Below are 230,686 nucleotides of genomic sequence, written 5' to 3'. Positions count from 1 at the left end.
CTGGAACCGAGGTGATGGCATTCGCGAGCAGGCTCGCTCCCACCTTGGAATGCGTTGCCCTGTGGGAGACCGCTGCGACCAGCGTTGAACTGGCGCGACTGGGCACGCATTTGCAGATGCTGGTAGGCCGGTTCAAAGTCTGAGTCGATGCACAACCTCGGTTCGCCTGGAACCGAGGTGATGGCATTCGCGAGCAGGCTCGCTCCCACCTTGGAATGCGTTTCCCTCTGGGAGACCGCTGCGTCCAGCGTTGAACTGGCGCGATTGGGCACGCATCTGCAGATGCTGGTGGGCCGGTTCAAAGTCTGAGTCGATGCACAACCTCGGTTCGCCTGGAACCGAAGTGATGGCATTCGCGAGCAGGCTCGCTCCCACCTTGGAATGCGTTTCCCTGTGGGAGACCGCTGCGACCAGCGTTGAACTGGCGCGATTGGGCACGCATCTGCAGATGCTGGTGGGCCGGTTCAAAGTCTGAGTCGATGCACAACCTCGGTTCGCCTGGAACCGAGGTGATGCCATTCGCGAGCAGGCTCGCTCCCACCTTGGAATGCGTTTCCCTCTGGGAGACCGCTGCGTCCAGCGTTGAACTGGCCCGATTGGGCACGCATCTGCAGATGCTGGTAGGCCGTTTCAAAGTCTGAGTTGATGCACAACCTCGGTTCGCCTGTAACCGAGGTGATGCCATTCGCGAGCAGGCTCGCTCCCACCTTGGAATGCGTTTCCCTGTGGGAGCGAGCCTGCTCGCGAAGGCAGCGGCGCGGTTTGCGCGTCGTAGTTAACGGGCGCGCCAATTCGGCGACGGATGCTATGCGCTGGTTTTTTTGTACAAGGTTTGATCGGGATTTTTTCGCAGATCGACAGCGGACATAAAAAAACCCCGCTGAATCAGCGGGGTTTTCTCATCAGGCCGGCTGAGCCTGCAGGCTCACCGGTCGCAGCGGCAGCAACGGCGCATGCGGATCGGCTTTCACCGACGCGCGCCAGGCGTCCAGCCACTCGGCGTGACCTTCGGCCCAGACCTGCTCATGCAGGCGTGCCAGTGCGACAGGATCGCTCAGCAGTTGCAGACGATCATGGTTGTTGAGCCCGGCCGGGCCGACCTTGATCGCGTGTCGCACACGTTCCTGACGCAGCCACTCGATCGGCTCGGCCTGGCCGTGACGCGAGGTCGCCAGCGAGCACGCCAGGGCGTTCTGCTGTGGATCGACCACGGCGCGGACGAAGCCGTCGTTGAGGGCGTGATAACGGTTCTCATGGGTGTACTGATCGGTTGCCAGCAAAGCCTGTGGCGGATTGTATTCCTCGGGGATGAGGAACAGGCTCTCGTCACGGGTCTTCAGACCGAGGCCGACACGGCTGGAGATCACCGATACCGGGATCGACAGCATCAGCGAACCGACGATCGGCACCAGCCACCAGAGGAAGCTCGGGTTCAGCCAGATCACCAGCAGCGCCCACAAGAAGCCCAGCAACGTCTGCGGGCCGTGGCGCTTGAGAGCTTCGCTCCACGGCGTCGAGTCGTCGTCACGCTGCGGCGAATTCCAGGTCGCGGCCCAGCCGAGGAACGCGGCGAGGACGAAGCGCGTGTGGAAAATCATCCGCACCGGCGCCAGCAGCATGGAGAACAGCATCTCCAGCAGCATCGACAGGGTCACCTTGAACTTGCCGCCGAACTCTTTCGCGCCCTTGGCCCAGATCAGGATGATGCTCAACAGCTTCGGCAGGAACAGCAGCACGATGGTCGTCGAGAACAGCGCGATGGCCTTGTCCGGGTGCCATTGTGGCCACAGCGGATAGAGCTGGCGCGGTTCGAGGAAGTACTGCGGCTCCATCAGCGTGTTCACCGCCAGCAGCGCGGTCGACAACACCAGGAAGAAGAACCACAACGGCGCTGACAGGTAAGACATCACGCCGGTCAGGAACACCGCGCGGTGCACCGGGTGCATGCCCTTGACCAGGAACAGACGGAAGTTCATCAGGTTGCCGTGGCACCAGCGACGGTCACGCTTGAGCTCGTCGAGCAGGTTCGGCGGCAGCTCTTCGTAACTGCCCGGCAAGTCGTAGGCAATCCACACGCCCCAGCCGGCACGGCGCATCAGCGCAGCTTCAACGAAGTCGTGGGAAAGAATCGCACCGGAGAACGCGCCCTTGCCCGGCAACGGCGCCAGGGCGCAGTGGTCGATGAACGGCTTCATGCGGATGATCGCGTTGTGACCCCAGTAGTGGGATTCACCCAACTGCCAGAAGTGCAGACCAGCGGTAAACAGCGGGCCGTACACGCGGGTGGCGAACTGCTGCATACGCGCATACAGGGTGTCCATGCCCGACGCACGCGGCGCGGTCTGGATGATCCCGGCGTCCGGCGTCGCTTCCATCAGGCGCACCAGACTGGTCAGGCACTCGCCACTCATCACGGAGTCGGCGTCGAGCACGACCATGTACTTGTAGTCACCGCCCCAACGACGGCAGAAGTCGTCAAGGTTGCCGCTCTTGCGCTTCACGCGACGGCGGCGACGGCGATAGAAGATCTTGCCAAAGCCCTTGGCTTCGCGGCAGACATCCAGCCAGGCCTGTTGCTCGGCGACGCAGATATCGGTGTCGTTACTGTCGCTGAGCACGAAAAAGTCGAAGCGATCCAGATCACCGGTGGCGGCGACCGATTCGAACGTCGCCCGCAGACCGGCGAATACACGCGGCACGTCTTCGTTGCAGATCGGCATTACCAGCGCCGTACGCGCATCTTTCGGAATCGGCTCGTTACCGGCGCTTTTCCCGGAGATACGGTATTTATCGTGGCCAGTAAGCAGCTCGAGGAAGCCCATCAGCGCGGTCCAGAAACCGGCCGAGACCCAGCAGAACAGAATCCCGAACAGAATCAGGATGCTGGTTTGCAACGCGTACGGCAGCACTTGCGTGGCGGTTTGCAGCAGCGGCTGATGCAGGACTTCTTCCAGATCGACGAACGACCAGCCCTGGTACGGCATGATGCCTTTCATATACCAGCCGGCAACGATGGTCTGGCCGAGCATCAGCAACAACAGGATATAGCGGCGGATCGAACCGACGGTGCGCCAGCGCGCGGCCGGCAGGACATTGGCGTCCTTTGGCGGCTGCGGCGGGTTGGTGCGACCGGTCAGACGGCGCCAGCCACGCACCAGAATATTGGTGCGCCATGGCTCCGGCACGACCTTGGTACGGCGGATCGGCGGGGTCGCCTTGAGGCTGACCCGGCCACTGGCGTCGAGCACCAGCATTTCCGCTTCGGCCAGTTCTTCGGCAGTGCTCAGGGTCAGACGCTTGCCCACCGAAGCCTGGGCGGCTTCGGCAGGGGCATCGAAGGTCGAGGACGACAGGCGTTCATGCAGCTCGCTGAACGACTGGCAACCCGCGAGTTCCGCGCGTTGCTCGTCGGTCATCGGCAGATGCGCCAGATACTCGGACAGAGTCTCTGGCTGTACTGGTGAATTACTCATCGGCAGGCAACTGATAGCTCCAGGTCTCGGTCAGGACTTCTTCAGTCGGCGCCGATTCCGGTGTGGCTGGGGCCGCGTCGGCAGCGACTGGCTGCTTGGCGTCTTTGTTGGCCTTGTCCTTGGCGTCGGCTGCAGGCTTGGCTTCAGCCTGTTTGGCTTCGGCGGCCTTGGCTTCCTTGTCGAGTTTTTCCTGTTGCTTGGCGGCCACCTTGTCGGCCTTGGCGACCGACGAATTGGACGCCGGCACCGATTTGCCCAGATCCGCGGTGACCACTGGCTGAACCAGGGCGGCACGCATTTCGGTTGCCTTGCTCGGGTCCTTGATCTTCATCCGCAGGGTCAAACGCCAGCCCTTGGTTTCCGGGTTGTAGCGCACGCTGTTCTCGACCAGCTCGGCGTTGTCGCCGACGCTGACCTGACTGCGCACGTCGGCATCCGGCGTCAGGGCCGCCAGCGACGGGCCTTCGAAGTCGACCAGATAGGCCACGCTGCCATCCGGCTGACGGATCAGGTTCGATTGTTTGACGTCGCCGGTCGAACGCAGGGTCTGCGCCACCCAGGCGCTGTCCGGCGCATGGATGGCTGCTTCGTCCATGGTCCAGTGCATGCGGTAGGCGAAGTCCAGCGGCTGGCCTGGCTCCGGCATTTTTTCCGGGCTCCAGAACGCAACGATGTTGTCGTTGGTTTCGTCAGCGGTCGGGATCTCTACCAGATCGACAGTGCCCTTGCCCCACTCGCCCTTCGGCTCGATCCAGGCACTTGGGCGCTTGTCGTAGCGGTCGTCGAGGTCTTCGTAGTGGCTGAAGTCACGGCCACGCTGCAGCAGACCGAAACCACGCGGGTTCTCGACGCTGAAGTTGCTCACGGCCAGATGTTTCGGGTTGTTCAATGGACGCCAGATCCACTCGCCATTGCCGGCATGGATCGACAGACCGCTGGAGTCGTGCAGTTCACGACGGTAGTTGAGGACCTTCGACGGCTGGTTGGCGCCGAACAGGAACATGCTGGTCAGCGGCGCGATGCCGAGTTTGCCGACCTTGTCACGCAGGAACATCTGCGCCTTGACGTCGACGATGGTGTCGCTGCCCGGACGCAGGATCAGACGGTAGGCACCGGTGGCACGCGGCGAATCGAGCAGAGCGAAGATCACCAGGTGCTTGTCGCCCGGCTTTGGCTGCTGAATCCAGAACTCGCGAAAACGCGGGAACTCTTCACCCGACGGCAGCGCGGTATCGATCGCCAGACCACGGGCCGACAGACCATAGGTATGGCCCTTGCCGACGACGCGGAAGTAACTCGCGCCGAGCATGGTCATGATTTCGTCTTGCTTGTCGGCCTTGTTGATCGGATACAGCACACGGAAACCGGCGTAGCCCAGTTGTTCGGTGGCTTTCGGATCGAATTTCAGGTCGCCGAAATCGAAGCGGCTCGGATCGTATTTGATCTCCGAGACGGTATTCGCGGTGATCTCGTTGATTTTCACCGGCGTATCGAAGTGCATACCCTGGTGATAGAAGGAGAGCTTGAACGGCGTCTTCTGATCGGCCCACTCAGCCTTTTCTGTGAGGAAGCGGATCTTCTGGTAGTCCGCGAACTTCATTTCGCGGAATTCGTTCGGCAGGTTGCTGCGCGGGGCTTCGAACTTCTGCCCGGCCAGCTCTTTGGCCTTGGCCGATACGTCGTCAAGATTGAACGCCCAAAGCTGACCGGCGCTGAGCAGGCACAGGAGCGCCGAACCCGCTACCAGAGCACTTCGCATGCGTTTGGCAGACATTTTTGCTGCATTACAGGGACTAACAATCACGAGCAACCCTCGCCGAAAACAGATCAATAAACCAACGGCCAGATGAAGTGCCTGTAGGGTTTTCGGCAGTAAAAAACCGACCTTTCAGGGCACCCTTGCCAAGTTGGCGAGCATTGTTCCGACTCCGCCGGGGCAAAATGATTCCCCAATCGGATCCAGACAAGTCTCTACCTAAGTCAAAACGGATCAACGAATGTCGATCCCCGCAGCGCGCGATTATCTAGTAGCCCGGATGACAACGCATCAGGGGTAACAAAGTATTTATCGCGAAAACAGCCTAAAAACAGTCGAAATTTCCGAAAAAGGTGTTTCAGGCACTGTCATGTCTGTAACAAAAAGGTAACCGGGCCATCGTTGACCAGGTGCACCTGCATGTCGGCGCCGAATCTACCTGATGCCACAGTGCCATGCACCTGTTTCGCCTGGCTCAATAAATAGTCGAACAATTCCTTACCCAGTGCCGGCGGTGCGGCCGTGGAAAAGCTCGGGCGCAGGCCGCTTTTGGTGTCGGCGGCAAGTGTGAACTGAGAGACCAGCAGCAACCCGCCACCCACATCCGCCAGGGACAGATTCATCTTGCCCTCGGCGTCACTGAATACCCGATAGTTAAGCAGCTTATGCAGAAGTTTGTCGGCGCTGGTACGCGTGTCGTCGGGTTCTACCGCAACCAGCACGAGCAAACCCTGATCGACCGCGCCGACTACCTCGCCAGCGACTTCAACCCGCGCACCACGTACGCGCTGTAACAGCGCCTTCATGCTTCTTCGAGTGGCAGGTCGAGCAGGCGCTGGGCCATTTTGCTCGCGGCGCGCACCAGCGCATCGGTGATGCCCGGCTCGGAGGCGGCGTGGCCGGCGTCGCGGATCACCTGCAATTCGCTGTTCGGCCAGGCCTGATGCAATTCCCAGGCGTTGTCGAGCGGGCAAATCACGTCATAGCGACCGTGAATGATCACCCCTGGCAGATGAGCGATCTTGCCCATGTCGCGGATCAGCTGGTTCGGCTCAAGGAAGGCGTTGTTGGTGAAGTAGTGGCATTCGATCCGCGCAATCGACAATGCGCGCTGCGGCTCGGAGAAACGATCGACCACCAGCGGATTAGGGCGCAGGGTCGCGGTGCGCCCTTCCCAGGTCGACCACGCCTTGGCCGCATGCATCTGGGCGATCTGGTCGTTGCCGGTCAGGCGTTTGTGGAAAGCGTTGAGCAGGTCGTCGCGCTCGTCCAGCGGGATCGGCGCGATGTAGTCCTGCCAGTAATCGGGGAACAGACGGCTGGCGCCGGCCTGATAGAACCACTCGATTTCCTGCGGACGGCAGAGAAAGATCCCGCGCAGAATCAGACCATGGACCCGCTCCGGGTGGGTTTGCGCGTAGGCCAGCGCCAGGGTCGAGCCCCAGGAGCCGCCGAACAACACCCATTTTTCGATGCCCAGGTGTTTGCGGATGCGCTCAAGATCCTCGACCAGATCCCAGGTGGTGTTGTTTTCCAGGCTCGCGTGCGGCGTGGAGCGACCGCAGCCGCGCTGGTCGAAGGTGACGATGCGATACAGATTCGGATCGAAATAGCGTCGGCTCTGGGCGTCGCAGCCGGCGCCGGGGCCACCGTGGATGAACACCACCGGCAATCCCTCCGGCGAGCCGCTTTCATCGACGTACAGCGTATGGGTGTCATCGACAGCCAGATCGTGCCGGGCGTGGGGTTTGATCTGCGGAAACAAAGTCTGCATTGCGCGCTCCGTAAGGGGTCGAGGTCATCCCTGGGGGGACTCGTATTATTCTGCCGTTGGGCATCATAAACCCGATTTGCGTCAATGAGCATGTTCCAGGTCACTCGCAATTTTTTCGCCACGCATCACCCTGTGGGAGCGGGCTTGCTCGCGAAGGGGCCTTGTCAGTCGATAAAAACAGTGACTGATACACCGCCTTCGCGAGCAAGCCCGCTCCCACAGGGGCAGTTATGCGCTGTAGTGAGATCTTGCCCAGGCCAGATAGCCCTGCAGCAATTCCCCGAGCACCACCCGCGTCGGTTCGGCCAGGTCGGCGCGGTAGCGGAACGGTTCGAACTCTTCCATGTAGGTGGACTGGCACAGTTCCAGCTGCACGGCGTGGATGTCCTGCGCCGGGGCGCCGTACTGGCGGGTGATGTGTCCGCCCTTGAAGCGGCCATTGAGCACATGGGTGAACTGTTCGTGCCCCGCGCAAATCGTTTCCAGCTGACTGGCCAATTGCGGATCACAACTGGCGCCATTGAAGGTGCCGAGGTTGAAGTCCGGCAACTTGCCGTCGAACAGGTGCGGGATGATCGAGCGGATCGAGTGCGCATCGAATAGCAGCGCGTAGCCGAATTCGGCTTTCAGCCGCGCCAGTTCTTGCTGCAAGGTGCGATGGTACGGCGTCCAGATCTGCTCCAGGTAAGTCACGCGCTCCTCTTTCGAAGGTTCCAGACCTTCCTGAAACAACGGGATGCCGTCGAACAGCGTCGCCGGATACAACCCGGTGGTCGCCCCGGCATACAACGGCTTGTCGTCGGACGGCCGGTTGAGGTCGATGACGAAACGCGAATACTCGGCAGCCAGGGTGCTGGCGCCCAGTTCCTCGGCAAAGTCGTAGAGCTGCGGGATATGCCAATCGGTGTCCGGCAGGCTTTGCGCAGCGGGGATCAGCCCGGCCTCGACCGCCGGGGTCAGACGCACACCGGCGTGGGGCATGCTGATCAGCAGCGGCACGCGGCCTTGTTTGAAATTCAGAACCTTGTCCACAACCGCCCTCCTAGAAATTCGATTCAACGCCGTGACGCACGACGCGCTTGTCCAGATCGCCACCGAGCCAATAGGCCAGATCCGCCGGACGCTCGATGTCCCACGCGACAAAGTCGGCGACCTTGCCAACCTCCAGCGAGCCATGGGTCTGCGCCATGCCCAGTGCCTGCGCGGCATGAATCGTCGCCCCGGCCAAGGCCTCTTCCGGGGTCATGCGGAAGCAGGTGCAAGCCATGTTCAGCATCAGACGCAACGACAGTGCCGGCGAAGTGCCGGGGTTGAGGTCGCTGGCGATAGCGATCTTGACCTTGTGCTTGCGCAGCGCGTCCATCGGCGGCAGCTGGGTTTCGCGCAGAAAGTAGAACGCGCCGGGCAGCAGGACGGCGACGGTGTCGGCGGCGGCCATGGCGATCACGTCGGCCTCATCCATGAATTCCAGGTGATCGGCGGACAAGGCTTTGTAACGTGCGGCGAGGCTGGAGCCGTGCAGCGAGGACAATTGCTCGGCGTGCAGCTTTACCGGCAGTCCGAGCTGTTGCGCGGCGACGAAGACTCGCTCGACCTGCTCCGGCGAAAACGCCAGGTATTCGCAGAACGCATCCACGGCGTCGACCAGACCTTCGGCGGCAAGTGCCGGGAGCATCTGCTCGCAGACCAGGTCGATGTAATCGTCGGCGCGATCCTTGTACTCCGGCGGCAAGGCGTGCGCCGCCAGGCAAGTGCTGCGGACGCTGATCGGCAGCTCTTCGGCCAGGCGCCGGATGACCCGCAGCAGCTTGCGCTCGTTGACCAGATCGAGACCGTAGCCGGACTTCATTTCCACCGTGGTCACGCCGTCGCGCATCAGACTTTTCAAGCGCTTGGCGGCGCTGGCGAACAACTCGTCTTCAGTGGCTCCACGGGTGGCGCGCACGGTGCTGGCGATGCCGCCGCCCTGCGCGGCGATCTCGGCATAGCTGACGCCTTGCAGACGCTGCTCGAACTCGCCGCTGCGGTTGCCACCGAACACGGTGTGGGTGTGGCAGTCGATCAGACCGGGAGTGACCCAAGCACCCTGCAAATCATTGACCGCCGGGTATTCGCCGGACGGCAATTGAGTGCGTGGGCCGATCCACTCGATCAGCGTGCCGGATGTCACGATCGCGGCATCCTCGATGATCGAATAGACGCCGTTGGCCATGGTTGCGACGTGGCAGTGTTGCCAGAGGGTTTTCATCCCGGTTCCTCGTCTTGTTCAAAATCGATTCGCGAGCAGGCTCGCTCCCACAGTTGAATAGCGTTCCCCTGTGGAAGCGCGCCTGCTCGCGAAGAGGCCATCACAGGCTCGGCAAAAGCTGCGCCGGCACCAGTTCGGTCAAACACCGCGACGCCAGCAATTGCGTCGCCGCATTGATGTCCGGTGCAAAGAAGCGGTCCTTCTCATAGAACGGCACTTGCTTGCGCAAAATCGCCCGCGCCTCTTCCAGCTTCGGCGAGGTCTTCAGACCGTTGCGCAGATCCAGGCCCTGCACCGCCGCCAGCCATTCCACAGCGAGAATGCCGCGAGTATTCTCGGCCATTTCCCACAAACGCTTGCCGGCGGCCGGGGCCATCGATACGTGGTCTTCCTGGTTGGCCGAGGTCGGCAGGCTGTCCACCGAATGCGGGTGGGACAACGCCTTGTTTTCGCTGGCCAACGCCGCTGCGGTCACCTGGGCGATCATGAAACCGGAGTTCACCCCGCCATTGGCGACGAGGAACGGCGGCAGTTGCGACATGTGTTTGTCCATCATCAGCGAGATGCGCCGCTCGCTCAGCGAGCCGATTTCAGCGATGGCCAATGCCATGTTGTCAGCGGCCATCGCCACCGGTTCGGCGTGGAAGTTACCGCCGGAAATCACGTCGCCTTCAGCGGCGAAGACCAAGGGGTTGTCGGAAACCGCGTTGGCTTCCACCGCCAGCACTTCAGCGGCCTGGCGGAACTGGGTCAGGCAAGCACCCATGACCTGCGGCTGGCAGCGCAGCGAGTACGGGTCCTGGACCTTGTCGCAGTTCTGGTGCGAGGCGGAAACTTCGCTGCGCTCGCCGAGCAGATCGCGATAAGCCGCAGCGGCGTCGATCTGCCCTTTCTGCCCACGCGCGGCATGAATGCGCGCGTCGAACGGCGAGCGCGAACCGAGCACAGCTTCTACGGTGAGACTGCCGAGCGCCAGGGCACCGGCAAACAGATCTTCGCCTTCGAATAAACCGCGCAGCGCGAACGCTGTGGAAACCTGAGTACCGTTGAGCAGAGCCAGACCTTCTTTGGCCGCTAACGTCAGCGGCGTCAGGCCGGCGACTTTCAGTGCTTCGGTGGCTTCAAGCCATTCGCCCTTGTAACGCGCCTTGCCCTCGCCCAGCAGCACCAGCGACATGTGCGCCAATGGCGCCAGATCGCCCGATGCACCGACCGAACCTTTCAACGGAATGTGCGGATAGACCTCGGCATTGATCAGCGCAATCAGCGCATCGATCACCTGTCGACGAATCCCGGAAAAACCCCGGCTGAGGCTGTTGACCTTGAGCACCATGATCAGCCGCACCAACTCATCGCTGATCGGCTGGCCGACGCCGGCAGCGTGCGAGAGCACCAGCGAACGCTGCAGGTTTTCCAGGTCTTCGCTGGCGATGCGCGTCGAGGCCAGCAGGCCGAAACCGGTGTTGATGCCGTAGGCGGTGCGGTTCTCGGCGAGGATCTGCTCGACACAGGCGACGCTGGCTTCGATCTGCGCGCTGGCGCTGTTGTCGAGGGTCAGTGTGATCGGGTTCTGGTAGACGTCACGCAGTTGGGCCAGGCTCAGTTGGCCGGGGATCAGGTTCAGCGCAGTCATTAAAATGCTCCTTTTGAGAGTTTGTTATTAACTACCAGTCGCTCCGGAGCATTCCGTTATCCGTCGCCTCCCGTCTTTTGGACGATCCGCGCCTTGGCACGCTGGTATGGGCAGTTGTCAGTGCAAATTCGGTAAAACGTCGTGCGGCAGATTCGGGTCTTTCAAGACGCTTGCAGCGGCAGCAATATCCGGCGCCAGCCAGCGGTCCTGATCGTAGGCCGGGACCGTTTCGCGCAGCAGGCGCCAGGCGACGTCAGTGCCGGCGCCGAAGCGTTGTTCCTTGAGAAATTCCAGTGCCTGCGCCGCCAGCAGGTACTCGATGGCGAGGATCTGTGTGCAGTTTTCCAGCGCGCGGTGCAGCTTCAGCGCGGCGTTGGTACCCATGCTCAGATGGTCTTCCTGCAGGCCCGAGGTGATGTAGTTGTCGAGTACCGCCGGTTGCGCCAATTGGCGGTTTTCCGCACACAGCGAGGCGGCGACGTATTGCACGATCATCATCCCCGAGTTCACCCCGGGATTGGCCACCAGAAACGCCGGCAAGCCGCTGACGTGCGGATTGACCAAACGGTCGAGACGGCGCTCGGCGATCGAGCCGATTTCGGCCATGGCAATCGCCAGCAGATCGGCAGCCATCGCCACGGATTGACCGTGCGGGTTGGCCTGCGACATCACCCGGAAATTGTCCGGTGTGCCCAGCAGTAACGGGTTGTCGGTGCAGCCGTTGAGTTCGGCTTCGACCTGTTTGATTGCGTGCTCCAGTTGATCACGCGCGGCGCCGTGCACTTGCGGGATCGAACGAATGCTCAGCGCATCCTGAGTACGAATGCCTTTGCTCGCGGCGATCACTTCGCTGCCATCGAGCAAGGCGCGCAGGTTGTTGCCGACCTGCTGCATGCCCGGATGCGGTTTGAGCGCAATGATCTCGGCATCGAAAGCATCGATCTGGCCGCGCTGGGCTTCGAAACTCATCGCACCAATCACATCGGCCCATTGCAGCAGCCGCGTAGCATCGGCAATCGCCAGGCAACTGAGGCCGGTCATGCACGGCGTGCCGTTGACCAGACACAAACCGTCCTTCGCACCTAACTGCACATGCTTCAAGCCTTCCTCTGCCAACGCCTGCTGCGCCGCAATGATCTGCCCGCGATAGCTGACATTGCCAATGCCGAGCAGCGCGATGCCGATGTGCGCCATGTGCGTCAGGTAACCCACCGAACCCTGCGACGGCACTTGCGGGGTGATGCCGCGATTGAGCAGCGCCAGCAACCCTTCGACCACACGCCGATGCAAGCCGGATTTGCCGTGGCTGTAGTTGTGGATCGCGGCGCAGATGATGGCGCGGGTCTGTTCATCGCTGAGCACCGGGCCGACACCGCAGGCATGGCTGAGCAAGGTATTGCGCGAGAGCTGGCTGAGCTGTTCGTCCTGCAGCGAGACGTTCGACAGACCACCCAGACCGGTGTTGACGCCATAGGCGCGCTCGCCGCTGGCAACGATGCGCTGGACGATGGCCTGAGCGTTGTCGATGCGCGCCCAGGTGTCGCTGGACAGTTCCAGCGGCGCACCGTGACGGGCAACGGCGACCACGTCCTGCCAACGCAGAGGCGCACCGGTGATGATGATTTTTTCAGCCTGGGACATCTTTAACCTCAACCTTGATATTGATGCAGCTTCACCGGCCCTATCGCTGGCAAGCCAGCTACCACAGGGTTTGTGTGAGCACTGATCACTTTGTGGGAGCTGGCTTGCCAGCGATGGGGCCAGTCAGTGCACTGCATAATTCAGATCACACCACCGCCGCCCGCCGCTGCACAAACCGGTCGACATACTCATCGGCGGGTGAATGCAGGATCTCTCTCGGCGTGCCCACTTGAATCAACCGGCCATCCTTGAGAATCGCGATGCGATTGCCGATGCGCACGGCTTCGTCGAGGTCGTGGGTGATGAAGACGATGGTCTTGTGCAGGGTCTTCTGCAGTTCCAGCAACTGGTCCTGCATCTCGGCGCGGATCAACGGATCCAGCGCACTGAATGCTTCATCCATGAGGATGATGTCGGTGTCCGCCGCCAATGCACGAGCGAGGCCGACGCGCTGACGCATGCCGCCGGAGAGCTGGTGCGGGTATTTGTTTTCGTAGCCTTTGAGGCCGACGGTGTTGATCCAGTGCAGCGCGCGTTCGGCGCAGACCTGCTTGCTTTCGCCACGGACTTTCAACCCATAGGCGACGTTATCGAGCACGCTCTTGTGCGGCAGCAGGCCGAAGCTCTGGAACACCATGCTGATCTTGTGCCGGCGAAATTCGCGCAGGGCGTCCATGTCGTACTGCAGGATGTCCTCGCCATCGACCAGAATCGCCCCGCTGGTGGGGTCGATCAGGCGATTGAAGTGGCGCACCAGGGTAGATTTGCCGGAACCGGACAGGCCCATGATCACGAAGATTTCACCGGTGCCGATGCTAAGCGACAAGTCGTTCACGCCGACCACGCAACCGGTTTCGTTGAGCACCTGATCCTTGCTCTTGCCCTGGCCGACCATCGCCAGCGCATCCTTGGCGCGGTTGCCGAAAATCTTGAAGACGTTGCGTACTTCGATCTTGCTCACGCTTGCGTTGCTCATTTGCTCACCTCATGGCGTGGCCGACCGTACGCTTGAGTGATGCGGTCGATGACCACCGCGAGAATCACGATCGCCAGCCCCGCCTCGAGACCACGGCCGACGTTGAGGGTCTGAATGCCCACCAGCACGTCCTCACCGAGGCCCCGGGCGCCGATCATCGAGGCGATCACCACCATCGACAGGGCCATCATCGTGGTCTGGTTGATCCCGGCCATGATGCTCGGCAGCGCCAGCGGCAGTTGCACGCCAAACAGTTGCTGCCAGCGGTTGGCGCCGAAGGCGTTGATCGCCTCCATCACTTCACCGTCAACCTGACGAATACCGAGGTCGGTCAGGCGAATCAGCGGTGGTGCGGCGTAGATCACCGTGGCGAAAATCGCCGGGACCTTGCCCAGACCGAACAGCATCAGCACCGGAATCAGATAAACGAAACTCGGCATGGTCTGCATGATGTCGAGCAGCGGCATCAGCACCGAACGCAGGCGGTTGCTGCGCGCCGAGAGGATCCCCAGCGGAATGCCGATCAGCACCGAAATAATCGTCGCGACCATCATCAGCGCCAGGGTCTGCATCAGCTTGTCCCAGAGGCCGACCGCACCCACCAGAAACAACAAACCGACAATCACGGCGGTGGTCACCACTTTGCGCGTGGCGTGCCAGGCGATCACGCCGACAATCGCCAGCATCAGCCACCACGGCGCCGCACGCAGCAAACCTTCGAGACTGACGATGGCCCAGAGCAGCGTGTCGGAGATATGCCGGAATACGTCGCCGTAATTGGTCACCAGCGAATCGACCCAACCGTTGACCCAGTCGGCGATGGAAAAGGTAAAGCTTTCGGGAAACATAAGGGACTCTCAATCAAGGGGTTGCGATCAAGCGTCCGGCTGCCATGGCTGGCAGCCGGGGAAACCTGACCTACAAGGCCGCGTCGATTTTCTTGGCTGCGTCGTCGCTCACCCATGCGTGCCAGACTTCAGGATGTTCCTTGAGGAAGATTTTCGCCAGTTTTGCCGACTCGATACGTTCCTTGGCCATGCGCCCGAGGTTCTGGTTGAGTAGGTCGATCGGCAGGTTGACCTTTTCCAGCACGGCGACCAGTTCCGGGGCTTGGTCGTGGAAGGTTTTCGACAGGCCGACCTTGATGCTCACGGTCTTGTCGACGCCGGGTTTCTCTTCCAGTTTGACCGCATCGATCTGGCCCATCAGTGGCGTTGGCGACCAGTAGTAGAAGAGGATCGGCTCGCCCCGCTTGTAACTCGACAGCACCGCTGCATCCAGCGCAGGGCCGGTGCCCGGGCGGAAGTTGGTGTAGCTGTTTTCGAGGCCGTAGCTCTTGAGCATTTCGCTGTTGTCGAGTTCGCAGGTCCAGCCGGCCGGGCAATTGTAGAAGCGGCCCTTGGACGGCTCTTCGGCGTCCTTGAACACAGCGGAGTATTTGCCCAGGTCAGCGATGTTTTTCAGGTCCGGGGCTTTCGCCTCGAGCTTGCGCTTGGCGTCGCCTTCGATCACGTAACGCGGCACGTACCAGCCTTCGACCGCGCCCACCACCGGTGCGCCGACGCCGATGACCTTGCCGGCCTTCTCGGCCTTGTTCCAGACCTCGCTGCGGCCAACCCACTCTTCGGCGAACACTTGAATGTCGTTGCTGCTCAGGGCGTTTTCCATGGTGATGGAGTTGCCCGGCAGGCTGTCGGTCTTGCAGCCGTAACCTTTCTCCAGCACCACCTGCAGTACGTCGGTCAGGAGCATGCCGCTTTCCCAGTTCAGGCCGGCGAATTTCACCGGTTTGCCCGATTCGCACCAGCCGGCGGCTTGCGTCGCACCGGCACTGGCCAACAGGCCCATGGACAGCAATGTGGTCAGCAGGGTCTTGTTCGATTTCATTGTCGTGACGCTCCTAATCATGAATGGGCTTACGGCAGTTCAAGAGGCATCCAGCCTGGTCCACGTCCAGATCAGGCCTGCGCCGCAGCGCGACCGGCCCCGCTCGTTTTTGCTTGTTGGGTGCTGTTCTGCTCGACCGGCAGAATCAGGTGATCAGGCACGGTGCTGTGCCATTTCTTTGCGCAGAGGTAATACACGGCGGCCGGCAACACCAGGCCGATGATCCAGGAAATGTCCACATCGCCCAGAGCTGCCACCAGCGGCCCGGTGTAGAACTTGGTCGAGATGAACGGCAATTGCACCAGTACGCCGAACACATAGACGCTGATGCCGAGCAGGTTCCAGCGGCCGTAGCGACCGTTCGGATCGGCCAGCGCCGGGACGTCGTAGCGCTCGCGGGTGATGCAGTAGTAGTCGACCAGATTGATCGCGCTCCACGGGGTGAAGAAGGCGAGCAGAAACAGGATGAACGACTTGAACGCACCGAGGAACGAGTGCTGCCCGAGCAGCGCAATCAGTGTCGCCGCGCCGACGATGAACAGCACGAACACCAGCCGCTGCATGCGGGTAACCGTCAGGTGTCCTTTGAACCCGCTGATGATGGTGGCGATGCACATGAAGCTGCCGTAGGAGTTCAGCGTCGAAATGGTCACTTTGCCGAACGCGATGCTGAAGTACAGCAGCGCTGCGGTGGCGCCGGTACCGCCTAAACCGACGATGTAGGCGACTTCATGGCCAGCGAATTGACCGTTGGCCGAAGCGGCGGCAAACACACCGAGGATCATCGCCACCTGGGCGCCGATCACCGACCCTGCGCCAGCGGCGAAAAAGGTTTTTACCGACGAAGTGGCGCTCGGCAGGTAGCGCGAGTAGTCCGCCACATACGGGCCAAAAGCGATCTGCCAGGACGCCGCCAGCGACACTGCCAGGAGGAAACTGCTCCAGCTGAAATGACGAATCTGCAGGAGTGCGCCGACGTCGGTCTGGCTCATCAGCCGCCAGAACAGAAACACGAAAGCGATTACGCCAATCACGCTGGCGACGCGGCCGATCCAGTGGATCACGCGATAGCCGAGCACCGTGACCAGCACGATGACACTGGCGAAAATCAGGATGCCTACGCTGTCGCTGACACCGAACAACTGACCCAGCGCCTGTCCCGACAGCACCGTCCCGGTGGCAGTGAAACCCAGGTACATCAGGCACACCAGCACGATCGGAATTGCCGCCCCATAAACGCCGAATTGCACACGACTGGAGATCATCTGCGGCAAGCCCAGTTTCGGCCCTTGCGCGGCATGCAGCGCCATCACGCCACCGCCGAGCAACTGGCCGATCAACAGACCGATCAGCGACCAGAACACATCACCGCCAAGCACCACCGCCAGGGCCCCGGTGACGATCGCAGTGATCTGCAGGTTGGCGCCCATCCACAGGGTGAACTGGCTGAACAGACGACCGTGTCTTTCCGCTTCCGGGATGTAGTCGATCGAACGCCTTTCGATCAACGGTGTACTGCCTGCACGTTCGTTGTTAACCGCCATGATTCAACCTCTGTGGATTGCTATTCGGGTTCACTGAAATTCATCTGTGGGAGCGAGCCTGCTCGCGAATCGGGTGTATCAGTCACAGCAGTAGCGACTGACACGACGCCTTCGCGAGCAGGCTCGCTCCCACATAAAACCAGAGCGTGTTACCCGCCAGTGATCATCGGCAGATTCAGCCCCTGCTCTTTCGCGCAGTCGATCGCAATCTGGTAACCGGCATCGGCATGGCGCATGACGCCAGTCGCCGGGTCGTTATGCAGCACACGAGCAATGCGCTCGGCGGCTTCGTCAGTACCGTCGCAGACGATCACCATCCCCGAATGCTGCGAGAAGCCCATGCCGACCCCGCCGCCGTGGTGCAAGGAGACCCAGGTCGCACCGCTCGCGGTGTTCAGCAGTGCGTTGAGCAGCGGCCAGTCGGACACGGCGTCGGAGCCGTCCTGCATCGATTCGGTTTCGCGGTTGGGACTGGCGACCGAGCCGGAGTCGAGATGGTCGCGACCGATCACCACCGGGGCCGACAGCTCGCCGCTACGGACCATTTCGTTGAAGGCCAGACCGAGCTTGGCGCGCTGGCCCAGACCGACCCAGCAGATACGCGCCGGCAGACCTTGGAAGCTGATGCGCTCGCGGGCCATGTCCAGCCAGTTGTGCAAATGCGAGTCGTCGGGGATCAGCTCTTTGACCTTGGCGTCGGTTTTGTAGATGTCCTGCGGATCACCCGACAGCGCCGCCCAACGGAACGGGCCGATGCCACGGCAGAACAGCGGACGGATGTAGGCCGGTACGAAGCCTGGGAAATCAAAGGCGTTCTCGACACCTTCTTCCTGAGCCATCTGGCGGATGTTGTTGCCGTAGTCGAAGGTCGGAATGCCTTGCTTCTGGAACTCCAGCATGGCTTTGACGTGCACCGCCATCGACTGCTTGGCGGCTTTGATCACAGCTGCCGGTTCGGTCTTGGCGCGGGCGCGGTATTCGTCCCAGCTCCAGCCGGCCGGCAGGTAGCCGTTGAGCGGATCGTGGGCGCTGGTCTGATCGGTGACCATGTCCGGGCGCACGCCGCGCTTGACCAGTTCAGGGAGTATTTCGGCAGCGTTGCCGAGCAGCGCGATGGAAATCGCTTTGCCTTCTTTGGTGTATTTGTCGATGCGCGCCAGGGCGTCGTCGAGGTCTTTGGCTTGCTCGTCGACGTAACGGCTTTTCAGGCGGAAATCGATGCTTACCTGCTGGCATTCGATATTCAGCGAGCAGGCGCCGGCCAGGGTGGCGGCCAGCGGTTGCGCGCCGCCCATGCCACCGAGGCCGGCGGTGAGCACCCAGCGACCCTTGAGGTCAGCGTTGTAATGCTGGCGCCCGGCTTCGACGAAGGTTTCGTAGGTGCCCTGAACGATGCCCTGGCTGCCGATGTAGATCCAGCTGCCGGCAGTCATCTGGCCGTACATGGCCAGGCCTTTGGCGTCGAGTTCGTTGAAGTGTTCCCAGCTCGCCCAGTGCGGCACCAGATTGGAGTTGGCGATCAGCACGCGCGGTGCGTTGGCGTGGGTCTTGAACACGCCGACCGGTTTACCCGACTGCACCAACAGGGTTTCGTCGTCGTTCAGGTTGGTCAGGCTCTCGACGATCTTGTCGTAGCACTCCCAGTTGCGCGCGGCGCGACCGATGCCACCGTAGACCACCAGTTCCTTCGGGTTCTCGGCAACTTCCGGGTCGAGGTTGTTCATCAGCATGCGCAGCGGCGCTTCAGTCAGCCAGCTCTTGGCGGTCAGCGTGTTACCGCGTGCGGCGCGGATCTGCACGTCACGAAACTTGTTGCTGTTCTGGGTATTGTCAGTCACGAAAAAGACTCCTCAGCGATCAATTCAAACCAACCCTGGCAGTGGGCAGCAGCCTGCGCGCCTCGATGCGCGACAAGCGAATCAGTGGACGCTGCGGGGAGTCTCGACCGACTCATACGCATACGTCTTTACTTGTACATACAAGCATATGCAATCAAGCGGCCAACTTGTTGGAGTAGCGTTCAGGAAAAATCACGGGCAAGGCTGGAGAGCGCCTGAATCGAGGGTTCTGGCGTGGATGAAATTTTTCCGGAAGGAGATTCTGGGGAGATGCAGCTGGGCCAGGTGAGCGCGGTTTTGCGCCACGCTGGGGCGTTCGGTAACAAGTTGGTGCGGGGTTTGGAAACACCCAAAAGCAAAAAATCGCAGCCTTCGGCAGCGCCTACACTGGGTTTGATGTACATCCTGTAGGAGCTGCCGAAGGCTGCGATCTTTTAAGATTTCTGAATCAGCGTCCAGTCAGTTCAATGACGCAGCAACCCGCATTGGTGGAGACTTCGGCCAGACCGCTGTTACCGTCCAGTTGCAGGCAATCATGTCGCCCCAACTGCGAAACACTGTCACCGATCCGGACTTCCAGCAACTCACTGACACTGAACAGCAGCAACGTCGATGCCGAGCTGAAAAACCGCTGCTCACCGTCCAGCCACTGCAACCGCGCGCTGTAACGCTGCGGCGCGTAGATCAGATTGAAATCGCGAATTGCACCGCCGAGCAAGGTGCAGGACACCTGACTTTCGCCGCTGAACGCATACGGGTCGAGCGGTAACAGTGGGCGGGAATCGTCACCGTCGACGCACAGGGTCATGCCGTCGCCCTGCAACACGGTGATGACTCGCTGGAAACCGGCGAATGTCGAGAAAACGCCCGAATCAGCGATGTCGGCAATCGACAGGCGCCAGCCAAAACCGTCCAGGCCTGCGCCCGCATCACGGGTAATTTCCTCGGTGCTGCCGCCGCCATTTTTCCACGGCATGCGCGGGTAGCCTTCGGCGCGTAGAACCTTCGCTTGATAATTCATTTATGAAAGCGCCCTTCCAGACGATGACGCGAGCCCGGATGGATCAAACGCGCAGCGGTCACCGGCTGACGTCCCGACCACGTGCGGCGACGGATCAACAGACATGGCTCGCCCTTTTCGATCTGCAGTAACTTGCATTCCGACGGCTCGGCAAGAATCGCTTCGACCACGTGCTCGCCTTCGGTCAGCGGCGCGACCTGGTTGAGATAGGCATAGGGTGTTTGCAGAGTGAAATCCTGCTTGAGGTATTCCGGGGCTACCAGTGCGTTGACGAAACGGTCTTCGATTTGCACCGGGATGTCGTTTTCGTAATGCACGATCAGCGAGTGGAAGACTTTCTGGCCTTCGCGCATGTCCAGCGCCAGCGCGCGCTCGGAGCCGGCAGCCTCTTCTTCGAGGGTGATGACCTGGCAAGTGTGGCGATGGCCGCGCGAGGCGATTTCATCGGCGATGTTGTGTACTTCGAACAGCGCTGACTGGCTCTTCGGCTCGGCGACAAATGTGCCGACGCCTTGCATGCGCACCAACAAGCCGTCGGCGGTCATCTCGCGCAGGGCGCGGTTGATGGTCATGCGGCTGAAGCCGAGCTGGCTGACCAGTTCGCTTTCGGACGGCACGCGGTAGTGCGGCGGCCAGTTACCGCTGTCGATCTGCTGGGTGATCATCTGTTTGACGCGGGCGTACAAAGGCGCCGGACTGTCGCCCATGTTCGCGGCCAACGGAGAAACTGGAGGCGGAGTCGGCACGGTTGATCCCTGTTCATTGGATGAAAGTGACTAGCTTGCCGGAGTTTACCGGGCAGGCAAACGTCTGTATATGTATATACAAATAACACACGATGGGGTGCCGAACGATGTCCGCCTTCTTTGCCGAATGCGCACTGCTGCCTAACGGATGGGCCAATAATGTACGTCTCGAGGTCAGCGCCGATGGCCTGTTGACCCGGATCCAGGCCGATTCCAGCGCAGACGGCGCCGAACGGCTGCGCGGGCCGTTGCTGCCGGGAATGCCCAATCTGCACTCTCACGCCTTCCAGCGCGCCATGGCTGGATTGGCCGAAGTGGCCGGCAACCCCAACGACAGTTTCTGGACCTGGCGCGATCTGATGTATCGCCTCGTCGGAAAAATCAGCCCCGATCAGCTCGGCGTTATCGCTCGCCAGCTGTACATCGAAATGCTCAAGGCCGGTTATACCTCGGTCGCCGAATTTCACTACGTGCACCACGACAGCAACGGCCAGCCGTACGCCGATCCGGCCGAACTGGCCTTGTGCATCAGCCAGGCTGCCAGCGAAAGCGGAATCGGTCTGACCCTGCTGCCGGTGCTTTACAGTCATTCCGGTTTCGGTGGCCAGACGCCCAACGATGGCCAGCGTCGGTTTATCAACAGCACCGAGAATTACCTGAATCTGCAAGCGCGGTTGCAGCCACTACTGGCGCGGCAGAAGGCGCAGTCGCTGGGTCTGTGTTTCCACTCGTTGCGTGCGGTGACGCCGCAGCAAATCAGCGAAGTGTTGGCGGCCAGCGACAAACAATGCCCGGTGCACATCCATATCGCCGAGCAGCAGAAAGAAGTCGACGATTGCCTGAGCTGGAGCGGTCGTCGTCCGTTGCAATGGCTGTACGAGAACGCTGAAGTCGATCAGCGCTGGTGCCTGGTCCACGCCACCCACGCCAACCCGGAAGAAGTCACGCGGATGGCCAACAGTCGCGCAATCGCCGGGCTGTGTCTGACCACTGAAGCGAATCTGGGTGACGGGATTTTCCCGGCAGTAGATTTTCTCGCCCAAGGCGGGCGCATGGGCATCGGCTCCGACAGCCATGTCTCGCTGAGCGTAGTGGAAGAGTTGCGCTGGCTGGAATATGGCCAGCGCCTGCGTGATCAGCGGCGCAATCGCTTGTACGGTGCGGACCAACCGATGGTCGGCCGCACGCTGTATGACGCGGCACTGGATGGCGGCGCCCAGGCATTGGGGCAACCGATTGGTGCGCTGGAAGTGGGCAAGCGCGCGGACTGGATTGTCCTGGACGGTAGCGATCCGTATCTGGCGACGGCTTCGGGGGACGGGATTCTCAATCGCTGGTTGTTTGCTGGCGGTGATCGACAGGTGCGCGATGTGCTGGTCAATGGTCAGTGGGTGGTGCGCGATGGACGGCATGCCGGCGAAGAGCACAGCGCTCGCGCATTCACCCAGGTCCTGCGCGATCTCCTGGGCTGACCCAAAACCAAACTGTGGGAGCGAGCCTGCTCGCGAACGCGGTGTATCAGTCAACATTCATATCAACTGACACACCCTCTTCGCGAGCAGGCTCGCTCCCACAGTTGATTTGTATCGAGGCTTAATTGGAGGTCTTGGCCATCTGCCGATCCGACGCGCGCCAGATCAGGCGTGTGGTGTCGTAACCCTGCTGACGCGCCTTGCTCAGCAATTCTTCACGCACTACACCGTTAACGGTTGGCGTGCGTGACAACAGCCACATGTACTTGCGACTCGGATCGCCGACGATGGCGGTCTTGTAATCGTCGCTGACGTACAACACCCAGTACTCGCCCTTCGCCACACCCGGCACCAGGCGCGAGAACCAGTTATCGAATTCGACCCAGAGCTTGTCGGTCTTGCCTGGCACTTGTGGATAAGCCGTGCCTTTGGCTTCTTCCCATTGCCACTCCGGGGTCAGGCAACGGTTGAGCACGCCGACGTTACCGTCAGGCTTGAGGGTGTAGTGGGCTTCGGATTGCGCGCAGTGGCGCTGAAAGAACATCGGCAAACGTGCCAGTTCATACCAGGTTCCCTGATAACGCTTGAGATTGACGCTGTTGACGGTCTTCGGCGCCAACGGGTCGACGCCGGAAGTGGCGCAGCCAGCCAGTACCAGGCCAGCAAAAAGGATCAGCAATAACCGCTTCATTTTTTTCTCCGTGGGCGCGAAGCCCCGGTTTACTTCAGGCCTTGGCCGGAAAACATCAGCACTTTGTCACCGGCGTATTGCACGCTGATAAAGCTGTTCTTGTCGCCCCAGGTGCAGCTGGACATACCGAGCGCGCCCGAGCAATCGGTGGGCTTGCCGAGGAGGGTTTCCACTTCGGACTTGGCCATGCCGGCCGAGAGCTTGGAGTAGTTTTCCTGATTGACCTTGCTGCATGCGGCCAACAGCACACAAAACGACAGCAGGGCGATAGATCGCAGCGACATGGTGAAACTCCTGGAACGAGGGGGGATGGCATGGTGCCAACCAGAAGCTTAGAAGAGAAAAGTGTCATCTGGTTCCGTGCTCAATTGCCTATTTATCAGCCCGCCTGTCTGACTTTTGCCGATAAATCAGAAACTTTGTGAAGCTGTCGAGCATTTCGTCGACTTTCCGCACAAGCGCCTAATCTTTGGCGCGGCGCGGTCGAAATAAGAGCAGCGCAACGCTGCCGAATATGGCAAATTGCCGCCCTTTCTTGACCAGCCCCTTCGCGGTAGTTCATTCGATGACCAGAAACATGAAATTCAGCCACAAAATCCTGTTGGCTGCTGCCCTTGTGGTGGCCGTTGCGTTCGCCTGTTTCATCTTCTTCAACGACTATCGCCAGCGTCAGGCTTTGAGCAGCAGCACCGAAGCGACCATGCAGGAGCTGGGCAGCCTGACCACCAGCAACATCCAGACCTGGCTGGAAAGCCGCATTCAATTGCTGCAATCGCTGTCGCAGCAGGTCACAGTCGATGGCAACGCGCCCGCCAGCCTGAAGCGCATCATCGACCTGCCCGCCTACACCGGCAATTTCCAGCTCAGCTATTTCGGTGGCGCTGACGGCGTGATGTTCTCGGTGCCGGCCGGCAACCGTGCGCCGGACTACGATCCACGCGCGCGCGGCTGGTACAAAGCGGCCAACAGCGCACAACAGACCATCGTCACCGAACCGTACATCGCCGCCTCGTCGGGCAAACTGGTGATCACCGTCGCCACCCCGGTACAACGTCAGGGCCAGATGCTCGGCGTCGCCGGTGCCGACATTGATCTAACCAGCGTCAGCGCGATCATCAACTCGCTGAACTTCGGCGGCCACGGTCATGCGTTCATTGTCAGCGCCGAAGGCAAGATCCTCATCCACCCGGACAGCAAACTGGTGCTCAAAACGCTGGCCGAGGCCTATCCGAACGGCGCGCCTCAAGTCAGTCAGGGCCTGAAAGAAGTCGAGTTCGACGGCAAGACCCAGTTGATTTCCTTTACTCGCGTCAACGGCGTGCCTTCGGCTGACTGGTACGTGGCGCTGGTGCTCGACAAAGACACCGCGTTCTCGATGCTCAGCGAATTCCGCACCTCGGCACTGATCGCCATGGTCATCGCCGTACTAATCATCATCGGCCTGCTCGGCATGCTGATTCGCGTGCTGATGCAACCGCTGCTGACCATGGGCCGCGCGATGCATGACATCGCTGAAGGCGAAGGCGACCTGACCAAGCGCCTGGTGATTCACGGCAACGATGAATTCGGCGCGCTGGGCACTTCGTTCAACCGCTTCGTCGAGCGCATTCATACGTCGATCCGCGAGGTGTCCTCGGCCACCGGCCAGGTCAACGAAGTCGCCCTGCGTGTGGTCGCTGCCTCGAACTCGTCGATGTACAACTCCGACCAGCAAGCCAGCCGCACCAACAGCGTCGCCGCTGCGATCAATCAGCTTGGTGCCGCCGCACAGGAAATCGCCCAGAACGCCGCCCTCGCCTCGCAACATTCCAGCGACGCGCGCAACCTGGCGGTCGATGGCCAGCAGGTCGTGGATAAAACCATTCAGGCCATGCAGCAACTGTCGGCAAAAATCAGCGACTCCTGCGGCAACATCGAAACGCTGAACAGCAACACGGTGAACATCGGCCAGATTCTCGAGGTGATCACCAGCATTTCCCAGCAGACCAACTTGCTCGCGCTCAACGCCGCCATCGAGGCTGCGCGCGCCGGTGAAGCCGGACGCGGTTTCGCCGTGGTCGCCGACGAGGTGCGCAACCTCGCGCACCGCACCCAGGATTCGGCGCAGCAAGTGCAGAAGATGATCGAAGAGTTGCAGGTCGGCGCACGCCAGGCGGTGACCATCATGACCGAGAGCCAGCGCGAGAGCGAAAGCAGCGTCGGCATCGCCAACCAGGCCGGCGAGCGTCTGGGCAGCGTGACCCAGCGCATCGGCGAAATCGACGGCATGAACCAGTCGGTAGCCACCGCGACCGAAGAGCAAACCGCCGTGGTCGAGTCGATCAACGTTGATATCAACGAGATCAACACGCTGAATCAGGAGGGTGTGGAAAACTTGCAGGCGACGTTGCGCGCGTGTTCGGACCTTGAGCAGCAGGCGGCACGGTTGAAGCATCTCGTCGGCAGCTTCAGGATTTAAGCCGCGGCCTCAGGCCTCTTCGCGAGCAGGCTCGCTCCCACAGTGGAATGCATTTCAATTGTGGGAGCGAGCCTGCTCGCGAAAGCGGCATAAGCCGCACTGAGGATTCAGAACCTTGAGCCGGGCCTGGACAGGAACTCCAATTCCTCAGACGTAGACTCCCGCCCCAACACCGCATTGCGATGCGGAAACCTTCCAAACCGCGCAATCACGTTCTGATGCCGCTCGGCATAATCCAGATTGTCGGCAAACACCGCCCGCTCCGACTCTGGCTGTTCAGCCACCAATCCAATAAATCTGGAAACGGCTTCGTTCTGCACTGCGAGGTTTTCGCAGTGTTCGAATACCAGATAAATGAATACCCGCTGAATCGGTTTCAACTGCCGATCGAAATCCGCTGCAATGCCTTGCGCGACAAGCTTCTGTGCGCGCAGATCACCGGAAAAGGCTTTGGGAGTGTCGCGATAGATCATGCGCGGCAGTTGATCGAGCAACAACACCACCGCCAGCCAACCTTCGGGACATTGCGTCCACTCGGTCAATTCACCGGCCAGCGCCTGATCGACAAAGACCCCGAAACGCGTCTGCGCTTCGAGGTCTTGGCTGTTTCGCTTACCGAACCACAACTTGCCCTTTTCGGCCGCTACTGCGTTGGCTGATTCGGCGTGTCCGAACCACCAGTCGAGCAACGGCTGCCAGGGCGCGTGCATGGTTTATTCCTTGTGGTAGGCCGTGGCGCGAGCGACTTCTTCTTTCGAACCAAGGAACACGGCAACGCGCTGGTGCAGGCCTTCGGGCTGAATGTCGAGAATGCGCTGGTGACCATCGGTGGACGCGCCGCCGGCCTGTTCGACGAGGAACGACATCGGGTTGGCTTCGTACATCAGGCGCAGCTTGCCCGGTTTCGACGGCTCACGGCTGTCGCGCGGATACATGAACAGACCGCCACGGGTCAGAATGCGGTGTACGTCGGCAACCATCGCCGCGACCCAACGCATGTTGTAGTTTTTCTTCAACGGGCCTTCTTCACCGGCCAGCAACTCGCCGACATAGCGCTGTACCGGGGCTTCCCAGTGGCGCTGGTTGGACATGTTGATGGCGAATTCCTGAGTGGTCTCCGGAATGGTGATGTCTTCGTGAGTCAGGACGAAGCTGCCCATTTCGCGGTCCAGGGTAAAACCTTTGACGCCATCGCCCAAGGTCAGTACCAGCATGGTTTGCGGGCCGTAGATCGCGTAACCGGCGGCAACCTGTTGGGTGCCTGGCTGCAGGAACGCTTTTTCGTTCAGCGGCTCGTTCTGGCTCAGGTATTCGTTCGGGCAACGCAGTACCGAGAAGATTGTGCCGACCGGTGCGTTGATGTCGATGTTCGACGAGCCGTCCAGTGGGTCGAATACCAGCAGGTATGCGCCTTTCGGGTATTTACCGGGGATCTGGTAGGCGTTGTCCATTTCTTCGGACGCCATGCCGGCCAGGTGACCGCCCCATTCGTTGGCTTCGAGGAGGATTTCGTTCGACAGCACGTCGAGCTTCTTCTGCACTTCGCCTTGCACGTTCTCGGTGCCCATGCTGCCCAGAACACCACCCAGGGCGCCTTTGGATACGGCGTGGCTGATCTCCTTGCAGGCACGCGCCACCACTTCGATCAAAAAGCGCAGATCGGCAGGAGTGTTGTTGCTGCGGGTCTGCTCAATCAAATAGCGACTCAAGGTAACGCGGGACATGGACGGCTCCGGTGGAATGGGGGGCGGAAAACCCGCGCAGTTTACAGGGAGTCTGAAAACCTAGCGAGCGAAGACGCCGGCTAACGTGCGCCTGGGTGTATTTGCCTGTATGAGACGTGATTGTCGGTGGAGAGTTCAGGTGTCGGATTGAGCGTAGTTCGGTTCAGCATGACCGGTTGAGGATTTTCAGTGTCTGCCCGGGCGCTTTCGCGAGCAGGCTCGCTCCCACAATGGAATGCATTTCAACTGTGGGAGCGAGCCTGCTCGCGAATGGCGCGCAGCGCCGGCCATGCTCAGGTATTGGCAGGCGGCTTGCGCAACAGGCTGAACGCCATCGCTGCGAGAAACACCACACTGAGCAGCAACACCGCCCACAAGCCGAACTTCTTCCAGTTCGTCCCGGCCACCGCCGCCGTCGTCGCCGTCGAGGTCTGCGTGGCCAGCGCTTCGCCCTGCACCGTCGCCTTGCCGAGGCTCGCCAGCTTCTCTGGCTTGAAATCCGGAATCAACGTTGCCAGCGGCAGGTTCGCCGTTTTCACCGTGGCATTGCCCAAGGCCAGGCTGTACGGCCCGTCGCCCCGGGCGAGGAAGATCACCTGCGTGGCGCGCACCGCATATTTCAGGTCCGGCGCCTGCTCACCCAACCCGCCGCCGCGCTCATCCACGGTCAGCTTGAGTTGCTGCACGGTCTGCCCGGACAGCGGGATTTCGTTCTGCACCACATCCTGATTGTTCTGGGTCAGGCGATAGAGCAAACCGCTGCTCAGTGGCTGCCACGGCAAGTTGCTTTCACGTCGCCCAGCCAACGTGACCGGCGCCAGACTGTTCGGCTGTTTCAGCTCAACCTGCACCCGCTCGACATTCAGACCCATGGGCAACTGCCAGGTGTATTCCCCGGACTTGGTGCTGCTGCCGGCCACGCTTGGCGACCAGACCAAAGGCAGCGGCAGGTTGCGCGGGTCGCTGCTTTTCAATTGCGCCGACGTCAGGACGGGCGCCGACCCCGGCGACTCCCACAACAGGCGCACATAACGCGCGGTCTGCCCCGGCAGGCTCACTTCGTGCTGTTCGATGCGCTCATCGGAAAAGGTCAGGCGTGCCACCTGGCCCTCGCCCCATGACTGCCAGTGCTGCAGATCGTCGCTGGCCTCGATGCTGAAACGCTGGAATCCGTCGCGCTCGCTGGTCCAGTCGAGGATCAACTGTTGCAACGGCGCCTTGATCGCACTGGCATCGAGCAGCCAGCCGCGCAGCACTTCTTCGCCCGCTTCCAGTTGCGAGGACGGCTGCACTTCGACCAGGGTGCCATTGGAGGTCGACTGCACGCGTACATTCGGCGCGCGCTCGCTGGCGTCGGCGGCGTTGTACAGCGGGAACCACTTCACTTCGTGCAGCTTGCCGTCGTCGCGGGTCTGTGCCGATTCGCGAGCCAAGGCGTAGGCCTGCGCTTCGCCGGCGGCGTTGAACACACGCAAATCGCTGAGATCGGTCTGGCGCGCCAGCAATTGCGCGCTCAGCGGCAGGTCGAGGCGATACCACGGGCCGTTGCCGCTCACCGTCAACGGCACCTGCGTGGCGAAGTCCGCCGGTTTTTCCTGAGCGCCAGCGACCATCACCACGCCCAGCGCCAACCATCCCAGATTCAGCATGCGACTCAAGATGCAACTCCTTCGGTTTCCGGCGCGGGTTTGTCCGCCGCCGGTTCAGCCTCAACGCGTTTCGGTGGCAGCGGCGCAAAGTAGCCGACCACCAGCAGCAACACACCGACGCCGATAAACGAGACGATCCGGGCGAGACCGCCACGGTTGCTCAGTTCGACAAAAATCAGTTTGGCCACCACCAGCGCAATCAGCGCCGCGCCGATCAGCCACACTTCGCGGCGATGGCGCAGATGGCCGCCGATCATCAGCCCCAGCGCCATCAACGTCCAGACGATGGACAGGCCGGCCTGCACCAGCATCGACGCGAGCAGTTGATCGAGCTCGAACGGAATGCCGGCCCAGTGATGCGCCGCGCGGGTGACCAGTGCGGTGCAGAAGGCAAACAGCGACACACCGGCAATCAGTTGCGTGGCGTGGTCGGCGTAGTCCTGGCGGATCGACAACTGAGCAACCGCGCTGCGCGACCAGACATAAACGCCGAACAGCGCAAACAGCAGACCCAACTCCAAAGGATTAAGCAGCGGCACGTAAGGCAACGGTTCGGCATTGCCATCGCTTACGCCATTGGCCAGCCAGAACCACGCCAGCATCAGCACCGCCAGCGGTGCCGCCGCATACAAGCGGTACTCGCGGGCAAACGCGGCCACCGGCCACGGCCACGTACGTGGAGCAGCCATCAGCAACAGATAGAGGCTCGGCAGAATCGCCCAGCCCAGCCAGCGCCAGGCATTGTACTGCTCGGACAACAGCAGCAGGCCGTAACGCAACTCCAGCGCCAGCACGCCAATCAGCAGCCAGCAACCGAGCACATGGGCCACGCTCAATGCGCGCGCCGGCAACATCGACGCCAAGCGGCGCAGGCTGAAGAAGTGCACCGCGAACAGCGCCGGCCACGCCAGCCAGCCGAAGTCGGCAGCCGGGTGATAGCGTGCATGCCACGCTCCGAGCAAGACCAGCGCCGCCGCCGGAATCAGCAAAGTGCAGAGCAAACCCAGCGCCGGCCATCTCAGGCGCAACGACAACACCGTCCACAGCGCCACACTGATCGCAGCGACCAGCAGCAACAACGTGCCTTGCAGGTTCGGCGAGGCGAAACGCAGGATTTCGCTGACCCACGCCAGCGTCCACCAACCAGCGCCCCAGACCAGCAGCACTTGCGACAAGCGCTGCAAACTCAAGGCATCAAAAGCACTGGCATGGTTGCCCAGTTGCAAGCGCCACGCACCGATCAGCGCGGCCAGCCCCAGCACCAGCGGCGTCCAGAAGCCATCGTGGGCAAACGGTTTCAGCCCTTCGCTGGACAGCGGCCCGAGCCATTCGGGGCCGGCGAGCAGAAACGCTGCGCCGCCGATCACCTGCAACAGCAGACCGAAAACGAAACTCAGACGCTGTTGCAGGTACAGGCTCAGCCAAATGATCAGCAAACCGCTGGCCGCCCACACTGCACTCGCGGTTTGCCACGGCAGGACGAACAGTACCGCCAGATTGATCAGCACCAGCCCGGCCAGCAAGATCACCGATAAGCCACGCAGCAAACGCACATCAGCGCGCACCATCTCATCGCGAGCCGCGAGCAGCATGCCGCCGATCAAGGCCAGCCCGATCAGCGACGCACTGAGCAAACCGCTCCAACCGGCGCTGAACACCGCCGCCGAGTCTTCGCCGGCACTTTGCAGGCGCAACAGGAACAACGCGCCGCCCAGCAACTGCACGGCGAACGCGGTAAACAGGAATGTGCGCGATTGAATTTGCAAGCCAACCAACAAGGTCGCCAACCCGGCCAAGGCCCAACTGATCGCCGTGCCCTGGATGAACAGGAACAACGGTGCCAGCAGATACAGGAAAGTCAGGCCCAGACATGCCAGCACTGGAAGCCCCTGGCGTTCCCACGGCGATGTCTGCTCAGGCGTAGCCTTGCGCAGTTGAAGGAAACTGAACAGCAGCGCGGCGCCGAGCATCAGCGCGCCCAGCGGTGCGCCGTCGAGCAGGCTGCTCTCGCCGGGCTGCAATTGGCTGAGAAACGCCAGCGCCGAACCCAGTTGCAACAACAAGGCTAAAGCCCGGGCGAACGGCCGATGCTGACGTAAACCAAGCCAGAAAATCCCTGCGCCTTCAACGGCCCACGCCGCAGAAGTCCAGCGCGCATCGAGCCCCAGCGGAATCGCCAGGCTGGCAAAAATCACCCCCAGCGCCAGGCAGGTTTCCCCCAGCAGCATCGCGCGCCCGCCCATCAAAACTCTAGCCAGCGCCATATAGATCATGCCCAGCGCCAAGGCACTGAACGCCGCCGCAAATTCGAGATGCTGGACCAAAGCAAACTGCAAACCGAAGCCAATGATCGGCGGGCCGAACAGCATGGTGCCGTCGACGTAATCGCCCTTGCGGGCCGACCATTGCAGCAGCGCCTCACGGTCAGCGTCCGCCGGAGCATCCTGCAGGTCGCGCAATTTGCGTCGGGCGAAGAGCAGGCCGATGGCGAGGTACATGAGGAAAAACACAATCAGGAACGGCTCGGTGCTCCACAGCAGTTCCGGCGTGTACGAACGCAGGCCCCAGGCGAACCCGATACCGAAGGTGCCGACGAAGCCGATGAGGTTGAGCAGGCGCCAGGCCTTGAACCAGGCGATAGCAAGAATGCCCGCGTTGAGCAGAGCGAAATAGCTGAACAGCGCTACATGATTTCCCTCGCCGGTAGAGGTGAGAATCGGCGCGGCGAAACCGCCGAGTGCCGCCGCTGCCGCCAACCCCAGCGCGTCCTGGGTGATCGCCAGAATTGCCGAGAACACCGTGACGGCCACCAGCAGGCCGAGTGCGGCGGATGGATCAAGCAACGGATGCAGACGCATCGCCGCGAACACCGTCAGGTACAGCACTGCGATCCCGGTGCCTTGCAGCATCAATGCATAGTTGCTGTTGCGTCGGCGCAGCCACCAGCCCAGCGCCAGCAAGCCCAACGCTGCTGCCGCAACGCCGGCGTAACGCAACTCGATCGGCACCACCATGCCTTCGGTGGCGTAACGCAGCAAAAATGCCAGGCCGAAAAACAGCAGTACTACACCGACGCGCAGAACAGTGTTGCCGCCAAACAGCCAATTGCGCGCAGCGCTGATGCCGCGTTCGATCAGGTTCGGGCCTCGGGGTTCGGCAGGTTTTTGTGCGGGTGCAACAGGAGCCGGTTCGGCGCGCCAGACATTGGCCGGCAGGGGCTGACTGGTCTCGCGGGCGACGGCGGAGATGGGTTCGAGGTCGGGCGGCAGTTCCCAGATCAGCTCAGGGGTCGGGGCAGCCTGCTCAGCCACGTCGACGGGTGCGGCGACCGGCTCGACTTCAGGTGGCGGTGGTGGCGCATGCGAGGGCGACCCCTCCAGCACGAACAAGCGCTGAGCCACTCCTTGCAAGGCTTCACGCACCTGCTCCAGTTGGCGCTGTTGCTCCGCCGCCTGCGAGCCAAGACGCGCGATGCGCAGCATCTGGCCGATGACCAGCCCCAGCAGCGCACCCAACAGCGCGCCACTGAACGACTCGTCGAGCAGTCCACCGAGCACCAGCCCGATCAACATGAACATCCATTGCATGGTCGATATCCCTGAGCGCAAAGGCCAATCCGGGAAGATTAGCGCAGCCTGTCGCAAAAAGATCGCAGCCTGCGGCAGCTCCTACAAAGGTTTATGCGAACACCTGTGTAGGAGCTGCCGAAGGCTGCGATCTTTTCCGGCGCGCGATTATATCGAGCCGAGTGGAAAGTTACTCCAGCGCTTTCCAGATATCCGTGGCGTACTCGCGAATCGTCCGGTCCGAGGAGAACCAGCCCATTCGCGAGGTGTTGAGCACCGCCGAACGCCACCAGTTCTGCGAGTCATGCCAATGCGCATCGACACGCTTCTGCGCCTCCCAGTAGGAGTCGAAGTCGGCGCAGACCAGGAAGCGGTCATAGTCGATCAGCGAGTCGATCAGGCCGGTGTAACGCGAGGTGTCGTCCGGCGAGAACACACCGCTGCGAATTGCTTGCAGCACATCGTTCAAACGATGGGAGGCGGCGATGTCGGGTACGGCGCTGAATTCATGGTTCTGTTTGCGCGCTTCAACCTGTTGCGCGCTGAGGCCGAAAATGAACATGTGCTCGGCACCGATGCGCTCGCACATTTCTACGTTGGCACCGTCAAGGGTACCGATGGTCAGCGCGCCGTTGAGGCCGAACTTCATGTTACTGGTGCCTGACGCCTCGAAACCGGCGGTGGAAATCTGCTCGGACAAGTCCGCCGCCGGGATGATGCTTTCAGCCAGGCTGACGTTGTAATTGGGCAGGAACACCACTTTCAGCAGGCCGCGCACGGTTGGGTCGTTGTTCACCACCCGAGCGATGTCGTTGGTCAGCTTGATGATCAGCTTGGCCTGGTGATAACTCGCCGCCGCTTTACCTGCGAAGATCTTCACCCGTGGCACCCAGTCGACTTCCGGCTCGGCACGAATCGCTTGGTACAACGCCACGGTGTGCATCAGGTTGAGCAACTGACGCTTGTATTCGTGGATACGTTTGACCTGCACGTCGAACATCGCCGCCGGGTTGACCGCGATCCCGAGGCGCTCGTGAATCAGATAGGCCAGCGCCTTCTTGCTGTGCAGACGCTGCTCGGCGAAGGCTTTGCGGAACGCGGTTTTCTCGGCGAACGGTTCGAGTTCGAGCAGACGCTCTTCGGGATGATCGAGCACGTCCGGGCCGAGAGCGTCGATCAGCATCGAGGTCAGTTCAGGGTTGGCCTGATACAGCCAGCGGCGGAAAGTGATGCCGTTGGTTTTGTTGTTGATCCGCTCCGGGTAGAGCTTGTGCAGTTCGGCAAATACGGTTTTGCGCATCAACTGTGTATGCAGACCCGACACACCGTTGACGCTGTGCGAACCGAGAAACGCAAGGTTGCCCATGCGCACCCGGCGACCATTGTCTTCTTCGATCAGCGACACCGCGCGCAATACGTCGAAGTCGTGAATGCCCTTGGCTCGCAGCGAATCGATGTGCTGCGCGTTGATCAGATAGATGATCTGCATGTGCCGTGGCAGCATGCGTTCCATCAGCCCGACCGGCCAGGTTTCCAGCGCTTCCGGCAGCAGCGTGTGGTTGGTGTACGACAGCGTGTCGACGGTGACTTGCCACGCCGCGTCCCATGCGACGTCGTAGACATCGACGAGTTGGCGCATCAGTTCGGCCACCGCGATTGAGGGGTGAGTGTCATTGAGCTGGATCGCCGCGTGGTCACCCAGGGTCAGCACCGAGGTGTGCATGTTGCGGTGACGGCGCAGCAGATCCTGCAGCGAGGCGGCGACGAAGAAGTATTCCTGGCGCAGACGCAGCTCTTGCCCGGCTTCGGTGCTGTCTGCCGGGTAGAGGACGCGGGAGATACTTTCGGCGCGGGCCACTTCCGCCACGGCGCCCAGGTGGTCACCGGCGTTGAAGCGCTCCAGGTGCAGGTCTTCCATGGCGCGGGCACGCCACAGACGCAAGGTATTGACGCTCGCCCCGCGCCAGCCGACTACCGGCGTGTCGTAGGCAATCGCGCGCACGGTTTCGGCCGGCGACCAGACCTGACGAGTCTTGCCCGAGGCATCGGTGACGGTTTCGACGCTGCCGCCGAAGCCGATCGGGTACACGACTTCCGGCCGTTCGAATTCCCACGGGTTGCCGAAATCCAGCCAGTGTTCGGTCTGTTCCTGTTGCCAGCCATCGACGATCGCCTGACGGAACAAGCCGTGCTCATAACGAATGCCATAGCCATGGCCGGCGATGCCGAGGGTCGACATGCTTTCCATGAAGCACGCCGCGAGACGACCCAGGCCGCCGTTGCCCAAGGCCGCGTCGGGCTCCAGCAGGCGGATACGCTCCAGATCGACGCCCAGTTCGGTCAGCGCTTCACGGGCGACGTCGAGCAGGCCCAGGTTGCTCAGGCTGTCGTAGAGCAAACGGCCGATGAGAAACTCCAGCGAGAGGTAATAAACCCGCTTCTGGCCTTTGCGATAGATCTGTCGGGTGTGGTCCATCCAGTGTTCGACCATGTGATCACGCGCAGCCAGGGCAATGGCTTCAAACCAGTCATGGTCGAAGGCGTGATCGGGGTCTTTGCCCACGGCGTAGGTGAGTTTGGTCAGGACGGCGTCGCGGAACGCGGCCACCTCTGCTTCGCGAACTAGTGGTTCTTGAGTCATCAACAGGACCTCGAGCGAGCGGGAATTTTCTGAGCCTAGACGGTCTGACCGGCGGTAACGGCTCTGGTTCGGCAGTATTTGCGCGGACTGTGCGCCAGTCCGACATAACCTTGGCGGATGAGCCAATGAATGCAGGGGCCGTGCCGTCCTGTCGGGCAAAATGCGGCGGCTGTGAAAATATCCGGCGAAAGGTTGTTCAAAAATCCACCGCTCCCGGTATGATCGCGCGCCCTGATGCATACACGCCTGGTAACTCCCGATGATGAAGCCCAACCTGATCGCCGCCGCCGAGATTGATCGTCTCGATACGTGGGCCAAATACTCGGCGCCGATGTGCGGCTCTTGCATGTCCAGCTGCTGCACGCTGCCGGTCGAAGTGAAGATCAAGGATCTGGTGCGCATCGGTGTGGTCGACGAGTTCGAACTGGGCGATCCGCCGAAGAACATCGCCAAGCGCCTGCAAAAGGAAGGTCTGGTCGAACGCTTCAATCAGAAGTCTGGGATCTTTACCCTGCAGCGCATGAGCAACAACGACTGCTATTACCTGGATCGTAAAACGCGCCTGTGCACCATTTATGACAAGCGCCCGGACACCTGCCGCAACCACCCCAAGATCGGGCCACGCCCGGGGTATTGCGCGTACAAGCCGAAAGAAGTCGAGCGGGTGCAGCATTTCCGGGCCATCGACAAATTTTGATCGCTGGTGAAGTTTTCGGCGGCTGATCGGCCGCTTTCGCGAGCAGGCTCGCTCCCACAATAGAGATCAGTGAACACGGATTTTGTGTGCACCCGAAATCCCCTGTGGGCCGAGCCTGCTCGCGAAAGGGCCAACGCATACACTGCATAAACGCCAGACAAACAAAAACGCCCCCGGTCTCGCGACCGGGGGCGTTTTCTATTCCAGGGCTGAATTACGCCTTGGCTTTCTTGGCAGCGCGGGTACGCTCGCTTTCGTCGAGGATCTTCTTGCGAAGACGGATCGACTTAGGCGTAACTTCGCACAGCTCGTCTTCCTGGATGTATTCCAGAGCCTGTTCCAGGGTGAAGCGAACAGGTGGGACCAGAGCGATGGTTTCGTCTTTACCCGAAGCACGCATGTTGTCGAGCTTCTTGCCTTTGGTTGGGTTGACACCCAGGTCGTTGTCGCGGCTGTTCTGACCAACGATCTGACCGTTGTAGATCTCCTGGCCGTGTTCTACGAACAGCTTGCCACGAGCCTGCAGGGTTTCCAGCGAGTAGGTCAGAGCCTTGCCGGTTTCAACCGAAACCAGAACGCCGTTCTGACGGCCGGACATGTGGCCCGACTTCACTGGAGCGTAACGGTCGAAGATCGAGGTCAGGATGCCAGCACCGTTGGTCAGGGTCAGGAACTGGTTACGGAAACCGATCAGACCGCGAGCAGGGATGTTGTATTCCAGACGAACACGGCCCTTGCCATCCGGCACCATGTTGCTCAGGTCGCCCTTACGCAGCCCCATCTCTTCCATGACCTTGCCCTGCGATTCTTCAGGGATGTCGATGGTTACGTTTTCGAACGGTTCCTGCTTCACGCCGTCAACTTCACGGATGATCACTTCAGGACGGCCCAGGGCCAGCTCGAAGCCTTCGCGACGCATGGTTTCGATCAGTACCGAGAGGTGCAGCTCACCACGGCCGGACACCTTGAACTTGTCAGCCGAGTCGCCTTCTTCAACGCGCAGTGCAACGTTGTACAGCAGCTCTTTGTCCAGACGATCCTTGATGTTACGGGAGGTCACGAACTTGCCTTCTTTACCGCAGAATGGCGAGTCGTTTACCTGGAAGGTCATGGAAACGGTTGGCTCGTCAACGGTCAGCGGCTTCATCGCCTCGACGGTGTTGATATCGCACAGCGTGTCGGAGATGAACAGCTCGTCGAAGCCGCTGATGCAGACGATGTCGCCGGCTGCTGCTTCGTCAACGTCAATGCGGTGCAGACCGTGGTGACCCATCAGCTTCAGGATACGACCGTTGCGGCGCTTGCCGTCGGCGCTGATGGCGACAACCGGGGTGTTCGGCTTGACGCGACCACGAGCGATACGGCCAACACCGATAACACCCAGGAAGCTGTTGTAGTCCAGAGCGGAGATCTGCATCTGGAACGGACCGTCACGGTCAACGGCCGGAGGCGGAACGTGGTCGACTACTGCCTGGTACAGCGGAGTCATGTCTTCCGCCATGGCGGTGTGGTCCAGACCGGCAATACCGTTCAGGGCCGAAGCGTAAACAACCTGGAAGTCCAGTTGTTCTTCGGTAGCACCGAGGTTGTCGAACAGGTCGAAGATCTGGTCCAGAACCCAGTCCGGACGCGCGCCTGGACGGTCAACCTTGTTGATGACCACGATTGGACGCAGGCCGGCTTCGAAAGCCTTCTTGGTCACGAAACGGGTTTGCGGCATAGGGCCGTCTTGAGCGTCAACCAGCAGCAGAACGGAGTCGACCATCGACATTACGCGTTCAACTTCGCCGCCGAAGTCGGCGTGGCCCGGGGTGTCCACGATGTTGATGTGGTAGCCGTTCCAGTTGATGGCGGTGTTCTTCGCCAGAATGGTAATACCGCGCTCTTTTTCCTGGTCGTTGGAGTCCATCACGCGCTCGTCGTTGAGCTCGTTGCGCTCCAGGGTGCCGGATTGACGCAGGAGTTTGTCTACCAGGGTGGTTTTACCGTGGTCAACGTGGGCAATGATGGCGATGTTGCGTAGATTTTCGATCACTTGTGTATCTCGATCAGAGGATTCGGTTTGCTGACAAGTCATGGCAGCGATTAGCAGTAGTGTCCGGCATGGCCGTTACAGCTTGACGGCGGTGTCGGGGGGCCGGTGACGCAGGCCACAGGCAAACAGCCCCGGGCACTTAGCTCGGTCGATAAACGCGCACATTGGCATGCCCCTCACTGAGCAAATGGTGGGCATGCAGGCGACTCATCACGCCTTTGTCGCAATACAGCAGGTACTGGCGAGTAGGGTCCAGTTCCTTGAAACGTGCGTTCACTGCATAGAACGGCATCGTCTGTACCTCTATGCCAGCGAGCTCCAGCGGGTCATCCTCGGCGGCATCCGGGTGGCGGATGTCGATGACGATCTGACCGGCCAGCGCTTCGCTGACTTCTTCAATCTGCAAATCCTGGCCCAATTCGTCGATTACCCGATCGATCGGTACCAGTTTGGCGTTGGCGAGCGCACGCTCGAGCACTGCCATGTCGAATTCTTTCTCTTCGTGCTCAACCCGGCCACGCTTGGCGGCGGTCTTGGGGTTGACCGAAATCACGCCGCAATATTCCGGCATGTGCCGGGCGAAATCGGCGGTGCCGATCTCGTTGGCAGTGTCGATGATGTCCTGCTTGTGCGCGACGATCAGCGGACGCAGCACCAGCTTGTCGGTCACGCAGTCGATCACTGACAGGTTCGGCAGCGTCTGGCTCGATACCTGGGAGATCGCTTCACCGGTCACCAGTGCATCGATGTGCAGGCGTTCGGCGATCTCGGACGAGGCGCGCAACATCATACGCTTCAAAACCACGCCCATATGACTGTTATCGACTTTGCCGAGAATTTCGCCCAGCACTTCCTCAAACGGCACACTGACAAATAGCACGCGTTGCGAGCTGCCGTATTTCTTCCAGATGAAGTGCGCGACTTCCATCACGCCCAATTCGTGGGCACGCCCGCCGAGATTGAAGAAGCAGAAGTGCGCCATCAGGCCGCGACGCATGATCTGGTAAGCCGCCACGGTCGAATCGAAGCCGCCTGACATCAATACCAGCGTCTGCTCCAGCGCACCCAGCGGGTAGCCGCCGATGCCGTTGTGCTGGCTGTGAATCACGAACAACCGTTTGTCGCGAACTTCGATACGGACTTCGATTTCCGGCGCTTTAAGGTCGATTCCGGCTGCACCACACTCGCGACGCAGCTTGCTGCCGACGTATTTTTCCACGTCCATCGAGCTGAACGCATGCTTGCCCGCGCGCTTGCAGCGCACCGAGAAAATCTTCCCGGCCAGCGCGTCGCCGTAGTGCTGTTTGCACTTTTCGGTGATGTCGTCGAAGTCGCCCAGCGGGTACTCGTCGATCTGCAGAAAATGCGCGATGCCCGGCATGCAGGTCAGGCGCTCACCCATCTCTTTCAAGGCTTTGGGGTCGGTAACGCGGGTTTCCAGCTCGAGATTGTCCCACACGCCGTTCACCACCACGGCCGGGTCCAGGTCACGGAGCACGGTGCGGATGTTCTTGGCCAACTGGCGGATGAATTTCGTCCGGACAGGTCGGCTTTTGATGGTGATCTCGGGGAAGACTTTTACGATTAGTTTCATGAAAACAGCGCGCGAACGGCCAGCCGAAAAAGGGGGGCGCGGATTATAGCGGAAATTGCTCAAGGTTTAACCAGTTAATGTGCAGAAGGTTTTGCTTGCACCAAAACAGGTCATTTCTGAATTTAAACGCAACATTAAGGGGCGGGATTTGTCGATTCATAAGCTCGCGCACCTTAATAAGCGTGAATTTGGGGCAAAAAACCCATGCTGGGGCACTGGCATGCAATTTGCTCCCTTGTGAGGCAGGTTGCCTTGGCAGAGTATTCGCGCCGGCATCACCATTATTAAGGGCATCCACTACCCGCCCTAATTCACCCGGAGGACACTATGTCGAAGTCGGTTCAACTCATCAAAGATCATGACGTCAAGTGGATTGATCTGCGCTTCACGGACACCAAAGGCACTCAGCACCACGTGACCATGCCGGCTCGCGATGCGCTGGATGACGACTTCTTCGAAGTCGGCAAGATGTTCGACGGTTCCTCCATCTCCGGCTGGAAAGGCATCGAAGCCTCCGACATGATCCTGATGCCGGTCGACGAAACTGCCGTACTCGATCCGTTCACCGAAGACCCAACTCTGATTCTGGTCTGCGACATCATCGAGCCTTCGAGCATGCAAGGCTACGATCGCGACCCACGTGCGATCGCCAAGCGCGCCGAAGAGCACCTGAAAGCCACCGGTATCGGTGACACCGTATTCGCAGGCCCAGAGCCTGAGTTCTTCATCTTTGACTCGGTGAAATTCAAGTCGGACATCTCCGGCTCGATGTTCAAGATCTACTCCGAGCAAGGTTCGTGGATGTCCGACCAGGACATCGAAGGCGGCAACAAGGGTCACCGTCCAGGCGTGAAAGGCGGCTACTTCCCGGTTCCACCGTTCGACCACGACCACGAAATCCGTACCGCCATGTGCAACGCACTGGAAGAAATGGGTCAGTCGGTTGAAGTCCACCACCACGAAGTGGCAACTGCCGGCCAGAACGAAATCGGCGTCAAGTTCAACACCCTGGTGAAGAAAGCTGACGAAGTTCAGACCCTGAAGTACGTTGTGCACAACGTTGCCGACGCTTACGGCCGCACCGCGACCTTCATGCCGAAGCCACTGTACGGCGACAACGGTTCGGGCATGCACGTGCACATGTCGATCTGGAAAGACGGCAAGAACACCTTCGCAGGTGAAGGCTATGCCGGCCTGTCCGATACCGCTCTGTATTTCATCGGCGGCATCATCAAACACGGTAAGGCCCTGAACGGCTTCACCAACCCGGCGACCAACTCCTACAAGCGTCTGGTGCCAGGCTTTGAAGCGCCGGTAATGCTGGCCTACTCGGCGCGCAACCGTTCCGCTTCGATCCGTATTCCATACGTGTCGAGCCCGAAAGCCCGCCGTATCGAAGCACGCTTCCCGGATCCGGCTGCCAACCCGTACCTGGCTTTCGCAGCGCTGCTGATGGCCGGTCTGGACGGTATCCAGAACAAGATCCACCCAGGCGACGCCGCCGACAAGAACCTGTACGACCTGCCGCCTGAAGAGGCGAAAGAGATCCCACAGGTTTGCGGCAGCCTGAAAGAAGCCCTGGAAGAGCTGGACAAGGGCCGCGCGTTCCTGACCAAGGGCGGCGTGTTCTCCGACGACTTCATCGACGCTTACATCGCGCTGAAATCGGAAGAAGAAATCAAGGTTCGCACCTTCGTACACCCACTGGAATATGAGCTGTACTACAGCTGCTGATCCGGTAGCGCTGCGCAATTGGCGTGACTGAGAGAGGCCTTCTTCGGAAGGCCTTTTTTATTGCCCGACGCAACGCATTTCTCATGTGGGAGCGAGCCTGTTCGCGAAGGCGGTAGGTCATTGAAGGTGATGTTGGCTGATACGACGCCTTCGCGAGCAGGCTCGCTCCCACCGGGGATTTGTGGTGTTTGAATAATCTCTGGATGCTTCGCCAGTTGGGCCAACCGCCCCACCTGTCCTATGCTGCTACCCATCGCTTCCAACCCCGGTCGATTTCATGGGTCGCACGTTTCTCTACATTCTGCTGCTGATCGCCCTGCCCGCCGCCGCGCAGATCTACAAGTACACCGACGCCAACGGCAACACCGCGTACAGCAATCAGCCGCCGGACGGCGTGCAGGCGCAACCGGTCGAGTTGCCACCACTCAACCGGGTCGAGCCGCAAGCACCGAGTGCGCCACAAGCACCCACTGCAGAACAACCCCAACCACCGCGCAACGTTTACGACATCCTCGAGCTCGCCGGTCTGCCCACTGACGAAGCCCTGCGCGCCAACAACGGCACGTTCACGGTCAATGTTCTGATCAAACCGCGCCTGCAACCACCGCATCAATTAAGGCTACTGCTCGACGATCAGCCCTATGGCCAACCGAGTAACGTGCCGGTTCTGCAATTGATCAACGTCGATCGCGGCGAGCATCGCCTGGCCGTGCAAGTGATCGACGGCCAGACCGTCATCCAGCAGAGCCAGCCCGCCGTTTTCACTGTGCAACGCGTGCACACGCCATGATCCGCGCGGGGCTGGCACTCATTCTGGCGCTGATGGCGCTGCCCGCCGCGGCTGAGGTCTTCACTTATATCGACGCGCAGGGCAACCGCGTCTACACCGACCAACCACGCGCCAATGCCAAGCGAGTGCCGATCGCGACAAGCAATCGTATGGCTGTCCCTGCCAACACCGCAGCGCCGATCACCACAGCGAAAAAATCCGTCGAACCACCACCCTTTCATTACGACATGCTGCGCATTCTGATCCCGGAGCCCGATGCCACTTTGCGCAGCAGCGCCGGCGAGCTGATCGTCAGCGTTACCAGCGAGCCCGGCCTGCAAAGCGGCCATCGTTATCGCCTGTTGCTGGATGGCAAGGCCACGGGCGAGCCCGGCGTCAGTCCGGTATTTGCCCTGAGTAATATCGATCGCGGCAGCCACAGCCTTTCCATCGAAATCCTCGACGCCGCCGGGCGCACCGTGGAACGTACTGCCAACCAGCCGTTCCACATGCTGCGCATTTCCCTGGCGCAGAAGCGTCAGGTCAAACCCTGTGTCGCCGAAGATTACGGCGTGCGTGCGGAATGCCCGCGCAAGGACAAACCTGCAGAGCCGAAAAATCCCTTTCTGCGCTTCTTTTAACGCCCGCCAACCGCTCGCACTCTATTGGTGCACTAAACTGCAACCCGCCCGCAACCCAACCCATTTTGGTTCGAAACTTCCCGTTTGAGCTGGCTTCGTGCCATACAAACGCGCGTCAAACGCCTGTTTCAGGGTTTAAACGCTTCTTTTCGGAGCCTTGGTTTGGTTTTTGCATTTTCTCGACATCAGCGCTTTGTTCTCGCGCACGCCTTGCTCCAAAAGGGGTCCAGATGACCATAAGCGACGCTATTCACCGTTTGCTGCTCGACAACCTGACCACGGCGACCATCCTGCTCGACGCCGAACTGCGCCTGGAGTACATGAACCCGGCGGCGGAGATGCTGTTGGCTGTCAGCGGTCAGCGCAGTCACGGCCAGTTCATCAGTGAGCTGTTTACCGAGTCTCCCGAGGCGCTCAATTCTTTGCGCCAGGCGGTTGAGCAGGCGCACCCGTTCACCAAACGCGAAGCAATGCTCACCGCCCTCACCGGCCAGACCCTGACTGTGGATTACGCGGTCACACCGATTCTGAGCAACGGCGCGACCTTGCTACTGCTCGAAGTCCACCCGCGTGACCGCCTGCTGCGGATCACCAAGGAAGAGGCGCAGCTGTCCAAACAGGAAACCAGCAAGATGCTGGTGCGCGGCCTCGCCCACGAAATCAAGAATCCCCTCGGCGGCATCCGTGGTGCCGCGCAGTTGCTGGCCCGCGAGCTGCCGGAAGAAAGCCTGCGCGATTACACCAATGTGATCATCGAAGAAGCTGACCGCCTGCGCAATCTGGTCGATCGTATGCTCGGCTCGAACAAACTGCCGTCGCTGGCCATGTGCAACGTCCACGAAGTGCTTGAACGCGTCTGCCATCTGGTCGAAGCCGAAAGCCAGGGCTGCATCACTCTGGTGCGCGATTACGATCCGAGCATTCCCGACGTATTGATCGACCGCGAACAAATGATTCAGGCGGTGCTGAACATCGTGCGTAACGCGATGCAGGCGATCAGCAGCCAGAACGAGCTGCGTCTGGGCCGTATCAGCCTGCGCACCCGCGCCATGCGCCAGTTCACCATCGGCCACATCCGCCATCGTCTGGTGACCAAAATCGAGATCATCGACAACGGCCCGGGCATCCCGGCGGAACTGCAGGAAACCATTTTCTTTCCGATGGTCAGCGGCCGCCCCGACGGTACCGGGCTGGGCCTGGCCATTACCCAGAACATCATCAGTCAGCACCAGGGCCTGATCGAGTGTGAGAGCCATCCAGGCCACACCACCTTCTCGATCTTCCTGCCACTGGAACAAGGAGCCACATCGACATGAGCCGTAGTGAAACCGTGTGGATCGTCGATGACGACCGTTCTATCCGTTGGGTCCTGGAAAAGGCCTTGCAGCAGGAAGGCATGACCACCCAGAGCTTCGACAGCGCCGATGGCGTGATGAGTCGTCTGGCCCGGCAGCAGCCGGACGTGATCATTTCCGATATCCGCATGCCGGGCGCCAGTGGCCTGGATCTGCTGGCGCGGATTCGCGAACAGCATCCCCGGCTGCCGGTCATCATCATGACCGCCCACTCCGATCTGGACAGCGCTGTCGCCTCGTATCAGGGCGGTGCTTTCGAGTACCTGCCCAAACCGTTCGATGTCGACGAAGCCGTTTCGCTGGTCAAACGCGCCAATCAACATGCGCAGGAACAGCAAGGCCTGGAAGTTGTGCCAGCCTTGACCCGCACCCCGGAAATCATCGGCGAAGCGCCGGCGATGCAGGAAGTGTTTCGTGCCATCGGGCGCCTGAGCCACTCCAACATCACCGTGCTGATCAACGGCGAATCCGGTACCGGTAAAGAACTGGTCGCCCACGCCCTGCACCGCCACAGCCCACGCGCGGCTTCGCCGTTCATTGCGCTGAACATGGCGGCGATTCCCAAGGACCTGATGGAATCGGAACTGTTCGGCCACGAGAAAGGCGCATTCACCGGCGCCGCAAACCTGCGACGCGGGCGCTTCGAACAGGCCGACGGCGGAACCTTGTTTCTCGATGAAATCGGCGACATGCCGGCGGACACCCAGACGCGTCTGTTGCGCGTGCTGGCCGATGGCGAGTTCTATCGCGTCGGCGGTCATGTACCGGTCAAAGTGGATGTGCGCATCATCGCCGCCACCCACCAGAATCTCGAAACACTGGTCCACGCCGGTAAATTCCGCGAGGACTTGTTCCACCGTCTCAACGTGATCCGCATCCACATTCCACGCCTGTCGGATCGTCGCGAAGACATCCCGACCCTGGCCCGGCACTTCCTCAGCCGCGCCGCACAGGAACTGGCGGTCGAGCCCAAACTGCTGAAAAGCGAAACCGAGGAATACCTGAAAAACCTGCCGTGGCCGGGCAACGTGCGTCAGCTGGAAAACACCTGCCGCTGGATCACCGTGATGGCCTCCGGCCGTGAAGTGCACATCAGCGATTTGCCGCCAGAGCTGCTCAACCTGCCGCAGGATTCGGCGCCGGTAACCAACTGGGAACAGGCCCTGCGCCAGTGGGCCGATCAGGCCTTGGCCCGTGGCCAGTCGAGCCTGCTCGACAGCGCGGTGCCTGCGTTCGAGCGAATCATGATCGAGACGGCGTTGAAGCACACCGCCGGGCGCCGTCGTGATGCCGCCGTTTTGCTCGGCTGGGGGCGTAATACCCTGACGCGCAAGATCAAGGAGTTGGGGATGAAGGTTGATGGTGGGGATGATGATGAGGGGGAAGAGTGTTAGGTCTGCCGTTCTGCGCTGAACCCATTCGTCGAAGCTTTTTGGGCCAGCATGCACCGCATCAATGCACGATGACCCGGGATCGCGCAGACCCCGAATCCCATCGCCCTGTTTCAACGTGCTGAAAAATCCCGCTTCGAATAACTGAAAGCCCCGAATTCCGGGGCTTTCGCGTTTTCGAAGCGTTTTTTGTTTCAGCACATTAAAAACTGGCACGCCCCCTGCAATACCTATCTCAGGTGATTCGTTTCACCACCCGTTTCGGGGACCTTGGTACAGGCAGGCCGGGGATTCCCCTCTTTACATCGGGCTCAGACCGCAACGGATGAGCCCACCCTTTTGGGATCCTTGGTACAGGCAGGCCGGGGGTTCCCTCTTTACACCGGACTGACGCCGAACGCGAAGTCCAGGCTTTTGGGAACCCTGATACAGGCAGGTCAGGGATTCCCGCTTTTACACCGCCACTGCGCCCCAACGAATTACTCAAGCCGGGGGCGCTTGGGCCGGTGATGTAACGGCGAGTTCTGCCGCCCCCCGTCATATTTTCGAATGTCCGCTACCAGCCAATCCAGCATGTTCCCAGGACTTGGTTCAAATTCGACGATTGTGCTCAGCCACGCTCGCTCCACCGCATCCGCCTGACTGAAATTTTCCAGAACCCGCCAGACTCGACGCTGTAAAAGCGGCCGCTCAACATGAAATCCAGGCGTGCGACTCAGCGTCCGGACACCGTTCAGCATCGTACTCCAGGGCCCTTCGAAACTATCATCCTGCCCTTTGAACGTGAAAGCGGACGATAGCGCGCTGGCGGTGGCTGGGGGCCGGAAAGGTCAACGGCAGCGGTGGGAAATGCCGTTAAAAAACGTCAGAGGTAACGATGAGTTTCAGCTCATTGCTCTCGTAACCGAACTTCCAGCCGCCAGCGGTCATCGACCTCGCTGCCGATCCAGTCACCGCCCAACGGCCGCGCCGCCAGCACCGTCAGCAACAACCCGCCGTCACTCTTGCGCGTGCGCCAGTTCACATCCCTGCCGTCGAGCTTGAGCTGGCCCTTTTGCGGCCGACCTTGCGCCTGAAACAGCAATGCGATGGTGCCGTCGATGATCTCGCCGTGCAGTTTCGGCTCATTGTTGAACCACACCACCAAACCGCCGTCGGTAACCTCGACCCGCTCCAGCACGCTCGGCTCCGGCGTGGTCAGGCGACCGATCATCAAGCCGATCATCAAGCCGACGATGGCCAGCGAACCGATGACTCGAGGGAATAGTTTCGAACGGTTGTCCACAGGCGGCGTAGAATGCCGCTCATCTTTACCTTCGGAGCCGTGCATGTTTCACGTCATCCTTTTTCAACCAGAAATTCCGCCGAACACCGGCAACGTTATCAGGCTGTGCGCCAACAGTGGCTGCCACCTGCATTTGATCGAACCGCTGGGTTTCGAGATGGACGACAAGCGCTTGCGCCGCGCCGGTCTCGATTACCACGAATATGCCACGCTGCAGCGTCATGCTGATCTGGCCAGTTGTCTTGAGAGTCTGGGCAACCCGCGCGTATTCGCCTTCACTACCAAAGGCTCACGACCGTTTCATGATGCCGCATTCTTGCCAGGCGACGCGTTTCTGTTCGGCCCGGAAAGCCGTGGCCTGCCAGCGGACGTGCTCGACGCCCTGCCTGGCGAACAGCGCCTGCGCCTGCCGATGCGCGAAGGCTGCCGCAGCCTGAATCTGTCCAACACCGTGGCGGTCGCCGTGTACGAAGCGTGGCGGCAGAACGACTTCAAGTAACGCCGCAAGCAAATGTGGGAGCGAGCCTGCTCGCGATTACGGAGTGTCAGTCAACATTGATGTGTCTGACAGACCGCTTTCGCGAGCAGGCTCGCTCCCACATGGGGTCTTGCTGAACCGTCTTACTGAACGGTCGGGGTCTCGCCGCTTTCCTGCATGCGCTGCAGCTCTTGCGCGTACAGGGCGTCGAAGTTCACCGGGGCCAGCATCAGCGCCGGGAACGAGCCACGGGTGACCAGGCTGTCCAGGGTTTCGCGAGCGTACGGGAACAGGATGTTCGGGCAGAACGCACCCAAGGTGTGGCTCATCGAAGCCGCGTCCAGATTCTTGATCAGGAAGATACCGGCCTGTTGCACTTCAGCGATGAAGGCCACTTCTTCACCGTTTTTCACGGTAACGGAAAGAGTCAGCACCACTTCGTAGAAATCGCCTTCCAGCGCTTTCTGACGGGTGTTCAGATCCAGACCGACCGCCGGATCCCACTGCTGGCGGAAGATCGCCGGGCTTTTCGGGGCTTCGAAGGACAGGTCGCGTACATAGATGCGCTGCAAGGAGAATTGCGGTGCGGTTTCTTCTTCGCTGGCTGCAGTGTTCTGTTGGTCAGTCATCTCAGATCCTTATCGATCTTGGGTCTTTTAGGGAGTGCTGTACGTGGGTGCAGCCGTTCAGCCCTTGAGCAGCGCGTCGAGTTTGCCGGCGCGCTCCAGGGCATATAAATCATCACAACCGCCGATGTGTTTGCTGCCGATCCAGATCTGCGGCACGGACGTACGCCCGGCCTTCTTGGTCATTTCGGCGCGCAACTGCGGCTTGCCATCGACCTTGATCTCTTCGAAGGCCACGCCTTTGCTGGCGAGCAGATGCTTGGCGCGCGAGCAGTAGGGGCAGTAATCGCTGGAGTAGACGATGACTTCGCTCATGTCATTTCACCAACGGCAGGTTGTCGCCCTTCCAGCTGGAAATCCCGCCGGACAGCTTGGCGGCGGTGAAGCCGGACTTCATCAGTTCGCGGGCGTGGGTGCCGGCGGTCTGACCGAGGGCATCGACCAGAATGATGGTCTTGGCCTTGTGCTTTTCCAGCTCGCCGACGCGGGCAGCCAGTTTGTCTTGCGGGATGTTCACCGCGCCGACGATGTGGCCTGCGGCATAATCCTTGGCCGGACGGATGTCCACCACCACGCCTGCATCTTTATTGACCAGTGCGGTCAGCTCGCCGGTGCTCAGGCTCTTGCCGCCGCCCTGCATCGTGTGCGCCAGCAACAGAGCCAGCAGTACGACGAAGATACCGACAAGAATGTAGTGGTTAGTGGCAAATTCAATCAGGTGAGCAACCATCGAAGGAGGTTCCAGGGCGTTAAAATGTCGGCCAGTATACACAGCCACTATGGTCGGCCAAACCCCGTCCGGCGGTGACGCGGTCGGAACTTCGCTTTAAACTCCAACTCCGTTTTCCATCGCCCTCTTCTTTATCAGCCACGAGTGGATTCCATGACGACTACGCCCAAACCTTTGGTCCTGATGATTCTCGACGGCTTCGGTCACAGCGACAGCCCCGAATCCAATGCCGTGTTCGCGGCGAAGAAACCTGTGCTGGATCGTCTGTGGGCTACCGTGCCGAACGGCTTGATTTCGGGCAGCGGCATGGACGTCGGCCTGCCGGACGGCCAGATGGGCAACTCCGAAGTCGGCCATATGAACCTCGGCGCCGGGCGCGTGGTGTATCAGGACTTCACCCGTGTGACCAAAGCGATCCGCGACGGCGAATTCTTCGAAAACCCGACCATCTGCGCCGCTGTGGATAAAGCCGTGGCCGCCGGCAAAGCCGTGCACTTTATGGGCCTGCTGTCCGATGGCGGCGTGCACAGCCACCAGGATCACCTGATCGCCATGGCTGAACTGGCCTTCAAGCGCGGCGCCGAAAAAATCTATCTGCACGCCTTCCTCGATGGCCGCGACACGCCGCCGAAAAGCGCTGCTTCGTCGATCGAACTGCTCGACGCGACTTTCCAGGCCTTGGGCAAAGGCCGGATCGCCAGCATCATCGGCCGTTATTTCGCCATGGACCGTGACAACCGCTGGGATCGCGTCGCCCAGGCCTACAACCTGATCGTCGACGGCAACGGCGAATTCAACGCCGCCACCGCTCAGGAAGGCCTCGAAGCCGCCTATGCCCGTGGCGAAAGCGACGAGTTCGTCAAAGCCACCTCCATCGGTGAGCCGGTGAAGGTCGAAGACGGCGACGCCGTGGTGTTCATGAACTTCCGTGCCGACCGCGCCCGCGAGCTGACCCGGGTGTTCGTCGAAGACGATTTCAAGGAATTCGAGCGTGCCCGCCAGCCGCAACTGGCCGGTTTCGTCATGCTGACCCAGTACGCCGCAAGCATTCCGGCACCGTCGGCCTTCGCCGCCGGCAGCCTGGAAAACGTTCTCGGTGATTACCTGGCGAAAAACGGCAAGACTCAACTGCGCATCGCTGAAACCGAAAAATACGCCCACGTGACCTTCTTCTTTTCCGGCGGCCGCGAAGAACCGTTCCCGGGCGAAGAGCGCATCCTGATCCCGTCGCCGAAAGTCGCTACTTATGACTTGCAGCCGGAAATGAGCGCCCCGGAAGTCACCGACCGCATCGTCGACGCTATTGAAAACCAGCGCTACGACGTGATCGTGGTCAACTACGCCAACGGCGACATGGTCGGCCACAGCGGTGTGTTCGATGCGGCGGTCAAAGCGGTCGAGTGCCTGGACACCTGCGTCGGTCGCATCGTCGAGGCGCTGGAAAAAGTCGGCGGCGAAGCACTGATCACGGCTGACCACGGCAACGTCGAGCAAATGGCTGACGAATCCACCGGCCAGGCGCACACCGCGCACACCACCGAGCCGGTGCCGTTCATCTACGTCGGCAAGCGCGACCTGAAAGTGCGCGAAGGCGGTGTACTGGCTGACGTGGCACCGACCATGCTGATGTTGCTGGGTCTGGAAAAACCGGCGGAGATGACCGGTACCTCCATCCTGGTGTAAACCACACCTAACCTTGTGGGAGCGAGCCTGCTCGCGAATACGGTGGATCAGTCGACAGCGATGTCGCCTGACACACTGCTTTCGCGAGCAGGCTCGCTCCCACATTGGTTTTGGGGTGTTTTTCAGGCCAGTTATCACACAGCCCCAATTGGGCGTTTTTTTTGCAGCCTCGGGCGGGCATACTAGGCCGTCCCTTACCCTGGTGCCGCCCGCCCCTATGCTTCGCGTCCTGATCGCCCTTGCTCTGACCTGTCTGCTCCAGCCGGCCTTCGCCGACGAGCGCGCGCAAACCCAACAGCAGTTGGAGGCCACGCGTCAGGATATCGCCGAGCTGAAAAAGCTTCTGGGCAAGCTGCAGGAAGAAAAGTCCGGCGTGCAGAAAGAGCTCAAGGGCACTGAAACCGAGATGGGCAAGCTGCAGAAGCAGGTCGACGCCCTGCAGAAAGAACTGCAGAAGAGCGAATCCGAGCTACAGCGGCTCGATGCAGAGAAAAAAAACTCCAGAGCGCGCGCACTGAACAGCAGCGACTGATCGCCATTCAGGCCCGAGCGGCCTACCAGAACGGCCGCCAGGAATACCTCAAGCTGCTGCTCAACCAGCAGAATCCCGAGAAATTCGCCCGTACCCTCACCTATTACGACTACCTGAGCCAGGCACGCCTGGAGCAGTTGAAGAACTTCAACGAAACCCTGCGCCAACTGGCCAATGTCGAAAAAGACATCGGTCTGCAGCAGGCGCAGTTGCTGGTACAGAAAAGCGACCTCGACACTCAGCGCGAAGCACTCGAGAAGGTCCGCAAGGAACGCCAGCAGGTTCTCGCCAGACTCAATGACGACGTGAAAGCCCGCGACCAGAAACTCGCCGCCCGCGAGCAGGATCAGGCAGACCTGTCTAAAGTCCTTAAAACCATCGAAGAAACCCTGGCCCGACAGGCTCGTGAGGCAGAAGAAGCGCGGCAGAAAGCGCTGATCGCCCAGCAGGAAGCGGAAAAAAAGCGTTTGCGTGAGGCGCAGGCTGACAGCAGCGACGCCCCACGAAAACCCGCCAGATCAAGCCCCGGCGCGCTGGTATCGAGCAGCGGCGAAACGTTTGGCGGGCCATTTGCTGCAACCCGGGGAAAACTTCCGTGGCCGGTTGATGGTCGATTACTCGCACGCTTCGGTGAAAGCCGTGGCGACGACGCCCGCACCAAGTGGGATGGCGTGATGATCAGCGCCTCCGCCGGCAGCCAGGTGCACGCCGTACACGGTGGGCGCGTGGTGTTCGCCGACTGGCTGCGCGGTGCCGGTTTGCTGGTGATTCTTGATCACGGCAACGGTTTTCTGAGTCTTTACGGCCACAACCAGACGCTGCTCAAGTCGGCGGGTGATGTGGTCAAGGCGGGCGAGTCGATTTCCACTGTCGGTAACAGTGGCGGTCAGGACACGCCAGCGCTGTATTTCGCAATTCGTCAGCAGGGTCACCCGAGTGATCCGGCGCAATGGTGTCGTGCGCAAGGATAAGCGCACCATCTAATTCAGGAGTTCGTTCGACATGCTGCATTTGTCCCGCCTTACCTCGCTGGCCCTGACGATCGCTGTGGTGATCGGCGCGCCTCTGGCGTTCGCCGCACAACCGGCCCCGACCGTCGCTCCGGCAGGCACTGCCGCGACCGCCAAGGCGCCGTTGCCGCTGGAAGAGCTGCGCACCTTCGCTGAGGTCATGGACCGGATCAAAGCCGCGTACGTTGAACCTGTGGACGACAAGACCCTGCTGGAAAACGCGATCAAGGGCATGCTCAGCAACCTCGATCCGCATTCGGCCTACCTCGGCCCGGAAGATTTCACCGAGCTGCAGGAAAGCACCAGCGGCGAGTTCGGTGGCCTGGGTATCGAAGTCGGCGCCGAAGACGGCTTCATCAAAGTCGTCTCGCCGATCGATGACACGCCAGCGTCGAAGGCCGGCATTCAGGCCGGTGACTTCATCGTCAAGATCAACGGTCAGCCAACCCGCGGCCAGACCATGACCGAAGCCGTCGACAAGATGCGCGGCAAGATCGGCCAGAAAATCACCCTGACCCTGGTTCGCGATGGCGGCACGCCGTTCGACGTGACCCTGGCCCGTGCAGTGATTCAGGTCAAAAGCGTCAAGGCGCAACTGCTGGAATCGGGCTACGGCTATATCCGCATCACCCAGTTCCAGGTCAAGACCGGCGAGGAAGTCTCCAAGGCTCTGGCCAAGTTGCGCAAGGACAACGGCAAGAAGCTCAACGGCATCATTCTCGACCTGCGCAACAACCCGGGCGGCGTGCTGCAATCGGCGGTAGAAGTGGTCGACCATTTCATCACCAAAGGTCTGATCGTCTACACCAAGGGCCGTATTGCCAATTCCGAGTTGCGCTTCTCCGCTACCGGCAAGGACGAAAGCGAAGCGGTGCCGATGGTCGTGCTGATCAACGGTGGCAGTGCCTCGGCTTCGGAGATCGTCGCCGGCGCTCTGCAGGACCAGAAACGCGCCGTGGTCATGGGCACCACCAGTTTCGGCAAGGGCTCGGTGCAGACCGTGCTGCCGCTGAACAACGACCGCGCGCTGAAGATCACCACCGCCCTGTACTTCACGCCGAACGGCCGCTCGATCCAGGCTCAGGGCATCGTGCCGGACATCGAAGTGCGCCGCGCCAAGATCACCAACGAAGCCGACAGCGAATACTTCAAGGAAGCCGATCTGCAAGGTCACTTGGGCAACGGCAACGGCGGCGCCGACAAACCGAGTGGTTCCGGCGGCAAGGCCAAAGCGATGCCACAGGATGACGATTACCAGTTGGCCCAGGCCCTGAGCCTGCTCAAAGGCCTGAGCATCACTTCCGGCCGCTGAGGATGTTGCTGCGTTCACTTTGCGTTCTGTTGTGCTGTCTGGCGGGTTTTGCCCAAGCAGAGCCCGCCAGCTCCACGCCGCACAAAGCCTACCTGACATTGATCATCGACGACCTGGGGCAGAACCTGCCCCGGGATCGTCGCGTGCTCGCCCTGCCTGGCCCGGTCACGGCAGCGATCATGCCCGACACCCCGCACGCCAGCGAATTTGCCCGCGAAGCCCATCGCGCCGGCAAGATCGTCATCCTGCACATGCCCATGGACCCGGCCACCGGACCTTACGCCTGGCACCCCGAACTGCCAATCGAAGAGCTGCAGAAACGCCTGAATGCCGCGTTCGAGAAAGTCCCGTTCACCGCCGGCATCAACAATCACATGGGTAGCCGCATGACCGCGCAGCCGGCGGCGATGGCGTGGTTGATGGCTGAGTTGCAGCGTCGGCACAAGTTCTTCGTCGACAGCCGCACCAGTGCTCAAACGGTCGCTGCGCAGCAGGCGCAGAAAATCGACCTGGCCAGCGTTTCCCGAGATGTGTTTCTCGATGACGAACGCACCGAAGCAGCCATTGCCACTCAGTTGCAGACCGCGATCGCCCTGGCGCACAAACAGGGTTCAGCGGTGATGATCGGCCATCCGTACCCGCAGACCCTGGCGGTGCTCGAGCGCGAGCTGCCCAGGCTGAAGGCGCAAGGCATCGACTGGATCGATATCAGGCAGATGATCAGCGTACGCAGTAATCGCGCGATGGCTGGGCATGGCAAGGACGGCATTTACCGGTAACAACTGGTCACGGTGCAATACATAGTTACCACCACGCACCCTACCCCGTTCCGGATAGTGAGACCTGCTACAGGTCGCGGCTCCTTCGAGCCGCTTTCAACTATCAGGAGTGCCCATGACGAACAATGCCCCGATCATCCCGCCCATAGGGCGAACTGAACCGATCCGAATCGATAACCTGTTGATCAATTTCACAACAGAGTTTCTGCGCATCTGGGATACCGACGGTCTTTCGGCCAAACCGGCGTCGTTCTGGCGCCCGACCCCCGCTCCCGACGCGCTGCCCGGTTATTTCCCCTTGGGCGATGTCGTCACCAGGGGCTTGGGCAATATCAATGGCGAACGCGTGGTGGCGGTGGCTTGCGAAGCGGACATTGCCAGCACTGATCCCACGAAAGGCAGAGCACTGCGGCGTCCCGATGATTACGAGCTGGTCTGGAAAGATTCCGGCTCAGGCTCGAAAAGAGATCTGTCGATCTGGCGACCCCTGCCTCCCGCAGGCTATGTGGCGCTGGGATCGGTGTGCTCGAATGATCATGAAAAGCCGTCGCTTAACGCGGTGCGCTGCGTTCGCGCAGATCTGGTGATCGCGTCCAATTCCAGCGAGCTGATCTGGGACGACAAAGGCAGCAAAGCCCGGCAGCGCGTGAGTAGCTGGAGTGCCGTTCCTCCCGCAGCTTTATCTGGTGAGGTCTACTTGGCATCAGGCAGTTTTTTCAGCTTGAGTGACTACTCCAGACCGGCCAGCTTCCCTGTCTACTGTTTGCGTCTGCGGATTGGCCTGGAGCTGTACACACGCCCATCGCCACCTGTGCTGTGCGGGGAAACGCCGACATCTGTCGATCCTACGGACGATGCTACTCACACGGCCATACTCCCTTGGTTCACGGTCAGGGATCCGCGTTACACCGTCACCGAGCAGTGGCGCCACTCGCCCTTCTACCTGTTGGAGCGCAAGGATCGGTATGTGCTCGTCGGTCACGCACACAACAGTGGCAACGACAGCCAGATATTCAGGTGGACTGCGCCTCGCGCTCAGCGCAATGCCGGTTTGCGGACTTTCACCCAGACGACTTCCGTCGAATTCGGCGCCCAATGGCAAGCCGGGCAGCACAGCGCGCTGATGTTTTCCGCACGGCTGGGCCATGATTTCACCCAATGCGAACTGCATTCGAATGACTGGCTCAATGCGGCGGCAATTGAAGTGGTTGCGGTGGTGGACAAAAATCGTTCCGTGGCGGCCTATCTGGTGCAGAGCGACTACCGCCTGGTGCGCGCAGACAGCACCACAGTGACGGAGGGCTTCAGCTACACCGATGGCAATAGCCTGCACATCAGCCAGTACACGCCAAGCGAGCCTGAAATCATCGTCGCATCGGAGCCGGAGGCGGTCGAAGATCAGACTGTGCTTGCGTCTCTGACCAATGACGACATCAGCGCCCCGCTGCCAGAGCCAGACGAGTCAACCGCTACAGATAGCGCGCCATGATTTCATCGACCACGCCTTCTTTGCGCAACTGATCCAGCGCGGTCTGAAGCTTGTTGACCACGTCATCGGAAACGTCCTTGTTCAGCGCCAGGTACAACTCGGCGCTGTTGAAGCGCAGCACGGTCTTCAGGCCGGTCACGCCATCCTGCCGCGCCAGATAACGGCCGGCAGGATCACCGGTGGCCCACAGATCGATCTGGCCATTGAGCAGTTTTTTTGCGTTGTCCTGATCGCGCAGCACCACCACCGGCTTGAGCCCCTGTTTGGTCAGTGTCTCGGCAATCGCATCTCCCTTGTAGGCACCGATCTTGTACTTGCGCGCGTCATTGAGGGTTTCGAGGGTGATCTTGCTGTCCGCCTTGGCCAGCAGGATCCAGTCGTCCGGGCCGATCGGGCCGACCCATTTGAACAGTCTTTCGCGATCGGGCAGGCGCGCCATGACGAAGGCGCCGTAACCGGGATTTTCCAGGGCGAGTTTGTAGACTCGCTCCCAAGGGAAACGCAGGGTCAGGCTGTACGTGAGGCCGGCGCGCTGGAACATCTCGCGGACGATGTCGGTGGCAATACCGTTGATGTTGTCGCCCTGGGCGAAATTCTTGCCGTTCTTCGCCATGTTGTACGGCGGGAAGTTTTCGGTGAGCAGCACCAGATCGGTGTCGGGACCGTTTTCGGCGCGAGCATTGCTGATCAACAACAATGAGGCGCTGGCGAGAACAACAAGCAGGCGTTTGATCATGTCTGGCTACCGGAATCCATGGCGTGCCCAAGAGTGCCTTGGGCGCGCCATGCTGTCCACTGGCCTGTACGCTTTAGCGCATGACGATGCCGCGATGCGACATGTAGGCCTTGGCTTCCTGCACGGTGTATTCGCCGAAGTGAAAAATACTCGCCGCCAGCACAGCGCTGGCATGGCCTTCGAGAATGCCATCGGCCAGATGCTGAAGATTGCCCACGCCACCGGAAGCGATCACCGGAATGCCCAGCGCATCACTGATGGCGCGGGTCACGCCGAGGTCGAAGCCGCTTTTCATACCGTCCTGATCCATGCTGGTCAGGAGGATTTCGCCGGCACCGAGGCCTTCCATTTTCTTCGCCCACTCGACTGCATCGAGGCCGGTCGGCTTGCGCCCGCCGTGGGTGAAGATTTCCCAGCGCGGCGTTTCGCCGGGGCCGGAAACCTTCTTGGCGTCGATGGCGACGACGATGCACTGCGAACCGAAATGCTGCGCGGCTTCACCGACAAACTCCGGATTGAACACGGCAGCGGTATTGATCGACACCTTGTCCGCGCCGGCATTGAGCAGGTTGCGGATGTCCTGCACGGTGCGCACGCCACCGCCGACGGTCAGCGGGATGAACACCTGACTGGCCATGCGCTCGACGGTATGCAGCGTGGTATCGCGGCCATCGACGCTAGCGGTGATGTCGAGAAAGGTAATTTCGTCGGCACCCTGCTCGTCGTAGCGACGGGCGATTTCCACCGGGTCACCGGCGTCGCGGATGTTCTCGAACTTCACGCCCTTGACCACCCGGCCGTTGTCCACGTCCAGGCAAGGGATGATGCGCTTGGCTAACGCCATAAGGCTTAATCTCCGATTAAGAGTTGCAAGCTTCAAGCTACTAGCTGCAGGAAAGAGCCGATCGCGGTCGAGTTTCTAACTTGCAGCTTGCAGCTTACAACTTGGAGCTGGCCGCGTAGCCATCACAAAAAGCTTGAGCATCTGCAACATCCAAAGTGCCCTCATAGATCGCGCGGCCCGTGATCGCGCCGATGATGCCCGGTGCCTTGGCGTCGAGCAGCGACTTGATGTCACCCAGATTGTGGATGCCGCCGGAAGCGATCACCGGAATCTTCGTCGCAGCGGCCAGAGCAGCGGTGAACGGCACGTTGCAGCCCTGCATCATGCCGTCTTTGGCGATGTCGGTATAAACGATCGACGACACGCCGTCGGCTTCGAACTGCTTGGCCAGATCGATCACCTGTACGGTGCTGATTTCAGCCCAGCCATCGGTGGCGACGAAACCGTCTTTGGCATCCAGACCGACGATGATCTTGCCCGGGAATGCGCGGCAGGCCTCAGCGACGAACGCCGGATCCTTGACCGCTTTGGTGCCGATGATCACGTAGCTGACGCCCGCCTTGACGTAATGCTCGATGGTTTCCAGCGAACGGATGCCGCCACCGATCTGAATCGGCAGGCTCGGGTAGCGCTTGGCGATCGCGGTGACCACTTCGCCGTTGACCGGCTGGCCTTCGAACGCGCCGTTGAGGTCGACCAGATGCAGACGACGGCAACCGCCCTCCACCCACTTGGCAGCCATGCTCACCGGGTCATCGGAGAACACCGTGGAATCTTCCATGCGGCCCTGGCGCAGACGTACGCAGGCACCGTCCTTGAGATCGATAGCGGGGATAATCAGCATGCTTTTTCCTTCGTCAAAAGAGCGGCAAGCTGCAAGCCATAAGCTGCAAGCGCGCACGCGCGTCTATCTCTTGCAGCTTGCAGCTTGACGCTTGCCGCTGCTCTTAATTTTTTTCGAGCGCCCACAGGTCGCTTTCGATGCTTTCAAACCGTTCCTTGAGGTGGGTCTGCACATCGAAAATCGCCCTGTTGTAATAGTGCGGAGCAATCTCGCGGGTAAACAGCTCAAGAATTTCCGCCGCTTCGAATGAACCCAGATCCAGTTCGAAACGGTCTTCCATGAACCGCTGAATCTTGCGATTTGCCTCGCTCTCCTGCTCGGGAGTGAGGGTCAGAATAGGCGGCTTGGACTTCTTGACAGCCATTTACCAGCGACCGTCCCACGCAGCGAAGTTCTGCAGCAGTTGCAGGCCATGGGTATGGCTTTTCTCCGGGTGGAATTGCACGGCGAAACGCGAGCCATCGGCCAGCGCTGCGGCGAAATCGACACCGTAATGACCGCTGCCCACCACCTGACGCGCATTGGCGGCGGCGATGTAGTAGCTGTGCACGAAGTAGAAACGCGCCAGATCCGGGATGTCATGCCACAACGGGTGACTGATGTTCTGCTTCACCTCGTTCCAGCCCATGTGCGGGACCTTCAGGTGCTCGCCGTCTTCGTGCAGATCCTTGCCGAAGAACTTCACCGCGCCCGGAAACAGGCCGATGCAGTCGACGCCGGCGTTCTCTTCGCTGGTATCGAGCAAGGCTTGCATGCCGACGCAGATGCCGAGGAACGGCCGATCCTGGCTGACCTCACGGACCAGCGAGTCGAAACCGAGGCGACGGATCTCCGCCATGCAATCGCGAATCGCGCCAACGCCGGGGAATACCACGCGGTCGGCCTCCCGAATCACGTTCGCGTCGCTGGTAATCAGCACCTTGCCGGCGCCGACGTGCTCGAGAGCCTTGGCCACCGAGTGCAGATTGCCCATGCCGTAGTCGATAACTGCAACCGTCTGCATTACAGAACGCCTTTGGTCGATGGCATTTGCCCGGCCATGCGCTCGTCCAGCTCGACGGCCATGCGCAGCGCGCGGCCGAAAGCCTTGAACACGGTTTCGATCTGGTGGTGAGTGTTGGTGCCGCGCAGGTTATCGATGTGCACGCTGACCAGCGCGTGGTTGACGAAGCCCTGGAAGAATTCCTGGAACAGGTCAACGTCGAAACCGCCGACGGTGGCGCGGGTGTACGGCACGTGCATCTGCAAGCCTGGACGACCGGAGAAATCGATCACCACGCGCGACAGCGCCTCATCGAGCGGCACGTAGGCATGGCCGTAGCGACGGATGCCTTTTTTGTCGCCGATGGCTTTGGCGAAGGCCTGGCCGAGGGTGATACCGACGTCTTCCACCGTATGGTGGTCGTCGATATGCAGATCGCCCTTGCATTCGATATCCAGGTCGATCAACCCGTGACGGGCGATCTGATCCAGCATGTGCTCAAGAAAAGGTACACCGATATCAAATCGGGCCTTTCCGGTGCCATCAAGGTTGATCGAGGCTTTGATCTGGGTTTCCAGAGTGTCGCGCTCGACAGACGCCTTACGTTCGGCCATCACCAGCTCCGCAAAATCATTGGGCGAAAAAGGCAGCCATTATAGGCACGCAGAAGGCAAACAGAAACACGAGAGGTGAGATGCCTGACGGATAGAACGCCCGGCTGTCGCGGGTAGACATGTCCATACAAGCAAAAAGATCGCAGCCCCCGGCAGCGACTACAGTCTCAGCATGCGAACACTGACTGTAGGAGCTGCCGAAGGCTGCGATCTTTTCGGCTTGAATCCAATGCACCTGACACTACCTCTCAGGTGCACCAATGCTTAGTGAAACAGTACCGCGGTCTTCTGCAGGGTCACCCACACACCCCACGCCAATGGAATACCCACCACCAGCCAGGCAGCGATCGCCAAAGGCTTGGTGCCCGGCGCCGCTTTCCAATCCAGAACGGTGCTGGCATCAGCACCCTTGTCGTGGCCCAGCGCCTGTTCGGCAGCCAGTTCGGCGTCGGTCATGAAGTACTTGTCGGCCACCGGGCGCACCATCAGGTTGCACAGGAAACCCAGCACCAGCAGGCCGGCGAGGATGTACAGGGTGATGTCGTAAGCGGCAGCGCGTTCCACGCCGATGCTCAACTGATACTCACGCAGGTAGTTGACCAGCACCGGACCGAGCACACCGGCGGCAGCCCAGGCAGTCAGCAGACGACCGTGGATCGCACCAACCATCTGCGTACCGAACAGGTCAGCCAGATAGGCCGGAACCGTGGCAAAACCACCGCCGTACATCGACAGGATGATGCAGAACGCCGCCACGAACAGGGCAACGTTGCCCAGATGGCCCATGTTCGGAATCAGCGCGTACAGGGCAAAGCCCAGCGCGAAGAACACGAAGTAAGTGTTCTTGCGGCCCAGGTAGTCCGAGAACGATGCCCAGAAGAAACGGCCACCGATGTTGAACAGGCTCAGCAGACCGGTGAAGCCCGCCGCGATCGCCGCGATCGAGGCCAGTTGGCCCGCGTCGAGCTGACCGAACGGCACATCAACGCCCAGCAGCTTGCCGCCGAACACTTCCTGCAACAGTGGCGAAGCCATACCGAGGATGCCGATACCCGCCGACACGTTCAGGCACAGCACCAGCCAGACCAGACGGAACTGCGGAGTTTTCCACGCCACGTTCACGTGGACGTGACGGTTGGTGATCATCGCATTCGAAGCTTTCTTCGCCGGCGCGGTCCAGCCTTCAGGTTTCCAGCCGGTTGGCGGCACGCGGTAGGACAGTGCGCCACCGATCATGAACACGAAGTAAATGGCCGCCATGGCCACGAAGCTCTGCCATACGCCCACGCCTTCTGGCGAAGCGAAGTGGCTCATCAGCGCAGTCGCCAATGGTGCGCCGACCATCGCGCCGCCACCGAAGCCCATGATCGCCATGCCGGTCGCCATGCCGCGCTTGTCCGGGAACCACTTGATCAGGGTCGACACCGGTGAGATATAGCCCAGGCCCAGACCGATACCGCCGATCACGCCCGAGCCGATCCACATCAGCCAGATCTGGTGGGTATAGATACCCAGCGCGGAAATCAGCAGACCACCGCACCAGCACAAGGCCGAGACCACGCCGGCTTTACGAGGCCCGGCGTGTTCCAGCCAGCCACCCCAGATCGCTGCCGAGCAGCCGAGGAAGATGAAGAACAGCGTGTAGATCCAGCCGAGCATGGAGATCGGCCAGTCGCAGTTCGACGAAAATACCTGTGCGATGAAGCTCATGTCCGGCGCGCAAGCCACTGGTGCACTAACGCCCAGTGCCTTGGACAGCGGCAACCAGAACACCGAGAAGCCGTAGGCCATGCCGATGCACAGGTGAATGGCCAAAGCGGCCGGTGGAACCAGCCAGCGGTTGAAACCGGGCTTGGCGATGATGCGTTCCTTGGACAGGAACGCAGGCTGGTCGGCTTTGAGGCCGTCCGCCGTGATGCTCGTGCTCATTGTGTATCCCCCAATTGTTAGTATGGTTCGCCAGCCACTGCTCACCCTCGGCCTTATGCACGCAGGCATGACCGTTTTTTCAGGTGAAGCTCCTTGAAGGCGCGACGTTAAGTCGCAGACGGGCGGACGAACTGGCGAAGGTTACCATTCTCAGGTGACAGAAAAACCAAACTGATATCACCTTTTTTCTGTCAACTGTGTTCGCCCCCTGTAGGAGCTGCGGAACGCTGCGATCTTTTGATCTTTTTGAAAATGCCAAAATCAAACGATCGCAGCGTTCCGCAGCCCCTATAGACGGCATTTCAACGGGGCTACCATGCCGGATGTTTTCAAGTGCCTGACGACAGATATGTGCATTCGCTACTTGTCCCATTTATGCGTGCGAAAAGTTACCCGTCGCCTGGGCATGACTGAACGACTGGCGAACCAAGCGCAAAAAATGGCGTCGCAAGCGGGGCCGGATTGCGCCCTCTGGCGCCCGCCGGGCATCCTCAAACACAGACGCCGGTGACGAAGTGGCAGCTGCCGTTGCCGACCCTTGGCACATGACGCCACACCGAACCGGGCGCCGGCAGCGCTATACTCCCCGGCCATATGACCAATTCGACTAACTACAAGGACTCGCCCATGAAAGCGTTCGGCAAAATCCTGGGTCTGGTACTTCTCGGGCTGTTGCTGATCATTGTGGCGGCAGGCTTTGCCCTGACCCACCTCTTCGATCCCAACGACTACAAAGACGAGATCCGCCAGATAGCCCGCGACAAGGCCCACATCGAGCTGACGCTCAATGGCGATATCGGCTGGAGCCTGTTCCCGTGGCTCGGTCTGGAATTGCACGAAGCCAGCGTCGCCACCCTGGCCAAACCTGCCGAACCGTTTGCCGACTTGCAGATGCTCGGCCTGTCCGTGCGCGTGCTGCCGCTGTTGCGCCGCGAAGTGCAGATGAGTGACGTGCGCGTCGAAGGCCTCAACCTGCGCCTGAACCGTGACAAGAACGGCCACGGCAATTGGGAAGACATCGGCAAGGTGCCTGTGGCGCCCGGCTCGACTCCACCCGCCACACCGGGGGCGACCGCCAGCGAGCCGACCGTCGCTGTGGAAAAACCGGCGCAACCGATCCGCCTCGACATCGACAGCCTGACCGTCAACAACGCCCGCGTTGAATACACCGATGAGCTGACCGGCAAGCAGTTCAGTGCCGAAAGCATTCAACTGAGCACCGGCCCGGTGCACGACTCGACCAATATCCCGGTGAAAGCCACCGCGTTCCTCGGCACCAATCAACCGGTGCTGCGCGTGCGCACTGAGCTCAACGGCGAGCTGCGCTTCGAGCGCGCCCTCCAACGCTACAAGTTCGAAGACCTGAAGCTGACCGGCGAGCTCGCTGGCGATCCGCTGCAAGGCAAGACCATGACTTTCTCCGCTCAAGGTCAGTTGTTGCTGGACAAGGCAGCGAACGTCGCCGAATGGACCGGTATCAAGATTTCCGCCAACCAGTTGCGCGCTCTGGGCGAGTTGAAAGCCAACGACCTCGACAAGACGCCACAGATCAGCGGCGGCATTTCCATTGCCCAGTTCGATCTGGCGAAATTCGTCGACAGCATCGGCCAGACACTGCCGGCGATGGGCGAAGGCAGCCTGAGCAAGGTCGAACTGGTCAGCCGCGTTGCGGCCACTCCGACCAGCCTGTCGTTCGACAACATCAACCTGAAACTCGATGACAGCAGCTTCAGCGGCCGCATCGCCATCGAGGACTTCGCCAAACAGTCGCTGCGTGCGATTCTCAAGGCCGACACCTTCAACGCCGATCGTTACCTGCCACCAAAATCGGCCCAGGCCAACAGCGCCACGCAAACCCGTCAGGCCGAAGTCGCCAGTACCGAGGCCGGCGCCGTCGCAGGTACCACGCCGCTGCCGGACAAACCGAGTAAAACCGCCTGGAGCACCGAGCGCCTGCTGCCGGTGGAGCGCCTGGCCAAACTCGACGTGGATGCCGACCTGACTTTCGGCCAACTGACCCTCGACAAACTGCCGATCCAGAACGCCGCGCTCAAAGCCACCGGCCAGGGCGGCCTGCTGACGCTGACTAACCTGAGCGGTGATCTGTACAACGGCGGCTTCGTCGCCAACGGCACACTCGACGTGCGCCCAAGCGCGCCGGTGTTGAACCTGCAGACCCGGCTCAATCGCGTGCCGGCGGAAAAAATCATCGAAAGCCAGGGCAAGAACCCACCGGTCAAAGGCCTGGTAACGCTGACCAGCAGCTTCACCGGCAGCGGCAACAGCCAGCAGGCGCTGATCGATACGCTGAACGGCAACGCCAGTTTCGTCATCAACAATGGCGTGCTCCTCAACGCCAACCTTGAACAGCAATTGTGCAAAGGCATCGCCACGCTCAACCGCAAGACCCTGAGCGGCGAGCCACGGGGCAAGGACACGCTGTTCGAGGAGCTCAAGGGCAACCTGACCGTGCGCAACGGCGTCGCCAGCAACCCCGACCTGAAAGTGCGCATCCCCGGCATGACCGTCAATGGTGACGGCGATATCGACCTGCGCGTTTTGGGTATGGATTACCGCGTCGGCATCATCGTCGAGGGCGATACCAGCGCCATGCCCGACCCGGCCTGTCAGGTCGGTGAGAAGTTCGTCGGCATCGAGTGGCCCCTGCGCTGCCGTGGACCGCTGGAACTGGGCGCGAAGGCCTGCCGCATCGATAATGACCGTCTCGGTCAGGTCGCCAGCAAAATGGCCGGCAACAAGCTCAGCGAAAAAATCGACGAGAAACTGGGCGACAAAGTCAGCCCGGAACTGAAAGACGCATTGAAGGGGCTGTTCAAGCGATGACAGCGGAGCAGTTTTCCACGGCGGTGCTGGAGTGGTTCGACCGCCATGGCCGTCACGACTTGCCGTGGCAGCAGGACATCAATCCGTACCGGGTCTGGGTGTCCGAAATCATGTTGCAGCAGACTCAGGTCAGCACCGTGCTCAACTATTTCGAGCGTTTCATGACGGCGCTGCCGACGGTCGAAGCACTGGCTGAAGCGCCGGAAGACGAGGTGCTGCACCTGTGGACCGGGCTGGGTTACTACACTCGCGCACGCAATCTGCAGAAGACCGCGAAGATCGTCGTCAGCCAGTACGCTGGCGAGTTCCCGCGTAACGTGGAAAAACTCACCGAGCTGCCAGGCATCGGCCTGTCCACCGCCGGCGCGATCGCCAGCATCAGCATGGGCCTGCGCGCGCCGATCCTCGACGGCAACGTCAAACGCGTGCTGGCGCGCTTCACGGCGCAGGAGGGGTATCCCGGCGAACCGAAGGTCGCCAAGCAGCTATGGGCCAACGCCGAGCGCTTCACCCCGCACGATCGGGTCAACGCCTACACCCAGGCGATGATGGATCTTGGCGCCACACTCTGCACGCGCAGCAAGCCGAGCTGCCTGCTGTGTCCGCTAAAGCGCGGTTGCGAGGCGCACATGCTTGGCCTGGAAACCCGTTATCCGATTCCCAAGCCGCGCAAAGCCATCCCACAGAAACGCACGCTGATGCCGATGCTGGCCAACGGCGAAGGCGCGATTCTGCTTTACCGCCGCCCGTCATCAGGCCTGTGGGGCGGGTTGTGGAGTTTGCCGGAACTGGATGGCCTCGATGATTTGCAACATCTGGCCGATCAGCACTCGCTGACCATGGGCCGGCAGCAGGCGCTGCCGAGCCTGGTTCACACCTTCAGCCATTTCCAGTTGTCCATCGAACCCTGGCTGGTTCAGGTGCAGGAAGCCAGCCATCACGTGGCCGAGGCCGACTGGCTCTGGTATAACCTCGCCACCCCGCCGCGCCTGGGCCTTGCTGCCCCGGTCAAGACCTTGCTCGAACGCGCGGCCGCCGTCTTGAATGCAGGAGAATCGCCATGACCCGCACCGTAATGTGCCGCAAGTACAAAGAAGAACTGCCCGCGCTGGAACGTGCCCCTTTCCCGGGGGCCAAGGGCCAGGATATTTTCGACCACGTCTCGGCCAAGGCCTGGGCCGACTGGCAGAAACACCAGACCCTGCTGATCAACGAAAAGCGCCTGAACATGATGAACGCCGAAGATCGCAAATACCTGCAGGGCGAAATGGACAAGTACTTCTCCGGCGAGGAATACGCCAAGGCCGAAGGCTACGTGCCGCCAGCCGAATAACCCGCAGATTTCGTAAGCGACGGAATTAATTTAAGAAATTTTCAAAAAGTCGTTGACGTAAATCCGAAAAACCCTTTTAATGCGCCCCGTTGCCCAGATAGCTCAGTCGGTAGAGCAGGGGATTGAAAATCCCCGTGTCGGCGGTTCGATTCCGTCTCTGGGCACCAAATACCGAAAACCCTGAATCGCAAGATTCAGGGTTTTTTTATGCCTGCGATTTGATCCCCCCTCCCTCTTCCCCCTTCGATACACCCCTGCATTCCAGCTGTACTGGAAAAAACCAGAAATCTGTATCTCTCCGCGCAGATGGCGTTTCGCCAATACTTCAAACAAGCCTTGGCGAGCCAGTGACTGGCTCTACTTTGCGCCCCGCAACACTCTGGGTTTGCGTAACCCTCAGAGCGCAAAACCTGATTTTTTGAATCGATCGGCGTCGCCCGCAAGGTCACTTCCTGTCCAGCAAAAAAATCTGAAACCCAACCCACAGGCGAACTGCAGTTAGTGCTTTTCAAACATTCCAGGATGAATGCTGGCGCCCCCGTGCGCCCGGCAAAAGAGCGAAATGGACGACGTATGATCAAGCAACTTATCAATGAAGACAGTTATGTGCAGATCGGCGATCTTTGCAGCGCAACGATCCAGCTGAAAATCGAAGGACTGAATCCCGCCGGCTCCATCAAGCTGAAGACCGCGCACGCGCTGATCACTGATCTTGAAGTCCGCGGACTGATCAACCACAAGACCCGCCTTATCGAATCCTCATCGGGGAATCTGGGCGTTGCGCTGGCCATGGTCTGCGCCGCCAAGGGTTACCAGTTCGTTTGCGTAATCGACCCGAATATTTCCGCGCCGAACCGCAAGCTGATTCAAGCCCTTGGCGCGCAAATGCTCATGGTCGATCAGCGCGACGAGAACGGCGGTTATCTGAATTCGCGGATTCGTCTGATCGAGCAACTGGTCGCTGACAACGCCGACTACATCTGGCTCAACCAGTACAAGAATCCGACCAACCCCCTCGCTCACTATCAAGCGACTGCCACGTCCATCGCGCGCAAATTTGCGCACGTGGATTACCTGTTCGTCGGCGCTGGCACCACTGGCACGCTGATGGGCTGCAAAAACTACTTCGCCGAACATCATCCGCAGACCAAAGTCATTGCCGTCGATACCGTCGGCTCGGTGACGTTCGGCCTGCCGGGCGGCACGCGCCATATCCCGGGGCTCGGCACCAGCCGTCTGCCGGAGATATTCGAGTCGTCGGGCATTCACGACTTCCTGTCGATTCCCGAGGAACAGACGATCAAGGTCTGCCGTTGGCTGGCGCAACGCTACGGCCTGCTCTTCGGCGGCTCCACCGGGACTGTGCTCGCCGGCATCCGCCAGTGGGCGCCGCATATCCGGCCCGACGATGTGGTGGTGGCGATCTCCCCGGACATGGGTGAGCGCTATCTCGAAACCATCTATTCCGACGACTGGGTCACCCAGCGGATCGGCGCAACCGCACTGCAGCCCCTTTTCCCTGAAATCGCTCTGGCACTCTCGGCGTAATCCTCATGACCACACAGAATCTGATCCAGCCGTTCCACGTCATCCCCGGCGCTGTCGTCAAAGACATCCTCAACGGGCTGCGGCATGCAACCATCGACATGGTCGCGCAGACCTACCTGACCCACGAGCGGGGCGAAACTGTTAACCCCGACAGTTATTTCCTGCGTTTCCCTGCGCAACCGGCGAACCGGATCATTGCGCTGCCGGCGGCCATCGTTGACAGCGAGGGCGATCAATCCGTCTCCGGAATCAAGTGGATTGCCAGTTATCCCGACAACATCAAGTCAGGTATTCCGCGCGCATCTGCGGTGCTGATTCTCAATGACCCCGAGACCGGCTACCCCTACGCGCTGCTCGAAGGTGCGCTGATCAGTGCCGTGCGCACAGCCGCGTCGGCAGTCTTGGGGGCTTGGTGGCTGAATGGCCAGAACCGGCACGCGGCGACACTTTCGATCATTGGTGGCGGGGTAATTTCAAGGAATATCCTCGAGACTTTCGTCGCGGACGATTGGTCCTTCGACAGCGTGGGTGTTCACGATCTCAATGCTGAGTCGGCGCAAGCCCTTGCGGAATTTGGTGAACAACTGGGCCTGCCGGATGTACGCCTGCTGTCGCTCGAAGAAGCGCTGACTGCCGACATCGTGGTGTTCGCCACCAGCGCGGGCGAGCCGTACGTAAAAGGCCAGGGCACGTTCCGCCCGGGGCAGATTGTTCTGAACATCTCGCTGCGGGATATCGGCGCCGAAATCATCGAGGAAAGTTACAACTACTTCGACGACATCACCCATTGCCTGAAGGCCAATACCTCACCGCATCTGGCCGAGCAGCAGTACGGCCATCGCGACTTTGTCACCGGCACGGTGGCGCAGCTGATTCGCGGCGACCTGCACGTCGCCCAGGACAAACCGCTGATCTATTCACCGTTCGGCATGGGCATTCTCGATCTCGCGATTGGCCGGATGATCCACGACATTGCAGTCGCGGCCGGTACGGCAATTGCCATCCCGTCATTTTTTGGCGAGGAGCGCAGATGGTGAAGGCGCCTGTGCACATTGGCCTGGTCGGCTGCGGTTCGCGCGGAATGTCGGTATTCGAGCGCCTGTTGAGCCGCGCCGAGGAACGCCCGCAACAACCGGTCGTCATCGACATTTTCGAGCCCAACGTGCTCGGCGGCGGCGCGCACTGGCCCGATCAACCGGACTACCTGTTGCTCAACACCGTCGCCGGTCAGCTCGGGGTATTTCCCGACGCAGCAGCGTTCGGTGATCTGACCGACGCTCGGGAACGGCCAGGGCCGGACTTTCTCGCGTGGTGCCGAGCACAGCACGTCAAGGTTGACCCCGACAGCGGCCTGCTCGCCGCCGACGGTCGCGACGTCGAGCCGGAGGATTTTCTGCCACGGCACCTGCTCGGGGCTTATCTGGCCGACGCCTTCACGCGGATCCTCGCGACCGCACCCGCTTGGGTCACGGTCAATCTGCATCGGCATCAGGTCACGGCGGTCGAGCGCAACGAGAATCAGCAATACCTTCTGCTAACCGCCGACGGCGCTGCGGTGACGGTGGATCGTCTGGTGCTGACCGTTGGCCACACCGGACGCCTGCGCCTGGCGGGGCAGAACCGGGTCGACAACGTTTACCCGCTGCCGGGCAGCCTCTCCACCGTCGAGCCCGGCGAAACGGTGCTGATCGAAGGGCTGGGCCTGGGCGCCATGGACACCCTGGCGGCGCTGACGGCTGGCAGGGGCGGGATCTACAAACCCATGGCCGATGGCAGTCACACTTACCAGCCTTCGGGTCAGGAGCCGGTGATCTTCATCCAGTCGCGGGACGGGCTGCCGTTTCGCACGCGTCCCAATGGCTTGATCGGCTGCCCCCGCCATAGCGCCGTGCTGCTCACGAGCGAGCGCATCGAGTCGTTGCGGGTCAACGCGCACAACCGCCGACTGGATTTCGAACGGGACATTCTGCCGCTGATGCTGCTGGAGATGCGTGCCGCTGCGGTCGCCGTCCTGCATAAACCCTCAGCGCCGCAACAGTTGCTTGAGCAGCTCAGAACCGTCAGCGTTGTCGGCCCGGCAGGGGTTGTCGCCTGCGAAGCCTTGCTGCGCGAGTTCGAAACGATTGCCGGGGCAATCAATCCGCTGGAGCTGATCTGCCACGCACTGCCCGACAGCGTGACGCCTTACAACTATCACGCATGGATTTACGACACCCTCGAAGCCGACTTGCAAGAAGCGCGTCGGGGACGCGGCGCGTCGCCGATCAAAGCAGCCATTGAAGTCTGGCGCGACTTGCGTGACCGACTGCGTGAGGCAGTCGACTTCGACGGGCTCACCGAAGACTCGCATCGGCAGTTCTATGGCCGCTGGCACAAGGCGATCAACCGTCTGGTCGCCGGCCCGCAGAAGGAGCGCCACGCCGATCTGCTCGCGCTGTGTGACGCCGGTTTGCTGACCTTTCTCAAGCCCGGCTCCCGCCCCGCGATCGAGCACTTCAAGCGAATCGCCGGTTACGTCCAGAGCAGCGGCGTCACCCACAGCGACTGCGCGCCGGTGCGCGACCTCGCGCGCCTGGGCCTTGTGCGTCCGCGCACCGATGTGCAGGGCATCGACGGCATCGATGTCGACGCAGCGTGCAACCCCAAGTCGAATAACGGCGAAGCGGTGCATGACATCTGGGTGCTGGGCCCGCTCGCTGAAGGCTCCTGTTATTACAACCACTACGTCACCTCGGCGGGCGCACCTTCGCGGCTGTTCATGGACGCCCATCGAGTCGCCACCGCCATCCTTGAGACAGGAACTCGCGCATGAAACTCTACTATCAGACGCATTCGCCTTACGCCCGCAAGGTGTTGGTGCTGGCTCACGAACTTGGCATCGCATCGAGCCTTGAGGTGATACATCACGAGACCAGCCCGACTTCACCGAACGCGACCATTTACCAGGCCAACCCGTTGGGCAAAGTGCCGGTGCTGATGCTGCCTGACGACACCGCACTGTTCGATTCCATCGTGATTTGCGAATACCTCGACGACCTGAGCGACGGCCGCAAATTCATCCCGGCCAGCGGCCCCGAGCGCTACAAGGCGCTGCGCCTGCAGGCATTGGCGCAGGGCATGTGCGATGTCGGCATCAAGCTGCGCTGGGAAGTCGAGCGGCGCCCCGAGGCCCTGCGCTATCCGGCGTATGCCGATGGCCAGGCCTACAAGCTGAAGGAGGCGTATCGCTTCATCGAAGAGCACGTCGACCTCAATGGCCCGATCACCGTAGGCCACATCGCCTTGGCAACCGCCCTGGACTGGATCGCTTTCCGTCAACTCTCGGACTTCTCGGCGCAGGCACGCCTGAGCGAGTGGTATCAGACGTTCTGCCAGCGCGCGTCCATGCGGGCGACCGAGTACAGCGGACAGACGCACGATTAAGCCAAGGAAACCGCTATGAGCTCTCTCTTGTTGCAAATGTCACCGATCGCGCTGGTGATCGCGCTGATCCTGATCCCCCGGCGTCCGCCGGTACAAGCGGCGCTGGCCGGTGTGGTGCTCGTGCTGGTGCTGTGGGCACTGGGCGCTGCCGGGCCGGTGTCGGCGGCGATCTCCTCGGCGATTTTTCAGGACACCACGATCCTGTTTCTCAGCACCGCGTGCGTCATCGTCCCGGGGCTGGCCTTCGTCATTCTGGTCGAGCGCGGCGGCGCGCCACAGGCCATCGGCGCGTGGGTCAAGGAACTCGGCTGGACACCCCCGGCGCAGGTGATTTTCATCGTGCTGGGCCTGGCGCCGCTGCTGGAAGCGATGACCGGCTTCGGCGTTTCGCTGATCGCCACGGTGCCGCTGCTGATGGGGCTTTTCACTCGCCAATCGGGGATGAAAATCGCTCTCGCCGGCATGGTGATCATGCCGTGGGGCACGCTGGGTCTGGCAACGGTGATCGGTGCCTTGCTGGCGCATTTGCCGGCGCATACCCTCGGCAGCCATTCGGCGCTGATCAGCGCGCCGGTGTTCCTCTGCCTGGCGTCGCTGGCGTTGTGGCAGGCCGGCATCCGCAGGATCACACCGTGGCTGGGGCTGCTTGTCGTGACCGCCCTGTTCGTTGCCGTGCTGTATTGCGTCAACCTGTGGCTCGGCCCGGAGGTTTCCGGTGTGCTGGCCGGGCTGGCCGTGGCTTGCGTCGGTCTGGGTATCTCCTGGGCGCAACGGAAAAAACTGGTGCGCTGGCCGAGCGCGGCATGGCCTTATCTGGCCTTGCTGGGAGTGATTGTGGCGTCGCGCGGACTGTTCGTGCTGTCGGGCTGGGATGGCCTGTGGGTCATCAGGGGCGAACACGTTTCATGGAAGCCGCTGGCGTCTCCAGGGCTGGCGCTGCTGATCGTGACCGTGCTGATGGCGTTCAGGCAGACCGCGGGCGCGGGCTTCCCGTGGCAAGCCCTGTTCAACCGGGCGAAGTTTCCGGTCACGACAATCTTCCTGTTCCTGCTGCTGTCCCAGGTGATGGTCAACGCCGGATTCCTCGTCGAGGCGCAAAGCGCGTTGCAATCCATGTCGGGTATTTCGCTGGCGCCGATGATCGCCCTGCTGGCAGGGATTGCTGGTTATGTCACCGGCTCCAATGTCGGCGGCAACACGCTGGTGATGCCATCCATTGCCGCGCTGAGCAGCGAACACGGGGCGTGGCTGGCGGCAATGGTCAACAGCGCCGCCGGTCATGGCGCACTTGGCTCGCTGTCGATCCTGTCGTTGATCACTGGACTTGCCGGTGCCAACCGTCAGGAAGAAAACAGCCTGATCCGCTTCGCCTTCGGTCTGGTGGCGCTGAACATCGTCATAGTTGCTGCAACGGGGATCGTTTTGCTCTACTTTCTGTGAATTGTTTCGAATCATCACAGAGAACTTATGGACAGGTTTGATTTGCCGGACAAGCGCTGGCGGATAGTCAAGGACTGGATTATTCGCCAGATCGACAGCGGTGACCTGGCGGCCGAAGCGAAACTGCCGTCAATCCGCGTTCTGGCGCGGATGTTCGAGACCAGCATCACCACGGTGCAGCGAGCGCTGGCCGACCTCGAGGCCGACGCCTACGTCACGACCGTGCCGCGCGTCGGCTACTTCGTCTCGGCGTCAGGACGGGCAAAACCGTCCGGCGCTTTCGACTTTTCCAGTGTCACCGTCAACGTCAATCATGCGGTGGTCGCGATGCTCTCCGAAGCGGCCTCGCGCACTACCGCATCGCTGAATTCGGCGGTTCTGCACAGCGATCTCACGCCCAACGTTTTGCTCAATAAATGTCTCTCGGTGTTGGCGGCCAAGACTGACAACGCGCTGAGCGGTCTGGTCGCGCCACCCGGCCTGCCGGCGCTGCGACGGCGCATCGCCGGGCTGATGCTGACCCGTGGTGTAGTCTGCGGGCCGGACGATATTCTGGTGACATCGGGCGACACCATCGCTCTCGAACTGGCCCTCGAAGCCGTCGCGTCCAAAGGCGCTACCGTCGCCATCGAAACCCCGACCTATTACGGCATTCTGCAGACCATCGAACGCTTGGGCATGCGCGCCTTGCCGATCCGCACCCACGGCCGCACGGGCCTGGATGTCGATCATCTGGAAGAAGCGCTGAAGCAAAAAAAGGTCGCGGTGATTTTTCTCAACCCGACGCTGCAGAATCCGCGTGGTTTCATCATGCCCGACGAAGCGCGCGCGCGACTTTCAAGGATCGCCCGGGAAGCGGATGTGCCGATCATCGAAGACGACATCTTCTTCGACCTAGTGCCCGAAGCTGATCGACCGCGCGCCCTCAAGAGCTACGACAGCAGCGGCCAGACGATCTACTGCTCGTCCTTTTCCAAAACCATCGCGCCGGGTTATCGCGTCGGCTGGTGTCTGGCCGGCAAATACCGCAATGCCATCCTCGCGCAGATGTTTTCGCGCAACCTGGCCGTTTCCAGCCTGGCGCAAAATGTCCTCAATGAATTCATCGGCCGTGGCTACATGGACGAGCACTGCGCCAGATTGAGGTCGCAACTCTCTTCGCTGGCGAGTTTTGTCGAAGCGCTGGTGCGCAACGATTTCCCGGCCGGCACCCTCTACGTCCCACCGCGCGGCGGCTTCATCCACTGGATCGAAATGCCGACACACACCGACATGCCGGCGCTGCAGCAATTGGCCACAGAGCGTGGTTGCCACGTGGCTGGCAGCGGGATCTTTTTCGCCGATGGCCAGGCTTCCACAGGCGTGCGCATCTGCCTCGGCACTGCGCTGACGCCGGCAGTGATCGGCATTCTCAAGGTGATCGCGGAATGCGCCCGCCTTGCCGCACGCCCGGCGAGCCTGCGGCAGATGCCGACTGAACAACTGCAAGAGCCGGCAGTTTCCTGACCGGCTTGCGCGAGCCCTGCTTATGAATCAGAAAAGAACCCGTATTCGCTTGCCGCATCCCCCACCGTATCGCCCGAGCCGCTGGACATTCTGGCTGACGGTGCTCGCCGCAGTGCTGATCGCCTTTGCCGTATGCCTTTCGATCTACATGCTCATCGAAAGCTGGATCAGCGGTTCCATCACCACCAACAATCGCGGGCCGCGCAGCACCTACACCTTGGCACTGCAACCTCGGCGATACTGGTTCGAGTTCATGTGGCAGAGCTTCTGGACTTCGTTCATGTTGGCCATCGGTGTGCTCGGGCTGTGGGTTTATCGCAAAGGGCGGATGCGTGAGCAGAGGCCGAAGGGCAAGCGCTCGCGATGATGCAACTGGGGCGCTTTTTTGAAGCAGCCTCTTACCTGCCTGTTCTTTCATTCCAGCGCAACACCAGATCGCTCACCACAGCGCTGCCAACTCTGCGGCGATTGACTGGGCAAAAGTACGAAATGGACTACGGACATTTACCCTGTTACGCGCCTTCCGGTGGCAATGTCCTGCAACGCCTGTCCCACCCTTCCTTCCGAACTCGCAGGTTCGCCCGACATACCTGCGCCGCCTTCCTCGGCATGCTTGCGTCTCTGTTTCCAGAATGCGGAAGACCCGATGAGCCAGCTCAAACCTGCTGATACGCAAGACCATAAAATCGATTCACTGCTAGGCGAACTGGGCAAGCTGATTCGCCAGGCGCGGCAAAAAGTGCTACGCGCGGTCGATACGATTCAGGTGCAGACTTGTTGGCAAATCGGCCGGCATATCGTGGAGTTTGAACAACAGGGAGCCCAACGTGCGGGATATGGGAAAAATTGATTGGCCTACTGGCTAAGGATCTGACCGGGCAATTCGGGAAAGGGTTTGATGAAACCAATTTGTGGAAGATGCGCCTGTTTTATCAAAAATTTCCAATTCGAGACGCACTGCGTCCCGAATTGAGCTGGACCCACTACCGCCGGCTACTGCGGGTCGAAAGCGAGAAAGCGCGCCTGTGGTACATGAACGAATGCGCCGACCTCAACTGGTCAAGCCGCGCCCTTGATCGTCAGATCCTGACGCTCTACTACGAGCGCCTGCTGATGAGTCAGGACAAAGCCGAGGTGGTCGAGAAAGCCACGACCAACATCGACGCGATGAAATGCAATCCGCGGGAATTCATTCGCGATCCGGTCATGCTCGAATTCCTCGGCCTGCCCTCGGCAGGCAAAGTCAGGGAAAGCGGACTCGAACAAGCCCTCATCAATCACTTGCAAAGCTTTCTGCTTGAACTTGGCAAAGGCTTTTCCTTTGTCGCCCGCCAACAACGCATCAGCACTGACGGCGTCGACCTCTATATCGATCTGGTGTTCTACAACTATCTGCTCAAGTGCTTCGTGATCATCGACCTGAAACGCGGCAAGCTCAGCGCCCGCGATGTCGGGCAGATGGACATGTATGTGCGCATGTACGACGAGCTCAAGCGCAGCGAAGGTGACAAGCCAACCGTCGGTATCATTCTGAGCGCGGAAAGCAATGACTCGGTGGCGCGCTATTCCATGCTCAAAGGCAATGAGCAACTGTTCGCCAGCAGCTACAAGACGATACTGCCGAGCGAAGAAGAGTTACGTGCTGAACTCAACCGCGAACAGGCGTTGATCGAAGAACGCATGCTCATTCAATCCAGTGAATGAACCGGCCGGATTGTTCTTGAGCAGCGCGGCGACTATGGTTGGCACCTAACCGCCGAGGTCAAGCACCATGAGCTGTCAGCAGACATCCGATGTGGGCGACCCAGAGTTGAGCCAAGCAGCTTTGACTGTAACTGAAGCTACGCCCTTCAAGGAAACCGCAGCCGACGGCTACGCACTCGGCGGCTTCACCTGGCGCCATAGTTCGCCCGATCCACAGCGCCCGGTGGTCATCATCAACGCCGCCACCTCCGTGCGTTGTCGCCATTACTCAAGGTTCGCGGCCTATCTGTTCAGCCACGGCTTCGACGTGATGACCTACGACTACCGGGGCATCGGCGAATCACGCAGCGAATCGATCAAAGGGCTGCGCGCCTCGTGGACCGACTGGGGCGCGCTGGATTTCGAAGCGATGCTCAAACGGGCGCAGCGGGAGTTTCCCGGTCAGCCAATCGATGTAGTCGCCCATAGTTTCGGCGGCTGTGCGGCAGGCCTGGCCGCGTCGGGCACGGTCATCCGACGGCTGGTTACCGTCGGTGCGCAGTTCGCTTACTGGCGCGATTACGCCCCCGAACATCGCTGGCGGATGTTCGGCAAGTGGCATGTGGTCATGCCTTTGATGGCGCTGCTCTGCGGCTATTTTCCAGGCAAGCGGATCGGCTGGCTGGAGGACACGCCAACCGGCGTAGTTTGCGACTGGAGCACGCCCACCGCACGTTACGAGCAGCGCCCAAGCGGTCGCGCGCTGATGAAAAAGGCGGGCGCCCTGCCCTTCGCCAACGTCCGCGCGCAGACCCTGGCCATCAGCCTCAGCGACGACCCTTACGGCACGATCCCGGCAATCGAACGCTTGCTCGACTACTTCTGCAACGCAACTAAAACCCACTGGCGTATCGCACCGCAGGACATCGGCGAACAACAAGTCGGACATTTCGGCTTTTTTCGTAGCGCATACCAAGCCACACTATGGCCCATCGCTCTGACCTGGCTGCAAACGGGCGCACTGGCCCCCGACACACCCGGGCGGCAAGTCCCGCACAGTTGAGCCCTTCTCCACGCACGACGGAACACACCATGGCCTCCGCCAACAAGCAGCAAAAACGCGCCACCCGGGCCAAAGCCAAGGCCAAGCAGAACCGCACCAAGCGCGCCGAAGCGCCGGTCGAGCTGGACCCGAACGATGACCGCATCGATTTCGAATCGGTAGACCTTACCGAACTGTTCAAGAAAATGATCGACGCCGAGAAGATCAGCCAGCAAGCCATGTGCACCGCGTTCCTCGAAGATCCGCTGCTGGAACTGGTGTACGAGCAGGAAGGCGAAGAAGGCGCGATGGATTTCATCCTCGCCGCGCTGATCGAGTATCGCCAGTGGTCGCAGGAAACCGACGAGGCTGGCGCGCTGGCGTGGATCGAATCACCGGCATTCCAGGCTGACTATGTAGCGGCATCCGACGCGATCGCCGCACAAACCCAACAGAAGAACTGAGCTCCCATGGCATCCCTGAACAAGCAACACAAACGCGCCAAACGCGCCAAGGCCAAAGCCAAGCAAATCCGCATGGTCGGGCGCAAACCGCTGGATCAGGACGAAGACCTCGGCCACCTCGCCGAGCCGATCCCGGAATACACCCTGGCGATGTTCAGCAAAATGCGCGACGCCGAAGCGGTCAGTCGCGACGAAATGCTGCTGACCCTGCTGCGCGAACTGGCCTTCATCATTGTCGACCACCCTGAACTGCTCGACATGGAAAACGCCGACAACGAAGGCATGGCCGCCACCCACCTGGCCGCCGACATGCTCATCGACTACCGCATGTGGGCCGACGGCATGACCATCGAACAAGCCCAGGCCTGGCTGAGCGAGCCGCAGTTCATCACTGATTTCGGGGTGGCGCTGGATGCTTATGGGAAGTCGGTAGACACCCAGGAAGACAAGAGCGAATAAGCCCTTCTCAGAAACAAAAAACGGCCGCTAGTCATCCCTGACAGCGGCCGTTTTTGTTTGGATGGCCTAGCTACTCTTTGTCCGGTGACGATGTATATCCCATTGACATATCCCCAGCACGATCTATCCTGAGCTAATCACAGGAACAGACCCGGGAGCTCGAATATGGAGCAGACCACAATTTTCATGAGCAACAGAAGTCAGGCAGTCCGACTGCCAAAGGCAGTTGCGATGCCCGGCGACGTTAAACGAGTGGAAGTCATCGCGATTGGCAGAACACGCGTCATTACGCCTGCTGGAGAAAGCTGGGATAGCTGGTTTGATGGCGACAGCGTCAGCCCTGATTTCATGGCTAACCGTGAGCAACCCACTGAACAGGAGCGCGAGTCGTTCTGATGATCAAGTACATGCTGGATACAAATATCTGCATCTTCACCATCAAGAACAAACCACAAATTGTCCGGGAAGCCTTCAATCGACATTCCGGGCAGTTGTGCATCAGCGCTATCACGCTTATGGAGCTTATTTACGGTGCTGAAAAGTCGGCGGCCCCGGAGAAAAATCTGGCAATTGTTGAAGGATTTGTCGCGCGACTGGATGTCTTGCCTTTCGATAACGACGCAGCCGCACAGGCCGGGATGGTTCGATCTGAACTCGCGAAGGCTGGAACGCCGATCGGGCCATACGACCAAATGATCGCTGGCCACGCACGCTCACTTGGACTCATTGTAGTGACGAACAACGTACGGGAGTTTCAACGCGTTTCCGGTTTGCGAATCGAGGACTGGGTTTAACCTGACTGGAAAGCTCAGAAACAAAAACGGCCGCTAGTCATCCCTGACAGCGGCCGTTTTTACATCACGCGTTACGACTCAGTTCAACACCACCGCACCACGCTTCTCCAGCTTGCGACGGCGCGACACCAGCAGACCAGCCGCTACCACCATCAGGCTCAGCAGGCCGGTGGCGAGGATTTCCACGCGGTGGGCTTCCTGGAACAGCATGATGGTCAGCGCGGCGACGATGAAGATGATCACCGCCCAGGTCAGCCCCGGGAACAGCCACATGCTGAAGACGATTTTCTCGCCGCGCGCCATGCGCTGCTTGCGCATACGCAGTTGCGAGAAGGCGATCACCAGATACACCAGCAATGCAATGGCACCGGAGCTGGCCAGGAGGAATTCGAACACCGCAGCCGGCGCCACATAGTTGGCGAAGGTGCAGAGGAATGCTGCGCCGGTAGACAGCATCACCGCCCAGTAAGGCGTGCCGCTCTTGTTGGTGCGGGTCGACATGGCCGGGGCGTCGCCACGCTTGCCGAGGGAGAACAGCATGCGCGAGGAGGTGTACAGCGCCGAGTTCAGGCAACTGGTTACTGCCACCAGTACGACGATGTCGACGATCATCTTGGCGTTGGGAATGCCCATTCGCTCAAGCACTGTCTGATAGGAACCGAGGTTGGCCAGGGTAGGATCGTTCCACGGCACCAGCGCCACCACGATGAAAATCGAAACCAGATAGAACAGGCCGATCCGCCAGATCACCGAGTTGGTCGCCTTGGAAATCTGCTTGCCTGGGTCCTTCGATTCCGCCGCCGCGATGGTTACGATCTCGGTGCCCATGAACGAGAACATGGTGGTCAGGATCGCGCCCAGTACAGCGCCCATGCCGTTGGGCAGGAAGCCACCGCTGTCAAACAGGTGCGAAACGCCACTGACCTGGCTGGTCGGCAGCAAACCGAAAATCGCTGCAAGGCCGAGGCCGATAAAACCGATGATCGCCAGCACTTTGATCAGGGCGAACCAGAATTCGAACTCACCGTAATTCTTCACGCTGAACAGGTTGGTCACGGTCAGCAGCAGGGTGATGACCAGCGCGAAAGCCCAGATGTCCACGCCCGGGAACCACGCATGCAGGATGGTCGCGGCGGCGTTGGCTTCCAGCGGAATCACCAGCACCCAGAACCACCAGTACAGCCAGCCGATGGTGAAACCGGCCCAGTGACCGATCGCGCGGTCAGCGTAAGTCGAGAACGAACCGGTGTCCGGCGAAGCCACGGCCATTTCGCCGAGCATGCGCATCACCAACACCACCAACGTACCGGCGGCGGCGTAAGCCAGCAGCACGGCCGGGCCGGCGGCAGCAATGGCGTGGCCGGAGCCGACGAACAGACCGGCGCCGATCACACCGGCGATCGACAACATGGTCACATGACGCGGTTTGAGCCCCTGTTCGAGGCCAGTGGAGCTTGGGGTACTGCTCATAGAGACTACCTTTGCAAGGAAAGCGAGTGCGTCCGGCGCGTCTGAAAATTCTTTCTCGTAAAAAGAATCCAACGGCCTGTTCCTTATTCTGCACGCAATATTTGCGCCAAAATGTTTCAAGTCCTTGAGGGCCGGGGGCTTCGGCATCCGATGCAAGTCCTTGAGTTTAATGGCTATTCGCCAGAGCGTTACCCGGCGACTCACTTTCAAGACGAATCAGCGCACCAGAAACACACAGATAAAGTGTGCGACGCACAGAAAAAGGGCGAATAAGGAACGTTCGGCCGGATAGCGCTTCCAACACCCCGCCAAAGCTGGCAACATCGCGCCTTTTTTTACGCGGCACCCTCGGGTTTGCACGATCAAACACCCGTTCGGTTGTTGACGGGGCGACAGTCTGCTGCGCCGATGCGACAACCCGCCACATGCCACCCGTTTACCGCTCGTAGCGCTGTTGGCTGCCATTGAAACGCTATGCTAGCTTGGCCGCCTCGCCAGGAAGGCCCGCCAACAGCAGGAGCGCAACATATATGAGGAACGCACATGGCTGAGGCCACGCCCGCGCTGGAAATCCGCAACTTGCACAAACGCTACGGACAGCTGGAGGTGCTCAAAGGCATCTCGCTGACCGCCCGCGACGGCGACGTGATCTCGATCCTCGGCTCTTCCGGTTCCGGCAAGTCCACGTTCCTGCGTTGCATCAACCTGTTGGAAAACCCGCACCAGGGCCAGATTCTGGTGGCCGGTGAAGAACTCAAGCTCAAGGCCGCGAAGAACGGCGAACTGGTCGCCGCCGACGGCAAGCAGATCAATCGCCTGCGTTCGGAGATTGGTTTTGTATTTCAAAACTTTAATCTGTGGCCGCACATGAGCGTGCTCGACAACGTCATCGAAGCCCCGCGCCGCGTGCTCGGCCAGAGCAAAGCCGAGGCCATCGAAGTCGCCGAAGCGTTGCTGGCCAAGGTCGGCATCGCCGACAAGCGCCACGCCTACCCGGCGCAATTGTCCGGCGGCCAGCAACAACGCGCAGCGATCGCCCGCACGCTGGCAATGCAGCCGAAAGTTATTCTGTTCGACGAGCCTACCTCCGCGCTTGACCCGGAAATGGTTCAGGAAGTACTTAGTGTCATCCGCGCATTGGCCGAAGAAGGCCGCACCATGCTGCTCGTGACCCACGAAATGGGCTTCGCCCGTCAGGTTTCCAGCGAAGTGGTGTTCCTTCATCAGGGCCTTATAGAAGAGCAAGGATCGCCACAGCAGGTGTTCGACAACCCGCTTTCGGCGCGCTGCAAACAATTCATGTCCAGCAACCGCTAACGGAGCAACATGCATGCAGAATTTCAAAAAGGTCTTCCTGGCCGCCGCCGTCACCCTCGCGTTCAGCGCCGGTGCCATGGCTGAAACCCTGAAAATGGGCATCGAAGCGGCCTACCCGCCGTTCAACAATAAAGACGCGAGCGGCCAAGTGGTCGGTTTCGACAAGGAAATCGGCGACGCCCTGTGCGCGAAGATGAAAGCCGAATGCTCCGTCGTCACCTCTGACTGGGACGGCATCATTCCGGCGCTGAACGCGAAGAAATTCGACTTCCTGATCTCCTCGCTGTCGATCACCGAAGAGCGCAAAGCGGCGGTGGACTTCACCGACCCGTACTACTCAAACAAGCTGCAATTCATCGCGCCGAAAAACGTCGATTTCAAAACCGACAAGGACTCGCTCAAGGGCAAGACCATCGGCACCCAGCGCGCAACGCTGGCCGGCACCTGGCTGGAAGACACCTACGGTGACGACATCAAGGTCAGCCTCTACGACACCCAGGAAAACGCCTACCTCGACCTGACCTCCGGCCGTGTCGACGCGATCCTCGCCGACAAGTACGCCAACTACGACTGGCTGAAAACCGACGCTGGCAAGAACTACGAGTTCAAGGGCGACCCGGTGGTGGAAAGCGACAAGATCGGCATTGCCGTGCGCAAGGGCGACAACGAACTGCGCAACAAGCTGAACGCCGCACTGAAGGAAATCGTCGCTGACGGTACCTACAAGAAAATCAACGACAAGTACTTCCCGTTCAGCATCTATTGATCTGACCTGTGGGACCGGCGCCGTGATCAAGCGGCGCCGGCTCCCGACTTTGCCTGCCGCAATTTGAACAGAAACCCATGATTATCGACCTCTACGGATTCGGCCCGGCGCTCGCCGCTGGTGCGCTGATGACCGTCCAACTGGCCCTCACCGCCCTCTGCCTGGGCCTGGTGCTCGGCCTGCTCGGCGCCTTGGCCAAGACTTCCCCGTACAAGCCGCTGCAATGGCTTGGCGGCACTTATTCGACGCTGGTGCGCGGCGTCCCGGAATTGCTTTGGGTGCTGTTGATCTACTTCGGTACGGTCAACCTGATGCGCGCCCTCGGTGAGTACTTCGGCAACCCCGACCTGCAACTCAACGCCTTTGCCGCCGGTGTGATCGCACTGGGCCTGTGCTTTGGCGCCTACGCCACGGAAGTGTTTCGCGGCGCCCTGCTGGCCATTCCCAAAGGTCACCGTGAGGCCGGCCAGGCCCTGGGCCTGTCGAAATGGCACATTTTTACCCGGCTGATCATGCCGCAGATGTGGCGCATCGCCCTGCCGGGCCTGGGCAACCTGTTCATGATCCTGATGAAAGACACCGCGCTGGTTTCAGTGATCGGTCTCGAGGAAATCATGCGTCACGCGCAGATCGGTGTGACCGTGTCGAAACAACCGTTCACCTTCTATATGGTCGCCGCCATCATGTACCTCGGCCTGACGGTGCTGGCGATGACCGGCATGCACTTGCTGGAAAAACGCGCCGCTCGCGGCTTTGCGAGGAGCGCGCAATGAACTGGGAAGTCATCATCAAATGGCTGCCGAAACTGGCACAAGGCGCGACCCTGACGCTGGAACTGGTCGCCATCGCGGTCATCGCCGGCCTGCTCCTCGCCATTCCGCTGGGCATCGCGCGCTCTTCGAAGCGCTGGTACGTGCGCTCGCTGCCTTACGCCTACATCTTCTTTTTCCGCGGCACGCCGCTGCTGGTGCAGTTGTTCCTGGTCTATTACGGTCTGGCGCAGTTCGATGCAGTGCGTGAAAGCGCGTTGTGGCCGTACCTGCGCGATCCGTTCTGGTGTGCCACCGTGACCATGACGCTGCATACGGCGGCGTACATCGCCGAAATCCTGCGCGGCGCGATACAGGCAATTCCACCGGGCGAGATCGAAGCCGCGCGAGCCTTGGGCATGTCCAGGCCCAAAGCGATGTTCTACATCATCCTGCCCCGTGCCGCGCGCATCGGCCTGCCGGCGTACAGCAACGAAGTGATCCTGATGCTCAAGGCCAGTGCCCTGGCCAGCACCGTGACCCTGCTGGAACTGACCGGCATGGCGCGCACGATCATCGCCCGCACTTATCTGCCGGTTGAGATCTTCTTCGCCGCCGGCGTGTTCTATCTGGTCATGGCTTACGTGCTGGTACGCGGCTTCAAGCTGCTGGAGCGCTGGCTGCGCGTCGATGCCTGCCAAGGCCGCTGACACTTCCTGCGTGCTGACGGGCGAGGACTTACTCGCCCGCTTCACCGCGCTGGATGCTTTTCTGATTGAGCATCAGGCGCTGTGGAAACCTCGACCGTTCACTCATCTTTCGCTTGCCTGGGAAGCGTCCTACCCGGAGTTGGCCTTGTGGCTACGCGGGCGGTCGCTGGAAGATGCCGAACGCGCGCATAACCATCCTGCTGAACTCGTGGATGCGCCTGAGCCGTTCGCTTCATTGGCGAAGTTGTCGGCGCAGCTGAGTGCGGTCGGTGAGTTGCCGGGGCGTGCGCTTGAAGCTGCCGGGCATCGTTTGAATGTCGATGTGCCCGGGCGCAAGTGGCAGCAAATTGAAGCGTTTGCCAGTCGTTTATCTTTCGCTTCGCAGCCGACGCATTGGTTGGACTGGTGTTCGGGCAAGGGACATTTGGGCCGGCGCTTACTGGGGTCGGGACAACAACTGACTTGCGTTGAATACGATCCGCTATTGGTCGCCAGCGGTCAGGCACTGAGTCAGCGTCATCACTTGCACGCCCTGCATCTCGAACAGGATGTACTCGCGGCAGACGCCCCAGCGGTATTGAACGCCGCCCACACCCCCGTCGCCCTCCACGCCTGCGGTGATCTGCATGTGCGCCTGATGCAACTGGCCAGTGCCGCAGATTGCCAGCAAATGGCGATCGCGCCCTGCTGCTACAACCGCATCAGTCGTAACGAATATCAGGCCCTGTCCTGCGCGGGATCGGCATCGCTCCTACAGCTCTCGCTGGAAGATCTGGCGTTGCCGATGAGCGAAACCGTCACCGCCGGTGCTCGCGTCCGACGTCAGCGCGACACCTCGATGGCTCGTCGCCTGGCTTTCGACTTGCTGCAACGGCAACTGCGCGGCGTCGACCAATACCTACCAACGCCCTCCCTGCCCAGCGCCTGGCTGGATAAACCGTTTGCGGACTATTGTTTCGATCTAGCAGCGCTGAAGGAGTTATCCACAGTCGGCTCGCCAGATTGGTCGACACTCGAAGCCGCCGGTTGGCAGCGGTTGGCCGAAGTTCGCAACCTGGAATTGCTCCGCAGCCTGTTCCGACGACCGCTGGAGCTTTGGCTGAATCTGGATCGGGCACTTTTCCTCGCAGAACAGGGATACGTCGTACACCTCGGCACCTTTTGCGACATCTCACTCACACCGCGTAACTTGCTGCTGCTCGCCGTACGCGCTGAAAACATCACAGCCTGTGGATAACTCTGTTGATGGATTTTCCGTGGATCCAATATCTGCGCCTGTTTCGTTGACTTAACAACACTGGTCATTTTTTGTTCACATAAATAAAAACCTGTAAAACAGGGATTTGCGAACAAGATGAGAATGGCTTCACAAAACCTCGCCTTAGCAGTCCTCGCGCCCCTCAGTTGTGCATAAGCTGCCAATCAAAACGACATAACCGCCGAATAATGGGCGAGCCGAGTGAATAATTGCGGGGTCACGAAAGCCGAAGCTGACCTGTACGCCCTGCGTAAATGCCTTACTGCGCGTGAGGTACAAAAGCTGCGCATAAATTTGCGCAGGGCCTGATTTTTCCGGAATGCAAAAATAGTCTGAATTCAGGGGTTTACAGGATCTACCCAATCGCTATAATCGTCGCCCACACGCCGGTATAGCTCAGTTGGTAGAGCAACTGACTTGTAATCAGTAGGTCCCGGGTTCGACTCCTGGTGCCGGCACCATACAAAACAAAGCCCCTGCAGAAATGCAGGGGCTTTGTTTTTTCTGGTGTGTTTATATTTCTAGCGTTTCACCCTCAGTGAAATAGCTTCTCCCCTCGCACTTCGCGCGATTAGCCACACTTCCTCTTACACACTTCGAAAGCGCGAACTCTGAACCAACGGTTCACATTTCCATCTTTATGCTAAATTATGAAATAGCAATAATTATGGTGTGCACATAAAAAGATGTAATCGTATGAGCAGCATTTTCAGCGCCCAGAACTGGCCGAGTCAATGGCTAACCAGCTTCTCAATCCAGGTGTGCTCGACGAAGGTCTGCGCTCAGGTCTATTTCTATCTGGCCTGCGCCGCACAGGTAAAACGACGTTTCTGAGGAATGATCTCATCCCGGCCCTGGAAGAAGCAGGTGCTTTAGTCATCTACGTCGACTTATGGAGCGACACTCTGGCCAACCCGGCAACGCTTGTGCACAACGCCATCCAAAAAACCCTGAAAGACCTGCAAACGCCGGGCTCCTCTGCCTTGGAAACATTCAAGCGGGTCAGCAATGTTGAAATCGGCGCCGCTGGATTCAAGTTCGGCTTCAAACTCGACAGCATTGGCAGCGCCGACGGCCCGACACTGGCACAAGCACTCACAGAGGTTGTAAATCAAGCCAAGACTGATCTGGTGCTGATCATTGACGAAGTGCAGCACGCCATTTCCTCCGACGACGGCAATCAACTGCTGCTGGCACTCAAAGCCGCCCGCGATGCAATCAACCCCCCGCCCCAATACTCCCGGCTACTTTCTGTTCATCGGAACCGGCTCCCACAGAGCGCAAGTCAGCGAACTGACCGCCAAACGCAACCACGCCTTTTCCGGCGCCACTTCAGCAGCCCATCCATTGCTGAAAGGCGATTACGTTGAATTCCCGCTCAACCGACTCGCAATGACAGTGAAGAAGGACAAGTTGCCGTCCCTCGAAGCCGCTGTCGAAGCGTTCAACACTTTGGGAAATCGACCTGAAGAAATGCTGAAGGCCCTACGCCAACTCTTACAGCAAGAGGGCGAGCCAGATGTTTTCCTACCAGTAATCGCAAGCACACTACGCTCGGCGGCGGCGAGCATCGAGCTGGAAAAAGTCGAGCAACTGGGTAGCCTGGCTCAAGCCGTTTTCAACAAGATCGCCTCTACAGAAGGCGATGCCCGCGGAATTTTTTCCACAGGTGCGGCGGGTGAATATTCAAAGTCAGTCGGGCGAGAGGTTCGAGTCGAAGAGATTCAACCGGTAGTGATTGCGCTGGTTGCCGAGAACATCATCATGCGACGCGGGCATGGGATTTACGCGATTACAGATCAGTTTGTCCAAGAGATATGGCTGCAAGAGCAGGCTTTGATTGAGGGGAGTTAGGCATGCGAGGCATGCATTACAAAAAAGCCCGCGCGGAAATATGGGCTTGATAACCCGCGTAACATGCAGGCACACCAGCACCCCAACTCACGTTTCCGGCGCATTTTTTTGTGTCAGCATTACCGTGCAATGGCGGCTGTGCGTGGGAGACCTTCGGGTCTGCCGGGTTCCTCTATCTCAGGTTTCTCAGCGTGCGTATAGCTGCCACCCTTTCGCCTGAGAACGAGTTGGCAGCTCGCATTTGATACAGACAGTTCACAAATGAATGCCATTGATCCACTCGTAATCCGCCTCGCTGCAGCAGCGGTCGCCTCGCTCCACGTCCTTAAGTTCGGCAGGTGAAGCGAAATGACCAACTACCTCGATTTGAAAACCCCAGGCCTCACGCACTTTTGCTTTCAAGCCAATCAAGCGCTGTTCCGCACCAATCGTGGTGTTCCAGTGATAGCCGCCCTCTCGCACGCCTCGCACCTGCTTCACATCTCCAAGCTACTGACCACTGAATCCACAGTCGCGCGCGCCCCTGACCTTCACGCTTATGCCTCGCAGTATCTGCAGGATCAAGCAAGGCGCTGATCGATGACGTAGTGAAAGTGATGGATGCTCCGCCGGACAAGCTGTTGATGTAAGCACCGTTGTAAGGCCCTCGCGGATGCGAGGGCTTTTTGCGTTTCAGACCTGACTAATCTCAAATACGAACGAAATCCTCTGCTCGTTCGCACTCCAGACATAGCGCAAATGCTTGCCCTGCTTCGGAATAGAAACCGCCGGCGGCCGAAACACGGCGACACATTCATGGCCCGGCAGGCGAACGCTGTTATAGAGCAGGCCCCAAGACGCGGCATCACGCAGTTGCCGCGCGAACACTCGCGATGGACCGTAGGCTTCGGGATCGGGTTGATGCAAATCATCGAAGCCGCCGCGAACATCATGCAGCGGCTTGATCACCTGATTGATGTAAGTACGCATGGTTAACTCAAGATCGGCTTCCTGGGTCGCCGCGAGAAAGCGTTCCTGATGAAAACAGGTTTCGGCGATGGCCGTAGCCTGGCTGCTGGCGGCGTAATAGACGCCGAAGGTGCCGTCACTGAAACGGCTGCGTTTGCCGACGTGAGTGAACGCAGCCATCACCGGGCTGGAACCGGGGCCGGACAGGCGATCTTCGGGACGTACGCGGGCGAGTACGCCGGCCTGTTCGATCAGGCGATCATTGGTCAGCGCTTCGATGGCGTAGGCAACTTCGAGGTCCTCGGGGTCGAGGACGTCTTCGAACAGCGCAATCGGCGGGAAGCTGCTGTTGACGATCCGGTAGGCTCGCGGCCATTGCACATCCACCAAATCGGGCACTTTCAACCGCGCACACCGTCGAGGTAGCGGCGCACATCGGCAATGTCGACCACCCGGCCCGCCAGCATGTAATCCAGCGCGGTTTTGCCATTGAACGGTGCCGCCGTGTTAGGGCTGCAGACCCAAGCGTAGGCGCGCTCGCGGCTGTTGCTGAAGATGATGCTCAACGCCTTGTGAATGCCCATCAGATAAGAGATGCGCTCAAGGGTGTCATGGGGCAGGCGTATGTTTGGCAGGTGTTTGTATTTATAGAATGTGGTGTTGCCGACTCCACCGAGCAGGGTGCGTTGTTGCTCGGCGCTACAGCCCCAATGCTCCATGAGGCTGAAGAAGAACTTCAGCGCAACCCGGCCGGCTTCGGGGGCGTCGAGTTGTTCGCGTGGGTTTAACGCAGTAGATGAAGTTGGCATTTGGCCGCCTCCAGAGAAATCATCATGCCTTGAGGTTAGTACATATCTGTACATTTACTCAAAATTAATACACTGATGAACAGCCGTGCAGACTGAAAAATCCATACGCTTGCGCACATTTTTTGATCTCCGTCACCTCCATCCCAGCAAAAACCCCGATCCTCTGTCAGCCTCCAGCCATCGGCGGAGAAATCAATTCGCTACTAAATCCGCGACAACTATGCTCAGGTGCAGGAATATAGCCGGCATATGGCGCCGTTTCGGTCGTTTCGTAAACAACAATACCCAGCCCACTTCAGAGGGCATTACCCATGGATAGCAGAACCTTACGCAACCTCATGCGCATCGTGCAGACCGGCTCGTTGTCGGCTGCAGCCGAGCATTCGTGCCTGACCGTGCAGGCGTTGGCCGCACAGTTGAACAAGGTCGAAGAGCAGTTCGGTTTCCGCTTGTTTCGCCGTTCCAACAAGGGTCTGACGCTGACGCCGCAAGGCACGGAGCTCACGCCTTACATCGACAAAGTGTTGATTGCCACGCGACAGATGGAAGAAAAGGTCGAGGCGCTGAAGGTACCCGGGCAGCGGACTTTGAAGGTGGCGTTGAACAACACCCTGTCGCCTGATTTCAACCGGCGCATGATCGGACGCCTGATCGAGGTATTTCCCGATTACCAGATGGAATTCAGCTATGCCGAGTCGATGGAGAATCTCAGCAAGCTGAAGAATGAGGATTTCGATCTGGCGGTGCTGATCGGCCCGCAGCGGCCGGGGCTACCGAGCATCGTGCTGCCGGATGTGCAGGTGCAGGTGGTCGGTGCGCATTGCGGTCAGGAAAACGATCCGCTGACCTTGCTGGGCAACAAGTTTCAGGTGCGTCCCGCGGAAGATTGTCCGTATTCCCACAGCTTCTTGCGCTTTCTCGACGCCGGATTGGGCAATCACGAGAACGGCCAGCGCATGGTTTATTCGTGCAGCGAAACCCTGACGCTGTCGTTGATCACGCAGATGGACGCAGTCGGCATGGTCTCGCGGGAAGCGGCGCAGAAGAACGGCCTGACGATTTTTCCCGGTTTCGAGGATTTCCTCGAAGTGCGCCTGGCGGTGAACAATCCGGAGTTGTCCCACCAGGCGCTGAACGACGTCGTTGATCTGCCGCTACATGAACGAACCGAGCGCAATGTACGCAGCCGTCCCCACCGCCACACTGAGAAAGAGGTTTTTGCTGAAATACGCACATAGCAACGTCGGAATCGCGGCATAGAATTCCGGGCGATCGAGCTGGATCTGCCGGTCCTTGATCAACAAGGGCGTGAGGCTGATCGCAGCGACGATCGCCACCGGCAGATATTCCAGCGCCCGCGCCACGAACGGCGGCCAGTGTTCGGTGTTGATCTGCAGCGGCAAGGCGCGTGGCAGAAAGGTCACGGCCATCATCAGCACCACCACGAGAATCAGGAACGTTTGGTCAGGCATACACCCACTCCGCAGCCCACAAACGTGGCGATAAATACGTTGAAGGGCGAACTGCCGATCAGGCTCAGCGCACCCATGCAGACCACGGCGGCAGCGGCAGCGATCAGTTTGTTGCGCGTGTTGCACAGCGAGACCAGCACGTAGAGCATCATCGCCGTCAGCGCGTAGTCGAGCTGATACTTGATCAAGTGCGCCGCGTACTGCGCGCAGACCGCGCCAAGCAAACCGCCGAGCACCCACGAGGTGTGGCAAAACAGGTTGAAGCCGATCAGGTAACGCACGTTGACCGGTGCGCCCGTGCCGAGCTTGACGCTATGAAAGGCGAAGGATTCATCCGTCAGGCCACCGGCGTAAGCCCAACGCTCCATGCGACTCAAACCCAGCGCGCGCAGGGCCTTGGCCATGTACACCGACATCAGCATGTGCCGCGCATTGATCAGAAACGTGGTCAGCACAATGGTCGTCAGCGATGCGCCACTGGAGATCAGCGCCAGCGCGGCGAACTGCGAAGCGCCGGCATAGACAAACAAGCACATCGCCACCGGCAGCCACATCGGCAGGCCGGCGTTGACCGCCATCAACCCGAAGACAAACGACACGGTGAAATACCCGGCGACCACCGGGCTGGCTTCGGCAAACGTGCGCGACGGCTGATGAGTCGCCATCAGCGGCGCGCTGCCGGACCTTTCATTCATAGATCCCTCTCAAATGTCCGTTCGCCGTGAGGCTCGCAAAAACCCTGGGCGGTCCAGAATCGCTTGCCCGCGAGGTTAGCATCGTCGACGAACAGAAACATCCGCAGCACCCCGACCCGTTTCATGTCGGACGACGCCGCTTCGACCAGACGCTGACCAACGCCCTGGCTGCGGTAGCGCGGGCTGACGGCCAGATGATTGATCGTGCCACGACTGCCAAGCATGCCACCAAGCACCGCGCCGACGATCTCGCCGTCCACATCGAAAGCCAGATACGCCGTGGTGGTTTTCTGGATCAACACGCCGCGCAGGCATTTGGCGTCCTGCCATTCGCAGAACGACACTTCGTCGAACTGGCGGAAGAAGCGCTCCATGCGTTGCGCATCCTTGGCGGTGGCGCGGCGCAGGACCACTGGCATCGAGCACTCGACGCCGTCGATTGGGGTGATCTGATTAGCGAACAATGTCGAAAGCGGTCCCGGGCCGCGAGAAGGAAATCGCCAGAATCTGCCGGTACGCCATGGCATGGGTGTGGGTATTGCGCGCCGGGGTCACGTAATGGCGCATGTCGCGATCGAGGAAGTACGTGGTGTCGAGAATTTCCTCGTAGGTGGTCGCCGCCAGTTGATGCTCGTGGATGTCGTACAGTCGACTCTCGGCACCCTCTACGTTACTGCGGCCCCAGAAGTGCACACCACTGAACGGATAGCCGTCGCAATGAATACCTTCAGGAGTGATTTCCAGCTGTTTGCCGGGTTTGATCTCGATGCGGATCTGATGGATCTGGCACTGCCAGATTTCATCGTGCAACTCTTCCGGCAGCACACTTTTGTACACTTCGAAATCGGTGTCGATCAGGCTGCGCATCACCGGTGAAGAAATCACTTCCTCGGAAAAGTCCTGAAAGTGCCGCACCACGCCGCCGACGTAAGCGTTGTTCTCTTTCGATTGCACGTAAGCGCGATGCTCAAGTTGTTTGAGCTCACGGGTTTTCGGGTTGTATTCAAAGTCGCTGTAACGACGGTAACGCATGCCGGCCTCGGCCTGACCGTAGTAGCTGTCAGGCTCCATGTTTTCCCAACTTTTGGTCAGTCTGACGAAGTCGGCAAAATGACCGTAGAGATTGAAGTCACCACCCTGGACGTTGACAAACTTGTCGCGCCGTAGCGATTCGCCCACTTCTCTGTTCAAAACGATCATTACCCAATTCTCCGCTGCGTTGAACGCCCTAATCTATTGGGTGGAGAATTTGCGTCCATGAGAAAGAATTTCAGGCATTTGAAGTACTGCTTGAAACGGAATCTGCAGCGCTTGAAAAACGACTTTTACATGACAAGAACACCGGTTATTTCCGGTTTTCGCTAAAAAACCGTCGAAAAAAAACCCCGAACGAATCGGGGTTTTCTCATTTTTCTTACAGCGGATCGATCATCAGAAGATGTTGATCGGATAGTCCACGAATACACGCAGCTCGTTACCGCTGACGTTGTACTCGCTGGATTTCTGCGATACGCGCAGGATCGAGCTGCGCAACTTCACGCTCAGGTCTTTGGCCGGGCCACTTTGCACGACGTACTTGAACTGGTTGAAGATCTCGCGCTCGGTGCCACCTTCGCTGGTGGACGTGGTGATGTTGTCGCCGCGCACGTAAGCGAAGTTGTAGCTCAGACCCGGAACGCCGAACGAACCAAAGTCCAGGCCGTAACCCAGCTGCCAGCTGCGTTCGTCTTCGGCGTTGAAGTCAGACCAGTAGGAGTTGGCCAGATAGATGGAGTTACCACCGTCGCCGACACGACCCTGATCTTTCTGGTAGCCGCCATAGGCGTAGCCCAGGTTGCTGTCGCCAGTGGAACGCTGATGCGCCACGGTGAACGAGTGCGGGCCGGTGGCGAAGGTGGCTGCCAGGCTCCAGATCTTATTGTCGTCGCCAGTTACACCGTTTTCGCGGACATAGGAGTTGTCCAGCTTGGTGCGATAGCCGTTGAAGTCCAGGGTCAGCGACTGATCCTTGTTGAACGGAATCACGTAGTTGGCGTTCACGTACTGTTTCTTCAAGACGTCTTCAACGTCGGAGGCGTACAGCGCGCCTTTGAAGTGTTCGGTGAACTGATAGCTGCCGCCCAACACGTTGATCGACTTCAGACCGCCGCTGTCACGGCCTTCATCGCTCTTGCGCGACTCGGCGGTGAAGCGGCCGGCGTTCAATTCCAGGCCTTGGATTTCACGGGAAGTGATCAACGTACCGGTATAGCTTTCCGGCAGCAGACGCACGTTGTCGTAGCTCAGCACCGGCAGGGCCGGCATCTGATCACCGTAGGTCAGTACGGTGTTGGACACGCGGAACTTGACCGCAGCACCGCCCTTGGCGATGTCGTGGTTCGCGCGACCGTCATTTTCCTGTTTGAAGAAGTCGATGCCTTGCGCGCCGGTGCGACCTTTGCCGCCGTCCAGACGCAGCGCGTACAAACCAAAGGCGTCAACACCGACACCTACGGTGCCTTGGGTGAAGCCGGACGAGAACGTGCCGATTGCCGCCTGGCCCCACTCGGCTTTGTCCGGGCGGCCGTCTTTGTAATCACGATTGATGTAGGCGTTGCGCAACAGCACTTTGAGGCTGCTGTCTTCAACGAAACCCTTGGATTCGGCCTGGTCGTTAGCCATGGCCTGTGTAGCACTCAACATCCCCAGTGCGATCAGACTGATTCGCTTGTTCAACATTTTGTTTTCCTTATTACGGGTTGAAACGCGCTGTGTCGAACGGCTGAAACGGCGCTTTCTGCACTCTTGTATTCACCCCGAAACAAAAAAGCCCGCCGACGTTAACGTCATGGCGGGCCTGCTCTTTATTTTGAGTCATGGCGGTTAGCCACAGGCGTTGGGCCGAATCGTAGCCGCGCCCTGAACTGTGTGTCAATTTCAAGAATCGTCTTTAAATAGGCGAAAAACGTCTAAGAAAGGTAATTTTTTTGCTGGGCTGTTGCAGAAAAAACGAATTAAACAGGGAGTTTGAATTGTGGGAGCGAACCTGCTCGCGAAATCGGTGGGTCACTCAGTGAAGTCATTGGCAGGGCTGACGTCTTCGCGAGCAGGCTCGCTCCCACCTGTGAATACCTGTAGATAAAATTCAGGCAAAAAAAGCGCCGCCATCCCGGCAGCGCTTTTGACCAATCCCTGTTGTTCCTATCCTTCCATCACATCCCACAAGGCTTCCAGCTCGGCCTCGCTAAACAAGCCAGCGGGATAACGCTCGATCATCATCCGGCGCGGATCAGGTTGTCTGATCTGACGCGTTCCATTGGACTTCAACCAGTGCGCGACCAGCTGGAGCGATTCGCCGTTGACGGCCATGGGATGCACAGTCCGCTCGCTGACTACGTTCATTTCGGCGTTCATTTCAGCGCTCTCTCCCCGTTCATGAGCGGCTAAGTTATCCAAGGTTTGTGACAGAACTGTTGAAGTTCCCCGCCCTCCCTAGTGCACCAGGAGCAATACAAGAGGTATGCCAAGGCGCACGGATTCCCGACAAGCGCACATAAAAAAGCCCGCAGTCCTGATGGGCTGCGGGCTTGCTTTCATGCCTGGCGAGCTAAACGTTGCGTCGCTGTTTTACTAACCAACTCAAGCTGTTACGACTCAACTCACTCTTTGTGCGGCGCTGGCTGCTGTTGGGTAAGGCAGTGAATATTGCCGCCGCCCAGTAACAGTTCGCGGCCCGGTACCATCACCACTTCGTGCTGTGGGAACAGCTTCTGCAGGATTTCCCTGGCCGGCGCGTCCATCGGGTCGTCGAAGCTCGGCGCGATGATGCCGCCGTTGACGATCAGGAAGTTCACGTAGGAACCGGCCAGACGCACGGAAGGATTGCGTTCCTGCGAACCGTCCACCGCATCAACCCCGGCGCATTCTTCTTCGGTCGCATACAGCGGCCCCGGAATCGGCATTTTGTGCACCGTGAACGGGCGGCCCTTGGCGTCGGTGCTGCTTTGCAGCACTTGCATTGCGGCCTGGCAGCGCGGGTAGTTCGGGTCCTGCGGATCATCGGTCCATGCCAGCAGCACTTCGCCCGGACGCACGTAGCAGCAGAAGTTATCCACATGGCCGTCGGTTTCATCATTGAACAGGCCGTCCGGCAGCCAGATGATCTTGTCTACGCACAGGTTGTCGCTGAGTACGGCCTCGATTTCTTCGCGGCTCAGGTGCGGATTGCGATTGCGGTTCAGGAGGCATTCTTCAGTAGTGATCAGCGTGCCTTCGCCGTCGACATGAATCGAGCCGCCTTCGAGTACGAAACCTTCAGTGCGATAACGCGGGCTGCGCTCGATCTCGAGGATCTTGCCGCCGACCTGCGAATCGCGATTCCATGGCGCATACAGGCCGCCATCGAAACCACCCCAGGCATTGAAATCCCAATTAACGCCGCGCACTTCGCCCTGGTTGTTGATGACGAAGGTCGGGCCGCTGTCGCGAACCCAGGCGTCGTCGCTGGACATTTCCACCACGCGGATATTCGGCACATCGAGGCGCGCGCGGGCGTTTTCGTACTGGCCGGCGGAGACGGCAACGGTCACCGGCTCGAAGCGGGCGATGGCTTTGGCCACGGCGGCGTGCGCGGCCTGCGCCGGCTTGCCGCCCAGACGCCAGTTGTCCGGGCGCTCGGGCCAGATCATCCAGGTCTGGGTTTGTGGCGCCCACTCGGCCGGCATGTAGAAGCCGTCGGCGCGCGGGGTACTTTTCAATGTGGTCATCAGGACTCCAGGGAACCGTCGAGGGTTTTCAACGCGCCGTACAGATTCGGCCGGCGGTCGCGGAATGAACCCCACGCGCTGCGAATATGTTCCAGCTCGTCGAGGTTGAACGTGTGCACAAGAATACCTTCTTCGGTTTTATTCAGCTCCTGCACTTTTTCGCCAAACTGGTTGGCGATGAACGACGAGCCGTAAAAGGTGATGTCGTAGCCGTCCTGCTCTTCATTGCCGATGCGGTTACTGGCGATCAGCGGCATCAGGTTGGCGCCGGCATGGCCCTGCTGCACCCGCTGCCAGTGATCGCGCGACGAGATGGTCTTGTCATGCGGCTCGCTGCCGATTGCGGTTGGATAAAAGAGAATTTCCGCGCCTTGCAGGGCCATGCTGCGCGCCGCTTCCGGAAACCACTGGTCCCAGCAGATACCGACGCCGATTTTCGCGTAACGGGTATTCCACACCTTGAAGCCGGTGTCGCCCGGGTTGAAGTAATACTTCTCGTGATAGCCCGGGCCGTCGGGAATGTGGCTTTTACGATAAATCCCGAGGTTGCTGCCGTCGGCGTCGATGATCGCGATGCTGTTGAAACGCGCGCGGCCTGCCAGTTCGTAGAAGCTGATCGGCAGCACCACCTGCAACTCCTTGGCGATTTTCTGAAAATGCTTGATGGCGACGTTGTCTTCCACCGTCGTTGCCAGTTGCAGGTAATCCGGATTCGGCTTCTGGCAGAAGTACGGCGCTTCGAACAGTTCCTGGATAAGGATGATCTGCGCGCCTTTGGCGGCGGCTTCGCGGACCAGTCTTTCAGCGGTTTCGAGGTTGGCTTCCAGGTCCCAAGAACAGGCCATCTGCGTGGCGGCGACGGTAACGATACGGCTCATGAATCATCTCCGGGCTAGTGCTTTGACGGTTGAAGAATTCAACCGAAAAGAAAACGCGCGCACCGGACAAGAGATCGCCATGCCGGAGCAATGGCGACTTTATAACCGATAAATATCCGCATTAAAAGCTACAAATCGGGAAACATCCTATTTAAATGCTTAATAAGATCGATACAAATCGAATTTAAAGCCGAAAACAAATGTGGGAGCGAGCCTGCTCGCGAATGCGCTGTGTCAGGCCACCGCATGTGGCGGCGGATACACAACTTTCGCGAGCAGGCTCGCTCCCACAGGGGATGTGCCTTGCTTACAGGCCCTCGGTAAGCACCCGATCCAGCATATCGACGAAGAAATCCACACTCTGGCGCGACGTCACCATCGGTGGCTTGATCTTGAGGATATTCAAGTCATCGCCGGTCGGCTGCATGAAAATCCCCAGCTCACGCAGGCGATCACACAGCAATGCAGTCTCGGCAGTTGCCGGTTCCAGCGTCTGGCGATTGCGGATCAGCTCCAGCCCCAGATAAAACCCGGAGCCGTGCACCGCGCCGACCAGCGGATGTTTATCGATCAACGCTTCCAGGCGCGCCTTGAAGTGGCCGCCGACCACCTGGGCGTTCTCCCAGAGTTTTTCTTCTTCCATCACATCGAGCACCGCCATGCCGATCTGGCAACTGACTGGACTGCCGCCCGCCGATGAAAAGAAATACCCCTCGGCCTCCAGCGCCTCGGCGATTTCCCGGCGAGTGATCACCGCGCCAAGTGGCTGACCGTTACCCATGCCTTTGGCCATGGTGATGATGTCCGGCACCACGCCCTGCTCTTCGAAACCCCAGAAAAAATGGCCCATGCGCCCGTAACCGACCTGTACTTCATCGGCGATGCACACCCCGCCCTGCGCGCGGACCTTTTCATACACCTGCGGCAAATAGCCCGGCGGTAAAGAAATGCCCCCGGCATTACCGTAAACCGGCTCGCAGATGAAACCGGCCAGTTGGCGCTTTTGCTCGGCAAGTTTCTGCAGGTGATGGTCGACGCTGCGCACGTAATCCGGCGCCGAATCGGGGCCACGGTATTCGCCGCGATAAGTATTCGGCGCCGGCACTGGATGCACCCAGTCCGGACGACTGTCGAGCGCTTTCGGGTTGTCGGCAATCGATGTCGAAACCGCGTCGGCGCCGACCGTCCAGCCGTGATAGGCCTCAAGCACGCTGATCATGTCGCGCCCGCCGCTGAAGGCCCAGGCCAGACGGATCGCCAGATCATTGGCCTCGCTGCCGCTGTTGACCAGAAACACCCGATCCATACCCTTCGGCGCCAGCTTCAGCAGGCGCTCGGAAAACTCGGCCACCGCCGCATAGTTGAAGCGCGAGTTGGTATTGAGCAGTGACCACTGCCGCGCCGCGACCGCCGCCATGCGCGGATGACCATGACCGAGCACCGCGACGTTGTTGAGCATGTCCAGATAGGATCGGCCGTGCATGTCGATCAAATGATTGCGCCAGCCGCGCTCAATACGAGGTGGATCGACGTAATAGTGTTTTTGCGTGCGAGCGAAACTGGCGTCGCGGCGTTCGAGCAGGGTTTTCGCGTCCAGCTCCGGCTCGGCGTCGCAGGCCAGCCCGAGCAAGGTCGCCGGCGACGGGCACAACGTCTGCCACGTGGATGCACGGGACGGCGTGCAGAACAGTGGCGCGTCGAGCTCTGCTTCTCGGCACAACTGCACAATCAGCGGCCCAGTGACTTCACCGAGTTTCTGGCCTTTATCCAGTCCCGCGCCATGGTCAAGAACCGGCGTCACGCCCCACAGGCGAACACTGAACTGTGGGCCATCGAGTTGCAGCGCACCGTTTGCCGCTTGCTTCAGAACGCCGGCGAACGGCGTTTGCACTTCGCTTCCAGACGGCACACGCAATTCGACATGCAATGGGAACGTGTCCGGCTCAGTCGCGCTGTCCGGCCGAGTACGTGACAAGCGGTACTGGCCATAACGCGTCGCCGCCAGCCCATGCACCGCTGCGGCTTCTGTCAGCAAGCGCTGATCGCTGCCCGGCTGCTCCCAGTTGCCAGCCTCGAAGTGCGGGCTCAGCACGCCCAGATCGATCAGCGCAAATTCGCGCCCGACCAGTGCGGGCAACAGCGGCGCGAATTCTGCGTGTTCGTTCCTCGGTAAGGTCTGGCCCACGGCAGTGAGAATGGCCGCCTCCATCAATGCCAGTGGCACCGAGGTCGCGACACGGAATATCTCCCATTCATGACTCAGATTGTCGCGGCTGTAGGTATTGGTGGGATCGATGCTCACCTGTTGCTCGCCACTGAGCACCAGCACCGCCGATCGCGCCACGATCAATGGCCACAGCGCTTGCAACTCTGCGTACTGCAACGGATTGACCGCGTGATACGCCTTGACTGCTGGCAGGATGACAAACGGATCGCCATCGGCGTGATGCAGCAATGCCGCACAGGTCACCGACAGATCGGTGATGCGCCAAGTGCGTACCAGATCACCGAAGTCGATAACCCCCTGCAGTTGCCAATGCCGCTGGGTATCGCGCGCCCAGACGACGTTGTCATCGGTGATATCCATGTGAATCGCCTGCACCGGCAGTTTGTCCAGCAACGGCTGCAAACGGCGCTCGGCCTGCTCGGCGGCAGCGCTGATCGCCGCACGCTGTTGCGCGTCTGTGATGACCGGCATCAGATGACCGATCAAAGCGTTGGCGTGACGCGCGTCCCACTGCAAGGTGCGCTCAAGGCCCGGGTGATCGAAGCCTGCCAGCGCCAGATCCATCTCGCCACAGAGTCGGCCAAACCCGGCGACGACGTCCTGGCCAAGATGAGCGAAATTGGTTAACGGCTGCCCTTCGATGTACTCCAGCAAGCGAACATGTACCGCTTCGCCATTGGCTTGCAGCGACAACAGATCTGCACCGTTATTGGCAGCGATCACGCGCGGTACTTTGATCGCCGAGTGCTCGGCCAAGTATTTGAGTCCTGCGTGCTGGGCTTGCAGCTCCACAAGGGCGTAATCGCCACGACAGACTTTCAACACGAAGCGCCCACGCGCACTGTCGACGCGATAATTCAGATCCTGCTGACTGCCCAGCGCCTGCAGCGTGCCGCTGAGCCCGTAATGTTCGGCCAGCCATTGCAGCGCCTGCGCCTCTGAAACCTGCGGACCGGGCAAACTGGCGCGATGAATCAACGTGGCGAGCGGCATGAAACGACCCCTGAAGTTTTATTAGGCGCTTATATCGCCATTGCCTCAGCGGTTACGCAACCCCTCATGACGTTGGCCGGTCAAACGAAAAACGGCAATGCCGTCGCCGAAAGCCGTCCAGGCAAACTTTCCTACAAGACATTCAGATTGTGTTTCAGTGCAGCTCTGTGCAATCTGCGCCGCAAATTCACAGCACGGATGCAAGCCCACGTCATGTCCCATCGTCGCCTCGCCCTTACGGACAAAAAAGTCCGCAATATCCCTCGCCGCTTGCGAGCTCTGGCCGCTTGGGCCGCCGATTTCGAGGGGTATTTTCCAGCTGACCTTACTCTTGAGGACAAATACTGGAACTGGAAAATTCCGATCCACATGGCGATGGTTGAAGGAAAACAGGCAACAACCGATCTGAAAAGGCAATGTGCCCAGCACTTGATCGACGCGGCACAGCACATTCGCCTGGCTCGCCCGGAGCATGCGCTTGATTGCAAAGTGGTCGCAGCCCTTTGTGTTCCCGGCATGTTTTCCAGCGAAATCTGTATCTATACGGATCTGGAATACCACCGCGGTCATATCCCGGCCTCCGACAGCGAATATGTCGAAACCGGCAAAAGCCTGGCTCAGGAATGGGGGCTTGTGTTGCCACAGGGCATGGGCGAACGAGGTTTGCGCTACGAGGTTGAAGGCTGGGATGGGCAGACTTATGAAGAGGAACGCTGGTATTTTGGCGAGGTCGATTGACGCTACGGCGCAGTCCGCGCTCGCGCCCGGCAGCACTTTGCGCAAGAATGTCAGCCATTCACACCTATCACTGGAAATCCTCATGAATGTCATCACCACCGACCTGCCCGGTGTTCTGATCATCGAACCCAAGGTGTTCGGCGACGAGCGCGGTTTTTTCTACGAGAGTTTCAACGCCAAGGCGTTCCAGGAAGCCACCGGTCTGGATACGCAATTTGTCCAGGACAACCATTCGCGCTCGCAAAAAGGCGTGCTGCGTGGCCTGCATTACCAGTTGCAGAACACTCAGGGCAAACTGGTTCGCGTGACCGTGGGTGAAGTGCTCGACGTGGCAGTGGACATTCGTCGCAGCTCGCCGCATTTCGGTAAATCGGTGGCGGTGCGCCTGTCGGCGGAAAACCATCGTCAGCTGTGGGTACCGGAAGGTTTCGCTCACGGTTTCGTGGTGCTGAGCGAGTTCGCCGAATTCCTCTACAAGACCACCAACTACTACGACCCGACTTCCGAGCGCAGCATTCGCTGGGACGACCCGGCGCTGGGCATCGACTGGCAATTGGACGAAGCGCCGAAGCTGTCGGCCAAGGATCAGGCGGCCGCGCTGCTCAAGGACGCTGACGTCTTCGCCTGAGGCCGGGCATAATGCGCCTGTCCCTACAGGCGCATCCGGCTCATGAAACCAACCCTCCCCCGCAGACCTCGCTGGCGCAGCCTCGCGCTGTTGGCCCTGTGCCTGGCGCCGCTGCTATGGCCGTTGGAACACCTCGCCGAACGCTATTACCGCAGCGAACTCGCCGGGCAGAATCGCCAGACCCTCGATCTCTATGTCGCCAACCTGCTCGGTACCCTGCATCGCTATGAAGTGTTGCCGCAGATTCTCGGCGATCTGCCGGCCCTGCGTGCCGTGCTTGGTGCGCCGGACGACGGCGTCACCCAAGGCAACGCCAATCGCCTGCTGAAAAACATTGCTGCGCAGACCGGCGCTGAAGTCATGTACCTGATGGACACGTCCGGCCAGACCCTGGCGGCATCGAACTGGGACAAGCGTGACAGCTTCGTCGGGCGCAATTTCGCCTTTCGCCCGTATTTCAGTGAAGCCATGGCCGGGCGCCTCGGACGCTTCTTCGGTCTCGGCACCACCTCGGCCAAACGCGGCTACTTTTTCGCCGCTGCGGTGCGCAACGGCGAGAAAATCATCGGCGTGCTGGTGATCAAGGTCGACCTCGACCACACCGAAAGCCTGTGGGGCAAAACTCCGGAACAATTGTTGGTCACCGACCATAACGGCGTGGTCATCCTGACGTCGCGTCCGGAATGGCGCTTCCGCTCCACTCGCGGGTTGAGCGATGCCGAGCGCGCTGCAATCACCGCGATCCAGCCCTACCCGACCCGCGAACCACGGCCGCTGAATCTAAGCCCCGACGCCTGGCTGACGCAGACTCACGACATCGCCGAAACCGGCTGGAGCGTAAGCATTCTCGCCCCGCGCACACTGATCGATCGCCCGGTACGCACGGTGGTCGCGATCGGCGGCGCCACGCTGTTGGTGGTCATGCTGCTGGTGGGTCTGATGATGCAGCGTCGCCGGCATTACCTGGAGCGCATCGCTTTTGAGGCCAAGGCGCGCCGCGAGCTGGAGGGTCGGGTTGCCGAACGTACCAGTGATCTGGAAGGCCTCAACCGCCGTTTGAAGCAGGAGGTGCTTGAGCGCGAGCACGCCCAGCAGGAGCTGGTGCGCGCTCAGGACGATCTGGTTCAGGCCGGCAAACTGTCGGCGCTGGGCACCATGTCGGCGAGCATCAGTCACGAACTCAATCAGCCGCTGGCGGCGATTCGCAGTTATGCGGAAAACGCCGAAGTGCTGCTCGATCATCAGCGCACCGACGACGCGCGTGGCAACCTCAAGCTGATCAGCGAACTGACCGGGCGCATGGCCTCGATCATCGCCCACCTGCGCGCCTTCGCCCGCCGCGATCGCCACGCACCGGAAAGCGTCGCCCTGCAACCGGCGCTGGACGACGCGTTGGCCTTACTCGCCAAACGTCGGCGCAGCATGGAAGTTGAGCTGATCCGCGACTTGCCCGCAGCCACGCTGTGGGTCGAGGCCGGCGAAACCCGCTTGCGCCAGGTGCTGGGCAATCTGCTGGCCAATGCTCTCGATGCCCTGACCGAAAAAGGCCCGCCGCGCAAATTGTGGCTGAGTGCCGAAGCCACCGCCGACGGCGTCAATCTGTACATTCGCGACAACGGCCCCGGGTTCTGCATGGAAGCTCTTGGCCGCGCCAGCGAGCCCTTTTACACCACCAAGACCCGCACCCAGGGTCTGGGTCTGGGGCTGGCCATTTGTGAAACGCTGATGCGCGCCTTTGGTGGCGAGCTGTCGTTCGCCAACCACAAGCAAGGCGGCGCCCTGATCACCCTGCGCCTGCGCGCCGGTGCGCCCGGAGTCAGCCTGCAACCGTCCGAGGATCGAAGTGCATGACCATCGACAATCGCATCCAGGTAGTGTTGATCGACGACGATCCGCACCTGCGCCAGGCCCTCGGCCAGACCCTGGACCTGGCCGGCCTGAAAATCCTGCCGCTGTCCGAAGCCAAGGGCCTGGCCGCGCAACTTGAGCGTGACTGGCCGGGCGTGGTGGTCAGCGACATCCGCATGCCGGGCATGGACGGCCTCGAACTGTTAAGCGAGTTGCACGCCCAGGACCCCGAGTTACCGGTGCTGCTGATCACCGGCCATGGTGACGTACCGCTGGCGGTGCAAGCGATGCGCGCCGGCGCTTACGATTTTCTGGAAAAACCCTTCGCCAGCGACGCGCTGCTCGACAGCGTTCGTCGCGCCCTCTCGTTACGGCGGCTGGTGCTGGACAACCGCAGCCTGCGTCTGGCCTTGAGCGACCGCAACGAACTGAGCGCGCGGCTGGTGGGGCACTCGACGCCAATGCTGCGCCTGCGTGAGCAGATCGGTGCGCTGGCGGCGACCAAGGCCGATGTGCTGATCCTCGGCGAGACCGGTGCCGGCAAAGAGGTGGTGGCCCGCGCGCTGCATGATTTGTCGAGCCGCCGCAATGGCCCGTTCGTGGCGATCAACGCCGGCGCCCTGGCCGAATCGGTGGTGGAAAGCGAGCTGTTCGGCCACGAGCCCGGCGCCTTCACCGGCGCGCAGAAGCGTCGCATCGGCAAATTCGAATTCGCCAACGGCGGCACGCTGTTTCTCGACGAAATCGAAAGCATGAGCATGGACGTGCAAGTGAAACTGCTGCGCATGCTCCAGGAGCGGGTCGTCGAGCGCCTGGGCGGCAATCAGTTGATCCCGCTGGACATCCGCGTCATTGCCGCGACCAAGGAAGACCTGCGCCAGGCAGCGGATCAGGGCCGCTTCCGCGCCGACTTGTATTACCGCCTCAATGTCGCGCCGCTGCGCATCCCACCGTTGCGCGAACGCGGCGAAGACGCACTGGTGCTGTTCCAGCATTACGCCGATGAAGCCAGCGCCCGCCACGGCTTGCCGCCCCACGAACTGCAACCGGCGCAACGCGCCCTGCTGCTGCGCCACACCTGGCCGGGCAATGTACGTGAACTGCAAAATGCCGCCGAACGCTTCGCCCTCGGGCTTGAGCTGGCACTGGACAACAGCGCTGATGGCAGCGGTGGCACGCCGGTAGAAGTGGTCAGTGGCGGCCTCAGCGAGCAAGTGGAAAACTTCGAGAAATCGCTGATCGCCGCCGAACTGGCGCGCTCGCACAGCTCGGTGCGCAGCCTCGCCGAAGCCTTGGGTATTCCCCGCAAGACTCTGCATGACAAGCTGCGCAAACACGGTCTGAATTTCGGCGACAGCAGCCACGGGGACGACAACGAATGAGCAGCGAAAGCGAATACCTGCAAACGGTGCTGCATCACGACATTCCGCTGACCGCCGAGATGGGTCTTGAGGTGCTCGAGTGGCGCGAGCAGCAACTGAGCCTGCACCTGCCCCTCGCACCCAACGTCAATCACAAGAGCACCATGTTTGGCGGCAGCCTGTACTGCGGCGCGGTGCTGGCCGGTTGGGGCTGGTTGCATCTACGTTTGAAGGAAGAAGGGATTACCGACGGACACATCGTCATTCAGGAAGGGCAGATCAGTTATCCGCTGCCGGTAACCGGTGACGCCGTGGCCCTCTGTCCGGCACCGGATGCGGCCGTGTGGAAGCGCTTTGTGGCGATGTATCGGCGTTATGGGCGAGCACGGTTGACGCTGGATACGCGGATCCTGAATGCGGGAAGCGAGGACGATGCGGTGAGGTTTACCGGGCAATATGTCTTGCACCGGTGAAGCACAAGATCGTCCGAACTCGGGCCGCGTTCGGACGATCTTTTGATCTCAGGAGCGTGCCAACTCCAACAGTCGCGCACGCCATGCAGCCTTCGCCGGCAGTGCCAGAAAGAATTCATTCAACAGCGATTCTCGCGGCGGATAACTGAACGCCTTGCCGTTCAAATCCAGCACCTCGCCCCCCGCGCCTTCCAGCACCCCCTGCGCTGCCGCCGTGTCCCACTGCGAAGTCGGCGCAAGACGTGGATAGCAATCGGCAGCACCTTCGGCCAGCAGACAAAACTTCAAGGAACTGCCGATACTGGCCAGTTGCAACTCACCAAGACTGGCGCTCAACCCGGCCAGCAACCGCTCTTGCTCGGGACTTGAATGTCGACGGCTGGCGACCACGGTGAACGCCTCCCCCGGTGCAGGCACAGCGCGCACCTGAATCGTCACTGGCGTTGCGTCCTTGTCGCCGCGCCAGGCACCCAGGCCGCTACCGCCGACGTAAAAGCGCCCGTTGGTCGGCATCGTCACCACGCCAAACACCACCCGGCCGTTTTCAATCAGCGCGATGTTGACGGTGAATTCTTCGCTGCCACTGATGAATTCCTTGGTACCGTCCAGCGGATCCACCAGCCACCAGCGCTGCCAACCGGCGCGTACGCTCTGCGGGATATTGGCGTCCTCTTCCGAGAGCACCGGAATGCTCGGATCCAGCGACGTCAGCCCGGCAACGATAAGGTGATGCGCAGCCAGATCGGCAGCCGTCACCGGTGAATCATCGGACTTGGCCGTGACTTCAATGCCGGCACGCCAGAACGGCAGAATTACCTCGCCAGCCTGCAGCGCCAACTCAATTACCGGTGCCATCAACGGATGGGGAAAATTCATCGACGTCTCACTCATAGCTGAACACCCCGCGCTGGCTCAGCAGGTCACGAGTCAAATACAGTGCCGCCAATGCGCGGCCTTCGGTAAATTGCGGATTGAGCGCCAGCGCCGACAGTTCGCGCAGGTTGACCTTGTCGACCCGCATCGGCTCCGGCTCATCGCCTTCCAGCCGTTCTTCGTAGAGATCGGTGGCCAGCACCACTTGGATCTTCTGGCTCATGTAACCGGGTGACAGCGACAGTTCGGTCAGATGTTCCAGCTGACGCGCGCCATAACCGGCCTCTTCCTTGAGCTCCCGCTCGGCTGCTGCCAGCACGTCTTCGCCCGGCTCGATCAGGCCTTTGGGCAGAGACAATTCGTATTCGTCGGTGCCGCCGCAGTATTCCTCGATCAACACCGCGTGTTCGGCATCAAGCATGGCGACGATCATCACCGCGCCGTAGCCCGCACCCTTGCCGACCAGACGCTCGTAAGTGCGCTCCACGCCATTGGAAAATCGCAGCTTGAGCTCTTCGACGCGAAACAGGCGACTGGTGGCGACGATCTCGCGGGCGAGTACGGTGGGTTTCTGGCGCATGCAAAGCTCCTTGGCGTGAACGCGCTACTATAACGCGGCTTTCCCGATTGTTTGCGTCGGATATCTTTTCACCGTTCGAGACGTTGCCATGCCTTCTTTACCGTGGTCCGAGATCGATACCGTCCTGCTCGACATGGACGGCACACTTCTGGATCTGCACTTCGACAACCACTTCTGGCTCGAGCATCTGCCCCAGCGCTACGCCGAACTGCACGGCATCAGCCGGGCCATGGCCGAGCTGGAGTTGCAGCCATTGTTCGAACGCCACGCCGGCCAGTTGCAATGGTATTGCCTGGATTTCTGGAGCACGGAACTGAAATTGTCGGTGCGTGAACTGAAACAGGAAACCGCGCACTTGATCGCCCTGCGCGCGGATGCCGATACCTTTCTCGACGCAATCAAACGCGCCGGCAAACGGGTGATCATGATCACCAATGCGCATCGCGATTCGCTGTCGTTGAAACTGGAACGGATCGAACTGGCGCCGTACTTCGAGCGGCTGATCAGCTCGCATGACTATGGTTATCCGAAAGAGAACCCGCAGTTCTGGGATGCCTTGCAGGCCGACATCGGTTTTGATCCGGCGCGCAGCCTGTTTATCGATGACACCTTGCCGATCCTGCGCAGTGCAAGGGACTTTGGCGTGGCGCATCTGCTCGCGGTGAAAGAACCGGACAGCCGCAAAGGGCCGAGGGACACCGCAGAATTTGCCGCAGTCGAGGATTATCGCGATCTGATTACTGGACTCTGATCCCTGTAGGAGCTGCCGAAGGCTGCGATCTTTTGATCCTGATTTTAAAAATCAAAGTCAAAAGATCGCAGCCTTCGGCAGCTCCTACATGACTGCGTTATTTTGGAATGCGCAGTTTTTGTCCCGGATAGATCTTGTTCACATCCTTGAGCATCGGTTTGTTGGCATCGAAGATTTTCTGGTACTGGTTGGCATTTCCATAGACGCGTAGCGAAATCGCACTAAGCGTGTCACCTGCCTTGACCTCGACAAACTCGGCGGCCACCACGACCGGGCCGGTCACGGTGATCTGATCATCGACGCTGCCTACGCCCGAAATGTTGCCTACCGCAAGCAGGATCTTTTCCTTTTCTTCCTGGCTCGCCACTTCACCGGTGACCGTCACCTTGTCGCCATCCACGGTCGCCTGCACGTTAGGATTGCCCAGCCCGACCTTGCTGATATGTTCCTTCAACTGCTCACTGGCGTTGGCATTGCCCGGGGTCAACAGATCGATCAGCTTCTCCCCGGCCTCTTTCACAAAGCTCAACAGACTCATAGCGCACACTCCTTGATTTGGGTTCCAGTCGTCCAAGCCTAGACCACCCCAGCCAAACCCGGTTCCAGTCCGACCAATGACGCTGCCGCGCCGCAGGCGGTAGAATCGCCAGACCCCGCCAACCGCCCGGAGCGAAGATGGACATCAAGCAACTGAAATTCCTCATCGCCCTCGACGAAACCCGCCATTTCGGCCAGGCGGCCGCGCGCTGCCACATCACCCAGCCGACCCTGTCGATGCGCTTGCGCAGCCTCGAAGAAGAACTCGATCTGCCATTGGTCAATCGCGGCCAGCGCTTCGAAGGCTTCACCGCGCCGGGTGAACGCGTGCTGGCGTGGGCGCGTACGGTGCTGGCGGCGTATGACGGCTTGCAGGCGGAAGCGGCGGCCTGTCGCGGCAACCTGATCGGTACGCTGCGCCTGGGTGTGGTGCCGCTGTCGAGTTTCGATCCGTTGCCGCTGATGCAACGTCTGCATGCGGCGCACCCGGAACTGCGCTTCGAACTGTCGTCGCTGAGCTCGGAGCAGGTGCTCGAACACCTGGCGAACAACCGCATCGACATAGGCGTTTCGTATCTGGAGCGTCTGGACAGCGAGCGTTTCGATTCACTGGCCTTCAACGAGACGCGCATGGGCCTGCTCTACGACGAACGCTCGTTCAGCTTCGGCGAAGCACCACTGAGCTGGGAATCGCTGATCGAACTGCCGTTGTGCATGCTCACCAGCGGCATGCATTTTCGCCAGTCCATCGACCATAACTTCCACAGCCGTGGCCTGACGCCGCAACCGCTGCTGCAAACCGACGCTGTGCATCAACTGCTGCAAGCGGTCCACGGCGGTTTTTGCTGCGCGATCATGCCGCTCGACGGCGGCGCGGAAAACCTCGCCGATCACCTGCGTCTGCAACCGATCGAAAATGCCCACACCCTCGCGCCGCTGGGGCTGATCATGCGCCGTGGGGCACCGCGTTCGGCGCTGGCTGAAGCCTGCTTCGCGCTCTATCAAAAATCGCCGAAGGAGGCGTGATCGACGGCATCTATCGGTAGATCGGTAATAGCGATTAGACGCGACAACTTGCCGCGCCTAGTCTTGACCTAGATCAAACCGTCGGTGATGCCATGAACGCCAAGCGCCCAGCCTGCGCGGCGCCAGCAATTGAAACGCCTGCGCCTGCCGCCAGCCAGACCTACAGCTACAGCGATTTACCCCTTGAGGCATCGGCCAGCACCGCGCTGGCCGAGGAAGTCGCGTTGGCGATCGCCTATAACGGCATCAGCCAGGCAGTGATGCTGGTCACCCCGACCGACCTAGAAGATTTCATCGTCGGTTTCAGCCTCGGCAGCGGCATCATCGAAGACGCCAGCGATATCTATGATCTGCAACTGACAGGTGCAGGCTCGGCACAATACGCGCAGGTGACCATCGCCAATCGCGCATTCTGGAACCTCAAGCAACAGCGTCGGCAGTTGGCCGGCACCAGCGGTTGCGGATTGTGCGGCGTCGAAGCGGTCGAACAGGCGTTGCCCGATCTCAAGGTATTGCCTGGCGCAGCCTTGCCACCGATCGAATGGCTCGACGGCTTGCGCCAGCGCATCGGCGCGTTCCAGCCACTCGGCCAGCACTGCGGCGCGGTGCATGCGGCGGTGTTCATGAACGCCAGCGGCGAATTGCTGCTCGGTCGTGAAGACATCGGCCGCCATAACGCGCTGGACAAGCTGATCGGCGGACTGATCCGCCAGAAGATATCCACAGAGGGCGGGCTGGCGATCGTCACCAGCCGTTGCAGCCTCGAATTGATCCAGAAAGTCTTGCGTGCCGGCATCCAGACCCTGGTCAGCCTGTCGGCACCCACCGGCCTGGCCGTGCAATGGGCCCGGCGCCACAACCTCAATCTCATCCACCTGCCGCAGAAAAGTGCGCCGCGGGTGTACAGCCCCGCGATGGAGAATCAAGCGTGAGCCAACATCATCAAGCCGACCAGAAACCTGTCCCGCGCTACAAGCCTTACAAAGGTGCCGCCGGCGGCTGGGGCGCCCTGATCAGTGTGGCCCAGGCGTGGCTGACCAGCGACAATGCCCTGAAAAACCTGCGCATGATGCTCAAGACCAACCAGAACGGCGGTTTCGACTGCCCGGGTTGCGCCTGGGGTGATTCGCCGGAAAGCGGCATGGTCAAGTTCTGTGAGAACGGCGCCAAAGCAGTGAACTGGGAAGCGACCAAGCGTCGCGTCGATGCGAAATTCTTCGCCAAGCACAGCGTCACTTCTCTGCTGGAACAAAGCGATTACTGGCTGGAATATCAGGGCCGCCTGACCGAGCCGATGGTCTACGACGCCGAATCCGATCGCTACAAGCCGATCAGTTGGGAAGATGCCTTCGCCCTGATCGGCAAGCACCTGCGCAATCTGCCGAGCCCGGATCAGGCCGAGTTCTACACCTCGGGGCGCGCCAGCAACGAAGCGGCATATCTGTATCAGCTGTTCGTGCGGGCTTACGGCACCAACAATTTCCCCGACTGCTCGAACATGTGCCACGAGGCCAGCGGCGTGGCGTTGGCGCAGAGCGTCGGTGTCGGCAAAGGCACGGTGACCTTCGACGACTTCGAACACGCCGACGCGATTTTCGTCTGGGGCCAGAACCCCGGCACCAACCACCCGCGCATGCTCGAACCGTTGCGTGAAGCAGTAAAACGCGGCGCCCAAGTGGTATGCATCAACCCGCTGAAAGAGCGCGGCCTGGAGCGTTTCCAGCATCCACAGCACCCGATCGAAATGCTCACCAACGGCGACAAGCCGACCAACACCGCGTACTTCCGCCCGGCTCTAGGCGGCGACATGGCAGTGCTGCGCGGCATGGCCAAGTTCCTTCTGCAATGGGAGCGCGATGCACAGAAGGCTGGCGAGCCGGCGGTGTTCGACCATGATTTCCTCAATGCCCACAGCGCCAACGTGCTGGAGTACCTCGCCATCGTCGACGACACCTCGTGGGAGCAGATCGTCGAGCAATCGGGCCTGACCCTGGTGGAGATCGAGCAAGCCGCGCGCATGTACGCCAAAGGCAAGAACGTGATCATGTGCTGGGCCATGGGCATCACCCAGCACCGTCATTCGGTGCCGACCATTCAGGAAATCGCCAACCTGATGCTGCTGCGCGGCAACATCGGCAAGCCGGGCGCCGGCCTGTGCCCGGTGCGCGGCCACAGCAACGTGCAGGGCGACCGCACCATGGGTATCAACGAGCGTCCGCCGGTGGCGTTCCTCGACTCGCTGGAGCGTCGCTTCCAGTTCAAGGTGCCGCGCCACAATGGCCACAACGTGGTCGAGGCAATCCATGCGATGGCCGAAGGTCGTGCCAAGGTGTTCATCGGATTGGGCGGCAACTTTGCCCAGGCCACGCCGGACAGCTCGCGCACTTTCGAAGCGCTGCGCAACTGCGACCTGACCGTACAGATCAGCACCAAGCTCAACCGCAGCCACCTCGCTCACGGTAAAAACGCGCTGATCCTGCCGTGCCTGGGCCGCACCGATATCGATATCCAGACCGAAGGGCCGCAAGCGGTCACCGTGGAAGACTCGTTCAGCATGGTCCACGCCTCCAACGGCCAGCTGCAGCCGCTGTCGAACCAGATGCGCTCGGAGCCGTCGATCATTGCCGGCATCGCCGCTGCGACGCTGGGCAGCCAACCTGTGGACTGGAACTGGCTGGTGGCCGATTACGGGCGCATTCGCGAACTGATCGCCGACACCATCCCGAACTTCAAAGACTTCAACGACAAGATCAAAAACCCGGGCGGTTTCTATCTGGGCAACTCGGCTGGCGCTCGCAAGTGGAACACCCCGTCGGGCCGTGCCAATTTCCGCGCTAACCAGTTGCCGAAAGATCTGGTTCACGAGCGCACCCGTGCTACCGGGCAGGTGCCGGATCTGATCCTGCAATCGATGCGCTCCCACGATCAGTACAACACGACGATCTATGGTCTCGATGACCGCTACCGTGGTGTGAAGGGCCAGCGTGACGTGCTGTTCGCCAATGAGGCCGACATTATTCGCCTGGGCTTCCGTCCGGGACAGAAGGCCGACATCGTGTCGATCTGGGACGATGGTCGCGAGCGCCGGGTGAAAGGTTTTACATTGTTGGCGTTCGATATTCCTGCCGGGCAAGCGGCGGCGTACTATCCGGAAGTCAATCCGCTGGTGCCGCTGGAAAGTACGGGGGATGGCAGCCACACGCCGACGTCGAAATTCATTGCGATCCGGCTGGAAGCGGCGAGTGAGAGTGGGTTGATCATGGCTAAATCCGCTTAACGCGGAGCCCGATCCGGCCCCTTCGCGAGCAGGCTCGCTCCCACACTTGGAATGCATTTCAAGGGTGGGAGCGGCCTGCTCGCGAAAGCGATCGACCTGTGAACATATCTGCGGTGGCGAAGATTTTCGACCACCCACAAAAAAGGCCGTTTTTGCATAAAAACGGCCTGTCCGAAGTAGCTAAAGACCGGCGAAAATCGGTTAAGTTCCGGTGAAAAAACAGTAACTTGCATTATTGTATACAAGTCGTGTTATTCGTCGGATTTTGATTGTCACGCCCATTGCAGAGCCTCAGGATCGGCGCCGTCATCCCTTTGAGGCTCATCCTCTATGAAGTTCTCCTCGATTCTCTTGTTGTCCCTTGGCCTGGTCAGTGGCTTCGCTTCTGCCGGAGGCACCACCGAAGCAGGTGTGGGCGGCGCATTGGGCGGGGTTCTTGGCTCGGTCGTCGGTCAATCGTTAGGCGGCAATACAGGTTCCACCATCGGCGCGGCCCTGGGCGGCGCGGGTGGTAGTGCGGTCGGCGCAGACAAGCGCAGCCGTGGCGAAGCGGCCATCGGCGGTGCACTGGGTGCAGCCGGCGGTAACGTCGTCGGCCGCAGCCTCGGCGGCACCACCGGCAGCCTGATCGGCTCCGCCGCTGGTGGCGGCGCAGGTGGCGCGCTGGGTAACTACATGGGCAACAAGAGTGACGACGATGATCGTCGCTACGACCGTCGCCATGATGACCGTCGCTACTACCGCGACCGTGGTCATCCAGGTCGCGGCCATGCCTACGGCCACCGCAAGCATCACAAGTACTATCGCCACCACTAAGGCGAAGGCTTGAACAAAAAATCGCAGCTTTTGGGCTGCGATTTTTTTTGCGCGTCTAGACCACCAGCCGCTCCAGCGCCCCGCGCAAACCTGCCGGAATCGGCACCGGCTGATTGCTCGCCCGATCGACAAACACATGCACAAACCGTCCCGCCGCACACGCCTCGCTTTCGCCGACCTTGAACACCGCCAGTTCGTATTGCACCGAACTGTTGCCCAGCTTGCCGACCCGCAGCCCGATCTCGATCAGATCCGGGAAAGCGATCGAGGCAAAATAATCGCAGGCCGAACTGACCACGAATCCCACCACTTCGCCGTCATGGATATCCAGGCCACCGACCTGAATCAGATAAGTGTTCACGGCCGTATCGAAGAAGCTGTAGTAGGTGACGTTGTTGACGTGACCGTAAGCGTCGTTGTCGTGCCAGCGTGTGGTGATGGGCTGGAAGTGCCGGTAGTCGGAGCGTTGATTCATGCAAGATTCTCGCATTTTCTTACTTGAAGTTGATCGTAAGGACGAACACTTTACCTGTGGGAGCGGGCTTGCCCGCGAAGGCGTCAGCACAGCCGACCGGTGTCAACGATCAGCAAACCCCTTCCCCTGCGCGGCCAGCTCACCAATCAAGCGCGCCGGCTTCCATTGATCGCCCTGGCGCGTCGCCAGCGCCAGCAAGCGCTGATGGATATCCGCCAGCCCTTGCAGATTCGCCCAGGCCATCGGCCCGCCCTTCTCCGCTGGAAAACCATAGCCGTTCAAGTACACCAGATCGATGTCATGGGCCGATCCGGCAATGCCTTCCTGGAGGATCTTCGCGCCTTCGTTGACCAGCGCCAGCAAACAGCGCTCAAGAATTTCTTCGGGGCCGATGTCGCGACGCTGGAAACCCAGCTCTTCGCTGACTCGCAGAACCAGCGCGTCCACTTCGGGATCATGCTCGGCCTGGCGACTACCCGGCTCATAGTGGTAGTAACCGTTACCGGACTTCTGCCCGAACCGGCCCATTTCGCACAGACGATTATCGATCTGAACCTCCGGCGCATCCTGCCCCTTGCCTGCGAGTACGCGGGCACGCCATTCCAGATCGATACCGACCACGTCGTACATGCGAAACGGCCCCATGGCAAAACCGAAGCCCTGTAGTGCGGCATCCACCTGCTGTGGATAAGCGCCCTCGAGAAGCATCTTGCGCGCCTCCAGTACATACGGATGCAGCATGCGGTTGCCGATAAAACCGTGACAGTTGCCCGACACCACGCTGACCTTGCCCATGCGCTTGCCGAGCGCCAGCGCCGCCTCCAGTGCCGTTGGCGAGGTCTGCGCACCTCGCACGATTTCCAGCAGTTTCATGATATGGGCCGGGCTGAAGAAGTGCAGACCCAGTACCTGTTCCGGGCGCCGGGTCGCAGCCGCGATAGCGTCGATGTCCAGCGCCGAAGTGTTGCTCGCCAGCAGAGCCTCGGGCTTGAGCAAGCCATCCAGCTCGCGAAAGATCTTCTGCTTCAGTTCAAGGTTTTCGTACACCGCTTCGATCACCAGATCGACATTGCGAATCGATGGGTAATCCGCCGCTGCTGATACGCGAGCAATTCGCGCATCTGCCTCGGCCTGATCGATGCGCCCCTGACGCACGTTGTGTGCATAGGTTTCGGCGACCGTTGTCAGTGCTTGCTCGAGCATCTGTGGATTGTTATCCACCCACTGCACACTCACGCCGGCATTGGCCAGGCACATGACGATGCCACGGCCCATGGTGCCCGCGCCGATCACGGCAGCCTGCTGAATATCGAAGGATGTCTGGCTCATGTTGTTCTCTTGTTGGCGATCCGAAGACAGATCCCAACCTTAGTCAGGCAACGAGGCTTTTTGAAGTTTATTAGCGTGATGATCGACATTCAGCGGATGGATAGAGGCACTGCCTTGATGACTCTTAACGTAGGAGGCGCCGACGGCTGCGATCCTTTGATCTTGAAGAAATCAACATCAAAGGATCGCAGCCTTCGGCAGCTCCTGCAGATCAGAGGTGCTCTTGCGCCCACTCGCGGACCTCGGCGTAGGGGTACTCTTCCAGCGCCGCGTATCCTGGAATCGCCCGCGCCTTGAGTTTGGTGAACAAAGGGACGCTGATTCCGCACAGGAATCGCGTCAGGCGTTCGGCCGATGGAATCCGCCCTGTGTGCTGCTCATGCCTGTGGATAAATTCATCACACAGTTCTGCGAAGTTTTTATCCACAAGCGGCGGCAACGGCGGCGGCTCGGGCAACCGCGCAATCTGGCCGTAACACACCGAACAATGCCCGCAATGCTCGGGGGCATTGTGATCACCGAAATACTCGGCCAAGCGATAACCCAGGCAGCGTTCCGTGGCGAACACATCAAGCATGGCGTGAATCCGAGCCACTTCGGTCTGTTCATGGCGAGTGAAATACTCGTGCAGCTCAGCGCTCAGGGCGTCGCTGGCAAAATCACTGCGCAGCAGGCTGTAAACCTCGGTCATTTGCTTGCTTTCAAGCTCGACCCAGCCCTTCTCCTGAAAATAATCCAACGCTGTCACCACCCGATTGCGCTCGGCGGAATACTGCGAGTACATCGCCTCGAAATTCACCGTGGCCCAAGTGCGTGCTCGCGTAGAGGTCTGGATGATCGCCGCTACGAAATCCCTGCGCTCGCCTTCGAAGCGCTGGAGCAGCGCTTCAGGCTCAAGCAGATATTTGAAGCGGTATTCGGCGTAATAGGCGTAACGCGGCGCGATCAGACCTCGCAGCTCCAGCTGCACCAGCAGAGTCTTCAACGGCAACGCGCGTATATTGCTCTGATCCGCCAGCGGCCCAAGCAGAAACTCCCACTGCCCCTCAGGCACCGAAGCTTTCAGTTCATCAAGCACATAACGAATGCCATCACGCTCGGGTGTATCGCCGTAAACGAAGTTCTCGAGCACATTGAGGCTGTCGCGGTTGGCCAGGACCAGGCAGTCGGAGGGCTGTCCGTCGCGTCCGGCACGGCCAATTTCCTGACTGTAGTTTTCGATGGATTTGGGCAGATCGAAATGCACGACGTTACGGATGTCGCTCTTGTCGATGCCCATCCCGAAAGCGATGGTGGCGACGATGCAATTGGACTGCCCGGCCATGAAGCGGCGTTGGATGCTTTCACGCTGATCGTGGGGCAAACCGGCGTGGTATGCCTCGGCCTGGATTCCATTGCGTTGAAGATGTTCGGCAATGTGCTCGGCGGTCTTCTGCAACGTCACGTAGACAATGCTCGGTCGCCCGGGACGCTCGGCCATCCATTCGACCAGACGTCGACGTTTGTCCTGACCGCGTACAGGCTCGACCAGCAAATTGAGGTTGGGCCGATAGAATCCGGTGGTCACCACGTCATCAGGGGCGATGGCGAATTTGGCCTGCATGTCGGCGATGACCTTCGGTGTAGCCGTGGCGGTAAGCAGCAGTGCCTGCGGGATGTTGAACTGGCGCTGGTAGTCCGGCAATTTCAGGTAATCAGGCCGAAAATTGTGCCCCCATTCGGAGATACAGTGAGCCTCGTCGACTACCAGCAACGAGATCGGCACCTGCTGCAGGAAGTTGCGGAAGCGCTCGTTTTTCAGGCGTTCGACGGAAATCATCAGGATCTTCAATTCACCCGAACGCGCACGGGCCATGACGTCATTGGCGTCCTCGCGGCTCTGTGCCGAATCGATGCTTCCGGCCGAAATGCCGTGGCGCTTGAGAAACGCCAGTTGATCCTGCATCAACGCCAGCAGCGGCGAGACCACCAGTGTCAGGTGCGGCAGCAGAAGCGCCGGCAACTGATAGCAAAGCGATTTGCCGGAGCCGGTAGGAAAGATCGCCGCCGCCGAGCGCCCCGCCAGCACCGCGCTGACAGCGGCCTCCTGACCGGGGCGAAATTGTGGATAACCAAAAACCTGTTCCAGGGTGTGGTGCATTTGCTGTCACTCCTTTGACTGCTGCCATGCCCAAAGCCTAGCGGGCGATTGCAGCGAGTCGAGAAAAGGTCGGGGTTGAATCGATACTGAATGATACATGGGAAGCGAAAACCAAGCGTGTAACAATCGAAGCGCCTCGACAAACTTTCGAAAGCTCAGCTACATATATATAACAAATTTAAACATTACAAACGCAGACACAACAGCACCCTTTATTTATAACAACAATTCAAACTAACTTGACTGCTCTTATTCATAAGCAAGAGCAACGAAATGACAACTTTAACAATATTTTTCTGCGGCACCGGCTCCAACAAGTTTGATGACAAACATAAAAGCTTCTGGGACGGCGAAATCGTTTCTACGCTCGCTGCACACCACAGCGGACGCGAATTTGCCGAGTGGATCGTCGTCGATGGCCCTGGCAGCGGCAATCTGCAAGCCGACGACCTGTTCACCAAGACCTCTGAGTACGGCATGTCCGGCACCCTGTTCGGTAAAGGCTGGGACGAAAACGTGCAACACGCCGTGAACATTATCAAAGGCAAATGCGACTGGCAGCGTAAACAACTGACTGAGGCAGAATATAACCGTCTGAAAGCAGCAGGGATCCCTATTGAAGATGTAAAAGTGGAAGGCTCCTGGTTTTGGCGCCAGTATAACTATGGCGACCGGAGTATCACGCAACAGAAGTTGCAGGAACAGATCATCAAGACTTTCCGCAAGGACGGCATTATTCCCACGCGTGTCAATCTGCTCGGCTGGAGCCGTGGCGGTATCAGTTGCCACATGCTCGCCAATGCAATGTTCAAGGATGCTGCACTCAAACATATTCCCGTAAACATCTTTGCGATTGACCCAGTTCCGGGCATCGGCAACTTCCAGGAAAACCGCGTCAAACTCGCATCCAACGTCAAGGAATACATCGCCTTCTATGCCCGCGACGAGCGCTCAAAAGGCTTCAGCTGCGTGATCCCGCAAACCGCCACCGGCAGCAAAACCTCGATCTATCCAATGGCCGGTCGCCACGCCACCCTCGCTGGCAACGCCACGGCACTCGGCGGCGAGCCGAGCAGCAGCAGCGACCTCAACGCACTGATCGAACCCGGCCTTATCGTTCGCCATCTGGCGGAAACCTGCCTCAAGCGTTGGGGCGTACCACTGGGCAAAACTCTCAACCTGAGCGATGCCGACCTGCGCCGCCTCACCGGCGCCATCGTTAGCGACGAAGCGCGCTACAAGAAGATGCACAGCCAGTCCTACACCTGGTTCACCGAGCTGGACAAAGGCGAGCGCTATGTCTCGCTGGGCAGCAAAGGCGTGCCGTTTTCAGCAGTCAAAGGCACGATCTACCGCCCGGCAACCGGACTGACCACAAGCCTGCTGGATATTTCCGGTTACCAGCATCTGCGTTGAAAGGCGTTGAAGAATCGGTAGCAACGTCTGGTGCTTTGTTCGTCCCGTTCCTACTTCACGCGATGCCTTGTCGGCTATCGCGAGCGGGTGGTGCGAACCTATAGTCGTGGGTATCGCTGCTTTGGTCAGCGACCCACATCACCCATGCTCTGTACCTGCTGACAGGTCGGCTGCGAGCTGCTGCAAGTCGCGCAGACACAGATGCTCAACTGGAAAGCCCCTACCTAAGCCGAGCAGCCTGATCGCCGCCGATCATCTGTCGGCGACCAGGCACCAGTCATCGTTATCAACACTTCAGCATTGCCTGGAAGTAAGTCACTGGCGTACATTGACCATGATTTTTATTGAGACTTCAGTCTTCACCCGCCGAGTAAGAGAGTTACTGGACGACGATGCCTACGCCACCTTTCAAAAGCAGTTGGTCGCAAACCCGTCTATTGGCGATGTAATCGAAGGAACCGGCGGGGTGCGTAAAGCACGAGTCGCCTCCAAAGGCCATGGCAAACGGGGTGGCGCACGGGTTATCTACTACCACTTCGTTTCAGCATCACAGATCGCGTTGTTGATGATCTATCCAAAAAACGAGCAGCAGGATCTTACCCATGACGAACGGAAAGCACTGAAGGCCATGATTGAAAACTGGAGGTAACCATGAGCAAGTTTTTTGATGAGCTGATGGAAAGCGTGCAGGAAATGGATGAGATTCTTCGGGGTGAAAAAAAGCCGTCCCGCGAATTCTATGTGGATGCATTACAGGTTAAACAGATTCGCAAAGCGACGGGAATGACGCAGGCAAAGTTCGCAGCCTTGATCGATGTCCAGTTGGGAACGTTACGCAATTGGGAGCAAGGTCGTCGTCAGCCGACTGGGCCGGCCAAAGCACTACTCAAGGCCATTCATAACGATCCTGTTCATGTGCTGAGTGCACTGGCTGATTGACAGATAGCCAGGGCAAGCCAAGTCTTTGAGTCCAACCAAGCTGCATTTCAGATCGGAAAAAAAAACCGCCCCAAAGGGCGGTTTTTTATTCACTGCAAACCATTACTTACAACTTCGGCCCAGCCGCCTTGATCGCGTCGCTCACTTCGAACTTCTTGAAGTTCTCGATGAACAGACCGGCCAGTGCTTTCGCTGCCTCGTCGTACGCTGCCTTGTCAGCCCAGGTGTTGCGTGGGTTGAGCAGGTTGGTGTCGACGCCCGGAACGGCCAGTGGCACGTCGAGGTTGATGGTGTCGAGGTGCTCGGTGGCAGCACCGATCAGAGCGCCGCTCTGGATCGCGGCGATCACTGCGCGGGTGGTCGGGATGTTGAAGCGTTGGCCGACGCCGTAGCCGCCGCCCGTCCAACCGGTGTTGACCAGGTAGACCTTGGAGCCGAAACCGCGAATGCGCTTGATCAGCAGTTCGGCGTATTCGCCAGCCGGACGCGGGAAGAACGGCGCGCCGAAGCAGGTGGAGAAGGTCGACTTGATGCCGCTGCCCGAACCCATTTCAGTCGAGCCCACCAACGCGGTGTAGCCGGACAGGAAGTGGTAGGCCGCTTGTTCTTCGTTGAGGATCGATACTGGCGGCAGTACGCCGGTCAGGTCGCAGGTCAGGAAGATCACCGCGTTTGGCTCGCCGCCCAGGTTCTTCTCGGAACGCTTGGCAACGTGCTCCAGCGGGTAGGCGGCGCGGCTGTTCTGGGTCAGGCTGACATCGGCGTAGTCGGCGTGCTTGGCGTCGTCGATGACGACGTTTTCCAGCACCGCACCGTGCTTGATGGCTTTCCAGATAACCGGCTCGTTTTTCTCGGAGAGGTCGATGCACTTGGCATAGCAACCGCCTTCGATGTTGAAGACCACGCCTTCGCCCCAGCCGTGTTCGTCGTCACCGATCAGGTAACGGCTTTCGTCGGCCGACAGGGTGGTTTTACCGGTGCCCGACAGACCGAAGAACAGGGTCACGTCGCCGTCTTCGCCGATGTTGGCAGCGCAGTGCATTGGCAGCACGTCAGCGGCCGGCAGCAGGAAGTTCTGCACGGAGAACATGGCTTTCTTCATCTCACCGGCGTAACGCATGCCGGCGATCAGCACTTTCTTCTGCGCGAAGTTGATGATCACGCAACCATCGGAGTTGGTGCCGTCACGCTCAGGCACGCACTCGAAGTTGGCGACGTTGAGCACTTGCCATTCTTCACGGCCAGCCGGGTTGTACTGGGCCGGGTTGATGAACAGGCAACGACCGAACAGGTTCTGCCAGGCAGTCTGCGTGGTCATTTTCACGGCCAGGTAGTGATCTTCCGCCGCGCCTACATGCACGTGGGAAACGAAGTGCTCTTGCGCGTTGTTGAAGGCCTCGACGCGAGCCCACAGGGCATCGAACTTGTCGGCCGGGAACTTGCGGTTGATCGGGCCCCAGGCGATAGCGGCCTGGGTGGAAGGCTCTTCAACGATGAAACGGTCGACTGGCGAACGGCCGGTGCGGTGACCGGTGCGAACAACCAGAGCGCCGGTATCGGCAAGCTCGCCTTCACCGCGATTCAGGGCTTCTTTTACCAGATCATCAACACTCAGATCGGTGTACACGGCGTTATTGGCTTGCGTCATGAGGTTCCCCGTCGGCCAGTGGCCGAGTGTGCTCCAAACGTTTTGTAGTAGAAAGTCGTGCACTACTACCGCGAAAAAAGTGGGCCGGATTATGCCAGAAAAGCCCAAAAAGAGTAGGGTCCTCCCGTCGTAACGGCGATATTCCGTCATTACGCAGTGAATTTACCTGCGCTGAACCGTTTTAGTGACGGGTATCTGACGGCGTATCGACGCCCGCGCCAGCGAACAATTGAGCAATATCGGCCGCGTCGAACAGGTACTGCTGATTGCAGAACTGGCAATCGATCTCGACGGTGCCACCCTGTTCGGCCACCAAAGCTTGCGCGTCTTCCAGCCCAAGACTGACCAGCGCATTGCCGGAGCGTTCCCGCGAGCAGCTGCAGTTGAAGCGCAGATGCTGCACATCGAACAGACGCACCTGCTCCTCGTGGTACAGGCGATGCAGCACGGTTTCGTTGTCCAGGCTGAGCAGTTCATCGGCGCTCAAAGTACTGGCGAGCGCGGTGAGGTGCTGCCAGCTCGCAGCGCGTTCTTCTTCGTCTTTCAGGCGGTCGGCGGGCAGTTGCTGCAGCAACATGCCGCGCGCGCGGCGACCGTCGGCGAACAGTTTGAAGCGCGTGCCGACCTGCTGCGACATGACGAAATAGTTGGTGAAGCAATCGGACAGGGTTTCGCCGTCGAGATCGACGATGCCCTGATAGCGCTGGCCAACCGTCGGATCGACGGTCAGGGCCAGAACACCGTTCGGCATCAGGTCGCTGAGGGTGGCGTCCGCCGCGATCTGCTCGGCTTCGTAACGCGCCAGGCCACGGATTTCGCGATCGCTGGAGCACTCGATCATCAGCATCGGGATCGGGCCTTCGGAGCGCGCCTGCAAAATCAACAAGCCGTCGAACTTCAGGGTGCCGACCATCAACGAGGCGGCCGCCATCAGTTCGCCCAGCAGTTGCGCCACTGGCTCCGGGTACGGGTGTTTGGCGAGGACTTCGGCGTAGCTGCGCTCCAGCGCTACCAGTTCGCCGCGAGTGTCGCTGTCATCGAAGATGAAGCGTTGAGTGAAATCGGTATCCGCTAGGTCGGTCATAGGTCTGGGTATCTGAATGTGATGACAAAATGATTACAAAACGTGAAAATTTGCGCTTGCTGGCACTTTTTTTGGTGCCGGCGCTTTTTCGCCATGGGAGGCATTTTATGAACAATCCGGGTTTGTTCCAATCAAGGTGGAACCTCGGCCGGCTGGTTCTGTGTAACGTAGTGCCGTTGGCGCTACTGGCTTTCTGGTTATGGCCTACGGGCCAGATGCTGTGTGTGATTTTCGACGAGTGGCTGTTCCGCTCGCTCAATGCACCGCTGGCCAGCAACCCGATATGGCTCCACATCTGGGCAATTGCAAGTCTGCGCCCGTTCGACATCGTCGTCGGACTGATTCTGCTGACGCTGCTGATCAAGGGCGACTGGGTTTTCAGGGCGATTGACGTGCGCCGCGCATTCTTCGGTTTTTTCTCGATCCTGCTGTTGATGGTGGTGATCCGCGCGCTGTTTTCCAAATTCGCCGATCACATGGGCTGGCAGCACAGCAGTCCGTCGATGGTGCTTGAGGGCGCCGTGCACATCAGCGATTACTTTCCGCACCTGGAAAAAACCTGGGAGCTGAAGGATCGCTCGGGCCAGAGTTTTCCGGGTGATCATGCCTCAGTGTTGTTGATCTGGGCGTTGTTCATGGGCGTGTTCAGCCGCACCATCGGCCAGTTTCTGACGGTCTGGGGTCTGGCTGTGCTGTTCATGTTGCCGCGCCTGGTGGCTGGCGCGCATTGGGGTCAGGACGATTACATCGGCGGCGTGTTGCTGGCGGTGTGGGCGTTGGGCTGGGGTTACTACACGCCATTTGCCTATCACGCGTCGAACCTTTTGTTGAAGCTCACCGCGCCGGTTTTCGCGCTGCTGGGCAAGTTGCCGATGGTGTCGCGGATGAGTGTGGTGCGTAGCGCCTGATACCGCGTCGTACTCGATTCGCGAGCAGGCTCGCTGCCACAGACGACTCGATCAAATGTGGGAGCGAGCCTGCTCGCGAAGAGGTCGGCACAACGTTTCAATCTTCGTTGCTGCTACCGCGAAACTTGAACAGATCACGCCGCTGTTTCTTGCTCGGCTTGCCATCGGTACTCACGCCCAACGACCCCGCCTTGCGCATTGCCGCAGCCGCTTCACGCTTGGCGACACTCGCTTCGGTCTCGGCATACAAGGTTTGCGCCTCGGGCGCGCCACGGCGCACGATCGACAACGCCTCGACCCTCACGGTGCGCACTTCGAAGCCGGTGCGAATCTCGAACTCATCACCGATGCGTGGTTCCTTGCCCGGTTTGCAACGCTCGCCATGGCAATGCACCTTGCCACTTTCAATTGCTGCTTTGGCCAGCGCACGGGTCTTATAGAAACGCGCCGCCCATAGCCATTTATCGAGACGGACCTTGTTGTCGTCCTCCTCCTGCTTCTGTCCCATATGAATTCCTCGCTCAGCCAGTAGTCGGAACTGTACTACCGTTTCTGTCGGGCGCAAGAACCTGGCCCTCCAGATAGACTGTGATCTTCGCCGCCCGAACGGCCTGGAGTGACCGCGTGACAAAATTTCCAACTTCATTGACCTCGCCCAAGGGCGGTTGCCAAGGCTGCCAGCAGAGCGAGCCGCTGGACTTCGATTTTGCCTTCGCCTACCAGCCGATCGTCGACCTGCGCGACCAATCGGTATTCGCCCACGAAGCGCTGGTGCGCGGCGTGGCCGGTGAGGGCGCGCTGTCCGTGTTAAATCAGGTTACAGAAGACAACCGATACCGCTTCGACCAGCTCTGCCGGACTCGCGCCATCGAAGGCGCGGCCAGTCTTAATATGCAGACACACTTGTCGATCAACTTTTTGCCCAACGCCGTCTACCGTCCAGAGCTATGCATTCGCAGCACACTGGAGGCTGCACGAAAACACAACTTTCCGATCGACCGGCTGATTTTCGAAACCCTGGAAATCGAGCACGTAGATAATTATCGCCATTTGACCAATATTCTGCGTGAATACCGCGAATTCGGCTTCAAGACCGCCATCGACGATTTCGGTGCCGGCTATTCGGGGCTCAATCTGCTGGCTGATTTCCAACCGGACCTGATCAAACTCGACATGGCGCTGATCCGCGATATCGATCAAGACCGTGTCCGTCAGGTGATCGTGCGGGGGGTTGTCACAATGTGTGCGGAGTTGGACGTTACAGTTATTGCCGAAGGCATAGAAAGCGCCGGGGAACGGGATTTCCTCGCGGACTGTGGAATATTCCTGATGCAGGGCTACTGGTTCGCCAGACCTGCATTCAAAGCGTTGGCCCAGGTGCCGGACGAGGCCTGGAAGCGTTAACCCTTGGTTTTTTCTTTGAAGACATTTGATCATTTGACCGTCGTCGGTCTGCGCGAGTGGGTGGCGCTCCCGGGCCTGGGAGTCGCCGGTCTGCGCGCAAAAATCGACACCGGCGCCAGCACCTCCAGCCTGCACGCCACCGATATCGAACCGTTCGAACGTGACGGCGAGAAATGGGTGCGCTTTACCGCGCACCTCGGCACGGTGGTGCAGTTGCGTCACCGGCGCTGCGAAGCGCCGCTGGTCACGCGCAAAACCATCAAGAGCTCCAACGGCCATGCGCAAGTGCGCTATGTGATCAGCACCACGCTGGCCCTGGGTGATCGGGTCTGGCCAGTGGAATTTACCCTCGCCTGCCGCAAGTCCATGCGCTATCGCCTGTTGCTCGGTTCCAAAGCCCTGATCGATGGCCAGTTGGTGGTCAATCCGGGCATCAAATATGTACAAGACAAGCCGGTGTTCCCGGTATCTACCTCCTCCACAGGTGTTGCATGAAGATCGCTGTGCTGTCGCGTAATCCGCGTCTGTATTCCACCCGCCGTCTGGTCGAAGCCGGAATCGAGCGCGGGCATGAAATGGTGGTGATCGACACCTTGCGCGCCTACATGAACATTGCCAGCCACAAGCCGCAGATCCACTACCGCGGCAAACCGCTGGAAGGTTTCGACGCGGTGATCCCGCGGATCGGCGCGTCGGTGACGTTCTACGGCTGCGCGGTGTTGCGTCAGTTCGAAATGATGGGCGTGTTCCCGCTCAACGAGTCGGTCGCCATTGCCCGCTCGCGGGACAAATTGCGTTCCCTGCAGCTCCTGTCGCGGCGCGGGATCGGTTTGCCGGTCACCGGTTTTGCCCACTCGCCGGACGACATTCCCGATCTGATCGCCATGGTCAACGGCGCACCGCTGGTGATCAAGGTACTCGAAGGCACCCAGGGCATCGGCGTGGTGCTGTGCGAAACCGCGACGGCCGCAGAATCGGTAATCGAAGCGTTCATGGGCCTGAAGCAGAACATCATGGTCCAGGAGTACATCAAGGAAGCCGGCGGCGCGGATATCCGCTGCTTCGTGGTCGGCGACAAGGTGATCGCAGCAATGAAGCGTCAGGCCAAACCGGGGGAATTTCGCTCCAACCTGCATCGCGGTGGTAGCGCCAGCCTGATCAAGATCACCCCGGAAGAACGCATGACCGCGTTACGCGCTGCCAAGGTCATGGGCCTGGCGGTGGCGGGTGTGGATATCCTGCGCTCCAATCACGGGCCGCTGGTGATGGAAGTGAATTCGTCGCCGGGACTGGAAGGGATCGAGACCACCACCGGCAAGAATGTCGCCGGGATCATCATCGAACATCTTGAAAAAAATGGCGGGCCGAATATGACCCGCACCAAGGGCAAGGGCTAGAAAAGCAGCTGCTAGCGGCAAGCTTCAAGCGGCAAGTGAAAAGCGCTCTTGCTTCTAGCTTGCAGCTTGCAGCTTGTAGCGGCTTCTAGACTGCATCTCGGGGCAACATCAATCCAAGCGGCAATCTCACCCGCGCCTCAAGCCCACCGCCGGAGCGGTTGCGCAATTCGACATTGCCGCCATGCATCGCCGCAATCCTTTTCACGATCGCCAGTCCCAGCCCGGTACCTTTGCCACCGCGAGCCCGATCACCTCGGGTAAACGGGTTGAAGATCGCTTCAAGCTCGGACGGATCGATCCCGGCGCCACGGTCCATTACGCTCAGGACCACATACGGCGCGCTGGTGTCTCCCGACACATAAGCCGCCACTTCAACGCCGGTGCCAGCATGATTCAAGGCGTTGCCGATCAGGTTGTTGAGCAAGCGTTTCATTGACACGCGACGCAGCGGGAACGGCTGGATCGGTTCCAGGCGCAAACGTACTTTTTCTTCGTTCTGGTTGTACGGCGCGGCGACTTCACGCACCAGATCGCTGAGGTCGACTTCTTCCACCGACTCGTCGCGACCATCGCGAATGAACGCGAGGAACTGGTCGAGAATCGCATCCATATCTTCGATGTCGCGGACCATGTCGTCGGTGAGGTCGGTGTGATCGCCCATCAATTCCAGCGACAGGCGCAAGCGCGTCAGCGGTGTGCGCAAGTCGTGGGATACCCCGGCGAGCATCAGCTCACGCTCGCGCCCGGCCTGCTCGACGTCCTCGGCCATCTGGTTGAAGGCGCGGTAAACCTCGGTCATTTCGCTGGGCGTGTCGCTGATCGGCAGGCGCACGCTGCGGCCTTGGCCGAGTTGTCGTGCGGCATAGACCAGGCGCTTCAGCGGCTGGTTGAGCTGGCTGACGAAAATCCATGCCGACGCCGTCGACAAGAGGCCGATGGCAAGGAACCAGCCGAGCACGTTCCAGATTTTCTGGCCGCGCAATGGATGCGGATACAACGGCACTTTCAGCCAGCCATCGCCCAGGCTCGGCGCGCGAACCCACAATGCCGGCGGCGAGTGCATGCGCAAGCGCACCTCGGTGTCGGCACCCAGTTCCGCCTGCATCTGACGCTGATAGATTTCGCTGTACGGCCAGTGCTGTTCGCCTTCCGGCACACCGGCGCCCACCACACGAATCAGGGTTGCGGCATCGGCAATTTTTGCACGGTTTTCTTCATCGGCGGCCCAATAGGCGCGCAGCGTCAGAGCTACGCCATGGCTGTATTGGCGATCCACCAGCACGTCCTCGTTCATCAACAGATAAACCAGGGTCAGCGCCTTGGAAAACAGCACGACGATGAGCACCAGCCAGAGGGTGCGGGAGAAAAAGCTTTGGGGGAACCAGACGGGGGTTTTCATCTTTAACCGCTACACACTTGCAGGAGCGAGCAATGCTCGCATATTGCGGATTGCGAGTCTGTGGCAATGGCCTTGCGGCCAGAGCCTTGCAGACCCGCTCCTACAAATCACCGATCACTTGGTGGCGGTGCCATCCGGTACGAACACGTAACCCACGCCCCAGACGGTCTGGATGTAGCGCGGTTTCGACGGATCGGGCTCGATCATCCGGCGCAGACGCGAAATCTGCACGTCGATGGAACGCTCCAGCGCATCCCATTCACGGCCACGGGCGAGGTTCATCAGCTTGTCACGGGTCAGCGGCTGACGGGCGTTCATCACCAGCGCCTTGAGTACCGCGAACTCACCGGTGGTGAGCATGTGCACTTCTTCGCCACGCTTGAGTTCGCGGGTGGCCAGCGACAATACGTAATCACCGAAGGTGACGTTTTCGTCTTCGCTGCCCGGCGCGCCCGGTACCGGTGCGGCCTGACGGCGCAACACCGCTTTGACCCGCGCCATCAGCTCGTCAGGGTTGAACGGTTTGGCCAGGTAATCGTCGGCGCCCAGTTCGAGGCCCTTGATACGGCTCAGCTCATCGCCCTTGGCGGTGAGCATGATGATCGGGATCTGGTTGTTCGCGCCACGCAGGCGGCGGCACGCGGTCAGGCCGTCTTCGCCCGGCAGCATCAGGTCGAGGACGACCAGATTGAACACTTCACGCGCCAGCAGACGGTCCATCTGCTCGGTGTTCGGAACGGTACGGGCACGGTAGCCCTTGCTGACGAAGAAACGCTCCAGCAGGCTGCTCAGCCCCGGATCGTCATCAACGATTAGAATTTTTTCGCCTTCAGCCGTTTGTGCAGTGCTGCTCATTGGATGCTCCTTTTAGCTCGGCGCGCATTATGGCGTAGCTGCCGTTATACGCACCGTGTGCATTGTTAGCAGATTTTTCCTTCACTGCCAGAAAACCGGGGTTTATGCCTACAGCCTGCAACGCCCCCGAATGACAGAACGCTGGTTATAATGCGCGGCGTTTTGCGCCAGGCAACGTCTGAATCGTTACCGTAAGTGGCCGGTATTTTTTCCGGCCCTGTGCAGCAACTGTTCGATTTTACGGGTCAATGGGCTGCCTCTTGATCCAGGCAGCGGCAATCTACTAGCCGCTCAATCAGCCTCCAGGCCTTTATCTGCGTGCCTGAGAGCCTGCTTTCATACTATGTCAGGTGGTTTTATGGACAGCATCAACAGCCGCATCGCCGAGGAACTCGGCGTACGCCCACAACAGGTCGAAGCGGCCGTCGCGCTACTCGATGAAGGTTCTACCGTTCCCTTCATCGCCCGTTACCGGAAAGAAGTCACCGGCAGCCTCGATGACACCCAGTTGCGTCATCTGGAAGAGCGCCTGCGCTACCTGCGAGAACTCGACGAACGGCGCATCAGCATCCTCGCCAGCATCGAAGAGCAAGGCAAACTCACTCCTGCCCTCGAGCGCGACATCAAGCTCGCCGACACTAAAACCCGTCTCGAAGACTTGTACCTGCCGTACAAGCAGAAGCGCCGCACCAAGGGCCAGATCGCCCTCGAAGCCGGCCTCGGTGAACTGGCCGACGGCTTGTTCAACGACCCGAACCTGTCGCCGGAAACCGAAGCCGCGCGCTTCGTCGACGCCGAAAAAGGCGTGGTCGATGTCAAGGCTGCGCTGGAAGGCGCCAAGTACATCCTCATGGAGCGCTTCGCCGAAGACGCCAGCCTGCTGGAAAAGCTGCGCAATTTCCTCAAACAGGAAGCGATCCTCAGTGCCCGCGTCATCGCCGGCAAGGAAGAGGAAGGCGCCAAATTCCGTGATTACTTCGAACACGACGAGCCGCTGAAAAGCATGCCGTCGCACCGCGCGCTCGCCATTTTCCGTGGCCGCAACGAAGGCATTCTCAGCTCTGCGCTGAAAGTCGGCGATGAGCTGCCCGGCACCATGCACCCGTGCGAAGGCATGATCGGCCAGCAGTTCGGCATCCAGAACCAGAACCGCCCGGCGGACAAATGGCTGGGCGAAGTGGTGCGCTGGACCTGGAAGGTCAAGCTCTACACCCACTTGGAAACCGACCTGCTGGGCGAGCTGCGCGACGGCGCCGAAACCGAAGCGATCAACGTCTTCGCGCACAACCTGCACGACCTGCTGCTGGCCGCTCCGGCTGGCCCGCGTGCAACCCTGGGCCTCGACCCGGGCCTGCGTACCGGCTGCAAGGTGGCCGTGGTCGACTCGACCGGCAAGCTGCTCGATCACGCCACGGTTTACCCGCACGTACCGCATAACAAGTGGGATCAGACCATCGCCATTCTGGCCGCCCTGTGCGCCAAGCATTCGGTGGACCTGATTGCCATCGGCAACGGCACTGCCAGCCGCGAGACCGACAAGCTGGCGATCGAGCTGATCAAAAAATATCCAGCAATGAAAATGACCAAGGTCATGGTGTCCGAAGCCGGCGCCTCGGTGTACTCGGCCTCGGAACTGGCGGCCAAGGAATTCCCCGATCTCGACGTGTCGATCCGTGGCGCCGTGTCGATCGCCCGTCGCCTGCAGGATCCGCTGGCCGAGCTGGTAAAAATTGATCCGAAATCGATCGGTGTCGGCCAGTACCAGCACGACGTCTCGCAGCTGAAACTGGCGCGCGGTCTGGATGCCGTTGTCGAGGATTGCGTGAACGCCGTAGGCGTGGATGTGAACACCGCCTCCGTGGCCTTGCTGGCGCGGATCTCCGGCCTCAACGCAACGCTGGCGCAAAACATCGTTGCTCATCGTGACGAACACGGCGCGTTCAAAACCCGTGCAGCGCTGAAGAAAGTCGCGCGTCTGGGCGAAAAAACCTTCGAACAGGCCGCCGGTTTCTTGCGCGTGATGAACGGCGACAACCCGCTGGATTCGTCGGCGGTGCACCCGGAAGCCTATCCGCTGGTGCAGCGCATTGCCGCTGAAACCGACCGCGACATTCGCTCGCTGATCGGCGATGCCGCGTTTCTCAAGCGTCTGGATCCGAAGAAATTCACCGACGAAACTTTCGGTCTGCCGACTGTCACCGACATCCTGCAAGAACTGGAAAAACCCGGTCGTGATCCACGTCCGGAGTTCAAGACCGCCGAGTTCCAGGAAGGCGTCGAGGACCTCAAGGATCTGCAACTGGGGATGATCCTTGAAGGCGTGGTGACCAACGTTACCGCGTTCGGTGCGTTCGTCGACATCGGCGTGCATCAGGACGGTCTGGTGCACATCTCGGCGCTGTCGGAGAAGTTCATCAAGGACCCACGCGAAGCGGTCAAGGCCGGTGACGTGGTGAAAGTGAAGGTCATGGAAGTCGATATCCCGCGCAAACGCGTCGGCCTGTCGATGCGCATGAGCGACACTCCGGGCGAGAAGGTCGACGGCGCCCGTGGCTCGCGTCCGGGCTCGGCACCGCGCCAGTCTTCGGGCAACGCGCCGCGCAAGGAAACCGCCACCGCCGCGCCGGTGAACAACGCGATGGCCTCGCTGTTCGCCAACGCCAAACAGTTGAAGAAACGCTGATGGACATGCCGGCCGGGCTCGTCGAGAGCGCGTTTTTCAAGCTGTTGGGCTGTCGCCTGCACAGTCTCGAAACCGGGGTGGCGCAAGTCGCCCTGGCGCTTGAGCCCGAACTGCGCAACCGTGGCGGCAAGCTGCACGGTGGCGCGCTGTTCAGTCTGGTCGACATTGCCATGGGCCTGGCGTGTTCCAGCAGCCATGGCTTTGATCAGCAGAGCGCGACCATCGAATGCAAGATCAACTACATCCGCGCCGTCTCCGACGGCGAGGTGTTGTGCACGGCGCGGGTGATTCATCCGGGCCGGCGCACGCTGGTGGTCGAAGCCGAGGTGATGCAGGGCGACAAACTGGTCGCAAAAGCACAAGGCACCTTCGCTGTCCTGTAGATGTTGCTCATCATTTTGAGTTAATTTCGGCGCAACGAATCCTGTAGGAGCTGCCGCAGGCTGCGATCTTTTGATTTTGTTTTTCAACAGCAAGATCAAAAGATCGCAGCCTTCGGCAGCTCCTACGGGTTCATGTGTGCGGCTGACAGGCTAGAAAACCAGGCGATAACGCCAGTTTCAACTTCACCCTTGTAGACCGTCCTGCCCACCCCCATATTGGGGCGACTGACGCGTGAAGGAATCCAAATTGAGCGAACTTCTCAACCGCCGCCTGGCTCTGCTCGGCGAGCGCGCTAACCTCTCTCTGCTCAAGCAGTGCCTGCACGGTATCGAACGTGAATGCCTGCGCGTGACCAGTGAAGGTCGCCTGGCGCAAACGCCGCACCCCGAAGCCCTGGGTTCCGCGCTGACCAACGAACAGATCACCACCGACTACTCCGAGTCGCTGCTGGAATTCATCACGCCTGCCCTGCCGGATCCTGCCGACACGCTGGCGAGCCTGGACAAGATTCATCGTTTTGCCTACAGCAAACTCGGCAACGAGTACCTGTGGAGTCCATCGATGCCGTGCCCGTTGCCGGCCGAGGAAGACATCCCGATCGCCTATTACGGCACCTCCAACATCGGTCAGCTCAAGTACGTCTATCGCAAGGGCCTGGCCCTGCGTTACGGCAAGACCATGCAGTGCATCGCTGGGATTCATTACAACTTTTCCCTGCCGGAACAGCTCTGGCCATTGCTGCGCGAAGCCGAAGGTTTCGTCGGCACTGACCGCGACTTCCAGTCGGTGTCCTACATCGCCCTGATCCGCAACTTCCGTCGCTACAGCTGGCTGCTGATGTACCTGTTCGGTGCCTCGCCGGCGCTGGACGCCGGCTTCCTGCGCGGGCGTTCGCACCAGCTCGAACAGCTCGATCCGGACACGCTGTATCTGCCGTACGCGACCAGCCTGCGCATGAGCGATCTCGGTTATCAGAGCAACGCCCAGGCCGGCCTGACACCGTGCTACAACGATCTGGCGAGCTACACCGACAGCCTGCGCGAAGCCGTGGCCACGCCGTACGCGCCGTACGTGGAAGTCGGCACGCACAAGGATGGCGAGTGGGTGCAACTCAACACCAACATCCTGCAGATCGAAAACGAGTACTACTCCAACATCCGCCCGAAACGCGTGACCTACACCGGCGAGCGGCCGATCCAGGCGCTGATGGCGCGCGGCATCCAGTACGTCGAAGTGCGCTGCCTGGACATCAACCCGTTTCTGCCGATGGGCATCGACCTCAGCGAATCGCGCTTCATCGACGCCTTCCTGCTGTACTGCGCGCTGAACGACAGCCCGCTGCTGACCAACACTTCGTGCGGCAACGCCACCTCGAACTTCCTCAGCGTGGTCAAGGAAGGTCGCCGTCCGGGCCTGCAATTGCAGCGTGACGGTCAGCCGGTCGAGATGAAACAGTGGGCGGCGGAGCTGCTGGAACAGATTGCTCCGCTGGCGGCCATGCTTGATCAGAGCGTTGGCGGTGATGCCCACAGCAAGGCGCTGGATGCGCAACTGGCCAAGGTCAACGACCCGTCGCTGACACCATCGGCGCAGGTGCTGGCCGCCATGGCCGAGCACAAGGAAAGCTTTGCGCAGTTCTCCCTGCGCCAGAGCCAGGCCCATGCCGAGTTCTTCCGCAGCGAGCCGTTGGCAGCTGACGAGCAAGCGAGGTTTGAAGAACTGGCGCGCGCGTCGCTGGCACAGCAGACCGAGCTTGAGCAGAACGAGGTCGGCGATTTCGATGTGTTTGTCGGCGCGTATCAGGCGAGCATCCTCGCCATTAGTAACTGATATAGAAGATCCTTCGGCCCTTTTCGCGAGCAGGCTCGCTCCCACAGAGGAATTCGTCTCCTGTGGCAGCGAGTCTGCTCGCGAACGGCCGCTGCGCTTAGATTTTTCCGCTCATAAGCTCATTCGAAAAAGTTATTTATTTCGCGATTCTTAGATCATTTAGTCTCCACTCATGCCGACATTCGGTCGCCTGATCTGGAGCTCTCAATTGAAACTGAATTTCCCGCTTCGCCTGCTCGCCGCCGCCTCGCTGGCCGCTGCAAGCTTCCTGGCCCAGGCGGCCGATCTCACCGTTGCCTACCAGACTACCGTCGACCCGGCCAAAGTCGCTCAGGCCGATGGTGCATACGAGAAAGCCACCAAGGCCGACATCAGCTGGCGCAAGTTCGATAACGGCGCCGACATCATCGCCGCCATCGCATCCGGCGATGTGCAGATCGGCTATCTCGGTTCGAGCCCGTTGACCGCTGCGATCACCCGCAAGGTACCGGTAGAAACCTTCCTGATTGCCACGCAGATCGGCGCCGCTGAAGCACTGGTCGCGCGCGACGGTTCCGGCATCAAGACTCCGCAGGATCTGATCGGCAAGAAAATCGCCGTGCCGTTCGTGTCCACCGGGCACTACAGCCTGCTCGCCGCGCTCAAGCACTGGAACATCGACCCGTCGAAAGTCACCGTGCTCAACCTCGCGCCGCCAGCGATCATCGCCGCGTGGAAGCGCGGTGACATCGACGCCACTTACGTATGGGATCCGGCACTGGGTGTGGCCAAGGAAAACGGCACAGTGCTGATCACCTCCGGCGAACTGGCCAAGTTCGGCGCGCCGACCTTCGACGCGTGGATCGTGCGCAAGGACTTCGCCGAGAAGCACCCGGAAATCGTCACCGCGTTCGCCAAGGTCACCCTCGACGCCTACGCCGATTACCGCAAAGACCCACAGGCCTGGCTGGCCAACCAGAGCAACGTCGACAAACTAGTGAAGCTGTCTGGCGCCAAGGCCAGCGACATTCCATTGCTGCTGCAGGGCAACGTCTACCCATTGGCGGCGGATCAGGTCAGTGACCTCGGCGCGCCAACCACCAAAGCCATCACCGACACCGCCGCGTTCCTCAAGGAACAAGGCAAGGTCGAAACCGTGCTGCCGGACTACGCGCCGTACGTCAGCGCCAAATACATCACCAATTGATCGGGAGATAACAGCGATGGCCTTGCTACAGCTGGAGCGCATCAGCGCACAGTACCCGGGCAGCCCGGAGCCGGTGCTGACGGATATTTCTCTGACCCTGGGGCCGCAGCAGTTGCTGGTCGCCCTCGGCCCGTCCGGCAGTGGCAAGACTTCGCTGTTGAACCTGATTGCCGGTTTCGTCGAACCGAGCGCCGGACGCATCACCCTCGACAGCGTGCCAGTCAAAGGCCCGAGCGCCGAACGTGGCGTGGTGTTCCAGGATGACGCTTTGCTGCCCTGGCAGGACGTATTGGCCAACGTCGCCTTCGGCCTCGAACTGGCCGGTGTCGCCAAGGACAAGCGGGAAAAGACCGCCCGGGAAATGCTCGCGCTGGTCGATCTCGCCGGTTTCGAAGACCGACGCATCTGGCAATTGTCCGGTGGCCAGAAACAACGCGTCGGCCTCGCCCGCGCCCTCGCCGCCGATCCGCGCGTGCTGCTGATGGATGAGCCGTTCGGTGCGCTTGATGCATTCACTCGCGAACAGATGCAGGAACTGTTGCTGCAAGTCTGGCAACGCACGGCCAAGCCGGTTTTCCTGATTACCCACGACATTGAAGAGGCGGTGTTCCTCGCCACGGACCTGATTCTGCTGGCGCCGAATCCAGGGCAGATCGTCGAGCGCCTGCAATTGGATTTTGGTCAGCGTTACGCCGCTGGCGAGTCGGCCCGCGCGATCAAATCCGATCCACGCTTTATCGAAACCCGCGAGCACGTGCTGAGCAAAGTCTTCTCGCAACGCAGCGTCGTACCCCGGCAGGAGCGCGCATGAGCAGTTACGACGTAACCGCTGCGGCGGTGAAAACACCTTCGGTGAGCATCCCGGTGCGCCGCAGCCTCAGCACCCGCTGGATCAGCCTGCTGACCCTGTTCGGCCTCTTGGCGATCTGGTGGGCGGTGACCGCGACCGGCCTGATCGAACCGTTGTTCTTGCCACCGCCTTCTGCCGTGCTGCAAAAAGGCTGGTTGCTGGCGACCTCGGGATACATGGATTCGACGCTGTGGCAGCACCTGGGCGCCAGCCTCAGCCGCATCGGTCTGGGTCTCGCTTTTGCGATTCTGACCGCCGTGCCGGTGGGCATTGCCATCGGCGCCAACCGCATCGCCCGTGGTGTGCTCGATCCGCTGATCGAGTTCTACCGCCCGATCCCGCCGCTGGCGTATCTGCCGCTGATCGTGATCTGGTGCGGGATCGGCGAGTTGTCGAAAGTGCTGCTGATCTATCTGGCGATTTTCGCGCCGATCGCCATCGCCACCGCGACGGGTGTGCGTACGGTTGATCCGGCAAAACTGCGCGCGGCGCAGTCGTTGGGCGCGACGCGCGTGCAGTTGATTCGTCATGTGATTGTGCCCAGCGCTCTGCCGGACATTCTCACCGGCGTGCGCATTGGTCTGGGGGTTGGCTGGTCGACGCTGGTCGCGGCTGAACTGATCGCGGCCACCAGTGGCCTGGGTTTCATGGTGCAGTCGGCCGCGCAATTTCTGGTCACCGACGTGGTGGTGCTGGGGATTCTGGTCATCGCCCTGATCGCCTTCGCCATGGAAATGGGCTTGCGCGCATTGCAGCGCAAACTCGTGCCATGGCACGGCCAGGCGCACTAAAACATCTTTTGAATCCCCCCTGTAGGAGCTGCCGAAGGTTGCGATCTTTTGACTTTGATCTTTACCAAAACAAGATCAAAAGATCGCAGCCTTCGGCAGCTCCTACAAATGGTGGTTTCACCGAATTGAAGAGAACGACCATGAGCACCCTCAACATCACCCCGTTAAGCTCGGCCCTCGGCGCGCAGATCAGTGGCGTCGACATCAGTCAGCCGCTGAGCCTGGAGCACCGCGACGCCATCGAACAGGCGCTGCTCAAATACCAGGTGCTGTTCTTCCGCAACCAGCCGATCGAGCCGGCGCAACAGGCACGTTTCGCGCATTATTTCGGCGACCTGCACATTCACCCGATCTACCCGAACGTACCGGAACAACCGGAAGTACTGATCCTCGACACCGCCGTCACCGACGTGCGCGACAACGCGATCTGGCACACCGACGTGACCTTCCTGCCGACCCCGGCAATGGGCGCGGTGCTCAGCGCCAAGTTGCTGCCGGAGTTCGGTGGCGACACGTTGTGGGCCAGCGGGATTGCTGCGTATGAAGCGTTGTCGGCGCCAATGAAAACCCTGCTCGAAGGCCTCACCGCCACCCACGACTTCACTCGCTCGTTTCCACTCGAGCGCTACGGTAATACACCTGAGGCGCTGGCTCAGTGGGAAGAGGCCCGACGCAAGAATCCGCCGCTGTCGCACCCGGTGATTCGTACGCATCCGGTGAGCGGCCGCCGATCGCTGTTCGTCAGTGAGGGGTTCACCTCGAAGATCAACGAGCTTTCGGAAACCGAAAGTGAGGCAATCCTGAAGTTTCTGTTCGCCCACGCGACCCGGCCGGAATTCACCATCCGCTGGCGCTGGCGGAAAGACGACATCGCCTTCTGGGATAACCGCGTGACCCAGCATTACGCGGTGGATGATTACCGCCCGGCGCGGCGGGTGATGCAGCGGGCGACGGTGTTGGGGGATGTGCCGTTCTTTAAGTGATTGCTGATTTCTTCGCTGTCTGAACTGGCCCCTTCGCGGGCAAGCCCGCTCCCACAGCTAACTGTGCCGTTCACACATTCTGCGAACGACTCGACCCCTGTGGGAGCGGGCTTGCCCGCGAAGGCGTCAGAGCAGGCGCCGAGTAACCTGGCGCGTGCCGTTACTCCGCCGTCGAAGGCTTCTCCCAAAGATTGATCCCGCCCTCCTGAGCAAACCGATCAATCTCCGCCAGCTCTTCAGCACTGAAATCCAGATTCTTCAACGCGCCGACGTTCTCGATGATCTGCTCCGGCCGGCTCGCGCCGATCAGTGCCGAGGTCACTCGCGGATCACGCAGCGTCCACGCCAGTGCCAGTTGCGCCAGACTCTGGCCGCGACGCTGAGCGATCTCGTTCAGCGCCCGCACGTGAGCGATATTGGCCTCGGACAAGTGCGAAGCCTGCAGCGAGCCGCCGCCCGGGCGATTGACTCGCGCATCGGCCGGCACACCGTTGAGGTATTTGTCGGTAAGCAAGCCTTGCGCCAAAGGGGTGAAGGCGATGACGCCCGTGCCGAGTTCATCGGTGGTATCGAGCAGATCCTTTTCCACCCAGCGATTGAGCAGGTTGTACGCCGGTTGATGGATCAACAGCGGCACTTTCCACTCTTTCAGCAGCGCGGCCATTTCGCGGGTTTTCACTCCGGAATAGGACGAGATCCCGATGTACAGCGCCTTGCCCTGCTGCACAGCGGTGGCGAGGGCGCTGGCGGTTTCTTCCAGCGGGGTATCCGGGTCGAAGCGGTGCGAATAGAAGATATCCACATAGTCGAGGCCGAGGCGTTGCAGGCTCTGGTCGAGGCTGGCCAGCACGTATTTGCGCGAACCGCCGCCCTGGCCGTAAGGGCCGGGCCACATGTCCCAACCGGCCTTGCTGGAGATGATCAACTCGTCGCGATACTGCTTGAAGTCTTCGCGCAGCAGGCGACCGAAATTGGTCTCGGCGCTGCCGTAGGGCGGGCCGTAGTTATTGGCCAGATCGAAATGGTTGATGCCCAGATCGAACGCGGTGCGCAGCAAGGCACGCTGGGTCTCGATCGGTGTGCTGTCGCCGAAGTTGTGCCACAGCCCCAGCGACAAGGCCGGCAGCACCAGACCGCTGCGGCCAACGCGGCGGTAGGGAATGGAGTCGTAGCGGTTTTCGGCAGCGGTGTAAGTCATCGAATCCTCTCTTGTCTGTCTTGAAATGGGTGTCGATTGCTCCCGTGGGAGCGAGCCTGCTCGCGAAGGCTGTTACGCAAATCTATTGCCGGGTCGAGCCAGGCCAAGGTTCTGCCGCAACGTGCGGCCTTCATATTCATTTCTGAACAAGCCACGCCGCTGCAGTTCCGGCACCACGCCTTTGGCGAAATCTTCCAGCCCGCCGGGCAGGTGCGGCACGAGCACGTTGAAGCCATCCGCCGCGCCGTGCTCGAACCATTCCTGCAGGCGATCGGCAATCTGCGCCGGCGTCCCGACCAGGCTGTAATGCCCGCGCCCGCCAGCGATCCTGCGACCGAGTTCGGCGAGGGTCAGGTTCTCTCGCCCCGCCAGCTCGGTCAGCAGTTTCTGTCGGCTCTGCTGGCCGCTGTCAGTCAGCGGCAACGGCGGCAGCGGCCCGTCCAGCGGGTACTTCGATAAATCGAAGTTGCCCAGCATACGCCCAAGCAGCGCGACGCCCACCTCCGGTTCGACCAATTGCTGAAACGTTTCACATTTTTCTCGCGCTTCGGCTTCGCTGGCACCAACCACAACAAACACACCGGGCATGATTTTCAGCGAATCGGTACTGCGCCCGAACCTGGCCAAGCGTCCCTTGATATCGGCATAAAACGCTTGAGCGGCGGCTAGCGAGGTCTGCGCGGTGAACACCACTTCAGCGGTTTGCGCGGCCAACTCACGCCCGGCCTCGGAAGATCCGGCCTGAACAATCACCGGTTGTCCCTGTGGCGAGCGCGCGACATTCAGCGGGCCTTTGACCCGGAAATGTTCACCGACATGGTCGAGCACATGCAGCTTCTGCGGGTCGTAATAGGCGCCGCTGGCCTTGTCGCGGTGGAAGGCATCGTCCTCCCAACTGTCCCAGAGCCCGGTAACCACCTGATGAAATTCGCGGGCACGGCTGTAGCGTTCGGCATGGCCGATGTGAGCGTCGCGGCCGAAATTCAGCGCCTCGGCGGCGTTGTCCGAAGTCACCAGATTCCATCCGGCACGTCCGCCCGACAAATGATCGAGCGAGGCGAACTTGCGCGCCACGTGGTACGGCTCGTTGTAACTGGTGGTGGCTGTGGCAATCAGGCCGATGTGCTCGGTCACTGCGCTCAGCGCCGAGAGCAAGGTCAGCGGCTCGAAGTGATCGGAGCGCGCCATGCGGCTGGCGATGTCCTGGGTCGGTGCAGCGACGCTGTCGGCGACAAACAGTGCATCGAACTTTGCCGCTTCGGCAATCTGCGCCAGCCGTTTGTAATGGGTGAAATCCAGTCCCGCATCCGCCGGTACATCGGGATGCCGCCATGCCGCTACGTGATGCCCGGTGGCCATGAGAAACGCACCGAGTTTCATCTGCTTGCTCATCTCAGAAATCCTTGCGCAGTTGCACGCCGAAGTAGCGTTCGTCATCCCGTGGCACGGCGCGATAGATGTAGCTACCGCCACTGGCCAGCAACGGCGAATAGGACTTGTCGGCGAGATTCTTGCCAAGCAGCGCGACGCGCCAGCCATTGCTGTAATCGGCCAGGGCGACGCTGGCGTTCCACAGCCCGTAAGCGCCCTGTTTGGTATCGGGGTTCTGGCTGATGTCGTACTGCACTTCGCTTTGCCAGCTGTAATCGGTGCCCAGTTCGATATCGAGACCATTGTCGAGCGGGACGGTGTAGTCGGCGCGCACGTAGCTTTTCCAGTCCGGGCTGAACGGCAATGGTTTGCCGTTGACGTTGCACGACGCCGCCGCGCCGGCGGGGCAGGCGAACTCGTCGATGCGTGCGCGGGTGTAGGCCAGAGCGCCGGAGAACTTCAGTTGCTGGGTGGCTTGCAGGGCGTAATCGAGTTCGACGCCTTCGCTGGTCACGCTGCCGGCGTTGATCAGACGCGTCACTACTTGCCCGGCGACGGTGTCGAAAAAGTTCGCCTGATAGTTGTCGTACTTGCTATGGAAGATCACCAGATTGGTGGTCAGGCGATTGTTCCAGGAGGTGGCTTTGATCCCCGCTTCCCATGTGTTGGAAGTCTCCGGTTTCAGCGCTTCGGTGTCGCGCGGCTGCATATTGAAGAACACGTTGTAGGCCGGGCCTTTGTAGCCGCGTGAATAGGTCAGGTAACTGGTGACGGTATCGCTCAGGTCGTACTGCAAACCGAGGCGACCGGACCAGCCATCTTCGTCCACCGAGCCGGAGCTGCTGGTCGCCGGTTGGATGCCGCTGACGGTGGTCGCTGATGTTGAAACGCGGCGGTGATCGTATTCCAGATCATCGTGGGTGTAGCGCAGGCCGGCGATGCCGCGAAAGTCCGAAGTGAAGTTCAGCGTGCTCTCGCCGAACACCGCGTAGCTGTCGCTGGTGGTGCTGTAATCGGCAACGCCACGGTCGGTGCGATTAGTCGTGGTGAGGGTGCGTTGATAGGTCTCGTCGTCCTTGCCGTGCATATAGAACAGGCCGCCGACATACTCGAGAAACTCGCCTTTCGGCGAAGCCAGACGCAACTCTTGCGAGTATTGGTCGAAAGCCAGATCGCCCTTGTCCGCCGTGCCGGGAAACGCGGCGGTCACGCTGCCGAGGCGATCACCATCCTGATACTGGGTGTTGTCCCAGCCGCGCCACGCAGTGATTGACGTCAGCGTGTAATCGCCCAGTTGCCAGTCGAGCTGGCCGGACAGGCCTTTGTTGATGTCTTCTATGTGAGAGCGGGTGTCGGTGTTGATGTCGCGGTTGTGGCTGGTCGCATTCACCGGACTGAGCGCGTTGGCGAAGGCCGGCGTCAGCGCTTGGCTGACGACGCCATTGGGCGCGTCGTCGTGGGACTGCATGTAGTCAGCGATCAGGGTGAAGGTGACGTCGTCGTTCGGGGTGAATTCGAGTTTGCCGCGCACGCCGCGATGGTTGTACCCGTTGACCTCATGGCCGTTGTGCTGGTTGTCGACGTTGCCGTCGTAAGTGCCGAACAAGGTGCTGATCGAGCCCTTCAGCGTATCCGGAATGAGGCTGCCGCCGAGGCCGAAACGGGTGCGGCTTTCGTTACCGCTGTAGTACGACTGATCGATGTAGCCGTGGGTTTCGGCGGTCGGTGCTTTGCTGGTGATGTTGAGTACGCCGGCCGAGGCGTTCTTGCCGAACAGCGTGCCTTGCGGGCCACGCAACACTTCGACGCGCTCCAGATCGAGCAGATCCAGCGTGGCTTGCCCTGGCCGCGCATACACCACGCCGTCGATTACCGTGGCCACGGTCGGCTCGACGCCGGGCGAGGTGGAAATCGTGCCGACACCGCGCACGAATAACGAGGTGTCCTTGTTCGAAGCACCGGTACGGAAATTCAGCGACGGCACTTGCTGAACGATGCTCGCCACGCCGTTGCGGTTGTCGCGTTCAAGCTGTTCACCGTCGAGCACCGATACCGCCACGGGTACTTTCTGCAGCGATTCTTCACGGCGAGTCGCAGTCACCGTGACGGATTTCAGGGTCGGCTCCTGATCGCTGCTGTCAGCGGCAAATACCGTGGGCAGCGGCAGCGCCGCCAGCCCGGTGAAAATCCAGCCCGCCGCGCGAATAGACTGCGTGAGTGTGTGTAATGCTCCAGGAAAATTACGCATAGGTGTTCGCTCGAAAATGGCCCTGAACCGCTGCCGTTCTGCGACGACAGCGCCTGAATCTGTCTTGGGCATTCGCTCGAGCGAGTAGCAGACAATGCGCTTTGTTAGCGCTAACATCGCAAGTATTGGCGTCCTAGGCATAGAGCGTCCAATACTGAAAAATTACTTTTATATGCAATTTGGTTTTTAAGAAGGATGGCATCTTGAGCGATGAAAAACCGCGTAAACGCCGGGGCGCCGGCCGTGTCACGTTGAATGCGGTGGCACGCGCAGCCGGTGTGTCGGCGATTACCGTGTCGCGGTATTTCAATCAGCCCGAACAGGTCTCGCCCGAGCGTCGCGAGCGCATTGCGGCAGTGGTCGCCGAGTTGGGCTACGTGCCGAATCTGGTGGCGGGCGGACTGGCCTCGGCGCGCGGAAGAATCGTTGGCATGGTCATTCCGAACATCTCCGGGCCGATTTTCGCCAACACCATTCAAGGCTTCAGCGACACTCTCAGTCGTCACGGTTATCAACTGTTGCTGGCGTCGAGTTATTTCGATATCGAGCAGGAAGAAAATGCCGTGCGCGCATTTCTCGGCTGGTCGCCGGCAGCGCTGGTGCTGACCAGCCACTTCCACAGCGCAGGCACCGAGAAGATGCTCGCCGAGGCGGATATTCCAGTGATCGAAACCTGGGATTACCAGCCGGGACGCGGGCCGATGCAGATCGGTTTTTCACATTTCGAAGTGGGCGTGACAGCGGCAAGGCACCTGCTGGAGAAAGGCTATCAACGCATTGCCTTCGTACAGAACAGCGCGCCGGGGGACTTCAGCGCACTGGAACGCCGCGATGGTTACGCGGCGACTTTAAAAGAATCCGGTTTGGAACCCTGGGTTTTCGCCCCCGACGCCAATCGCGAACCATTCGAGGCCGGCAAACAGGCAATGGACACCCTGATGAACACCACACCGCGCCCCGACGCGATCATCTTCGCCAACGACAACCTCGCCGCCGGCGGCTTGCTTGCCGGGCAACGCGCGGGTTTGAAAATCCCCGAAAACTGCGCCGTTCTCGGCTTCGGCGACTACCCGTTCGCCGAGATGCTGCTACCAAGCCTGAGCACGATCAAACCGCCAGCGCTGGAGATCGGTGTACTCGCCGCAACACGCGTGCTGGAAAGCCTTGGGGTATTGCCGAGCGACGCAGTGCAGCGGCTGAATCTGCTGCGATGCCGAGTGATCGAACGCGAAAGCACCTGACTGTGGGAGTGAGCAGGATAGCTCCCACAGAATTTCTGTCATACCGACAATTCACGTAGCGCAGCCGCCGCCAGAAATCCGGAGCGGGAACGGTAGCGCCGGTCTCGCCGGACAGTCTGGTCAATACGCTCCAGCAACTGCTCGGGCAATGTGGCATTGAAGCGCACTGATTTGCCGAAGTAAGGCGTGATGTCAAAGTCGACCACGCCCCAGATACCGCCCGCGTAATCCGGGTTATCAAGATGAGCATCAATGTCGCGCACCTGCGGCAGTGGCGCGCCATCGGCGACCAGCCCCTCGTAGTGCAGCGCCAGCGCTTCCTGCGTGTTTTCGAAAGCTTCGGCTACCGTGGCGCCTGCGGAATAACACCCCGGTACGTCCGGAATGATCACGCCATAGTCCGAGTCGGCATCCTTGTGCAGAACGACAGGGAATTTCATAAAGGTGAACCCTTCCTCTGGCAAGTTCATGATGGGCATTTCGTCTTCGTATACGGGCCTCATTTCAATCCCGCCTGTTTCAAAATGCTGTTGATCGTACCCTTGGGCAGATCCGAATCAGGGTGCTTGATTGTCACCCTTCCCTGTTTGAACGAATGCTTGTACTGGTGATGACTGCCTTTTACCGCAACCAGGTACCAACCATCGTTCTCGATCATCCTGATCATTTCCCGACTGCGCATGTCCTTCGCCCTTTTCTACAGCAAGAGCTGCAACTCTAGGGGATAAAGCGCGCATCGATACACACCATACACACCTGGATAAATAATAGTCTGTTTCGTGATCATCACAGAGGGACGGATCAACGGCGGGGCCCATTGGCAGTGCGATATTCGGCGTGCAGGCGGGGCAATGGTGTTGTTCATGCTGCTGAGCGCCGAGTCCTGAGCAGACCCGGCACTCAGCCGTCGATCAACGCACCAGATGCAGAAACTGCATGTGCCGTTCGTACTGGTCGAGGATGTCGTTGATGATCTGCTCTTTGGTGTAGCCGACCAGATCGTAGTCCTGACTGCCCTCGCTCAAATGCACTTCGGCGCGGTAGTAGCGGCGATTGTTGAGTTGCTTGGAGCCCATGCCGCCGCGCGCGAACGATGGCGTGAAGTAGCCGCGCATCTGTACCTGATAGATGAACGGATGCTGCTCGCCATGACCGATTTCCAGGCTGACGTTGTCATGCGCCGGATCTGGCTGGGTGACCACGTGCAGGCCTTTTTCGACGAACACGGCGGTCACTTCCTCGATCGCCGGACGCACCGTGCTTTCCATGAAGCGGTACACCTCGTCGCGGGACGGGAAGTGCACGGCCTGACTCAGGCGCTGGCGCCAACCGCCGGTGCCACGCCTTGAACCGGAGACCGGCGCCAACGAATGCAACTGCGCGATCTGCTTTTGCGACTCCAGATAGAACGCCTTGTGCAGCCCCCACATCATCAGCAAGAGAATCAACGAGAACGGCAACGAGGTCAGCACCACCGCCGACTTCAGCGCATCGATGCTGCCGGAGAAGAGCAGCGCACTGGTGACCAGCGCGGTCATCGCGCCCCAGAACACCCGCAGCCATTTCGGCCCGTCTTCATCCGGGTTGCCGCCCTTGGCCGACAGGGTCGAGAGTACGACGGTGCCGTAGTCGGCGGAAGTGACGAAGAACACGAAGCTGATGAACACCGTCACAGCGATAACAGTCTTGCTCCAAGGGTAGGTTTCGAGCAGCAGGTAGATACTCATCGACGGATTGTCGATGGCCGACATGCCCAACGCGCTCATGCCGTGATTGAGCACCTGGTCCAAGGCGCTGTTGCCGAAGATCGACATCCACGCCAGGGTGAAACCGAGCGGAATCAACAGCACGCCGAAGACGAATTCACGGATGGTGCGACCACGGGAGATGCGCGCGATGAACAGGCCCACGAACGGCGACCAGGCGATCCACCAGGCCCAGTAGAACACGGTCCAGCCACCCAGCCAGTCGCTCGGTTTATCGTAGGCGTAGAGGTCGAAACTCTTCATCGGCAGGGCGCCGAGGTAGTCGCCAACGTTCTGGATCAGGGTGTTGAGCAGGTGCTGCGTCGGTCCGGCGAACAGCACGAACAGCAGCAGCCCGCAGGCCAGCAGCATGTTGATATCCGACATCACCCGTACGCCTTTATCGACGCCGGAGACCGCAACGATGATCGCAGCCCCCATCATCAGCGTGATCAGGCCGACCTGAATCCACTGGGTGTGGGCGATGCCGAAAAGATAATCCAGGCCCGAGTTGAGGTGCAGCACACCAAAGCCCATGTCCGCACCGAGGCCGAACACCGTGGCGATAATGCCGAAGCCGTCCACCGCGTAGCCGATCGGGCCGTTGATGCGTTTGCCGATCAGCGGATACAACGCCGAGCGCAGGGCCAGCGGCAGGTTGTGTCGATAGGCGAAATAGGCCAGCGCCATGCCGACAAAGGCGAACACGCCCCATCCATGCAGGCCCCAGTGCAGAAACAGAACCTGCATCGCCTGACGCGCCGCATCGGCGGTACCAGCCTCGCCCTGCGGCGGCTGCAGCATGTGCGTCAGCGGTTCGGAAACGCAGAAGAAGAACAGCGTGATGCTGATCCCGGCGGCGAACAGCATGCCGGCCCAGGACAGGTAACTGAATTCGGGCTCGTCGTGGTCGGCACCGAGTTTTATCTTGCCGTAGCCGGATAAGGCGGTGACCACCACGAAGACCAGATACAGGGTCATCGCGAGCATGTAGTACCAGCCGACCGTATTGGCCGCCCAGTTTTGCGCTTCCAGCAACCAGGCGCCGGCCTGCTCCGGCATGGCAATGACAACGAGACCAAACAGCAGAATGACCGTCGCGGCGAAATAGAACACCGGCGGATTCATGCGCACCAGACCGCTGGCGGGGGTAGACGATGCACTCATGGAACGTGCACCTCGAGGGGTTGAAACGTGGCTGAAATGATCGGACTCAGCAAAGGCTAGCCTCCTGTTGTGAGCGGGCAGCGAACCACCGGTTTAACTTGAATGAACGTTCAAGTTAAACATGAATGCGGTGGTAAGGACTAATCGCAGGGCTGGGCGGTAGGTTTCCTACAGCGCCCGAGGAGGTGTATGACGCGGGATTGAAGGCATTCGTTCAAAAGTACCCTCATGGCTCACTCCTGTAGGAGCTGCCGAAGGCTCGGGCCGCGTTCGGACGATCTTTTGATCTTGATGTTTAAAAAGCAAAGATCAAAAGATCGCAGCCTCGTTTCACTCGTCAGCTCCTACAGGTCGGCGATGTTGAAGTCTCGACCAGACTTACTTCTGCGTCCCGTCATCATGCTGCAGATTCGCCTGGGTCAGATTCGCCCCCGCCGGCACACTGCGCGTCAGCCACACGTTGCCGCCAATGGTCGAACCCTTGCCGATGGTGATCCGTCCGAGAATCGTCGCCCCCGCATAGATCACTACGTCATCCTCAACGATGGGATGACGCGGATGCCCCTTCTGCAACTGGCCGTCCTCATCCGCCGGGAAACGCTTGGCCCCCAGGGTCACCGCCTGATAAATCCGCACCCGCTCACCAATGATCGCGGTTTCGCCAATCACTACACCGGTGCCGTGATCGATGAAGAAGCTGCGGCCGATCTGCGCGCCGGGGTGGATATCGATGCCCGTCGCCGAATGCGCGATTTCCGCGCTGATCCGCGCCAGCAGCGGCAGCCCGGCACGGTATAAATGGTGCGCCAGGCGATGGTGAATCACCGCGAGAATGCCCGGATAGCAGAGCAGCACTTCATCGACGCTGCGTGCCGCCGGGTCGCCGTGATACGCCGCCAGCACATCGGTGTCGAGCAGCGTGCGCAGCCCCGGCAAGGCCAAAGCGAAATCCTGCACGATCTGGATGGCGCGGGTCTCGACTTCACTGTCGTCCTGCGCGCTGTGGCGAGCGACGTAACGCAGCTCCAGGCGTGTCTGCGCCAGCAATGCATTGAGCGCTACATCAAGCGTGTGGCCGACGTAGAAATCTTCACTTTCTTCACGCAGATCGACCGGCCCGAGGCGCATCGGGAACAGCGCGCCACACAGCGCCTCGAGGATTTCCGCCATCGCCGCTCGCGATGGCAATTCGCGCCCGCCCTGCTCCCCTGAAGCCCGACCATTCTGTGCACGCCACTGATCCCGCGCGCTGCGCAGCTGGCTGACGATGGTCTGCAATTGCCAATGGCTGGAACGCTCGCTCACGGTGAAGACTCCTAACGGGCGGCCGGACTGTCTGGCCGCGTCAACGGCGCCTACTTTACGGCATGCCTTTGCCGACGAATTAAGAACCGATAGTGCTGGCGTCAGTTCATTTGGCTATAAGCGATTGGCGGTTGCCCGAGCAAAAGCGCGTGCCTATAGTCCTTTCATTCTTCTGCGCCAGTACGGACTCATGATCAAACAACAGCTGCAACGCTTTTCCCGTCTCGAACTGCTGAGCCATCCCACGCCGCTGGAAAAACTCGAACGCTTGTCCGCCTGGCTCGGTCGCGAGGTGTACATCAAGCGCGATGACCTGACGCCGCTGGCGATGGGCGGCAACAAGCTGCGCAAACTCGAATACCTCGCCGCCGACGCGCTCGCGCAAGGCGCTGACACGCTGATCACGGCCGGGGCGTTGCAATCGAACCACGTGCGCCAGACCGCCGCGCTGGCCGCGAAACTCGGCCTGGGCTGTGTGGCGCTGCTGGAAAATCCGCTGGGCACTGATGACGGCAATTACACCGGCAACGGCAACCGCTTACTGCTGGATCTGTTCGACACCAAAGTCGAGCTGGTCGACAACCTCGACAATGCCGACGATCAACTGGCCGCCCTCGCCGTGCGCCTGCGCAGCAACGGCAAGAAGCCGTATCTGGTGCCGATTGGCGGCTCCAACGCGCTCGGTGCCTTAGGCTACGTGCGCGCCGGGCTGGAGCTGGCTGAGCAGATCAAGGACAGCGGCCTCGATTTCGCCGCTGTGGTGCTGGCGTCGGGCAGTGCCGGGACTCACAGTGGTTTGGGGCTGGCACTGAGTGAGGCGCTGCCGCAACTGCCGGTGATCGGCGTGACCGTTTCGCGCAGTGACGAAGATCAGCGGCCGAAGGTTCAGGGTTTGGCCGAGCGCACCGCTGAGCTGCTGGGTGTCGAGTTGCCGACCAGCTTCAAGGTCGAGCTGTGGGACGAATATTTCGGCCCGCGTTATGGCGAGCCGAATGCCGGCACGCTGGCGGCGGTGAAACTGTTGGCGGGTCAGGAAGGTCTGTTGCTTGACCCGGTCTATACCGGCAAGGCCATGGCCGGTCTGCTCGACGGGATTGGCCGGCAGCGCTTCGATGACGGTCCGATCATCTTCCTGCACACCGGTGGCGCGCCGGCGTTGTTTGCCTACAAGGATTTTCTATAAGAGCAGATCCAAGAGATCGCAGCTTCGGCAGCTCCAACATGAGATCACCTGTAGGAGCTGCCGAAGGCTGCGATCTTTTAAGAATTCGCTGATATTCCTTAAATGAATAAAAGATTCCATATTAGGTATTTTCAAGTCTAAAAAAGACATCTTATAGTCTCGCCGCAGGCGAATTTCGGGCGAGACGCTTACGCTGCTTTAAGGCAGGATAGCGCTGTCGTTCAAATCACCAATTTGCCTACATTCCTTAAGCGTCTTCCATAAGAAAACACAGGGGCTTGTCATGAATTTTTCCGCACTACGTCGCACTCTGCTGGTCGGTTCGCTGGGTCTTGCGCTGAGCGCCGGCCTGATCGGTCAGGCAGTGGCCGGTGAGCAGCTGCAACAGATCAAGGACAAAGGCGTTCTCAACGTCGGCCTGGAAGGCACTTACCCACCGTTCAGCTACGTCGACGAGAACGGCAAGCTGTCGGGTTTTGAAGTCGAGCTGTCCGAAGCGCTGGCGCAGAAGCTCGGCGTCAAGGCCAAGATCCAGCCAACAAAGTGGGACGGTATCCTCGCAGCCCTGGAATCCAAGCGTCTGGACCTGGTGGTCAATCAAGTGACCATCTCCGACGAGCGCAAGAAGAAGTATGACTTCTCCGAACCCTATACCGTCTCCGGCATCCAGGCCCTCGTGCTGAAAAGCAAAGAGTCGGCCCTGAATATCAAGACTGCCGCTGACCTGTCCGGCAAGAAAGTCGGTGTCGGCCTGGGCACCAACTACGAGCAGTGGGTTCGCGCCAACGTGCCGGGTGCTGACGTGCGCACCTACGATGATGATCCGACCAAGTTTGCCGACCTCAACAATGGTCGTACCGATGCCATCCTGATCGACCGTCTGGCTGCCCTCGAATACGCCAAGAAAGCCCCGAAAACCGTGGCCGCCGGTGAGGCCTTCTCGCGTCAGGAATCCGGTATCGCCCTGCGCAAAGGCGAGCCTGAACTGCTGGCTGCGGTGAACAAGGCGCTCGACGAACTGCGTGCCGACGGCACTCTTGAGAAACTGTCGAAGAAATACTTCAACGCAGACGTCACCAAATAATGGAAGAGGCTTTCCAACTCGCGCTGGATTCCGCGCCCTTTCTGTTGAAGGGCGCGTACTACACGGTAGTCCTCAGCCTCGGCGGGATGTTTTTCGGTCTGCTGCTGGGCTTCGGCCTCGCGCTGATGCGCCTGTCGCGCTTCAAATCGGTCAGTTGGCTGGCACGCATCTACGTGTCGTTCTTTCGCGGCACGCCGTTGCTGGTGCAGCTGTTCGTGATCTATTACGGCTTGCCGCAACTGGGCATGGAGCTTGATCCGCTACCGGCAGCACTGATCGGCTTTTCGCTGAACATGGCCGCCTACGCCTGTGAAATCCTCCGTGCCGCGATCGGTTCGATCGAGCGCGGTCAGTGGGAGGCTGCTGCGAGTATCGGCATGACCCGCGCGCAGACCCTGCGCCGGGCGATCCTGCCGCAAGCGATGCGCACGGCATTGCCGCCGCTGGGCAACAGCTTCATTTCGCTGGTCAAGGACACCGCACTCGCTGCGACCATTCAGGTACCGGAGCTGTTCCGTCAGGCGCAGCTGATTACCGCCCGGACTTTCGAAGTCTTCACCATGTATCTTGCCGCCGCACTGATCTACTGGATTCTGGCCACGGTGCTTTCGCACTTGCAGAACAAGTTGGAAGAGCGGGTCAATCGGCACGACCAGGAGTCCTGACGCGATGATTGTCGTGGAAAAACTGACCAAGCAATTCAAGAGTCAGGTCGTGCTCAACGGCATCGACCTTGAGGTAAAGGAAGGCGAAGTCGTCGCGATCATCGGCCCCAGCGGCTCGGGGAAAACGACGTTCCTGCGCTGCCTGAATTTCCTTGAAGAACCCACCAGCGGCCGGATCAAGGTCGGCGATATCGAAATCGATACCAGCCGCCCGCTGAACCAGCAGCAGAGTCTGGTGCGCAACCTGCGCCAGCACGTCGGCTTCGTGTTCCAGAACTTCAACCTGTTCCCCCATCGCACCGCCTTGGAAAACGTCATCGAAGGCCCGATCGTGGTCAAGAAGATGCCGCGCGAACAAGCGATTGCCCTGGGCAAAAAGCTGCTGACCAAAGTGGGGCTTGCCGGCAAGGAGGACGCGTATCCACGTCGTCTCTCCGGTGGTCAGCAACAGCGCGTGGCGATCGCCCGGGCGCTGGCGATGGAGCCGGAAGTGATTCTGTTCGACGAACCGACCTCCGCTCTCGACCCGGAACTGGTCGGCGAAGTGCTGGCGACCATTCGCGGTCTTGCCGAAGAAAATCGCACCATGGTGATTGTCACCCACGAAATGGGTTTTGCCCGTGACGTGGCCAATCGCGTGGTGTTTTTCGACAAGGGCGTAATTGTCGAACAGGGTGAAGCCAAGGCACTGTTTGCCAATCCGAAAGAAGAACGCACCCAACAGTTTCTCAGCAAGTTTCTGAATCACGCCTGAGAACGATTTCCGCAATCCCCGCCAACTTCCACGGATGGAAGTTGCGTCTTCGCGGCAGTTAAATCTTTCAATTATTTATTACTCAAGTGTGCAGATAAACATTGCGCAATAGTTGCGCTCATCCTGGAATCGTCACATCCGCATACCTCTGCCCGCGCACAAACACGCAAAAAACGCAGCGAAATCGGCGTTTTTCTGTAGCCGAACTTACTACATAACTTAGTCTTAATGCCTCAACGACGTAGGAAGTTTCTGATTAACTTGTAATTCATGGATTAACTAACCTCTTCTATTGACACCCCTCTCCGCAGACTTTTATCTAGTCGACAACCGGCGCCACTTAGTTCAAAAAAACTAACTAATACTGAGCAAATACTCGTCGCTTCTATTGCCAGTTGATTCGCGCCTTTGTTTTCCAGAAACGGATTTCGCTGCAAGACTTCAAGGAGAGAAACCGATGACCCGCACTTCGCACACCCCCGAACTTGCAGCGCCAACGCTGGCATGCGCACAAAGAATCGGCGTCAACCTGGCGACAGCCGCTCACCTGCTGGTCGATGTGCCGCCCTACCTTGGCATGGACGATGGTGACCTGATCGAGCTGTTCTGGAACAAGTGTTATGTCGCTTCAAAAGTCCTCGGCGCCACCGATGTCGGCGAGTCCGTCAGCCTGCGGGTGCCGGAGAGTTTCATCACCAATGGCACCGCGCGTATTCACTACCGCGTGATGCAGGTCGGCCAAGGTCCGGCGTTATCGGCAGCCACCCGAGTGCAGGTCAAACTCGATTGCCCAGGTGGCCAGCCCACCGGGCAGTGCGAAGACGAAAATCAGCAACTGGCACCGGTGATCATCCCTGAAACGATTCGCCGTCAGGGTGTAAATCCCAACCAGATCAAACGCGGCGTGCCGCTGACCATCGAGCCCTACCTGAACATGGCCGAAGACGACGCCATCACCCTGCGCTGGGGTGATGTGCGCATGGATCTGGCGCCAGTCACGGCAGCGGATGTCGGCCTGCCGATTCAGGTCTGGATACCACCGGCAGTCATCGTCGAAGCAGGCGAGGATCTGCGGCTGGACGTGACGTATTGCATCCTCGACCGGGTCGGCAATAACTCGCGCTGGGCACCGCCGCGCACGTTGAAAATCGGTTGCGTGAATCCGTATGTGAAAGTCCCCTTGAAGCCCGAATTCAAGGCCGCCGAATCACGTACCCAGTGAGCCGTGCTCAGGGGTGAGAGGGTGCGCTCCCTCTCACCTGCAAGGCGCCGCCCAACGCGAACATCCCCCTTCTATGCATATTCCTAAAAGTTAGTTTATTTAATTTTTATACACGCTTAGGGTATATGCACCGGACCACCGGACATTCTTTCAATCGTCGCACTTCGCGGCGTTTTTCATGAAATGTGAGGTAGGTATGGTCCGGAACACAATCACCCCAGTGCAGATCGCCAGGGCATTGCGTGCAGCCAGGGAGCGGCACTGATGTCCAGTCTTGCAGATGCAAACGTGCAGTCCGACCTGGACATCGCCCCGCTGTTGTTGCCCGCGCAAGTCTTGCGCAACGATGCTCAAGCCATCAAGGCCGCTCAGGATCTGGCGCAAGTCGCCCGGGTGCAGGCGGCCAAACGCGACCGCCAACGCAAGCTGCCATGGTCGGAAATCGAACAGTTCACCCGCAGCGGCCTCGGCAGCATTGCCATCCCGCGTGAGTACGGTGGCCCGCAGGTTTCCTTCGTCACGCTGGCTGAAGTCTTTGCGATCATTTCCGCCGCCGACCCGGCGCTCGGGCAGATTCCGCAGAACCAGTTCGGCATCATCAATCTGGTGCTCGGCAGCGCCACCGAAGCGCAGAAAAAGCAGTTGTTCCAGAGTGTTCTGGAAGGCTGGCGCATCGGTAACGCCGGCCCGGAACGCGGCACCAAAAACACCCTGGAACTGAAGGCGCGAATCAGCGCCGACGGCGCCGATTTCGTGATCAACGGCGAGAAGTTCTACTCCACCGGCGCGCTGTTTGCGCATTGGGTCGCGGTGAAAGCGCTCAATGATGATGGCAGGCAAGTACTGGCCTTCGTCCGTCGTGGGACGCCGGGTCTGCGCATCGTCGATGACTGGTCGGGCTTCGGCCAGCGCACCACCGCCAGCGGCACGATCCTGCTGAACAACGTGCGCGTCGAGTCGAGCCTGGTCATCGACAACTGGAAGATCAACGATAAGCCGAACACCCAGGGCGCAGTGTCGCAGCTGATACAGGCGGCGATCGACGCCGGCATCGCCCGTGGTGCTATCGACGACGCCATCGACTTCGTCAAAACCCGCGCGCGGCCATGGATCGACGCCAAGGTCGAGCGCGCCAGCGATGACCTCTACGTGATCGCCGATATCGGCAAACTGAAAATCGAACTGCACGCCGCCGAAGCGCTGCTGCGCAAGGCCGGCCAAGTACTCGATGAAGTCCACGCCGCGCCGCTGACTGCCGAATCCGCCGCACGCGCTTCGATCGCCGTGGCCGAAGCGAAAGTGCTGACCACCGAGGTTTCGCTGCTGGCCAGCGAAAAGCTCTTCGAACTGGCCGGCAGCCGCGCGACCCTCGCCGAATTCAATCTCGACCGCCACTGGCGCAACGCCCGCGTGCACACCCTGCACGACCCGGTGCGCTGGAAATATCACGCGGTCGGCGCCTATCGCCTGAACGGCACTTTGCCGGCTCGCCATTCCTGGATCTGAGACGACCAGTCATCTGGAGAACCCCCTATGACGCTTCCCCATCACGTCGCGCTCATCACCAGCGATGAGCAAGCCCTGATCGTCGCCAGCGACCTGGCCGAAGATTTCAAACGCGACAGCGCCCTGCGCGACCGCGAACGCCGCCTGCCATTGGCCGAGCTCGAAGTGTTTTCCCGCTCCGGCCTGTGGGGCATCAGCGTGCCAAAAGAATATGGCGGCGCGGGCGTATCCAACGTCACCCTGGCCAAAGTCATCGCGCTCATCGCTCAGGCCGACGGTTCACTCGGGCAGATTCCGCAGAACCATTTCTACGCACTGGAAGTGCTGCGCGTGAATGGCAGCGACGAACAGAAACAGCGCCTGTACGCCGAGGTCCTCGCCGGCCAGCGCTTCGGCAATGCGCTGGCGGAACTGGGCACCAGAACCGCTCACGACCGCGTCACCAGTCTCAAACGCGACGGCGCTGGCTATCGCATCAACGGGCGCAAGTTTTACTCGACCGGGGCGATTTACGCGCAGCGCATTCCGACGTCAGTGGTCGATGAAAACGGCGTGCAGCAACTGGCCTTCGTCCCGCGTGAGAGCAAAGGCCTGACGGTGATCGACGACTGGAGCGGCTTCGGCCAGCGCACCACCGGCAGCGGCTCGGTGGTGTTCGAAGATGTGCATGTAGCGGCCGAAGATGTGCTGCCTTTCCAGAGCGCTTTCGAACGCCCGACCACGGTCGGCCCGCTGGCGCAGATTCTCCACGCCGCCATCGACACAGGCATTGCCCGCGCCGCTTACGAAGATGCCTTGCATTTCGTGCGTAGCAAGACCCGCCCGTGGATCGATTCCGGCAACGACAGGGCCACCGAAGATCCGCTGACGCTGAAGAGCTTCGGCCATTTGAGCATTCGGCTGCACGCCACCGAAGCCTTGCTGGAACGTGCCGGCGAAATCCTCGATGCCGCGCAAGCGGAAACCAACGCCGAAACCGTCGCCGCCGCCTCGATTGCAGTTGCCGAAGCGCGGGCGATCAGTACGGAAATTTCCCTCGCCGCCGGCAGCACCTTGTTCGAACTGGCCGGCAGCCAGGCGACGCTGAGTGAACACGGCCTCGACCGCCACTGGCGCAACGCTCGCGTGCACACCCTGCACGACCCGGTGCGCTGGAAGTATCACGCAGTAGGCAATTATTACCTCAACGATGAAAACCCTCCGCTGCGAGGGACGATCTGATGACTGCTGCGAAAAAGAAGATTCTGCTCAACGCGTTCAACATGAACTGCATCGGCCATATCAACCACGGCCTGTGGACGCATCCGCGCGACACCTCGACCCGCTACAACACGATCGAGTACTGGACCGAACTGGCGCAGTTACTTGAACGCGGTCTGTTCGATGGCTTGTTCATCGCTGATATCGTCGGCGTCTACGACGTCTACCAGAACTCGGTGGACGTCACGCTGAAAGAGTCGATCCAGTTGCCGGTCAACGATCCGCTGCTGCTGGTTTCAGCGATGGCCGCCGTCACCAAGAACCTCGGCTTCGGCCTCACCGCCAATCTCACTTACGAGCCGCCGTATCTGTTCGCCCGACGCATGTCGACGCTCGATCATCTGAGTCGCGGCCGGGTCGGCTGGAACATCGTCACCGGTTATCTGGACAGCGCCGCCAAAGCCATGGGCCTGCGCGAACAGGTCGAACATGACCGGCGCTACGACCAGGCCGAAGAATATCTGCAGGTGTTGTACAAGCTTTGGGAAGGCAGCTGGGAGAACGGCGCGGTGCTCAACGACCGCGAGGAGCGTATCTACGCCAACCCGGAAAAAGTGCACAAGGTCGAGCACAAGGGCGAGTTCTATCAGGTCGAGGGTTATCACCTCTGCGAGCCGTCCCCGCAGCGCACGCCGGTATTGTTCCAGGCCGGCAGCTCCGATCGCGGCTTGCTGTTTGCCGGGCGTCACGCCGAGTGCGTATTCATCAGCGGCCAGAACAAGCCGTCGACCAAAGTGCAGGTCGACAAGGTCCGCGCCAGTGCCGTCGAAGCCGGGCGCAATCCTCAAGACATCAAAGTGTTCATGGGCCTCAATGTAATCGTCGGCGCCACCGAAGAAGCGGCGTGGGCCAAGCATGCCGAGTACCTGAGTTACGCCAGCGCCGAGGCCGGCGTGGCGCATTTTTCCGCCTCCACCGGCATCGACTTTGCCCAATACGAAATCGATGAGCCGATCCAGTACGTGAAGAGCAACGCCATTCAATCGGCGACGAAAAACCTGCAGAACAACGACTGGACCCGGCGCAAATTGCTCGACCAGCACGCCCTCGGTGGCCGCTACATCACGGTGATCGGTTCGCCTGAAAAAGTCGCAGATGAGCTGGAATCGTGGATCGCCGAAACCGGTCTGGACGGCTTCAACCTGACGCGCATCGTCACCCCGGAAAGCTATGTCGATTTCATCGAACTGGTGATTCCCGAGTTGCAGCGGCGCGGCTCGTACAAGACCGCGTATGACAGCGGCACCTTGCGCGAGAAGTTGTTTCACGGTGAGGCGCAGCTGCCTGAACAACACAGTGGATCTTCGTACAGGCATCAGAAGCTTCGCGAGCAGGCTCGCTCCCACATTTGAAATGTGTACCCCTGTGGGAGCGAGCCTGCTCGCGAAGAGGCCCTCCCCGACAGCAAAATTCATGCACTGACTGGAAAAACCACCATGACCAAAAAAATCCTGTCCCACCCAGTCAAAGCACTGGCCCTGGCCTTCGGCCTGTTCAGCTCGGCGGTATTCGCTGCCGATGCGCCGCTGAAAATCGGCACCACCGCCGCCTTCGCCATTCCCCTGGAAGCCGCCGTCGAGGAAGCCTCCAAACAAGGCCTGAAAGTCGAGCTGGTGGAGTTCACCGACTGGATCGCCCCCAACGTCAGCCTCGCTGCTGGCGACATCGATGTGAATTACTTCCAGCACATTCCGTTTCTGGAAAATGCCAAGGCCGCGTCCGGTTTCGATCTGGTGCCGTTCGCACCGGGGATCATCAACAACGTCGGCCTGTATTCGAAGAAATACAAAAGCTTCGATGAGCTGCCGGAAGGCGCCAGCGTGGCCATCGCCAATGACCCGATCAACAGCGGACGTGGTTTGCAATTGCTCGCCAAGGCCGGGTTGATCACCCTGAAACCGGGCGTCGGCTACAAGGCCACCGAGGACGACATCGTCGCCAATCCGAAGAAGATCAGGATCCTTCAGGTCGAAGCCGTGCAGCTGGTGCGCGCGTATGACGACGCCGATCTGGTCCAGGGTTACCCAGCCTATATTCGCTTGGCGAAGACCTTCGATGCCGGCTCGGCGCTGCTGTTCGACGGTCTCGATCACAAGGAATACGTGATTCAGTTCGTCATCCAGCCGAAGAGCAAAACCGACCCGCGCCTGATCAAGTTCGTCGACATCTATCAGCATTCGCCAGCCGTCCGCGCGGCGCTGGACAAGGCCCACGGCAAGCTCTACCAAGCCGGTTGGGAAAGCTGAGCATGACTGCCGCGATCCAACGGCGACTGGAGCTTCCAGAGCCACACACTGCTGAAAAAACCGAGCTGCACCCCGAGTTGAATCGCGCCCACGTACGCTTTATCGGCGTGGGCAAAACCTACAACGGCCGACAAGGTCCGGTCGCCGCCTTGCAGGGCATCGACCTGGCGATTCAGCGCGGCGAAGTGTTCGGCATCATCGGCCGCAGCGGCGCTGGCAAGTCGTCGCTGATCCGCACGATCAATCGCCTGGAGCAGCCAACGTCCGGGCGGGTGTTGATCGATCAGGTCGATATCGGCGAATTCGATGAAGACCGCCTCGTCGCTCTGCGCCGGCGCATCGGCATGATCTTCCAGCACTTCAATCTGATGTCGGCCAAGACCGTCTGGCAGAACGTCGAGTTGCCGCTGAAAGTCGCCGGTGTGCCGAAGGAGCAGCGCGACAGCAAGGTCCGCGAACTGCTCGAACTGGTCGGCCTGCAGAGCAAGCACAAGGCCTACCCGGCGCAACTCTCCGGCGGGCAGAAACAGCGTGTCGGCATTGCCCGCGCGCTGGTGCATGACCCGGACATTCTGCTCTGCGATGAAGCGACATCGGCGCTGGATCCGGAGACCACGCAGTCGATCCTCGGCCTGTTGCGCGAGATCAACAAACGCCTCGGCCTGACCATTGTGCTGATCACTCACGAAATGGCAGTGATCCGCGAGATCTGCGATCGCGTCGTCGTGCTTGAGCATGGCCATGTGGTCGAGCAAGGGCCGGTGTGGCAAGTGTTCGGCAATCCGCAACACGAGGTCAGCCAGACCTTGCTCGCGCCGCTGCAACACGCCTTGCCGGAAGAATTGCAAAGCCGTTTGCAGGCGGCATCCACGGCGTCTGATGCAGCGGTGGTGTTGCGTTTGCGGTTCTCCGGCAGTGCCGCTGATGAGCCAGATCTGGCCGCGTTGTTTGCGGCGTTGGGTGGCCAAGTGAAGCTGCTTCAGGGCGGCGTGGAAAGGATTCAGGGTCACGCGCTGGGGCAGCTGTTGCTGGCCGTCAGCGGCTCGGCGTACAGCGCCGAACAATTGCGCGAACGCGCCGGGCAATGGGCGCAACGAGTGGAGGTATTGGGCTATGTGGTTTGATCGCTTGCTGCAGGGTTTTATCGACACCTTCCTGATGGTCGGCGTGTCGTCGCTGATCGCGCTGCTGGTGGGCATTCCCATGGCGGTGATTCTGGTGACCAGCGACAAGGGCGGGATCTATGAGGCACCGCTGTTGAACCGTGCGCTGGGCGCCTTCGTCAATCTGTTCCGCTCGATTCCGTTCCTGATCCTGATGGTCGCGCTGATTCCGTTCACTCGCCTGATCGTCGGCACTACCTATGGCGTGTGGGCCGCTGTGGTGCCGCTGACAATCGCGGCAACGCCGTTCTTCGCGCGGATCGCCGAAGTCAGTTTGCGCGAGGTCGATCATGGCCTGATCGAAGCCGCGCAGGCCATGGGTTGCCGGCGCTGGCATATCGTCTGGCATGTGCTGCTGCCCGAGGCGCTGCCGGGGATTGTCGGCGGTTTCACCATCACCCTGGTGACAATGATCAATTCGTCGGCCATGGCTGGGGCAATTGGCGCTGGTGGGCTGGGGGATATCGCTTATCGGTACGGCTATCAGCGCTTCGACAGCCAGATCATGTTGACGGTGATTGTCTTGCTGGTGGCGTTGGTGGCGGTGATTCAGTTGGGTGGGGATCGGTTGGCGCGGGGGCTCAACAAACGCTGAGTACAGGGTTAGTTTCCTTCACCGATGGGACCGATCTTTCATCTGTGCCGCCCCCCCGGGGCGGACTTCCGCTGCATTTCGTCAATTAGAAGCTTGAGTCAATAGCGGTTTTAGCCATTAATCAAGTTGTAAAACAAATTGCTGTTTTCCTGCCTCGCCCGATAAAGCTGACTCATACTTTTTGCCGCAAAAACAATGCTGTCCGCGTTATTGAGTGCCATTTGCGCGCGCATATGAGGAGCCTCATTAAACATGGAAATCGAAGTTTCAAGATCCAGCATACCTGGAAGCCCCATATAATTCTCAACGGACGTAATGAAGTCACGATGGGACGCCGGATACCTTTCTGAAAACTCTAAATTTAAACCACCATTCATAATAGCTTCTGAAACCCCTCTAGCCGGGAGTTCGTACTGCATCACTGGATAGTTCAAGATTTCCGGACTTCTGGAGTTCAAATAGAAATTATCCACCGCATTCGGCCCAACAGCGCCAATTCTGTTAACCCTGTTCAAATGCAGTAATTCGTGCCCCAAAACCATTTCAAAATCACCATCGACCCTAGATAAGTTAATAGCAATTCGTCCATAAAAATCGTCTGGTCTGACCTCCGCGTTTGAGTGCATCTCAGGTCCCGGACCGCCTACAAAACCTAAAAACTTCCCTCTTGCTGCCTGTCCGCCATAAGCATTTGTCATATCTAACCCACGCATCCAAACGTGTGAAAGCTGATTTTCTACTGCCCTGTATTCAGGTCCAAAATAACTTTGTAAAACTGCTGGAGATTCTGTAAAGCCTTGGGTTAATGCATAAATCGCTTCAGAAAACACTTGTCCCATTTCGGGTAGCTGGGAGCTTATGATGGCTGATAGATGCATAGGAAACTGATCAAGTCCGCGTGACACAATCCGCTTACCTGATTGAATGAGAGATGTTTCAATAAAATCATTTTCACCTTCATAAAACCACCTCCCATCCAGATCATTATTAACGACAGGCGTATTCGCAACAAAACAAAATAAATTCAATCCATTAACTGCTCCTGCAGGATCGCCGCTTATCCAGCGCTGTAACCACGGCGCGTAATAACGATATCCATAATAGTAAAGACCGGTCGCATCCCGCTCTTTGCCTGAGTAACGAATCGTTTTGTTTTTCGCCGCCAATGCATTTTTACCCGCCCAGCACGCCGTGCCACCAAACGGGTAATAGTGCTCCTGAGTCAAAATCCCCGCACCATCATCCAATTCCAGCGTGCTGGAACCGAGATGATCACTGAGGCTGTAACGCAGTTGGTCGCCTTCCACCCCGCTTGGCCAGTGCAGCAGTCGTACCCGATTGCGCCCGGTATCGACACTGACGACATGTCGCTCGACACCATCGACTTCGCGATAAATCTCGAGCCCCGGCAGATAACGAACTTCTGCCGTCAGCGTCTGACCGGACGCGTGGCTGACAGTCGTTTTACGCAACCGATGGCCCGGCTCGTCGTAGCCATAACACTCGTAGTCATCGCTTTCATTCGGACGTTGCACCAACACAACCCGGCTTAACTCATTGCGTACGTTCCAGTACATGGCCTGACCACGTTGCAACTCGAGCTGATTACCCGCCGCATCAAATCCCAGCGCTATCTCCGATTCCCCGGGCAAAGAACCATCGGCGTGCTGCGCCAGGCTTCGGTTGCTGTAAGCCGAAGTAAACATCGAAAATCCCGGCGCACCGCTGTGGTGGCGAGTGACCAGGTTGCCCGCTGCGTCGTAGTCGAATTTCTGCGTGTAGTTGCGCCGTTGATTGGGATCGAGCGGCGTTGGCAGCAGCTCCGGCAAGGCCGGACCATGGCTGGGCTGGCTGACTTCCCAGCCGCTGGCCTCGACCAGTTGATAAAGGCTGTCGTAGCGATACCGACTGACCGGATCGATGCGCTGATTGTTGAGCCAGGACACGGCTTGGGTTTTATCTTCCAGGCTGACGATGTTGCCCACCGGATCGTAGACGTAATTCAGATCCTGCAACGGAGGGCGCGTGCCGACACTGGCGAGCAGTCTCAGCAACCGGCCGTCATCGCGGCTGTATTCGGCACGGGCGATGACGCCGTTGCCGGCCGTTTCGCTTTCGATCTGACCCTGCGCGTTGTAGCGAATCGCACTGACCAGGCACTTCGGCTGCCTGCCCTCGCCGGCCTGTAACAGCCAGGTCGCGCAAGCTTGCCCGGCGACGTTGTACTGCTGCGTTCTGAGGTTGCCCACCGCGTCGGTGTGATGCTGCAAATCGCCGGTTGCAGTGAAAGTCTGTCGGCTGACGTAGGTGGTTTCCTCGAGATAGTCATCCCGCCGGTCGGGTTCGAGCGGCCAGTCAGGCGTCTCGAGCTCGATCAAAAAGCGTCGCGACTCCACCAGCACTGCGCCAGCGAGGCCATAGTCATCGAAGTGCCGATTGCCGGCCGGATCGTCGTGGCGGATCGGTCGACCGCACTGGTTGTGCAGCGCGCGTTCATCGGTGGCTTTTGCATAGGTCCAGCGCTCGACCACGCGAGGCGGCCCGTCGTGCGCCTGCTCGGTGAGGGCTAGCGGTCGCTGCAGATCATCGTATTGGCGGTGACTCTGACTGCCCCGCGCATCCCAGCCAGAACACATCGAACCCGCTTCATTCAACAGCCGCACCTGCCAACCGGCGTCGACGCTGTCGGCGAGTAACGCTTGACCGCTCAATGCGTAGAGTGTGGCCAGATTCGGCTTGGGCGCAACGCCGTACAAACGCGGATCCCACGACGCTACCTGATGCCCCGCCTCATCAAAGATCTGCCGGATGATGCGCGATCCGATGTCGGCTTTATCCGGGTGTCGGCAATAGGCAACGCTGCGAACCGCCAGTGCGCGCGGGTCAATGACCGACAAGGTCGGCGTGGCGGTGTCATGACGAGTGCCCATTTGGAGTGAGTCCTTGGCATCTTTGATACCAAGACTGTGCTTATTCTGGTCGAGCCGCTACTGTAAAAACTAACAGGTCAACCTCTTTCAATGACTCAACCGCCAGGAGTCAGGAAAACCATTTTTTGAAAAATCCCTGTTTGTGGGGCTTTTCGTAATAAGCGATGAAGTTGGCGATGGATCGGACGGGCGATCCTTCTTCAGGCCTTCTGTAAAGCAATTCGTCGTGTGTTCCAACCACGCCGATTCCCGCCGAATGACCACCATCAAGGTTCACCGACCATCCACCAGCACCGTTCATCCTCTCGAGCCTGGCCATTACCCTGGACCATTCGGGCATCGTATAGCCAGTCGCTGTCTCGCTGCGCCCGGTGCTGCCGCCCCATGCCAAACGCGTACGCTGCCCGTTATCTGTTCCGCCGGGCAAACTGATGCCGGAGCGGATGTTAGGTGAACCTGCATGACCCAGTTTTCCCGGCTGATTGTTCTTCGGGTCAAAGAGAAATTTGGTGAGACCCAAATGGCTTTCCGGGAAGACCGCTTCCCCACCTTGCGAAAGCACAGGCCCGGATTCAATCCTCGATCCATCTCTCATTCGAACTGTCACGAAATGCTTTCGATAGTCTGAAGGCACCGGGGCGTAAATCTGACTTTTACCGCCGATCTTGCTCGGGCCAATCGGCGCAAACGGCGAAACGTTACTGCTAGCCTGATTCCGCATATTGAAGAAACCGCCGTTGATATAGGCAACGGCACCCGCGTTCGGGATCCCTGCTTGCGCCTTGATATCTTCTCCCGACGCAGTGTTCAGACGAAAACCTGTCTCGGCTCCCGCTACTTTGCTTCGCAATGTCGAATCAATCGACAAGTAGGCAAAGCTTCTATTGCCTACGATCGGACGAGTCAAATTCATTCCCATCCGATTGAACAATTCATTACCGCCGACAATATCGACTGCCACAATTCCCCGGGTCACTGTACGTACCCAGACACCGTCTCTTGACGCCACTATTCCCGCATAAGCTCTGCGCCAACGATCCTGCGCATCGGTGCCCTTTAAACCGTCGGAATCGACAGCGCTTGTCGGATTGTTTGCGACCATTGCGTACAGATTCAACCCGTCCCCTTGCGGATCCGCACTTATCCATCGCTGTAGCCAAGGCGCGTAATATCGGTAGCCGTAGTAATAAAGTCCCGTAGCGTCCCGCTCCTTGCCAGAATATCGGACGGTTTTGTATGTCGCCGCCTGCGCATTTCTGCCAGCCCAGCAGGCTGTTCCTCCAAAGGGATAATACTGCTCCAGTGTCAGAACACAGCCTTCATCATCCAGCTCCACAGTAGAGGAGCCAATGAGATCGTCATAGCCGAAACGCAGTTGATCCGGGTTTCTGGCGCAAGGCCAGTGCAATAGTTTTATCGAAGCTCGACCGACTCCGGTTTCGATCACTTGATACTCTTCACCTGCGGCACGTCGGTGCAATTGGAGACCGGGAAGATAGCGAACCTCGCTATCCAGAATTCGCACCGCAGTCTGTCGGATAAACACTTTGCGCGAACGATGTCCGGAAATGTCATAACTAAAGCATTCGTAATCGTCGACCTCTGCCTCGCGTTGAACCAGCACTACGCGGCTCAGCTCATTGCGCACGTTCCACGTCATGGCCTGACCGCGTTGCAACTCCAACTGATTGCCCGCCGCATCAAATCCCAGCGCTATCTCCGATTCCCCGGGCAAAGAACCATCGGCGTGCTGCGCCAGGCTTCGGTTGCTGTAAGCCGAAGTAAACATCGAAAATCCCGGCGCACCGCTGTGGTGGCGAGTGACCAGGTTGCCCGCTGCGTCGTAGTCGAATTTCTGCGTGTAGTTGCGCCGTTGATTGGGATCGAGCGGCGTTGGCAGCAGCTCCGGCAAGGCCGGACCGTGGCTGGGCTGGCTGACTTCCCAACCACTGGCCTCGACCAGTTGATAAAGGCTGTCATAGCGATACCGACTGACCGGATCGATGCGCTGATTGTTGAGCCAGGACACGGATTGAGTCTTGTCTTCCAGGCTGATGACGTTGCCCACCGGATCGTAGACGTAATTCAGATCCTGCAACGGAGGGCGCGTGCCGACACTGGCGAGCAGTCTCAGCAACCGGCCGTCATCGCGGCTGTATTCGGCGCGGGCGATGACGCCGTTGCCGGCCGTTTCGCTTTCGATCTGACCCTGCGCGTTGTAGCGAATCGCACTGACCAGGCACTTCGGCTGCCTGCCCTCGCCGGCCTGTAACAGCCAGGTCGCGCAAGCTTGCCCGGCGACGTTGTACTGCTGCGTTCTGAGGTTGCCCACCGCGTCGGTGTGATGCTGCAAATCGCCGGTTGCAGTGAAAGTCTGTCGGCTGACGTAGGTGGTTTCCTCGAGATAGTCATCCCGCCGGTCGGGTTCGAGCGGCCAGTCAGGCGTCTCGAGCTCGATCAAAAAGCGTCGCGACTCCACCAGCACTGCGCCAGCGAGGCCATAGCCATCGAAATGCCGATTGCCGGCCGGGTCGTCGTGGCGGATCGGTCGACCGCACTGGTTGTGCAGCGCGCGTTCATCGGTGGCTTTTGCATAGGTCCAGCGCTCGACCACGCGAGGCGGCCCGTCGTGCGCCTGCTCGGTGAGGGCTAGCGGTCGCTGCAGATCATCGTATTGGCGGTGACTCTGACTGCCCCGCGCATCCCAGCCAGAACACATCGAGCCCGCTTCATTCAACAGCCGCACCTGCCAACTGGCGTCGACGCTCTCTGCGAGTAAGTCTTGACCACTCAATGCGTAGAGTGTGGCCAGATTCGGCTTGGGCGCAACGCCGTACAAACGCGGATCCCACGACGCTACCTGACGCCCCGCCTCATCAAAGATCTGCCGGATGATGCGCGATTCGATGTCGGCTTTATCCGGGTGTCGGCAATAGGCAACGCTGCGAACCGCCAGTGCGCGCGGGTCAATGACCGACAAGGTCGGAGTGGCGGTATCAGCGTGGGTGTTCACGGCTAGGCGAGCCCCTGGTGTCAATACTCCAAGCCTGAACCCGTTTCCTCTGGCGCGATACTGTAAGAACTACCAGTTGCTTTTTGGTCTGCGCGCCCAGACAGCGTATTCATTCGCCAAGGCTTGCCGATCAGTTGCGCTAGTACAGACTGGCGCGAGGGCTGAATAAGCGCTAAGGTCGATGGCGGCAGGTGGCCATCAACCTAGCCCATGTGATCGCAAAATTTTCGGCATTGCCCTTAGTGAAAATCAGATGTCTCCTACACGGTTTTTAGCGTTTCGCCAGCCCGAACCACATGGGTTTGCAGGACGATTCCTAGAATAATTTGCCCGCTTGTACCCGAAATATCCGGTAGCTAATCTCCGGTCGTCACTGTTTTGCGGTGACCGGATTCAGTTGTCCGGATTCGCTGGGCGTGCAGTCAGGCCTGACCTCGGCAGAGGCTTTTAGCTGTCTGATGTTGGCTGTACGCAGGGCACTTTCGGGTGCGTCGATAACCGGCGGCCGACGACTGATCTGCGTGCAGCCGCCGTCCTGCTCGTTTAGTCGCGAAATGGTTGGCTCCCACTTGATGTCAGGAGTTTACCCATGGAAAAAAATCTCACCGATCCGCCACTCAGCCTTACTTCCAGCAAGCGGTTCACCGAGGATTTGCTCAAGGATCGCTCTGCATTGTGCCGCGCCGTTGACTCGCATCTGGCTGGCACTCAGGTCACGTTGGCGGGACAGAAACGCGTCTACAGCATCAGCGAAGATGTGACGCTGGAGGATGCTCAATTGTATGTTGCCGATCTGCTGCGCTGCGCTTCGGTGACCGTCCATCAATGCGGTGATCACCTCGGGGGCGCGGATCGAGCCATGGTGTTCTCGGTCTGGCATTTGCTGGAAATGGCCAAAGCGATGATGGACCGTTCGATCGATTGCCTGGGCGCAAAGCAGCTTTAAAGCCTGCACCCATCGCCGCCTGCGCTGGCACCAGCGCAGGCGGCGTTTTTTTGCCGGCGAAAAAGCTTATAGTCCGCTCTCTCTTCGCCCATACAGCACCGATCATGAAGCAAACGCCCAGTGACCTCGAACAGATCACCGCCACAACCCTCAGTCACTACAACTCGGTGGCCGAGGATTTCCGCGAAGGCACTCGCGACCACGATGTCAGCCAGAATATCGAAGCCCTGTTGCGCCATATTCAGGCTGAGTCACCGTTGACGATTCTCGATTTCGGCTGCGGTCCGGGACGGGATTTGCAGACCTTCACGCGCATGGGCCACATTGCGATCGGCCTCGATGGCTCGCAGGAATTCGCACGCATGGCCCGCGAGGACAGCGGTTGCGAAGTCTGGCAGCAGGATTTTCTCAAACTTGATCTGCCGGCCGAGCGCTTCGACGGCGTCTTCGCCAATGCCGTGCTGTTTCATGTGCCGTTGCAGGTATTGCCGCAAGTGCTACGGCAACTGCACGGCACCCTGAAACCGGGCGGCGTGCTGTTCAGCTCCAATCCGCGCGGGGACAACCGCGAAGGCTGGAACGGCCCGCGCTACGGCTCGTATCACGACCTCGAGGCTTGGCGCGGGTTGCTGACGACGGCGGGCTTTGTCGAGCTTGAGCATTACTACCGCCCCGCCGGGTTGCCGCGTGAGCAGCAGCCGTGGCTCGCGAGCGTATGGCGCAAAGTCTGAGTCAGGGCGCGGCCTGGACCTGATACTGGCTGTCGCTGCCGTCCGGGAACAGTGCAGTCATGCTGTGTCCCGGCAACGTCCGGCCCTGCCAATTGCGTGGAGCGGCGTCGAAATTGCCCAGCAGTCGCGTGCCGTCGGCAAACGCCGTCTGCTGTATCAGGCGATCCTCGCTCAACCAGTCAAAAGCCGTCAGCGCTTGCGTCGCCAGACGTTCATGCAGCGGACGAAAGAATCGATCCTGACGCACGATCAATGGCAAGCGCTGATCAAGGCTGGCCGCGCTCAGGTGGTACAGCGGCGGTACGTTGTAGAGCAACTGGGTGAGCTCGTTTTCCACCCGCACGTCGCTCAGTTTCAGGTTATCGAACAACCAGTGATGACTGGTGATGACCGAGCCGTGGAATACCGCCTGATACAGCGGTAAACGGCTGGCGGGGGCGAAATGCACGCGTCGGTAGTCAGCCTTCAACCGGGTCGGTTTGAAGAACACCGCCGGCTGCTCCGGTGGGTACCACTGGCCAACGAAAGATTCTGCCTTGCCCGGTTGATGCATGTCTGGATCGCCCCAACCGATCACCGGCGTCTGCATGCCATGTGCGAACAAGACCCCCTGAGCGGTGGCGGCATTGCCATCCTCGGAGCCGCCCGGCAGCTGCAACACCTCGTTGATCCAGCGCGATGCTGCGACATTGCCCGCGGCATTTTGCGCCTGAGTCATCGGCGCGCCCGGACGATAACTATCGAACAGCATGCCAGCGGCATAAGCGTCGACAAACCAACTGTTGAAGCCGGCGACCTGCTGGATTGCATCGATGCGCCGCTCCAGCAACGGTCGTACGCATCGCGGATCGGTATAGTGACCGGACTGCTGAAACCCGCTTTTCAGCGCACCGTTTTCCTCCACGATCGCACACTCGGTATTGGCCCGAGCGCCGAGGTGCGCGGTGGTCCAGTCCGGATTTTCGTCCTGGCGCAGCGCGGTTTCGTAGGAGTCATACGGAGCAATCAGATACCCCGCCGAGACGGCGGCGCGCACCGCCTCAGGATGCCAGAGTCCACCTTCCCAGCCCTCGCCGAGCCCAAGCCACAGACGCGCCAGCCCGGCGCTCTGCAATCGTTCGATGGTCCGGCGCGACAAGGTACGTCCCCAGCGCGAAGGATCAACTGTGAGCGCATCAGTCATGACAGCGGCCAGTTGCGCGCGCACATCGGCATAACCAGCGACCAGCACCTGCATATCCGGTGTTGCACTGGTCTGCCAGTGCTTGCGCGCTTGAGTGTTCAGCGCCTGATTGAGGCTGCGCAACAGCACGGTCTGCTGATAGTGATTGAGTACGCTCTCACTGGCGATCGACCGAAGCACTTCACTATCCATCGCCGCACGTAATTCACTGACAAGTGATCCCGAACCCCGCAACCGGGCAACCAGCAACGGCCAGTTGCGCACGTCCTCGGGACCGAGCAGATTGTTGCCCCACAGATAGACATGCGGGGCCCCGATCAGCTTCGCGGCTTGCGGGGTCTTCATCAACTTGTCCGGCAGAGGTTCATATCGGCCGTTATCGATGAGCCACTGCTTGTAGCGCCTGGCGCCAGCCAACGGATCGTCAGCGCCAAGAAACAGGCTGAAGGTCAGCGGCTTCGAGGGCTCAAGCGAAGTGAATCGATGCCGCGCCGACAGCCCCAGCGCATCGCCATTGGCCTTGAAGCGCAGTTGATTGTTGTAAGGGTTGGTCAGCAGCCAGTGCAGGCTGAACCTTTCGTAGGCCATCCCCCAAAGCGGCAGGCTCAAGTCCTGGGTGGTATCGAGCGCGGCCTGCGCGAGGAGGAATCTTTGCCATACCCGGTCACCGCGCGGCACGTAGCGCCCTTCGGCAAGCGGCCAGATCAGCGCCTGGCCCATTGCACTGGCGGGCTGATGAATAAACTCGATTTCCGAGGGCGCATTGGCGGCGATCGAAAACGTCAGGTCACGCTGAGCAAGGTCAACGCTGAGGACCCAGCGCCCATCGTCCCATTGCCAATCGATGCGATTGCCGCGCCTGATCAGGCCGCTGACCTTGTGCCGCAGCACGCCTGCCGAGGCCTGCACCGCTGGAGCGCCGGCGGGTTCAACACGCACCGCCAGCGTCGCAGGGTCGACCTGCACCCGCCACAGCTGGTTTTCCAGCAGCACTTCGGCCACCACTGGCGGCGACAGGGTCAAGCCAGCGAGCAGCAACAATCCGCGCAACCCGCCGGAAACAGTCGACATGGCACGTCCCTCCTCGAATGAAGAAGGGACGTTAGCGCAGTCCTCTCACGCTGTAAGTCAGACCTTTCCCAAAGATGACAGGGGCTATCTCACTGCGTCGGCTTTTCATCCTTCTGCGGCTCGCGAATCCTGTACCAGGCCACATACAGCGCCGGCAGGAACAGCAGCGTCAGCAGGGTCGCCACGACGATGCCGCCAATCATCGCGTAGGCCATCGGCCCCCAGAACACTTCGCGGGCGATCGGGATCATGCCCATGCTCGCCGCCGCAGCGGTGAGCAGGATCGGTCGGCGCCGGTGTTCGGTCGCTTCCACGACCGCGTCCCACGGTGCGTAGCCCTTCTGCTCGAACTCATCGATCTGCGTCACCAGAATCACCGAGTTACGGATGATGATGCCGATCAGCGCGAGAATCCCGAGGATCGCCACGAAACCCATCGGCGTGCCGGTCGGCACCAGCGCCAGGACCACGCCGATCAGCCCCAGCGGCGCGACACTGGCGACCAGGAACATCTTCTGCACGCTGTGCAACTGGATCATCAGGAACGTCGCCATGAGGAACAGCATCAGCGGCAGCACTTTGGCAATCGGCCCCTGGGCCTTGCCACTTTCCTCGACCGTACCGCCGGTGGCGACCTTGTAGCCGACCGGCAATTTGGATGCGAAAGCGTCAATCGACGGCTTGAGCAGTTTCACCAGATCGGTCGGCTGAATCTCGTCGCGCACCGAGGCCTTGATGGTGATGGTCGGCAAGCGGTCACGACGCCACACCAGCGGCTGTTCCAGTTCATAGCGCACGGTGGCGAACGCCAGCAGCGGAATCGAGGTGCCGCTCGGCGTGACGATCTGCAGGTTCTGCAGGGTTTCCGGGGTACCGCGTTCGGAATCCACGGCACGACCGACCACGTTGATCAGGTAGATGTCGTCATCGACCTGAGTCAACGGCGAGCCGCTGACGATGCTGTTCATCAGGTTGGCAACGTCTTCGGAGGACAGCCCGAGCTGCCGCGCCTTGTCCTGGGCGATGTCGATGCGCAGGACTTTGCCCGGCTCGTTCCAGTCGTAAATGATCTCGCCGATGTGCGGATTCTTGTCCAGCTCGGTGGCCAGGTCGATGGCGTGCTTGCGCACCTGATCGACGTCTTTGCCGCTGACTCGATACTGAATCGGACGCCCCACCGGCGGGCCCATTTCCAGGGCCTGCACATAGCTGCCGATACCGACGAAGTCTTTGTGCAGCCGCTCACGCAGGCGCTGACTCAAAGCCTCGCGGGCTTCGAAATCCTTGCTGACGATCACCAGCTGCGCGTAGTACGGGTTCTGCAATTGCTGATCCAGCGGCAGATAGAAACGGATCGCGCCCTGACCGATGTAAGTGCTCCAGCGCACGATGTCCGGGTCACCCTTGAGGGTCGCTTCGAGCTTGTCCACGGCTTTGCGGGTTTCATCGATGGAAGCGTTTTGCGGCAGGTTCAGGTCAACGAGAATTTCCGGGCGGTCGGATGCGGGGAAGAACTGGTTCTGCACGAAACGCATGCAGAACACCGCCAGCACGAACAACAGCACGGTGATGCCGATCGCCCACCAGCGATTGCGCATGGCCCACAACAGACCACCGTTGAATGCCCGGCCGACGCGACCCGGCTCGGCGTCATGGGCCTTCACCTTGTCACTGAGGATATGCACGCCGATCACTGGCGCGAAGAACACCGCCACCACCCACGAGACGATCATCGCCACGGCAATCACCGCAAACAGCGTAAACGTGTATTCCCCAGCAGAACTGGCGTTGAGGCCAATGGGCACGAAACCGGCGACGGTCACCAGGGTACCGGTGAGCATCGGGAACGCCGTCGAGGTGTAGGCGAACGTCGCCGCCTCCTCCCTGCTTTCGCCCATTTCCAGGCGCGTGACCATCATTTCCACGGTGATCATCGCGTCGTCCACCAGCAGACCGAGGGCAATGATCAGCGCGCCGAGGGAAATCCGCTGCATGGTGATGCCGCTGTATTCCATGAACACAAACACCATCGCCAGCACCAGCGGAATCGAGCAGGCCACCACCAGACCGGCGCGCACGCCGAGGCTGATGAAGCTCACCACCAGCACGATGATGACTGCTTCGAACAGGGCGCTGGTGAAACCGCCGACGGCCTCTTCCACCACCACCGCCTGATCGGAAACCGTGTGCACGCCGACGCCGACCGGCAAGTCAGCGGTAAGCTGGTCGATGCGCTCGTGCAGCGCCTTACCGAACTCCTGAACGTTGCCGCCCTTCTGCATGGCGATCGCCAGGCCGATAGCCGGTTTGCCGTCGAAGCGGAATTGCGGTGTCGCCGGGTCGACATAGCCACGGCTGATCTCGGCGATGTCGGCCAGACGATAGAAACGGTCGTTGAGCTTGAGGTTGACCTCGGCCAGATCTTTCTCCGACTCGAACTGACCCGAAGTGCGCACGGAGATCCGCTCCGGCCCCGCCTCGATCACCCCGGCCGGAGTCACTGCGTTCTGCGATTGCAGGCTCTGCACCACCTGACGCTGGTCGATACCCAGTGCGGCGAGTTTGCGCGTGGAGAAATTCAGGTAAATCGTTTCGTCCTGCTGGCCGACCATTTCGATCTTGCCCAGCCCCGGCACGTTGCGGATTTCTGCGCGCGCCTGCTCCACGTAATCGCGCAACTGGCGCATGGTCAGGCCATCGGCGGTGAAGGCGTAGACCGAGCCGTACACGTCACCGAATTCATCGTTGAATCCCGGCCCCTGAATACCCTGGGGAAACTGGCCGCGAATGTCGTCGATCTTCTTGCGCACCTGATACCAGATTTCCGGGATGTCCTTGGCGCTGGTGGTGTCGCGCAGGTACACGTACACCGTCGATTCGCCGGGGCGCGTGTAGCTTTTCACGTAGTCGAGGGAATCGAGCTCTTCGAGTTTTTTCTCGATGCGGTCGGTGACCTGCTTGAGAGTTTCCTCTTGGGTCGCACCCGGCCATTTGGTCTGGATCACCATGGTCTTGATGGTGAAGGACGGGTCTTCTTCGCGGCCCAGATTGAAGTACGAGAACACCCCCATCAGCAGCCCGACGAACATCAGGTACCACACGAAAGACTGGTGCTTGAGGGCCCATTCGGAGAGGTTGAAAGAGCCTTTCATTGACTGTCCTCGTCAAGTTTTACCGATTGTCCGGGTTTGAGACTGTTGACGCCGGCGCTGACCACGCGCTCGCCGTTTTGTACACCACCGGCCAGCACCACGCTGTTGTCGCCACGGCTGACCACGCTGACGTCGCGCGGATTGACGGTTTTGTTTTGCGTGTCGATCACCCAGATCCGGGTTTTGCCATCGACTTCCTGCAACGCGGTCAGCGGCAGTTCAATGCGCGGCTTGATCGCCGAGCTGAGGGTCACGCTGATCGCGGTGCCGAGGCGGAAACCGTCCGGCGTATCCGACAGGGTCAGGCGCGCGCGGCGGGTGCGCGTGGCGCTTTGTGCCTGCGGTTCGATCTCGCGGATGATCGCCGTGGTGTTGATGCTCGGGTCGAGTTGCGCAGCCACCGAGAACACCACGTCGCTGGGCAACTGATCGACCAGCGTATCGGGCAAATCGATCACCGCTTCCTTGATATCCGGTTGCGCCAGTGTCACCACCTGTTGCCCGGCAGTCACCACTTGCCCGGCTTCGGCGTTCCACGCGGTGACCACGGCTTTGTGATCGGAGCGCAGCTCGGTGTAGCTCAACTGATCCTTGCTCTGGCTGACCGCCGCCCGCGCCTGATCGAGCGAGGCCTGGGTGGTTTTCAGGTCGGTATTGGCGACGTCCAGTTGCGCCTGCGCACCGACGCCGCGATCGAACAGCGCTTGCTGACGGCGTGCATTGGCCTGGGCATTGATCAGTTGCGCCTGAATCCGCGCCAAGTCGCCTTGGGCCGAACGCAACTGGTTCTGCTGATCGGACGGATCGAGGGTGGCGAGCAAGGTACCCTTCTGCACTTCGGCGCCGACATCGACGTTACGACTGGCGATGCGGCCGCCGACGCGAAAACCGGTGTTGCTTTCATAGCGCGCCTGAATGCTCCCGGCAAAGCGCCCGAGGCTTTCTTCGTTCAGCGCTTTGACCGTGACCGACAGCACCGGACGTACCGGTTCCGGCGGTGTTTCCTTTTCCGAGCAGGCGCCCAACACCAGCGCCATGCACAACAGACCGAGGCGCTTCATGGCTGCGCTCCCGGTTGCAGATCCTTGTAGGTGTTTTCGGCGATCTCGACTTTCATGCCGGGGTGCAGCAACTGGCCGCCGGCGACAATGACTTTCTCGCCGCCCTTGAGGCCTTCGCTGATGATCACTTTGCCGGTCAGGTAACGACCGACCGTGACCGTGTGCAACTGCGCTTCACCCTTGTCATCGACCAGCCACACCGCCGGATCGCTGATGTTTTTCGTCAGCGCCGACCAGGGCAGTTCTACCGCCGATTTGCCGGTGCCTTTGGCGGTGGCGCTCACGACCGAACCGAGTTGCATGCCCGGCGGCAGCTTGTCGAGGCTGACCTTGACCTGCACGGTGCCCGACTGCGCCGACACCGAGGGGGTGATTTCGCGCACGGTGCCGGTGGTTTTGATCTCGGGGTTGTCGAGCAGGCTGACCACGATCGAACGATCGGACGGCCGCTCGGCCAGCAGCGATTCGTAGACATTGAACACCGCGTCGCGGTCGCCATCACGGGCGAGGCTGAAAATCGGCGCGGTGGCCTGCACCACCTGGCCGACTTCGGCCTGGCGCTCGGTGATCACGCCGGGCGCATCGGCGATCAGCGCGGTGTAACTGAGCTGGTCCTTGGCGTTGGCCAGCTGCGCCTGCGCCGCGCTCAACGCGCTCTGGCTGCTGCGCAGCGCGGCTTGGGCCGAATCGTATTCGCTCTGGCTGGTGTAGCCCTTGGGCAGGAGTTTTTGCTGACGCACGAAAGCGGCCGCCGCTTGTTTCACGCGGGCCTGTTCGGCGACGACTTGGGCCTGAGCGGAATCGACGTTGGTCTGCAGATCTTTCGGATCGAGTTTGGCCAGCACCTGCCTGGCGGTGACGCGGTCGCCGACATCAACCATGCGCTGGATGATTTTGCCGCCGACGCGAAATGACAGCTGGGTCTGCACCCGCGCCTGCACATCACCGGTGAGGGTCACCGCTGCGGCGTAGTTGGCCGGTTCGACTTCTTGCACAAAGACCCGTGGCAGATATTCCTGAGCAGGTTTCTTGTCGCCGCAAGCGGTGAGCAAAGTGAACAGACTCAGCATGACAGCTGTTTTCATTCCGGGACTTGCCATGCAGACTCCTTCCTGTGTACGAACGTGCAAGTGACGATACGACTGTGAGCTTAGAACAGGGTTCAACGTTCGCCTGAGCGATCACAACATTTCCGTGTAGGAGCTGCCGAAGGCTGCGATCTTTGCTTTTTCAAGATCAAAAGATCGCAGCCTTCGGCAGCTCCTACAAAGGCCGCCCGAAGAGAAGGAATTCCATGCTTCATACCTTGGCCGTGGCCAATTACCGCTCGATCAACAAACTGGTGATTCCGCTCGGGCGCCTGAACCTCATTACGGGACCCAATGGCAGCGGCAAGTCCAACCTCTACCGCGCCTTGCGCCTGCTGGCCGAAACCGCGCAGGGCGGCGTGGTCAATGCGCTGGCGCGTGAAGGCGGGCTGGACTCGACGTTCTGGGCCGGGCCGGAAACCATCAGCCGGCGCATGCGCAACGGTGAAGTGGCGATCGAACCGACGGTGCGCCAAGGGGTGAAGCGGCTGCGCCTGGGATTCGCCGGCGAGGATTTCAGTTACGCCATCGGCCTGGGCCTGCCGGAGCCAAGCACCTCATGCTTTTCCCTCGACCCGGAAATCAAACGTGAATGCATTTGGGCCGGCGCGGTGTTTCGCCCGGCGAGCCTGCTGGTCGACCGCAACGGCCCGATGATCCGCGCCCGCGAAGGTCGCGCGTGGGACGTGCTGGCGCAACACACACCGAACTTCGACAGCCTGTTCGATCAGGTCGGTAATCTGCGCAGCTCGCCGGAAGTGTTCCAGATGCGCGAGTTCATCCGGCGCTGGCGTTTTTATGACCACTTTCGCAGCGATGCCGACGCGCCGGTACGCCAGCCGCAACTCGGCACGCGCACGCCGGTGCTGCACCACGACGGTCGCGACCTGGCGGCAGCCTTGCAGACGATTATCGAGATTGGCGATCCGCAGGCGTTAACAGCGGCGATCAGCGATGCGTTTCCCGGTGCGCGGCTGAATATTGCGCCGTTGACCGGTGGCCGTTTCGCTATCGAGTTCTATCAAGAGGGTTTGTTGCGGCCGTTGTCGGCGGCAGAACTGTCGGACGGCACCTTGCGCTATCTACTGCTGGTTGCGGCGTTGCTGACTCCGCGACCGCCATCGCTGATGGTGCTCAACGAACCGGAAACCAGCCTGCACCCGGACCTGCTGCCGGCGCTGGCACGGCTGATCATCCGCGCTTCGGAGCAGTGTCAGGTGTGGGTGGTGTCCCACGCGCGACGGTTGATCTCGGCGTTGCAGGAAGATCCGGAATGCAATTGCATCGTGCTGGAGAAGACGCTGGGGCAGACCGGGATTGTCGGGCAGCGGGCGCTGGATGAGCCGGCGTGGCATTGGCCGGATTGAGCGGTGACTGAAGAATTCGCGAGCAGGCTCGCTCCCACAATCGTACGCGATCAAATGTGGGAGCGAGCCTGCTCGCGAAAGCGATTCAAGCGTCACCGCTGAATCAAGGCACTAGCCCTGCCACTTGCCCCCTTCAACAATCACACTCTCAGGCCGGGTGTCATCGCTCAGTTCTTTGCGCACATATTGGTCATACAGCTTGAGCAGGTATTTCTCCTCGCCCAACCTGGCCAATTCGCTGTTGACCCAGTCACGCAACTCGAGGTTGCCCTTCTTCACCGCCGGCGCAATCGGCGCCTCGGCACCCAGTTTTTCCTCCAGCACGCGATAGCCCGGGTTCTGCTTGGCCCAGCTGAACAGCACCAGATTGTCCTGCGCGTAAGCATCGCCACGACCATTGGCCAGGGCTTGCAGCGACTCGGAGTTCTTTTCGAACTTGAGCAGTTTCCAGTCCGGATGGTTTTTGGTCAGCCAGATATCCGCGGTGGTGCCGGTGGTGACAATCGTGGTGCGCGTCGCCAGATCATCGAGTCTGTTCACCGAACTGCCCTGCGGCACCAGCGCCTGCACGGCCACCTTGAGGTTCGGGTTGGTGAAATCCACCGCTTCCTTGCGCTCCGGGGTGACGGTCATGTTGGCGAGGATCAAGTCGACCTTGTCACTCTGCAGAAACGGAATGCGGCTGGCAGGCTCGACGGCGACGAACTCGACCTTGTTTTCGTCGCCGAGCAGGTCCTTGGCGAAGCGCCGGCCAATGTCGGTGTCGAAGCCGACGTAACGCCCGGCCTCATCGACGAAACCGAACGGGGGCTTGTCGGTAAATACACCAACGATCAATTTGTCGCGGGCCTTGATCTTGTCCAGATAACCCGAGGGCGCGGCGCTTTCGCTGGCGACTTTCGGCTTTGGTGGCTCTTCGGTCTTACCGCAACCGGCAAGCAAGGCGAGGCTGAGCAGGGGCAGTAACAAAGCGGCAGTTTTCATAGCAGTTCCAGTTCCTTTTTCGGATTCGATTCTGGCGATGTGGCAACGAAGGAGAATTTCTCCAGAAACTGCTGCGCGCGTGCGGTTTGCGGGTTCGTAAAGAAAATCTCGGGCGGGTTCTGTTCGAGGATGCGCCCGGCATCCATGAACACGATGCGGTCGGCCACCGCGCGGGCGAAGGCCATTTCGTGGGTGACGATCAACAGGGTCATGCCTTCGCGGGCCAGGCCCTGAATGACTTGAAGTACTTCCTTGACCATTTCCGGATCGAGGGCGGCGGTGACTTCGTCGAAGAGCATGACCCGCGGGTTCATGCACAGCGAGCGGACAATGGCGATGCGTTGCTGCTGGCCGCCGGAGAGCTGACGCGGGAAAGCATCGCGCTTGTCCAGCAGGCCGACACGCTCAAGCAAGGCTTCGGCCTGCTGCTGCGCTTCGCGACGCTGGCGCTTCTGCACCTTGAGCGGGCCGAGCAGCAGATTGTCGAGCACGCTCATGTGCGGGAACAGGTGATAACTCTGGAACACCATGCCGATCTGCTGACGGATTTCGCGCCAGTCAGTGATCTTGTCCAACAGCTCGCGGTCGAGGAATTTCAGGCTGCCGCTGTGGGCCTCTTCCAGACCATTGAGGCAACGCAGCAAGGTGCTTTTGCCGCAACCGCTGGGACCAAGAATGACGAGCACTTCGCCGCTCTGCACTTGCAGGTCGATGCCATCGAGCACCTGCTGCGCGCCATAGAATTTGTTGAAACCGTGAAACTCGATCAGTGCGCTCATGCTTGCGTCCAGCGTCGCTCCAGCACGCGCGAAGCGGCCGAGAGCGGGTAGCAGATGAAAAAGAAAAACAGGAACAGCGCACCGTAGATCAGTACCGATTCATAGGTGCGCTCGATGATCTGCTGACCGACCTTGATCACATCGACGACGCCGATCAGCACCGCCAGGGAACTGGTCTTGACGATCCGCGTATAGACGTTGATGGTCGGCGGCGTCATGCGCTTGAGCGCTTGCGGCAGCAGCACGTAGCCATAGAGTTGAGCTGCATTGAGGCCGATCGACAGCCCGGCTTCACGCTGTCCGCGCGGCAACGAATGCAGCGCACCGCGCGCTACCTCGCCAACTTCGCTGGCGCCCCACAGCGACAGCACCAGCACCGCGCACCAGAAGCTCGGCAGGCTCAGGCCGAAGAAAATCGGCAGACCGAAGAACAGTAGATACAACCAGACCAGCACCGGAATTGCCCGGAACAGCTCCAGATAGATGCGCAGAATCGCGTTCAGCCACGTGACGTTCAACGTGCGCAACACACCGTAGAACACGCCGCCGATCGTGCTGATGGCGATGCTCAGAAACGAGATCGACAGGGTTTGCCCGGCGCCTTTTGCCAGTTGCGGCAACGACACCCAGAGCAGTTCAAGACCCGAACTGGCCATGCTGGAGCCTCCTTTCCAGACGGCTGAGCAACAGCGACAGCGGCAAGAACAGCAACACGCAGATCAGCGTCAGCACGGCGAGCATTTCGTAGGTTTTGTAGTAGAGCGCGATATAGCTCTTGGTGGTGTAGAGGATTTCCGGCACCGCCACGGCCGAAACCACGGTGGTTTCCTTGAGCAGGAAAATGAAATTGGCGAACAGTGACGGCAAGCTGAGGATCCCCGCCTGCGGCAGGATCACATAGCGCAGCAACTGGCCGTGGGACAGGCCAATCGACCGCCCGGATTCCAGTTGTGCCTGGGGCACCGCATCGACGCCGGCGCGCAGCACTTCGGTGAGATAGGCACCGCCAAGGAAGGTCATGGTGATGATCGCCGCAGTGAAACCGGAAACCTGGATCCCCACTGCCGGCAACGCGAAGTAAACGAAGAACAGCTGAATCAGCAACGGCGTGTTGCGCGCCAGCTCTACGTAGAAGCCGACCAGTTTTTGCAGGTATGGCGTGCGAAACACCAGAATCGTCGCGTTGAGCAGCGCGACCAGCAGCGAAGTGGCGATCGCAATCAAACCGACCTGCAGAGTCACGCCGACGGCTTTGAGAAAAGCCGGCAGAGTGCTGAGGATAAAGGCGTAGTCCAAAGTCATGAAGCGTCCTGACGCTGCTTGGTAAGCGGCGATGATGCAATCCATGGACGGCGGATGGCCGTCCGGCAGGCACTGACTTTATAGGTATAAAAACCATAATTTAAATACCTTTAAAGCATATTGATATCACCCAAAAAACTATCCTGTGGGTTTGCCGGGAAGGAATAAGAAGGCTATTTTTCTTTGCGCTGTAGGACGGATCTTTATTTCACGAAAGACCTCCAAGGACTCGCAGCTTTTGGCCAGACTCTCCGGCCCATTCACCACAAGGAAGAAAGACATGGACGTAAAAGTGCCGCAGCGGCTGGATCCGCAGGATATTGTGAAATTGTTAAGGGCGTTGCGCCGGGCGTTGAAGACGCAGGTGGCCTGAAGCAAGGGCCAGATCAAAAGATCGCAGCCTGCGGCAGCTCCTACTGGAGACCGCATTCCCGTGGAGGAGCTGCCGCAGGCTGCGATCTTTTCTCTGTACGCACAAAAACGCCGATGACCATCACTGGCCATCGGCGTTTTCACGTCTGAAGCGGATTTACTCAAGCGTCAGATCAGAACGCCGGCAACACCGCGCCGCTGTACTTCTTCTCGATGAAGGCTTTGACTTCCGGGCTGGTCAGGGCCTTGGCCAGTTTCTGGATCGCATCGCTGTTCTTGTTGTCCTCACGGGCCACCAGGAAGTTCACGTACGGCGAGTCAGCGCCTTCGATCACCAGCGCATCTTTCTGCGGGTTGAGCTTGGCTTCCAGCGCGTAGTTGGTGTTGATCATGTCCAGATCGACTTCCTTCAGCACGCGCGGCAGCAGGGCCGATTCCAGTTCCTTGAACTTGAAGTTGTGCGGGTTCTTGGCGATGTCTTTCGGCGTTGCCAAAGCGTTTTTCGGATCTTTCAGCTCGATCAGACCGGCCTTCTGCAGCAGGATCAGCGCACGGCCGCTGTTGCTGCCTTCGTTGGGGATGGCGATGGTGGCGCCGTCCGGCAACTCAGCCAGAGTCTTGTACTTGCTCGAGTAACCACCGAACGGTTCAACGTGAACGCCCTGCACGGTCACCAGGTACTTGGATTTGTCATCCTTGTATTTACCCTGGTTGAAGCTGTTCAGGTACGGCAGGGTCTGGAAGTAGTTGGCGTCCAGACGCTTTTCGCCAACCTGTACGTTCGGCTGCACGTAGTCGGTGAAGACTTTGATTTCCAGATCCACGCCTTCTTTGGCCAGGGTCGGTTTGATCAGCTCAAGGATTTCAGCGTGGGGCACCGGCGTTGCGGCAACCACCAGTTTCTCGCCGGCGTTGGCGAAAGAAGCCGTCAGCGCAGCCGCCAATGCGGTAAACAACAGAACCTTTTTCATGCAGTGTCCTTATCGAAAATCACGGTCGTCATCGACGACGGCATTTAATACGTGTGCCAGTGAAGTGATATCGCTGGCGTGAGGCGGACAATACCCGGATTTTTTATTCCAGGACAATAACGTTTATTCAGCTTCATATTCCATTTTGTTCATGCTGAAGAAAATGCTTATACCGCCTCGCTCAAGCGAATCAGCCAATCTTTCAAGGCCTTACGCTCTGCACTGCTACCGCCGATGTGGGTCTGCCTCACCAGACGTTCGATCTGAACCTGCGGCGCAGACGCGTCAGGCAGGTTCAGATGTTCCGGCAGGATCTCGTCGCCGGTGCTGACCAGCAGAGCGAAGTGGATGACGTTTTCCAGTTCGCGGGTGTTGCCCGGCCAGCTGTGTTGTTCGAGCACATGTTGCGCGGCTTCGCTGATCAGCGGCACGGGTAGGTCCAGACGCTGGCTGTAGATGCCAAGGAAATACTCGGCCAGCGAGAGGATGTCGCCGGTCCGCGCGCGCAACGCCGGCAGCTCCAGATGGCCCTCGCTGAGGTAGTGATAGAGCCGCTCGTGGAATTTCCCGGCATCCACGGCCTGGGCCAGATCGATGCTGGTGGCGGCAACCAGACGCACATCCACCGGGCTCGGCTGATGCGCACCGACGCGGGTGACTTCGTGGTTTTCCAGTGCCGCGAGCAGCTTGATCTGGATCGGCAGGGGCAGGTCGCCAATCTCATCCAGGTACAGGGTGCCGCCGTTGGCCGAACCGAACCAGCCGGCGCGGCTGCTGGCCGAACCGCTGTAGCTGCCGGCGGCGTAGCCGAACAGTTCGGCATCGGCGTAGGTCGGGCTGATCGCGCCGCAGTTCACCGAAACGAACAGCCCGCTGCGGTCACTGGCGCGGTGGATATGCCGGGCGAGCAGCTCTTTACCGGTGCCAGTCTCACCGCGAATCAGCACTGAAATCGCACGTGGAGCCAACTGCTCCAACTCCTCGCGCAATTGCCGCGAGCGTGGATCAACGAACACCAACGCCTTGGCGCGAATGCTCAGAGGGCTTTTTTCCGCATCGGGAAAGGTCAGCAATGGCTGACCGAAAGTTTCGAAACTCATGGCAGGCTCCCGCCCAAAACCGCCAGCCGACGGGGGCGTTGAATAATGAGGTCAGGCGCGACGGCGGGCGTGATGTTCCAGGCGATTTTGCAGGCGATAGAGGTAGGCAAACCCCTGCTCCCAACGCTGATGCCCGGACTTGACGTTGATGTGCCCGGCACCGGCGAGAATCCCCGCCTCCGCGCCCCAGTTGCGCGCCAGTTCCAGCGCGCGCGGGGCACTGACGGCGGCGTCGTTGTCGGAACTGACGACCTGACTGGGGAACGGCAACAGATCCGTCGGAATCGGTGCGAAGTTACGCAGCGCTGGCGCGCAGGCGGGACGCTCGACATCGGCCGGCGCGACCAGCAACGCCCCGCGCACCTGACGCAGGTACTGCAACGGCGCAGTCGCCGCCCAATGGGCGACGGTGATGCAGCCGAGGCTGTGAGCGATGAGAATGACCGGCGTGCTGTCGGCGGCAATCGCTTCGGCCAGCGCGGCGACCCAGTCTTCACGGCGCGGCGTCAGCCAATCGGCCTGCTCGACCCGTGCGCTGTTCGGCAGGCTGTTCTGCCAATGGCTTTGCCAATGATCTTCTGGCGATCCTTGCCAGCCCGGCACAATCAGATAGCGGATTGATTCGTTGCGCATGGGGAGCCCTCCTGCGTCGTGTCTGTTCCGGGTCGAGTATAGGGAGCGGAGTTATATCCGTTAAGGAATAAGAAGCTATTTATTAATACCCATAATGCATATGAGTCGCGAATCCTGTGGGAGCGAGCCTGCTCGCGAATACGGTGCATCAGTCGACGCTGATGTTGTGGCCAATGGCGCCTTCGCGAGCAGGCTCGCTCCCACAGGGTGAGTGTGTTGTGGCAATAACGCGGAATAAAAAAAGGGCCGCACCCTGCCAAGGAGACGGCCCCGGAAAACAAAATCTGTCACCGCGCGGTGATCACCGACAACTTGGTAATCCCCGCCCGTTCGATCGAAGCCATGGCTCGCGCCACTTCGCCGTAATTCACCCCGTCATCGGCCTGCAATTGCACGCGCACTTCCGGGTCTTTGGCTTTGGCCGACTTGAGATTGAATTCGAGCAAGTCGGGCTGAATCTCGTCCTTGTTGATAAACAGCTTGCCGGCGCCGTCGATGCTCACCACCAGCGGATCCTTCTGCTCGACTGGCGCCACCGCTTCGGTCTTCGGCAGGTTGATCGGTATTGCGTTGGTCAGCAGCGGCGCGGTGACGATAAACACCACCAGCAGCACCAGCATCACGTCCACCAGCGGCGTCACGTTGATCTCGCTGAGCACCTCATCCGAGTCTTGCGTGGAGAAGGCCATATCAGGACGCCTCCTTCACTTTTGCCGCGTTGCCCGGCGTTGCCACCTTGTGCGCGGTCGGGTGTATCAGCACGCGGAACGCGCTTTTCTGCGCCAGGCTGTAGAAGTCGTGGGCAAAGTCGTCGAGATCCGCCGCCGTCAGTTTCAGACGGCGTAAAAAGTAGTTGTAAACCAGCACCGCCGGCACCGCGACGGCGATCCCCACGCCGGTTGCGACCAGTGCCGCACCGATCGGCCCGGCCACGGTTTCCAGGCTTGCCGAACCGGCGGCGCTGATGCCTTTCAAGGCTTCCATGATTCCCCACACCGTGCCGAACAGACCAATGAACGGCGAGGTGCTGCCAATACTCGCAACTACCGCCAGACCGGTCTCCAGCGAACGCCGTTCGCGGACGATCTGCTGGCGCAAGGCACGCTCGAGGCGATCCTGATGGTTGATCGCCTGGCTCAGATCATTCGCCTGCGGCGCCTCGCCCACCTGGATCGCCGCGTAACCGGCCTGCGCCACCCGCGCTGCGGCGCCGGGCTGGGTTTCGCTCAACTCGGCGGCGGCATCCAGGCTCGACGCCGCCCAGAAACGTTTATGAAAGCGCCGATCCTGCGCTTTCAGACGACCGAACTGCACAGCCTTGAGTAAAGCCAGGCCCCAAGTGGCAACGGAAAAACCCACCAGCAGCCAGATCACCGCGCTTTCGATGGATTCCAGTGGAGATGCCAGTAACGTCATGATGTGTTCCCTCGTGTAAACATTTCGCGCGAATTTGGTTTCGGTTTAATGAATCTTGAAATCGATGGGCACGCTGACCCAGCCGTCCTGGGCGACATCACCCTGCTTGGCCGGGACGAAACTCCAGCGCTTGACGGCGTTCAGCGCAGCGTCGTCGAGCTGCTGCCGGCCACTGCTTTTGGCAATCTGAATCTCGCCTGGCTTGCCGCTGGCCAACACATGCACCCGTAACAACACCGTGCCTTCCCAGCCGCGACGCTGAGCCAGCGACGGATATTCCGGCGCCGGATTTTTAAGGTATGCGGCGTTGGCTGAAGCCGGAGTAACGGGCGCCGGTGCCGGTGGCGCAGCCGGTGCTGGAGCGGCGACCGGGGCTGCCGGTTTCGCTGGCGCTGGCGGTTGCTCTACTGCCTTCGGCGCCGGTTTGGGCGGCGGTTTCACCACTGGCTTGGGTTTCGCGATCGGCTTGGGCGGCGGCGGTTTGACCGCCAATTCCTCTTCCACCGGCGGTGGCGGTTCGATCACCGGCGCCGGTGGTGGCGGCGCAACAACCGGCGGCGCTGGCGGAGCCGGACGCGAAAACTCAATGGTCATCGGCGGAATTTCCGGCGGCACCACCGGCAGCGCTGGCGTCGGTTTCTGGCTGACCCAGTAAATCACCGCGCCATGCACGACCAACGCGAGCACACCGAGCAGAAGAATTTCGCGCCGACTCAATATGCCCTTGGGCACACGCTGCAGACGCAACTGCCCCAACGGCACCCGGTGCGGCCGGCCAAGATCGACCAGTTCGCCACTCGGCGTATGCCGCCACAGCAACTCCCCTGCACCGGCGGCGGTCTGGACATTGCCCATTGTTCAACTCCCTGCGGTCTCTTTCGTTCTACGAGCCAAAGCGATCGACCCGCCAATCCTGACGCCCCCACGGCGTAGTCGATGGGGCAATCATTGGCTGTGGTCGCTTATCACCGAAAGTAATCTTTAACGTTATGCATAGGCCTTCAAGGAATATACAAATCGTCCGTTTTCACCGAAGCCGCGCACCACAAGGGCTGCAGCGATCTGCCATAAACCCCATGCTTTTGCGGCATGAAAAGTATTCGCCCACGGCATCCGCCAACGCCTGTTAACGGCTGGTATTGCTTTGCTGAACGGCGACGATAGGCGTGGTTTCCGCCGTCACTGAGCCGTTCATGTCGATCAGTTGCGTCTGCTTGCCAGCGCCGCTGAAGATCGTATTGGTCGAACGGCCTCGTCCGGGGCAGCGCCTTGAAAGCCCAATCAGAAATCGTAGCGGCCTGTAACCCCCAGGGTCCGTGGCGTGCCGAGGAGGCCTTCATAGCCGCCGTTACCGCCGGTCCACAGAGTTGTGTAGTAAGTTTTGTCGAAGGCGTTTTTCAGCCACAGCGAGACGTCCCACTGGCCCTGACTGAAATCACCACGCAAGCCAGTGGATAGGTTGACCACCGCGTAACTGGGGATCTGCCCGTAATCGGAGTCCTCGACCGTGCCCACCGCTTTGGAGCGAAACGCGTAGCTGCCGGTGACGTAGGGTTCGAAGCCGTTAGCCAGATTCCATTTGTATTCGCCGTTGGCGTTGCCGATCCATTTCGACGCGCCGACCACTTGATGGCCGCTGAGGTCGCACGAGGCTGGTGCACCCGGGGCCTGGCTGATTTCCGGCGGGCACGGCGCATCCTTGTACGAGAGGTAGCTGACGTCGTTGTACGAGCCATTGAAATTCAGAGTCAGGCCACGCAACGGCACCACGGTGCTTTCGAACTCGATGCCGCGCGAGCGCACCGAACCTGCGTTGGTCAGGTATTGCACGCGGTTGGCGGCGTCATAGGCGTTGGTCTGGTAGGCGTTGACCTGGGTCCAGAACACATTGGCGTTGAGTTGCAGGCGGCGATCCCACAGGGTGCTTTTGAAACCGAGTTCGGCGTTGTTGGCACGCTCGGTGCCGATCAATAGCGAGTCGGCGCCGGCGGTAGGTGCGGAGCCGACCGCGAGGTTGACCCCGCCGGATTTCTCGCCGTGGGACAGCGTCGCGTAACCGAGCACATCGTCGGTGATGCGATAGCTCAGGTTGAGCAGTCCCGAGGGGCTGGAGCTGTACTGATTCAAGTCTCCGGAATCGTAGACGCCGGCACGGCCGCGACGCGCATTGGCTGCCGCGCCGGCCACAGCTACACCGCCGAGCGGCGCGTTGCGGCCGACCGAGGCGTTTTTCTCTTCGTAGGTGCCACGCACCCCGGCAGTGAAATCGAGGCGCTCGCTCAGGTGCCAGGTGCCTTGGGCAAACAGGGCGAAACTGTCGGTCTTGATATGGCCGTTGCCGACGCTGGTGACGTTGGCCAGGGCGCCGGCCGGCGTGCCGTTCCAGATGTCCGCCTGTGGGCCGTAATAGGAGAAGGATTTGTTGTCCAGATCCGAGCCGAAATAGTAGGCGCCGACTACATAATCGAAGAACTCGCCCTTGGGCGAGGCCAAGCGAAATTCCTGCGAATACTGTTTGTCTTCCACCGACACGCCAGCGTTGTAACTGGCCGGCACGTTGAGGCCGTCGTCGTTGCGCGGGGTGAAATTCCAGAAGCGGTACGAGCTGACCGAGGTCAGGGTGAAGTCGCTCGGCAACGTCCAATTGGCTTCCACCGACGTGCCGCCCTGATGCACGGTGACGTGCTGATCGTTGTCGAGATTGACCTTGCGATGCCGGCCGTTGACCAGTGTCGCCCCGGCCGCGCTCGCCCGCGATTCATACAGATTGACGCCGTTGATGGTCGGCCCGGTGTTGTACAGCACGCGGGTGCCGGCGCTGGAATCTTCTTCGTTGTAATCGCCGATCCAGCGCAGATTGAAATCTTCATTGGGCTTGAACAACAGCTGCGCGCGGAAGCCCTCGCGGGAGCCGCCGTTGAGGTCGTGGCCGTCGTATTCGTTCTTGATGTCGCCGTCACTGCGCGTGCGATAAGCGGAAAAGCGCCCGGCGAGTTGATCGTTGAGCGGCCCGGAAATCGTGCCTTTGGTCTGGAAGTAACCGTCCTCGCCGACCGAAGTTTCGATGCTGCGTTCCGGCGTGAAACTCGGAGCGCGGGTGCTGATGTTGATGACCCCGGCGGTGGTGTTCTTGCCGAACAGCGTGCCCTGCGGACCGCGCAAGACTTCGAGCTGCTCGATGTCCATCAGATCGAACACCGCCATCCCCGGACGGCCCAGATAAACGTTGTCGATGTAAAGGCCAACGCTGCCCTCCAGACCATCACTGGCCGGGTTATTGCCCAAGCCACGGATGGACACGCTGGACTGGCGCGCATGCATGTAGGCGACGTTGACGCTGGGCACCAGTTGCTGCAAATCCTGAATCCGGTAAACCCGCTGCGTCTCCAGATTCTGCCCACTGACCACACTCATCGGCGTCGGCACATCTTGCGAACTTTCTTCGCGGCGGCGGGTGGTGACGGTCACGGTTTCCAGTTGCGAACCGTTGGCCGTCGCTGTGCCTGCCGAGACCGGTGGCGAAGTGTCGGTTTCCGCAGCATGACCGTGAGTCCAGCTGGCGCTGCCCGCCAGCAACAGCGCCAAAGGCAGGCGTTTGAGCCGTCGGGGTGATGGGGGTAACGCAAGATTCAACGGGCTCATGGCGCGGCTCCTGGTCAAAAAACACACAGACATCTACAACGCTGCATATTCTTTAAAGTTATTTATTTATGGATTTACAAATATTTACTGCATAAGAGATTGCCTTTATAAGGAGTCGACCTAATGCATATCCAATGCATTTCCCGGATATTTTTTATGTGAAAAATGCATATCGACTTGCGCCAACTGCGTCACTTCATTGCTTTGGCTGAACAACGCAGCTTCGTCGCCGGCGCGCAGGCAGTGAACCTGTCGCAGTCGGCATTCAGCCGTAGCATCCAGGCGCTGGAACACAGCGTCGGCTGCCAGTTGATCGACCGTGGGCGCAAGGAATTGCCGCCGACCAAACAGGGTCAGGTGCTGCTCGAACATGCACGACGATTGGTCAGCGGTGCGCAGCAGATGGCCAACGAGATCAGCCAGTTCAACGGCCTCGAAGCCGGGGAATTGCGCTTTGGTTGCGGGCCGGCGCCAGCCGCTGGATTGATCCCGCGCGCGATCGGCGCATTCATCGGCCGCTACCCGAAAGCGCGGGTGCAGTTGCAGGTCGATGACTGGCAGAGTCTGAGCAAACGCCTGCTCAGCGAAGAGTTCGAATTCTTCGTCGCCGATACCCGGCAATTCGAGGCCGACCCGGATTACCAGACCCACCGCCTGCGAGCGCGCAAATGGCATTTCTGCTGCCGCGCCGGACATCCACTGACGGCGTTCGAACGCATCACCGCCGAGCAGTTGCTGAGTTATCCACTGGCGGTCAGCATCCGCCCGCCGAACCTGCGCAAGGTCATCGTCGACCTCAGCGGCCGTCCGGATTTCGCCCCGAATGTGGAATGCGAAAACGGTTCGACGCTGTTGAGTGTGGTGTTGCGCTCGGAGGCGATCGGGATTGTCGGCGCGTATTCCGATGCGCTGCATCTGGCCAAGGGTGAGCTGGTCTGTTTGAAGATTGAAGGCCTGGCCGATGATTTGGAGGAGCTGTACACCCGCTATGGGATTGTCAGCCGCGCGGGGTATCGGTTGTCGCCATTGGCCGAAGCGATGATCGAACAGATCAAGGCGATTGATGCGGAGGATGAGGAGGTGTGCTCGCTGGAGAATTTCGCGGTCTGAGCTGGCCCCTTCGCGAGCAGGCTGATGCAATCGCTGCATAAAAACCATTCCCCAAATGCACTTGCCGAACACCCCTACCGACAGCGAAAACCCTCACCTGTCCCACTGACCGGTGAACCCCATGCCTGCCCCATCCAACCCCGTGCGCAACGTGCTGTACATCATGTGCGATCAACTGCGCCGCGATTACCTGTCCTGCTACGGACACCCGCATCTGCACACGCCAAACATCGATCGCCTCGCTGCCCAGGGCGTGCGTTTCAGCCGCGCCTACACCCAAGGCACGATCTGCGGCCCGTCGCGGATGTCGGCCTATACCGGGCGCTATGTGAGCAGCCATCAAGTGGCCTGGAACGCCGTGCCGTTGCCGCTGGATGAATTGACGATCGGCGATTACCTGCGACCTCACGGCATCCGCACCGCGCTGGTCGGCAAGACCCATGCGACGGCCAATGTCGACGCCTTGCAGCGCCTGGCGATCAACCCGGAAAGCGCGCAAGCCGAGTTGCTCAATGAGGTCGGCTTCGAACCGTACCTGCGCCACGACGGCATCTACCCCGACGATCCTTTATTCGACGACAAGCGCGAATCCGCGCCCTACACCCACTATCTGCGCGAACACGGTTTCGAGGGGCGCAATCCCTGGCACGACTGGGCGAATGCCGCCGAAGGCGAGAACGGTGAAATCCTCAGCGGCTGGAAAATGCGTCATGCGAATTTGCCAGCACGAATTCCCGAGCAACACTCAGAGACTGTCTACACTACAAATCGCGCCATCGACTTCATCGCTGAGCAAGGCGAGAAATCCTGGTGTTTACACCTCTCGTACATCAAACCACACTGGCCCTACATCGTACCGGCTCCATACCACGCTTTGTACAGTACGAAATCGATCCTGCAACCGGTCCGCGCGACGCCCTCTGAAGCCAGCAAACACCCCGTATACACTGCCTTTCGTCAACATGAGGAAAGCCTCAACTTCTCCCGCGATTCAGTACGATTGAATGTAATCCCCACCTACATGGGCCTGATCAAGCAAGTGGATGATCAGTTGGGGCGGCTGTTCGATTTTCTGCAGAGCAACGAGCGTTGGGATGACACGTTGATCGTGTTCACCAGCGATCACGGCGATTTCCTCGGCGATCATTGGCTCGGTGAGAAAGAGTTTTTGCTCGAGCAGGCGGTGGGCGTGCCGTTGATCGTTCGCGATCCTCGGGCGGCGGCGGATGTCACTCGCGGCACTGTCGATGAGCGGCTGACGGAAACCATTGATGCGTTGCCGACGTTTCTTCAAGCGTTGGGATTACCGGGGGCAGAACACCGGCTGGAAGGACGCTCATTGATCCCGCTGCTGCACGGGGAAAATCCCGATTGGCGCCGCTATGCAATCAGCGAATACGACTACGCCTTTCAGGCCCCGGCGCGGCAACGACTGGGCCAGCCGATCGACCGTTGCCGCATGACCATGGTGCGTAGCGAGCGCTGGAAATACCTGGCGTACGACGGATTTAGACCGCAGTTGTTTGATCTGTGGAATGATCCGCAGGAACAGCGCGATCTGGGTGAAGACCCGGCGTACGCGGCGGTGCGCGAGGAGCATGCGGGGTATCTGTTTGAATGGGTACGCGGACTGAAGCGGCGGACGACGATCAGCCATCCGGAGATCGATTTGCGCGGGCAGCGGTTTCGTTATGGCGAACCGGACACCGAGAAGGTTGTTCAGATCGGAGTGTGGTGAAAGCCCTTCGCGAGCAGGCTCGCTCCCACAGGGATTGGCGTCGATCACATCCGTTGTGCCCGGCACTAAACCATTGTGGGAGCGAGCCTGCTCGCGAAGAGGCCAATCAGACGCCGACGATATCCGCGCCCTTAATGGTCAGACTCCGCTGCCCACTCACCCCCACCGGCACCTCGCCCTTGAGCGTCACCCGGCGCACCACGCGATCCTGGGTGCCGTAATCATCAATCGCGTAATGCTGCGTCGAGCGGTTATCCCAGATCGCCACATCACCGGCCTGCCAACGCCAGCGCACGGTGTTTTCCTGGCGGATCACATGGCTTTGCAGCAAGCCGAACAGATGCGCCGAATCCGCCTGCGAGTAACCTTTGATGCGTTTGACGAAATGCCCCAGGAGCAGGCTTTTCTCGCCGCTGATCGGGTGCACACGCACCACTGGGTGCTCGGTCTCGTAAACAGTGGAGGTAAAGACTTTGCGATAGCGCTCCAGCTTCTCTGCCGAGACGTCCGGCTTCGCACCGGCGTAGTCGTACTCGTTGCTGTGCACAGCGGTCAGTTTGTCGGCGAGTTCACGCAGCTCGCTCGGCAAGCCGCTGTATGCCGTTGCGGTATTGGCCCACAGCGTATCGCCGCCGAAGGCCGGCGCGACCACCGAGCGCAGGATCGAGGCTTTCGGGTAGGCGTCGACGAAAGTCACGTCGGTGTGCCAGGAGTTGGCGCGCTGACCTTCGGCGCCGTCCAGCTCGAGCAGATACCGGGTGCCTTCGCGCGATGGCACGGTCGGGTGCGCCACCGGTTCGCCGAGCAGATGAGCGAAGGCTTCCTGACGCTGATCGTCGAGCTGCGTCTGCTCGCGGAAGAACAGTACTTTGTATTCGACCAAGGCTTGCTGGATCGCTTCGACCGTGGCGGCGTCCAGCTCGCCGGACAGGTGCACGCCTCGGATCTCGGCACCGATACGTCCGGCTACCGGGTGAATTTCCAATGTGTGAGAAACGGGTTTTACGGCGAGTGCGGCATTGCTCATGGGAAGACCCTCATCGACGGCTTGCGGTTTTGACGGCAGCGAAACAACGCTCTATCTATATTCCATTTACATCTAATAGATATTCGAATGCTTCGTTGACGGAATAAGAGCTTGCATTTAAAACCTCAAGCACCCCTCGTCGCAAATGCCTTCGAGCTATTTTTAGGATGCCGGAAAAGCATATGGATCTTCGCCAGTTGCGCTACTTCATCGCCCTTAACGAACACCGCAGTTTTGTCCGTGCGGCCGACGCCATGGGCATCACTCAACCGGCGTTCAGCCGCAGCATTCAGGGGCTGGAGCAGGAGTTCGGTTGCGTGCTGGTCGATCGCGGCAACAAGGATCTGCGCCCGACGCCCGAGGGCCAGGTGGTGCTGCAACACGCCCTGAGCCTGGTGCAGGGCGCAGCTTTGCTCAGCGCAGAAGTGACGCAAATGACCAAGCTCGACGCCGGCGAAGTGCACTTCGGCTGCGGCCCGGCGCCGGCGGTGAAACTGGTGCCGGATGCGGTGGCGCAATTCATCAATGCGCACCCGAAAGTGCGCACCTGTTTTCAGGTGGATAACTGGGAAAAACTCAGCCGTGCGCTGAGCCGCGAAGAGATCGAATTCTTTATCGCCGACATCCGCCATTTCGAGTCCGACCCGAATTTCCAGACGCAACCGCTGACGCCCAAGCGCGGCGTATTTTTCTGCCGCCCGGGGCATCCGTTGCTGGCCAAGGAAAGCCTGTCGACCAACGACATGTTCGACTTTCCCCTGGCCGCCACCCTGATCCCGCCGGGCATTCGCAAGCTGCTGGCGAACCTCAGCGGGCGCATCGATTTCTCGCCGACCATCCAAACCGAGCACTTTCCGGCGCTGGTCAAAGTGGTGCTGCAATCCAACGCGATCGGCGTCGGCACGGAGGAGGCGTTTATTGAGGATGTCGCCAAGGGTTCGCTGGTGCTGTTGCACTGGCGCAACCTGCCGCAGAACCTTGAAAGCATGAACGCCCGCTGCGGCATCGTCAGCCGCACCGGGTTCCGGCTGTCGCCAGCGGCGAGGGCAATGATCGAGACGTTGGTCGCGGTGGATCGGCAGGACGTCAGCGTCGCTGTCTGAAACCCATAAAGATCGCAGCCTTCGGCAGCTCCTACAGAGGAATGCGTTTTCCTGCAGGAGCTGCCGAAGGCTGCGATCTTTTGCTTCTAGAGCTTGGCCGCTGAGAGTTCAGGCGCCACCCAATCACTGACCTTGAACGGCTTGCGGATCAGCTTCTGCTGCGCCGCCAGATCGACCTTGTCCTGCAGGCCGCTCAAGAACACCGGATCCAGCGTCGACGGGAAAATCTCGCTTAAGTTCTGATCCTTGAGATCCTGAGCCAGGATCACCGGCGGATAACTTGCCAGCCCCGACACCAGCTGCACATAGGCATCCTTGTTGCTGTCCTGAGTCAGCCACTCGACCGCCTGCTGCTGCGCGTTGAGCAGTTTGGCAATGACCTCAGGATGGGCATCGACAAACTTGCCATTGCCGAGCAACACAGCCTGCACGCTACCGGCGCCGCCGAGGTCCTTGGTGTTGAGCGGCAATTCCGCCAGGCCTTTGGCTTGCAACGCACTCAGCGCGGAGCTGCCCCACGAGGCATCGATCTGCCTGGCCGCGAGTGCCGAGACCGCCGCGTTGAAATCCAGATTGATGACCTTCACGTCCTTCTCGCTGAGGCCCTGACTGGCCAGCGCCGCATCGAACGACAGCTGCGTCGCCGTACCGCGGAAGATTGCCACGCGTTTGCCCTTGAGATCCTGCAAGGTCTTGATCCCCGAGCCGGGCACCACGCCGAGGTATTGCTTGACCCCACGCGCCGTCGCGCTGAGCAGGCGCGTGTCCAGACCGTTGGACTTGCCGATGATCGCGGCGAGGTCGCCCAGATAGGCCAGATCAACCTGGCCGTTGGCAAACGCCTCATTGATCACCGGCCCGGCGCCCTTGAAGAAACTCCACTGGATCTTGATGCCTTGCTCGGCGAAGGCCTTTTCAAAGATCTGCTGATTGCGCAGCACATCAACGATGCCGCCGCCGCTGTGTTGAGTGCCGGCGCTGAGGTCGGGCACCGCGATGCGGATTTCCTTGAGCTCCTCGGCCTGGGCGCTGAGCGAGATGAATCCTGCAAGCGCCGGGGCGGCCAGCAGGCTGATGATTCGTTTGAAGGGAAGGTTCATGGGCACGGCTCCTTGGTCGCTGATGAGCCGAAAGTAGGCTGAATACGTACCTTCACTTAAATACTATAAATGCACATTTTTATATCCATATGAGCTAAGCGCGAGAGGGCGCGGCTTGCAGCACGATATGCATTAACAGCATCGAAAATATTCTTAGAATGCATTGGATGCGCGTATGCAGGCAAGCCTTAAATGGATTCGCTTATCTCCCGATGGCATCTAACGCAACTTCGTTAGATCAGTTTCATATATGACGAAACCCAATGTGGGAGCGAGCCTGCTCGCGAAGAGGCCATGCCAGCCGCCATCAATGCTGCTTGAAACAGCCATTTCGCGAGCAGGCTCGCTCCCACATGAAAAGCGGTTCGCCATGCAACCCGACAACGGAGGTCACCCATGGCCCGTCAATCTCTGCTCAGCCTGCCGCTAGCCGCACCGCCGCTGAAAAGCCGTGGCACCTGGCCGAGCCTGAATCAACGCCTGTTGCCTTGGCTGCTGCCCGTCAGCCTCTTTGCCCTGTGGTGGCTGGCCGCGCGCAATCAGTGGATGAGCGAGCAGATCCTGCCGGCGCCATCGCTGGTGTGGAGCAGCGCTGTGGAACTGGCCCAAGGCGAGCTGTGGAGTCATTTGTGGATCAGCCTGCAACGGTTGTTCTGGGGCTTGTTGGCAGGCGTTTCGACCGGCGCGGTGCTTGGCGCCGCAATGGGCTTCAGTCGACGTCTGGAGCGCCTGGTTTTTCCGACATTCGCCGGATTGGCGCAGGTGCCGACGCTGGCGTGGATTCCGCTGTTCATGGTGTTCTTCGGCATCGGTGAAGTGCTGAAACTGGTGGTGCTGATCAAGGCCATTGTGGTGCCGGTGACCTTGCACACACTGGTTGGCGTGCGCGATGCGCAACCGAAACTGCGCGAAGCCGCCGCCGTATTGCGCCTACCGCCGCGTCTGCTGATTTGGCGCCTGGTGCTTCCCGCTGCGCTGCCGGCGTTCATGGCCGGCGTGCGGCTGGCCTTGGCCGCTGGCTGGACCTCTTTGCTGGCGGTCGAGCTGCTGGCCTCCAGCGAAGGCATCGGCTATCTGATGGTCTGGGCGCGGCAGTTGTTCATGCTCGACATCGTGTTCGTGTGCATCGTGGTCATCGGTCTGATCGGTGTGGCGATGGATCGCGGCATCGGTCTGCTCGACCGCAAGCTGGTGCACTGGCCGCACCCGGCCACCGCGCACATCACTCGCGGCCCGCGCTATCAGGGCTGGCAGCGCCTGCAACCGTGGCTGTTGCCGCTGGGCTTGTTGGCGCTTTGGCAATTGGCCAATGATCAGCAGTGGGTCGACGCGAATATTCTGGTCAGCCCTGCGGCTGTGCTGAGCACGACGTGGGACGGACTGCTCGACGGCACGCTGGTCAACGGCATGGCGCTGAGCCTGAGCCGCACCCTCGGCGGCTTGCTGATCGGTGGCGGACTCGGTTTCGCCTTGGGCTTGCTGCTGGGCCTGTCGCGTTTCAGCGAACGCGTGCTCGGCCCGACACTCGCCGCACTGCGGCAGATTGCGATTTTCGCCTGGGTGCCGCTGCTCACCGCGTGGTTCGGCCTCGGCGAACCGGCCAAGTGGGTGTTCGTCGCTCTCGCTGCATTCTTTCCGCTGTTCGTCGCCACCCAGCGCAGCGTCGCCAACCTCTCGCCGCAACTCAACGAAGCCGCGCAAGTGCTGCGCCTCGGCCTCGGCCAACGCCTGCGTCGACTGGTCCTGCCCGGCGCTGCGCCGGGGATTTTCGCCGGGCTGCGATTGAGCCTGATCTACGCCTGGCTCGGCACCATCGGCGCTGAATATTTCATGCCGTCCAATGGCGGCATCGGCAGCCAGATGATCGGCGCGCAGCAGCTGCTGCGCATGGATCTGATCATGGCCGGCATGCTGCTGGTCGGCCTCACCGGCGCCCTGCTCAACCTGATCGGCCAACGCCTGGAAATTCGCGCGACCCGCTGGAGACACGCATGAACGCACCGATTGTCAGCTTCAACCACGTAGGCAAATCCTTCGCCGTCAACGGTTTCGAACTGGAGGCGATTCGCGAATTCAACCTGGACATTGCCGAGGGCGAATTCGTCGCCATCGTCGGATCCAGCGGCTGCGGCAAATCCACTTTGCTGCGTTTGCTGGTCGGCCTCGACACCGAGTTTCGCGGGCAGATCAGTGTCGATGGCAAGGCCGTCAGCGGCATCGGCGGCGAGCGCGGCATCGTCTTTCAGGAACATCGTCTGTTTCCGTGGCTGACAGTCGCCGACAACATCGGCCTGGGCCTGGTCAATGAACCGCTGAGCGGGGCGCAGAAACAACAACGCATCAAGGATTTCATCGAACTGGTCGGCCTCAGTGATTTCACCCAGGCCTATCCGCATCAACTCTCCGGCGGCATGGCGCAGCGCGTGGCGATTGCTCGCGGCCTCGTCGCCAGCCCGCGAATCCTGTTGCTCGACGAACCCTTCGGTGCCCTCGATGCGCTGACTCGCCAGCAAATGCAGGACGAACTGCTGGCTATCCGCGAGCGAGCACAGATCACCACGATTCTGGTGACCCACGATGTCGAGGAAGCGATTTTTCTGGCCGACCGCGTGGTGGTGATGGAGCCGCGTCCGGGGCGGATCAAGCAAGTGGTCGACATCGCCCTGCCGCACCCGCGCCAGCGCAGCAGTTACGACTTCCATCAGTTGCGTGAAGAACTGCTGCACGAGTTGACCAGTGACGACCATTACCAACCGAGCGCAGCGGTGCAGATCCGCGATCTGCCGCTGACGTTCATTGCCTGCTGAACAGGAGTTTCGCGATGCCGCAACGTCCCAACTTTCTAGTGATCCTGGCCGACGACCTAGGCTTTTCCGATATCGGCGCGTTCGGCGGCGAAATCGCTACGCCGAACCTCGATGCGCTGGCCAACAACGGCCTGCGCCTGACCGATTTTCACACCGCACCGACCTGCTCGCCGACGCGCTCGATGCTGCTGACCGGCACCGATCACCACATCGCGGGCATCGGCACCATGGCCGAAGCGCTGACTCCGGATCTGATTGGCAAACCCGGTTACGAGGGCTATCTCAACGACCGCGTCGTCGCGCTGCCTGAGCTGCTGCGTGAGGCCGGCTACCAAACCTTGATGAGCGGCAAATGGCACTTGGGTCTGAAGGCTGAACTGGCGCCCCATGCGCGCGGTTTCGAGCGCTCGTTTTCACTGTTGCCGGGCGCTGCCAACCACTATGGTTTCGAGCCGACCTACGATGAGCAAACGCCGGGCCTGCTGAAATCCACCCCGGCGCTGTACATCGAGGACGATCAGTTTGTTGACGAGTTGCCGAAGGATTTCTATTCCTCCGATGCCTTCGGCGACAAGCTGCTGCAGTACCTCAAGGAGCGCGATCAGACCCGGCCGTTCTTCGCCTATCTGCCTTTCTCCGCGCCCCATTGGCCGCTGCAGGCGCCCGCCGATATCGTCGCGAAATACCGTGGCCGCTATGACGCCGGCCCGGAGGTGCTGCGCCTCGAACGCCTGGAAAAACTCAAGGCGCTGGGCCTGATCGAGCCAGACGTCGAGCCGCATCCGCTGATTCAGCTCAGCGCCCAGTGGGACGCCTTGAGCGACGAGCAAAAGCAGATTTCCGCACGGGCCATGGAGGTCTACGCGGCGATGGTCGAGCGCATGGACTGGAACATCGGCCGGGTCGTCGATTACCTGCGCCAGCAGGGACAGCTCGACAACACCTTCATCCTGTTCATGTCCGACAACGGTGCCGAAGGCGCGTTGCTGGAAGCGTTCCCCAAGTTCGGCCCGGAGTTGATGACCTACCTCAATCAGCATTACGACAACAGCCTCGACAATATAGGCCGGGCCAATTCCTACGTCTGGTACGGGCCAAACTGGGCGCAGGTGGCGACCGCGCCGTCACGCTTGTTCAAGGCGTTCACCACCGAGGGCGGGATCCGCGTGCCGGCACTGCTGCACTATCCGCAATTGCCGCTCAAAGGGCAGATCAGCCATGGTTTCGGCACGGTGATGGATATCACCCCGACCATCCTTGATCTGGCTGGCGTGCGGCATCCGGGCAAACAGTGGAAAGGCAAAGCGGTGGCGCCACTGCGCGGTAAGTCATGGCTGGGCTTCTTGTCCGGCGAGACCGCGCAAGTGCATGACGAGCACACCGTTACAGGATGGGAATTGTTCGGACGTCGGGCGATTCGCCAGGGGTCGTGGAAAGCGGTGTGGATCCCCGGGCCGGTGGGGCCGGCGAACTGGCAGCTTTATGATCTGGCGAGCGATCCGGGGGAGATTCATGATCTGGCGTTGAGTCAGCCGGACAAGCTCAGTGCGTTGATCGGGCATTGGCAACGTTATGTGGAAGAGACCGGAGTGATCCTCAGTGCTTCGCCGTTTCAGCCGGATTGATATCGTCTGACAGATCGTATTCGCGAGCAGGCTCGCTCCCACAGCAAACCGGATTCCAACTGTGGGAGCGAGCCTGCTCGCGAAGGTGCCTTTGAGAACAACCCGTTAAGCCCGGGCTGTACTCACCTCTTCACTCACCACTTCAGCCTGCCGAACAAACCGGTTCGCCCGGCCAAACGTGCCGAAATCATTGAACCGCACACCCATCTCGCGCATGACCTTGTGCGCCACCGGTACGGTCATCTGACGAATGTAAAACGGCTCCTTCACCACGAAGTGATGAATCCCGTGACTGCTGCCGAAGTTGAAGCAGAACGCTTGCAACGGCCACAGCCACCAAGGGTTCAGCACTTGGCATTGCTGCAGCACATTGCCCGGTTCGACGTCGCCGTAGTAATGCATGTTCGAGCTGATGAAGTGCAGGCAAAAAGTGCGCAGCACGTTCGGGCCGATGATCACCACGGCGGCGATATCGATCACCTGCATCACCGAAAGCGTGGTCGCCGACCACTCGATTGGCGAGCCGAGCAACTGCGCGATGCCATTGGCCGCGTGAAAGCCGAGAAACACATACCACGCGCCCCAGTGCAGCAGCGCCAGCGGTGCATAGACCTTGAGCACGCGTTTGCCGATGCTCAGCTTGTGTGCCCAGGTCTTGGCGCGCAGCAGGCGGATAAACGCCGACATGACGTTATCGCCAACCATCAACAGTCGCGCAAAACCCCACGGCTCGCCGTTGGTGATTGCGCGCTCTTCCATGTCGGCTTCAGTGCCGGAAACCTTGTGATGGTTGAGGTGCAGATGACGACGGATCCAAGGATTGATCGTGCTCGGCCGCGCCAGCCAGACCAGAGCCATCATCAGGTTGTGCGGCACGCGCTGTTTACGGAAGTACATGCTGTGAATCAGGTCATGCTCCAGCTCGTGGGTCAGCGAGGCGAAAAAAGCATTGAGCAGCAGACACACCCACCAAGCCATATGGCCAGTGATGTACAGCGCCGCCGAGCCGATCATCCCGGCCAGCGCGAACGCCAGAATCCCCGCGCCCAGAGAATCCTGATGCTGAAGAATCGGGTAGCGCTCACGCAATTGCGCACCTTTGGCCAACACCACCTGGCGAATATGTGCCGAGCGCTGCGCCGCATTCAGTCGTTCAGGGCTTGCAGAAGTACCATCCATGCTTCCATCCTCGGGTCTAAGATGAATGCATCGTGCCTTGCCGGGGTTCGATCCGCGCTAGCCAAGAACGCCAACCTGTTGACCGGACGCGCCAATCAGCATGAAGGAACCGACCTCCCTCGCCAGCTGGACCCGCGCCTTGCGCAAACAACTCGATGCGCTGGGGCTGGACAGCCTTGCCTTGTGCCAACAGGCCGGGCTCGACCCAACGCTGATGGACGACCCCAATGCGCGCTATCCGCTGTCCGGTACCACGCGTTTGTGGGCGCTCGCGGTTGAGGCCAGCGGCGACCCGGCGCTGGGCTTGCGCGTGTCGCGCTTCGTCAGCCCGACCACCTTCCACGCGCTCGGTTACGCGCTGGTGGCCAGCGGCAGCTTGCGCGAGGTGTTCGAACGCATCGTGCGTTATCACCCGGTGGTCAGCGATGCGCTGGAGCTGGAGCTGAGCCGCCACGAAGACCGCTATCAATTTCGCCTGAAAATCCCCTCAGGCAACCCGGCGCCGGCCTTCGAAGCCATCGACGCCTTCGCCGCGATCTACGTGCGCACCTGCCGCAATCGCCTCGGCCGCGACTACGCACCTCTGGCGGTGTACTTGCGCCGCCCGGAACCGAACGACGCCCAGCAATGGCACAAAGTCTTCCGCGCGCCGGTATGTTTTGCCGCAGCCGAAGACCGCCTGGAGTTCGCCCTCAACGACTTCGACAGCCACCTCGACGACGCCAACCCGGAACTGGCCGAACACAACGAAGCCGTACTCAAACGCACCCTCGCCCAGCTCAAGCCGCTGACCTGGGAGCGCAAGGTGCGCGATGCGATTGAAGAACAATTGCCCGAAGGCGAACCGAGCGCCGAACGCATCGCCCAGGCCTTGCACCTGAGCCTGCGCAGCCTGCAGCGGCATCTGGCGGATGAAGGTTGCCGCTTCGACACTTTGCTCAACGAAAGCCGTGAAAACCTCGCGCTGCTGCACCTGCGTGACCCGCAGTGCTCCTTGAGTGAAGTCAGCTATCTGCTGGGATTCGCCGACACCAGCAGCTTCAGCCGCGCGTTCAAGCGCTGGACAGGGATGACGCCGGGGCAGTTTCGGGATCAGTTGCGCTGAGTTTCAACTGGTGCGCAGGCTGCGCGCCAGACCGGCCGACCATTGTTCGATCATTGCAGCGCCCACCTCTGCGAAGGCAGGATGATTTGCGCTGTACTCCGCCATTTCGCCCATCGCTTCCTGCACACCGTGCGCGACCATATGCAGTAACTGGTTGCAGCGTGCTTCACTCAGATTGCAGGCCGTACGACCAAACTTGGTAAGCATTTTATGCTTGGGCCACGCCTTCGAACCGCCCAACAGCAGTGCCATGCTATCGCTCTTGATGTACACCGACGTGGTGATGATGTCGTACGCCGGAGCCAGCCTGACCAATGAGTGCTCGCCACAATCCTCATAGAGCACGCCAAAGTTTTTCAGGTGGGCATCGCCGTTTTTCAATGCCGCCGATAAAGCGACAATCTTGAAGAAAGCTTCCAGTGCGTGCTTGAGTAATGAGGGCGAAACAAACGCCTTGATCTGCCGTGCGACTCCTTCGTAAGAACCATCGTATTTGGCCTTCGACGGCCAGCCGTTGAGCACGCAAAAGTCTTCGAAACCGAGGTATCCGGTGTCGCTCAAGTCAAAACGCTCGATGACGAGAAATTTGCCATGCTCGCTGAGTTCGAAATGCGGCACGTCGAGGCCACAAAGTTGCGCAGCGCGCATGCAGAAATATTCGTTGGTTGCCAACTCGGGATAATCTTCGGCACGGAAGGCTTTGACCAGATGAGTCGAGCCTCGGTGCGTCAGTCGGTCTATTGCAGCGGCACTGTCACGCACCAATACTTTGGGCTGCACGCCTGAAACCCCGGAATACTGCCCGTAAGTCTGCAAAAGATCCTCGAACAAACCTTGCGCACCGTCATGAACCAATAACTCAGCGAGCGAGGTTTCAGGTGGACGATCAGTTGTCGATGCGCTCGCGATCGAAAGACGCCCGAGTTGATGCGGGCCGACGATACCTAGTAAAGCGAAGTCATCGAAGCCGCGCACGGCTTTGCTGAACCGCCGCATCAACTCATCGCGCAACGCACCCTCAGGCAGGTTCATCTCGAATATCGGATGGATGCCGCGTTCACAACCATAACTTTCCAGGCGTGTCGGCATGGTCAGCGAAACGGCATTTTCATCAATCGCATCCTCCCGATAGCTGAACACGCTGTCGACACCTGCGTGCCCGCGCCCCAATCTTCCAACCTCATGGCCGCCGACGCAGACCTGCAAGCGGTCCAATGCCTCAGTCATGGAAGTTCACCTTGCGCAGCGTGTCGAGTGTCGGCCGTCGAGAGGCGCGGGGTATTGCGGCCAGTTCGTAGCCGAATCCGTTAAGAATGGCTTCGACTTTGCGCAAACCGATTTCCGAGATTGTGTTGTTTTCAATCCCCGAGATTGTCGCGCGGCTCATTCCGTATTGCTGCGCCAAAGCTTGTTGGGACAGCTTTTCGGCCTTACGCAAGCTTCTGATCAACTCGCCAATTTTTTCCATCACCGCCCCAAATGCATTGCTTGCAATGCAAGATTCACCTAAAAAATCGAAATGCATCATAAACAATGCAATTGAATGAGCTTAGCGTAGATGGTCAGCCATCGCTAACGTCTTGACACCGCCTCTCAAACCCCAACTCAAACACCGTCCCCGACACATCACTACTCACCCGCACCCGCCCGCCATGCAACTGCATGATCGATTGCACAATCGCCAACCCCAGCCCCCCCGAATCCCCCGGCTCCGCCCTTGAGGGATCGACGCGGTAGAAGCGGTCGAACAGTTTGCCCAAGTGCTCAGGCGGGATGACCGGGCCGTGGTTGTGCACTTGCAGCCAGCACATATCCGGTTCATCGCGGCGTTGCAGACTGATCAGGGTGCCGGGGTCGGCGTGGCGTACGGCGTTGGCCAACAGGTTGCCGAGGGCGCGTTGCAGCAGTTGCTGGTCGGCGAGCAATTCGCCGTGCATGCGATTTTGCAGTTGGAGGTCGCGGTCATCGGCCAGGGCTTCGAAGTAATCGCAGAGCTCGTCGCCGACGTTACGCAAGTCCAGTGTGTGCAGATTGAGCGCGCGTTCGGCCTGTTCGGCGCGGGCGAGGAACATCAGGTTCTCGGCCATGCGCTTGAGCCGTTCGAACTCTTCCATGTTGGAGGCCAGCAGTTCCTGATAGTCAGCCGTGCTGCGCGGGTGGTTCAGGGCCTGGCCGTTGCTGGCGAGCAAGGTGTGCAGCGGCGTGCGGATTTCGTGAGCGAGGTCGGCGGAGAATTGCGACAGGCGCTGCACGCTGTCATCCAGCCGCGCGAGCATGGTGTTGAGCGCGTGCACCGGCTCGCGCAGTTCGCTCGGCGTGCCCTCGGTGGGCAGGCGTCGATCAAGGCTGCGCAGATCGATACTGCGAACGGCTTCGCTCAATTGATGCAACGGTTGCAAGCCACGCCGCAGCAACAGCAGGCCCAGAGCAAACGCAAGCACCGCGCCGAGGCCGACAGACAGATACAGACGCAGCCGATAACTGCCGAGCATCTGCTCACGCTCGCTGAGCACCTTGCCGGCGATCACTGTCAGGGTTTCACCGTTGGGACCTTGCGCCTGGCCAGACAGCAACGCCAGTTCGGCGCCGTCGCTGGCCTGCCAGGTGAGCACGTCGCGGCGCTGCGGCATTTGTTCTCGCGGTAATGCATTGAGCGCCGGCAATTCACGCTGACGTGGGTTGATTGCGATCACACTGGAGCCGTCGGCCCGGCGCACCAGCAACAGGCTGTCGAGATTGCCGAGCATGTTCTGATACAACCGTGGCCGTGCCTGCAGGGCGTCGAGGCTGTCGCTGTCGGCGAGCAAGGCGCGCACTTGTTCGAGGCGCCCGAGCAGGGCCATGTCGTCGCGAAAGGCCAACTCCGAGGCCAGCGAGCGGTAGAGGAACACGCCGATTGCGCTCAGCACCAGCGCGCATACCACGGTGAAAGCCAGCGCCAATCGCCAGGCGATCGACTTACTCCACATCGTCCGGCGCTTCCAGTTGATAACCGACGCCGCGCACGGTGTGGATAAGTTTCGGCATGTACGGGTCATCAACCTTGGCGCGCAGGCGACGCACGGCGACTTCGACCATGTTGGTGTCGCTGTCGAAATTCAGGTTCCACACCTGCGAAGCGATCAGCGTGCGCGACAGCACTTCGCCCTGGCGGCTGGCGAGCAGCTGCAACAGAGCGAATTCCTTGTTGGTCAGGGCAATGCGCTGGCCGCCGCGACTGACCCGGCGGCGCAGCACGTCGATTTCGAGATCGGCGATGCTGTACGACTCGGCTTCGCGCATCGGCCCTCGTCGCAGCAGCGTGCGCACCCGCGCGAGCAGTTCGGCGAAGGCAAAAGGTTTGAGCAGATAATCGTCGGCGCCCAGCTCAAGACCACGGACGCGGTCTTCGATGGCGTCCTTGGCGGTGAGAAACAGCACCGGCGTGGCGCCGCGCTGGCGGATCAGTTGCAGCAATTGCCAGCCGTTGAGGCCGGGCAGCATCACGTCAAGGATGATCAGGTCGTATTCCTGCTGCTCGATAAAATAGCGGCCGTCGAGGCCATTGAGCGCCACATCCACGGCGAAACCCGACTCGCCCAGGCCCTTGGCGAGGAAATTGGCGGTTTTGGCTTCATCTTCTACGACCAGCAAACGCATGGCACACCTCGATTGATCAGGTACACAGGCTAGGCGTGTTCGGCGCCGTTGCCCATTACAAACTTGTAATCCGCCTGACGGGGTTCTGACGAAGTGCGCCGGTTAAGGTGCAGACCTACCCCATCGGAGCCTGCACATGACCGTCAAATACCTTGTCGCCAGCCTGATCCTCGGCCTCAGCGGCGCCGCGAGCGCCACGCCAGAACTGCCGCGCCACGCCGACCTCGACCTGAAAACCGCACGCTGGCTGGCGGACAAGGCGATGAGCTCCTGCACCGGCACGGTGTCGGTGCTCGACCGTGGCGGCAACCTGCTGGTGACTCTGCGTGGTGACGGCGTTGGCCCGCACAACACCGCCGCCAGTCAGCGCAAGGCCTACACCGCGCTGTCGACCAAGACGCCGACGCGGCTGTTCGCCGAGCGCGCCCGCAGCAACCCGGAAACCGCCAACCTCAACACCCTCGACGAATTGCTCTTGCTCGGCGGTGGCATTCCGCTGTTCGCCGGCAGCGAACTGGTCGGCGCCATGGGCGTGGCCGGTTCCGGCGGCGGCGAGCAAGACGAAAACTGCGCCCGCGCCGCCGCCGACAAAGCCGGCCTGACCATCACCCGTTCCCACTAAGGAGATCCACCATGACCACCCTGCGCATGACCCTCGCCGCGCTCGGCCTGAGCGCTGTTTCCAGCCTGGCGCTGGCCGCCGGTAATCCGCTGAGCGTGCACGTGCTCAACCTGGAAAACGGCCTGCCGTCACCGGGCATCAACGTCACCCTGGAAAAACACGTCGGCGAAAACTGGCAGCCACTGGCTCAAGGCACCACTAACGAACAAGGGCGGATTGCCGAACTGTTCCCGGCCAAACAGCCATTCGAAGCTGGTGAATACCGCGTGGTGTTCAAGACCGGCGAGTACTACCAGAAGATCAAGCACGAGACATTCTTCCCGGAAATTCCGGTGATCTTCCAGGTCAAGCAGACCGATCAGCACTACCACATCCCGCTGCTGCTGAGCCCATACGGTTTCTCCACCTATCGCGGTTCGTGATTCAGACCCCGATTCCCTGTGGGAGCGAGCCTGCTCGCGAAAGCGTTTTATCAGTCGACATCATCGTTGAATAACACACCGCTTTCGCGATCAAGCCCGCTCCCACAAGTGATTTGTGGCGTTAGTTAAATCGTGGCCATGGCCCGCAATCTTGCGGCATCGAGGATTTCGATTTCGCCGTAAGCCAACCCAATAATCCCCTGCCCCTGCAGATCCTTGAGGATCTGATTGGTGGTCTGCCGCGACAGCGACAGCATCGCCGCCAATTGCTCCTGCGGCAGTTGCAGCGTCCGGCGTGGCGCGTCGAGTTCGCCGTAGCCTTCGGCGATCATCAGCAAGCGATGGGCCAGACGCGCCGGAGCTGGCAGCAGGCTCAGCTGTTCGAGATGGATGAAGGCCAGGCGCAACTTGTGGCTCATCAGCAGCGCCAGATGTCGCCAGGACTGCGGCTGTTCGTCGAGTAATTTGAGCAACGCCGCCTGGGGAATATTCAGCAAGGTACACGGCCCGACTGCATAGGCGTCATGGGTGCGTGGCTGACCGTCGAACAGGCAGATTTCGCCGAACCAGTGCGGCGCCTCCACCAGACTCAGCAAGGCCTCCTTGCCCTGCTCGCTGACCGCGCCAATGCGCACGGCGCCATCGAGCACTGCATACAGACCGCACGGCGCATCGCCGCGCTGGAACAGTCGCTGCCCCGCCGTCAGCCGCCGCTCCCGGGCCAGCGCCAGCAGGCTATCCTGAAAAGACCCAGGCAGATGACTGAACCACTGGCCGCTAAGCAACCGTGCACGAATTTGCATAACCACTCCTGGAGTGTCGCCTGCCCGACAGAACGAACGCGGATCCCGAGGGATGATGCATTCAACCCCACTGGAGGAACAACAATGAAAAGCCTCGTCGACCACCTCAGTCAATACGCCGCCTACCACCGCGACCCGCGCAACATCGCCAGCCACTTTATCGGCATTCCGCTGATCGTGGTGGCGGTGGCTGTCCTGCTGTCACGGCCGCAATGGGCGCTGGGCGGGTTGTGGATATCTCCCGCCGTTGTGGTGGCCCTTGCCTCGGCGTGGTTTTACCTGCGCCTGGAGTTGAAGCTCGGCGTGTTGATGACCGTACTGATGGGCCTGTCGGTGTGGGCCGGGCATGCACTGGCGCAGCAGAGCACCATGGTCTGGCTGAGCAGCGGCCTGGCGATGTTTGTGGTGGGCTGGGTGATCCAGTTTGTCGGGCATCACTATGAAGGGCGCAAACCGGCGTTTGTCGATGACATCAGTGGGCTGATTGTCGGGCCGTTGTTTGTCGTGGCCGAGCTGGCGTTCTTGCTCGGGCTGCGGCATGAGTTGAAAGAGCAGATCGAGGCGCGGGCGGGGGTGGTGCGAGTTAATCCGAACGGCAAAGCGGCGGCTTAGGCCGCTTGAAAGATCGCAGCCTGCGGCAGCTCCTACATTGGAATGCGTTTCCCTGTAGGAGCTGCCGAAGGCTGCGATCTTTTGATCTTAGAGGTTGGCGACTTTCTGCCAGACCTTCGGCTTGAAGAACAAGGTCTCACCCTTGGCCAGGCCGATCAGGCTGTCGTGATCCTTGACCACCTCCGCTTCGATCAGATCGGTTTGCCCTTCCACTTTCAAGGTCACCCGCGTCGTCGCGCCCAGCGGGCGGATATCGCGCACCTCGGCGGCATGGTGATCTTCCAGCTCATGCCTGGACAACGACACTTCGTGCGGGCGGAACAGCACATGGTTGTCGTCGCTCAGCAGCAGGCGGTTCGAATCGCCGAGGAAGTGATAAACGAAATCGCTGGCCGGGTTCTCGTAAACGTCGCCCGGTGAGCCGATCTGCTCAATCACGCCCTTGTTCATCACCACGATACGGTCGGCGACTTCCATCGCTTCTTCCTGGTCGTGGGTTACGAATACCGAAGTCAGGTTGATATCTTCGTGCAGCCGCGCCAGCCAGCGCCGCAGTTCCTTGCGCACCTTGGCGTCGAGGGCGCCGAAGGGCTCGTCGAGCAGCAACACTTTCGGCTCCACCGCCAAGGCACGGGCCAAGGCAATACGCTGACGCTGGCCACCGGACAACTGCTCCGGATAACGATCCGACAGCCAGTCCAGTTGCACCATGTTCAGCAGTTCGTGAACCTTGTTCGCGATCTGGCTTTCACTCGGGCGCTGGTTTTTCGGTTTCATGCGCAGGCCGAACGCGACGTTGTCGAACACCGTCATGTGGCGGAACAAGGCGTAATGCTGGAACACGAAACCGACGTTGCGATCACGCACGTCGTGGCCGGAAACGTCCTCGCCGTGAAAAACGATGTTGCCCTGATCCGGAGTTTCCAGACCGGCAATGATCCGCAGCAAGGTGGTTTTGCCGCAGCCCGACGGGCCGAGCAGCGCGACCAGCTCACCGCTGTGGATATCCAGGCTGATGTTGTCCAGCGCCTTGAACGCATTGAAATTCTTGCTGACGTTACGCACTTCGATCGACATGAATTATTCCTCCGCGGCGCTGGCGCGCAGGCGGTTGATACGGTTTTCGCTCCACTGCTTGAGCAGCAGGATGAAGAGCGCCAGGATCAGCAACAGGCTCGCCACGGCGAACGCGGCCACGTGGTTGTATTCGTTGTAGAGGATCTCGACGTGCAGCGGCAAGGTGTTGGTCACACCGCGAATGTGCCCGGACACCACCGACACCGCACCGAACTCACCCATGGCCCGCGCCGTACACAGCACCACGCCATAAATCAGGCCCCACTTGATGTTGGGCACGGTGACGTGCCAGAACATCTGCCAGCCGTTGGCCCCGAGCAGGCGCGCGGCCTCTTCTTCCTGGGTGCCTTGTTCCTGCATCAGCGGAATCAGTTCACGGGCCACGAACGGCACGGTGACAAAAATCGTCGCCAGCACAATGCCCGGCAGGGCGAAGACGATCTGGATGTCGTGATCCTGCAACCACGGCCCGAACAGGCCCTGAGCGCCGAACATCAATACATAGACCAGACCGGCGATCACCGGCGACACCGAGAACGGCAGGTCGATCAACGTCACCAGCATGCTCTTGCCACGGAATGAGTATTTGCTTACGCACCACGCCGCGCTGACGCCGAACACCAGGTTCAACGGCACCGAGATCAGCACCGCGAAGACGGTGAGTTTCAATGCCGAAAGCGCGTCCGGTTCAAAAATCGCGGTGAAGAATGCGCCGAGGCCATTCTTCAAACCTTGCGATACCACGATGAACAGCGGCAGCAGCAGAAACAGGAAAAAGATCAGCCAGCCAAGGCCGATCAGGACTCTGCGCGAAGTGGCGCTGCCACGCCGCGCAGCGTTGGCCGAGGACGCGGCCGCAATAGACGATTGGGACATGTTCGCGCCTCCTTATGGGGTTTCGATGCGCCGCTGCAGCAAGTTGATCAGCAGCAACAGGATGAAGGAGACCACCAGCATCAATACGCCGATGGCGGTAGCGCCGGTGTAATCGTACTGGTCGAGTTTGACCATGATCAGCAGCGGCAGGATCTCGGTTTTCATCGGCATGTTGCCGGCAATGAAAATCACCGAACCGTACTCGCCGACGCCACGCGCGAACGCCAGCGCAAAACCCGTCAGCCAGGCCGGCAGCAGTGCCGGCACCAGAATGTGGCGAAATACCTGCCATGGTTTCGCGCCCAGGCACGCCGCCGCTTCTTCGACTTCACGGGGAATATCGGCCAGCACCGGTTGCACCGTGCGCACCACGAACGGCAGCGTGACGAAGGTCAGCGCGAGGGTGATGCCCAGCGGGGTGTAGGCGATCTTGAAACCGAGGTCAGCGGCAAATTGCCCGACCAGCCCGGCCGGCGCGTACAGCGCGGTCAGCGCAATACCGGCCACAGCCGTCGGCAGGGCGAACGGCAGATCGATCATCGCGTCGATCACCTTGCGCCCCGGGAAGGTGTAGCGCACCAGCACCCAGGCCAGCAACGTGCCGATGATGCCGTTGATGATCGCCGCACACAGCGCGGTACCGAAGCTCAGCTTCAACGCCGCGAGCACCCGCGGTGCGGAAATGATCGTCCAGAACTGATCCCAGGTCAGCTGGGCGGCGTGGACGAACATCGCCGCCAGCGGGATGAGCACAATCAGGCTGAGGTACACCAAGGTGTAACCCAGCGTCAGCCCGAAGCCGGGTATGACGGGGGAGATACGACGCGACATAAAAGTCCCTGGTTGAAAACGCATCAATGTGGGAGCGGGCTCGCTCGCGAAGAGGATGGTTCATTCAACATTTCCGTCGTCTGACACACCGTCTTCGCGAGCAAGCCCGCTCCCACATGGTTTCGTGCCTGAGCTTCAGGCCCGTTATGGGTCAGATTACTGCGCCTGATAAATCTGGTCGAACACGCCGCCGTCGTTGAAGAATTTCGGCTGCGCGGATTTCCAGCCGCCGAAGTCCTTGTCGATGGTCACCAGTTCCAGTTTCGGGAACTGCTGGGCGTACTTGGCCGCTACGTCCTTGTCACGTGGACGATAGAAGTTTTTCGCGGCGATTTCCTGGCCGGCCGGGCTGTACAGGTGCTTGAGGTAGGCTTCGGCGATCTGCGCGTTGCCCTTCTTCTCGGCATTCTTGTCGACCACGGCCACTGGCGGTTCGGCGAGGATCGACAGCGACGGCACGACGATATCGAACTTGTCTGCGCCGCCATCTTCTTTCAGCGCCAGGAACGCTTCGTTTTCCCAGGCCAGCAACACGTCGCCCTGACCGTTGTTGACGAAGGTGATGGTCGAACCGCGGGCGCCGGTGTCGAGGATCGGCACGTGCTTGAACAGGGTTTGCACGTATTCCTTGGCCTTGCCTTCATCACCGCCGTTGGCTTTCAGACCATAGGCCCACGCCGCGAGGAAGTTCCAGCGCGCACCGCCCGAGGTTTTCGGGTTAGGGGTGATCACCGAGACATCGTTCTTGACCAGATCGCCCCAGTCCTTGATGCCTTTCGGGTTGCCCTTGCGCACCAGGAAGACGATGGTCGAGGTGTACGGCGTGCTCGCTTCCGGCAAACGCTTCTGCCAGTCGGCGGGCAGGCTCTTGCCGAGCTTGGCGATTTCATCGATGTCGCCAGCCAGGGCCAGGGTCACCACGTCAGCACGCAGACCGTCGATCACCGCACGGCCCTGCTTGCCCGAACCGCCATGGGACTGCTGGATTTTCACCGTGTCGCCGGCATGATCCTGCTGCCAGAATTTGATGAATTCGGCGTTGTATTCCTGATACAGCTCGCGCGTCGGGTCATACGACACGTTGAGCAGCTCGTAATCCTTGGCAACGGCGGAACCGGCAAACACGGCACTGGCCAGCGCGGCCAAGGCGTAACGGCGAATCGACGACATGGTGAAAGCTCCTGGAATTCTTGGTGGTGGCTTTTTTTATGTATTGCTGGAATCGGTCCCGTTTGAAAGATCGCCGCCTTCGCCAGCTCCTACGCACAGCCCCCTGTAGGAGCCGCCGCAGGCTGCGATCTTTTGATTTCAGCCCGGTTGTTTACCGGGTTGCTGCAGACGGAATTTCTCTTTGCGTTCGATCTGTACGACCTGTGCGTTGTGCACAGTGATCTCCACCGCGCCGAACCGCAGATCGCGCAGGGCGCTCTGGATTTCACGCAAGATGGTGCTTTCGTCCTGACCGTCAACGCTGCGAAGGGATGCGCTCATGGTGCTGCTCCTTTGAAGGGGATTTGCCTGGCAGTGGGCGGCACTGCGTTCGGCGTGGGAGCAATATAAGAGAGCGACGGATATTCTTAAAAAGACTATTTAAGAATGTTTATATAACCAGAATTGTTTATCTGCCCTCACAAGGGGTTGCAGCCTGTAAAAGCAAAAGATCGCAGCCTTCGGCAGCTCCTGCACCGGTTCCCGTAGGAGCTGCCGAAGGCTGCGATCTTTTGATCTTTAACCAATCAGTGGAGCACGTTCCCAATCAATTTCCGCCGCAGGAATAGGCCGTCCAAACCAATACCCCTGCCCCAGATCACACGCCTGCTGAAGCAAAAACGCTGCCTGCTCAACCTGTTCGATCCCTTCGGCATGGACCTGCATGCCCATGCTCCGCGCCAGCGCGATGATCACCCGGACAATCGCCACGTCATCCTCATCCCACGGCAACCCTGCGACGAAGCCCTGATCGATCTTGAGTTTCTGCACCGGAAGACGCTTGAGCCGCAGCAGCGACGAATAGCCGGTGCCGAAATCATCGATGGCCAGACGCACACCCAGCTCGCGCAAGCGATGCATCTGTTCCAGCGCCACTTCCGGATCGTCCATCACCGCGCTTTCGGTAACTTCCAGTTCCAGATACGCCGGATCCAGCCCCGTGTCGTGGAGCACCTGCGCTACCTGCTGGTAAAGCTCACGCCGGGCAAACAGCCGTGACGAGACATTCACCGCGACGAACGACAGCACCACGCCGCGCTGCTGCCATTGGCACATCTGCCGGCAGGCCTGCTGCATAACCCAGGCATCGATGTCGGCGATCAGCCCGGTGCGCTCGGCAATCGGAATGAATTCCGCCGGCGACACCAGGCCGCGCTGCGGATGCTGCCAACGCACCAGTGCCTCGACGCCAATCAGACGGCTGCTTTGCAGGTCATGCACCGGTTGGTAGTAGACGCGCAACTCCTCCTGCTCCAGTGCACGGCGCAGCTCGAAGGCGATTTCGACCCGTTGCTGGGCGTGGGCGGTCAGCTCTTCGGTGTACAGCGCGTAACCGTTGCGCCCGCTGCTTTTGGCCTTGAACAGCGCACTGTCGGCGTTGCGCAACAACTGCTCGGCGCTGAGGGCATCGCTGGGATACAGGCTGATGCCGATGCTCGCGTTGATGAACAGTTGATTCCCATCTACCAGCAGCGGCTCCTTTAACGTGTCCAGAATTCGTTGCGCCAATGCCGCCGCCTGCGCAGGCTGTGGACAACTTTCCGCAAGCACCGCGAACTCGTCTCCACCCAGCCGCGCGAGGGTGATGCCGGGGCCGAACAATGCCTGCAAGCGCGTCGCCAGCGCTTTGAGCAACCGATCACCGACGTTATGCCCGAGGCTGTCGTTGATCAGCTTGAAGTGATCCAGATCGAGCATCAGCAGTGCGCAGCCACGCTTGTGTGTCTGCGCCGACGCCAGCGCCTGTTCGGCGCGGTCGCTGAACAGCAGGCGATTGGGCAGATCGGTCAACGGATCGTGATGCGCCAGGTGTTTGAGCTCGGACTCGGAATCCTTGATCGCACTGATATCGGAGAACACCGCCACGTAATGGCTGAGGCGGCCGAAATCATCGTGAATCACCCGGATGGTTTGCCACTGTGGGTAAATCTCGCCGGTCTTGCGCCGGTTCCAGATCTCGCCGCTCCATTCACCTTCAGCCTCGAGGGTGGCGAACATCGCCTGATAGAAGCCCGACGGATGATGGCCGGACTTGAACAGACTCGGCTGCTGGCCAATCACCTCATCGCGCCGATAACCGGTGATCTCGATGAAAGCACGGTTGACGTGCACGATCAGCCCTCGATGGTCGGTAACCAGCACACCTTCGCGAGTGCAATCGAACACGGCGGCCGCCTGACGCAGGCGCTCACGGTCGATGTGGCGCTCGCGCAAGCGCGCGCCGATGCCGAGAAACCGCCCCAGCCGCGCCCGCGCGAGAAAAATCAGCGCGGCGCTGACGGCTGCCAGCAAATAACCGTTGATCAGTTGCCAGTGGGCCAGCTCATTGGAGTCATCGAAGAACTTGCTTAATAAATGATCAGAAACCTGCAGCCATACGGCGGCCAGTACCAGGTAGAGCAGCGCTGCACGCAAGGCATCGCGGTAAGTCGCAGACATTCGGTCGTCCATGTCCCTACAAAAAGGTTGGAATTATAGGTGAAGAAACATTCAGCGACTTCTTATCTGAAAGGGCGACTGGTTTTATCTGTGTGCTTAGTGATAATGCAACGGCTGTTTTTATCTTTATCGAGGGCCCTATAGCCTATGTGGTACGAAGGTTTTCTTGGCTTGTCGGCCTGGTCACTGGTCGCGGTCACCCTGCTGATGACCCATGTGACGATTGTCGCCGTCACGGTCTATCTGCACCGTTACTCGGCCCATCGCTCACTCGAGCTGAATGCGGGTCTCAAGCACTTCTTCCGTTTCTGGCTGTGGCTGACCACGGCGCAGAATACCCGCGAGTGGACCGCCATCCACCGCAAACACCACGCCAAATGCGAAACCGAAGATGACCCGCACAGCCCGGTCATCAAGGGTCTGTCCACGGTGCTGCGCACCGGTGCCGAGCTGTACCGCAGCGAAGCGCAGAACCCGGAAACCCTGCGCATCTACGGCAAGAACTGCCCGGAAGACTGGATCGAACGCAACCTCTACAGCCGCTATCCGCTGCTGGGAGTAGCGATCATGGGTGTGATCGACCTGCTGCTGTTCGGCACCATCGGCATCACTATCTGGGCGATCCAGATGATGTGGATTCCGGTGTGGGCCGCTGGCGTGATCAACGGTCTGGGCCATGCCGTCGGCTATCGCAATTTCGAATGCCGTGACGCGGCGACCAATCTGGTGCCGTGGGGCATCCTGATCGGCGGTGAAGAGCTGCACAACAACCACCACACCTACCCCAACTCGGCCAAGCTGTCGGTCAAGAAATGGGAATTTGACCTCGGCTGGGCGTGGATCAAGGTCTTCTGCTTCCTGCGTCTGGCCAAGGTGCAGCGGGTCGCACCGATTGCCCACCGCGTCGAAGGCAAGGGCAGCCTGGACATGGACACCGCCATGGCGATCCTCAACAACCGCTTCCAGATCATGGCCCAGTACCGCAAATTGGTGATCGGCCCGCTGGTCAAGCAAGAGCTGGCCAAGGTCGATCATTCGGTGCGCCACCAGTTCCACCGGGCCAAACGCCTGCTGTCGCGCGAAACCAGCCTGCTGGAAGACCGTCATCACTTGCGCATCCAAACCATGCTCGAACACAGCCAGGCGCTGAAAGTCATTTACGAAAAACGCCTGGCCCTGCAACAGATCTGGGTCAAGACCAGCTCCAATGGCCACGACATGCTCGCCGCCATCAAGGAATGGATTCACGAGGCCGAGGCCAGTGGTATCCAGTCGTTGCGCGATTTTGCCGATCAGCTGAAAACTTACTCGCTGCGTCCAGCAGCTGTCTGACCCGGCACTGGCTGCGATCTTCTGATTCGAAGGATCAAGAGATCGCAGCTTCGTTGCACTCGTCGGCGCCTACACCTCGCCGCCCGGCGGGACTCGGTAATGGCCGGGAACTTCGCCGAAAATCCCCTATCTCAATGACACTTCGCCATCCCGGCGGGTTGTCCTGTGGCCGTCGTCGACATTGCGGCGCGCCCTTTGAGATTTGTGCCGATGGTCAACAACAACCAGAAAGACACATCCTTCACGCAATGGCCCGAGGCCGCGCAAACGCTGATGGCGCTGATGCATGCGCAAGGCGAAGTCGCGCGCCTGAGCGAGCGCGAACAATTGATCAGTTCGCTGCTGGTCAGCGTCAACGCCGTGCTTTGGGCTTTCAATTGGGAAACCCGGCAGGTTCTGTACGTCAGCCCGGCGTACGAACGGATTTTTGGCCGTTCCGCCGCGCTGTTGTTGGCTGACTACAACCAGTGGCGCGACAGCATTTACCCCGATGATCTGGAATACGCCGAACAAAGCCTGGCCGAAGTCCTGCACCGAGGTGCGGTGGAAGATCGCGAGTACCGCATCATCGCCGCCGATGGCCAGGTGCGCTGGCTTAGCGACAAATGCTTTATCAATCGCCAGGACGAGCCCGGACAGCCGGTGATCATCGTCGGCATCGCCGAAGACATCACCGACAAAAAGCACATGGAAACCGAGCTGCAACGCTTGGCCACCACCGATGTGCTGACGCAAAGCAGCAACCGCCGCCACTTCTTCGAATGCGCCCACCGCGAGTTTGCCGAGGCGCGCCGCCAAGGCACACCGCTGGCCTTCCTGCTGCTGGACATCGATGACTTCAAAGTGATCAACGATAGCTACGGCCACCCGGAAGGCGACAACGTGCTGCAACGGATCGCTGAGTGTGGACGCGGATCGTTGCGCCGTGGCGACCTGTTCGGACGGATTGGCGGTGAGGAATTCGCCGCGGTGTTCCCCGGCTGTGCACCGGAAATGGCCGTGCAAGTAGCGGAGCGCCTGCAGCAGGAGATCCAGCGACTGCGCTTCAACCACGACGGGCAAGCATTCAGCATCACCGTGAGCCAGGGCCTGACCAACCTCACCGACGAAGACAAGAACCTCGACAGCCTGTTTGCCCGCGCGGATGCGGCGATGTACGAGGCGAAACGGCAGGGCAAGAACAGGATTATTGCGGCCTGATCCCGGTTTCCACGCCTGGTGCTGTACCTGTGGGAGCGAGCCTGCTCGCGAAAGCGTTTTGTCAGTGAACTCAAAGCTGAATGACACACCGCGTTCGCGAGCAGGCTCGCTCCCACACTGGAATGTGGTGATCTGTCATTTGCGCATCCGCAGCAACTCCGGCAGCCCGATCTTGAGCAACCGCGCGGTCCGGCTCTTCGCCAGTTCCTCAACGCCTTCATGCTCGGTCAGCCGCGCCATCTGCGCTGCCATGTTCATCACCAATGCCTCGCGGGAATACACGCCGCCGCCCAACTGGTAGACCGAAGCAATCAACTCGCGCAGCTCCAGCGGCAGACGCCAGCGGGTGCGCAACGCCGAGCCATAAGACGCGCCAAACTTCACCAGCGCTTCACCGACCTCCTCCTGCTCGTCCAACTCGCCGCCGGCCTGCTGCCATTCCTGCAGGCAGCGCAGCAGCGCCAGATCACCGAGCCGATGCAGCATGCCCGCGCAATAGCAGCGCTCCTGATCCAGATCGAGCAGGCGCGCCAGCGTACGCGCGTATTCCGCCGTGTGCAGTGATAACCCCCAGTAGCGCTCAGCATAATCCGCCAGGCATGGATCGCTGAGCCGCGCGCTGCGTTTGAGCGCCAGCCCGAGGATCAGGTTCATGCTCTGCCCGGTGCCGAGTCGATGCAGTGCCTGAGCGAGGGTTTGCACCGGCGCGCCGTGATGCTGCGCGGCGCTGTTGGCTGCCGCAATCAGCACGGCAGTAATCTGCGGATCGGTGCGCACTTCCTGCTCCAGCAGCTTCAGGTCCAGCCCCTCGGGATTGAGGCTGCGCTTGACGGCCACTTGCACATCGGTCATCAACGGCGCGCCATCGGCCTGCTCGCGACGCCGCTCGAGAAACACCGACAGGGTCATGCCCGGCGCCAATGCCGGCACTTCGCAGACCACGGCTTCGCCGGCGTTAAGCAGCAAGCCCTGCAAGCGCTCGGTCAGGCCTTCCATGTTCAACGGTTTGGTCAGGTACGCCGTCGGCGCCAGCGGAATCGCTTCGCGCACGCTGGCGCTGTCGTTACGGCTGCTCATCAAAATGAACGGCAACGGCGGATTGCGTTTGCGCTGACGCACACTGCGCAACACATGTAATCCATCGATGCCAGGCAATTCCCAGTCAACGATGGCCAGGTCATAGGGCACCTCGCTGAGCAATGAAAGTGCTTGCTGGCCATCGGCACACAGATCCAGACGCGCATCGCAGCGCACGTTGAGCAGCACTTGTTTGAGCAGGTCGCGGGACCAGGGATCGGCCTCGGCAATCAGCACTCGGGGTACGGCGGGTAAATCAACGGCAGTCATGCGCGCTCTCCTTGCAATGCCTGAACCTTAGCCAATGCTGGCGATTCGATACAGCGCAAACAGGTTCGATGTGTTTCTACAGGCATAAAAAAACCCGCCGAAGCGGGTTTTTGTCGAGCAGGTCACAGCAATGGATCAGAGTTCAGAGAAGCACTCTTCGATGATCGCCAGGCCTTTGTCCAGTTGCTCGTCCGGCGAAGTCAGCGGGACCAGCACGCGCAGCACGTTACCGTACGTGCCGCAGGACAGCAGGATCAGGCCCTTGTCACGCGCCTTGGCCACCACAGCGGCCACGGCGGTCGGGTTTGGCTTGTGGCTGTCGCCGTTTTCAAACAGCTCGACCGCGATCATCGCGCCCAACGCACGCACTTCACCGATCACCGGGTACTTGGCCTGAATGGCCTTCAGGCCAGTGACCAGACGCTCGCCGACAGCCTTGCAGCGGTCCAGCAGTTGCTCTTCTTCAAATACTTCCATCACTGCCAGCGCAGCGGCGCAAGCGATCGGGCTACCGGCGTAGGTGCCGCCCAGACCGCCCGGAGCAATGGCGTCCATGTACTCGGCCTTGCCGCACACGCCGGCCAGCGGGAAGCCGCCAGCGATGGATTTGGCGAAAGTGGTCAGGTCGGCAGCAACACCCATCTGTTCCATGGCGAAGAAGGTGCCGGTACGGCCAGCGCCAGTCTGTACTTCGTCAGCGATCAACAGGATGCCGTGCTGGTCGCACAGCGCGCGCAGACGCTTCATGAACTCCTTCGGCGCGACGTAGAAACCACCTTCGCCCTGCACCGGCTCGATGATGATCGCCGCGATGTCTTTCGGCTCGGCGTCGTTCTTGAAGATGCGTTCGATGGAAGCGATCGAATCGTCGATGCTCACGCCATGCAGTTCATTCGGGTACAGCGCACGGAAGATGCCGCCTGGCATCAGGCCCATGCCAGCCGAATAAGGCACGACTTTGCCGGTCAGGCCGAGGGTCATCATGGTGCGACCGTGGTAAGCGCCGGTGAAAGCGATTACGCCAGCGCGGCCAGTGGCGGCACGGGCGATCTTCACAGCGTTTTCCACTGCTTCGGAACCGGTGGTGACCAGCAGGGTTTTCTTGGCGAAATCACCCGGCACCTTGGCGTTGATTTTTTCGCACAGCTCAACGTACGGCTCGTAGGCCAACACCTGGAAGCAGGTGTGGGTCAGCTTGTTCAGCTGTTCGGTCACGGCAGCGATGATTTTCGGGTGCACGTGGCCGGTGTTCAGTACAGCGATACCGCCGGCGAAGTCGATGAACTCACGACCTTCAACGTCGGTCACGGTGGCGTTCTTTGCCGACTCGGCGAAGATCGGGTGAATCTGGCCGACACCACGAGGTACGGCATTGGTGCGGCGGGCCATCAGTTCAGCGTTAGTCTTGCTCATTACAGTCCTCATTCGCCGCTCATCGGGCGGCGTGGTTCAAGGATGAAGCGGGAGGAATCGGCGGTGGCAGCATGCGATGATCGACTGCCACGGCGTTCCCGGCCGCAGAGAAAATTCCTGTTTGAAACGACGCAAAGGGACAGCGCTCTCGTGCCCTTTGCGTTTGCAGCGATCCCTTTCCCGGCTTAGATGCCCAGGCAGAGGTATTTGATTTCCAGGTAGTCTTCGATGCCGTACTTGGAGCCTTCACGACCCAGGCCCGAAGCCTTGATGCCGCCAAACGGCGCGACTTCGTTGGAGATCAGCCCAGTGTTGACGCCGACCATGCCGTATTCCAGCGCTTCGGCGACACGGAACACACGGCCAAGGTCACGCGCGTAGAAGTAAGAAGCCAGACCGAATTCGGTGTCGTTGGACATCGCGATTACTTCGGCTTCGTCTTTGAAGCGGAACAGCGGCGCCAGCGGACCGAAGGTTTCTTCCTTGGCCACGGCCGCGTTTTTCGGCACGTTGGTGAGGATGGTCGGCTCGAAGAAGTTGCCTTCCATCGCCTTGCCGCCAGCCAGTACGGTGGCGCCTTTGCTCACGGCGTCAGCGATGTGTTCCTGAACCTTGGCCACGGCTTTTTCGTCGATCAGCGGGCCGGTAGTGGTGCCGTCTTCCAGACCGTTGCCGATCTTCAGTTTGGCCACTGCCACTTTCAGCTTCTCGGCGAACGCATCGTAGACCGCGTCCTGAATGTATAGACGGTTGGCGCAGACGCAGGTCTGACCGTTGTTGCGGTACTTGGAAATGATCGCGCCTTCGACGGCCTTATCCAGATCGGCGTCGTCGAACACGATGAACGGCGCGTTGCCGCCCAGTTCCAGCGAGACTTTCTTGATGTCCTTGGCGCATTCGGCCATCAACTGGCGACCGATCTCGGTCGAGCCGGTGAAGGACAGCTTGCGCACGATCGGGTTGCTGGTCAGCTCGCTGCCGATGTCGCCGGCGCTGCCGGAGACCACGCTGAACACGCCCGCCGGAATGCCTGCACGCTGAGCCAGTTCGGCCAGGGCGAAAGCGGAAAATGGAGTTTGCGATGCTGGCTTGAGCACCATGGTGCAACCGGCGGCCAGCGCCGGGCCGGCCTTACGAGTGATCATCGCCGCCGGGAAGTTCCACGGGGTGATCGCGGCGGTGACGCCGATCGGCTGCTTGATGACGATCAGGCGCTTGTCCGGCTGATGGCCCGGAATCACATCACCGTAGATGCGCTTGGCTTCTTCGGCGAACCACTCGATGAACGATGCGGCGTAAACGATTTCGCCCTTGGCTTCGGCCAGCGGCTTGCCCTGCTCGAGGGTCATCAGGCGCGCGAGGTCGTCCTGGTTCTCGATCATCAGTTCGAACCAGCGACGCAGCTTGCCGGCACGCTCCTTGGCGGTCAGTGCACGCCAGGCCGGCAGCGCTTTGTCAGCGGCTTCAATGGCACGGCGGGTTTCAGCGGCGCCCATCTTCGGCACGGTGCCGAGGATTTCGCCGGTTGCCGGGTTGTTGACCTTGATCGTCTGACCGTTGTCGGCATCGACCCAAGCGCCATCGATGAAGGCTTGCTGGCGGAACAACTGGGTGTCTTTAAGCTGCATGTCGGCTTTCCTTAACAGCACCGCGGCCTGCGCGGAGCAAATTATGATTGTAGAAAGGCGCCTCGCAAGGCTGCCGTCAGGGAAATCAGTGAGCGGATTGTGGCGCATCGACAGTGCACGACCGGGCGCACTTGCGCTGCAACATCCCGTCAACGAGCGTTTGAAATCTCAAACGGATCGTAGGTTCAAAGGGGGTAAAGGACAATAGGTCGTTCGAAAAAAAGAACAAAAACGCCGCTTTTCAGATCAACGTACAGAAAATCCGCGCCGCAGGAAAAACCTTAGATCAACCCCGGCAAAGCGCCAAGCGAGGGTTTTGCAGGACGTTACCGCTTTAAGGAATGCAGCGATTTCGCGCCGACACGCACACTGACAAAATCCGCCAAACCCGGCATGGACGCCCCGAGCCGACCTAGGTATGATGTCGCCCGCTGCACCAGTAGCTCAGCTGGATAGAGTACTGCCCTCCGAAGGCAGGGGTCGTGGGTTCGAATCCCGCCTGGTGCACCATGAATCAAACGAGAAAGCCCCGGACTGTGATGGTCCGGGGCTTTTTTGTGGGCGATGACAAGATCGCTGGAAGGCCGTCACTCCGTCGTCCAGTCAAACTCGTCATATTCATCGTCGTCATCTCCCTCCTCCTCAACCTCGTCAAACACCTCGTCTTCCTCAACGAGGTCTTCTTCCGGCTGATTCAGCAGAAATTCCTTACGTGTCTCGGTTACTGCACGCCGCATTTGTTCGCCCTTTTCCGGGCAGTTGAGTAGCTGGGCGATGCGGTCGATTTTTGCTGCCACGGTGTCCTCCAGCGCATTGGCAATGGCTCGATAGTGCGCGTTTTCGCGGGGCAATGCCAAATGGCTGGGGAATCAGGGCAGTCAGCCGCCCGTGAGCGGCCGAGCCTCAGCGGTGATAACGCCGCACCGCGCTGCTGTTGCGCAGCACATGGCCCTTGATTTTTTCCATCAGCTCGGCGCGGGTCAGGCCAGCCGGCAGGGCGTCCGGGGCGAGGTCGAGGGCGTAGATCTGGATGATGTAGTGGTGCGCGCTGTCGCCCACTGGCGGGCATGGGCCCATGTAATGAGTGTTGCCTTTGCTGTTGGTGCCGCCGACACCTTCGAGCGCGGATTTGGCACCTACGCCGGCCGCGATCTGGTGGGTGGTGGGTTTGATGCCGTAGTGAATCCAGTGATCCACGCCCAAGCCTTTCTGGCCATCCGGGTCGTGCATGACGATGGCGTAGCTCTGGGTTCCGGCCGGGCCGGCGTTCCAGCTCAGCGCCGGCGACTGGTTCTTGCCGCCGCAACCGGGTGCGTCACTTGCCGCTGCCGAGGTGAACAGACGGTTATCCGACACGCCGGGGATGCTCAGGGTGAAGCGCTCCTGGGCCTGTGCCGGGAACTGCACGCAAAGGGTCACGGCGATGGCCGCCAGCCATGGGTTGAGAGAGGTCAATCGGGTCATTCCGGGAGCACCTTGTGCAATGAGGCCGTCGTCGGCCCGCAAACTATAGCTGTACCGTTCGTGCCTTGGCAGTAGCAAATGGCTGAACCTCGCGCGGCGCCGCCAACTCACAAGAGAAATGCCTGCGAGGAAGCCGAAATGTCCCTGCACCGTGTCGCCCGTTTCGCCGATGTCCCGCAAGACCGTGGCCTGCAAGTCGAAATCGGCGACTGCAAGATCGTCCTGCTGCGTGCCAACGGCGAGTTGCGGGCGTTTCAGGGCCTGTGTCCACATGCCGGCGCACCGTTGGCCGAGGGGGCGATGTGTCACGGCAGGTTGATCTGCCCCTGGCACAAAGCCGCGTACCGGGCCGAGGACGGCGGCCTGTGCGAGCCGCCATCGCTGGACAGTCTCAAACGCTATCCGCTGGAGCTGCGCGGCGATGAAGTGTGGGTCGATGACCAGCCCCTGCCGGATCCGCACACCCCGCCCGCCGACGATCCAAGAACGTTCGTGGTGGTCGGCGCCGGGGCGGCGGGCACGGCTTGCGCGGCGGCCCTGCGGGAGAAGGGTTTTGGCGGGCGCATTGTGCTGGTCGATGGCGAACCGGATGCCGGCTACGACCGCACGGTGTTGAGCAAATTTGTCCTCGCCGGGGAGATGTCGCCGAAAGAAGTCCCGCCGCTGCGCGATGAAGCGTTCTATCAAGCGCAACGGATTGAGCGCGTGCAAGGCGACGTGACTTCACTCGACGCGCCAGGCAAAACGCTTCATCTGCACAACGACGGCATCCTGCGCTACGACGCCGCTGTACTCGCCACTGGCGGTGCACCCAACCCGCTGAAACTGCCGGGCGCCGAGCTGACCAACGTCTTCGTCCTGCGCTCGAAAGTCCAGGCTGAACAGATCATCGACGCCGCTCAACCGGGTCAGCGCGCGGTGATCATCGGCGACAGTTTCATCGCCCTTGAATGCGCATCCGCCCTGCGCGAGTACGGCCTCGATGTCACAGTTCTCGCTCGCCACGCAATCCCGTTCGCCAAGCAATTCGGCGACGCTGTGGGCAAGGCGATTCGCGCCCTGCACGAAGAGCACGGGGTGAAGTTCATCAGCGAACACGAGGCCACGCAGATACTGGGCGAAGACAAGGTCGAGGGCGTGCTGCTCGACAATGGCCTGCGGTTGGCGGCAGATCTGGTTCTCGCCGGCGTCGGTGTTCACCCGGCCACTGAGCCTTTCGACTCATTGCCCAGGGAAGACGATCAGTCATTGCGCGTCGATGACGGCATGCGCGTCACTGATGGCTTGTGGGCCATCGGCGATATCGCCACGTTTCCGTTGAACGGCCAGCCAACCCGCATTGAGCATTGGCGCCTGGCCCAGCAACACGCGCGCATCGCTGCGGCCAACATGCTCGGTGGCGAGGAACATTATCTGGATGTGCCGTTTTTCTGGACCTACCACTTTGGCAAGAACTACGACTATCTCGGTCACGCGCAGGAATGGGACGAGGTCGAGTTCAGCGGCGAGCCGCAGAAGCCGCCATTCATTGGTCTGTTCGCAAAAGACGGCCTGGTTGTTGCGGCGGTGGCCTGCGACAAGCAACGCGCAATGGCGCTGCTCGCTGAGCGGATGAAGCAGCCGTTGCGGATGAAAGAGGCGTGGACGCTGATTCAGGTCTGACACCGGTCCTGTAGGAGCTGACGAGTGCAACGAGGCTGCGATCTCTTGATCTTGTTGTTACATAAGCAAAATCAAAAGATCGCAGCCTTCGGCAGCTCCTACAGTGGAGGTCAGGTCAGACGGTTAACCGGCTCGCGATTGCCATCTTCTTCGGCATGCAGAAAGATCACCCGCTGTTGCTCCAGCGGCGCCGGCAAGGCCTGCTGCTGAAGCGGCCAGAAATGCGTTTCCACGTGGCTGATATCACCGTCCTGATCGTTGTGGATGGTCATCACCCCGGGCGTGCGGAGTTTCTGGAAACGCTCGTCGCACAGCTTGAAGCTTTTGCTCAGCCCTTCATCACCAATCACCGGCGAAGGCAGACGGCGCTGGGCGAAGCTGCGGCTTTTGCGTTGCTGGTAACGCGCCCAACCGATCAGGATCACTGCGTTGACCAGCGCCACCCACATATAAACCTGCAAAGTGCCCAAGGCATCGAATGCCGAGTTCTCGATGCGCGGGCCGCCGGTGGTTTCGATCAATGGCCATAGCCCGCGTACCAGCAGGAACAGCAGGCCAACCCAGGCCAGCATCGTGAGAATGACGTCGATCACCACCAGAAAGGGCCGTTGGCGAGTCCGGATAATTTTCATTTGATCACTTCCTCCTGGTCGTCGCCCAGCGGGCGGATGCCCCGATCAGGACTGACCCAGCGCGCGCGTTTTTTGTGTTGGCTGAACAACACCTTGGGGAAACTGACCAGGGTGGTCAGCAGACTGACGAGCCAGAACACCAACGGATACCAGACCACCCAGAACATGGTCTTGCCCAGACCCGGCTCATAGCGCCGGTCAATGATGATGCTGACGGCGAACTGCACCAGGCAGACAAACGCCAGCAACAGGCCGGTGAAGGCCGGCGGCATCAGGTGATCCACGGCGATCGCGTCGGGCATGACCATGAACTTGCCCATGCCCCAGAAAATCACCGACAGCAGAAAGGTGAAGGCCCAACCGGTGGACAGGCAGTATTCGAACAGCAGCGGCCACAGGTAGCGATGGCGGTACTGCCAGATGCCGCGAATGTTCTTGAACAGCACTTCGGCGCCGCCCTGAGCCCAGCGCAGACGCTGCTTCCACAGGCCACCGAGGGTTTCCGGCATGAGGATCCAGCACAGCGCGCGCGGTTCGTAGAAGATGCTCCAGTGATCCAGTTGCAGCTTCCAGCTGATGTCGATGTCTTCGGTGATCATGTCCGGGCTCCAGTAGCCGACCCGGTTCAGCGCGGTGCGGCGGAACGCGACGATCACGCCGGAGACGGTAAAGATACGCCCGAATACCCGCTGCGTACGCTTGATCAGTCCGATGATTGAAGAGAATTCGCCCACCTGCACCCGCCCGATCAAGGTCGAACGTGTGCGGATGCGCGGGTTGCCGGTCACTGCGCCAAGGCGCGCGTTATCCAGCATCGGCGCCACCAGATAAGCCGCCGTGTTCGGCGCCAGCAGTGCATCGCCATCGATGCACACCAGATACTCACTGCGCGCAGCGATCGCGCCCATGCGCAGAGCTACAGCCTTGCCCTGGTTTTCCGCCAGATGCAGGACCCGCAAACGCGGATCTTCCTTGGCCAGTGCGTCGAGGACCTCGGCAGTGTTGTCCTTGGAGCCGTCGTTGATCGCGATGACTTCGATATTCGGGTAATGCTGAGCCAGCGCCGCGTGAATCGTATCGGCAGCGTTATCGCCTTCGTTGTAGCAAGGGATCAGGATCGAAATCAGTGGTTCGCCTTCCAATGGCGGCGGCAGCGTGTCGTCCTGCCACGGCCAGTGGCGCTCCCAGTGCAGCCAGAAATACAGACCGCCAGCGATCCACAACCCGGACATGAACAGCGGGTAGAAGAACACGAACGACATCAGGAACTGGCCGGTCACCAGGAAGATCAGCCCCAGCGGAACGCCAAGGACAATCGCCAGAACAAGCAGGGCTAACAGTCTATCCAGCATGTTATGGATTCCATTTGTTGGAGAGTGCAGGCCTTACGGTTTTCAGGTCTGGCAGGTTGTCGAGGAAGTTGTCCGGGTAGTAACCGAAACTGGTCGCACCCTGACGCTTGAGCCGGCCCATCCAGTCCGCCAGATGCACGGCATCGATGTCGGCCTGATCCTTTTGGTTCCAGTCGCGCGCCTGCAATTCGAACACGGTGCGGTTGAGTGCCCCGGGACGTTTTTTCACCGTGGCGACCAGTTCTTCCAGCCACGGGCCGGACTCGGCCAGCGTCTGTTTTTCCATCAATGGCATGGCCATTGGCGCCGTCCAGTCGTAGGTGGCGAGGAAGTCATCGAGGTTCTGTGCGAACCACGCTTCGCTTTCAGGGTTGAGCATCGGCTCGGCGAAGATGTTGCGCGCGGTCAGCACCTGCGGCCCGCGGATTGCGCGGACCTTGGCGGTCAGTTCGTTGGTGAAGTCGATCAGGTAACGACTCTTGAAGCGCGTCCAGCGTTGCATCGCCGCCGGGTCGTCGCGCAGCGCGGCAATCGAACCTGGCAGACCTTGAGCAGCGTAGGCCTTCAAGGCATCCGGACTGGCGTCTTCGAAATCCGATAGCACAGCATCGTCGTGGTAGAGAATGCCGTCGATCGAGGTCAGCCGCGCCACGTCTTCATAGATTTCACCGATGATCTTGCGCACTTCGGGATTGAACGGTGACAGGCGTTTGTACTGCTTCGGATCGACCGAGGTGATGGCGGTTTTCGGGTCCCACCGGGTTACACGCGGCAGCTTCGAATCGAGTTCGAAACTCAGCACCGGCATCCACGCAAAGACCTTCACATGGGCACGGGTGCGCAGTTGCCAGGCGACGCGGTCGAACAGGTCGGCACGCACCGGCAAGTGGCGGTTGGGGAAGTACAACGAATGCACCAGACCATCGCCCTTGGGATCGGCGAAGGCTTGCAGGAACACCGTGCTGGCACCCAGGTCGGCCATGCGCTGCACCAGTTTGCCGAGGTTGATGTCCTGCTGCGCCGGGTCCGGATCGTAGACGTTGTCGAGATCGACATGAACCACGCGCATCGGCCCTTCGGCCTGTACCGAGACGATGCTGTTGGCGAAATGCTCGCCGTCAGGATCGGAGGCAACGAGGAAGCGCGGCCCGCTCATCAGGTTGTCGAGCGTATCGAGACCGTCGTCCAGAGTCAGGGCCATCTCATAGCCCTCCTCGCCAACCACGGTCAGCGACGTACCGTCGGCGGTGCCGTACGGCCAGACCCAGACGCGTGGTTTGTAACCGGTGGCCTTGCGGATCTTCTCGGAAATATTCTTTACGTCGGTACGAATGCGCGCCTGGAAATCGGCTTCGGACTCATAGCGCTTGGTCACGGGGTCATAACGCCGGGTCGCGGCGGCAGGCTGCAGGTTGCCCTGCGGGTTGGCAAGGATGCCTTTGTGGTTGGCGTCGGTGTGGGCGGCGATCTCTACCAACCCGGATTTGGAAATTTCGCGGATCTGCTGCCAGGTCAGGAAGTTCTCACGGTTACGCGGCGTGCCGGCAAAATCCACCGGTTGATTGAGCGGCGTGTCGATCCAGGTGCCAACCGGCGCCAGCAAGGCGTGCCAGTTATAGGCGCGCAGCACCGGCAGCACGCGGGTATAGAAGCTGGCATAACCGTCGTCAAAGCTGAGCAACACCGCTTTCGCCGGCAGCTCCGGGCCACCGTTACGCGCGGCCATGATCTGGTCGACGGTCACTGGTTTGTAGCCGTTCTCGCGCAGCCAGGCGAGCTGCTCGATCATGCGCTCGGTGCGCACCGCCACCACGGCCTGATCAGGATCACGGTCTTCGACATCGTGGTAGGCGATGCCAAGCACATGGTTTTTTGGCCACGGTTGTTCACTGGCCGCGACCGGGCGCTCGGAGGGCGGCGCGAAGGCCGGGGCTTGCTGGGCGCAGGCGCTGATCAGCAGCGCTCCCAGCAGAAGGATGAAACGCGAGATAAAAGGCATCTTCAAACTCTTCTAGAAGCGGAAAGTGAGGTCGACGAGCAGACGCAGATCAGTTTCCCGATCACCGTCATAAGGCCGGTTGATCACACTGAACATGCCGCCCACATCGAACACGTCGTTCCAGGCGTACCGTTGGCCATAACCGAGCAACGCCATGCCGCCGGTGCCGTGGTCGCGTTGGCTGTAGGTGCCGGCGCCGGCCTGGAATTGCTGGCTCCAGGAAGTTTCGTAGCGGTGGTAAAGCACGTGGTTGACGTTGACCAGCGGCATCACGCTGAAGTCCGACTTCGGGTTGAAGTACGGCACGTCGTCGGATTTCGAGTTGTGGCTGGTGCCCACTTCCAGGCCGGCGTCGACCTGGATGTTCGGCGCGGTGTAGATGCCCTCGCGCCCGGTCACCAACGCTTCGACGCGGTTGTTGCCATCGCTGAAGTGCGACGGGCTGACCGACACGCGCCACTCGCGGCTTTCGTTGGCGCGCCAGCGCAGGAACGCACTGCCGCCATTGGCCTTGATGTCGCTGTTGAGCGCGCGCAGCGGCGTTTCCGCCGAGAGGTATTCGAGGCTGCCGCCGTACTGCCAGTGATCGTTGATGTCGCGGGCAATCGCCAGGCGCGCGCCCTGTTTGTCACCGAAGCCGTAATCGTGATTCGACACCTCGGCTTCGAGAGTCATGTCACGGGTGCGCCGCTCCAGACCGACACGCTGGAAGCGATGGTGGCCGGTGCCTTCGGCGAAATCGCCAGTGGCATAACCGGCGCCGGCGAACACCCGCCAGTCTTCGTTGATCGGTGGGCTGTAAAGCGTGCTCTGGATACCGAAATCACGGCTGCCGCTGACCGCACCGGCATCGCCGCTGCCGCCACCGTTGGCCTTGCCGCCGTAGGCTTCGACGCGCAGTTCGGCCATGTCATGGACTTCGCGTTCGCGAGCCAGACGCTGCACCTGGCGATTGTCCGGATAGCGCGCGACCACGTCGTCGACCAGCGCATCGTTCTGCCGCCACTCCTGCAACTCCATCGCGGTGCGCGCCTGCGCGACCTCCAGGCCGGCATCGCGTGGCGCCATGCTCTCGGTTTCCTTGAGCTGATTTTCCGCGCGGCGCGGCCACTGGCGGGCGAGGTAGAGATCGGCCTGGGCCAGACGCAAGCCAAGGTTGCCCGGCGCCTGATCGACCAGCGTCTGCAAGCGTTCTTCGCCGTGAGGCAGGTCGGAACCGTAGGTGCCGGCCTGGGCGGCGAGTTGCTGGGCGTCCATCCATTCGTCGTTGGGGTTGCCGATCGGCAAACCCTTGAGCTCGACGCGCGGACGCTGGGCTTTCGCCGCGTCTTCGGCGACCTTGCGCGCCTCATCGGCGCGGTCGCTTTCCAGCAGCGAGTAGTACAGCGCAGTGCTGTCTTCGAGGCGATCACCGACATCGGCATCCGGCGCCGAAAGCACCTGGCGATACAGATCGGTAGCAATCTCAGGCTCACGCTGATCCAGATAAGACGCCGCAACCCAGCGCAGGGCGTAGGTCGGAATCTGCACGCCCTCGGCCTGCAGCTTTTGATATTCGGCGATGACGTCGGCGGTGCGCGCCCGGGCCTTGAGCGCGCCCATGCGGTCGATGCGCCAGCGCGTCACGTCGTCGTGAGCAGTCGCGTCGGGCGTCCAGGTCGCGAGCAATTTGTCGTAATCGGCCAGCGCGCGATCGGCGATGACGTAGCGTTCCTTTTCGCTGCGGGTCGCCAGTTCGGCAAGGCGCACGCGTTCGGCGGCGAGATCGCCTTCCAGGCGGCGCAAGGTCACCGGATCAATCAGGCCGGGACGTTGACTGGCCAGACGCAGCGCCGGTTCAGGCAGACGGGCCTGTTGCAGGGCGACCACGTACTCGCGGGCGACTTCCGGTTTGTTGCCGGCGCGGATAAACGCCTGATCGAATTCGAACAATGCGTCGTATTGTTTGCCGGCGCGACCGAGTGCGTAGCCCAAGGCGAGACGGCGTGACGGATCGTCGGGTTTGGCGGCAACCAGCGCCTGGGCGCGGGTGACGGCCTGATCGGGTTTGCCGGAATCGGCCTGGGTCAGCGCCAGGCCCAGTTGCAGGTCGGCGTTGTCCGGCTCCAGCGCCAGCGCCTTGTTGTACACCTGGATGGCCTGATCCCAGCGCTTGAGGTTGCGATAGGCACGCGCGGCGGCGGTCAGTGCCTGCACCGGCAGGACGCGGTCGCGCCCCTGGGTTTCGTAGACCTTGACCACTTCGGCATCGAGCCCGGCCCAACTGGCGATTTGCAGGTGATCGCTGACCTGGCTGTCGCTGGCCAGACCCGGCGGCACCTGACGCAGCACGGTCAATGCAGGCGTGTAATGCCCGGCGCGGGCATCGCGCACCATCTCGTCGTAGGGCGTGTCGGCCAATGCCAGCAGCGGCCAGAGCAACTGGCTGCACAGGGCGAATCGGAACAAAGGGCGCAAACCACGATGTAATACAGGGCCATCAATACGCGGCATTTGTCAGCATCCTTACATGGCCAGCCGGGTCGCAATGCCCTCCTTGCCCATTCGTAACGGTGGCCGACAATGACAGCCCTCGGCCAAGCTTGGTGAGGCAGTCTGCACGCAAGCGTAGTCGAATTTTCACAACGCAATAATTGTTCAGAATCGGCCCCGTCTGTACAAAATCCGTACAGCAAAACGCCCGGCACCTGTTCACACAGGGGCCGGGCGTCTGGGGGGCGCGCGGTTGGGTTTATTGCTCTTGGGTGACGCCGGCAAACTTGCTCATCAGGAAGCCGATGAACTGCTCGACGGTCATTTTCTGGCCGTTGAATTCGACCTGATTGGCCGCGTAATGCAGTTTGGTCACCACGTTGGTGCCGTCGGCGACAGCCAATTGCGAGCCGACCGCCATGCCGGCGAACATGTCCGCCGCTTCCCTGGACTGATCGACGATGGCTTTGGCGTCAGTCTGGCCATCAAGTTGCGCCTGCACGCTCAGCAGATCGACCAGCATCGGCTTGGACACCTGGATGTTCAGGTCGAGCAATGCGATCAGTTGCTTGCCCAGTTGATCCGGCGGCAGGTCCATCGATTGCGGCTTGGTCAGGTCGATCACCAGATTGGCGCGGCTTTCACCGTTGGCGGTGTTGAACGACAGGTTCTCCAGCGCCAGTTGCGGACCGGCCGCCAACAGCTTCTGCAGATCGGCTTTGACCTGGGCGTTTTCCGCTTCAGTCAGATTCAGCTCCGGTGCCGGCAAACCCTGCGCAGCAGCCTCGGCGGCAGCTTTTTCGTAGGGCTGCAACTTGGTCTGGTAGATCTGCATCAGCGACATGGTCGACGGAATGTCGAGATTCTTCAGGCTCATGGCCATGGCCGCCGAACCGACTTTCTTGTCGTTGAGCGTCACTTCGCCGATTTTGTAGTCGGCACGCCCCGAGGCATTGCTGCCGCTTTCTTCGGTGCGGTTCTTCATTTCGAAGTTCTTCACGCCCAGCACCATCGGTTTGGCGCCGAAAGTGGTTTTGCTGCTGGTCACTTCCAGGGTGTTTTCCCCGGTGTAGTAGCCGTAGCTGCTCTTGGCGAGGTTGCTGGCCAGGGTCAGGCCGTTGAGCTCGATCTGCACCGGCGCCTGGTCTTGCGACACGGTGACCAGTTTCAGGTTGTCCATGTAGCCGTCGGCCTTGACCTTCTGCGCCTGGGCGCTGGCGGCGATGTCCATGCTCAACCCGGAAAACTTCAGGCTCGATTGCTCATCCAGCGCAGTTTCGAACGGCACCAGATTCAGAGTGCTGGTGGTCGATTCGTCGTAGCCGATGTTGGTCACGCCCTTGAGCGGCGCGGCGCCGTTGGTGGCGGCGAACCATTTTTCCGTGGACGGGCTCTTTTCCAGCTCGTAGTTGCTGGTGGCCATGACCGGCAGCCACTTCAGCGAAACCAGCCGCGAGAACGGCAGCGGGCCGTGTTCGATGTGATCGACGAACAGCAGCTCGACCGGCGCATCACCGAACATCTCGCCTTCGCCCTTGAGGCGATAGTGCGCGGTGCTGGTGAAGGTGTGACGCTCCAGCGATACCAATTCCAGCGACGCGGTGCCGTTAGAGCCGGCCATGGCGGTCTGCAGCTCTTTGTTGGCGTTGGTCACAGCGTTGTTCAGTACGCCTTCGATCTTGGTCCCGGTGTACCAGGCCCCGCCTGCGCTGATCGCGCCGATGGCAACAACAATTCCGAGAAGCACGCCTGCTGATTTATTCATGAATGACCTGATCGGTTTCCGTGGCTGTGGATGATGTCGTCTTCCTTGAACCCGGGATCGGGTCGCGGCTCGACTGTGCGCAATCAAGCGGTGGAGATTAGCACCGGGCGCGCGCGACGGCCCAATGTTTAAAGGTTAAAGAGTGTCTATGGGGGGAATGGACAGTCGGCAGGAGCGAAGAGTTTCGGTGTTTTTGCGGGCCTCTTCGCGAGCAGGCTCGCTCCCACCAGGACAGTGCTTTACCTGTGGGAGCGAGCCTGCTCGCGAAGAGGTCGGTGGATTCACAGCAAATCAGGAATATTGAACCTCGATTTCATCCAGCTGATGATCAAAGCTTTTCAGCCGCGCGGTCCAGGTATACACCAGCACTTCAAAGTCGCGATCGATCACCGCTCCGCCGGTGGTATCCGCTCGCACATCGCAGAAATCCAGCTGATAGCGTTCGCGGGCCATGGCCGTGGCGACATCTGACAGCTCACGTGCGTTATTCAGCCAGTGCCAGCCTTCATCGGCGATCTGCTTGTCGAGTTCCAGGCATTGCTTCTTCAGCGCTTCGAGGCTTTTTTCCAGCGGCGTGCCGGTGAGCTCGCCCATGACTTCGGCGAAGGTTCGCCCCGGCTGCCAGTAACTGCCCCAGAAGTAGCGGTCGAACACGGTTTCGACCCGGCGCAGGGCGACTTTGGTGTCCCAGATCAGCACGAGCATCTTGCCCCGTTCGAGCTGGCGCTTCTTGACCCGTTGCAGCTGAATCGAGGTCCACGCGACGACGACGATCGCCATCACCGCGATCAGCGCAACGGCGCTGTCGAGGAAGATCATCGCCGTATCGATCTGGTGGGCCAGCATGATCCCGTAGAAATACGTGGCCGAGAGCAGCACCAGTGCGACCAGAGCGCACCAGAAGCCGAGAGCGTAAGGGTTTTTCATTATTGTTTCCCCTGGGCCAGCACGAGCAATGTGCATTGCAGGAGCGCTTGGCATGGGGCGCCCCTCCAACACTTCAAAGCATAGCAACGGCCTCAGGGTTTGCTGGCGCCCGAGGTGTTCGTTCGTCCGCTTTCCCAGCCACCGCCCAGGGCGAGGAACAAATCGATCTGGCTCATCGCGACCTGAGTGTTGGCGGCGGCCAGTTGCGCGGTGACATCGGTGTAGGTGCGCGTCGCTTGCAGGTCGGCGAGGAACGACTCGCGGCCGGCCTGGAAGAAGCGGTGCGTCTGCTCGGCGGCGAGCTTGGCCGACTGCTCGGCTTCGGCCAGCGCATCGCGGCGTTGCAGCAGTGCGCTGTACTGGGCCAGACCGGTCTGCGTCTCGCGGATGGCGTTAAGCACCACGCCGTCGAAATGTGCCAGTGCGCCCTGGGTGTTGGCCTCGGCTTCACGGATGCGTGCACGGGCGCCGTTGGTCGGCACTTTCCAGCTCAGCGACGGGCCGAAGCCCCAGCGGTTGGTCGACGGGTCGCCAAGGTCATCAATGATGCCGACGGTGCCGATGGTCGCGCCGATGCTGATGTCCGGGTACAGCTCGCCGGTGGCGATACCAATGCCGGCGGTTGCCGCCGCAAGACGCCGCTCGGCCTGACGAATATCCGGGCGGCGCTTGAGCAGCGCAGCGCCGTCACCGACCGGCACCAGTTGCGCGATCTTCGGCAACTCGGCGCAACTTGCCGTACCTGCCGGCAATTGCTCGACCGGTTTGGCCAGCAGCATCGACAGACGGAACAACCCGGCCTGCCGCGCCGCTTCATAACGCGGCAAGTCGGCGCGCAGGGATTTGAATTGGGTCTGCGAACGGGTGACCTGGGTTTCGTCACCACGCCCGGCATCACGCAGACGCTGGATCAGCGTAGTGCTCTGCGATTGCAGATCGAGGGAATGCTCGGCGATTTCCCGCTCTTCATTGGCGGCGCAGACCTGGGTGTAAGCACGAACCACGTCCGCCACCAAGGTGATACGCGCAGTGTCGGCGGCAGCCTGAGTCGCATCGGCATTGGCTTTCGCCGCTTCGATACCGCGCTGCAAAGTGCCCCACAGGTCGAACTGGTACGAAGCGCTGATGCCGATATCGGCGATGTTGGCCACCGGGACTTTTTCCGGCAGGAGGAACGCCTGACCAGATTCCTGCAAACGTTGCGCACCCATTTTCACCCCGCCGCTCCAACCGCCAGCGGCCTCGGCTTCATCCACCTGAGCGCGCGCCCGCGACAGGTTCGCCGCTGCTACACGCAAATCGGTGTTGGAAGCCATGGCCTGCTGCACCAGTTGATCAAGGCGCGGGTCTTTATACAGTCGCCACCAGTCCGCCGGGACGGGTGCCGACACCACCGGTTTACCGGCGACTGCCAGCTCACCCTGAATATCCTTGCGCTGCACCGCCGCGTCGGCGGGCACCTGATAATCCGGGCCGACCATCTGACAGGCCGAGAGCATCACGCCCAACCCGGCGATCAACCAGGCCCTGCTCATGGCTGCGACTCCTCATGTTGGTCGTCGATGATCGACACGGTGGCGGTACGCCCGGCGATCATGCGGAAGTCGGCCGG

The 230,686-nt window shown here is 60.3% G+C and carries 195 protein-coding genes, 3 tRNA genes and 4 pseudogenes (1 of these 202 running past the window's edge); 93 read left to right on the top strand and 109 right to left on the bottom strand.

Features of this window, described 5'->3' with window-relative positions; genetic code table 11:
• Positions 1-902: 902 nt before the first annotated feature.
• From mdoH to hutC, 15 genes are all read right to left on the bottom strand, one after another.
• The gene (mdoH, locus tag AB4N53_RS21735; protein ID WP_460123134.1) at positions 903-3,473 is read right to left on the bottom strand and encodes a glucans biosynthesis glucosyltransferase MdoH; all 2,571 of its coding nucleotides are present in this window, start codon (positions 3,471-3,473) and stop codon (positions 903-905) included.
• A complete protein-coding gene (locus tag AB4N53_RS21730) occupies positions 3,466-5,247 on the bottom strand; it encodes a glucan biosynthesis protein G (protein ID WP_460123131.1) in 1,782 nt (593 codons plus the stop codon). The genes mdoH and AB4N53_RS21730 overlap by 8 nt, the downstream gene beginning before the upstream one ends.
• A gap of 350 nt (positions 5,248-5,597) precedes the next feature.
• Positions 5,598-6,035 carry a D-aminoacyl-tRNA deacylase gene (gene dtd, locus AB4N53_RS21725; protein WP_460123128.1) on the bottom strand — a complete coding sequence of 146 codons (438 nt, stop codon included), beginning with the start codon at positions 6,033-6,035 and terminating at the stop codon, positions 5,598-5,600.
• The gene (gene pip / locus AB4N53_RS21720) at positions 6,032-7,003 is read right to left on the bottom strand and encodes a prolyl aminopeptidase (RefSeq protein ID WP_073471584.1); all 972 of its coding nucleotides are present in this window, start codon (positions 7,001-7,003) and stop codon (positions 6,032-6,034) included. Before pip ends, dtd begins: the two co-directional genes overlap by 4 nt.
• A 228-nt stretch (positions 7,004-7,231) precedes the next feature.
• Positions 7,232-8,035 (bottom strand): N-formylglutamate deformylase, encoded by an 804-nt coding sequence (gene hutG / locus AB4N53_RS21715; RefSeq protein WP_460123125.1) that lies wholly within the window; start codon positions 8,033-8,035, stop codon positions 7,232-7,234.
• A 10-nt stretch (positions 8,036-8,045) separates the two neighbouring features.
• Positions 8,046-9,251 (bottom strand): imidazolonepropionase, encoded by a 1,206-nt coding sequence (hutI, locus tag AB4N53_RS21710; protein ID WP_460123122.1) that lies wholly within the window; start codon positions 9,249-9,251, stop codon positions 8,046-8,048.
• Between the two features lie 100 nt (positions 9,252-9,351).
• Positions 9,352-10,884: a histidine ammonia-lyase gene (hutH, locus tag AB4N53_RS21705; RefSeq protein WP_460123119.1), complete on the bottom strand. Its 1,533-nt coding sequence runs from the start codon at positions 10,882-10,884 to the stop codon at positions 9,352-9,354.
• A gap of 117 nt (positions 10,885-11,001) precedes the next feature.
• On the bottom strand, positions 11,002-12,525 hold the full coding sequence (locus tag AB4N53_RS21700; protein WP_460123116.1) for an HAL/PAL/TAL family ammonia-lyase: 1,524 nt from the start codon (positions 12,523-12,525) through the stop codon (positions 11,002-11,004).
• Between the two features lie 145 nt (positions 12,526-12,670).
• Positions 12,671-13,501, bottom strand: coding sequence for a quaternary amine ABC transporter ATP-binding protein (locus AB4N53_RS21695; RefSeq protein ID WP_083354014.1), 831 nt, complete (start codon positions 13,499-13,501; stop codon positions 12,671-12,673).
• Positions 13,498-14,349, bottom strand: coding sequence for an ABC transporter permease (locus tag AB4N53_RS21690; RefSeq protein ID WP_016772087.1), 852 nt, complete (start codon positions 14,347-14,349; stop codon positions 13,498-13,500). Before AB4N53_RS21690 ends, AB4N53_RS21695 begins: the two co-directional genes overlap by 4 nt.
• A gap of 70 nt (positions 14,350-14,419) precedes the next feature.
• The gene (locus AB4N53_RS21685; RefSeq protein ID WP_460123113.1) at positions 14,420-15,388 is read right to left on the bottom strand and encodes an ABC transporter substrate-binding protein; all 969 of its coding nucleotides are present in this window, start codon (positions 15,386-15,388) and stop codon (positions 14,420-14,422) included.
• A gap of 71 nt (positions 15,389-15,459) precedes the next feature.
• The gene (locus AB4N53_RS21680) at positions 15,460-16,932 is read right to left on the bottom strand and encodes a purine-cytosine permease family protein (protein WP_460123110.1); all 1,473 of its coding nucleotides are present in this window, start codon (positions 16,930-16,932) and stop codon (positions 15,460-15,462) included.
• Positions 16,933-17,081: 149 nt separating this feature from the next.
• On the bottom strand, positions 17,082-18,770 hold the full coding sequence (gene hutU / locus AB4N53_RS21675; protein WP_460123107.1) for a urocanate hydratase: 1,689 nt from the start codon (positions 18,768-18,770) through the stop codon (positions 17,082-17,084).
• 448 nt (positions 18,771-19,218) lie between these two features.
• Entirely contained in the window at positions 19,219-19,791 is a 573-nt protein-coding gene (locus tag AB4N53_RS21670; RefSeq protein WP_460123104.1) for a HutD/Ves family protein, read from the bottom strand.
• Positions 19,788-20,498, bottom strand: coding sequence for a histidine utilization repressor (hutC, locus tag AB4N53_RS21665; RefSeq protein ID WP_162803449.1), 711 nt, complete (start codon positions 20,496-20,498; stop codon positions 19,788-19,790). Before hutC ends, AB4N53_RS21670 begins: the two co-directional genes overlap by 4 nt.
• A gap of 146 nt (positions 20,499-20,644) precedes the next feature.
• Here hutC and AB4N53_RS21660 point away from each other — a divergent pair, with 146 nt between their 5' ends.
• Complete coding sequence (locus AB4N53_RS21660) at positions 20,645-22,009, top strand: formimidoylglutamate deiminase (protein ID WP_460123101.1); 1,365 nt, start codon at positions 20,645-20,647, stop codon at positions 22,007-22,009.
• 121 nt (positions 22,010-22,130) lie between these two features.
• Here the strand turns inward: AB4N53_RS21660 and AB4N53_RS21655 are convergent, their stop codons facing one another.
• Together AB4N53_RS21655 and AB4N53_RS21650 are read right to left on the bottom strand one after the other, a co-directional pair.
• A complete protein-coding gene (locus AB4N53_RS21655) occupies positions 22,131-22,700 on the bottom strand; it encodes a lipocalin family protein (protein WP_460123097.1) in 570 nt (189 codons plus the stop codon).
• Positions 22,701-22,729: 29 nt separating this feature from the next.
• Positions 22,730-22,984 carry a hypothetical protein gene (locus AB4N53_RS21650; RefSeq protein ID WP_016772095.1) on the bottom strand — a complete coding sequence of 85 codons (255 nt, stop codon included), beginning with the start codon at positions 22,982-22,984 and terminating at the stop codon, positions 22,730-22,732.
• Between the two features lie 281 nt (positions 22,985-23,265).
• On the opposite strand from AB4N53_RS21650, the gene AB4N53_RS21645 reads away from it, so the two are divergent.
• Complete coding sequence (locus AB4N53_RS21645; protein WP_460123094.1) at positions 23,266-25,158, top strand: methyl-accepting chemotaxis protein; 1,893 nt, start codon at positions 23,266-23,268, stop codon at positions 25,156-25,158.
• Between the two features lie 107 nt (positions 25,159-25,265).
• Here the strand turns inward: AB4N53_RS21645 and AB4N53_RS21640 are convergent, their stop codons facing one another.
• The 5 genes from AB4N53_RS21640 to AB4N53_RS21620 all read right to left on the bottom strand — a co-directional run bounded on the left by AB4N53_RS21640 (position 25,266) and on the right by AB4N53_RS21620 (position 34,738).
• Complete coding sequence (locus AB4N53_RS21640; protein WP_460123091.1) at positions 25,266-25,868, bottom strand: DUF924 family protein; 603 nt, start codon at positions 25,866-25,868, stop codon at positions 25,266-25,268.
• 3 nt (positions 25,869-25,871) lie between these two features.
• Entirely contained in the window at positions 25,872-26,882 is a 1,011-nt protein-coding gene (locus tag AB4N53_RS21635) for a class 1 fructose-bisphosphatase (RefSeq protein WP_039756611.1), read from the bottom strand.
• Positions 26,883-27,175: 293 nt separating this feature from the next.
• Positions 27,176-28,540 (bottom strand): DUF3999 domain-containing protein, encoded by a 1,365-nt coding sequence (locus tag AB4N53_RS21630; RefSeq protein ID WP_460123087.1) that lies wholly within the window; start codon positions 28,538-28,540, stop codon positions 27,176-27,178.
• On the bottom strand, positions 28,537-32,118 hold the full coding sequence (locus AB4N53_RS21625) for a DUF2339 domain-containing protein (protein ID WP_460123084.1): 3,582 nt from the start codon (positions 32,116-32,118) through the stop codon (positions 28,537-28,539). Before AB4N53_RS21625 ends, AB4N53_RS21630 begins: the two co-directional genes overlap by 4 nt.
• A gap of 169 nt (positions 32,119-32,287) precedes the next feature.
• On the bottom strand, positions 32,288-34,738 hold the full coding sequence (locus tag AB4N53_RS21620; protein WP_366300833.1) for a glycogen/starch/alpha-glucan phosphorylase: 2,451 nt from the start codon (positions 34,736-34,738) through the stop codon (positions 32,288-32,290).
• A 259-nt stretch (positions 34,739-34,997) separates the two neighbouring features.
• Between AB4N53_RS21620 and AB4N53_RS21615 the strand changes: the two genes are divergently transcribed.
• Entirely contained in the window at positions 34,998-35,435 is a 438-nt protein-coding gene (locus AB4N53_RS21615) for a YkgJ family cysteine cluster protein (protein ID WP_460123081.1), read from the top strand.
• A gap of 214 nt (positions 35,436-35,649) precedes the next feature.
• On the opposite strand, the gene typA is transcribed toward AB4N53_RS21615, so the two are convergent.
• Both typA and thiI read right to left on the bottom strand, forming a co-directional pair.
• A complete protein-coding gene (typA, locus tag AB4N53_RS21610) occupies positions 35,650-37,470 on the bottom strand; it encodes a translational GTPase TypA (protein ID WP_016772102.1) in 1,821 nt (606 codons plus the stop codon).
• Positions 37,471-37,609: 139 nt separating this feature from the next.
• Complete coding sequence (gene thiI / locus AB4N53_RS21605; protein WP_042608651.1) at positions 37,610-39,064, bottom strand: tRNA uracil 4-sulfurtransferase ThiI; 1,455 nt, start codon at positions 39,062-39,064, stop codon at positions 37,610-37,612.
• Between the two features lie 327 nt (positions 39,065-39,391).
• On the opposite strand from thiI, the gene glnA reads away from it, so the two are divergent.
• The 5 genes from glnA (at position 39,392) to ntrC (ending at position 44,957) form a co-directional block, all read left to right on the top strand.
• Positions 39,392-40,798, top strand: coding sequence for a type I glutamate--ammonia ligase (gene glnA / locus AB4N53_RS21600; protein WP_016772104.1), 1,407 nt, complete (start codon positions 39,392-39,394; stop codon positions 40,796-40,798).
• Positions 40,799-41,075: 277 nt separating this feature from the next.
• A complete protein-coding gene (locus AB4N53_RS21595; protein ID WP_460123078.1) occupies positions 41,076-41,588 on the top strand; it encodes a DUF4124 domain-containing protein in 513 nt (170 codons plus the stop codon).
• Entirely contained in the window at positions 41,585-42,208 is a 624-nt protein-coding gene (locus tag AB4N53_RS21590; RefSeq protein WP_460123074.1) for a DUF4124 domain-containing protein, read from the top strand. The genes AB4N53_RS21595 and AB4N53_RS21590 overlap by 4 nt, the downstream gene beginning before the upstream one ends.
• A 230-nt stretch (positions 42,209-42,438) precedes the next feature.
• Positions 42,439-43,524 (top strand): nitrogen regulation protein NR(II), encoded by a 1,086-nt coding sequence (glnL, locus tag AB4N53_RS21585; RefSeq protein ID WP_186552131.1) that lies wholly within the window; start codon positions 42,439-42,441, stop codon positions 43,522-43,524.
• Positions 43,521-44,957 carry a nitrogen regulation protein NR(I) gene (gene ntrC, locus AB4N53_RS21580; RefSeq protein ID WP_460123071.1) on the top strand — a complete coding sequence of 479 codons (1,437 nt, stop codon included), beginning with the start codon at positions 43,521-43,523 and terminating at the stop codon, positions 44,955-44,957. Before glnL ends, ntrC begins: the two co-directional genes overlap by 4 nt.
• Positions 44,958-45,843: 886 nt before the next feature.
• Here the strand turns inward: ntrC and AB4N53_RS21575 are convergent.
• On the bottom strand, positions 45,844-46,284 hold the full coding sequence (locus tag AB4N53_RS21575; protein WP_460123068.1) for a hypothetical protein: 441 nt from the start codon (positions 46,282-46,284) through the stop codon (positions 45,844-45,846).
• Between AB4N53_RS21575 and AB4N53_RS21570 the strand changes: the two genes are divergently transcribed.
• Complete coding sequence (locus AB4N53_RS21570; RefSeq protein ID WP_460123065.1) at positions 46,283-46,738, top strand: tRNA (cytidine(34)-2'-O)-methyltransferase; 456 nt, start codon at positions 46,283-46,285, stop codon at positions 46,736-46,738. The two genes, AB4N53_RS21575 and AB4N53_RS21570, sit on opposite strands and share 2 nt — an antisense overlap.
• A gap of 122 nt (positions 46,739-46,860) precedes the next feature.
• Here the strand turns inward: AB4N53_RS21570 and secB are convergent, their stop codons facing one another.
• From secB to AB4N53_RS21555, 3 genes are read right to left on the bottom strand one after another with little or no spacing between them, the layout of a single operon-like run.
• The gene (gene secB / locus AB4N53_RS21565; RefSeq protein ID WP_016772114.1) at positions 46,861-47,346 is read right to left on the bottom strand and encodes a protein-export chaperone SecB; all 486 of its coding nucleotides are present in this window, start codon (positions 47,344-47,346) and stop codon (positions 46,861-46,863) included.
• A 57-nt stretch (positions 47,347-47,403) separates the two neighbouring features.
• Entirely contained in the window at positions 47,404-47,658 is a 255-nt protein-coding gene (grxC, locus tag AB4N53_RS21560) for a glutaredoxin 3 (protein WP_130911997.1), read from the bottom strand.
• A gap of 1 nt (position 47,659) precedes the next feature.
• Positions 47,660-48,073: a rhodanese-like domain-containing protein gene (locus AB4N53_RS21555; protein ID WP_016772116.1), complete on the bottom strand. Its 414-nt coding sequence runs from the start codon at positions 48,071-48,073 to the stop codon at positions 47,660-47,662.
• Between the two features lie 153 nt (positions 48,074-48,226).
• Between AB4N53_RS21555 and gpmI the strand changes: the two genes are divergently transcribed.
• The 5 genes and pseudogenes from gpmI to AB4N53_RS21530 all read left to right on the top strand — a co-directional run bounded on the left by gpmI (position 48,227) and on the right by AB4N53_RS21530 (position 54,878).
• On the top strand, positions 48,227-49,756 hold the full coding sequence (gpmI, locus tag AB4N53_RS21550; protein WP_460123061.1) for a 2,3-bisphosphoglycerate-independent phosphoglycerate mutase: 1,530 nt from the start codon (positions 48,227-48,229) through the stop codon (positions 49,754-49,756).
• A gap of 217 nt (positions 49,757-49,973) precedes the next feature.
• Positions 49,974-51,259: pseudogene (locus tag AB4N53_RS21545) on the top strand (murein hydrolase activator EnvC family protein).
• A 31-nt stretch (positions 51,260-51,290) separates the two neighbouring features.
• Positions 51,291-52,610, top strand: a complete 1,320-nt coding sequence (locus AB4N53_RS21540) for a S41 family peptidase (RefSeq protein WP_460123058.1) — start codon at positions 51,291-51,293, stop codon at positions 52,608-52,610.
• 2 nt (positions 52,611-52,612) lie between these two features.
• Entirely contained in the window at positions 52,613-53,389 is a 777-nt protein-coding gene (locus AB4N53_RS21535) for a divergent polysaccharide deacetylase family protein (RefSeq protein WP_460123055.1), read from the top strand.
• Positions 53,390-53,504: 115 nt separating this feature from the next.
• The gene (locus AB4N53_RS21530; protein WP_460123052.1) at positions 53,505-54,878 is read left to right on the top strand and encodes a Vps62-related protein; all 1,374 of its coding nucleotides are present in this window, start codon (positions 53,505-53,507) and stop codon (positions 54,876-54,878) included.
• On the opposite strand, the gene AB4N53_RS21525 is transcribed toward AB4N53_RS21530, so the two are convergent.
• From AB4N53_RS21525 to AB4N53_RS21495, 7 genes are all read right to left on the bottom strand, one after another.
• Positions 54,859-55,614 (bottom strand): substrate-binding periplasmic protein, encoded by a 756-nt coding sequence (locus AB4N53_RS21525; protein WP_460123048.1) that lies wholly within the window; start codon positions 55,612-55,614, stop codon positions 54,859-54,861. The genes AB4N53_RS21530 and AB4N53_RS21525 overlap by 20 nt on opposite strands.
• Positions 55,615-55,687: 73 nt before the next feature.
• A complete protein-coding gene (hisF, locus tag AB4N53_RS21520) occupies positions 55,688-56,458 on the bottom strand; it encodes an imidazole glycerol phosphate synthase subunit HisF (RefSeq protein ID WP_460123044.1) in 771 nt (256 codons plus the stop codon).
• A gap of 94 nt (positions 56,459-56,552) precedes the next feature.
• A complete protein-coding gene (hisA, locus tag AB4N53_RS21515) occupies positions 56,553-57,302 on the bottom strand; it encodes a 1-(5-phosphoribosyl)-5-[(5-phosphoribosylamino)methylideneamino]imidazole-4-carboxamide isomerase (RefSeq protein ID WP_460123041.1) in 750 nt (249 codons plus the stop codon).
• A gap of 103 nt (positions 57,303-57,405) precedes the next feature.
• A complete protein-coding gene (locus AB4N53_RS21510) occupies positions 57,406-57,666 on the bottom strand; it encodes a DUF2164 domain-containing protein (protein WP_011332018.1) in 261 nt (86 codons plus the stop codon).
• Entirely contained in the window at positions 57,667-58,305 is a 639-nt protein-coding gene (hisH, locus tag AB4N53_RS21505) for an imidazole glycerol phosphate synthase subunit HisH (protein WP_016772124.1), read from the bottom strand.
• Complete coding sequence (gene hisB / locus AB4N53_RS21500; protein WP_016772125.1) at positions 58,305-58,898, bottom strand: imidazoleglycerol-phosphate dehydratase HisB; 594 nt, start codon at positions 58,896-58,898, stop codon at positions 58,305-58,307. Before hisB ends, hisH begins: the two co-directional genes overlap by 1 nt.
• Positions 58,899-59,162: 264 nt before the next feature.
• Entirely contained in the window at positions 59,163-60,827 is a 1,665-nt protein-coding gene (locus tag AB4N53_RS21495) for an OFA family MFS transporter (RefSeq protein WP_460123035.1), read from the bottom strand.
• Positions 60,828-61,454: 627 nt separating this feature from the next.
• Between AB4N53_RS21495 and AB4N53_RS21490 the strand changes: the two genes are divergently transcribed.
• From AB4N53_RS21490 to vapC, 17 genes and pseudogenes are all read left to right on the top strand, one after another.
• The gene (locus AB4N53_RS21490; protein WP_460139006.1) at positions 61,455-63,671 is read left to right on the top strand and encodes an AsmA family protein; all 2,217 of its coding nucleotides are present in this window, start codon (positions 61,455-61,457) and stop codon (positions 63,669-63,671) included.
• A complete protein-coding gene (gene mutY / locus AB4N53_RS21485; RefSeq protein WP_460123029.1) occupies positions 63,668-64,735 on the top strand; it encodes an A/G-specific adenine glycosylase in 1,068 nt (355 codons plus the stop codon). The genes AB4N53_RS21490 and mutY overlap by 4 nt, the downstream gene beginning before the upstream one ends.
• Positions 64,732-65,004 carry an oxidative damage protection protein gene (locus AB4N53_RS21480; protein ID WP_016772129.1) on the top strand — a complete coding sequence of 91 codons (273 nt, stop codon included), beginning with the start codon at positions 64,732-64,734 and terminating at the stop codon, positions 65,002-65,004. The genes mutY and AB4N53_RS21480 overlap by 4 nt, the downstream gene beginning before the upstream one ends.
• A 91-nt stretch (positions 65,005-65,095) precedes the next feature.
• A tRNA-Phe gene (locus tag AB4N53_RS21475) sits at positions 65,096-65,171 on the top strand.
• Between the two features lie 406 nt (positions 65,172-65,577).
• Positions 65,578-66,552, top strand: coding sequence for a 2,3-diaminopropionate biosynthesis protein SbnA (sbnA, locus tag AB4N53_RS21470; protein ID WP_460123026.1), 975 nt, complete (start codon positions 65,578-65,580; stop codon positions 66,550-66,552).
• Between the two features lie 5 nt (positions 66,553-66,557).
• Positions 66,558-67,589 carry a 2,3-diaminopropionate biosynthesis protein SbnB gene (gene sbnB, locus AB4N53_RS21465; protein WP_460123023.1) on the top strand — a complete coding sequence of 344 codons (1,032 nt, stop codon included), beginning with the start codon at positions 66,558-66,560 and terminating at the stop codon, positions 67,587-67,589.
• Complete coding sequence (locus AB4N53_RS21460) at positions 67,583-69,364, top strand: FAD/NAD(P)-binding protein (RefSeq protein ID WP_460123020.1); 1,782 nt, start codon at positions 67,583-67,585, stop codon at positions 69,362-69,364. Before sbnB ends, AB4N53_RS21460 begins: the two co-directional genes overlap by 7 nt.
• Positions 69,361-69,975, top strand: a complete 615-nt coding sequence (locus tag AB4N53_RS21455; protein ID WP_460123017.1) for a glutathione S-transferase family protein — start codon at positions 69,361-69,363, stop codon at positions 69,973-69,975. The genes AB4N53_RS21460 and AB4N53_RS21455 overlap by 4 nt, the downstream gene beginning before the upstream one ends.
• Before the next feature lie 15 nt (positions 69,976-69,990).
• Positions 69,991-71,415: an L-lactate permease gene (locus AB4N53_RS21450; protein WP_460123014.1), complete on the top strand. Its 1,425-nt coding sequence runs from the start codon at positions 69,991-69,993 to the stop codon at positions 71,413-71,415.
• A 27-nt stretch (positions 71,416-71,442) separates the two neighbouring features.
• Positions 71,443-72,921 (top strand): aminotransferase-like domain-containing protein, encoded by a 1,479-nt coding sequence (locus AB4N53_RS21445; protein ID WP_460123011.1) that lies wholly within the window; start codon positions 71,443-71,445, stop codon positions 72,919-72,921.
• A gap of 22 nt (positions 72,922-72,943) precedes the next feature.
• Positions 72,944-73,288 carry a hypothetical protein gene (locus tag AB4N53_RS21440; protein WP_460123008.1) on the top strand — a complete coding sequence of 115 codons (345 nt, stop codon included), beginning with the start codon at positions 72,944-72,946 and terminating at the stop codon, positions 73,286-73,288.
• Positions 73,289-73,567: 279 nt separating this feature from the next.
• A pseudogene (locus tag AB4N53_RS21435) lies at positions 73,568-74,625 on the top strand (PDDEXK nuclease domain-containing protein).
• Positions 74,626-74,692: 67 nt separating this feature from the next.
• On the top strand, positions 74,693-75,667 hold the full coding sequence (locus AB4N53_RS21430; protein ID WP_460123005.1) for an alpha/beta hydrolase family protein: 975 nt from the start codon (positions 74,693-74,695) through the stop codon (positions 75,665-75,667).
• 29 nt (positions 75,668-75,696) lie between these two features.
• On the top strand, positions 75,697-76,110 hold the full coding sequence (locus AB4N53_RS21425; protein ID WP_016772137.1) for a hypothetical protein: 414 nt from the start codon (positions 75,697-75,699) through the stop codon (positions 76,108-76,110).
• 6 nt (positions 76,111-76,116) lie between these two features.
• Complete coding sequence (locus tag AB4N53_RS21420; RefSeq protein WP_460123001.1) at positions 76,117-76,569, top strand: hypothetical protein; 453 nt, start codon at positions 76,117-76,119, stop codon at positions 76,567-76,569.
• 165 nt (positions 76,570-76,734) lie between these two features.
• Positions 76,735-76,965 carry a type II toxin-antitoxin system VapB family antitoxin gene (gene vapB / locus AB4N53_RS21415; protein WP_024011210.1) on the top strand — a complete coding sequence of 77 codons (231 nt, stop codon included), beginning with the start codon at positions 76,735-76,737 and terminating at the stop codon, positions 76,963-76,965.
• Complete coding sequence (gene vapC / locus AB4N53_RS21410) at positions 76,965-77,363, top strand: type II toxin-antitoxin system tRNA(fMet)-specific endonuclease VapC (protein ID WP_016772140.1); 399 nt, start codon at positions 76,965-76,967, stop codon at positions 77,361-77,363. Before vapB ends, vapC begins: the two co-directional genes overlap by 1 nt.
• A gap of 78 nt (positions 77,364-77,441) precedes the next feature.
• On the opposite strand, the gene gabP is transcribed toward vapC, so the two are convergent.
• Positions 77,442-78,833, bottom strand: coding sequence for a GABA permease (gabP, locus tag AB4N53_RS21405; RefSeq protein ID WP_460122998.1), 1,392 nt, complete (start codon positions 78,831-78,833; stop codon positions 77,442-77,444).
• A 543-nt stretch (positions 78,834-79,376) separates the two neighbouring features.
• Between gabP and AB4N53_RS21400 the strand changes: the two genes are divergently transcribed.
• The 8 genes and pseudogenes from AB4N53_RS21400 (at position 79,377) to AB4N53_RS21365 (ending at position 86,116) form a co-directional block, all read left to right on the top strand.
• Positions 79,377-80,150, top strand: coding sequence for an ABC transporter ATP-binding protein (locus tag AB4N53_RS21400; RefSeq protein WP_024011209.1), 774 nt, complete (start codon positions 79,377-79,379; stop codon positions 80,148-80,150).
• Positions 80,151-80,163: 13 nt separating this feature from the next.
• Complete coding sequence (locus AB4N53_RS21395; protein ID WP_042608621.1) at positions 80,164-80,916, top strand: ABC transporter substrate-binding protein; 753 nt, start codon at positions 80,164-80,166, stop codon at positions 80,914-80,916.
• A 77-nt stretch (positions 80,917-80,993) separates the two neighbouring features.
• Complete coding sequence (locus AB4N53_RS21390; protein WP_460122991.1) at positions 80,994-81,689, top strand: ABC transporter permease; 696 nt, start codon at positions 80,994-80,996, stop codon at positions 81,687-81,689.
• Positions 81,686-82,375: an ABC transporter permease gene (locus tag AB4N53_RS21385; protein ID WP_016772145.1), complete on the top strand. Its 690-nt coding sequence runs from the start codon at positions 81,686-81,688 to the stop codon at positions 82,373-82,375. Before AB4N53_RS21390 ends, AB4N53_RS21385 begins: the two co-directional genes overlap by 4 nt.
• Positions 82,356-83,612 carry a methyltransferase gene (locus tag AB4N53_RS21380; RefSeq protein ID WP_460122987.1) on the top strand — a complete coding sequence of 419 codons (1,257 nt, stop codon included), beginning with the start codon at positions 82,356-82,358 and terminating at the stop codon, positions 83,610-83,612. Before AB4N53_RS21385 ends, AB4N53_RS21380 begins: the two co-directional genes overlap by 20 nt.
• Positions 83,613-84,018: 406 nt before the next feature.
• A tRNA-Thr gene (locus tag AB4N53_RS21375) sits at positions 84,019-84,094 on the top strand.
• 273 nt (positions 84,095-84,367) lie between these two features.
• Positions 84,368-85,487 (top strand): annotated as a pseudogene (locus AB4N53_RS21370) (AAA family ATPase).
• Between the two features lie 348 nt (positions 85,488-85,835).
• Positions 85,836-86,116: pseudogene (locus tag AB4N53_RS21365) on the top strand (DUF3077 domain-containing protein).
• A 43-nt stretch (positions 86,117-86,159) separates the two neighbouring features.
• Here AB4N53_RS21365 and AB4N53_RS21360 read toward each other — a convergent pair.
• Positions 86,160-86,825, bottom strand: a complete 666-nt coding sequence (locus AB4N53_RS21360; protein WP_460125218.1) for an RES family NAD+ phosphorylase — start codon at positions 86,823-86,825, stop codon at positions 86,160-86,162.
• 11 nt (positions 86,826-86,836) lie between these two features.
• On the bottom strand, positions 86,837-87,244 hold the full coding sequence (locus tag AB4N53_RS21355) for an MbcA/ParS/Xre antitoxin family protein (RefSeq protein WP_460122981.1): 408 nt from the start codon (positions 87,242-87,244) through the stop codon (positions 86,837-86,839).
• A gap of 311 nt (positions 87,245-87,555) precedes the next feature.
• Between AB4N53_RS21355 and AB4N53_RS21350 the strand changes: the two genes are divergently transcribed.
• Entirely contained in the window at positions 87,556-88,482 is a 927-nt protein-coding gene (locus AB4N53_RS21350; RefSeq protein WP_460122978.1) for a LysR family transcriptional regulator, read from the top strand.
• On the opposite strand, the gene AB4N53_RS21345 is transcribed toward AB4N53_RS21350, so the two are convergent.
• The 9 genes from AB4N53_RS21345 to AB4N53_RS21305 form a co-directional block, all read right to left on the bottom strand.
• Complete coding sequence (locus AB4N53_RS21345) at positions 88,399-88,716, bottom strand: AzlD domain-containing protein (protein WP_024011198.1); 318 nt, start codon at positions 88,714-88,716, stop codon at positions 88,399-88,401. The two genes, AB4N53_RS21350 and AB4N53_RS21345, sit on opposite strands and share 84 nt — an antisense overlap.
• Positions 88,695-89,411, bottom strand: coding sequence for an AzlC family ABC transporter permease (locus tag AB4N53_RS21340; RefSeq protein ID WP_016772152.1), 717 nt, complete (start codon positions 89,409-89,411; stop codon positions 88,695-88,697). Before AB4N53_RS21340 ends, AB4N53_RS21345 begins: the two co-directional genes overlap by 22 nt.
• Positions 89,408-89,785: a GNAT family N-acetyltransferase gene (locus AB4N53_RS21335; protein WP_042608609.1), complete on the bottom strand. Its 378-nt coding sequence runs from the start codon at positions 89,783-89,785 to the stop codon at positions 89,408-89,410. The genes AB4N53_RS21340 and AB4N53_RS21335 overlap by 4 nt, the downstream gene beginning before the upstream one ends.
• A gap of 79 nt (positions 89,786-89,864) precedes the next feature.
• Positions 89,865-90,611: a 2OG-Fe dioxygenase family protein gene (locus AB4N53_RS21330; protein WP_460122975.1), complete on the bottom strand. Its 747-nt coding sequence runs from the start codon at positions 90,609-90,611 to the stop codon at positions 89,865-89,867.
• A 231-nt stretch (positions 90,612-90,842) separates the two neighbouring features.
• Positions 90,843-92,129 carry an OprD family porin gene (locus AB4N53_RS21325; protein ID WP_460122972.1) on the bottom strand — a complete coding sequence of 429 codons (1,287 nt, stop codon included), beginning with the start codon at positions 92,127-92,129 and terminating at the stop codon, positions 90,843-90,845.
• Between the two features lie 462 nt (positions 92,130-92,591).
• Positions 92,592-92,804 (bottom strand): hypothetical protein, encoded by a 213-nt coding sequence (locus AB4N53_RS21320; protein ID WP_460122969.1) that lies wholly within the window; start codon positions 92,802-92,804, stop codon positions 92,592-92,594.
• A 245-nt stretch (positions 92,805-93,049) separates the two neighbouring features.
• On the bottom strand, positions 93,050-94,156 hold the full coding sequence (gene aguA / locus AB4N53_RS21315) for an agmatine deiminase (protein WP_460122966.1): 1,107 nt from the start codon (positions 94,154-94,156) through the stop codon (positions 93,050-93,052).
• Positions 94,156-95,034 carry an N-carbamoylputrescine amidase gene (aguB, locus tag AB4N53_RS21310; protein WP_460122963.1) on the bottom strand — a complete coding sequence of 293 codons (879 nt, stop codon included), beginning with the start codon at positions 95,032-95,034 and terminating at the stop codon, positions 94,156-94,158. Before aguB ends, aguA begins: the two co-directional genes overlap by 1 nt.
• 307 nt (positions 95,035-95,341) lie before the next feature.
• Positions 95,342-98,254 carry an aminotransferase gene (locus AB4N53_RS21305; RefSeq protein ID WP_460122960.1) on the bottom strand — a complete coding sequence of 971 codons (2,913 nt, stop codon included), beginning with the start codon at positions 98,252-98,254 and terminating at the stop codon, positions 95,342-95,344.
• On the opposite strand from AB4N53_RS21305, the gene AB4N53_RS21300 reads away from it, so the two are divergent.
• The 5 genes from AB4N53_RS21300 (at position 98,231) to AB4N53_RS21280 (ending at position 103,302) form a co-directional block, all read left to right on the top strand.
• Positions 98,231-98,992 carry a DUF3916 domain-containing protein gene (locus tag AB4N53_RS21300; RefSeq protein WP_460122957.1) on the top strand — a complete coding sequence of 254 codons (762 nt, stop codon included), beginning with the start codon at positions 98,231-98,233 and terminating at the stop codon, positions 98,990-98,992. The two genes, AB4N53_RS21305 and AB4N53_RS21300, sit on opposite strands and share 24 nt — an antisense overlap.
• A gap of 82 nt (positions 98,993-99,074) precedes the next feature.
• The gene (gene rfbC, locus AB4N53_RS21295) at positions 99,075-99,620 is read left to right on the top strand and encodes a dTDP-4-dehydrorhamnose 3,5-epimerase (RefSeq protein WP_460122954.1); all 546 of its coding nucleotides are present in this window, start codon (positions 99,075-99,077) and stop codon (positions 99,618-99,620) included.
• A gap of 42 nt (positions 99,621-99,662) precedes the next feature.
• Complete coding sequence (locus tag AB4N53_RS21290) at positions 99,663-101,471, top strand: sensor histidine kinase (RefSeq protein WP_460122951.1); 1,809 nt, start codon at positions 99,663-99,665, stop codon at positions 101,469-101,471.
• Positions 101,468-102,850, top strand: coding sequence for a sigma-54-dependent transcriptional regulator (locus AB4N53_RS21285; RefSeq protein WP_460122948.1), 1,383 nt, complete (start codon positions 101,468-101,470; stop codon positions 102,848-102,850). Before AB4N53_RS21290 ends, AB4N53_RS21285 begins: the two co-directional genes overlap by 4 nt.
• Positions 102,847-103,302: a YiiD C-terminal domain-containing protein gene (locus AB4N53_RS21280; protein ID WP_460122945.1), complete on the top strand. Its 456-nt coding sequence runs from the start codon at positions 102,847-102,849 to the stop codon at positions 103,300-103,302. Before AB4N53_RS21285 ends, AB4N53_RS21280 begins: the two co-directional genes overlap by 4 nt.
• A 48-nt stretch (positions 103,303-103,350) precedes the next feature.
• On the opposite strand, the gene cysQ is transcribed toward AB4N53_RS21280, so the two are convergent.
• Both cysQ and nudE read right to left on the bottom strand, forming a co-directional pair.
• Positions 103,351-104,178 (bottom strand): 3'(2'),5'-bisphosphate nucleotidase CysQ, encoded by an 828-nt coding sequence (gene cysQ / locus AB4N53_RS21275; RefSeq protein WP_460125213.1) that lies wholly within the window; start codon positions 104,176-104,178, stop codon positions 103,351-103,353.
• A 7-nt stretch (positions 104,179-104,185) separates the two neighbouring features.
• Positions 104,186-104,755 (bottom strand): ADP compounds hydrolase NudE, encoded by a 570-nt coding sequence (nudE, locus tag AB4N53_RS21270; RefSeq protein ID WP_130910858.1) that lies wholly within the window; start codon positions 104,753-104,755, stop codon positions 104,186-104,188.
• 88 nt (positions 104,756-104,843) lie between these two features.
• On the opposite strand from nudE, the gene yrfG reads away from it, so the two are divergent.
• Complete coding sequence (gene yrfG, locus AB4N53_RS21265) at positions 104,844-105,506, top strand: GMP/IMP nucleotidase (protein WP_460122941.1); 663 nt, start codon at positions 104,844-104,846, stop codon at positions 105,504-105,506.
• Positions 105,507-105,603: 97 nt separating this feature from the next.
• Here the strand turns inward: yrfG and lysM are convergent, their stop codons facing one another.
• A complete protein-coding gene (lysM, locus tag AB4N53_RS21260; protein ID WP_460122938.1) occupies positions 105,604-106,044 on the bottom strand; it encodes a peptidoglycan-binding protein LysM in 441 nt (146 codons plus the stop codon).
• A 137-nt stretch (positions 106,045-106,181) separates the two neighbouring features.
• Here lysM and AB4N53_RS21255 point away from each other — a divergent pair, with 137 nt between their 5' ends.
• From AB4N53_RS21255 to AB4N53_RS21240, 4 genes are all read left to right on the top strand, one after another.
• Positions 106,182-107,069: a LysR family transcriptional regulator gene (locus AB4N53_RS21255; RefSeq protein WP_460122934.1), complete on the top strand. Its 888-nt coding sequence runs from the start codon at positions 106,182-106,184 to the stop codon at positions 107,067-107,069.
• A 92-nt stretch (positions 107,070-107,161) separates the two neighbouring features.
• A complete protein-coding gene (gene fdhD / locus AB4N53_RS21250) occupies positions 107,162-108,001 on the top strand; it encodes a formate dehydrogenase accessory sulfurtransferase FdhD (RefSeq protein WP_160768533.1) in 840 nt (279 codons plus the stop codon).
• Positions 107,998-110,346 (top strand): FdhF/YdeP family oxidoreductase, encoded by a 2,349-nt coding sequence (locus AB4N53_RS21245; RefSeq protein ID WP_460122929.1) that lies wholly within the window; start codon positions 107,998-108,000, stop codon positions 110,344-110,346. The genes fdhD and AB4N53_RS21245 overlap by 4 nt, the downstream gene beginning before the upstream one ends.
• Positions 110,347-110,676: 330 nt before the next feature.
• Positions 110,677-111,162, top strand: coding sequence for a glycine zipper domain-containing protein (locus AB4N53_RS21240; RefSeq protein ID WP_039756448.1), 486 nt, complete (start codon positions 110,677-110,679; stop codon positions 111,160-111,162).
• 55 nt (positions 111,163-111,217) lie between these two features.
• On the opposite strand, the gene AB4N53_RS21235 is transcribed toward AB4N53_RS21240, so the two are convergent.
• The 3 genes from AB4N53_RS21235 to AB4N53_RS21225 form a co-directional block, all read right to left on the bottom strand.
• Positions 111,218-111,637, bottom strand: a complete 420-nt coding sequence (locus tag AB4N53_RS21235; RefSeq protein ID WP_460122926.1) for an acyl-CoA thioesterase — start codon at positions 111,635-111,637, stop codon at positions 111,218-111,220.
• A gap of 102 nt (positions 111,638-111,739) precedes the next feature.
• A complete protein-coding gene (locus tag AB4N53_RS21230) occupies positions 111,740-112,966 on the bottom strand; it encodes a 3-hydroxyacyl-CoA dehydrogenase (RefSeq protein ID WP_460122923.1) in 1,227 nt (408 codons plus the stop codon).
• Positions 112,967-113,177: 211 nt separating this feature from the next.
• Positions 113,178-115,106 carry a RecQ family ATP-dependent DNA helicase gene (locus AB4N53_RS21225; RefSeq protein ID WP_460122919.1) on the bottom strand — a complete coding sequence of 643 codons (1,929 nt, stop codon included), beginning with the start codon at positions 115,104-115,106 and terminating at the stop codon, positions 113,178-113,180.
• A gap of 273 nt (positions 115,107-115,379) precedes the next feature.
• Here AB4N53_RS21225 and AB4N53_RS21220 point away from each other — a divergent pair, with 273 nt between their 5' ends.
• From AB4N53_RS21220 to nadS, 3 genes are all read left to right on the top strand, one after another.
• Complete coding sequence (locus AB4N53_RS21220; RefSeq protein ID WP_460122916.1) at positions 115,380-116,522, top strand: hypothetical protein; 1,143 nt, start codon at positions 115,380-115,382, stop codon at positions 116,520-116,522.
• A 334-nt stretch (positions 116,523-116,856) separates the two neighbouring features.
• Positions 116,857-117,171 (top strand): type II toxin-antitoxin system RelE/ParE family toxin, encoded by a 315-nt coding sequence (locus tag AB4N53_RS21215; RefSeq protein ID WP_460122913.1) that lies wholly within the window; start codon positions 116,857-116,859, stop codon positions 117,169-117,171.
• Positions 117,172-117,173: 2 nt separating this feature from the next.
• A complete protein-coding gene (gene nadS / locus AB4N53_RS21210; RefSeq protein WP_016772178.1) occupies positions 117,174-117,461 on the top strand; it encodes a NadS family protein in 288 nt (95 codons plus the stop codon).
• Between the two features lie 106 nt (positions 117,462-117,567).
• Here the strand turns inward: nadS and AB4N53_RS21205 are convergent, their stop codons facing one another.
• Both AB4N53_RS21205 and hslO read right to left on the bottom strand, forming a co-directional pair.
• A complete protein-coding gene (locus AB4N53_RS21205; protein WP_016772179.1) occupies positions 117,568-119,109 on the bottom strand; it encodes a phosphoenolpyruvate carboxykinase in 1,542 nt (513 codons plus the stop codon).
• Between the two features lie 181 nt (positions 119,110-119,290).
• A complete protein-coding gene (hslO, locus tag AB4N53_RS21200; protein WP_460122910.1) occupies positions 119,291-120,193 on the bottom strand; it encodes an Hsp33 family molecular chaperone HslO in 903 nt (300 codons plus the stop codon).
• Positions 120,194-120,300: 107 nt separating this feature from the next.
• Between hslO and AB4N53_RS21195 the strand changes: the two genes are divergently transcribed.
• On the top strand, positions 120,301-121,101 hold the full coding sequence (locus AB4N53_RS21195; RefSeq protein WP_460122907.1) for a phosphatase PAP2 family protein: 801 nt from the start codon (positions 120,301-120,303) through the stop codon (positions 121,099-121,101).
• Between the two features lie 97 nt (positions 121,102-121,198).
• Here the strand turns inward: AB4N53_RS21195 and AB4N53_RS21190 are convergent, their stop codons facing one another.
• Positions 121,199-121,609, bottom strand: a complete 411-nt coding sequence (locus tag AB4N53_RS21190) for an RNA-binding S4 domain-containing protein (protein ID WP_460122904.1) — start codon at positions 121,607-121,609, stop codon at positions 121,199-121,201.
• A 116-nt stretch (positions 121,610-121,725) separates the two neighbouring features.
• On the opposite strand from AB4N53_RS21190, the gene rimA reads away from it, so the two are divergent.
• Genes rimA through rimK form a run of 3 tightly spaced genes read left to right on the top strand, consistent with a single transcriptional unit; the run spans position 121,726 to position 123,902 of the window.
• Positions 121,726-122,505: a S6 modification regulatory phosphodiesterase RimA gene (rimA, locus tag AB4N53_RS21185; RefSeq protein WP_460125210.1), complete on the top strand. Its 780-nt coding sequence runs from the start codon at positions 121,726-121,728 to the stop codon at positions 122,503-122,505.
• Positions 122,506-122,520: 15 nt separating this feature from the next.
• Entirely contained in the window at positions 122,521-123,000 is a 480-nt protein-coding gene (gene rimB, locus AB4N53_RS21180) for a retropepsin-like aspartic endopeptidase RimB (protein WP_016772184.1), read from the top strand.
• Positions 122,997-123,902 carry a 30S ribosomal protein S6--L-glutamate ligase gene (rimK, locus tag AB4N53_RS21175; RefSeq protein WP_024011184.1) on the top strand — a complete coding sequence of 302 codons (906 nt, stop codon included), beginning with the start codon at positions 122,997-122,999 and terminating at the stop codon, positions 123,900-123,902. Before rimB ends, rimK begins: the two co-directional genes overlap by 4 nt.
• Before the next feature lie 85 nt (positions 123,903-123,987).
• Here the strand turns inward: rimK and AB4N53_RS21170 are convergent, their stop codons facing one another.
• Together AB4N53_RS21170 and ompR are read right to left on the bottom strand one after the other, a co-directional pair.
• A complete protein-coding gene (locus AB4N53_RS21170; protein ID WP_016770645.1) occupies positions 123,988-125,301 on the bottom strand; it encodes an ATP-binding protein in 1,314 nt (437 codons plus the stop codon).
• Positions 125,302-125,415: 114 nt separating this feature from the next.
• Complete coding sequence (gene ompR, locus AB4N53_RS21165; RefSeq protein WP_137215064.1) at positions 125,416-126,156, bottom strand: osmolarity response regulator transcription factor OmpR; 741 nt, start codon at positions 126,154-126,156, stop codon at positions 125,416-125,418.
• A gap of 358 nt (positions 126,157-126,514) precedes the next feature.
• On the opposite strand from ompR, the gene AB4N53_RS21160 reads away from it, so the two are divergent.
• The 7 genes from AB4N53_RS21160 to tauD all read left to right on the top strand — a co-directional run bounded on the left by AB4N53_RS21160 (position 126,515) and on the right by tauD (position 134,863).
• Positions 126,515-128,839 carry a Tex family protein gene (locus tag AB4N53_RS21160; RefSeq protein WP_460122899.1) on the top strand — a complete coding sequence of 775 codons (2,325 nt, stop codon included), beginning with the start codon at positions 126,515-126,517 and terminating at the stop codon, positions 128,837-128,839.
• Positions 128,839-129,222, top strand: a complete 384-nt coding sequence (locus AB4N53_RS21155; protein ID WP_024011182.1) for a PaaI family thioesterase — start codon at positions 128,839-128,841, stop codon at positions 129,220-129,222. The genes AB4N53_RS21160 and AB4N53_RS21155 overlap by 1 nt, the downstream gene beginning before the upstream one ends.
• 247 nt (positions 129,223-129,469) lie before the next feature.
• On the top strand, positions 129,470-131,053 hold the full coding sequence (gene gshA, locus AB4N53_RS21150; protein ID WP_460122895.1) for a glutamate--cysteine ligase: 1,584 nt from the start codon (positions 129,470-129,472) through the stop codon (positions 131,051-131,053).
• A gap of 208 nt (positions 131,054-131,261) precedes the next feature.
• Positions 131,262-132,239, top strand: coding sequence for a taurine ABC transporter substrate-binding protein (gene tauA, locus AB4N53_RS21145; protein WP_460122892.1), 978 nt, complete (start codon positions 131,262-131,264; stop codon positions 132,237-132,239).
• A gap of 16 nt (positions 132,240-132,255) precedes the next feature.
• On the top strand, positions 132,256-133,050 hold the full coding sequence (tauB, locus tag AB4N53_RS21140) for a taurine ABC transporter ATP-binding subunit (RefSeq protein WP_460122889.1): 795 nt from the start codon (positions 132,256-132,258) through the stop codon (positions 133,048-133,050).
• Positions 133,047-133,880 (top strand): taurine ABC transporter permease TauC, encoded by an 834-nt coding sequence (gene tauC / locus AB4N53_RS21135; protein ID WP_460122886.1) that lies wholly within the window; start codon positions 133,047-133,049, stop codon positions 133,878-133,880. Before tauB ends, tauC begins: the two co-directional genes overlap by 4 nt.
• Before the next feature lie 140 nt (positions 133,881-134,020).
• Positions 134,021-134,863, top strand: a complete 843-nt coding sequence (gene tauD, locus AB4N53_RS21130; protein WP_460122883.1) for a taurine dioxygenase — start codon at positions 134,021-134,023, stop codon at positions 134,861-134,863.
• 160 nt (positions 134,864-135,023) lie between these two features.
• On the opposite strand, the gene mgrA is transcribed toward tauD, so the two are convergent.
• The 3 genes from mgrA to AB4N53_RS21115 all read right to left on the bottom strand — a co-directional run bounded on the left by mgrA (position 135,024) and on the right by AB4N53_RS21115 (position 139,680).
• Positions 135,024-136,061 (bottom strand): L-glyceraldehyde 3-phosphate reductase, encoded by a 1,038-nt coding sequence (gene mgrA, locus AB4N53_RS21125; RefSeq protein WP_460122880.1) that lies wholly within the window; start codon positions 136,059-136,061, stop codon positions 135,024-135,026.
• Positions 136,062-136,133: 72 nt separating this feature from the next.
• Positions 136,134-137,453: an LLM class flavin-dependent oxidoreductase gene (locus tag AB4N53_RS21120; RefSeq protein ID WP_460122877.1), complete on the bottom strand. Its 1,320-nt coding sequence runs from the start codon at positions 137,451-137,453 to the stop codon at positions 136,134-136,136.
• Between the two features lies 1 nt (position 137,454).
• Positions 137,455-139,680, bottom strand: a complete 2,226-nt coding sequence (locus AB4N53_RS21115; protein WP_460122874.1) for a TonB-dependent receptor — start codon at positions 139,678-139,680, stop codon at positions 137,455-137,457.
• A 203-nt stretch (positions 139,681-139,883) separates the two neighbouring features.
• Here AB4N53_RS21115 and AB4N53_RS21110 point away from each other — a divergent pair, with 203 nt between their 5' ends.
• Positions 139,884-140,921 (top strand): LacI family DNA-binding transcriptional regulator, encoded by a 1,038-nt coding sequence (locus tag AB4N53_RS21110; RefSeq protein ID WP_460122871.1) that lies wholly within the window; start codon positions 139,884-139,886, stop codon positions 140,919-140,921.
• Between the two features lie 38 nt (positions 140,922-140,959).
• On the opposite strand, the gene AB4N53_RS21105 is transcribed toward AB4N53_RS21110, so the two are convergent.
• The 4 genes from AB4N53_RS21105 to epsC form a co-directional block, all read right to left on the bottom strand.
• Positions 140,960-141,361, bottom strand: coding sequence for a type II toxin-antitoxin system HicB family antitoxin (locus AB4N53_RS21105; protein ID WP_039756416.1), 402 nt, complete (start codon positions 141,359-141,361; stop codon positions 140,960-140,962).
• Between the two features lie 59 nt (positions 141,362-141,420).
• Complete coding sequence (locus tag AB4N53_RS21100; protein WP_460122868.1) at positions 141,421-141,603, bottom strand: type II toxin-antitoxin system HicA family toxin; 183 nt, start codon at positions 141,601-141,603, stop codon at positions 141,421-141,423.
• A gap of 229 nt (positions 141,604-141,832) precedes the next feature.
• Complete coding sequence (gene betT, locus AB4N53_RS21095) at positions 141,833-143,794, bottom strand: choline transporter BetT (RefSeq protein ID WP_460125207.1); 1,962 nt, start codon at positions 143,792-143,794, stop codon at positions 141,833-141,835.
• A gap of 417 nt (positions 143,795-144,211) precedes the next feature.
• Positions 144,212-145,138 carry a serine O-acetyltransferase EpsC gene (gene epsC / locus AB4N53_RS21090; protein ID WP_024011175.1) on the bottom strand — a complete coding sequence of 309 codons (927 nt, stop codon included), beginning with the start codon at positions 145,136-145,138 and terminating at the stop codon, positions 144,212-144,214.
• A gap of 190 nt (positions 145,139-145,328) precedes the next feature.
• Between epsC and AB4N53_RS21085 the strand changes: the two genes are divergently transcribed.
• The 11 genes from AB4N53_RS21085 (at position 145,329) to AB4N53_RS21035 (ending at position 156,816) form a co-directional block, all read left to right on the top strand.
• A complete protein-coding gene (locus AB4N53_RS21085) occupies positions 145,329-146,321 on the top strand; it encodes a D-cysteine desulfhydrase (protein ID WP_460122865.1) in 993 nt (330 codons plus the stop codon).
• Between the two features lie 283 nt (positions 146,322-146,604).
• Entirely contained in the window at positions 146,605-147,405 is an 801-nt protein-coding gene (tcyJ, locus tag AB4N53_RS21080) for a cystine ABC transporter substrate-binding protein (RefSeq protein WP_016772199.1), read from the top strand.
• Entirely contained in the window at positions 147,405-148,070 is a 666-nt protein-coding gene (gene tcyL / locus AB4N53_RS21075) for a cystine ABC transporter permease (protein ID WP_016772200.1), read from the top strand. Before tcyJ ends, tcyL begins: the two co-directional genes overlap by 1 nt.
• Positions 148,071-148,074: 4 nt before the next feature.
• The gene (gene tcyN, locus AB4N53_RS21070) at positions 148,075-148,824 is read left to right on the top strand and encodes an L-cystine ABC transporter ATP-binding protein TcyN (RefSeq protein ID WP_460122863.1); all 750 of its coding nucleotides are present in this window, start codon (positions 148,075-148,077) and stop codon (positions 148,822-148,824) included.
• A 457-nt stretch (positions 148,825-149,281) separates the two neighbouring features.
• Complete coding sequence (locus tag AB4N53_RS21065) at positions 149,282-150,046, top strand: hypothetical protein (RefSeq protein WP_460122860.1); 765 nt, start codon at positions 149,282-149,284, stop codon at positions 150,044-150,046.
• A 264-nt stretch (positions 150,047-150,310) separates the two neighbouring features.
• Complete coding sequence (locus AB4N53_RS21060) at positions 150,311-151,552, top strand: SfnB family sulfur acquisition oxidoreductase (RefSeq protein WP_460122857.1); 1,242 nt, start codon at positions 150,311-150,313, stop codon at positions 151,550-151,552.
• Between the two features lie 27 nt (positions 151,553-151,579).
• Complete coding sequence (locus tag AB4N53_RS21055) at positions 151,580-152,773, top strand: SfnB family sulfur acquisition oxidoreductase (protein ID WP_460122854.1); 1,194 nt, start codon at positions 151,580-151,582, stop codon at positions 152,771-152,773.
• Positions 152,773-154,164, top strand: a complete 1,392-nt coding sequence (locus AB4N53_RS21050) for an LLM class flavin-dependent oxidoreductase (RefSeq protein ID WP_460122851.1) — start codon at positions 152,773-152,775, stop codon at positions 154,162-154,164. The genes AB4N53_RS21055 and AB4N53_RS21050 overlap by 1 nt, the downstream gene beginning before the upstream one ends.
• Before the next feature lie 84 nt (positions 154,165-154,248).
• Positions 154,249-155,058 carry a MetQ/NlpA family ABC transporter substrate-binding protein gene (locus AB4N53_RS21045; protein WP_039756402.1) on the top strand — a complete coding sequence of 270 codons (810 nt, stop codon included), beginning with the start codon at positions 154,249-154,251 and terminating at the stop codon, positions 155,056-155,058.
• A gap of 2 nt (positions 155,059-155,060) precedes the next feature.
• Positions 155,061-156,182, top strand: coding sequence for a methionine ABC transporter ATP-binding protein (locus AB4N53_RS21040; protein WP_460122847.1), 1,122 nt, complete (start codon positions 155,061-155,063; stop codon positions 156,180-156,182).
• Positions 156,172-156,816: a methionine ABC transporter permease gene (locus tag AB4N53_RS21035; protein ID WP_039756400.1), complete on the top strand. Its 645-nt coding sequence runs from the start codon at positions 156,172-156,174 to the stop codon at positions 156,814-156,816. The genes AB4N53_RS21040 and AB4N53_RS21035 overlap by 11 nt, the downstream gene beginning before the upstream one ends.
• A gap of 110 nt (positions 156,817-156,926) precedes the next feature.
• On the opposite strand, the gene AB4N53_RS21030 is transcribed toward AB4N53_RS21035, so the two are convergent.
• Positions 156,927-159,746 carry an RHS repeat domain-containing protein gene (locus tag AB4N53_RS21030; protein ID WP_460122844.1) on the bottom strand — a complete coding sequence of 940 codons (2,820 nt, stop codon included), beginning with the start codon at positions 159,744-159,746 and terminating at the stop codon, positions 156,927-156,929.
• A gap of 109 nt (positions 159,747-159,855) precedes the next feature.
• Positions 159,856-162,759, bottom strand: coding sequence for an RHS repeat-associated core domain-containing protein (locus AB4N53_RS21025; RefSeq protein ID WP_460122841.1), 2,904 nt, complete (start codon positions 162,757-162,759; stop codon positions 159,856-159,858).
• A gap of 589 nt (positions 162,760-163,348) precedes the next feature.
• On the opposite strand from AB4N53_RS21025, the gene AB4N53_RS21020 reads away from it, so the two are divergent.
• Both AB4N53_RS21020 and AB4N53_RS21015 read left to right on the top strand, forming a co-directional pair.
• The gene (locus AB4N53_RS21020; protein WP_434767353.1) at positions 163,349-163,705 is read left to right on the top strand and encodes a DUF6124 family protein; all 357 of its coding nucleotides are present in this window, start codon (positions 163,349-163,351) and stop codon (positions 163,703-163,705) included.
• 104 nt (positions 163,706-163,809) lie between these two features.
• Positions 163,810-164,436, top strand: a complete 627-nt coding sequence (locus AB4N53_RS21015; protein WP_460122838.1) for a class I SAM-dependent methyltransferase — start codon at positions 163,810-163,812, stop codon at positions 164,434-164,436.
• 1 nt (position 164,437) lies between these two features.
• Here AB4N53_RS21015 and AB4N53_RS21010 read toward each other — a convergent pair whose 3' ends face one another.
• From AB4N53_RS21010 to AB4N53_RS20995, 4 genes are all read right to left on the bottom strand, one after another.
• Positions 164,438-166,690, bottom strand: a complete 2,253-nt coding sequence (locus AB4N53_RS21010) for a glycoside hydrolase (protein ID WP_460122835.1) — start codon at positions 166,688-166,690, stop codon at positions 164,438-164,440.
• A gap of 89 nt (positions 166,691-166,779) precedes the next feature.
• A complete protein-coding gene (locus AB4N53_RS21005; RefSeq protein ID WP_460122832.1) occupies positions 166,780-169,842 on the bottom strand; it encodes an efflux RND transporter permease subunit in 3,063 nt (1,020 codons plus the stop codon).
• Positions 169,839-170,903, bottom strand: a complete 1,065-nt coding sequence (locus AB4N53_RS21000) for an efflux RND transporter periplasmic adaptor subunit (RefSeq protein ID WP_460122829.1) — start codon at positions 170,901-170,903, stop codon at positions 169,839-169,841. Before AB4N53_RS21000 ends, AB4N53_RS21005 begins: the two co-directional genes overlap by 4 nt.
• Positions 170,900-172,003, bottom strand: coding sequence for an efflux RND transporter periplasmic adaptor subunit (locus tag AB4N53_RS20995; RefSeq protein ID WP_460122826.1), 1,104 nt, complete (start codon positions 172,001-172,003; stop codon positions 170,900-170,902). The genes AB4N53_RS21000 and AB4N53_RS20995 overlap by 4 nt, the downstream gene beginning before the upstream one ends.
• A 194-nt stretch (positions 172,004-172,197) precedes the next feature.
• On the opposite strand from AB4N53_RS20995, the gene AB4N53_RS20990 reads away from it, so the two are divergent.
• Positions 172,198-173,358: an AAA family ATPase gene (locus AB4N53_RS20990; protein WP_460122823.1), complete on the top strand. Its 1,161-nt coding sequence runs from the start codon at positions 172,198-172,200 to the stop codon at positions 173,356-173,358.
• 111 nt (positions 173,359-173,469) lie between these two features.
• Here the strand turns inward: AB4N53_RS20990 and AB4N53_RS20985 are convergent, their stop codons facing one another.
• From AB4N53_RS20985 to AB4N53_RS20935, 11 genes are all read right to left on the bottom strand, one after another.
• Positions 173,470-174,342 (bottom strand): transporter substrate-binding domain-containing protein, encoded by an 873-nt coding sequence (locus AB4N53_RS20985; RefSeq protein ID WP_460122821.1) that lies wholly within the window; start codon positions 174,340-174,342, stop codon positions 173,470-173,472.
• On the bottom strand, positions 174,339-175,121 hold the full coding sequence (locus AB4N53_RS20980; RefSeq protein ID WP_460122818.1) for an amino acid ABC transporter ATP-binding protein: 783 nt from the start codon (positions 175,119-175,121) through the stop codon (positions 174,339-174,341). The genes AB4N53_RS20985 and AB4N53_RS20980 overlap by 4 nt, the downstream gene beginning before the upstream one ends.
• Positions 175,118-175,777 carry an amino acid ABC transporter permease gene (locus AB4N53_RS20975; protein WP_460122815.1) on the bottom strand — a complete coding sequence of 220 codons (660 nt, stop codon included), beginning with the start codon at positions 175,775-175,777 and terminating at the stop codon, positions 175,118-175,120. Before AB4N53_RS20975 ends, AB4N53_RS20980 begins: the two co-directional genes overlap by 4 nt.
• Positions 175,758-176,423 (bottom strand): amino acid ABC transporter permease, encoded by a 666-nt coding sequence (locus AB4N53_RS20970; protein ID WP_400502570.1) that lies wholly within the window; start codon positions 176,421-176,423, stop codon positions 175,758-175,760. Before AB4N53_RS20970 ends, AB4N53_RS20975 begins: the two co-directional genes overlap by 20 nt.
• A 545-nt stretch (positions 176,424-176,968) precedes the next feature.
• Positions 176,969-177,766, bottom strand: coding sequence for a MetQ/NlpA family ABC transporter substrate-binding protein (locus AB4N53_RS20965; RefSeq protein WP_016772222.1), 798 nt, complete (start codon positions 177,764-177,766; stop codon positions 176,969-176,971).
• A gap of 167 nt (positions 177,767-177,933) precedes the next feature.
• Entirely contained in the window at positions 177,934-178,866 is a 933-nt protein-coding gene (locus AB4N53_RS20960) for a sigma 54-interacting transcriptional regulator (protein ID WP_460122811.1), read from the bottom strand.
• Between the two features lie 51 nt (positions 178,867-178,917).
• Entirely contained in the window at positions 178,918-179,499 is a 582-nt protein-coding gene (locus AB4N53_RS20955) for an alpha/beta hydrolase (RefSeq protein ID WP_007918704.1), read from the bottom strand.
• Positions 179,500-179,786: 287 nt separating this feature from the next.
• Positions 179,787-180,188: an ExbD/TolR family protein gene (locus AB4N53_RS20950; RefSeq protein WP_003220570.1), complete on the bottom strand. Its 402-nt coding sequence runs from the start codon at positions 180,186-180,188 to the stop codon at positions 179,787-179,789.
• Between the two features lies 1 nt (position 180,189).
• Entirely contained in the window at positions 180,190-180,915 is a 726-nt protein-coding gene (locus AB4N53_RS20945; RefSeq protein WP_460122808.1) for a MotA/TolQ/ExbB proton channel family protein, read from the bottom strand.
• 45 nt (positions 180,916-180,960) lie between these two features.
• A complete protein-coding gene (locus AB4N53_RS20940; RefSeq protein ID WP_460122805.1) occupies positions 180,961-181,770 on the bottom strand; it encodes an energy transducer TonB in 810 nt (269 codons plus the stop codon).
• Between the two features lie 426 nt (positions 181,771-182,196).
• Entirely contained in the window at positions 182,197-184,557 is a 2,361-nt protein-coding gene (locus AB4N53_RS20935) for a TonB-dependent receptor (protein ID WP_460122802.1), read from the bottom strand.
• Positions 184,558-184,722: 165 nt separating this feature from the next.
• Between AB4N53_RS20935 and AB4N53_RS20930 the strand changes: the two genes are divergently transcribed.
• A complete protein-coding gene (locus AB4N53_RS20930; protein WP_460122799.1) occupies positions 184,723-185,667 on the top strand; it encodes a LysR family transcriptional regulator in 945 nt (314 codons plus the stop codon).
• A gap of 121 nt (positions 185,668-185,788) precedes the next feature.
• Positions 185,789-187,405, top strand: a complete 1,617-nt coding sequence (locus AB4N53_RS20925) for an alkaline phosphatase family protein (RefSeq protein WP_460122796.1) — start codon at positions 185,789-185,791, stop codon at positions 187,403-187,405.
• Positions 187,406-187,511: 106 nt separating this feature from the next.
• On the opposite strand, the gene AB4N53_RS20920 is transcribed toward AB4N53_RS20925, so the two are convergent.
• Positions 187,512-188,432: a TauD/TfdA dioxygenase family protein gene (locus tag AB4N53_RS20920; protein ID WP_460122793.1), complete on the bottom strand. Its 921-nt coding sequence runs from the start codon at positions 188,430-188,432 to the stop codon at positions 187,512-187,514.
• Between the two features lie 182 nt (positions 188,433-188,614).
• Here AB4N53_RS20920 and AB4N53_RS20915 point away from each other — a divergent pair, with 182 nt between their 5' ends.
• A complete protein-coding gene (locus AB4N53_RS20915; protein ID WP_460122790.1) occupies positions 188,615-189,535 on the top strand; it encodes a LysR family transcriptional regulator in 921 nt (306 codons plus the stop codon).
• 86 nt (positions 189,536-189,621) lie between these two features.
• Here the strand turns inward: AB4N53_RS20915 and AB4N53_RS20910 are convergent, their stop codons facing one another.
• Positions 189,622-190,635 (bottom strand): ABC transporter substrate-binding protein, encoded by a 1,014-nt coding sequence (locus tag AB4N53_RS20910; RefSeq protein ID WP_460122787.1) that lies wholly within the window; start codon positions 190,633-190,635, stop codon positions 189,622-189,624.
• 396 nt (positions 190,636-191,031) lie between these two features.
• Here AB4N53_RS20910 and AB4N53_RS20905 point away from each other — a divergent pair, with 396 nt between their 5' ends.
• Genes AB4N53_RS20905 through AB4N53_RS20895 form a run of 3 tightly spaced genes read left to right on the top strand, consistent with a single transcriptional unit; the run spans position 191,032 to position 195,067 of the window.
• Positions 191,032-192,630 carry an ABC transporter permease gene (locus AB4N53_RS20905; RefSeq protein WP_460122784.1) on the top strand — a complete coding sequence of 533 codons (1,599 nt, stop codon included), beginning with the start codon at positions 191,032-191,034 and terminating at the stop codon, positions 192,628-192,630.
• Entirely contained in the window at positions 192,627-193,442 is an 816-nt protein-coding gene (locus tag AB4N53_RS20900) for an ABC transporter ATP-binding protein (RefSeq protein ID WP_460122781.1), read from the top strand. The genes AB4N53_RS20905 and AB4N53_RS20900 overlap by 4 nt, the downstream gene beginning before the upstream one ends.
• A 14-nt stretch (positions 193,443-193,456) precedes the next feature.
• Positions 193,457-195,067: an arylsulfatase gene (locus AB4N53_RS20895; RefSeq protein ID WP_460122778.1), complete on the top strand. Its 1,611-nt coding sequence runs from the start codon at positions 193,457-193,459 to the stop codon at positions 195,065-195,067.
• Between the two features lie 105 nt (positions 195,068-195,172).
• Here the strand turns inward: AB4N53_RS20895 and AB4N53_RS20890 are convergent, their stop codons facing one another.
• Complete coding sequence (locus AB4N53_RS20890; protein ID WP_460122776.1) at positions 195,173-196,246, bottom strand: fatty acid desaturase; 1,074 nt, start codon at positions 196,244-196,246, stop codon at positions 195,173-195,175.
• Between the two features lie 100 nt (positions 196,247-196,346).
• On the opposite strand from AB4N53_RS20890, the gene AB4N53_RS20885 reads away from it, so the two are divergent.
• Positions 196,347-197,351: an AraC family transcriptional regulator gene (locus tag AB4N53_RS20885; protein WP_460122773.1), complete on the top strand. Its 1,005-nt coding sequence runs from the start codon at positions 196,347-196,349 to the stop codon at positions 197,349-197,351.
• 3 nt (positions 197,352-197,354) lie between these two features.
• On the opposite strand, the gene AB4N53_RS20880 is transcribed toward AB4N53_RS20885, so the two are convergent.
• From AB4N53_RS20880 to AB4N53_RS20865, 4 genes are all read right to left on the bottom strand, one after another.
• Complete coding sequence (locus tag AB4N53_RS20880; RefSeq protein ID WP_460122770.1) at positions 197,355-198,578, bottom strand: type II toxin-antitoxin system HipA family toxin; 1,224 nt, start codon at positions 198,576-198,578, stop codon at positions 197,355-197,357.
• Complete coding sequence (locus AB4N53_RS20875) at positions 198,571-198,819, bottom strand: helix-turn-helix domain-containing protein (protein ID WP_016772238.1); 249 nt, start codon at positions 198,817-198,819, stop codon at positions 198,571-198,573. The genes AB4N53_RS20880 and AB4N53_RS20875 overlap by 8 nt, the downstream gene beginning before the upstream one ends.
• Positions 198,820-198,913: 94 nt before the next feature.
• Complete coding sequence (locus AB4N53_RS20870) at positions 198,914-200,320, bottom strand: heavy metal sensor histidine kinase (protein WP_460122767.1); 1,407 nt, start codon at positions 200,318-200,320, stop codon at positions 198,914-198,916.
• The gene (locus AB4N53_RS20865) at positions 200,310-200,990 is read right to left on the bottom strand and encodes a heavy metal response regulator transcription factor (protein ID WP_041477440.1); all 681 of its coding nucleotides are present in this window, start codon (positions 200,988-200,990) and stop codon (positions 200,310-200,312) included. Before AB4N53_RS20865 ends, AB4N53_RS20870 begins: the two co-directional genes overlap by 11 nt.
• A 136-nt stretch (positions 200,991-201,126) precedes the next feature.
• Between AB4N53_RS20865 and AB4N53_RS20860 the strand changes: the two genes are divergently transcribed.
• Together AB4N53_RS20860 and uraH are read left to right on the top strand one after the other, a co-directional pair.
• Positions 201,127-201,612: a GlcG/HbpS family heme-binding protein gene (locus AB4N53_RS20860; RefSeq protein WP_041477439.1), complete on the top strand. Its 486-nt coding sequence runs from the start codon at positions 201,127-201,129 to the stop codon at positions 201,610-201,612.
• 11 nt (positions 201,613-201,623) lie between these two features.
• Positions 201,624-202,034, top strand: a complete 411-nt coding sequence (uraH, locus tag AB4N53_RS20855; RefSeq protein ID WP_042610175.1) for a hydroxyisourate hydrolase — start codon at positions 201,624-201,626, stop codon at positions 202,032-202,034.
• 125 nt (positions 202,035-202,159) lie between these two features.
• Here the strand turns inward: uraH and AB4N53_RS20850 are convergent, their stop codons facing one another.
• Positions 202,160-202,837: a Crp/Fnr family transcriptional regulator gene (locus AB4N53_RS20850; protein WP_460122763.1), complete on the bottom strand. Its 678-nt coding sequence runs from the start codon at positions 202,835-202,837 to the stop codon at positions 202,160-202,162.
• A gap of 84 nt (positions 202,838-202,921) precedes the next feature.
• On the opposite strand from AB4N53_RS20850, the gene AB4N53_RS20845 reads away from it, so the two are divergent.
• A complete protein-coding gene (locus AB4N53_RS20845) occupies positions 202,922-203,449 on the top strand; it encodes an Mpo1 family 2-hydroxy fatty acid dioxygenase (protein WP_460122760.1) in 528 nt (175 codons plus the stop codon).
• An 87-nt stretch (positions 203,450-203,536) separates the two neighbouring features.
• On the opposite strand, the gene AB4N53_RS20840 is transcribed toward AB4N53_RS20845, so the two are convergent.
• The 6 genes from AB4N53_RS20840 to dibA form a co-directional block, all read right to left on the bottom strand.
• The gene (locus AB4N53_RS20840; protein WP_460122757.1) at positions 203,537-204,526 is read right to left on the bottom strand and encodes a sulfate/molybdate ABC transporter ATP-binding protein; all 990 of its coding nucleotides are present in this window, start codon (positions 204,524-204,526) and stop codon (positions 203,537-203,539) included.
• A gap of 3 nt (positions 204,527-204,529) precedes the next feature.
• Entirely contained in the window at positions 204,530-205,402 is an 873-nt protein-coding gene (gene cysW / locus AB4N53_RS20835) for a sulfate ABC transporter permease subunit CysW (protein ID WP_041477435.1), read from the bottom strand.
• 12 nt (positions 205,403-205,414) lie between these two features.
• Entirely contained in the window at positions 205,415-206,233 is an 819-nt protein-coding gene (gene cysT, locus AB4N53_RS20830; protein WP_016772245.1) for a sulfate ABC transporter permease subunit CysT, read from the bottom strand.
• Positions 206,234-206,389: 156 nt separating this feature from the next.
• The gene (locus AB4N53_RS20825) at positions 206,390-207,403 is read right to left on the bottom strand and encodes a sulfate ABC transporter substrate-binding protein (RefSeq protein WP_460122754.1); all 1,014 of its coding nucleotides are present in this window, start codon (positions 207,401-207,403) and stop codon (positions 206,390-206,392) included.
• Between the two features lie 138 nt (positions 207,404-207,541).
• Positions 207,542-207,724, bottom strand: coding sequence for a sulfur starvation response protein OscA (oscA, locus tag AB4N53_RS20820; RefSeq protein WP_007917682.1), 183 nt, complete (start codon positions 207,722-207,724; stop codon positions 207,542-207,544).
• A 237-nt stretch (positions 207,725-207,961) separates the two neighbouring features.
• Entirely contained in the window at positions 207,962-209,881 is a 1,920-nt protein-coding gene (gene dibA / locus AB4N53_RS20815; RefSeq protein WP_460122751.1) for a phosphodiesterase DibA, read from the bottom strand.
• 147 nt (positions 209,882-210,028) lie between these two features.
• Here dibA and desA point away from each other — a divergent pair, with 147 nt between their 5' ends.
• A complete protein-coding gene (desA, locus tag AB4N53_RS20810; protein ID WP_042610168.1) occupies positions 210,029-211,213 on the top strand; it encodes a delta-9 fatty acid desaturase DesA in 1,185 nt (394 codons plus the stop codon).
• A gap of 210 nt (positions 211,214-211,423) precedes the next feature.
• Positions 211,424-212,413 carry a GGDEF domain-containing protein gene (locus tag AB4N53_RS20805; RefSeq protein WP_460125204.1) on the top strand — a complete coding sequence of 330 codons (990 nt, stop codon included), beginning with the start codon at positions 211,424-211,426 and terminating at the stop codon, positions 212,411-212,413.
• A 135-nt stretch (positions 212,414-212,548) separates the two neighbouring features.
• Here the strand turns inward: AB4N53_RS20805 and AB4N53_RS20800 are convergent, their stop codons facing one another.
• The 3 genes from AB4N53_RS20800 to gabD form a co-directional block, all read right to left on the bottom strand.
• Positions 212,549-213,760 (bottom strand): HDOD domain-containing protein, encoded by a 1,212-nt coding sequence (locus tag AB4N53_RS20800; protein WP_460122747.1) that lies wholly within the window; start codon positions 213,758-213,760, stop codon positions 212,549-212,551.
• Positions 213,761-213,895: 135 nt separating this feature from the next.
• Positions 213,896-215,173 carry a 4-aminobutyrate--2-oxoglutarate transaminase gene (gene gabT / locus AB4N53_RS20795; protein ID WP_016772251.1) on the bottom strand — a complete coding sequence of 426 codons (1,278 nt, stop codon included), beginning with the start codon at positions 215,171-215,173 and terminating at the stop codon, positions 213,896-213,898.
• A 185-nt stretch (positions 215,174-215,358) separates the two neighbouring features.
• Positions 215,359-216,801, bottom strand: coding sequence for an NADP-dependent succinate-semialdehyde dehydrogenase (gabD, locus tag AB4N53_RS20790; RefSeq protein WP_024011131.1), 1,443 nt, complete (start codon positions 216,799-216,801; stop codon positions 215,359-215,361).
• A 433-nt stretch (positions 216,802-217,234) separates the two neighbouring features.
• Between gabD and AB4N53_RS20785 the strand changes: the two genes are divergently transcribed.
• Positions 217,235-217,311, top strand: a tRNA-Arg gene (locus AB4N53_RS20785).
• Positions 217,312-217,388: 77 nt separating this feature from the next.
• On the opposite strand, the gene AB4N53_RS20780 is transcribed toward AB4N53_RS20785, so the two are convergent.
• Together AB4N53_RS20780 and AB4N53_RS20775 are read right to left on the bottom strand one after the other, a co-directional pair.
• Positions 217,389-217,658, bottom strand: a complete 270-nt coding sequence (locus tag AB4N53_RS20780; protein WP_263471648.1) for a hypothetical protein — start codon at positions 217,656-217,658, stop codon at positions 217,389-217,391.
• 46 nt (positions 217,659-217,704) lie between these two features.
• Positions 217,705-218,265, bottom strand: coding sequence for a YbhB/YbcL family Raf kinase inhibitor-like protein (locus AB4N53_RS20775; RefSeq protein ID WP_016772253.1), 561 nt, complete (start codon positions 218,263-218,265; stop codon positions 217,705-217,707).
• A 138-nt stretch (positions 218,266-218,403) separates the two neighbouring features.
• Here AB4N53_RS20775 and AB4N53_RS20770 point away from each other — a divergent pair, with 138 nt between their 5' ends.
• A complete protein-coding gene (locus AB4N53_RS20770) occupies positions 218,404-219,927 on the top strand; it encodes an FAD-dependent oxidoreductase (protein WP_460122745.1) in 1,524 nt (507 codons plus the stop codon).
• 110 nt (positions 219,928-220,037) lie between these two features.
• Here the strand turns inward: AB4N53_RS20770 and pgaD are convergent, their stop codons facing one another.
• From pgaD to AB4N53_RS20730, 8 genes are all read right to left on the bottom strand, one after another.
• Positions 220,038-220,559, bottom strand: a complete 522-nt coding sequence (gene pgaD, locus AB4N53_RS20765) for a poly-beta-1,6-N-acetyl-D-glucosamine biosynthesis protein PgaD (RefSeq protein ID WP_460122743.1) — start codon at positions 220,557-220,559, stop codon at positions 220,038-220,040.
• A complete protein-coding gene (gene pgaC / locus AB4N53_RS20760; RefSeq protein ID WP_460122741.1) occupies positions 220,556-221,911 on the bottom strand; it encodes a poly-beta-1,6-N-acetyl-D-glucosamine synthase in 1,356 nt (451 codons plus the stop codon). Before pgaC ends, pgaD begins: the two co-directional genes overlap by 4 nt.
• 1 nt (position 221,912) lies before the next feature.
• Positions 221,913-223,910: a poly-beta-1,6-N-acetyl-D-glucosamine N-deacetylase PgaB gene (gene pgaB / locus AB4N53_RS20755; RefSeq protein WP_460122739.1), complete on the bottom strand. Its 1,998-nt coding sequence runs from the start codon at positions 223,908-223,910 to the stop codon at positions 221,913-221,915.
• Between the two features lie 12 nt (positions 223,911-223,922).
• Positions 223,923-226,403 (bottom strand): poly-beta-1,6 N-acetyl-D-glucosamine export porin PgaA, encoded by a 2,481-nt coding sequence (pgaA, locus tag AB4N53_RS20750; protein ID WP_460122737.1) that lies wholly within the window; start codon positions 226,401-226,403, stop codon positions 223,923-223,925.
• A 238-nt stretch (positions 226,404-226,641) separates the two neighbouring features.
• Positions 226,642-228,147, bottom strand: a complete 1,506-nt coding sequence (locus AB4N53_RS20745) for a YdgA family protein (RefSeq protein WP_460122735.1) — start codon at positions 228,145-228,147, stop codon at positions 226,642-226,644.
• Between the two features lie 291 nt (positions 228,148-228,438).
• On the bottom strand, positions 228,439-229,074 hold the full coding sequence (locus AB4N53_RS20740) for an NADH:ubiquinone oxidoreductase subunit N (RefSeq protein ID WP_460122733.1): 636 nt from the start codon (positions 229,072-229,074) through the stop codon (positions 228,439-228,441).
• 92 nt (positions 229,075-229,166) lie between these two features.
• Positions 229,167-230,609, bottom strand: a complete 1,443-nt coding sequence (locus AB4N53_RS20735) for an efflux transporter outer membrane subunit (RefSeq protein ID WP_460122731.1) — start codon at positions 230,607-230,609, stop codon at positions 229,167-229,169.
• Positions 230,606-230,686, bottom strand: partial view of an efflux RND transporter periplasmic adaptor subunit gene (locus AB4N53_RS20730; protein ID WP_460122729.1) — the final stretch only. It continues 807 nt past the right edge of the window; the window shows 81 of its 888 coding nt (coding positions 808-888); the start codon falls outside the window, past its right edge; the stop codon is at positions 230,606-230,608. The genes AB4N53_RS20735 and AB4N53_RS20730 overlap by 4 nt, the downstream gene beginning before the upstream one ends.

This window comes from Pseudomonas sp. H3_E04 (assembly GCF_054668915.1).
Note: the sequence above shows the minus strand (reverse complement) of the source record. Positions and strands in the feature narration are given on the sequence as shown.

Excerpts from the sequence above, each read along its gene's own strand:
- AB4N53_RS21395 (WP_042608621.1), top strand. The coding sequence starts at position 80,164 with ATGCAGAATTTCAAAAAGGTCTTCCTGGCCGCCGCCGTCACCCTCGCG.
- ompR (WP_137215064.1), bottom strand. The coding sequence starts at position 126,156 with ATGAGCAGCACTGCACAAACGGCTGAAGGCGAAAAAATTCTAATCGTT.
- AB4N53_RS20845 (WP_460122760.1), top strand. The coding sequence starts at position 202,922 with ATGAAAAGCCTCGTCGACCACCTCAGTCAATACGCCGCCTACCACCGC.
- AB4N53_RS20975 (WP_460122815.1), bottom strand. The coding sequence starts at position 175,777 with ATGGCCAGTTCGGGTCTTGAACTGCTCTGGGTGTCGTTGCCGCAACTG.
- glnA (WP_016772104.1), top strand. The coding sequence starts at position 39,392 with ATGTCGAAGTCGGTTCAACTCATCAAAGATCATGACGTCAAGTGGATT.
- AB4N53_RS20910 (WP_460122787.1), bottom strand. The coding sequence starts at position 190,635 with ATGAACCTTCCCTTCAAACGAATCATCAGCCTGCTGGCCGCCCCGGCG.
- AB4N53_RS21190 (WP_460122904.1), bottom strand. The coding sequence starts at position 121,609 with ATGGGACAGAAGCAGGAGGAGGACGACAACAAGGTCCGTCTCGATAAA.
- AB4N53_RS21575 (WP_460123068.1), bottom strand. The coding sequence starts at position 46,284 with ATGCACGGCTCCGAAGGTAAAGATGAGCGGCATTCTACGCCGCCTGTG.
- mgrA (WP_460122880.1), bottom strand. The coding sequence starts at position 136,061 with ATGACTTACACCGCTGCCGAAAACCGCTACGACTCCATTCCCTACCGC.
- AB4N53_RS21300 (WP_460122957.1), top strand. The coding sequence starts at position 98,231 with ATGAATCAACGTGGCGAGCGGCATGAAACGACCCCTGAAGTTTTATTA.
- AB4N53_RS21355 (WP_460122981.1), bottom strand. The coding sequence starts at position 87,244 with ATGCCAACTTCATCTACTGCGTTAAACCCACGCGAACAACTCGACGCC.
- AB4N53_RS21105 (WP_039756416.1), bottom strand. The coding sequence starts at position 141,361 with ATGAAATTCCCTGTCGTTCTGCACAAGGATGCCGACTCGGACTATGGC.
- AB4N53_RS21000 (WP_460122829.1), bottom strand. The coding sequence starts at position 170,903 with ATGAAGCGCCTCGGTCTGTTGTGCATGGCGCTGGTGTTGGGCGCCTGC.
- rfbC (WP_460122954.1), top strand. The coding sequence starts at position 99,075 with ATGAATGTCATCACCACCGACCTGCCCGGTGTTCTGATCATCGAACCC.
- AB4N53_RS21635 (WP_039756611.1), bottom strand. The coding sequence starts at position 26,882 with ATGTCCCGCGTTACCTTGAGTCGCTATTTGATTGAGCAGACCCGCAGC.
- AB4N53_RS21640 (WP_460123091.1), bottom strand. The coding sequence starts at position 25,868 with ATGCACGCGCCCTGGCAGCCGTTGCTCGACTGGTGGTTCGGACACGCC.
- AB4N53_RS20850 (WP_460122763.1), bottom strand. The coding sequence starts at position 202,837 with ATGCAAATTCGTGCACGGTTGCTTAGCGGCCAGTGGTTCAGTCATCTG.
- AB4N53_RS21400 (WP_024011209.1), top strand. The coding sequence starts at position 79,377 with ATGGCTGAGGCCACGCCCGCGCTGGAAATCCGCAACTTGCACAAACGC.
- AB4N53_RS21170 (WP_016770645.1), bottom strand. The coding sequence starts at position 125,301 with ATGAAAACCCCCGTCTGGTTCCCCCAAAGCTTTTTCTCCCGCACCCTC.
- aguB (WP_460122963.1), bottom strand. The coding sequence starts at position 95,034 with ATGAGCCGTATCGTTACCGTCGCCGCCACGCAGATGGCCTGTTCTTGG.
- hisH (WP_016772124.1), bottom strand. The coding sequence starts at position 58,305 with ATGCAGACGGTTGCAGTTATCGACTACGGCATGGGCAATCTGCACTCG.
- AB4N53_RS21320 (WP_460122969.1), bottom strand. The coding sequence starts at position 92,804 with ATGAACGCCGAAATGAACGTAGTCAGCGAGCGGACTGTGCATCCCATG.
- AB4N53_RS21495 (WP_460123035.1), bottom strand. The coding sequence starts at position 60,827 with ATGAGCACGAGCATCACGGCGGACGGCCTCAAAGCCGACCAGCCTGCG.
- AB4N53_RS21680 (WP_460123110.1), bottom strand. The coding sequence starts at position 16,932 with ATGGCGGTTAACAACGAACGTGCAGGCAGTACACCGTTGATCGAAAGG.
- AB4N53_RS21625 (WP_460123084.1), bottom strand. The coding sequence starts at position 32,118 with ATGCAATGGATGTTCATGTTGATCGGGCTGGTGCTCGGTGGACTGCTC.
- cysQ (WP_460125213.1), bottom strand. The coding sequence starts at position 104,178 with ATGAATTTTCCCCATCCGTTGATGGCACCGGTAATTGAGTTGGCGCTG.
- AB4N53_RS20840 (WP_460122757.1), bottom strand. The coding sequence starts at position 204,526 with ATGTCGATCGAAGTGCGTAACGTCAGCAAGAATTTCAATGCGTTCAAG.
- AB4N53_RS21290 (WP_460122951.1), top strand. The coding sequence starts at position 99,663 with ATGAAACCAACCCTCCCCCGCAGACCTCGCTGGCGCAGCCTCGCGCTG.
- AB4N53_RS21305 (WP_460122960.1), bottom strand. The coding sequence starts at position 98,254 with ATGCCGCTCGCCACGTTGATTCATCGCGCCAGTTTGCCCGGTCCGCAG.
- AB4N53_RS21480 (WP_016772129.1), top strand. The coding sequence starts at position 64,732 with ATGACCCGCACCGTAATGTGCCGCAAGTACAAAGAAGAACTGCCCGCG.
- AB4N53_RS21225 (WP_460122919.1), bottom strand. The coding sequence starts at position 115,106 with ATGCACCACACCCTGGAACAGGTTTTTGGTTATCCACAATTTCGCCCC.
- fdhD (WP_160768533.1), top strand. The coding sequence starts at position 107,162 with ATGAACGCCAAGCGCCCAGCCTGCGCGGCGCCAGCAATTGAAACGCCT.
- AB4N53_RS20925 (WP_460122796.1), top strand. The coding sequence starts at position 185,789 with ATGCCTGCCCCATCCAACCCCGTGCGCAACGTGCTGTACATCATGTGC.
- gabD (WP_024011131.1), bottom strand. The coding sequence starts at position 216,801 with ATGCAGCTTAAAGACACCCAGTTGTTCCGCCAGCAAGCCTTCATCGAT.
- AB4N53_RS21335 (WP_042608609.1), bottom strand. The coding sequence starts at position 89,785 with ATGGAGCGCTTCTTCCGCCAGTTCGACGAAGTGTCGTTCTGCGAATGG.
- AB4N53_RS21120 (WP_460122877.1), bottom strand. The coding sequence starts at position 137,453 with ATGAGCAAGCAGATGAAACTCGGTGCGTTTCTCATGGCCACCGGGCAT.
- tauD (WP_460122883.1), top strand. The coding sequence starts at position 134,021 with ATGAGCACCCTCAACATCACCCCGTTAAGCTCGGCCCTCGGCGCGCAG.
- pgaA (WP_460122737.1), bottom strand. The coding sequence starts at position 226,403 with ATGCCGCGTATTGATGGCCCTGTATTACATCGTGGTTTGCGCCCTTTG.
- AB4N53_RS21455 (WP_460123017.1), top strand. The coding sequence starts at position 69,361 with ATGAAACTCTACTATCAGACGCATTCGCCTTACGCCCGCAAGGTGTTG.
- AB4N53_RS21445 (WP_460123011.1), top strand. The coding sequence starts at position 71,443 with ATGGACAGGTTTGATTTGCCGGACAAGCGCTGGCGGATAGTCAAGGAC.
- AB4N53_RS21230 (WP_460122923.1), bottom strand. The coding sequence starts at position 112,966 with ATGAGCCAGACATCCTTCGATATTCAGCAGGCTGCCGTGATCGGCGCG.
- betT (WP_460125207.1), bottom strand. The coding sequence starts at position 143,794 with ATGAATCCGCCGGTGTTCTATTTCGCCGCGACGGTCATTCTGCTGTTT.
- AB4N53_RS21660 (WP_460123101.1), top strand. The coding sequence starts at position 20,645 with ATGTCCGCCTTCTTTGCCGAATGCGCACTGCTGCCTAACGGATGGGCC.
- AB4N53_RS20745 (WP_460122735.1), bottom strand. The coding sequence starts at position 228,147 with ATGAATAAATCAGCAGGCGTGCTTCTCGGAATTGTTGTTGCCATCGGC.
- AB4N53_RS21325 (WP_460122972.1), bottom strand. The coding sequence starts at position 92,129 with ATGTTGAACAAGCGAATCAGTCTGATCGCACTGGGGATGTTGAGTGCT.
- AB4N53_RS21645 (WP_460123094.1), top strand. The coding sequence starts at position 23,266 with ATGACCAGAAACATGAAATTCAGCCACAAAATCCTGTTGGCTGCTGCC.
- pgaD (WP_460122743.1), bottom strand. The coding sequence starts at position 220,559 with ATGAAAATTATCCGGACTCGCCAACGGCCCTTTCTGGTGGTGATCGAC.
- pip (WP_073471584.1), bottom strand. The coding sequence starts at position 7,003 with ATGCAGACTTTGTTTCCGCAGATCAAACCCCACGCCCGGCACGATCTG.
- AB4N53_RS20770 (WP_460122745.1), top strand. The coding sequence starts at position 218,404 with ATGTCCCTGCACCGTGTCGCCCGTTTCGCCGATGTCCCGCAAGACCGT.
- AB4N53_RS21035 (WP_039756400.1), top strand. The coding sequence starts at position 156,172 with ATGTGGTTTGATCGCTTGCTGCAGGGTTTTATCGACACCTTCCTGATG.
- AB4N53_RS21380 (WP_460122987.1), top strand. The coding sequence starts at position 82,356 with ATGCCTGCCAAGGCCGCTGACACTTCCTGCGTGCTGACGGGCGAGGAC.
- ntrC (WP_460123071.1), top strand. The coding sequence starts at position 43,521 with ATGAGCCGTAGTGAAACCGTGTGGATCGTCGATGACGACCGTTCTATC.
- AB4N53_RS21440 (WP_460123008.1), top strand. The coding sequence starts at position 72,944 with ATGAATCAGAAAAGAACCCGTATTCGCTTGCCGCATCCCCCACCGTAT.
- grxC (WP_130911997.1), bottom strand. The coding sequence starts at position 47,658 with ATGAGCGAAGTCATCGTCTACTCCAGCGATTACTGCCCCTACTGCTCG.
- AB4N53_RS21235 (WP_460122926.1), bottom strand. The coding sequence starts at position 111,637 with ATGAATCAACGCTCCGACTACCGGCACTTCCAGCCCATCACCACACGC.
- AB4N53_RS20970 (WP_400502570.1), bottom strand. The coding sequence starts at position 176,423 with ATGACTTTGGACTACGCCTTTATCCTCAGCACTCTGCCGGCTTTTCTC.
- AB4N53_RS21620 (WP_366300833.1), bottom strand. The coding sequence starts at position 34,738 with ATGACTCAAGAACCACTAGTTCGCGAAGCAGAGGTGGCCGCGTTCCGC.
- AB4N53_RS20805 (WP_460125204.1), top strand. The coding sequence starts at position 211,424 with ATGGTCAACAACAACCAGAAAGACACATCCTTCACGCAATGGCCCGAG.
- gpmI (WP_460123061.1), top strand. The coding sequence starts at position 48,227 with ATGACGACTACGCCCAAACCTTTGGTCCTGATGATTCTCGACGGCTTC.
- AB4N53_RS20890 (WP_460122776.1), bottom strand. The coding sequence starts at position 196,246 with ATGGATGGTACTTCTGCAAGCCCTGAACGACTGAATGCGGCGCAGCGC.
- AB4N53_RS20825 (WP_460122754.1), bottom strand. The coding sequence starts at position 207,403 with ATGTCGTCGATTCGCCGTTACGCCTTGGCCGCGCTGGCCAGTGCCGTG.
- AB4N53_RS20965 (WP_016772222.1), bottom strand. The coding sequence starts at position 177,766 with ATGAAAAAGGTTCTGTTGTTTACCGCATTGGCGGCTGCGCTGACGGCT.
- AB4N53_RS21085 (WP_460122865.1), top strand. The coding sequence starts at position 145,329 with ATGATCAAACAACAGCTGCAACGCTTTTCCCGTCTCGAACTGCTGAGC.
- AB4N53_RS20800 (WP_460122747.1), bottom strand. The coding sequence starts at position 213,760 with ATGACTGCCGTTGATTTACCCGCCGTACCCCGAGTGCTGATTGCCGAG.
- AB4N53_RS20900 (WP_460122781.1), top strand. The coding sequence starts at position 192,627 with ATGAACGCACCGATTGTCAGCTTCAACCACGTAGGCAAATCCTTCGCC.
- AB4N53_RS20940 (WP_460122805.1), bottom strand. The coding sequence starts at position 181,770 with ATGGGCAATGTCCAGACCGCCGCCGGTGCAGGGGAGTTGCTGTGGCGG.
- AB4N53_RS21160 (WP_460122899.1), top strand. The coding sequence starts at position 126,515 with ATGGACAGCATCAACAGCCGCATCGCCGAGGAACTCGGCGTACGCCCA.
- AB4N53_RS21450 (WP_460123014.1), top strand. The coding sequence starts at position 69,991 with ATGAGCTCTCTCTTGTTGCAAATGTCACCGATCGCGCTGGTGATCGCG.
- cysT (WP_016772245.1), bottom strand. The coding sequence starts at position 206,233 with ATGTCGCGTCGTATCTCCCCCGTCATACCCGGCTTCGGGCTGACGCTG.
- AB4N53_RS20955 (WP_007918704.1), bottom strand. The coding sequence starts at position 179,499 with ATGCGCAACGAATCAATCCGCTATCTGATTGTGCCGGGCTGGCAAGGA.
- AB4N53_RS21015 (WP_460122838.1), top strand. The coding sequence starts at position 163,810 with ATGAAGCAAACGCCCAGTGACCTCGAACAGATCACCGCCACAACCCTC.
- hslO (WP_460122910.1), bottom strand. The coding sequence starts at position 120,193 with ATGACCGACCTAGCGGATACCGATTTCACTCAACGCTTCATCTTCGAT.
- AB4N53_RS21115 (WP_460122874.1), bottom strand. The coding sequence starts at position 139,680 with ATGCGTAATTTTCCTGGAGCATTACACACACTCACGCAGTCTATTCGC.
- glnL (WP_186552131.1), top strand. The coding sequence starts at position 42,439 with ATGACCATAAGCGACGCTATTCACCGTTTGCTGCTCGACAACCTGACC.
- AB4N53_RS21330 (WP_460122975.1), bottom strand. The coding sequence starts at position 90,611 with ATGATCGTTTTGAACAGAGAAGTGGGCGAATCGCTACGGCGCGACAAG.
- AB4N53_RS21530 (WP_460123052.1), top strand. The coding sequence starts at position 53,505 with ATGACGAACAATGCCCCGATCATCCCGCCCATAGGGCGAACTGAACCG.
- dibA (WP_460122751.1), bottom strand. The coding sequence starts at position 209,881 with ATGTCTGCGACTTACCGCGATGCCTTGCGTGCAGCGCTGCTCTACCTG.
- AB4N53_RS21595 (WP_460123078.1), top strand. The coding sequence starts at position 41,076 with ATGGGTCGCACGTTTCTCTACATTCTGCTGCTGATCGCCCTGCCCGCC.
- vapB (WP_024011210.1), top strand. The coding sequence starts at position 76,735 with ATGGAGCAGACCACAATTTTCATGAGCAACAGAAGTCAGGCAGTCCGA.
- AB4N53_RS21615 (WP_460123081.1), top strand. The coding sequence starts at position 34,998 with ATGATGAAGCCCAACCTGATCGCCGCCGCCGAGATTGATCGTCTCGAT.
- AB4N53_RS21655 (WP_460123097.1), bottom strand. The coding sequence starts at position 22,700 with ATGAAGCGGTTATTGCTGATCCTTTTTGCTGGCCTGGTACTGGCTGGC.
- cysW (WP_041477435.1), bottom strand. The coding sequence starts at position 205,402 with ATGTCCCAATCGTCTATTGCGGCCGCGTCCTCGGCCAACGCTGCGCGG.
- AB4N53_RS20870 (WP_460122767.1), bottom strand. The coding sequence starts at position 200,320 with ATGTGGAGTAAGTCGATCGCCTGGCGATTGGCGCTGGCTTTCACCGTG.
- sbnB (WP_460123023.1), top strand. The coding sequence starts at position 66,558 with ATGACCACACAGAATCTGATCCAGCCGTTCCACGTCATCCCCGGCGCT.
- pgaC (WP_460122741.1), bottom strand. The coding sequence starts at position 221,911 with ATGCTGGATAGACTGTTAGCCCTGCTTGTTCTGGCGATTGTCCTTGGC.
- AB4N53_RS20935 (WP_460122802.1), bottom strand. The coding sequence starts at position 184,557 with ATGAGCCCGTTGAATCTTGCGTTACCCCCATCACCCCGACGGCTCAAA.
- AB4N53_RS20905 (WP_460122784.1), top strand. The coding sequence starts at position 191,032 with ATGGCCCGTCAATCTCTGCTCAGCCTGCCGCTAGCCGCACCGCCGCTG.
- AB4N53_RS20865 (WP_041477440.1), bottom strand. The coding sequence starts at position 200,990 with ATGCGTTTGCTGGTCGTAGAAGATGAAGCCAAAACCGCCAATTTCCTC.
- AB4N53_RS20735 (WP_460122731.1), bottom strand. The coding sequence starts at position 230,609 with ATGAGCAGGGCCTGGTTGATCGCCGGGTTGGGCGTGATGCTCTCGGCC.
- AB4N53_RS21525 (WP_460123048.1), bottom strand. The coding sequence starts at position 55,614 with ATGATCAAACGCCTGCTTGTTGTTCTCGCCAGCGCCTCATTGTTGTTG.
- AB4N53_RS20885 (WP_460122773.1), top strand. The coding sequence starts at position 196,347 with ATGAAGGAACCGACCTCCCTCGCCAGCTGGACCCGCGCCTTGCGCAAA.
- AB4N53_RS21040 (WP_460122847.1), top strand. The coding sequence starts at position 155,061 with ATGACTGCCGCGATCCAACGGCGACTGGAGCTTCCAGAGCCACACACT.
- AB4N53_RS21590 (WP_460123074.1), top strand. The coding sequence starts at position 41,585 with ATGATCCGCGCGGGGCTGGCACTCATTCTGGCGCTGATGGCGCTGCCC.
- AB4N53_RS21695 (WP_083354014.1), bottom strand. The coding sequence starts at position 13,501 with ATGAGCAACGCAAGCGTGAGCAAGATCGAAGTACGCAACGTCTTCAAG.
- oscA (WP_007917682.1), bottom strand. The coding sequence starts at position 207,724 with ATGAGCGCATCCCTTCGCAGCGTTGACGGTCAGGACGAAAGCACCATC.
- AB4N53_RS20915 (WP_460122790.1), top strand. The coding sequence starts at position 188,615 with ATGGATCTTCGCCAGTTGCGCTACTTCATCGCCCTTAACGAACACCGC.
- tcyJ (WP_016772199.1), top strand. The coding sequence starts at position 146,605 with ATGAATTTTTCCGCACTACGTCGCACTCTGCTGGTCGGTTCGCTGGGT.
- nudE (WP_130910858.1), bottom strand. The coding sequence starts at position 104,755 with ATGCGCCAGAAACCCACCGTACTCGCCCGCGAGATCGTCGCCACCAGT.
- hisF (WP_460123044.1), bottom strand. The coding sequence starts at position 56,458 with ATGGCGTTAGCCAAGCGCATCATCCCTTGCCTGGACGTGGACAACGGC.
- AB4N53_RS20980 (WP_460122818.1), bottom strand. The coding sequence starts at position 175,121 with ATGAGCGCACTGATCGAGTTTCACGGTTTCAACAAATTCTATGGCGCG.
- AB4N53_RS21700 (WP_460123116.1), bottom strand. The coding sequence starts at position 12,525 with ATGTCCCAGGCTGAAAAAATCATCATCACCGGTGCGCCTCTGCGTTGG.
- AB4N53_RS21340 (WP_016772152.1), bottom strand. The coding sequence starts at position 89,411 with ATGAATGAAAGGTCCGGCAGCGCGCCGCTGATGGCGACTCATCAGCCG.
- vapC (WP_016772140.1), top strand. The coding sequence starts at position 76,965 with ATGATCAAGTACATGCTGGATACAAATATCTGCATCTTCACCATCAAG.
- aguA (WP_460122966.1), bottom strand. The coding sequence starts at position 94,156 with ATGACCACATTGAAAAGTACCCCGCGCGCCGACGGCTTCTACATGCCG.
- secB (WP_016772114.1), bottom strand. The coding sequence starts at position 47,346 with ATGACTGACCAACAGAACACTGCAGCCAGCGAAGAAGAAACCGCACCG.
- AB4N53_RS21535 (WP_460123055.1), top strand. The coding sequence starts at position 52,613 with ATGTTGCTGCGTTCACTTTGCGTTCTGTTGTGCTGTCTGGCGGGTTTT.
- mdoH (WP_460123134.1), bottom strand. The coding sequence starts at position 3,473 with ATGAGTAATTCACCAGTACAGCCAGAGACTCTGTCCGAGTATCTGGCG.
- AB4N53_RS21430 (WP_460123005.1), top strand. The coding sequence starts at position 74,693 with ATGAGCTGTCAGCAGACATCCGATGTGGGCGACCCAGAGTTGAGCCAA.
- AB4N53_RS21215 (WP_460122913.1), top strand. The coding sequence starts at position 116,857 with ATGATTTTTATTGAGACTTCAGTCTTCACCCGCCGAGTAAGAGAGTTA.
- rimK (WP_024011184.1), top strand. The coding sequence starts at position 122,997 with ATGAAGATCGCTGTGCTGTCGCGTAATCCGCGTCTGTATTCCACCCGC.
- AB4N53_RS20860 (WP_041477439.1), top strand. The coding sequence starts at position 201,127 with ATGACCGTCAAATACCTTGTCGCCAGCCTGATCCTCGGCCTCAGCGGC.
- AB4N53_RS21460 (WP_460123020.1), top strand. The coding sequence starts at position 67,583 with ATGGTGAAGGCGCCTGTGCACATTGGCCTGGTCGGCTGCGGTTCGCGC.
- gabT (WP_016772251.1), bottom strand. The coding sequence starts at position 215,173 with ATGAGCAAGACTAACGCTGAACTGATGGCCCGCCGCACCAATGCCGTA.
- hutI (WP_460123122.1), bottom strand. The coding sequence starts at position 9,251 with ATGAAAACCCTCTGGCAACACTGCCACGTCGCAACCATGGCCAACGGC.
- AB4N53_RS20990 (WP_460122823.1), top strand. The coding sequence starts at position 172,198 with ATGCTTCATACCTTGGCCGTGGCCAATTACCGCTCGATCAACAAACTG.
- AB4N53_RS21555 (WP_016772116.1), bottom strand. The coding sequence starts at position 48,073 with ATGGTTGCTCACCTGATTGAATTTGCCACTAACCACTACATTCTTGTC.
- nadS (WP_016772178.1), top strand. The coding sequence starts at position 117,174 with ATGAGCAAGTTTTTTGATGAGCTGATGGAAAGCGTGCAGGAAATGGAT.
- AB4N53_RS21155 (WP_024011182.1), top strand. The coding sequence starts at position 128,839 with ATGGACATGCCGGCCGGGCTCGTCGAGAGCGCGTTTTTCAAGCTGTTG.
- AB4N53_RS21510 (WP_011332018.1), bottom strand. The coding sequence starts at position 57,666 with ATGGCTGTCAAGAAGTCCAAGCCGCCTATTCTGACCCTCACTCCCGAG.
- AB4N53_RS20875 (WP_016772238.1), bottom strand. The coding sequence starts at position 198,819 with ATGGAAAAAATTGGCGAGTTGATCAGAAGCTTGCGTAAGGCCGAAAAG.
- desA (WP_042610168.1), top strand. The coding sequence starts at position 210,029 with ATGTGGTACGAAGGTTTTCTTGGCTTGTCGGCCTGGTCACTGGTCGCG.
- sbnA (WP_460123026.1), top strand. The coding sequence starts at position 65,578 with ATGATCAAGCAACTTATCAATGAAGACAGTTATGTGCAGATCGGCGAT.
- AB4N53_RS20880 (WP_460122770.1), bottom strand. The coding sequence starts at position 198,578 with ATGACTGAGGCATTGGACCGCTTGCAGGTCTGCGTCGGCGGCCATGAG.
- AB4N53_RS20950 (WP_003220570.1), bottom strand. The coding sequence starts at position 180,188 with ATGGCCTTCTCCACGCAAGACTCGGATGAGGTGCTCAGCGAGATCAAC.
- AB4N53_RS21060 (WP_460122857.1), top strand. The coding sequence starts at position 150,311 with ATGTCCAGTCTTGCAGATGCAAACGTGCAGTCCGACCTGGACATCGCC.
- AB4N53_RS21220 (WP_460122916.1), top strand. The coding sequence starts at position 115,380 with ATGACAACTTTAACAATATTTTTCTGCGGCACCGGCTCCAACAAGTTT.
- AB4N53_RS21065 (WP_460122860.1), top strand. The coding sequence starts at position 149,282 with ATGACCCGCACTTCGCACACCCCCGAACTTGCAGCGCCAACGCTGGCA.
- gabP (WP_460122998.1), bottom strand. The coding sequence starts at position 78,833 with ATGAGCAGTACCCCAAGCTCCACTGGCCTCGAACAGGGGCTCAAACCG.
- tcyL (WP_016772200.1), top strand. The coding sequence starts at position 147,405 with ATGGAAGAGGCTTTCCAACTCGCGCTGGATTCCGCGCCCTTTCTGTTG.
- tauC (WP_460122886.1), top strand. The coding sequence starts at position 133,047 with ATGAGCAGTTACGACGTAACCGCTGCGGCGGTGAAAACACCTTCGGTG.
- AB4N53_RS21100 (WP_460122868.1), bottom strand. The coding sequence starts at position 141,603 with ATGCGCAGTCGGGAAATGATCAGGATGATCGAGAACGATGGTTGGTAC.
- uraH (WP_042610175.1), top strand. The coding sequence starts at position 201,624 with ATGACCACCCTGCGCATGACCCTCGCCGCGCTCGGCCTGAGCGCTGTT.
- AB4N53_RS21570 (WP_460123065.1), top strand. The coding sequence starts at position 46,283 with ATGTTTCACGTCATCCTTTTTCAACCAGAAATTCCGCCGAACACCGGC.
- AB4N53_RS21345 (WP_024011198.1), bottom strand. The coding sequence starts at position 88,716 with ATGCCTGACCAAACGTTCCTGATTCTCGTGGTGGTGCTGATGATGGCC.
- AB4N53_RS21690 (WP_016772087.1), bottom strand. The coding sequence starts at position 14,349 with ATGTTTCCCGAAAGCTTTACCTTTTCCATCGCCGACTGGGTCAACGGT.
- AB4N53_RS21055 (WP_460122854.1), top strand. The coding sequence starts at position 151,580 with ATGACGCTTCCCCATCACGTCGCGCTCATCACCAGCGATGAGCAAGCC.
- AB4N53_RS21240 (WP_039756448.1), top strand. The coding sequence starts at position 110,677 with ATGAAGTTCTCCTCGATTCTCTTGTTGTCCCTTGGCCTGGTCAGTGGC.
- hutC (WP_162803449.1), bottom strand. The coding sequence starts at position 20,498 with ATGGGCGACAGTCCGGCGCCTTTGTACGCCCGCGTCAAACAGATGATC.
- AB4N53_RS21005 (WP_460122832.1), bottom strand. The coding sequence starts at position 169,842 with ATGAAAGGCTCTTTCAACCTCTCCGAATGGGCCCTCAAGCACCAGTCT.
- pgaB (WP_460122739.1), bottom strand. The coding sequence starts at position 223,910 with ATGCCTTTTATCTCGCGTTTCATCCTTCTGCTGGGAGCGCTGCTGATC.
- AB4N53_RS21050 (WP_460122851.1), top strand. The coding sequence starts at position 152,773 with ATGACTGCTGCGAAAAAGAAGATTCTGCTCAACGCGTTCAACATGAAC.
- AB4N53_RS20895 (WP_460122778.1), top strand. The coding sequence starts at position 193,457 with ATGCCGCAACGTCCCAACTTTCTAGTGATCCTGGCCGACGACCTAGGC.
- AB4N53_RS20930 (WP_460122799.1), top strand. The coding sequence starts at position 184,723 with ATGCATATCGACTTGCGCCAACTGCGTCACTTCATTGCTTTGGCTGAA.
- AB4N53_RS20985 (WP_460122821.1), bottom strand. The coding sequence starts at position 174,342 with ATGAAAACTGCCGCTTTGTTACTGCCCCTGCTCAGCCTCGCCTTGCTT.
- AB4N53_RS20740 (WP_460122733.1), bottom strand. The coding sequence starts at position 229,074 with ATGAAAAACCCTTACGCTCTCGGCTTCTGGTGCGCTCTGGTCGCACTG.
- dtd (WP_460123128.1), bottom strand. The coding sequence starts at position 6,035 with ATGAAGGCGCTGTTACAGCGCGTACGTGGTGCGCGGGTTGAAGTCGCT.
- AB4N53_RS21670 (WP_460123104.1), bottom strand. The coding sequence starts at position 19,791 with ATGAATTATCAAGCGAAGGTTCTACGCGCCGAAGGCTACCCGCGCATG.
- AB4N53_RS20945 (WP_460122808.1), bottom strand. The coding sequence starts at position 180,915 with ATGACGTTACTGGCATCTCCACTGGAATCCATCGAAAGCGCGGTGATC.
- AB4N53_RS21390 (WP_460122991.1), top strand. The coding sequence starts at position 80,994 with ATGATTATCGACCTCTACGGATTCGGCCCGGCGCTCGCCGCTGGTGCG.
- AB4N53_RS21425 (WP_016772137.1), top strand. The coding sequence starts at position 75,697 with ATGGCCTCCGCCAACAAGCAGCAAAAACGCGCCACCCGGGCCAAAGCC.
- AB4N53_RS21730 (WP_460123131.1), bottom strand. The coding sequence starts at position 5,247 with ATGTCTGCCAAACGCATGCGAAGTGCTCTGGTAGCGGGTTCGGCGCTC.
- AB4N53_RS20995 (WP_460122826.1), bottom strand. The coding sequence starts at position 172,003 with ATGGCAAGTCCCGGAATGAAAACAGCTGTCATGCTGAGTCTGTTCACT.
- AB4N53_RS21650 (WP_016772095.1), bottom strand. The coding sequence starts at position 22,984 with ATGTCGCTGCGATCTATCGCCCTGCTGTCGTTTTGTGTGCTGTTGGCC.
- thiI (WP_042608651.1), bottom strand. The coding sequence starts at position 39,064 with ATGAAACTAATCGTAAAAGTCTTCCCCGAGATCACCATCAAAAGCCGA.
- AB4N53_RS21045 (WP_039756402.1), top strand. The coding sequence starts at position 154,249 with ATGACCAAAAAAATCCTGTCCCACCCAGTCAAAGCACTGGCCCTGGCC.
- AB4N53_RS21285 (WP_460122948.1), top strand. The coding sequence starts at position 101,468 with ATGACCATCGACAATCGCATCCAGGTAGTGTTGATCGACGACGATCCG.
- hutH (WP_460123119.1), bottom strand. The coding sequence starts at position 10,884 with ATGACTGCGCTGAACCTGATCCCCGGCCAACTGAGCCTGGCCCAACTG.
- tauB (WP_460122889.1), top strand. The coding sequence starts at position 132,256 with ATGGCCTTGCTACAGCTGGAGCGCATCAGCGCACAGTACCCGGGCAGC.
- AB4N53_RS21540 (WP_460123058.1), top strand. The coding sequence starts at position 51,291 with ATGCTGCATTTGTCCCGCCTTACCTCGCTGGCCCTGACGATCGCTGTG.
- AB4N53_RS20960 (WP_460122811.1), bottom strand. The coding sequence starts at position 178,866 with ATGAGTTTCGAAACTTTCGGTCAGCCATTGCTGACCTTTCCCGATGCG.
- AB4N53_RS20775 (WP_016772253.1), bottom strand. The coding sequence starts at position 218,265 with ATGACCCGATTGACCTCTCTCAACCCATGGCTGGCGGCCATCGCCGTG.
- AB4N53_RS21010 (WP_460122835.1), bottom strand. The coding sequence starts at position 166,690 with ATGTCGACTGTTTCCGGCGGGTTGCGCGGATTGTTGCTGCTCGCTGGC.
- hisB (WP_016772125.1), bottom strand. The coding sequence starts at position 58,898 with ATGGCCGAACGTAAGGCGTCTGTCGAGCGCGACACTCTGGAAACCCAG.
- AB4N53_RS21030 (WP_460122844.1), bottom strand. The coding sequence starts at position 159,746 with ATGGGCACTCGTCATGACACCGCCACGCCGACCTTGTCGGTCATTGAC.
- AB4N53_RS21255 (WP_460122934.1), top strand. The coding sequence starts at position 106,182 with ATGGACATCAAGCAACTGAAATTCCTCATCGCCCTCGACGAAACCCGC.
- AB4N53_RS21685 (WP_460123113.1), bottom strand. The coding sequence starts at position 15,388 with ATGAAATCGAACAAGACCCTGCTGACCACATTGCTGTCCATGGGCCTG.
- hisA (WP_460123041.1), bottom strand. The coding sequence starts at position 57,302 with ATGCTGATTATCCCCGCTATCGATCTCAAGGACGGTGCCTGCGTACGT.
- yrfG (WP_460122941.1), top strand. The coding sequence starts at position 104,844 with ATGCCTTCTTTACCGTGGTCCGAGATCGATACCGTCCTGCTCGACATG.
- tcyN (WP_460122863.1), top strand. The coding sequence starts at position 148,075 with ATGATTGTCGTGGAAAAACTGACCAAGCAATTCAAGAGTCAGGTCGTG.
- AB4N53_RS21020 (WP_434767353.1), top strand. The coding sequence starts at position 163,349 with ATGGAAAAAAATCTCACCGATCCGCCACTCAGCCTTACTTCCAGCAAG.
- AB4N53_RS21195 (WP_460122907.1), top strand. The coding sequence starts at position 120,301 with ATGAACAATCCGGGTTTGTTCCAATCAAGGTGGAACCTCGGCCGGCTG.
- AB4N53_RS21350 (WP_460122978.1), top strand. The coding sequence starts at position 87,556 with ATGGATAGCAGAACCTTACGCAACCTCATGCGCATCGTGCAGACCGGC.
- AB4N53_RS21490 (WP_460139006.1), top strand. The coding sequence starts at position 61,455 with ATGAAAGCGTTCGGCAAAATCCTGGGTCTGGTACTTCTCGGGCTGTTG.
- AB4N53_RS21205 (WP_016772179.1), bottom strand. The coding sequence starts at position 119,109 with ATGACGCAAGCCAATAACGCCGTGTACACCGATCTGAGTGTTGATGAT.
- AB4N53_RS21385 (WP_016772145.1), top strand. The coding sequence starts at position 81,686 with ATGAACTGGGAAGTCATCATCAAATGGCTGCCGAAACTGGCACAAGGC.
- AB4N53_RS20920 (WP_460122793.1), bottom strand. The coding sequence starts at position 188,432 with ATGAGCAATGCCGCACTCGCCGTAAAACCCGTTTCTCACACATTGGAA.
- AB4N53_RS21420 (WP_460123001.1), top strand. The coding sequence starts at position 76,117 with ATGGCATCCCTGAACAAGCAACACAAACGCGCCAAACGCGCCAAGGCC.
- AB4N53_RS21280 (WP_460122945.1), top strand. The coding sequence starts at position 102,847 with ATGAGCAGCGAAAGCGAATACCTGCAAACGGTGCTGCATCACGACATT.
- lysM (WP_460122938.1), bottom strand. The coding sequence starts at position 106,044 with ATGAGTCTGTTGAGCTTTGTGAAAGAGGCCGGGGAGAAGCTGATCGAT.
- mutY (WP_460123029.1), top strand. The coding sequence starts at position 63,668 with ATGACAGCGGAGCAGTTTTCCACGGCGGTGCTGGAGTGGTTCGACCGC.